Raw genomic sequence first — 226,544 nt, 5'->3', positions numbered from 1 at the left:
CGGCAAGACATTGTTGGTGACCTCACGCTGGGCCGGCAAGCTGACGATGATTGATACCGAGACCAAGAAGGTGGTTCGCCAGGTCAAGGTCGGCAAGTCGCCGCATGGCGTCTACACGCTGGACCACCAGCCTCGCCAATGAAAATTGGCCTGCGGCTAGTCGCTAGCCTGCTCGGAGCGTTCTCAGGGCTGGTGCAAGCCCAAACCTGCGCCAAGCCGGTGTTTCTGAGCTTTGACACCGGACATATGGGCGTGGCGCCCTTGATCGCCGAGACCCTCAAGCGTTTCGATGCCCGCGCGACCTTTTTCCTCGCCAATGAGCCGACCAAAACCGGTGGCTGGACCTTGGATGAAGAATGGGCGCCTTGGTGGCGCGAGCGTGCCGCCGAGGGCCATGATTTCGGTGCCCACACCTGGAACCACGACACCTGGCTGGCCGATCTGCCCGAGCCGGGTCAACGCGAGGCGACTCGTTTCAAGGTCAGTACCGCCGCCGGCATTCAGACGCCGGTCCGCCAAGAAATGACGGCCGAGCAGTATTGCGCCAGCCTCAAGCAGGTGAGCGCGCGTTTCAGCGAGATGACCGGCCAGGCGATGGGGCCGATTTTTCGCGCGCCGGGCGGCAAGACTTCGCCGGCGCTGTTGGCTGCCGCGCAAAAATGCGGTTATGTCCATGTGGGCTGGAGTGCGGCGGGTTTTCTCGGCGATGAGTTGAACAGCGATAGCTTTCCGAATGCACAGCTGCTTGAGCGTGCTTTGAAGAGCGTCAAACCGGGCGATATCTTGATGGCGCATCTGGGCATCTGGTCGCGCCAAGAACCCTGGGCGCCGGCGGTGCTGGAGCCGCTGCTGCAAGGTTTGCAAGATAGAGGCATGTGTTTTGCGCCGCTGCGTGAGCATCCGCGCTATCGCGGCCTGTTCAAGATGGCGACTGTGCTGAAAGAGGCGCAGCATGATTGAGTTCTTCAGCGATGCTTTCAGCTCGCTGCAGCAGCAATTGTTCGAGTGGCTGGTGCAACCCTTGGTGTTTGCGCTGGGTGGCGGCAATTTGCTGGAAGACGCTTTCAATGCGACCGGTTGGTTGCTGGTGGGCTTGCTGCAGATCGCGGTGATGCTGCTGCTGATCCGCTCACTTGAGCGCTGGCGGCCGGTCGAGGCGCTTGTGGACAAGGCGGCCGTGCGGGTCGATGTGATTTACACCTTGATTCACCGCCTGGGCCTGTTCAAGCTGCTGATGTTTTTCAGCCTGGACCCCATTTGGGACAGCCTGGCCGGTGCTGCCCGCGTGGCCGGCCTGCCGAGCTTTCAGCTCGATGCTATGTGGCCGGGTGTCAGCGATCTTCCTTGGGTGTCCTTCATCCTGTATTTGCTGGTGTTTGACTTCGTCAACTATTGGCTGCACCGGGCTCAACATGCCTGGAGCTGGTGGTGGGCGTTGCATGCCTTGCATCACAGCCAGCGCCAGATGACGATGTGGAGCGACAACCGCAACCACCTGTTGGATGACATCTTGCGCGACGCGGTGTTCGTCGTGCTGGCGCGCCTGATCGGTGTGGAGCCTGGGCAGTTTGTCGCCTTGGTGGCGATCTCGCAGCTGATGGAGAACTTGCAGCATGCGAATGTGCGGCTCTGGTTCGGCCCCGTGCTGGAGCGCATTTTTGTCAGTCCACGCTATCACCGGCTGCATCACTCGATCGGCATCGGCCATGAGTCGGCCGGGCGCGGCACGCTGGGCGGCCACAACTTTGCGGTCTTGTTCCCGCTCTGGGACATGCTTTTTCGCACCGCTAACTTCGAGCTGCGCTGGGATGCGACCGGCGTGCGTGATCAGTTGCCCGACGAGGGCGGGCGCGACTACGGGCGTGGGTTCTGGTCGCAGCAATGGCTGGGTCTGGGGCGGCTGTTCGGTCGGCGCTGACGATAATGGGCCGCACGCTAACGCTATCCAACGAGCCCCAAATGAGTCCAGACCAAATTTTGTTTGACCTGCTGTCCAAGGGCCAGCCCGAGGCGCCGGCGCTGTCGGCGCCGGGCCGCCCGCCCTTGAGTTTCGCGGCCTTGCGGGACTTGGTGGCAAACACGGTCAGCCAACTCAATGCCTTGGGCCTGGGCGCAAACGACCGTGTCGCCATCGTGCTCAATAACGGCCCCGAGATGGCCGCCTGCTTTGTCGCCTGCGCTTGCGGCGTGGCGAGTGCTCCGCTCAATCCGGGCTATCGCAGCGATGAGTTCGAGTTTTATTTGAACGATTTGCAGGCGCGCGCCTTGATCGTCGAAGCCGGCAGCAGCTCGCCCTCGATTGCCGTGGCCGAAAAGCTTGGCGTGCCTATCTTGCGCTTGGTGGTCGAGGCCGGCGCGCCGGCCGGCGCCTTCGGCTTGAGCAGCGATTTTGAAGCCAAGCCCTTGACCACATCGATTTGGTCGGCGCAGGCCGATGTCGCCATGGTCTTGCACACCTCCGGCACCACCTCGCGGCCCAAGATCGTGCCGCTGTCGCAAGCCAATCTGATTGCCTCGGCCCGCCATATCGGGCAGAGCCTGCAGTTTCAAGCGGATGACTGCGGGCTCAATGTGATGCCGCTGTTCCATATCCACGGCCTGATTGCCGGCGTGTTGGCGCCGCTGGCGGCCGGCTCGCAGGTGTTTTGCACGCCCGGCTTTAATGCCTTGAAGTTTTTTGCCTGGATGGAGGAGGCCAAGCCGACCTGGTACACCGCCGTGCCGACCATGCACCAGGCCATCGTCGCGCGGGCGCGTGGCCATGCCGACCTGATTGCGCGCCAGCCCTTGCGCTTTATGCGCTCGTCGTCGTCATCAATGCCGCCGCAGGTGATTGCAGAGCTGGAGTCGGCGTTTGGTGCGCCCTTGATCGAGGCTTACGGCATGACCGAGGCGGCGCATCAGATGGCCTCTAACCCCTTGCCGCCACGGATTCGCAAGCCGGGCACGGTAGGTCTGGCGGCAGGGCCCGAGATCGCCATCATGGGAGCGGCGGGTCAGTTGCTGGCGGCCGGTGAAATTGGCGAGATTGTCATTCGCGGCCCAAATGTGACGCAGGGTTATGAGAACAACCCGGCTGCCAATGCGGAAGGCTTTTGCAATGGCTGGTTTCGCACCGGCGACCAGGGGCAGCTGGACCTGGATGGTTACTTGAGCATCACCGGGCGGTTGAAGGAAATCATCAACCGCGGCGGCGAGAAGATCAGCCCGCGCGAGGTCGATGAGGTCATCATGGACCACCCGGCTGTGCAGCAGGTCGTCTGCTTCGGCATGCCACATGCAAAGTTGGGCGAGGATGTCGCCGCGGCGGTGGTCTTGCGCGAGGGTGCTAGCTTGGACGAGGCCGGCTTGCGCGCCTTCGTCGCCACCCGACTGGCCGACTTCAAGGTACCGCGGCGGATTCTGTTTTTGAGCGAGATCCCCAAGGGTGCTACCGGCAAGTTGCAGCGCATAGGTCTGGCCGAAAAATTGGGCTTGGGTTCATTATGAAATTCGCCATCGTCGGCGCCGGCGCGATCGGCGGCTTGCTCGGCACCCGGCTCTCACTGGCCGGCGAGGATGTGGTCTTTATTGCCCGCAATCAGAATCTGGCGGCCATTCAACAACGCGGCTTTCGGCTGCTGCTGGAAGACGGCAGCGAGGCTCATGCGAGCGGAGTCCGCGCGGTGCAAAACATGGCCGAGGCCGGGCCGCAAGATGTTGTGCTCTTGACGCTCAAGGCGCATCAGGTGCGCGAGGTTTTGCCGGAGCTGCGCGCGCTGTTTGGCCCGCATACCTTGCTGGTGAGCATGATCAACGGCTTGCCCTGGTGGTATTTTCAAAAGCTGGGTGGGGCCTTCGAGGCTAAGTGCCTAGACAGCGTCGACCCCGGCGGCCTGATCGCCGGCCAAATCGAGGCCGAGCGCATCATTGGCAGCGTGGTCTACCCGGCGGCCGAGCTGGTCGAGCCCGGCTTGGTGCGCCTGATCGAGGGCAATCGGTTTTCGCTCGGCGAACTCGATGGCAGCCGCAGTCCACGCATCGAGGCGCTGTCCCAAGCGCTGATGCGCGCCGGCTTCAAGGCGCCTGTTTCCAAAGACATCCGCAGCGAGCTCTGGGTCAAGCTCTGGGGCAATCTATGCTTCAACCCGATCTCGGCGCTGACGGGGGCAACGCTGGAGGACATTTGCAGCTTCGCGCCGACTGCTGAGTTGGCGGCGGCGATGATGGCCGAGGCGCAAACCCTGGCCGAGAAGCTGGGCGTGAACTTTAAAGTGTCGATAGCGCAACGCATCGCCGGCGCCGAGGCGGTCGGCGCGCACAAGACCTCGATGCTGCAGGATCTGGAGCGCGGCCGAGCGCTGGAGCTGGAGGCGCTGGTCGGCGCGGTCCTGGAGCTGGGGCGCATCACCGCCACGCCGACCCCGCATATCGCGGCGATCTACGCCGTCACCGCACTGCTGGCCCAGACCCGGGCCACGCCCAACAAGCCTCGCTAAGATTGCAGCCTGTGTAGCCAGGGTCGAGGGAAACAAGAGATGGTCAACTCCATGAGTCGGGTCGGCGACGCGTTTTGGCGCGCCGTGGCCTACTGCCTGCATCCGCGGGTGATTTTTTTGTCGCTCTTGCCCCTGGTCTTGATGGCCGGCCTGGCTTTTGCGCTGGGCTATTTTTTCTGGGAACAAGCTGTGGACGGGGTGCGGGCCACCCTGGGCAATTGGCGCTTGGTCGAGTCCTTGTTGGGCTGGCTGGACCATATGGGTGCCGGAGGCCTGCGTTCGGTGCTGGCGCCCTTGATGGTCTTGGCCCTGGCCCTGCCGGTCATCGTTGTCTTGAGCTTGCTGCTGGTGGCTTTGCTGATGACACCCAGCCTGGTGCGTCTGGTCGCGCAGCGGCGCTTCGCCCAGCTCGAGCGCAAGCAGGGCGGCTCTTGGTGGCGGTCTTTGGGATGGTCGCTCTGGCATGTGAGTCTGGCCCTGTTGGCGCTCTTGGTCAGCATGCCGTTTTGGTTGATTCCGCCCTTGGTGCTGATCGTGCCGCCCTTGATCTGGGGCTGGTTGGGCTACAAGGTGTTCAGCTTTGATGCGCTGGCCGAACATGCCTCGGTGGCCGAGCGGCGCCAGCTGATGCGCCAACACCGTCTGCCCTTGATGACGCTGGGTCTGGTGACCGGCTATCTGGGCGCCGCGCCGGCTGCGATCTGGGCCTTTGGCGTGATGGCGCTGGCCTTGGCGCCGTTTTTGATCATTGCTTCGATTTGGCTCTACACCTTGGTGTTCGCTTTTTCGACCTTGTGGTTTACTCATTACGCTCTGGCCGCCTTGCAGGAGATGCGTGAGCTGCGCGCCGGCAAGCGCGCTGCCGAGCCCGAGCTGCCGACGGTCGAAGAGCTGCTGCAGCCAGCACCCGCGCCCCTGATTCCTCCCCTGTGAGCAAAAGAGAAATGAAAATCGGCCTGATCATCATTGGTGATGAAATCCTCTCCGGCAAACGCCAAGACAAGCACCTGTCCAAGTTCATCGAGTTGCTGGCCGCGCGCGGCATGAGCCTGGACTGGGCGCAATACCTGGGCGATGACCGCGAGCATCTGGTGGCGCAGCTGAAGCTTGCCTTTGCCAGCGGCGACCTGGTCTTCAGCTGCGGCGGCATCGGCGCGACACCGGACGACCATACCCGCCAAGCTGCCGCAGCCGCACTGGGGCGAGACCTGACACTGCACCCGCAAGCGCGCGAGCTGATCTGGGAGCGCATCAGCGAAATGGCGGCGGAGCAGGGCGTGACTGCCGACCCGGATCATCCTGACACCTTGCGCCGACTTGAGATGGGCATGTTCCCGACCGGCGCCGAGATCGTCCCCAATCCCTTCAACAAGATCCCCGGCTTCTCGGTCGGTACGGTCTACTTTGCGCCCGGATTCCCGGTGATGGCGCACCCGATGATGGAATGGGTGCTGGACCAGCGCCATGCCGACCTGCACCGAAAGGTGGGGCGGCTGGAGTTGTCGATGATTGTGCAAAGCACGATGGAGTCGATACTGACGCCGCTGATGGTGGCGGTCGAGGCCGAGTTTGCCGGCATCAAGGTGTTCAGTCTGCCCAGCGTGGACCACCCGCAATGGGGGCGCCATATCGAGCTGGGTGTGAAGGGAGACGCCGCTCAACTCGACGCCGCCTACGCGGCCCTGAAAATGGGCGTGCTTCAAACTGGTGCAACCATAGGCACCGAATTGGTGCGCTAATGTGAGGCGCTTTGCACCGCATTGGTGAATAGATGGTAGATGCAAGGCCGGTTCACGCCATAATTCCTATGGCTTCTGGGCTGCACCTTGTTGGCACATAAAGTGCTTAATACAGGATGCGGCGCTTGAAACATGGGCGCGAGCCGATATCTGTTTAACATCGGCGTGAGCCAATGTCTTTTAGAGTCCCTAAACAATTTTCCCCGCTAGCTAGGAGTTTTTTGATGGCCAAGACCGTTGCCGACGTGATGAAGATGGTGCAAGAGAACGAGGTCAAGTTTGTTGACTTCCGTTTCACCGATACCCGTGGCAAGGAGCACCATGTGTCCGTGCCGGTGTCCCATTTTGATGAAGACAAGTTCATTTCCGGCCACGCGTTTGACGGCTCGTCGATCGGCGGCTGGAAGGGCATTGAAGCCTCGGACATGCTCTTGATGCCCGATCCGAACACCGCCAATATCGACCCCTTCTTCGAAGAGCCGACGCTGATCCTGAGCTGCGACGTGGTCGAGCCGGGTGATGGCAAGGCTTATGAGCGCGATCCACGTTCCTTGGCCAAGCGCGCCGAAGCCTATCTGAAGTCTTCCGGCCTGGGCGACGCAGCCTACTTCGGCCCCGAGCCAGAGTTCTTCATCTTCGACAGCATCCGCTGGAACATCGACATGTCCGGCTGTTTCGTCAAGATTGACTCCGAAGAAGCTTCGTGGAACACCGGCAAGGACTACGAGCACGGTAACAAGGGCTATCGCCCGGCCGTCAAGGGTGGTTATTTCCCAGTGCCGCCGGTTGATTCGGGCCAGGACATGCGCTCGGAAATGTGCTTGATTCTTGAGCAACTGGGCATCCCGGTTGAAGTGCATCACCACGAAGTGGCGAACGCAGGCCAGATGGAAATCGGTACCCGTTTCTCGACCCTGGTCGAGCGCGCCGACTGGTTGCAGTTGCAGAAGTACGTGATCGCCAATGTGGCCCATGCCTACGGCAAGACCGCGACCTTCATGCCAAAGCCTATCGTTGGCGACAACGGTTCCGGCATGCACGTGCACCAGTCGATCTGGAAAGACGGCAAGAACCTGTTCGCAGGCGACGGCTACGGCGGCCTGAGCGACTTCGCGCTCTACTACATCGGCGGCATCATCAAGCACGCCCGTGCCCTGAACGCGATCACCAACCCTGGCACCAACAGCTACAAGCGCCTGGTGCCTGGCTATGAGGCTCCCGTCAAGCTGGCTTACAGCGCGCGTAACCGCTCGGCTTCGATCCGTATTCCTTATGTGGCTAACCCCAAGGGTCGCCGCATCGAGGCACGTTTCCCCGATCCATTGGCCAACCCATACCTGTGCTTCGCCGCGCTGATGATGGCCGGTCTGGACGGCGTCGAGAACAAGATCCATCCGGGCGAAGCCGCCACCAAGGATCTGTACCACTTGCCGCCAGAAGAAGACGCATTGGTGCCAACCGTCTGCCACAGCCTGGACCAAGCGCTCGAGTGCCTGGACAAGGACCGTGCCTTCCTGACCAAGGGGGGCGTGTTCACCGATGCTTATATCGATGCCTATATCGAGCTGAAGATGCAAGAAGTGCAGCGCATGCGCATGACCACGCATCCGGTCGAGTTCGATATGTACTACACGCTGTAATGGCCACTTGCGGCGTGCGTGAAACACACGTTACGTCGCACGCTGCCTGTGCATGGCGAAAGGGACGGCTTCGGTCGTCCCTTTTCTTTTGCGATCGCGCCAGCTGCTATGCGCCACAATCCCGTCATGCTTATTCGACCCTTTTCATTGCTTGTAGGCCTGATCAGTGCGCTTTTGCTTGCAGGCGCCGCACAAGCGCAGTCCATCGTTTATCGCTGTCCCGGCCCGCCGGTGCTTTACACCGACGCATTGACGGCCAAAGAAGCGCAGGCCAAGGACTGCCGCTCGATCGAAGGCACGCCGATCACGGTCTTGCCGGCGACGCGGGCAAAGCCCAACCCGGCTGCAGCGCCCAATTCGGCCAGCAGCGAAGTGCGGGGCAGCAGTGAGGGCCGTATCGACCCCAACCAACAACGCACGCGCGATGGCGAGCGCCGTCGAGTCCTGGAGACCGAGTTGCGCGAGGCGCAGGAGCGGCTTGACGCTTTGCAGCGCGACTACGCCGGCGGCAATGCCGAGCGCCGCGGAGATGAGAAAAATTATCAAAAATACCTGGACCGCATGGCCGAACTCAAGGCCAGCATCGCCCGCCAAGAGGTCGATGTGCAAGCGCTCAAGCGCGAGATCAGCAAGCTGCCATAGCTTGTTCATTCATTGGGAGGGCCGGCCATGAACCCCTTGCGCCGAGACCCTTCCGGCTTTGAAGCCTTCGATATGTTGGCCACCATGGTGGCCGTTGTGCGCCCCGACGGGGAATGCCTGTTTGCCAATGCCGCGTTCGAGAACGTGATGCGCTTGTCGCGCCGGGCGGTGGAGCGCAGCAATCTGTACGACTGGTTTGCCGATGCGGGCCGACTCAGCGACACCGTCACCGGTGTGGCCCGCAACGCCTATTCCAGCAGCCGCTTTGACGCGCTGCTGCGGCGTAGCAACTTGCCGCAAGAACTGCCGCTGCCGGTGCATGTGATCGTCTCGCAGATGGATAACAGCGAAGATCAGGTGCTGATCGAGCTGATCGAGAACGCCCAGCAGACCCGCCAGGACCGCGAGGAGCGCACGCTCGATCAGGTGCAGGCGACCAAGGAGCTGACGCGCAACCTGGCGCATGAGATCAAGAATCCGCTCGGCGGCATCCGTGGCGCGGCGCAGTTATTGGCGCTGGAATTGCAACCCAACACGATCGGCCCCGAGTTGTCCGCTGAGTTGGCCGAGTACACCGAGGTCATCATCCACGAGGTCGACCGCCTGCAGTCGCTGGTCGACCGCCTCTTGGCCCCGCATCGCCATGCGCAGGTGGTGGGAGATGTGAATATCCATGAAATCTGCGAGCGGGTGCGTCAGCTCACCTTGGTCGAGTATCCGCGCGGGCTCTTGATCAAGCGCGACTACGACATCTCTTTGCCGGACTTTCGCGGTGACCGCGAACAGCTGATTCAAGCGGTATTGAACATCGTGCAAAACGCCGCGCAAGCGCTGCAGCAACGCATTGCGGATGCCGACGCGCAAGACCCGGCCTGCATCACGCTGCGTACGCGGGTCGCGCGTCAGGTGACGATTGGCAAGCAGCGCTGGCGCCTGGCATTGGAATTGCATGTGGAAGATAACGGCCCCGGCGTGCCGGCCGAAATTCGAGATCGCATTTTTTACCCCTTGGTGTCGGGGCGAGATGGCGGCTCGGGTCTTGGCCTGACGCTGGCGCAAACCATCGCTCAGCAGCATCAAGGCATGCTTGACTGTGAAAGCGAGCCGGGCCGGACCGATTTTCGTATGACCCTGCCGCTTCCTTGATGGGCGGGGTTTGAACGGCGCTGATTCGCTACAGGACCTTCTGCATGAAATCTATCTGGGTTGTTGATGACGACCATTCCATTCGTTTCGTGTTGGAAAAAGCGCTGACGCGCGAGGGCTTGCCGGTGCGCTGCTTCAGCAACGCGCGCGATTTGCTGGCAGCCTTGGATGAAGACAGCCCGCAGGTGCTGGTGTCTGATATCCGTATGCCGGGTGGCTCAGGTCTTGATCTGCTGGCCAAGGTGAAGGCGCGCTTGCCGCATCTGCCCGTCATCATCATGACCGCCTATTCGGACCTGGACAGCGCCGTGTCGGCCTTTCAAGGCGGCGCGTTTGAATACCTGCCCAAGCCCTTTGATCTGGCCGCTGCGGTCGAGTTGATTCGCCGTGCGCAGACCGAGAGCATGCGCGAGGCGGTTGGCGAAGCCGCCGCCGCCGAGGTGCCCGAGATGCTGGGTCAGGCGCCGGCGATGCAGGATGTGTTCCGCGCGATCGGGCGTCTCAGCCAAAGCCATGTGACGGTCTTGATCACCGGTGAGTCCGGCTCGGGCAAGGAGCTGGTGGCGCGTGCGCTGCACAAGCACAGCCCGCGCTCGGAAGGGCCGTTTGTCGCCATCAACACTGCGGCCATCCCCAAGGATTTGTTGGAGTCCGAGCTGTTCGGCCATGAGCGCGGCGCCTTCACCGGCGCGCAGGCCACGCGGCGGGGCCGCTTCGAGCAGGCCGATGGCGGCACCTTGTTTCTCGATGAAATCGGCGATATGCCGCTGGAGTTGCAAACGCGCCTCTTGCGGGTCTTGTCCGATGGGCAGTTCTACCGTGTCGGAGGCCACAGCCCCTTGCGCAGCAATGTGCGCGTGATTGCCGCTACTCACCAGAACCTGGAAGCACGCGTGCGCCAAGGCGCGTTCCGCGAGGATTTGTTTCACCGCCTGAACGTGATCCGCCTGCGCCTGCCGCCGCTGCGCGAGCGGCGCGAAGACATTGCCGTGCTGGCCAAGTTCTTTTTGCAGCGCAGCGCGGCCGAGTTGGGCGTCGAGCCCAAACGCCTGACTGACGCGGCGCTGGCCTTGTTGCTGGACTTTGAGTTCCCGGGCAATGTGCGGCAGCTGGAAAACATCTGCCATTGGCTCAGCGTGATGGCGCCTAGCCAGGTGGTGGAGCCCAAGGATTTGCCGCAAGAGTTGCTGCAGCCGGGCTTGGGCTTGAGCATCGAATCGCCGGATGCCGCTGCCACTGAGGCTGCGCCCTTACCCTTGCCATTGCCGGCGAAAGCCGCCCAAGCCTTGCCCGCTGCCGCGCCGGCCATGCCCAGCTTTGGCGCCGGCCCCGACGCCTGGGTGGCCGAAGTGTCGCGCGAGGCGCGTCGCTTGCTGGCGGCAGGCGAAACCGATGTGTGGGACAGCCTGACGCGTCGCTTCGAGGCCAGCTTGATCTTGGCTGCCTTGGACCTGACGCGCGGGCGGCGCATCGAGGCGGCTCAAAAGCTGGGCATAGGGCGCAACACCATCACCCGCAAGATTCAGGAGTTAGGGCTGGATATCTGAGTTTTTCGCTCTTGATGAATGCGATGCGAAGGGCATTTTTCGCCCCATGCAGTGCGACGATGCTGGACTAATTTGGAGGATGAAGGGGCAGACTAACGAGGGCGGCGACCGCTCTTTTTCTCAGCCGAATTAATGGTGCCTGCGATGACCCGAGGCCGCTAGACTATGTCCTCCTCGTCATCATCGAAAGTGAGTACAGCATGAACGAACGTCGTGGATTCTTGGCGGCAGCCGGAGCGATTGCCGCGTCCAGCCTTGCGGCCTGCGCAGGTCAAGGGGGCGCCTCGAGCGAGAGCCGCAACGCCGGGGGCGTGTGTGCCGCCTTTGATAAATCACGTCAAGAAGGCACCTCGCCGGATCAGGCGCTTCAAATGCTGCAGGACGGCAACGCCCGCTTCCTCAGCGGCAAGAGCGTCAACTGCGATCTGCTCGCTCAAGTCAGGGCCACCGCCAGCGGTCAAGCGCCATTTGCAGCGGTGGTGGGCTGTATCGACAGCCGGGTGCCGCCGGAGTTGGTGTTCGATCAACAAATCGGTGACATCTTTGCCGCCCGCATTGCCGGCAACTTCGTCAACACCGACATCATTGGCAGCCTTGAGTTTGCGACCAAGCTGGCCGGCGCCAAGCTGATTGTGGTGCTTGGCCACACAGAATGCGGCGCGATCAAAGGTGCGGTGGATGATGCCAAGCTGGGCAACCTTACAGCCACTCTGGCCAATATCCGGCCTTCGGTGATCAAGATCAAGCCAGTTGATGGTCCGCAGACCTCTAAGAACAAGCAGCTGGTGCAAGCGGTCGCAGATCAAAATGCCAAAGACGCGGCGGCCATGCTGAGCGCTCGCAGCGAGGTCTTGAGAGAGCTGGTCAGCGCAGGCCAGTTGAAAATCGTCGCCGCGATGCATGATGTAGGTACGGGCAGGATTAGCTGGCTGAGCTAGTCATCCCCCGCGATTCTTAGCTCTCGAGGCAAGGCTGTCGCGGCCAAGGTCTTTAGAGTGCGGATCGGGAGCTGCAGCATTGCTGATCTGCAACTGATCTGCCGCTGACCGAGGCCCGCCGAGGCAGTGCGTTACTGTCCCGGCACCTTGGCGCCTTTTCTTGGCGCCTCTTGGCTGCTGCCTCCTTATAAACCCGTAGCAAGCCTGGGCGTTTTTGTCACGCCAGCGACATCATTTCGGCCTCTTTGCTGCCTAAAATCGAACGATCGTTCTATTTTAGGCGGGACCTGTTTTTCGCAGGCTCTGCTCCTTTTCCAACAAGGGGTCAGCATGACAGCCACTTACGAAGTCCGCGGCCAGGTCGCCGTGATCACATTGAACAACCCACCTGTCAATGGCATGGGGCTGGTGACCCGCCAGGCGGTGGCGGCCGGCATCAATCGGGCCGAGGAAGATGCGGCCATCAAGGCCGTGGTCATCACCGGCGCCGGCGCGGCTTTTTCGGGTGGTGCCGATATCAAGGAGTTCGGCAGCCCCAAGGCGCTGGCCGAGCCGAACTTGCTCAGCCTGATCAGCCTGGTCGAGGCCTGCTCCAAGCCTGTGGTGGCCGCGATCCACAGCGTTTGCATGGGCGGTGGCTTGGAGCTGTCGCTGGGCTGCCATTACCGTATTGCGGCCGCCGGCACCAAGGTCGCGCTGCCCGAGGTCAAGCTGGGGCTCTTGCCCGGCGCCGGTGGCACGCAGCGCTTACCGCGCGCTTTGGGTGTCGAGCCGGCGCTGAATATGATCGTCAGCGGGGAGCCGGTGAATAGCGAGTTACTCGCCCAGGTGCCGGGGCAAAAGTTGTTCGATCGCATGGCCAAAGGCGACCTGATGGACGAAGCGTTGGCGCTGGCCGCCGAAGTGGCCGATGTTCGCCCCTTGCCGCGCGTGCGTGATCTGAAGGCGCGCTTCATTGACAAGGCCGCAGATCCGGATGCTTTCTTCCAGTTCGCCCGCAATATGGTCGGCGGCATGAGCAAGAACTTCCCGGCGCCGCTGCGCTGTCTGGAAGCGGTTGCGGCTTCGGTGTCTATGAAGTTTGACGATGGCATCAAGGCCGAGCGGGCCGGTTTTGCCGCGCTGATGGTCACGCCGGAATCGGGCGCCTTGCGCCATGCCTTCTTTGCCGAACGCGCCACCACCAAGATTGCCGATGTGCCCAGCGACACGCCAACCCGCACGATCGCCAAGATTGCCGTCATTGGCGCGGGCACCATGGGCGGTGGCATCAGCATGAACTTTTTGAATGCCGGTCTGCCTGTCGTGATGCTGGAGACCAAGCAAGAAGCCTTGGACCGCGGCGTCGCAACGATACGCAAGAACTACGAGGCGCAGCTCAAAAAAGGCAAGCTCAAGCAAGACAAGCTCGAGGCCCGCATGGCGCTGCTGAGCACAACGCTGAGCTATGCCGACATCGGCGACGCCGATCTGGTGATCGAAGCGGTGTTCGAAGAGATCGTCGTCAAGCAAGCGGTCTTCAAACAGCTCGATGAGGTGATGAAGCCTGGCGCGATTCTGGCCAGCAATACGTCGACCTTGGATCTGAACGCGATTGCCAATTTCACCAAACGTCCGCAAGACGTGGTTGGCATGCATTTCTTCAGCCCGGCCAATGTGATGAAGCTGCTCGAAGTGGTGCGCGGTGCAGCCACGGCCAAGGATGTGTTGGCGACTGTGATGGCGCTGGCCAAGAAGATCCGCAAGACGGCTGTCGTTTCTGGCGTATGCGATGGTTTCATCGGCAACCGCATGATCGAGCAGTACAGCCGCCAGGCTGGCTTCTTGCTCGACGAGGGCTGCTCGCCGGCGCAGGTTGACCGCGCGGCCGAGAAGTTCGGCTTCGCGATGGGGCCGTTCCGTATGGGTGACTTGGCCGGCAATGACATCGGCTGGGCGATCCGCAAGCGCCGCTACCAGGAGAAGCCGAATCTGCGTTACTCCAAGTCCGCTGACCTGCTGTGTGAGCTGGGCCGCTTTGGTCAAAAGACGCAGGCCGGCTGGTATGACTATCAAGCGGGCAAGCGCGACGCTATCCCCTCGCCGGTGGTGGCCGAGATGCTGGACAAGCACCGCGCTGCACTAAGCATCACGCCGCGCCAAATCGGCGATGACGAGATCGTGCATCGCTTGGTCTATTCGCTGGTCAATGAGGCGGCCCATTTGCTGGAGGAAGGCATCGCCCAGCGCGCTTCGGATGTGGACATGGTCTATCTGACTGGTTATGGCTTCCCGCTCTGGCGCGGCGGGCCTATGTGCTATGCCGACCAGGTGGGGCTGTTCAACGTGGTGCAGGCGATGAAGCGCTTCGCCAAGAATCCGCTTGATGACGCCGAGTTCTGGCAGCCGGCGCCGCTGCTGGCTCGCTTGGTCGCCGAAGGCAAGACTTTTTCCTAATTGAGAGTGAAAGCACATCATGACTAAAGCCGTCATCGTTTCCACTGCCCGCACCCCTTTGGCCAAGAGCTGGAAGGGCGCTTTCAATATGAGCCATGGCGCCACTTTAGGCGGCCACGCGGTCAAGGGCGCCGTTGAGCGCGCCGGCATTGACGCCGCAGACATTGAAGACGTGGTGATGGGCTGCGCCTTCCCCGAAGGTGCGACCGGCAACAATATTGCCCGCCAAGTCGCGCTGCGCGCCGGCCTGCCCATCACCGTCGGTGGCTTCACCATCAACCGCTTTTGCTCCAGCGGCCTGCAGTCGATTGCGCTTGCCGCGCAGCGCATCATCGCCGGCGAAGCCGAGGTGTTTGTGGCCGGCGGCGTGGAGAGCATCTCCTGCGTGCAAAACGAAGCCAATCGCCACATGATCAGCGACCCTTGGCTGGCCAAGAACAAGCCTGAAATTTATTGGAGCATGTTGCAAACGGCCGAGAACGTGGCGACCCGCTACAAGATTGCCCGCGAACGCATGGACCAATACGGCGCGCAGAGCCAGCAACGCGCTTGCGCAGCGCAAGCCGCCGGCCTCTTCACGCAGGAGATCGCCCCCATGAACGTGACGATGGGCGTGGTCGACAAGGTGTTAGGCCTGAGCACGCGTGAAGTTACCGTTAGCGTCGATGAAGGCCTGCGCGAAGGCACCACGTACGAGGGCATCAAGGATCTGCGCAGTGCCGTGCCCGGCGGCCTGGTGACTGCGGGCAATGCCAGCCAGTTTTCTGACGGCGCCGGTGCTTGCGTGCTGACCAGCGAGCGCTATGCCGAGGCGCACGGTCTCAAGCCGCTGGGCCGCTTCTTGGGCTTTGCGGTGGCGGGCTGCGAGCCCGACGAGATGGGCATTGGCCCGGTCTACGCGATCCCCAAGGTTTTGAAGCGACTGGGACTGACGGTCGCCGACATCGACCTCTGGGAGTTGAACGAAGCCTTTGCCGTGCAAGTGCTGTATTGCGCCGACACTTTGGGCATCCCTATGGACAGGCTCAATGTCAACGGCGGCGCGATCGCGGTGGGCCACCCTTATGGTGTGTCGGGCCAGCGCCTGACCGGCCATGCACTGATCGAAGGTCGCAGGCGCGGCGCCAAGAAGGTATGCGTAACGATGTGCATTGGCGGCGGCATGGGCGCGGCCGGCATATTTGAAGTGCTCTGAGCGGCTTCCTCGATTAGGGACAAGGCATGCGACAAACCCTGGACTTTCTGCTCAACGATTGGCTGGGGGTGCAAGACCTGACCCTGCGCGCGCGCTTTGCCGAGCATAGCGGCGAGACATTTGCCGCCGTGCTCGATACCTGCGAAAAAATCGCCCGCGAAAAGTTCGCACCGATTGCCCGGCTGACCGATACCGAAGAGCCGCGCTTCGATGGCGAGCGCGTGCACTTGCCAGCCGCCACCAAGGCCGCGACCGATGCCTATGTGGCTTCGGGCATGTTGGCGGCCGCGCAAGACTACGCGATCGGTGGCATGCAGCTGCCCTGCGTGATTGAGATGGCGGCGAATGCCTTTTTCAGCAAAGCCAATGTGGCCCTAGGCGCCTACGCGATGCTGACCGCCGGCAATGCCAATCTCTTGATGGCGCATGGCACGGCCAAACAGCGCGAGGTGTTTGCGGCGGCCGAGTTCGAAGGACGCTGGTTCGGCACCATGTGTTTGAGCGAGCCGCAGGCGGGCTCGTCCCTGTCGGACATCACCACTCGGGCCGAGCCGGAATTTGCCGACGATCCGCTGGGCTCACGCTTTAGGTTGTGGGGCAACAAGATGTGGATCTCGGCCGGCGAGCACGAGCTGAGCGAGAACATCATTCACCTGGTGTTGGCCAAGATTCCCGGCCCGGACGGCAAGCTCGTCGCCGGCGCGCGCGGGATTTCCTTGTTCATCGTGCCCAAGAAGATGGTGGGTGCCGACGGCCAGTTGACTGGCGAGCGCAACGATGTGCGGTTGGCTGGCTTGAACCACAAGCTCGGCTTTCGTGGCACCAGCAACTGCTTGCTGAACTTTGGCGAGGGTGGGGCAGGCGCCGTTGGCTATCTGGTCGGCCAGCCCGGCGAAGGCCTCAAGTGCATGTTCCACATGATGAACGAAGCGCGTATCGGCGTGGGCCTGGGCGCTGCGATGTTGGGTTACGCGGGTTATGAAGCCAGCTTGGCCTATGCCCGCCAACGCTCGCAGGGCAGGACGATCGGCCCTGCTGGCAAGGATGCCACCCAGCCGCAGCGCCCCATCATCGAACATGCCGACGTCAAGCGCATGTTGCTGGCGCAAAAGAGCTATGTCGAGGGCGGCCTGGCGCTGGCGCTGCTCTGCGCGCGCTTGGTCGACGAGCAGCACAGCGGCGCGGCCGAGGCGGCCAAGGAAGCCAAACTGGTGCTGGAGGTCTTGATCCCCATCGTCAAGAGCTGGCCCAGCGAATGGTGTCTGGAGGCCAACTCGCTGGCGATACAGGTCTTGGGCGGTTACGGCTACACGCGCGATTTTCCGGTCGAGCAATATTGGCGCGACAACCGGCTGAATATGATTCACGAGGGCACGCATGGCATCCATGGGCTTGACCTCTTAGGCCGCAAGGTCGTGATGAACGGCGGCGAAGCCTTGTTCGCGCTGGCTGCGCGCATCAACTTTACTGTGGAAACCGCTCTGCAACAGCCTGAGTTGGCGGAGCTTGGCAATGCCTTGGCTGCGGCGCTTGCAAGTGTCGGCCGCGCTACCAAGAATGCCTGGAGCAGCGGCGAGCCGGAAGAAGCGCTGGCCAACGCCACACCCTATCTGCAGGCATTTGGTCACTTGGTGCTGGCCTGGATTTGGCTGGATGTGGCCTTGAAAGCGGGGCAGGGAGCGCCAAGCGACTTCGCCCAGGGTAAGCAGGCGGCTTGCCGCTATTTCTTTGCCTATGAATTGCCCAAGATCGAAGCTTGGCTGGGCGTGGTCAGCCGCCGCGAGCCCTTGTGCAAAGATATGCCGGATGCTTGGTTTTAAGGGACAAACTGATGGCTGAAGAAGCGGGTGGCAGACGAGTCAGCGCCAAGGCCCTGCTCTGGATAGAGCGCCTGGTCTGGATTTTTATCTACGGCGGGCTCTTGGTCTTTGTCGTGGGCCTAGCACTGTGGCAGTTCGGCCCGCATAGCGTGGGCGGCAAGGGAGACGGCATGACGGACGCTGAAGTATTGGCTTACCTGCTGCTGGGCAAGGGCGCCTTGGCCGTGCTGGCCGGCGTGCTGATGATCTGGCTGCGCTCGCGCTGGAAGTAAGCTTGTGTCAACCACAAGCGGCTATCCTTGGCGCATTGCAAGCAGCTTTGGAGCTCTTTTCGCCCATGCCAAATTCAAAAATACAGTCAAAAACACAGTCAAAAGCACAAGCCACTTTGAAGTTCCCGGTTCACATCCCCTTTGTTGAGCAGTTAGGGCTGGACCTGCACAGCATGGGCCACGGTCAGGCGGAACTGCGCGTCGACCTGAAGGAAGGCCACCTGAACTCCTGGGAGGTCGCGCATGGCGGCGTCTTGATGACCATGCTGGATGTGGCGATGGCGCATGCCGCGCGCAGCATTCATATGAGCGCGGCCGGCATGGGGCCGGGCGTGGTCACCATCGAGATGAAGACCACTTTTATGCGGCCGGGCGAGGGTGAGTTGCGTGCCGTGGGCAAGTTGCTGCATGGCACGGCGACGATGGCTTTTTGCGAGGGCAGTATTTACGGCGAAGACGGCAAGCTCTGTGCGCATGCCACGGCCACCTTCAAATACCTGAAGGCGCTGCCGGCGCGCGGGCGCAGCGTCAAGAGCTTGCAGCGCGCAGGAGCTGACGAGCCCGTCTGACAATCTCAGCCGATAGCCTCAGCCGAAAGCCTCAACCGAACAGGGCTTTCAGCGCAGCTTGAACACCGCCACCACCTGCACCAACTGATCGGCTTGCTGGCGCAAGCTCTCGGCGGCGGCGGCGCTTTCTTCCACCAAGGCGGCGTTTTGCTGGGTCACCTTGTCCATCTGCGTGATCGCCTCACCGACCTGCGCGATGCCCGAGCTCTGCTCCGAACTGGCCGCGCTGATTTCGCCGACGATATCGGCCACCCGACGGATTGAGCCGACGATCTCGGTCATGGTCACGCCCGCCTTGTCGACCAAGGCCGTGCCAAGCTCTACCCGCTCCACGCTGGCGTTGATCAGGGTCTTGATTTCCTTGGCGGCCTCGGCGCTGCGCTGAGCCAGCGAGCGCACCTCGCTGGCTACCACCGCAAAGCCGCGCCCTTGCTCGCCGGCGCGGGCCGCTTCCACGGCCGCATTCAGCGCCAGGATATTGGTCTGAAAAGCAATGCCGTCGATCACGCTGATGATGTCGGAGATTTTCTTCGAGCTGTCGTTGATGCCCTTCATCGTCTCGACCACTTCGCCCACCACCGCGCCGCCTTGCTGGGCCACGGTGGAGGCGCTGAGTGCCAATTGATTGGCTTGTTTGGCGTTGTCGGCGTTGTTGCGCACGGTGGAGCTGAGCTCATCCATGGTGGCGGCGGTTTCTTCAAGTGCGCTGGCTTGCTCTTCGGTGCGCTGGCTCAGGTCGGCATTGCCTTGGGCTATCTGGCCACTGCCGGTGGCCACGCTTTCGGAGTTTTCCCGCACGCTGGAGACAATGCCTTGTAGGCGGCGGCGCATTTCGTCCAGGGCCTGCAGCAGTTGCGAGGTTTCGTCCTTGCCGTTAACGTTCAGGTCTTGCGTCATATCGCCTTCGCTCATCGCCCGCGCGCCGGCGGCGGCATGCGCCAGCGGCGCCGTCACATGGCGGCTGATGGCCAGACCTAGACCCACGCCTGCTGCCACGCCAAGCAAAATCAAGGTCACGGTGATGTTGCGGCTGTTTTCATACAGTGCGTCATTGCCGTCTGACACCGCCTTCGCCTCGACTTCTTTGAGCCGGGACAGGGCCGTCAAAGCCCGGTCGACTTGTATGCCATGCGGCGTGACGTCGGATTTGATGAACTTGATGCTTTCGTTGGAGCCGCTCAAGTCGGTGGCTTGGATGCGTTTGACCAAGTCCTGGGCGATCTGCTGATCCTTCTCGGACAAGGCGCGCAAGTCTGCCAGCGCAGCGCGGCCCTTGTCGCTGGTGCTGAGCTTGGCTGCTTGTTCGAGCAAGTCGGCATATTTTTTGCGTGCCTCGCTCATCAAGGCCAGGGCCTGATCGCGCTCTTGGGCATCTGTTGCCAGCAAGGTGTCCCGCACCGCCACCAGGGCCTGCAAGCGCTGCGCATTGGCCTCCTTGATCAAGGACAGCCCAACCAGCTCCCTCTCATAGAGCCGGGTGTCCGCATCGTTGATGCGTTTCATATTGAACAGGGCAAATGCCCCAAGTGCTGCGCCAATCAGGGCGACAGCACAAAAAGCCGCCACCAACTTGGTGGATATCTTGTAGTCGGACATTTGCATGAAAAATCTCCCGGTTGGTGGGTGATTGAATTTTGACGGCGGAATCGAATTGGCGCTCGGCTTTGCTCAGTGCCTGCCACTGAGCTTGAACACCGCCACCGCTTGCACCAACTGTGCCGCCTGTTGGCGCAAGCTTTCCGCCGCTGCCGCGCTTTCTTCCACCAAGGCCGCGTTTTGCTGAGTGACCTTGTCCATCTGGGTGATGGCTTCACCGACTTGCGCGATGCCGGCACTTTGCTCCGTGCTGGCGCTGCTGATCTCTCCGACGATATCGGTGACGCGGCGAATCGCAGTGACGATCTCGCTCATCGTCACGCCCGCCTTGTCGACCAAGGCCGTGCCAAGCTCGACCCGCTCGACGCTGGCGTTGATCAGCGTTTTGATCTCCTTGGCCGCTTCCGCGCTGCGCTGCGCGAGTGAGCGAACCTCACTTGCGACCACCGCAAAGCCGCGCCCCTGCTCGCCGGCGCGAGCCGCCTCGACGGCCGCGTTCAGAGCCAGGATATTGGTCTGAAAGGCGATGCCATCGATCACGCTGATGATGTCGGAGATCTTGCGTGAGCTTTCGTTGATGCCTTTCATTGTTTCCACCACCTCGCTCACCACCGCGCCACCTTGGCTGGCGACGGTCGACGCGCCCAGGGCCAGCTGATTGGCTTGCTTGGCGTTGTCGGCGTTGTTTCGCACGGTGGAGCTAAGCTCATCCATGGTGGCCGCTGTCTCTTCGAGTGCGCTAGCTTGCTCTTCGGTACGCTGGCTCAGGTCGGCATTGCCTTGCGCAATCTGGCCGCTGCCCGTGGCCACGCTTTCGGCGTTGTCGCGCACTTGGGCGACGATGTCTTGCAGCTTTTGCCGCATCGTCTCTTGAGCGCGCAGTAGGTCTGCGCTTTCGTCCTTGCCTGTCGCCTGCAAGGCCTCGCTCATGTCAAAGTTGCTCATGCGCTCGGCCGCCGCCAGCGAGCGTTGCAAGGCCGTCACCACATTGCGGCTGATCATCAGCCCCAAGGCCACACCGCCGGCGATGCCCAGCAGGATCAAGCCTATGGTCAGATTGCGGTTGCTCGCATAGGCGGCGTCGTTTTCTTCATCGATGCGTTTGGCGTTTGCTTCCTTGAGTTTCGCCAGCACGGTCAGCTGATCATCCACCTGGGTGCTCAAGGGCGTCAGCGTGCCGAACATGAATTCAACCGCCGCCGCATTGCCTGCCGGACTTTCGTCGGCCAGCTTGCCGTTCATTGCGCCGACAGCGATTTCGAATGCGTCCCACATGCCTTTGAGCTTGAGCATTGCCGCTTGACCTTTTTCGGTCCAGAACAAGGGGTCCGCTTGCTTGATATTGTCTTTGGCCAAGGCCATGTTCTTGCGCAGCGATTCACGTGACTTGCCGCGCCCGTCGGGGTTGGTGGCCAAGAGGGCGTTGCGCAGATCGCGCTCGACGTAAATCAGGTCGATATTGGCTTCCTTGATGAAGGAGACTGCCTTGAACTCTTTGTCGTACATCTCGCTGGCAGCTTTGTTCAGCTGTGCCATCTTGGTCAAGCCGAGTATGCCGATCAACGCCCCGATAGCCGCCACCAATAGAAACCCGGCGATCAGCTTGCTGCCGATCTTGTAATTCGACAGATTCATGGGTTTGCTCCTGAAGACCCGCTGTATGAAAAGGGTACAGAGCATTCGCTCAGGCCCCGGCTGCGCATGGGAGGCTATCGGCCTCAGTTTGTTGAACTTGAGCGGCCAGGGTCTCAAATTCATGCCGCAGGTACTGTTATGTCGCCCAAGGGACGGAAGCAACTTGTGCCTCATGATTCAATCAGGGATTGAAGAGCTAGCCCCCAATTGAGGAAAAACCCATGAACCCTATCAATGCGCAAATCCAGCTCGTGTCCCGCCCACAAGGCGAGCCTACGCTGGACAACTTCAAACTGGTGGAGGCCGCTGTGCCGGAGTTGGCCGAGGGTCAGGTCTTGATTCGCAATCACTTCTTGAGCCTGGATCCCTATATGCGCGGCCGCATGAATGACGGCAAGAGCTATGCCCAGCCCCAGCCCCTGAACGAGGTCATGATGGGCGGCACCGTCGGCGAGGTGGTGGCGAGCAAGAATGCGGCCTTTTCGGTCGGCGACAAGGTCGTCGGCATGGGCGGCTGGCAGCAGTACTTTGTCGTTGACGCCAATCAGCGCGGCGTGATTCAAAAAGTGGACACCACGCATATCCCGCTGTCGGCCTACCTCGGCGCGGTCGGCATGCCGGGTGTTACCGCCTGGTACGGGCTGGTCAAGATCATCAACCCCAAGGCCGGCGAGACGGTGGTGGTCAGTGCCGCCAGCGGCGCGGTCGGCTCTGTCGTGGGGCAGTTGGCCAAGGCACGCGGCGCGCGCGCCGTGGGCCTGGCCGGTGGCGCAGATAAATGCCGCTATGTAGTCGAGGAGTTGGGCTTTGACGCCTGCATCGACTACAAAGAGCATCGTGACCTGAAGTCTCTGTCCGCAGCCTTGAAGGCCGCTTGCCCGGACGGTGTGGACGGCTATTTCGAAAACGTCGGCGGCATGATTCTGGACGCAGTGATGCTGCGCGCCAATGCCTTCAGCCGCGTTGCCATGTGCGGCATGATTTCTGGCTACAACGGTGAACCGATTCCGATGAGCGCACCGCAGCTGATCCTGGTCAACCGGATGAAGTTCCAGGGCTTTATCGTCAGCGAGCACATGGATGTCTGGCCCGAAGCCTTGAAGGAGCTGGGCGGCATGGTCGCCACCGGCAAGCTGAAGTTCCGCGAATCGGTGGCCGAGGGCCTAGACAGCGCACCCGAAGCCTTTCTGGGCCTGCTCAAGGGCAAGAACTTCGGCAAGCAACTGGTCAAGCTGGTCTGATGGCGATGCGCTGGACTTGTCTGCCGCTGGCCGAGCTGAGCCCGCTGGCGCTCTACCAATCGCTGGCGCTGCGGTCGCGGGTGTTTGTGGTGGAGCAAGCCTGCGTTTATCTCGATCCCGACGGCGTTGACCTGCTGGCCTGGCATCTATTGGCGCACGACGAAAGCAGCGGCGAACTGTTGGCCAGCGCGCGCTTGTTGCCACCGCTGGCCAAAGGCCCCTCGCATCGCTTGCCCGAGATCGGCCGCGTGGTCAGCTCGCCCGCAGCGCGCGGACGAGGCTGCGGGCGCGCGCTGATGCAGCAAGCCGTGCTGGAATGCGCGCGCCTGTGGCCGGGGCACACCGTCGCCATCAGCGCGCAGAGCTATCTGCTGGACTTCTATGCCGGCCTGGGTTTTGTGCCGACCTCGGAACCCTATGACGAAGACGGCATTGTTCACATCGATATGGAAAGACCGCCCACACCATGACGGAGTTGATGCTTCACCACTACGCCGGCTCGCCCTTTTCCGAGAAGATACGGCTGATCCTGGGCTTCAAGGGCCTGGCCTGGCAGAGCGTCACGGTGCCGGTGATTTGCCCCAAGCCCGATGTGCTGGCGCTGACCGGGGGCTACCGGCGCACACCGTTTTTGCAGATCGGCGGCGACATTTTTTGCGACACGGCGCTGATCTGCGAGGTGATCGAGGCGCGCCAGCCGGCGCCCAGCTTGTTCCCGCCGCAGAGTGCGGGTGCCGAGCGCATCTTGGCGCAATGGGCCGACCGGTCCTTGTTCTGGGCGGCCGCGTCCTACACCTTGCAGCCGGCCGGCGCGGCCGCGATCTTTGCCGGTGCGCCGCCCGAGTTCAGGGCGGCTTTCGCGGCCGATCGCGCCTTGATGACCGCCGGCAGCGAGCGGCCCAGCGGCCTGGACGCCGCCGCGGAACTGCAGAGTTACCTGAGCTGGCTGGATGCGATGTTGCTCGATGGCCGGCCCTTTTTGCAAGGGTGCGCCGCCAGCGTGGCCGACTTTGCCGTGGCGCAAAGCATCTGGTTTGTGCGCCTGGCGCCGCCGGTGGCCGGCATCCTCGAACCGTTCGAGCGCTTGACGGCCTGGTTCGAGCGCGTCGCCGCCTTCGGCCATGGCCAGCGCGGCAAATCGGACAGCCAGACCGCCATCGAACTTGCCCGCAGCGTCGGCCCGCAGGAGCCGGTCAGCGTGCCGGCCGGGCTGGGCTTCGAGCTCGGCGAGAAGGTGCGGGTCAGCGCCAGCGACTACGCCCGCGACCCGGTCTGCGGTGAGTTGGTGGGCCTCAGTCAGGGCCGCATCAGCGTGCGCCGTGTGGATGAGCGCGCCGGCCTGCTGCATGTGCATTTCCCGCGCATCGGCTATGCCTTGCGCAAGATCTAGGGCCGGGTGCAAGCGATGAAACACTACGCAGGCAAGACCGCCGTCATCACCGGCGCAGCTTCGGGTTTTGGCCTGGAGGTAGCGCGTATCGCCGCCGCTCGCGGCATGAATCTGGTCTTGTGCGATGTGCAGGCCGACGCCTTGGAGCGGGCGGCGGCCGAGTTTGACGGGCATGCGGTGCTGGCGCAGCGCGTGGACGTCGCCAAGGCGGCCGAGATGGAAGCCTTGGCTGCCGCCGTGCAACTGCGCTTCGGCGCGCCCCATTTCGTCTTCAACAACGCCGGCGTGGGCTCGGGCGGCCTGATCTGGGAAAACACCTTGGCCGATTGGGAATGGGTGCTGGGCGTCAATGTGATGGGCGTCGTCCACGGCATGCGCCTGTTCACGCCGATGATGTTGGCTGCCGCCGCCGCTGACCCCGAATTTGAAGGGCACATCGTCAACACCGCCTCGATGGCTGGCGTCGTCAATGCGCCCAATATGGGCGTCTACAGCGTCTCCAAGCATGCGGTGGTGAGCTTGAGCGAGACCCTCTATCAAGACCTGGCCCTGGTCACTGAGCAAATTCACTGCTCGCTGCTGTGTCCCTTCTTTGTGCCCACCGGCATTGCTCAAAGCCACCGCAACCGTCCGGCCGAACTCAAGGGCAGCCGGCCCACGCAGAGTCAGCTGATCGGGCAGGCGATGAGCGACAAGGCGGTCAATTCGGGCAAGGTCACGGCGGCCGAAGTGGCTGCCATGGTTTTTGCGGCGATGGATGAGCGGCAGTTCTATGTGTTCAGCCACCCGCAGGCGCTGAGCAGCGTGCAAACGCGCATGGATGATGTGCTGCAGCGGCGTAACCCGACCGACCCGTTTCGGGATCGGCCCGAGCTGGGCCTCAAGCTCAAAGCGGCTCTCAAGGGCGATTAGTACACAGAGCCGCACTCACTGTGCGGCGTCTGCTTGCTGGCTCTGTTTCGTCTAACTTCAGTTTTGTACTGCGCTTGCCGATAGTCCGGGCAGCCTGTGTTACCGTTTAACTGCTCGGTATTTGCTTGAGTGTTCTGCAGGCGCAGCGCTTGGCCAAGTGCAGCAGCAGGGAGACTACAAAGATGAGTAGGCAGGTGATTCTTTGCGTGGACGATGACAGCGGCGTGCTGATGTCGCTGAGGTCCGTGCTGGCCAAGTCCTTGGTCGACGGCCAGGTGGTGGAGATTGCGCAGAGCGGCGAAGAGGCGCTCGAGATCCTGGGTGAGTTGGCGCAAAGCGAGGACAAGCTGGCCCTGATCATTGCCGACTACATCATGCCGGGCATGCGAGGCGATGAACTACTGGTGCGAGTGCATCAGCGGGTGCCGGATGCACTTACCATCATGCTGACCGGCCAAAGTGATCTGGGCGGCGTCAAGCGGGCGATCAATGAGGCCAAGTTGTTCCGCTTTCTTGAGAAGCCTTGGCATAACGACGACATCCGCTTGACCGTGCAGGCCGCATTGCGGGCCTTCCAAATGGACGCGGATCTGCGTCGCCATGTGCATGAGTTGCAGCGGCTTAACGAACAATTGGAGCTGACCGTGGCCCAGCGCACGGCCGAGTTGGTCGAAAAAAATCTCGAGCTGGAAACGCTGTCCGTCACCGACAGGCTGACCCGGCTTTACAACCGCTTGTTTCTGGACCGGGTGTTGGAGCGCGAATTTGCTACGGTCGAGCGCAGTGGTCGCGGCTTCGCCTTGATCCTGCTCGACATCGACAAGTTCAAGCTCGTCAATGACAGCTTCGGCCATCATGCCGGCGATGCGGTCTTGGTGGCCTTGGCGGAGATTTTGCGCGAGCGGGTGCGTGGCAGTGATGTGGCCGGGCGCTGGGGCGGCGAGGAGTTCTTGGTGATCTGCCCCGACACCGATTTGAGCGGTGCCGCCCAAGCGGCAGAGACACTGCGCCAACGCATCGAGGGCTTCGCCTTTCCCCATGTTGGGCAATGCACCGCCAGCTTCGGGGTCGCCGCCTATCTGCCCGGTGACACCAGCGTTTCCGTAGGGGAGCGGGCGGATCAAGCGCTGTATGCAGCCAAGGCGGGCGGGCGCAATCGGGTGATGCTGGGTGGTGCTGGATGAACAGCCCGCCGGTGCCAATTCACTTGAACAAGCTTGCCCGGCTGCCGCTTTGCCTCAAGCACAAGGACTGAGTGAGATGGCCAGCGCTGTGCCAATGCTGGAGTTCTATGCCGCCGATGAGGCCGTCGCGCAGATGGAGGCGACGCTGCAGGCGGCCAGCGGGGCCGAGCGCCTGCGGGCGCTGATCGAGCTGGCTTGGCATTTGCGCGAACGCGATTCGGCGCGCGCCTTGGAGCTGTGCGGCGACGCGGAGCAAGTGCTGGCGTCCGGCGTTTGGCCCGATGCTGTGTTGCGCAGTGGGCACGCGCGCCTGCTTTTGATTCGCGGCGAGATCAGCTATCAGCAAATCGAGATGGAGGACGCTGTTCGTGCGGCGCAGCAGGCCTTGGCCGAGTTCGAGGCCATCGGCGATGCGATCGGCCGAGCCGACGCGCATTCATTGCGTGCGCTGATTGCTCGAGGGCAGGGTGACGGGCCAAGACGCGATGCCGAGCATCTGGCGATGGCCGCAGCTGCGGCTGGGCTTGACCCCCTGCGTCTAGAGCTTGCCGAGCTTGTTTTGATCGTGGATTTGATTTTTCGAGACGTGGTGTGGGCCAAGCAACGTTGGGCACAACACTGCCAAGGAGGGGCACCCGATTACCCGCCGCTTGCCATCGCCGCGGCCAGGGAACTTGAGGGCCTTTTAGCTGGCTTCCTGAGTGACTACGGGCAGGCGATTGTGAAACTCATCGACGGCTATGCGCTGGCCTTGACTGGCGGGCAAACGCTTCGGGCCGTCCGTTGTGCCCTCAATTGCGGCGTTTGGTTCAGGGAGCTCAATGATTTCGAGGCGGGGCTGGAATGGAGCCAACGTGCACTGAGTTTGGCCCGTCGATGCGGTTTACGGGCGGCGATTGGGCAGGCCTTGGCGCACACCGGCGACGTTTTGCTGTGCATGAATCGCCACCAATCCGCGCGCGAAATGCTGCAGGAGGGCCTGCAAATGCTGGCAGGGCAGGCCGAGTCAAGAATCTATGCGATGGCATTGAAAAACCTGGCCATGGTTGACTTGGCTAGCGGACAGTTTGAGCTGGCCCTTGAGGCGCTGCGAAGGGTTGCTCAAAAGGCTATCGCATTGGATTCGCCCGACCTGCTCTGCCATGCGAGGGCCTTGCAGGCGCGCGCGCTGCTGGCTGCTGGTGCGCAGGCGCAGGAGGCCATCAGTGCCGCGACGCTGGCATTGGAGGGGGCACCCGTAGGCTCGACATATCGCATTGTCGCCTTGCAGGTGATGGCCGAAGTCGTGAGCTCACAACCGCAACAACTGCAGCAAGCGGTGACGGCGCACAGCCCAGCCTTGCACTTTTTACATCTGGCCCTGGACTCTGCCACGGCGTCCGAGGGTTACACGGTGCCCGCCGACTTGTTGGCTGGCTTGGCGAGCGAATACGCCAAGGCGGGCGACCATGCTCGGGCCTACGACTTCAGCCTGCAAGCCGCCGAGGCGCTTGAGAAGACCCACAACCAGAATGCCAGCAAGCGTGCTATCGCGATGCAGGTGCAGCACCAGACCGAGCGCGCGCAGGCCGAGGGCGAAAAGCAGCGCTTGCTGGCACTAGCACATGCCGAGCGGGCGGCGAGTTTGGAGCAGGCAAACAGCACCTTGGAGCAGCTCGGCGCGATTGGCCGCGACATCACTGGCAACCTCAACGCTACCGCCATCTTTGCTGCCTTGGATACCCATGTCCATGCGCTGCTGGACGCTTTCTCATTCCTGATCTACCGGCTGGGCGCGGACGGCGAAACCGTCACGATGCTGTTTGGCATCGAAGACTGCGTGCCGATACCGCCGTTCACCTACACGCTCACGCCGGACGGGCCCGGGCGGCGCTGCATCGCGGAGCGCCGCGAGGTGGTAGTCGAGACCCAGGCGGGGCAATCGGCCACCGTGCCTGGCACGGTCGAATGCCTGAGCATGATGTTCGCGCCTCTGATGGCGGGGGAGCGGGTGCTGGGCCTGATGAATATTGCCTCGCCGCGCCCGCAGGCCTATGGCGAGCGCGAAGTGGCGATCTTCCGAACGTTGTGCGCTTACGGGGCCATTGCGCTGGCCAATGCCGAGGCGCAGGCGCAGCTGATCCAGTCTGAGAAGTTGGCCTCGCTCGGGCAGCTGGTGGCCAATGTTGCGCATGAGATCAACACGCCGATCGGCGCCATCAAGTCCAGTGGCGCCACCATGGTCGAGTCGCTGTCCGACACCCTGGCCGCGCTGCCGCCGTTGTTGCAAATGCTGGATGCGAGCAGCCAAGCCTTGTTCGGCGACTTGATCGAACAAGCCAGCCGCACGAGCCCATTGCTGAGTTCGCGCGAGGAGCGGGCCGTGGTGAAGGGCTTGACGGCCGCCTTGGAACAGGCCGGCTTGGCGGATGCGCGTGCGCTGGCCGCCATGCTGGGGCAAATGGGCTTGACGACGGTCCCCGAGGCGCTGCTGCCGCTGCTGCGCCACCCGCTGCGTGAACGAATTCTGCAGGCGGTGCAGGGCGCCTCCACGGTGGTGCGCAGTGCGAGCAATATCAACACAGCGGTCGAGCGGGTCGCCAAGATTGTTTTCGCGCTGAAGAGTTTTTCGCGCGTTGACAACAGCGGCGAGTTGCGGCCGACCGACCTGGTCGAGAGCATTGAGACGGTGCTGACGATTTATCAACATCAGCTCCAGCAAGGATGCGGACTGATTCGCCGGTACGAGCCGGACCTGCCGCTCTTGCCCTGCCTGCCCGACGAGCTGAATCAGGTCTGGACCAATTTGATCCACAACGCGCTGCAGGCGATGCAGCATCGGGGTGTGCTCACGATTTCGATCGGGCGGGAAGACGAGGCCTTGGTGGTGTCGGTCGGCGATACCGGCTGCGGCATTCCTGAGGCCATCCGCAGTCGGATTTTCGAGCCCTTCTTCACCACCAAGCCGGCCGGCGAGGGCAGTGGCTTGGGCTTGGACATCGTCAAGAAGATTGTTGAAAAACACCGGGGTCGCATCGAGGTGCAGAGCGAGGCCGGGGTGGGTACGCGGTTCTCGGTGATTCTGCCGCTGGCCTGATCTGGCACACTGCCGCCTCAGTTTCCGTAGAAAGCGCCTCATGTCCCAGCCCAGCCCTTCGTCAAAATCAGCCATCGTCATCGGTGGCGGCCCGGCAGGCTTGATGGCGGCCGAGCGGCTGCGCGCAGCGGGCGTGGAGGTGGATGTCTATGACGCGATGGCCTCGGTCGGCCGCAAGTTTTTGCTGGCGGGCAAAGGCGGGCTCAATCTGACCCACTCAGAAGACCGGCCTTTGTTTGATTCGCGCTTTGCCGAGCGCAGCACTTCGGTGGCGGCTTGGTTGAACGAATTGGATGGGCCGGGCTTGCGTGCTTGGGCCGCAGAGTTGGGCGTCGAGACTTTTGTAGGCAGCTCCGGCCGCGTCTTCCCGACGTCGATGAAAGCCGCGCCCTTGCTGCGCGCTTGGTTGCATCGGCTGCGCGAAGCCGGCGTGCGTTTTCATATGCGCAAGCGCTGGCTAGGCTGGGCGGAAGACGGTGGCCTGCGCTTCGCTGGCGAAGGCGGCGAGACGCTGGTGACCAAACCCGATGTCGTGGTGCTGGCGCTGGGCGGCGCCTCTTGGCCGCAGCTGGGCTCCAACGGCGCGTGGGCACCCTTGCTGGCGCAACGCGGCGTTGAGATTGCTCCGCTGCGCGCGGCCAATTGCGGCTTTGAGCTTGGGGCTAGGCAAGACCCGAGCCTTGATCAAGCCGTGGCGCCTATAGGCTGGAGTGAGCTGTTCACCGCGCGTTTTGCCGGCCTGCCGGTCAAACCGGTGGCCTTGCATTTTGAGGGTCAGACCGGCCGGCAGTTTGCGCGCCAAGGTGAGTTCGTCATCACCGAGGACGGCATCGAGGGCTCCTTGGTCTATGCAGCCAGCGCCTTGCTGCGCGAAGAGATTGCCGAGTTCTGCCAGGCCTTGATTCATCTGGACTTGTTGCCCGATCGCAGCGTGGACTTCGTGGCCGCCGAGGTGGCGCGCCCACGCGGGCCGCGCTCGCTGTCCACGCATCTGAAAAGCCGGCTCGGCATCGAGGGATTGAAGGCCGGCCTCTTGCGCGAGGTTCTGAACAAAGAACAGTACGGCGACCCGGCCACCCTGGCTGCGACTTTGAAACGCTTGCCGCTGCGCTTGGTAGCGGCGCGGCCAGTGGCCGAGGCCATCAGCACCGCCGGCGGCGTGCGCCTGGAAGCGCTGACGGCGGGGCTGATGTTGAAGCAAATGCCCGGCGTGTTTTGTGCCGGCGAGATGCTGGACTGGGAGGCCCCGACCGGCGGCTATCTGCTCAGCGCCAGCATGGCCAGCGGGCGGGTGGCCGGTGAGGGTGCTGCGGGCTGGTTGGCGGGTCGCAGTGCTGCTTGAGCGTCAGAACAAATAGGTGCCGACTACGCCGCCGCCCAGGCTGTTCGATTTCCGGGTGATGGGGCTGTCTTTGGCGTCGCCTTGCAGCGCGCGCGCGGACAGCGCTGTGGTGATGGCCGTGCGCTGATCGATCGCATAGGTCAGCGAGAGGTTGGCGCGCACATCACGCAGTCCGGCGCCCGGTGAGTACACCGCGTGGCCACTGCGAGCCGACTGTGCGGCGCTCACGCCGAAATTCGTCTGCATATAGTCCGCATTGACCAGGGTGACGGCGGCGCCGACGCCGATACGCCACTGCGGGGCCAACATGGTCGAGTAAACCGCACCCAGGTCCAGCTGCATGTCTTTTCTGTCGTTGCCGGCGCCATAGCGCAGCGAGGAGGTCAGCACAAAGCTGCGGTCCAGGTTGTAGTTGAGGAAGCCGCCGAACTCGGGCCGGGCCTTGATGTCACCCATGCCGTTCAGATTCGCATCCAGGTCTTCGTCGCGGCCGAAGTCGGCGGTGATGCGTACGCCGTAGCTGATATTGGGCTGCTTGGAGAAATTCAGTCCCAAACCGTTGCCGGTGCCGGCGAAGAAGCCGTTGCTCCATTGGTAGTCGATGACGGGAACCGGCATCGTGCGAGTTTCGCGGGAGCCGAGGTATTTTTGACCGGTGAAGACGCCCAGGCCCACGGCCCCGCCATCGCGTTCTGGAATTGCGCCGTAGATGCGCGCAGCGTCAAAGGCTTGGGCGAAGGCGGCTTGGCCGGCCAGGGCCAGGGCAGTCGCCAGGGCGACCTTGAGCAAGGGGCGGACGTGAAGCTTCATGGGTTTTAGATCTCTGTTTGCTTGGGTAAATTCTGTGTGCGTGGGCGCAGCGGGCTGCGAGCCAGCGCTGAACTATGCCAGCAGCCCGTAACCTTGGCTAAAGGTCAGGGCATTCAGGCCCGAAACCTGTGTCAATTACAGTCTTGCCACTGCGCTACTGCGCCATTGTGCAGGGCAGCCTCGCCAAGGCCATGACCGTGCGGGAAGAAGCCTAGGCGCCCATTGCTCACTCACAAACATGCCCAAATTCGCCGCCAATCTGTCCATGCTCTACAACGACGTGGACTTTCTTGACCGCTTTGCTGCTGCCGCCGCCGATGGCTTCAAGGCCGTCGAGTACCTGTTCCCATATGCCTACGCCGCTGACGACTTGGCCGCGAGCCTGCAGACCAATGGCCTTCAACAAGTGCTCTTCAACGCGCCGCCGGGAAACTGGGACGCGGGTGAGCGCGGCATCGCCTGCCTGCCCGGCCGTGAGGCCGAGTTCCATGATGGCATAGGCCAGGCGCTGGCTTACGCCAAGGCACTGAGTTGCTCGCGTATCCATGTGATGGCCGGCCTGTTGCCGGCCGGAACAAGCCGCGCCGATGTGCAGGCGACCTATGTCGAGAATCTGCGTTATGCGGCCACCGAGGCGGCCAAGTTGAATGTCAACATCCTGATCGAGCCGATCAACGAGCGCGATATACCGGGTTACTTTCTTAATCGCCAGGACCAGGCCCATGCCTTGATCGCCGAGATAGGTGCCCCTCATGTGAAGGTGCAGATGGACCTGTACCACGCCCAGATCGTTGAGGGCGATCTGGCCATGAAGATCCGCCGCTACTTGCCGACCGGTCATGTTGGCCACATCCAGATTGCCGGCGTGCCTGAGCGGCATGAGCCCGATGTGGGCGAGATCAACTTCGCCTATCTGTTCAAGTTGCTGGACGCGCAAGGGTATGAGGGCTGGATCGGCTGCGAGTACCGGCCGGCACGCGGCGCGGCCTTGCATGCCACCTCCGATGGCCTGGGCTGGCTCAAGCCTTGGCTGTAAGGCTGGCTTTATCCGCTGCGTCCGGCTCCTGTGGCAAACTGCGCGGCTTCGTGTTTTTGAGTGGTTGCTGCCGTTTTGGACAAGATCCTGCTTCAAATTGCCGCTGAACTGAAAGTTCGGCCGGCCCAAGTCAATGCAGCCGTGGAGCTGCTCGATGGCGGCGCCACCGTGCCCTTTATCGCCCGCTACCGCAAGGAAGTAACCGACGGCCTGGATGACAGCCAACTGCGCGATCTGGAGGCTAGGTTGGCCTATCTGCGTGAGCTGGAGGATCGCCGCGCCGCCGTGCTCAAGAGCATTGAAGAGCAGGGCAAGCTGACGCCTGAGCTGCGCGCCAAGATCGAAGCCGCGCCGACCAAGCAAGAGCTCGAAGATCTTTACCTGCCTTACAAGCAAAAGCGCCGCACCAAGGGCATGATTGCCCGCGAAGCCGGCCTGGAGCCGCTGGCCGACAGGCTGTTTGCCGACCCGAATCTGGACCCGCAAGCTGAAGCCGACGCCTTCATCAATGCAGATGCGGGTTTTGCCGATGCCTTCGCGGTGCTGGACGGCGTGCGCGATCTGCTCAGCGAGCGCTGGGCCGAAGATGCGGTCTTGATCGGCAAGCTGCGCGAATGGTTGTGGGCCGAGGGCTTGTTCCGTTCCAAGCTGATGGAAGGCAAGGACGAGAACAACCCTGATATCTCCAAATTCCGCGACTACTTTGATTACGACGAGCCAATTCGCACCGTGCCCTCGCACCGGGCGCTGGCGGTCTTTCGGGGCCGCACGCTGGAGTTTCTGGATGCCAAGCTGGCGCTGGACGAAGAGGTCGTGGCCGGTAAACCCGGTCTGGCCGAAGGCCGTATCGCCCGCCACCTCGGCTGGACCATGGGCAGCCGCCCCGGTGATGCGCTCATCCGCAAGACCGTGGCCTGGACCTGGAAAGTGAAACTGTCGATGAGCCTGGAGCGCGACCTGTTTGCGCGCTTGCGGGAGTCGGCCGAGAACGTTGCGATCAAGGTCTTTGCCGAGAACCTGCGCGACCTGCTCTTGGCCGCTCCTGCGGGCAAACGGGTGGTGATGGGCCTGGACCCTGGCATCCGCACGGGCGTCAAGGTCGCAGTGGTCAGCGACACCGGCCGCGTGCTGGACACGGCGGTGGTCTACCCGCATGAGCCGCGCAAGGACTGGGACGGTTCCATCCATGCGCTGGGCCGTCTGTGCGCGACCCACGGCGTCAACTTGATCGCGATCGGCAACGGCACGGCCAGCCGCGAAACCGACAAGCTGGCCGGCGACTTGATCAAGCGCCTGCAGCAGCTGGCGCCGGACGTATCAATTGAAAAAATGGTTGTCAGCGAAGCCGGCGCGTCGATCTATTCGGCCTCCGAGTTCGCGTCCAAAGAGTTGCCGGACATGGACGTGACGCTGCGCGGTGCGGTCTCAATCGCTCGGCGATTGCAAGATCCGCTGGCCGAGTTGGTCAAGATCGATCCCAAGAGCATTGGAGTCGGCCAGTACCAGCATGACGTCAACCAAAGCGAGTTGGCCAAGATGCTGGACACGGTGGTGGAAGACTGCGTGAACTCGGTCGGAGTGGACCTGAATACCGCCTCGGCGCCGCTGCTGTCGCGCGTATCGGGTCTGTCGGCCAACGTCGCCTCGTCTATCGTGCGCTGGCGCGATGCCAATGGCGCGTTCAAGAACCGCAAACAATTGCTTGATGTGGCGGGCCTCGGGCCCAAGACCTTCGAGCAATCGGCCGGTTTCTTGCGCATCCGCGCGGGCGAGAACCCGCTCGACTTCTCCGGCGTGCATCCGGAAACCTATGGTCTGGTGGAGCGCATTCTGAAGACCGTCGGCCGGCCAGCCGCTGAAGTGATGGGTAAGAGCGACGTCATCCGAACCTTGAAGCCGGAGGCCTTTGCCGACGAGAAATTCGGTGCCATCACGGTCAAGGACATCCTGGCCGAGCTGGAAAAGCCCGGCCGCGACCCACGGCCCGATTTCAAGGTGGCGCGCTTCAATGAGGGCGTCGACGACATCAAGGATCTGGTTGAAGGCATGATTTTGGAAGGCACGGTCTCCAACGTCGCCCAGTTCGGTGCCTTCATAGACCTCGGCGTGCATCAGGACGGGCTGGTGCATGTCAGCCAGCTGTCGAATAAGTTCGTCACCGACGCCCGCGAGGTGGTCAAGACCGGCGACATCGTCAAGGTGCGCGTGCAAGAGGTGGACATCGCCCGCAAGCGCATCTCGCTGACGATGAAGCTGGATGCACCGGCGCAGCGTGGCGGCTCGAAGCCCGACAACAGCTACCGGCCGGCCGGGCGCAATGAGCGCAGCGGTGGCGGTGGTGGCGGTGGGCGTGCTCCTGCACCCGCTGCGGCTCCGTCGGGCGGCGCAATGGCGGCAGCCTTTGCCAACTTGGCGAAACTCAAGGGTGGCGCTTCGTAAATCGCCCCACGGATTCGGTGCTTGATCGCTTGCCCGCTGCAATCGTCGTCAAGGCGAGCTATGGTGCCGCACCTGTTGTGCTTTCTCCGGAGTTCCGTTTGACATCTTTTTCATTGCGTGCCGTGCCCGCTGCTTGCGCTGCGCTGATTTTGTTGGCCAGCCCGGCGCTGGTTTTGGCGCAAGACATTCCGGCCGGCATTGGCGACACCCCGGCGCGTCCGCAGCAAGGCAGCCGATTGGAGCGGGTGGAGCTCAGCTCGCGCCAGCAGTCCGACACCGACCTGCGCCGCAAATCGCAAGTGGCCAAGCAAATCTACGGCCGCGAGGAGATGGACAAGTATGGGGACACCAATGTGTCCGATGTGCTCAAGCGCCTGCCCGGCGTGTCGGTGCAAGACGGCGCGCCGCGCATGCGCGGCCTTGGGGCGGGCTACACGCTGATTCTGATCAACGGTGACCCGGCGCCGCCCGGCTTTGCCTTGGATCAGCTCAGCCCCTCGCAGGTCGAGCGCATCGAGGTCACCAAGGGCCCAACCGCCGACCAGAGCGCACAAGCGGTGGCCGGCGCGATCAACATCATCTTGAAAGACGCGCCGCGCGTGTCGCAACGCGATCTGCGGCTGGGGCTGGGCTATAGCATCGAGCGGCCGACGCCAAATGCCAATTTCACGCTGGGCGAAACGTTAGGCCCCTTGGCGCTTTCGCTGCCGATTTCGGCCTTTGAGTGGCGCAACCAAAGCAGCTTCACGACCGAGCGCCATGCGCAAGGCATAGACCTGCAGCCCTCGCACTCGATTCAGCGTGGAGAAACGCCGAACTGGGGTCATGGCTTCAATATCGCGCCGCGCGTCAATTGGAAGATCAGCGACGACGAGAGCGCGTCGCTGCAGACCTTTGCTCAAAAAGGTTTCTGGAACAACAAGACCGACTACGTCAACACGGTGCTCTCGGGCAAGCCCAGCCTCGATGACAACAGCGACAGTCATGGCACCTGGCAAAACCTGCGCGGCAATGTTCAGTGGGTCAATCGTTTCAACGACGCCCAGCGCTTGGAGCTCAAGGCCGGCGTGCAGGACTCCAAAGGCACCTTCAACAGTGAAACCTTCCGTAACGCTGCGGTGCAGCGGCAGACGGTTGGCGACAACCATGACCGCAGCCTGACTCAGGCCGGCAAGTTCGGGCAGTTGTTGGGCGATGATCACAGCATCACGGCGGGCTGGGATCTGGAATGGCGCAAGCGCGACGAGTTGCGCACGGTGAAAGAAAACGGCGTGACGCAGCTGCCGCAGTATGACGGTCAGCCTTTTTCGGCCGATATCCAACGCCAGGCGCTGTTTGTGCAGGATGAGTGGGAACTCTCCAAGCAATGGTCAACCTATATCGGTCTGCGCGCCGAGCGCATCACGACCGAGAGTCGCGGCAATGCGCAGGCGGTGCGCAACGTCAGCCAGGTGGTGACACCGCTGTGGCATCTGAATTACAAGTTAGACCCCAAGGGCCGCGATCTGATTCGCGCCAGCCTGACACGCAGCTACAAGGCGCCGGATCTGAATGCCTTGCTGGCCCGGCCGTCTTTGAGTGGTCAGTTCCCGGACACCAGCAAGCCCAATACCGAGTTGTCGCCCGACCGCGTCGGCAACCCCGAGCTCAAGCCCGAGTTGGCGACAGGCCTGGACATCGCCTTCGAGAAATACTTCACCGGCGGCGGCATGTTCAGCGTTGGCGTGTTCCATCGCAGCATCAATGATTTGATCCGCAGCACGACGACCTTGCAGTCCGTCGAGTGGGCGCCGGTGCCGCGCTGGGTGGCCCAGCCGACCAATTATTCCAAGGCACAAACGAGCGGCCTTGAGTTGGAGGTCAAGGGCCGCGCGGGTGAGTTGCTGCCCTCGGTGTTCGATCCCAAGCTAGCGTTGAATCTGCGCGGCTCGCTGAGTTTTTATCATTCGAATGTCGATGCTGTGCCGGGCCCGAACAATCGCCTGGATGGCCAGCAGCCTTGGTCCGGCAATCTCGGCTTTGACTACCGCTTGAGCAGCCTTCCGCTGACAACCGGTGCCAGTTTTTCCGTGACACCGGGCTACACCACACAGCAGACCGTGTCGACGTCGCTGGAGCAGACGCGCACGCGGGCGTTGGATGTGTTTGCGCAATGGGCGTTCAGCAAAACACTGTCGTTGCGCTTGTCGGCCAACAACCTGGCCCCGCTGGATACGCAGCAGACGATCAGCTTGGGCTCCGGTTATGGCAGCACGACCGATCGGGTGGCCCGCACCAATTTCGGCGCTGCGCTGGAGATCAAGCTCTGAATCATTGATGGCAATGCAGGCCTTACAAATTTTTGCCGGCCCGCGCGCCCGTGCGCGCTTGGCCGAGCGTGGCCTGCGTCCGGACGATGTGCGCGTGGTGCCGGCGGCTGCCGGTGGCCCCAAGGGTCTGATTCTGGGGCCGCTGGATCAGTTCATCTTCGGGGACTGGTTGGCGCGCAGCAGCCAAGAAGTGCATCTGCTCGGGGCCTCGATCGGCGCCTGGCGCATGGTGACCGCTTGTTTGGGGCGTAACGCGCAGCAGAATGCGGCTGAGTTCGAGCGCCTCACGCATGAATACGTGCATCAACATTACGACAGCCCGGCCGGCAAGATGCCGACGGCTGCCGAGGTGACGCGCGGCTTTGCGGCCAAGTTGGATGAGGTCTTCGGTGGACGCGAGGCGCTGGCGCTGAGTCACCCGCGCTACCGGCCGCATTTGTTCACCTCGCGCGGCCGCTACCTGCTGGCCCGCGAGGGAAAGCTGCGCACCCCGCTGGGTTATACCGGCGCCTTCATCGCCAATTTTCTCGGCCGCCGCTTGATGGGTGGCAGCCTGGAGCGGGTGGTGTTTTCGCCCCCCGGAGCCGAGCTACCGATGCCGCTGCACGATTACCGCAGCCGCCAAGTCGCTCTGACGCCGCAGAACTTTCAAGCTGCTTTGCTGGCCAGTTGCTCGATCCCGTTCTGGCTGCAGGCGGTACACGACATTCCCGGCGCACCGCGCGGCGCGTATTGGGATGGCGGCATTACCGATTACCACTTGCATCTGAACTACTCTGAAATGTTGGAGGGAGGTTTAGTTCTGTATCCGCATTTCCAGCGGCAGGTGATTCCGGGCTGGTTGGACAAGTCACTCAAGCGCCGCCATCGTTCCAGCGCTTTCCTGGACAACGTGGTCTTGCTGGCGCCGCATCCGGATTGGGTCAAGACCTTGCCGCGCGGCAAGCTGCCTGACCGGGCCGATTTTCAGCATCATGGTAACAATGTGCAGGCGCGTGCGGCCGACTGGCAGCGCGCCGTCGCCGAGAGCCAGCGTTTGCGTGACGAATTTGCCGCTGCCTGCGAGCGGCCCAGCGTCGCGGCGCTGCCGCTGTAAGGGCAATGACTTGATCCATGGCTACAATTGGGCCATCTGCAACGAACAAGGGCGAGAAAGGCATCATGGTTATGACACCGCGAACTACGACCACACCCCGACCTGGGTTTAGTCGGCCGCGCCTCGTCACGACTTAACTTTCTCTTCCAAGTGCTGCTCAGGCAGCCATCGATCAAAGCGCGGCACAGCCCGCGTTTTTTTTCGACCTCAAACATAGCCCCGCCGCCTTCTTCAGGAGTTTCTTCATGATCGCTATTCAATTGCCCGACGGCTCCAAGCGTGAGTTCCCGCAAGCCGTCACCGTGGCCGAAGTGGCCGCCTCGATCGGCGCCGGTCTGGCCAAGGCTGCGCTGGCCGGCCGTGTCGGCGCAGGTGCGGATGCCAAGTTGGTCGACACCAGCTATTTGATGGAAGCCGACACACAGTTGGCCATCATCACCGACAAGGACGCCGAAGGCCTCGAGGTCATTCGTCACTCGACCGCCCACTTGCTCGCCTATGCGGTCAAGGAGTTGTTCCCCGAGGCACAGGTCACCATCGGCCCGGTGATCGAGAACGGCTTCTTCTACGACTTCGCCTACACACGCCCGTTCACGCCCGAAGATCTGGCCGCGATCGAGTCGAAGATGAGCGAGTTGGCCAAGAAGGATGAGCGCATCACGCGCACGGTCTTGCCGCGCGACGAGGCGGTCAGCTATTTCAAGAACCTGGGCGAAGCCTACAAGGCCGAGATCATCGAGAGCATCCCGGCCGATCAGGATGTATCCCTGTATGCCGAAGGCAAGTTCACCGACCTGTGCCGCGGCCCGCACGTGCCGTCGACCGGCAAGCTCAAGCATTTCAAGCTGATGAAGGTGGCCGGCGCCTATTGGCGCGGCGACCACCGTAACGAGCAATTGCAGCGCATCTACGGCACGGCCTGGGCCAGCAAGGATGATCTGCAAAAGTATCTGATCCGCCTGGAAGAGGCCGAGAAGCGCGACCACCGCAAGCTTGGCCGCGAACTCGACCTGTTCCACATGGAAGAGAACGCGCCGGGCTTGGTGTTCTGGCATCCCAAGGGCTGGACGGTCTGGCAACAGCTTGAGCAATACATGCGTGCCGTCTATCGCGACAACGGCTATCTGGAGGTCAAGGGCCCGCAAATTCTCGACAAGCATCTGTGGGAGAAGACCGGCCACTGGGATAACTATCGGGACAATATGTTCACGACCGAGTCGGAAAAACGCGAGTACGCGCTCAAGCCGATGAATTGCCCCGGCCATGTGTTGATCTTCAACCAAGGCATCAAGAGCTACCGCGATCTGCCGCTGCGCTTCGGTGAGTTCGGCCAATGCCACCGCAATGAGCCTAGCGGCTCGCTGCACGGCATCATGCGCGTGCGCGGCTTCACCCAGGATGATGGTCACATCTTCTGTACCGAAGATCAGATCCTTGAGGAATGCATTGCCTACACGCAGTTGCTGCGCAAGGTCTATGCCGATTTCGGCTTCACCGACATCATCTACAAGGTGGCAACGCGGCCCGAAAAGCGCGTGGGCTCCGATGCGCTGTGGGACAAGGCCGAATTCGCGGTGATGGAGTCGCTGCGCCGCTCGGGTTGCGAGTTCATCGTCTCGCCCGGCGATGGTGCTTTCTATGGACCGAAGATCGAGTACACGCTGAAGGATGCGCTGGGTCGACAGTGGCAATGCGGCACCATGCAGGTGGACTTCAATACGGCCGAGCGCCTTGGCGGCGAATATGTGACCGATACCAGCGAGCGCGCGCACCCGGTGATGTTGCACCGCGCCATCGTCGGCAGCCTGGAGCGATTCATCGGAATTTTGATCGAACAGCATGCCGGCGCCTTGCCGGTTTGGCTGGCGCCAACGCAGGTGGTGATCGCCAATATCACCGACGCGCAGGCCGATTACGTCGCCGAAATCGTGAAATCTCTGCAGAAACAAGGGCTTAGGGTTCAGGCAGATTTGCGAAACGAGAAAATCACGTATAAAATCCGCGAGCATTCTTTGCAAAAGGTTCCATATATCCTGGTCGTAGGCGACAAGGAGAAGGCAAATGGAGCCGTTGCGGTGCGCGCCCGTGGCAACCAAGATCTGGGTGTGATGGCCTTGGAAGACTTCATTGTGAAGATTTCCGCCGACATCACCCAAAAGGCTTGAGATCGCTGCACAGGGCGCGCTTTTGTTTTGTTTGGGCTCCTCGCCTTGGGGCTCGCTGAAAGGTATGCACCATCGCTACATTTGCTGACCGTCGAGCCATTCCTGAGCGCAAGCATCGGCTGAATCGCGAAATCTTGGCTCCTGAAGTCCGTTTGAACGGCCAAGAAAACGAGCCGCTCGGAATTGTGAGCATCCACGAAGCGCTCCGCATGGCGGGCGAGTTGGATGTGGACGTTGTCGAAATCTCTGCCACGGCCGTCCCACCGGTCTGCCGTTTGATGGACTACGGCAAGTTCAAGTACATCGAGCAAAAGCGCGCTGCCGAGGCGAAGTCCAAGCAGAAGGTCATTGAAATCAAGGAAGTTAAATTCCGTCCGGGTACGGACGAGGGCGACTACCTGATCAAGATGCGCAATCTGCGCCGCTTTATTGCGGAAGACGGCGACAAAGGCAAGGTGACCTTGCGTTACCGTGGTCGCGAGATCACCCACCAAGACATCGGTATGCGTTTGCTGGAGCGAATCCGCGACGAGTTGTCCGATGTGGCCGTGGTTGAGAACATGCCCAAGCTGGAAGGCCGGCAAATGATCATGGTCCTGGCGCCGAAAAAGCGTTAAGACCTCGAAATTGACGCTACTGAAAACGTAGCGAGGAAGGCCAGCTGCTAGGCGCACGGCGCGCAGCGACCGAAACATACTTTGGGTATGTTGAGGGAGCGAGCACCGCGCAACAACGCAGATGGCCTCCGCAGTAGTTTTCAATTCAGCCCGCTGATTTGGTCGTTAGCGGGCTTATTAGCCTCCAGAGGCCCCCAAGTTCTGCATGAGTAATGCAGACGCCCCTGGAAGCGTTCACAAGAAGGAGCAATCATGCCCAAAATGAAGACCAAGAGCAGCGCGAAGAAACGTTTTCGCGTTCGTCCGGGTGGCACCGTTAAGCGCGGCCAGGCGTTCAAGCGCCACATCCTCACGAAGAAGTCCACGAAGAACAAGCGCCACTTGCGTGGCACTACCGGCGTGCACGAGACCAACATGGGCCATATGGCTCAAATGTTGCCCGGCGCTGGCCTCTGATCGACTTCTGAAGGAGAAATACTATGCCTCGCGTTAAACGTGGTGTTACCGCACGTGCCCGTCACAAGAAGGTCCTGGCTTTAGCCAAGGGCTACCGTGGTCGTCGTAAGAATGTCTTCCGCATTGCCAAACAGGCAGTGATGAAGGCAGGCCAATACGCCTACCGTGACCGTCGTGCCAAGAAGCGTGTGTTCCGCGCACTCTGGATTGCCCGTATCAATGCGGCTTCCCGTGAGTTGGGCCTGACATACAGCAAGTTTGTGGCTGGCCTGAAGAAGGCTCAGATCGACATCGACCGCAAGGTCCTGGCCGATCTGGCTGTGCGTGATCCTGCTGGTTTTGCCAGCATCTTCGCCAAGGTCAAGGCCGCTCTCGCTTAATGTCCATCTGCCGCCGCAAGGCGGTAGTTGGCAGCCCCGAACTGGCTCGCTGGTTTGGGGTCAGCACCCAAAGGCCGACACCCTGGTGATCGGCCTTTTTTTATTGCCTAGGATTTACGCAAGGCAGTTCCGGTGAGATGTTTTTTTGCTTCGCTTGGATCAATTTTGCGTAAGTCCTATTCCCCTCTAATTCTTGCCTCAAGACTTGCTTGATGAAAACGGCTCCGCGATGAACGACCTCGATCAATTGCTGCAAACGGCGCAAGGCGAATTCGCCGCTGCGACCACGCCCGCCGACTTGGAAAATGCCAAGGCTCGCTTCCTCGGTAAAACCGGTCGCGTGACCGAGTTGCTCAAGGGCATGGCTGCCCTGGCCGTAGAAGAGAAGAAGACCCGCGGCGCCGAAATCAACGTCTTGAAGTCCGGCATCGAAGCCGCCTTGACGGCACGCCGCCAAGCCCTGGCCGACGCCGAGTTGGCCTTGCAGTTGAAGGCCGAGGCCTTGGACGTGACATTGCCCGGCCGCCAGCGCGGCAGCGGCGGCCTGCACCCGATCACGCGTGCGATGGAACGCATCGAAGGCATCTTCGGTTCGATGGGTTTCGACGTGGCTGATGGCCCCGAGATCGAGAACGACTGGTTCAACTTCACCGCGCTGAACACGCCGGAAGACCATCCGGCGCGCTCCATGCACGACACCTTCTACGTCGAAGGGGGTCATGTCTTGCGCACCCACACCAGCCCTATGCAGATCCGCTACGCGGTCCAGCATGTCAAGCGCCATCGGGCCTTGATCGATGCTGGCCAGCCCATGCCCGAGATTCGCGTTATTGCGCCGGGCCGCACCTACCGCGTCGACAGCGATGCCACGCATTCGCCAATGTTTCATCAGGTCGAAGGCTTGTGGGTGGGCGAGAACATCAGCTTCAAGGACTTGAAGTCGGTCTATGTGAACTTCCTGCAGCAGTTCTTCGAGACCACGGAAATGGATATCCGTTTCCGCCCCAGCTATTTCCCTTTCACCGAGCCGAGCGCCGAAATCGACATGATGTTCGCTTCTGGTCCGCTGAAAGGCCGTTGGCTCGAGGTATCGGGCTCCGGCCAGGTGCATCCGCAGGTGATTCGCAATATGGGTCTGGACCCTGAGCGTTATATCGGTTTCGCTTTCGGCTCCGGCATCGACCGCCTGGCCATGCTGCGTTATGGCGTCGGTGATCTGCGCCAGTTCTTTGATGGCGATCTGCGCTTTCTGTCCCAGTTCAAGTGAACCACCCGTAGCTCGAGAGATATCCCATGCAATTCCCTGAATCCTGGCTGCGGGCCTTTTGTAACCCTGCGCTGAATACCCAAGAACTGGCCGAGCTGCTGACCATGTCGGGCCTGGAGGTTGAAGAACTTCGTCCGGTCGCGCCGCCTTTCCATGGCATTGTGGTGGCCGAAATTCTGACCGCCGAACAGCACCCTAACGCCGACAAACTGCGCATCTGCAGCGTCAATGCCGGTGGGTCCTTCAACAATGGGGAGCCGCTGCAAATCGTCTGCGGCGCGCCGAACGCACGCGTCGGCATCAAGGTGCCTTTGGCAACCGTCGGGGCTGAGCTGCCTCCTGGCGAAGATGGCAAGCCCTTCAAAATCAATGTCGGCAAGCTGCGCGGCGTCGAGAGTTTCGGCATGCTGTGCTCGGCGCGCGAGCTCAAGCTCAGCGAAGAGCATGGTGGCCTGCTGGAGTTGGCGGCCGACGCGCAAATCGGCCAAGATATCCGCGCTCACCTGAATCTGGACGACACGCTGTTCACGCTCAAGCTGACGCCTAACCTGGCCCATGCCCTGAGCGTCTACGGCATCGCGCGTGAAGTCTCCGCCTTGACCGGTGCACCGCTGCAGATGCCTGTTATTGCGCCGGTTGCGCCGCAGATCGATGACAAGCTGCCGGTCCGCATCGAGGCAGCCGATTTGTGCGGGCGCTTCTCCGGCCGCATCATTCGCGGCGTCAACACCAAAGTGCAGACGCCCGCCTGGATGGTCGATCGTCTGGCCCGCTGCGGCCAGCGTTCGGTCTCGCCCTTGGTCGACATCTCCAACTATGTGATGTTCGAGTTTGGCAGACCTTCCCATATCTTCGATCTGGACAAAATCCATGACGAGTTGGTGGTGCGCTGGGCCAAGGCGGGCGAGAGCCTCAAGCTCTTGAACGGCAACACCGTTGCGCTGGACGAGACGGTCGGCGTGGTGGCGGATTCGCAAGGCGTTGAGTCGCTCGCCGGCATCATGGGGGGCGACGCTACCGCAGTGTCGGACGACACGGTCAACATCTATGTCGAAGCGGCGTTCTGGTTGCCCAAGGCAGTGATGGGGCGTTCGCGCAAGTTCAACTTCTCTACCGATGCTGGCCATCGTTTCGAGCGCGGTGTCGACCCGGCCTTGACCGCTCAGCATGTCGAGCGCATCACGCAGTTGATTCTCGATGTTTGCGGCGGTGCGGACACGCGCTGCGGCCCGCTGGACGATCAGACGACACAGTTGCCCGCGCGCACGCCGGTCAGCTTGCGGGTGGCGCGAGCTTCCAAGATCATCGGCATGCCGGTGAAGCAGGAAGACTGTGCCCGCGTGTTCACTCGCCTGGGTCTGCCTTTCGAGCAAGCACCTGGCGTGCTGACCGTGACGCCGCCGAGTTGGCGCTTCGATATGCAGATCGAAGAAGACCTGATCGAAGAAGTCATTCGCGTCATTGGTTATCCCAACCTGCCCTCGACGCCGCCCTTGGCTCCGGTGGTGGGCAAGGTGGCCTCGGAAGCGCGCCGCTCGGTGCATGCCTTGCGCCACGCGGTGGCCGCACGCGACTATTTCGAGACCATCAATTTCAGCTTTGTCGAAGCCCGCTGGGAGCGCGAGTTAGCCGGCAATGAGCAGCCGATTCAGGTCTTGAACCCGATCGCCGCTCCGCTGGCGGTGATGCGTACCAGCTTGCTGGGCAGCCTCATCAATACCTTGCGCTACAACCTGGCGCGCCGGGCCACGCGCGTGCGCCTGTTCGAGATTGGCCGCGTGTTTTTGCGTGACGCGACGGTGATCGAGAGCGACGCCAGCATTGCCGGTGTGGCTCAGCCGATGCGCCTGTCGGGTCTGGCCTACGGCCCGGCCGAACAGCAGCAGTGGAGTCAGCGCGACCGCAATGTCGACTTCTTCGACGTCAAGGGTGATCTGGAGGCGCTGTTTGCGCCGCGCCAGTTGCGCTTTGTGCCGGCCGAACATGCGGCATTGCATCCGGGCCGCAGTGCGCGCATCGAACTGGACGGTCAGGACATCGGCGTGATCGGCGAGTTGCACCCCAAATGGCGCCAGTCTTATGACTTGCCGCAGGGTGGTGGCGCGCCGATTCTGTTCGAGCTGGATCTGGCGGCTACTTTGCAGCGTGAGTTGCCGGCTGCTCAAGCGATCCCGCGTCAACAAGCTGTGCTGCGCGATCTGGCCGTTATTGTGGATGACAAGGTCAGCCACGACGGCCTGATGGCAGCCATTGCCGGTGCCCATGACGGATTGATTCGTTCCGCTAGGTTGTTCGACGTCTTCAAGCCGACTCAGGCCAATGCCGACATGAAGGATGGTGAGCGCAGTCTGGCCGTGCGCCTGGAATTGCTGGACGACGAAACCACCTTGACCGAGGAGCGCATTGAGCAAACGGTGGCAGCAGTGATTGAGGCTTTGAGTCAGCGCCTGGGTGCGCGTTTGCGCGGCTGAGGGTAGGGCGATGAGCGCAGAAGATTCAGGCGGCCAGGGCGGTGGTGGGCCGGCGCCCTTGATGTTGCTGGCCAGCTTGGACACACCGACTTTGACCAAGGCGGAATTGGCCGATCTCTTGTTCGACAAATTGGGCTTGAATAAACGCGAGTCCAAGGACATGGTCGAGGCCTTCTTCGACATCATCCACAGCAGCCTGGTTGCCGGCGACGAGGTCAAGCTGAGTGGCTTTGGTAACTTCACGATTCGACGCAAGGCGCCCCGGCCGGGGCGCAATCCGCGCACCGGCGAAGCTATCCCAATCAATGCCCGCGATGTGGTGACTTTTCACGCCAGCAACAAACTCAAGGCATTGGTGCAAGGCGAGGTGTGCGCCGAGGACGACTTCGAGTAGAGTCTGACCTCCCGACCTGAAGCCCTTGATTTCAATGGAAAACTCGCTCCCAGCGATACCGGCAAAGCGCTACTTCACCATCGGTGAAGTCAGCGATCTATGTGGCGTTAAGCCCTATGTGCTGCGCTATTGGGAGCAGGAGTTTAGTCAGCTCAAACCGATGAAGCGGCGCGGCAATCGGCGCTATTACCAGCACCACGAAGTGCTGTTGATTCGGCGCATCAGGGGTTTGCTCTATGACCAAGGTTTCACCATCAGCGGGGCCCGTAATCAATTGATTGAAGGCAACTCGCCGTTGACCGAGGACGAAGTGCGCCCGAGCGTAGCCGCCGGATCGTTGTCGTTTCCCAATGCACTTGAGGCCGCGGGGGCGGGTGAGGACGAGATCGGTGATGAGCGGGCATTGCTGGGTCTGCCAGCCTGCTCGCCTGTGAAGTTATCTCTCGATCAAGTTCGAGGCGAGTTAATTTCAATTCGAGAGCTTCTTCTTTCTTCGGACGTAAAATTTGCCCTATAATGGAAGGCTTAGTCGGGGCGTAGCGCAGCCTGGTAGCGCACTTGTCTGGGGGACAAGGGGTCGCAGGTTCGAATCCTGCCGTTCCGACCAAAAAACAGTAATAAAATCAACGGGTTAGCAGCTTAGGCAGCTAACCCGTTTTTCGTTTGGCTTGCAGAACCAAAAATTTAGCCACACCTTTAGCCACACCGTTGGCCGGTCCCGTCTTTGTTGATTCGAGTAGGTCGCCAGCGGCCGTCCAGAAACGACAAAGCCCGGAACAATGTCCGGGCTCGGGTGTCGGGGCGAGAAGCCCTTACTGTGCTGGTGTGGCCTTCCGATTGCGTTTTGGCGGGGATTTAAGGTCAAGTACTCGACCTCTAAAGGCTAGGTAGCTGGAATCTTTGAGGACCTGCGAATACTGCGCAGCCATGATGGCCGCCTGCTGCCGGCCAGCAGGACTATTCGCCCGCTCAATTTCAGCCCGATTCGAAGCTTGCATCCGCCGATACATCCCCGAGGCGTCGAGACGGTCTTTGATGTGGATGCAAATAATCCGAAAATAGTCCTCCCCAAACTCGCGTGATATTTGGCAAGCATTGGAGCCAACAGAGGGGCGGCGATTGAGCTTGAAATCTAGGTCGCCTACCCGCCAACTTAGCGAATCTTGCCCAAGCGGCCAGACCACGTTTTGAGGGATCAGCCCTTCATCCTCAATCGCGGCTCTTGATCCGACATAGATCACCATTCCAATCGGGCTTGGAACTACGCCGATTTCACGGGCAAGTTGTTCTGACATTGTGGGCGCAGCTGCGCCGGTCTTCGATTGCTGGGAGTTAGCCACGTTGGCTCCTTTTGAACAGGTTTTAAACCTGCCACCCTTAGCGACCAAGCAAGAGGGTGGCAGACCGTGCGGGGGGGGTTGGTCGACCGGCAAAAGGAACCGGCACACACTTGCGTGTGTCCCTCGCGCACGGCCCACCGTTGAAGGGGCCATACCGCACAGCATCACGCGGTCGTGAAAAAGCCGCTATCCCCCGAAAGGTGGCGCGGCTGCTGCGCCTTTTGAAACCGGGCGACCAAGCCCGCATCGCTGTTGTGCAGCGACGGCCTCAGTATTGCACAGTTCGACCGGCTTAGGTTCCAGCCGGTTGGCGGCCTGCCTGCTTCGCCAGACACTCGGGGTTCGTTTGGCTTACTTGGGACAAAGGCCGGATCGGCGCCGGAGACCCTGCGCCCAACAGGTACGCCGATCAGGCCTTTGACTTCGGTTCGCACAACAAAGCGAATGCCTGGCGAAGCAGGCAGGCGGGCGGTGCTATCGAATGCGTTTACTGGCGCGCTCGTTTGCTAAGTTTTGAGCTTGCACGGCGTCATGGATTGCTGAAAATTGATCGGTGTCGACAATTTCGCCGCGAGTGCTGTAAATGATGTCGCCGGCAACCGTGCCGGTGACGCTTACAACTTCGCCGACTTTGGTGACTCGGCCGTCGAGAAAGAAAGGCCGAAGTGTTCGCACTTGAACCAAGCCTGGCGCGGCGGTGGTGTTCGGGCCGCCCAGCAGCGAAGAAAACACGTCTTTGATGGCTTGCATGCTGCGACCTCTTAGACGTACTTCTTGACGCCGGAGACTGTAACGCTCAATAGCTGAGGCCCGGTCACGATGGTGCCGACATAGCGGAGATAGCGCTGGTAGCCGTTCGGATTGATCGCCACGGTTTGCAGGCCTGCGCCGGTGGTTGCTTGGGAGAAGCTCACGCCGGTATCTGTCCAGCCGGTCGAGCCATCAAGGCTCATTTGAAGCTTGCCATCAAGTGAGCCCGTGCCAAGCCCTTTGCTTTGGGTGACCAAGACCGGGCCGTCATAGCCCAGGCCATCGAATGCGGCGCTGGTGGCTGCGGCGGTGTTCGCGCAAGAGGCGGGGACGATCAACGCGGTGGTGGTGGCGTTGCCTGCGAAGTTGAATTGACTCATGGTTTTTTCCTTGGTGGATCAATTGGAAATGAACGCGACCGCATAGGCCGTGGGGTCGGGAAAGGCGACATCGAGCGTCACGAGGGCGCGCATGCTGACGACATTGGTGCGGAAGCCGGTGTAGGCATCAATCTCAAGCTCAAGACCGCCGCCAAACAGGCCCAGGATGGCCGTGGTGAAGTCACCATAGGCGATGGCATCGGATTGCATCGCCGAAGTGCAGTGCGCGCGCCGGCCGGCCACTACATCGTCTTTCCAGATAGCATCCATCGCCGACCCGGCATGAAGGCTCATGAGTTCTGCTCGCATGACCGGTCCGGCTATCCAGGCGGCAGCCGTGTCGCTGCCCCCGCGCATAGCGACATAGGTCTGAGCCGGCTTACAGCCTTCGCTCCAGAGTGCGCCCGAAGCAACGGGGTAGCGCATCAAGCCCTCGGCTTGCATCAAGCCACGAGGCCGACCGCTTGTGGGTTGCGCAGTGATGTTCCCAAGCACTGCGTTGTCGATGGCCTGGCCGGCAGCGCGAAGCAGCCGGGTTCGAATGAACTCGTCGGCGAATGCGCCTTGGCGGGCGAAAAGGCCGGAGTAATCGATGATTTGGCCCCAGGTGTGGGGCGTCAAGGTCGACAGGCCCGTGCGCGGCGTGTGCTTGGCGATGCTCGGTGATTCGGCGCTCATCCAAGTGCCACTGCGGTCCTCATCGGTACGACCGGACGGGATCAATAAATTCTGATTCAAGCCTGAGCGAACGTCAAAACCGGCTTGAATCGCAATGCTGTAAGGCCTCAGAGCGTCAACGGCTGCGCCTACGCTGGTGCCGATGAGGTTGCTGCCAGAGATAGGTACGTTTGAGGTCAGGCGGCGCTCTTGAGGCAGCAGCGCGCCCCATGGGATGCAGGCAGTATTGGCGAACTGACCACCCGAGCCTTTGATGCTTTCGGCTTCAGTGATGATCTCGCGCTCCAGCCCGTCGAGGGGCGAATTGTCGAGGTGAGCCTTCAGCATACGGCTGAGTGAGAACGGCGGCAGGTGTTGAGCGTTGCCTGAGGTTTGGCCTAGGGCCAACTGCCTGGCGACGTCCTTTTGCATGCGGCGAACAGAGGCTTCGCTAAGGGGAAGGGAGGGGTATGACATTTCGAAATCCATTCGTTGCGGTGGATTCCATCTTCCGATTTCATGGTGGCTCAGTCCATGAGCTAGCGGGGCTTGGCGGGCTTTCACCGACCGGCATCGCCCGCCATCTTGAAAATCAGGCTGTACTGATTCGAACCCTCGTGCCCGCTGGCGGCGTTCAACTCAAAGCCACCTGCGGGTTTTTCGATGGACTTGGCCAGCCACTTGCCCAGGCGCATCGAGCGGTTGCCGTCATGCGTGCCAATGCAGAGCTCTATGGCGACGGCCAGCGGCGCGCAGGTCATCGGCTCTTGCGCAGCCGCGGCGATCAGCTCGCCCGCCGTAAATGGCGCCGCGCCCATGCGCTCGGCTATGGCCTCGAATATCTGCGCCCGCTTGAGGCGTTCGGTTTGTGCCTCGCGCGACTGCTTTGGCGCCAGCCGTTGCAGCGTGTCGAGCACTTGGGCAAGCAGCTCAGATTGGCGCTGCATTTCGTCGGTGATTTGCGTCGGGCTCATGGCGCGCTCAATCGTTGCGATGGATTGGGAACACCGCCAGCGTGTCGAGGCCTTTGGCCTGCATGCGCGCACGGTAAACCATAGACGGCACCGACTCGCCGGGGAAGCGGTGAAGTTCGTCCAGGCGACCGGGTACGGCGGCCAAGCCGACCACATCATGGTCGGCGCGCATTCTCATGTAAATGACTTGCGGCGCTTGGTGGTCGAATTTCTGAGGCATGGTGAAATCCTTGTTCATTCGGTGGCTTGGAAAAGCACCTGCCGCAATTCGGCTTGCAGGTGGTCGTGAATCGCGGCCGGGTCACTTTCGGCGGCCAGCACTGGGCAGAGTCGAGCCGGGATCTGCATCAAGGCATCGCGCAAGCTGGCGGCGCGGCGGCTGTAAGCGCTGCGCACGGCGTCCGTGCGGATCAGGTCGCCCCGCAGTTCGGCCAGTTTGAGGGCCGCCAAGTCGGCTTCGCTGGACTCTCGCCGTCTGCGCGCCTCAGCGAACGTTTCATTCGCGTCGGCATTTGCATCAGTAGGCGGCTTTGGTGGGGCGATTTTTTTGCGGCTGCCGTGCGCAGGGTTGATATTGTGGGCACGCCATGCCAGAGCGGCATCAAGGCTATCTGTCGGCATGCCGCGCTTGGCATGCCGGGAGACGATGGACTCATGCACGCCCAACGCTTGGGCGAGAGATCGGTGTGTGTTAGTGCTGGTAGTGCTTTGCATAACTTGCCTTGCATAGTTTGAAAATTGACTGACTAGCGGGATTTCGAGCTCGTTTCGCACCCGTACTGGGAAAGCCCCAGGAGTACCTTGAAGGGGGTGGCCGTGTCGGCTTTCTTTTCTTTTCCAAATACCTATGGTGATATTGGTGAAATTAGCGAGTAATGAGTGTTCATGCGGGTTTGCGCGTGATTCATGGCGTGAGCTAAGAGTGAAAGAAGGACTTGGGTCTAGACCGAATGGGTCTTTCCTCACTCAAAAATCACCGCCTAGCTCACTGCTCTAAGCTGCATGGTTGCTCATAACTCACTTAAATCACCTATCTCACTCACATGCATACGGGGTAGTAACGCTGGGCGACTCGGCCCCCAGTGTTCGAATCCTTTCGCATCTCAATCAGCGGCGGGGCCCAGTTCAGCAGGGTTTCGAGTGACGCCTTGACTTCGGGAATGCGCTTGCGATTCCACAGTTCTTGCATCTCGCTCAGCTTGATGCCTGGCGCGTCCATCACGCGCTGGTGCACGGCCTTTGTGAAGTCGTCCAGTTCGGTTTCATCCTCGCCGGTTGAGAACATGTAGGTGATTGACTGCCGCCAGTAGTCCACCCAGGCGAGCGCAGCCCACAAATCACCAACCTCGATTGCGCTGCGTTTCTCCATTAGGCAGAACACCATGGCCAGCATGCGTGCGTAGACCTCAGAGCGGGCCATCAAACTGCCGACCTTGCCGTCGCGATCCTGAGTTAGCGCTTCATACTCATCGCACCAATAGGCTTCAGCTTCGGGTGTCATCTGCACTTCGTGCGAGTTGTTGCCGTGCGGATTACCATCAGTGGCGTACTCGATGGCGTCGGCCAACTGTTCGGCCAGTGCATCTAACTTTGCTTCAGGTGTGGGCTTTGGCAGAGGAACCAACTTAGGCCGGTGAACGTGCAAGATCATGAACCGATTCAATAGGCCGTTAGCTGCATCGTTCTCGGTGGATTTCTCGCGAAGTTCATGGCCGGTGATGTGGCCGATGATGACAACGTGCGGCCGGGTTGCCGTGAGTTGCGAAGTCTTTGTAAGAGGTTCGACGTCTCGGCCATCCCACATATTGCGAATCGTGGCGCTCAGAATGTTGCCCTCCCGCTTGACTTGGGCGAGCACGTTGGCGAACTCCGATTCAATCACCATCAGGCGCTTGTCGTTCACTCCGGGGTCGCCGCCTTTGCCGGTCTTTTCGTCGGGTTCCCTGGCGTCGCGGATAGCGTAGGCCACGCCTTCGCCACTGCTCAAACCCCCGGCGTGGATACGCAGCCGGTCAAGGCTTTGGCTTCGGCGCCGCAGGATGGCATCAGCACGGCGAAACACTTCACGAGGCGTGTGCTCGGCGGTACCTTTGCGGGCCTTCCCCGATTTGCCTACGATCAAGGCGAAGGCTCTGGCGTGCGATATCGCATCGCCGATCCTCTGGTACGGGCCGCGACCAATGGCGCAGCAAAAGAGCGCCACCACATTGACGGCCACAGCCACGGGATGCGCCTCAGAGTTGGCGCAGGCGGCGTCCACGATGCCGCGCAGCAAATCAATGAAACCTTGCGGCGCCATAACTGGCGGCGCGAGTGGTGAAGGGCCATCCCCTTCTGCCTGCGATGCATGGCGCGGCGGTGGCGTGAACCCGTCGAAGTGCTCGGGCAGGGCGCTCATGAATGCACCTCGGCTTCAAGGTTTGCGATCCGTGAGCAACACTGACCAAGCCGGGCGCGATCCTGTTCGGTCAGGCTCACGCCTGCGGCCAGATTGGCGGCGGCGATGCGGATCAGCTCAGCCTCAAACCGAAGCAAGCCCAGCGCCTCGGCCGCAGACAGCATGCCTCGCCGGCGCGGGCCTGGCGTGTGGTGTGCAGTCAAACGCTCAGGGAACAGGTCTTGCAGCTCAAGGCCAACTGAGCGCGCGATGGACTGGGCGTCGCAACCCGCCTTGAAGCAGCGAACCAACACAGCGCCGTCCTGCCCTTCAGCGATGGACAGCGTGGTCTTGTTACTTGCGTTGCAGGCCAAGCAGGCGCCACGGTAGCGGCTGCCATACTGGCGCATGTTTCCGTGGCCGTGTAGGAATTTGTCCAAGGGGCTCATGTGTGGAGCCCTTCAGGAACGCATCGGGCACTTGCCAAATCAAGGCGATGCGAACCAACAGATACGCCGCTTCCTGCCGCTGGTGCAGCATGATTCGTTTTCATGGCGGCCTCCTGTCAGGATAGGGCGGCGGCGCGCTGCTTAGCGAGCCAAGCGTCTAAGTCGGCGCGCAGGATTCCTGAGGCGCGGCCACCCAACTTAATCAAGGGCAATTCCTTGCGCTCAATGAGGTTGTAAAGGTGCGATCGGCTTACCGATAGGTATGGGCCGGCACTGGCGATTCGCAAAACAGCCGCTGGTATTTCTTGCTGCGTAGGTGTGGGGTTATGCATTTGCTGCGTTCTTTGGTTTTTATTAAAAAAACCGCCGATCTCTTGGCAAGCGCCGACAGAAGCCCCTAAGGGACTCCACAAGCGACTGCGAAGATGTCATAAACTCAGCCTGTCTCTGTGGGAACTTAGACAGCCTGCTTCGGCGGGCTCGGGGCGGCGCAAGGGTCTGATACACCTTTGCGTCTCCCCAACTCTTTAGGCCATGTTGACCACTGTCCACCTTTTTTGAACAAAGTTCTTTGGGCATCCAGTGGAGTCATTATGGACACCCTAGGACGGAATAGTCAGGGGGAAAATGAGACAGCCCAAAAGTCAGGCTATGTGACCTTCAGCGTCAGCACATTCGCAGGCTTGGCGCTGAGAAGTTCCAACCGTTCACCGAGCAGGCGCCAAGCATCCTTCATCGGCGCCTCATATTTGGCACGCTGGTAGATCCGTTTGATTTTGGATTCTTCAGTGTGGTTCAGACATCGCTCGATGACGTCGGGCAGGGCGCCCAAGTCAGCCATCAAGGTGGCGCCAGTGCGTCTCAGATCGTGCGGGCGCCAATGCCCACCGGCTAGGGTCAAGGCGTCAATCTGTTTTGACCGGCCGGTCATTGGGGAGGCTACCCGCTGACGATCTGCGACTTGTTTGGTGACGGTTTTCGGGCACACAGGTCCGTCAGTTCGGGATGCAGGAAAGCACCAGGCGGTCGAGCCGGTGAGCTTGTGCAGGCGTTCAAACTGGCGCAGAGCAAAACCGTTCAGTTTCACCGCGTGAGCCTTGCCATTCTTGGTTGTCGGCAACACCCAGGTTTGCCGCTCAAAATCAACGTGCTCCCAGCGTGCTCCTAACACCTCACCTATGCGGGCAAGTGTGCTCAGCTGGATCAGCAGGGCGCATTGGGAAGTGTCTGCCAAGCCAGCAGCCGGCAACTTGGCAAAAAAGGAAATAAGCTCAGCTTCGCTCAGTACCCGGTCGCGTTCAACGTCGGGGCCGATCTTGGCCTTCTTGATGCGTGCGGTGGGGTCGGCCTCCACGAGGTCGCGGTCAAGTGCAAAGCCAAACATTTGGCGCAAGTCAGATAAGACACGCTTGGTCATCCGGACCACATCGCGGGTCATCATCGAGTCGATTACGAGTTGAACGTGCGCTTTGGTTATGTCGCCGGCAGCGACGTCGCCAATAAGCGGGAAAACGTCGCGTTCAAATGCGCGCTCCGCTTCGGCTCCCTTATCTGCCCGCTGGCGTAGCTCCAAGGCCTTCCATTGACCAAACAGGCCTCGGACTGTGAGCCTAGCGGCTTGCTCTGCAATGGCCGCCAGTCGGGCGCGTTGAGCGTGCATTGCTTCGGCCAAATCTGCCTCTGCTTTTGCTGCGGCCACTTGCGCAGCGTCAACTACCCCACGTCGCTCCAAGGCCTTGCGCTCAATGGGATCAATGCCCGCCTTCAGTTCAACCGCGAGCCGGTCGCGCTCATCGCGCAGTGCTTTGAGGGTTTGGCCGCCTTTGTCCTTCCAAGTGCCAAGGGGAATTTGACGCAGCTTGCCGCCCGCTTTGTATCGCCATTTCACGTAGAGGCTAACGGCGCCGTCTTTGCCCACTCGAACCGTGCCATACATCGATTCGCCCATGCTGATCCGCTTGCCGTCGTCGGCCAAGTTAAGCGCCTGCAATTCTTTGACGGTAATCACGGCCATGTCGACATCTCCAAAATTTAGCCACACCTTTAGCCACACCGTTGGGCTGGCTGTGAGTGTACTTTGAACGACGGCGGTGGATGAGTGACGAACGATGTATTCAGTTAAGTGGTTGATTTATATGTGAATTTTAGTCAACTGTGGACACCGTTGGATTGCGGTGGATTGACTTAAAATTGCCTGGGGGACAAGGGGTAGCAGGTTCGAATCCTGCCGTTCCGACCATGTGAATAAGTTTGGAATCAAAGGGTTAGCTCAGAAATGGGCTAACCCTTTCGGCTTTCTGGGTCTGAACGCTGCGTTTGTGACTATCTAGAAGCTGGCTTGGTGGGCGGGCAAAAGTGCGATGGTTTAGCTTGGCCATCGGGGAAGGGTTTACCATCGCAGCGCAAATGCCACCCATAAAACCTTCACCTCTGCGCCGCCTGCTCACCCAGCGCCCCGTCCGCCCTGAGCATGAGCGCGCCCGGGCCTTGATTGCTGCCATCGATGCTGGGGGCATCCCGCTGTATCCGGCCAAGGTGAACCAGATCGCACGCGACTTGGGCCTGGAAGTTTCGCGCGATGCGCCGGTGGAGGTCACGATTGCGCGTTTGCGTTCCCTGCTCCGGGCTTAGCCTGCACATAGGCCGGCGTTGCGCAGAAGCTTGCGTCTAGATGAAAAGAAGTGGATAGGAACGTTCAGGTCTCTTCAATCCATTTCTACATGTTCGCGTCGGAAGTTTGGATGGCTGGCCGGAAGCCAGCTCAGTGCCCCTAACTGAAGTTAACCTACAGGCAAAGGCAGTGTCGAAAGCTGGTGGAGCCCTTCATAATCAAGACTCGACCTCCCGCTTGCTCGAGACGCCTATCTTTCATCATGGACAAATTCTTGCTGCAGCAGCGGGTGCTGGAAAAACTCGCCGAAGACCTGCTGCAAGTCGAACAGGCTGCGCGGGCGGCTCATGAAACGGCGACTCACGAAGAAAACATCGCCGAAAACAAGTACGACACATTGGGTCTTGAAGCCGCTTACCTGGCCACCGGCCAAGCTCGCCGCGCCGAAGCCATCCGCCAGGCGATGGCCAATTGGCGCCAGTTTCGCCCGCGCCCCTACGACGCCAGCAAAGGTATCCAGCTCGGCGCGTTGGTCTGCCTGGTCGACGCCGAAGATAGCCCGCAACAGCTTTTTCTCGGCCCGGATGGGGGCAGCATGAAGTTGCTCAGCGGCGCTCAGTTTGTGCAGGTCATCAGCAGCGAAGCCCCGCTGGGCAAGGCCTTGCTGGGTAAATGTGAGGGTGATGAGGTCTCGATTCAGGTCGCTGCAGTCCGGCAGCAGTTCGAGGTGCTGCGGGTTCAGTAAGCCGCAAGCGGGCTCACTCCGATTAGATCGGAGATAGATCACGATGCCCCCGTAGGACGCTCTGCGCAACCCTCAAGGACATCGCTGCCCCGTGTCGCTTCAGCGGGAACGAATCGATCGCAGCAGGCGCTGCAACCGCGCTGGCGTCCAGCCCTCGTTGCCATAGGCGCCCAGCAGGCGGTCGAAGAGCCGGCCGGCGTCGTCGATCAGCGCCGGGTCCAGGCATTGCAGGTGGGGCTGCAAGACGTCCGAGACCCTTTGTTCATCGAGCTTGGTCTGGGGCGGCGGACTGCGCCGATCTATCCAGTCGGCCAGCAGCAACCACATCACGCCGGGGCTTTTGACCAATTGACTCAGGCGCCAAAAGGCCTGGCTGACCTCGGGGTGCACGCTCAGCGCCTGACAATGCGAAGCCAGTCCATAGACTTGGCCGCCATATTCCAGATGTTCGGCAACGGCTTGGCACAGCTGTGTCAAGCTGGCCGGCGGCGCTGCTGGCTTGAAGTCAAACGGGCTGGCTCCGTGAGGGCAGTCGCTGTCGTCATCGCCGCATTTTTTGTCTTTGAGGCTTTGCACCAAAGCGGTCGCAAGATCTGACGTCGTCATCATCATGTGTGTGTTCTCCCGGGTGATGCCAAAACAGAAGCAAAAAAGGATAGGAGGCGGATCGCGGCCTTCTTGGGAGCAATGATGCGGACCCAGAAGCTCAAATAACGAGCTAGCCCATCGTTTGCTCGATTGAGCAGCGTCGCTTGGTCACGTTTGCCGGCTACAGTCCGACTGGCTCAAGCCGTGAGCGTCTGCTTCCTCCAAAATCTCTGCAAAAACTCTGCCTAAGCCGCCATGTCAAAAACCGCTCGCGTCTACAAGATCGAAATGCTGATCCGCAATCGCGGTCATGTGAGTTTTCAGGAGATGAGGGACGAGTTGGAGGTGTCGGCCGCCACGCTCAAGCGCGACCTGGAGTACTTGCGTGACCAACTCGGCGCGCCGATCGAGTACAGCCGCATGGACGGCGGTTACGGCTTTGGCGCGGGCTACCGAGGGCAAGAAAAGCATGAGCTGCCGGGCTTGTGGTTCAGCGAGCGCGAGTTGTATTCGCTGCTGATGGCGCATCAGATGCTGAGTGAGCTGGGCTCCGAGGGCGTCATCAGCCGGCACCTGGCGCCTTTGCTGGATCGCATTCACGGCCTGCTGGCGCCGGGCGAGGCCGACGCCAAGGGGCTACTCAAGCGCATCAAGATCATCAGTCCGGCCAAACGCCCGGTGCCGACGCAGTTCTTCGAGATGGTCGGCGAGGCGCTGTTGAAGCGTCAACGCTTGCATCTGCGTTATCTGACGCGCGGCCGCGCCACGGTCAGCGAGCGGGATGTCTCACCTCAGCGCCTGGTCCACTACCGCAACACCTGGTATTTGGACGCCTGGTGCCACTCGCGCAATCAGGTCTTGCGCTTTGCGCTGGATGCGATCGAGACGGCCGCGACCTTGGATATCAAGGCCAAGGAGATTTCGCTCAAGCAGATACAGGCCGAGATGGACGGCGGTTTTGGCATCTTCGCAGGCGAGAAGCGGCAATGGGCCACGCTGGTGTTCCAGGAGAAGGCCGCGCAATGGGTCAGCCGCGAGGAGTGGCATGCAGAGCAGCAGGGGGTCTGGCTGAACGACGGCAGCTACGAGCTCAAGATCCCCTTTGTTCACGAGACCGAGATCGTGATGGACATCCTTCGCCATGGCAATCAGGTCAAGGTGCTAGCACCGCCAAGCCTAGTCTCCGAGGTGGCCAAGCAGTTGGCCGAGGCGGCGGCCTTGTACCAATGAGGCCAGGGCAGCGGCGCAGGCGAGAGCGCTGCAGCCTGCGCCTTTGAAGCTCGGCAGTGATTTAAATCTATATTTCAGATATTGCTTTCAACTCGAGGAGTCTGCATAATAAGTTGTATTCAAAATAGAGCTTAAAGGATTGCCCGCATGAACACCTCCGCCGCCAGCGCCCTGAGCAACTCGTTTGCTTCCCCCGCCGTCATCGATGTGCGTCTGATTCCACCGCAGCTGCGCCATGGTTTGATCTTTCAACAGTTCGACAGCCTGGCGCCGGGTGCCGGCTTCGAGCTGCACAGCGACCATGAACCTCTGCCATTGAAGCAGCAGTTTCAGGCCCAATGGCCGGGCCAGTTCGATTGGGAGACTCTGGAAGCCGGCCCGCAGCAGTGGCGCGTGCGCATAGCGCGTCGCCCGACGGCCAAGAGCTGCTGCGGCTGCTGCAGCGGCGCGAACTGATCGAACGTCAAAGCAACCGTCAAGGCTGGAGACCACCATGGGCCATGTTTTCGTGCAACTGCAAGAGCCGCTGCGGCGGCGCCGGCCGGGAGAGGGCTTGGCGCTCTGGGACCTGGGCTTTCGACCCTTCTATTTGCTGGCGGCGAGCCTTGCTTTGCTGTCGGTGCCCTTGTGGGCTTTGCAGTTCAGCGGCCTGCTGAGCAAGGGCGGCTTGCGCGGCGCCGCCTGGCATGCCCATGAGATGGTGTTCGGTTACGCGCTGGCCATCGTGATCGGTTTTCTGTTCACGGCCGGGCGCAACTGGTCGGGCCAGGCGACGCCCACGGGCCGGCCCCTGATGGCTTTGGCGGCGCTTTGGGTGCTCGCGCGCGTGCTGGTGTTGACGCCTTGGCTGGAGGCTTCGCTGCTGGTCAACGTGGCCGTGCCTTGGGCAGCAGCCTGGGGCTTGTGGCGAGCCTTGTCTGCGGGAGGCAACCGGCGCAATTACTTTTTTGTCGGGCTGCTGCTGGCGATGGGGGCGGCCTCGGCTGTTCTGCACCTGACGCATTTGGGCTGGCTGGGCTTGCCGGTTTCGCTGGCTCAAGGTTTGGGGCTGATGCTTGGCCTGGATGTGCTGTTGTTCATGATTGCCGTGATGGCCGGGCGCGTGCTGCCCATGTTCTCCAATAACGGCGTGCCCGGTATGAATGCGCGCCGTGACCCCCGCGTGGAGCGCGCCGCTCTGGGCAGCGTCTTGCTGCTGCTGGCTTTTGACGCGCTGGGCCTGAGCGGCCCGCTGCTGCTGTTGGCCCTGCTGCCGGCGCTGCTCGCGCATGTCTGGCGTTTTGCGCTGTGGCAGCCTTGGAAGACGCTGGGCAACCCCTTGGTTTGGGTTCTGCACGCGGCCTATGCCTGGCTGCTGCTGCATCTGGGCTTGCGTTCGGCGGCCGCGCTGGACTGGCTGCCCGCTAGCGCGGCCACCCATGCGCTAACCATTGGTCTGATCGGCTTGATGACGCTTGGCATGATCACGCGCACCGCGCTGGGGCACACGGGGCGGCCTTTGAAGGCCGGGCCGGTCGAGACGCTGGCCTATTTGGCCATGCTGGGCGCAGCGCTTGTGCGCGTGTTTGTGCCGCTGCTGATGCCGGCCGCCTTGTTGCCGGCGGTCTGGCTGTCGGCGGCGCTGTGGGCCTTGGCTTTTGTTCTGTATTTGTGGCGTTATGGGCCTATGCTGCTGCGCCCACGTGTCGACGGCCTGCCGGGCTAAGACGCCATTCCCGCCCCCCATTTTCAAATACAGCCGAAGGAGGCCTCGTGCGCCTGACCACCATGACCGACTATGCGCTGCGCATGTTGATTTATCTCGGCCAGCATCCCGAGCGGCTCTGCACAACGGCCGAGATCGCTCAGGCCTATGACATCTCCGAAGCCCATTTGACCAAGATCACTCACCAGCTCGGGCTGGGCGGCTGGATCACCACGGTGCGCGGCAAGGGCGGCGGCATGCGCCTGGCCCTGGCGCCGGCAGAGATCATGCTGGGCGAGTTGGTGCGGGCGATCGAGCCCGATTTCTATTTGGTGGAATGCCTGGGCCAAGGCAATGCCTGTGGCCTGACCGGGCGCTGCCGCCTCACCGGCATCTTCAACGACGCCTTGGCGGCCTTTTTGGAGCAGTTGGACCGCTACACCCTGGCCGATCTCCTCAGCGCCCCCAATGCCGGCACGGCCGGCCCAGCGCAAGCCGTGATGCTGGGCCTTCCTCAAACCATGATCAAGCCCCCGATCCCGCCCCTCGTCAGCCGGCGCATCAGAAAGCCCCGTGATCCGGCCTGAAGCTGCTCGAGTGGGCGCGACCCTTGCGCAGCGGCCCACGCGCTGCTGCTAGCGCAGCGCAGCCAGCCCGGCGGGCGCAAGAATACGCAGCTCGCGATGTTTCATGACGATCAGGCCCTGTTGCTGGAACAAGCGCAGGGTCCGCGACAGCGTCTCGGGGGTGACGCCCAGCTGAGCCGCTAGATCGCGCTTGAGCAGGCCCAGGTTCAGGCAGTCACCCTGGCCATTGAGCCTGAGCTCATTGAGTAGCCATTCGGCCAAACGGGTGGGAAAGTCCTGCGTGCTCATGGCCTGACGGGATGCCATCGCCTCGCAGGCGCTGCTGCCCAGGCTTGCCAGCAGCACCTTGAACAGCAAGGGATGGGCCGCGCACAGGGCCAGCACGGCCTGCGCCGGGAACTCATGCGCCAGCACCGGCGTCAGCGCCAGCGCGGTTTCGGGGAAGGGGGCTTGCGGCCAAGCGCTCGCCAGATCTATCCACTGGCCTGGCTGCAGCGCGCGCCCCTGGCGCCAGACCGCTTTGGGGTCATGCAGTCCCATGCTCAGCTTGCCGCGCACCAGCAACCACAAGCTGCCCGCCGCATTGCTGTCGCCGTCCTTCAGCAGCAGCCCGCCCGGGCGCACACGGTGGCTGCGGCCCATCAAGGCCAAAGCGAGCAGGGCGTCCTCGTCATCTTCCAGGCTCGGCCAAGCCTGCCTCAGTGCCTGAAGCACAGGCGCTGCGGCGGCTGGTCGGCGCGGCGCTGCAAGGTGGGCGCAGGCAGGATGCAGATTCAGCTGCCGGGGTGGCGACAGCAGGGCGTGAGCCGAGGCTTGAGCATGCTGCGTATGGATGCTGGGGGTCATGCTGAGTTGTCTCCTTGGGACCGAGCAAGGCCGGGCCGCTGCGGCATTGCGGGGCAAATTGCCCCGCTGTTTTGCGAGCGCCTAGTCGACCACCGAAGGCCCTGCCTCGGCCTTGAACTGGGACAAGATTCAAACCGGGTTTTGTAAAAATCGCAGCCCCTTCCTTTTGGCCCTCGTCCTCAAGAACTAGTGCGTAAGCGCGGGGCCGGGCCGGCCATCGTTCTGAAGAACTAGGCGCCGGTCAGACTTGATCTAACGCAAATTCCAAGCGCCACCGCTGCGCAGAATCGCGCTCCGACAGGCCCGCTCCGGGCCTCTCTTGGAGCCCCTTCATGTCATCCGCTACCTTCGACCTACCGCGCTATCTATCCGTGCTGCCTTTGTTTGCCGACATGCAGTCAGATGAATTGCGCCGCTTGGCCGGGAGCGGCTGTCGCATGCAGCGCGTGGGTCGGGGTGAGGCGATTTTTCGCGTCGGTGATTGCTGCGACGAGTTCCATGTGGTGGTGACCGGTCAGGTCAAGCTGTTTGCGCTGGCCAGCAGCGGCGCCGAGAAGGTGATCGAGTTGGTTGGCCCGGGCAATAGCTTCGGCGAAGCAGCGATGTTCTCGGGCAAGGCTCATACTGTCAACGCCCAAGCCTTGAGCGAAACCTTGCTGCTGTCCATCGCCAAGGAAGCAGTGATGGGCGAGATCCAACGCGACCCGCGTTTCTCGCTGCGCATGTTGGCCGGCGTGTCCAAGCGCCTGCACGGCATGATCAGCGACGTGGAGTCCTACTGCCTGCACAGCGGCATACAGCGTGTGATTGGCTATTTGCTGCGCGATCACTTGGTGGAGGACCAACTGGCCAACCAATCCATCACCATCTCCTTGCCCGTCAGCAAGGCCACCATTGCCTCGCGCCTGTCACTGACGCCCGAGTATTTCTCGCGCGTGCTGCATGAGCTGGAAGACGAAGGCTTGATCGAGATTGACCGCCGCGATATTCACATCCTCAGCACCCGGGGCTTGGCCAGCTACCCCTTACAGTAGCCGCTCGCACATCCTTTCCTCTTCCCCGATCTTCTTCTCCTGACCTCGCCATGCAAATCAGCAATTTTCAAGACCTGCTCAAGGCTGCCACCATGCAAAGCGCCGCCCAGCGCCTGCTGCTGGTGTTTGCCGGCGCCACGCTGCCTGCACAGGCCTCGGCCCAGCAGCGGGCCGAGTTCGAGGCCGGCCAAGGCGGCGAACTCGCGCCGCTGATGTGCGTGGACAAGCTGCCGCAAGAGTTGAGCAGCTTCGCCGCACTGGCGGATGAAGCCGATCAGCTGCTCGGCGCCAATGGCGAGCACGGTCAGGATGGTCAGCAGCTGCAGCGCTGGCAGATCGTTTTTGTGGCCAGCTTGTCGGGCAGCCCCGGTCAGGCGCCCAGCGCCGAGCAAGCCGACAAGGCCTTGGCGGCCATGGTGGAGGCGATCAAGCAAGGGCACCTCGACGGCTTCATTCCCTTCAATCGCCAGGGCACGCCGGTCAATCTGCAGGCGCGTTGACCGACCGGGGGAAGGGCGACGCGCAAGACACACGGGAAAGCCCTGGGTGCTGACTTTCGTTATTCTGCGGGACAGCCATTAGGCTTGCATATGCAGTGCCGGCTAGAAGCCACAGACCTTGACAGGTCTTGTTGTAGTCCCGCCGGTAGAGACCTATTTCAGCCCCCTTTCTCGTATGAATGCCTTGTTCAAACTCCGCCGCCTGACCCTGTTGCTGTTGCCTTTGGCCGGTCTGAGCCATGCGGCCGACCCCAGTGGCGCGGGAAGCCCCAGCAGCATTGTTGCGAGCAGCAGCCATGCCAGCGGCAGCCTGAGCAGCGGCCTCGATCTCGCCGGCTTTGACCCCAAGGTGCGTGTGCAAGACGATTTGTTCCGCGCGGTCAACGGCGGCTGGCTCAAGGCGACGGTGATCCCGCCGGCCAAGGGCTCGCATGGCAGTTTCGAGATTCTGCGCGAGCAGTCGGACGAGCAGGTGCGCGCCATCGTCGAGGCCTTGGCCGCGAGCCCCCAGGTCGCCGGCAGCGACGAGGCCAAGATCGGCGCTTTTTACGCCAGCTTCATGGACACCGCCGCCATCGACCGTGCCGGCCTGAAAGTATTGAAACCCCTGCTGGCCGAGATTGACGCGATCAGCGATCGCCAGCAATTGGCGCAGTGGCTGGGCCGCGCTCAAGGCATGGTCAACACGCCTGTACAGCTCAGCGTCGGCCCCGACGCCAAGGAGCCGCTGCTCAACCGTGTGCGCGCGAGCCAAGGGGGTTTGGGCCTGCCCGAGCGCGACTACCTGCTGAACCAGAGCGACAAGCGCATGGCCCGCGCCCGCGCGGACTATCAAATCTATCTGCAAAGCCTGGCGCGCCTGATCGGCCTGGACCAGCCCGCCGAAGCCGCCCGCCGCGTGCTGGCGCTGGAGAAGAAAATCGCCGAGCTGCACTGGGATGCGGTGGCCAACCGTGATGTGCAAAAAACCTTCAACCCGATGACACCGGCCGAGTTAGCGGTCAAGGCGCCGGGCCTGGATTGGCCGGCATTCTTTGCCGCCGCGCAGCTGAACAGTATCGACCGGCTCTCGGTCACCCAGCCCAGCGCCATCATCGGCATTGCTCAGTTGCTCGGCGAGGCGCCGCTGGCCGACTGGCAGCTCTATGCCAAATTACACAGCGTGGACGCCTATGCGGCGGTCTTGCCCAAGGCCTTTCGGGCCGCTTCGTTTGCCTTCCATGGCCGCGCGATGACCGGCAGCAAAACGCCGCTGCCGCGCTGGATGGAAGGCTCGGCCGAGGTCAATGAGGCGCTCGGCGAGGCGGTCGGCAAGCTCTATGTCGCCCAGCATTTCACCCCCGCCCATGCGGCGCGCATGAAGAGCCTGGTCGACAATCTGATGGCGGAGTTCGGTGAGTCCATCAAGGGCTTGAGCTGGATGAGCCCGCAGACGCAAGCGGCGGCGCAAGACAAGCTGTCCAAGTACACGATCAAGATCGGCCACCCGAGCCAGTGGCGCGACTACAGCGCCTTGCAAGTGACAGCCGGTGAGGCCTTGCTGAACCGCCAGAACGCCGCGAAGTTCGCCTGGGCGCGCGAGGCGGCCAAAGCCGGCCGGCCGGTGGACCGCAGTGAATGGGGCATGACGCCGCAGACCGTCAACGCCTATTACGACGAAACCGTCAACGAGATCGTTTTCCCGGCCGCCATCCTGCAGCCGCCATTCTTCGATCTGAATGCCGATGATGCCGTCAACTATGGCGGTATCGGGGCCGTCATCGGCCATGAAATTAGCCACGGCTTTGACGATCAGGGCGCGCAGTACGACGGCGACGGCATGTTGCGCAATTGGTGGACCGAGGCCGACGCCAAAGCCTTCGACGCATTGGGCACACGCCTGGCCTCGCAGTTCGATGCCTACCAGGCCTTGCCCGGCAAGAATGTCAACGGCCGCCTGACCCTGGGCGAGAACATCGCCGACCTGTCCGGTCTGCAAATCGCCTACAAGGCCTATCTGCGCTCGCTGGGCGGCAAGCCCGCGCCGGTGTTGGCGGGCTATACCGGCGAGCAGCGCTTCTTCCTGGGTTTCTCACAGATCTGGCGCGAAAAGGTGCGCGAGCAGCAAATGCTGCAGCAGCTCAGCGCCGACCCCCATTCACCCGGCGAGTTCCGCGCCAATGCGGGCGTCGTCAACCACGATGCCTTCCACCAGGCCTTCGCCACCAAGCCGGGCGACAAGCTGCACAAGCCCGCCGGCGAGCGCATCAAGATCTGGTGACGGCTGCCTGCTGGTGCGCGTGGGCATAGGCAAGCCCTGCGGCTAACTCCGACCGCAGACTGACCACGGTGCCAATCATGATCAAGGCCGGGGCCTTGACCGCGTGCAGCAGGGCCAGGCTGGGCAAGCTCTGCAAATTGCCGCTGACGCAGCGCTGCTCGGGCAGGCTGGCGTTTTCGATCAGCGCTGCCGGCATATCGGGCGCCATGCCATGGGCGATCAGTTGCTCGCAGATGATGGGCAGGGCGCCCAAGCCCATATAGATCACCACTGTCTGGCGCGGGCGAGCCAGCATCTCCCAGTCAAGGTCCACCGTGGGCGGGGCGCCGCTGGGCTGCGTGGCTTGCGCCGCACAGAGATGCCCGGTTGCGAAGACCAGCGAACGGGCGTGGTCGCGGTGCGTCAAGGGGATGCCGGCGCAAGCGCCCGCGCCTTGCGCCGCGCTGATGCCGGGAATGGTTTGGCAGGGCACGCCGGCGGCGGCCAGGGCCTGCGCTTCCTCGCCGCCGCGCCCGAAGATATAGGGGTCGCCGCCCTTGAGGCGCAGCACCGGGCGGCCACTTTGGGCCAGCCTCAGCATCAGATCGATGATGCCTTCCTGCGGCAAAGCATGTTGCCCGCTTTGCTTGCCGACATAGATCAACTCGGCACTGGGTGGCAAGAGCCGCAAGACCTCCTTGGAGACCAGATGGTCATACAGCACCAGTTGTGCTTGGGCAATCGCGCGCGCTGCTTTGACCGTCAGCAAGTCGGGATCGCCCGGTCCGGCGCCGACCAAGGTCACTAGAGCCGGCGCCGCCGTATTCACTGTCGGCTGATGCGCCGGAGCCCTGGGCACAGCCCGGCTCAAGGGCCCGAAATACAGGGGTTCGTCCAAGATGCTCATGCGCACCGCTCCTTCAAGCGTCGACTTTCGATGAGCGCTATTTGAAAAGCTGTGGCCCGCCGCGTCCTTGAACCAGTTCAAGGACTTTTGATCCTCCGAGCGAGAGGATGCTCCTGCTCGCCACAGGAACCGCAGCCCCTCGCGAGCCCATGCACTTGAGTGCCCATGGATGCAGTGCTGCTCGGACGTTGCCCTTCGCAGCGTCCTACCGACGGAGTGAGCAATGGAAAAAAAGACACCGCAACTGTCCCGGCTTGCCGTGATCATGTTGGCTGCCCTGGCCTGGGGCAATGCGGCCCAGGCCGAGGACAAGAAAAATGTGACACCCGCTGAAATGAACTACCAGGCCGGCACCTCGCCGCTCGGTGATGTGCCCATGTACCAAAGTGCCAACCCGAAGGCGCCGGCCATGACGCAGGCGGAATTCGAGCTGGGCCGCAAGACTTACTTCGAACGCTGCGCCGGCTGCCACGGTGTGCTGCGCAAGGGCGCGACCGGCAAGCCGCTGACGCCCGACATCACGCTCGGCAAAGGCACCGATTACCTGAAGATCTTCATCGCCTACGGCTCGGCCGCAGGCATGCCGAACTGGCTGACCTCGGGAGAGATGGATGAGAAGACCGTCGACGTGATGGCCCGCTACATCCAGCAGGATGCGCCCGTGCCGCCCGAATTCGGCATGGCGCAGATCAAGCAGACCTGGAAAGTCATCGTGCCGCCGGCCGAACGGCCGACCAAGAAGATGAACAACTTCAATATCGAGAACATCTTCTCGACCACCTTGCGTGACACCGGTGAGGTGGCGTTGATCGACGGCGACACCAAGAAGATCATCAACATCGTCAAGACCGGCTATGCGGTGCACATCTCGCGCACCTCGGCTTCCGGCCGCTTCCTGTTCGTGATCGGTCGTGACGGCAAGATCAATATGATCGACCTGTGGATGCCCATCCCCGATAACGTCGCAGAAGTACGGATTGGCCTGGAAGCCCGCTCGGTGGACACCAGCAAGTACAAGGGCGGGTCAGGCGACTACAGCGACAAGCTGGTGATCGCCGGCGCCTACTGGCCGCCGCAGTACGTGATCATGCGCGGCGACACGCTGGAGCCACTGAAGATCGTCAGCACCCGCGGCATGGTGGTCGGCACCCAGGAATACCACCCCGAGCCGCGCGTGGCCTCCATCGTCGCGTCGCACTTCAAGCCCGAGTTCGTCGTCAACGTGAAGGAAACCGGCAAGACGCTGATGGTGGATTACTCCAACCTCGACGCGCTCAAGGTCACCGAAATTGGCTCGGCGCCCTTCCTGCATGACGGCGGCTGGGACTCCAGCAAGCGCTACTTCATGGTGGCAGCCAATCAAAGCAACAAGATCTCGGTCATCGACGCCAAGGAAGGCAAGCTGACCGCGCTGATCGACGTGGGCAAGATCCCGCACCCTGGGCGCGGCGCCAATTTCATCCACCCCAAGTACGGCCCGGTCTGGTCGACCGGCCATTTGGGCGATGACTCGATCTCGCTGATCGGCACCGACCCCAAGGGCCACAAAGACTCCGCCTTCAAGAAGGTGGCCGAGTTGAAGGGCCAGGGTGGCGGCGCGCTGTTCATCAAGAGCCACCCGAAGAGCAATCACATCTATTCGGATTCGCCACTGAACCCGGATCCGAAGATCTCGCAATCGGTCGCCGTCTACGACATCAAGAACCTCGACAAGGGCTACACCGTGTTGCCGATTGCCGAATGGGCGGGCATCGGCGACGACGGCGCCAAACGCGTCGTTCAACCGGAGTTCAACAAGGCCGGTGATGAGGTGTGGTTCTCGGTCTGGTCGGCCAAGAACAAGCAGAGCGCGATGGTCATCGTCGATGACAAGACGCTCAAGCTGAAGGCCGTGATCAAGGACCCGCGCCTGATCACACCGACCGGGCACTTCAATGTGCACAACACCCAGCACGACGTCTATTGAGCCAGCCCAAGGCCGCCCGGCTTGCAGCCGGTGCGGCCCCTTCCATAAAGGAGTTAGTGATGAAACAGTTGTTGATAGCCCTGGCCGCGCTGCTGAGCTTCGGCGCTCAGGCCGCCGAACTCGATGATGCGATGAACAAGGCCGGCTGCATGGCCTGCCACGCCAAGGACAAAAAAATTGTCGGCCCGTCCTTCAAGGACATCGCCGCCAAGTACAAGGGCCAGGACGTGGTGGCCAAGCTGAGCGAGAAGGTCCGCAAGGGTGGCGCCGGCACCTTTGGGCCGGTGCCGATGGCGCCAGTTGGGCCGGACAAGATCAGCGACGCCGACTTGAAGTCGGCCGTGGAGTCCATCCTCAAGAGCTGATGTGATGCGGTGGCTTGTTTGCGGTCTGATGTTGGCGACGCTTGGCGCTCAAGCGGCCGAGAGTCCAACGCTCGGTCGCCAGTCCGCACTGGTGCGTATGGTCAGGCAGGACTGCGGCAGCTGCCACGGCATGAAGCTGACCGGCGGCCTGGGGCCCGCGCTGACGCGCGAGGCCTTGGCCGACATCCCCTTGCTGACGCTCAAAGCCACCATCTATCACGGCCGGCCCGGCACGCCCATGCCGCCCTGGCGCAGCATGATTTCCGAAAGTGAAGCAGAGTGGATCGCCTCAAAACTGCTGCAGGGTTTCCCCAGCGAAACACCAAGCAAGGACAAACCATGAAGCAAGCACTGGGCTGCATGCTGCTGGCGCTGGCCGCACTGGTGGGCTGCGCCTCATCTCCACAGCCAGCGCCGCCCGCTGCGATGATCGACACGCCAGCTTGCGCCGCACTGATAGGTAGCGGCGACCTCGGCGTAGTGGTCGAGCGGGCAAAAGGTTCGCTGCAAGTCATCAACACCACGAGCCGGCAAATCCTCGGCAGCATTGATGGCTTCGGCGATCTGTCACACGCCTCCGTCGTCTACGGCCGCGATGGTGCGACGGCCTATGTCTTCGGCCGCGACGGCGCGCTGAGCAAGGTCAACTTGCTGACGCGCAAAACCGACGCACGCGTGCAGCAAAGCGGCAACTCGATTGGCGGCGCGATCTCGCAAGACGGCAGCCTGGTGGCGGCGCAGAACTACCAGCCCGGCGGCATCAAGGTCTTCGATGCCAAGACCCTGGCCTTGGTGGCCGACATTCCGGCCGAATTTGCGCCGGGCAAGCTCTCACGCGTGGTCGGCCTGGCCGACCTGCCGGGCAAGCGCTTCATCTATTCGCTGTTTGATGCGGGCGAGATATGGATCGCCGACCTCAGCCTCCCGGGCGCCCCCAAGCTCACCAAATTCAAGGACGTCGGCCGCCAGCCCTATGACGCCTTGCTCACGCCCAATGGCCGCCACTACATTGCCGGCCTGTTCGGCGAAGACGGTTTGGGCGTGATTGACCTCTGGGCGACTGAGCCCAAAGTAACGCGAATCTTGGGTGGCTACGGGCGTGGCCAGGAGCCGCTGCCGGTCTTCAAGATGCCGCATCTGCGCGGCTGGGCGGTCGCCGGTCGGTTCGCCTACCTGCCCGCCATCGGCCGCCATGAGGTCTTGGTCGTCGACACCGAAAGCTGGTCCGAGGTAGCGCGCATCCCTGTCGCCGGTCAGCCGGTGTTTGTGATCGCCCGACCCGATGGGCGCCAGGTTTGGGTCAATTTCGCCGTGCCCGACTACAACCGCGTGCAGGTCATCGACACGCAAAGCCGGCAAATCGTCAAGACGCTGGAGCCGGGCAGGGCGGTGCTGCATATGGAGTTCACGCCTCGCGGCGAGGCGGTCTGGATTTCCTCGCGCGACGACAACCGCGTCTCGGTGATCGCCACCGACAGTTTCGAGACGCAGGCTGTTCTGAGCATCGACGCCCCCAGCGGCATCTTCTTCAGCAGCCGCGCCAATCGGATGGGATTCTAAAAATGACAGTCGCCGACCATCTCATTAACGACTGGCAGCAGCGCTTTCCGCTCTGCCCCGAGCCTTTCGCTGAGCTGGGCCAGCGCTGTGGCGTCGGGCAAGAGCGTGTGCTGGCCGAGTTCAAGCGCATGCAAGAGTCCGGCAGCTTGGGCCGCATCGGCGGCATCTGGGGCAGTGGCGCCGGCGGCGCGGCCTTGCTCTGCGCTTTTGCGGTGCCGCCGCAGCGCATGGAGGCTGTCGCGGCCTTGGTCAGCGCGCACGCAGGTGTCAACCATAACTACGAACGTGAGCATGCTTATAACCTCTGGTTCGTGATCACCGGCGCCGATCCGGAGCAGGTGGCGACGGGCGTGAGCAGCCTGGAGCAGGCTTGCGGCTTGCAGGCCCTGCGCCTGCCGATGCAGCGCGCTTATCGCATCAATCTGGGTTTCGATTTGCGGCGGCCCCATGCGGCCGGCTGTGCGGCCCGTGCCGGTGGGCAAGAGAAGCTGCACGACCACGACCGCACGGTGCAAAGCGAGGACCGCACCCTGGCGGCCTTGGTAGAAGACGGCCTGCCCTTGATCGCACGCCCCTATGCCGCCTGGGCTCAGGCGCTGGGCTGCAGCGAGGCCCATATCTTCGCCAAGCTGGAGCAATGGCTGAGCCAGGGCACGCTGCGTCGTTTTGGCGCGGTGGTGCGCCATCATGAGTTGGGCTTTTCCGCCAACGCGATGTGCGTGTTTGATGTGGCAGACGAGGACGTTGACGCCCACGCGGACATCCTCAGCCGGCAGCCCGGCGTGACGCTGTGCTACCGCCGCGCCCGCGCGCCGGGCTGGCCCTACAACCTTTATTGCATGTTGCACGGACGGGAGCGCAGCGAGGTTTTGAGCTGGTTGGAAGCTGCGCGCAAGGCGGCCGATCTGGAGCAAGTTCCGCAGACGGTCTTGTTCAGCCGGCGCCGCTTCAAGCAATGCGGCGCACGCTACTTTCGCAACTTTGCCGACCTGACGTCCGGCTCAAAAGTGCAGGAGACTCTTGATGCATGACTCCAATGGCGCGAGCCAGCAGTTGGCCCGACTAGACAAGCTGGACGCGGCCCTGATCAACCGTTTGCAAGAGGATTTGCCGCTGCTGCCGCGCCCCTTTGCCGCTATCGCCGCCGAGCTGGGCTACAGCGAAGACGTGGTCATTGAGCGCCTGCAACGCCTGCTCGCGCAGGGCACCTTGACCCGCTTTGGGCCGCTGTTCCAGATCGAGCGAGCCGGGGGACTGTTTGTGCTGGCTGCCATGCAGGTGCCGGAGCAGCGCTTCGAGGCGGTGGCCATGCTGGTCAATGCCTTGCCCGAGGTCGCTCACAACTACCGGCGCGAACATGCGCTGAATATGTGGTTCGTGATCGCCGTCGAAACGCCGGCGCAGGCTGACAGCGTGTGCGCCCGAATCGAGGCGCTGACCGACTGTACGGTGCTGGCATTCCCCAAGGAGCGCGAATTTTTCGTCGGCCTGAAGTTACCGGCCCAAGCCAACTTACCCTGCGGAGCCGCCCATGGCCTTGAGTCCTCTTGAGCGGCAATTGATCGCCGCCACCCAAGCCGGCCTGCCGCTGCTGAAAAACCCCTTCGAAGCACTGGGCGCGGTGCTGGGCATCAGCGAGGCCGAGGTGCTGACCGAGCTGGCGCAGATGCAAGCCAAGGGGCTGATCCGCCGCATCGGCGCCGTGCCCAACCATTACCGACTCGGCTATTTGGCCAACGGCATGACGGTCTGGGATGTCGACGATGCGCTGGTCGACGAGTTGGGCGAACGCATCGGCTCGCTCAGCTGCGTCAGCCATTGCTACCGTCGGCCGCGCCGACTGCCCGCCTGGCGCTACAACTTGTTTGCGATGGTGCATGGCCACGCGCGCGACGAGGTCGAGCAACATGCGGCCGAAATTCGCGCCCTGCTCGGCTCGGCCTGCCGTGCCGACGAGATTTTGTACAGCAGCGCGATTCTCAAAAAGACCGGCCTGCGTCTGAAGGACTGAGAGAGAACACCATGTTGAGAATCAGCCAATACTTGCGTGAAGTGGCCGCCGCAGAACGTAGCGGCGAATACCCTCGGGCCACACGGCGAATTCAACCGGATGGTCAAGCCGGAGCCGGGGCAAGTGGCCCGGTCGTGATCTGGAACCTGACGCGCCGCTGCAACCTCACCTGCAAGCACTGCTATGCCTTGTCGGCCGACCACGACTATCCAGGTGAGCTGAGCTTTGCCGAGGTCTGCAGCGCGATGGACAACCTCAAGACCTACGGTGTGCCGGTCTTGATTCTTTCCGGCGGCGAGCCGCTGTTGCGCCCCGATCTGTTCGAGATCGCCGCGCGCGCCCAGGCCCAAGGCTTCTACACCGCACTCTCCACCAATGGCACCTTGATCGACGCGCCCATGGCCGAGCGCATTGCCGCACAGAAGTTTGATTATGTGGGCATCAGCATCGACGGCACCCGCGAAACGCATGACAAGTTCAGGCGCCTGGACGGTGCCTATGACGCGTCCTTGAATGCGATTCGCCTGCTGCACGCCCAGGGCGTCAAGACCGGCCTGCGCTACACCTTCACCGATTTGAATGACCAGGACTTCCCGGCGCTGCTGCAGTTGATGAAAGATGAGCAGGTCGACAAGTTCTATTTTTCCCACCTCAATTACGCCGGCCGCGGCAATATCCACCGCGGCCGCGACGCGCGCTTTGACGCCACCCGCGCCGGCTTGGATCTGCTGTTCGAGACCGCGTGGGCAGACGCTGTTGCCGGTAGCGAACGGGATTATGTGACCGGCAATAACGACGCGGATGCCGCCTATCTGCTGCGCTGGGTAGAGCAGCGTTGGCCGCGATGGGCGCCCGCCTTGCGCGAACGCCTGGTCGCCTGGGGCGGCAATGCCTCGGGCGTCGGGGTGGCCAATATCGACAACTTGGGCGAGGTCCATCCGGACACGATGTGGTGGCATTACCCGCTTGGCAATTTGCGCCAGCGCCCCTTCTCGGCGATCTGGAGCGACCGCAGTGACCCCTTGATGGATGGGCTCAAAACCAAACCGCGCCCGGTCAAGGGGCGCTGCGCCGAATGCGCACATTTCGCGCTGTGTGGCGGCAACACCCGGGTACGCGCCCAGCAGGTCACCGGCGACCTGTGGGCCGAAGATCCGGGCTGCTACTTGGACGACGCCGAAATCGGCCTCTCTGCCGATGCCTCGGCCCGCCTGAGTCGGGTCGAAAGCAGCGCTTTCAGCTACACAGGCAAAAACGAGGCGAAGAAGGCCGCTGTCGTCGCCCCCATCATTCCGATTCACGACCTATGAAGCTCAAAGACCTGCAAGATCTCGTCCCGCCGCTGCTGTTGGCTGCCGGTCTGTTTTGGATGGGCCTGGGTCAAGCCCGGGCCGAAGCGGCGGCGCCCGGTGCTCCGCCCGCTACTCCGCCCGTCGCGCCGCTCGCTACCCCGCCCACTGTCAAAGCGGATGCGCAGGCGTTGTTTGGCCAGCACTGCGCGAGCTGTCACGGCGCGCAGCGCCTCGGCGCCATGGGGCCTGCGCTGTTGCCGGAAAGCCTGGCCCGGCTGCGCAAGCAAGAGGCTTTGAAGGTGATTCAAAACGGCCGCCCGGCGACCCAGATGCCGGCCTTTGGCGCGCAGCTCTTGCCGGCTGAGATCGAAGCCCTGGCTGCGCTGATCTACCAGCCGCTCAAGCCCACACCGCAATGGGGCGCGGCCGATATCTTGGCCTCGCGCAGCTTTGACGCCACCAGCAAGACCTGGCCCTCGGTACCGCAATGGAAGGCGGACCCGATGAATCTCTTCGTCGTCGTCGAGGGTGGTGACCACCATATCAGCCTGCTTGATGGTGACAGCTTTGAAGTCATCCACCGCTTCCCCTCGCGCTTCGCTCTACACGGCGGCCCCAAGTTCACACCCGATGGGCGTTTTGTCTTCTTTGGCTCGCGTGACGGCTGGATCACCAAATACGACCTCTGGAATTTGAAGATCGTGGCCGAGGTGCGCGCCGGCCTGAATATGCGCAATATCGCCGTCAGCGGCGACGGTAAGCTGGTGATGGCCGCCAACTACCTGCCGCACACGCTGGCGCTGTTTGATGCCGACTTGAATCCGCTGAAGCAGTTCGCCGCCACCACGCTGGACGGCGTCCAAAGCTCACGCGTCTCGGCCGTCTATGACGCCGGCCCGCGCCGCAGCTTTGTGGTTGCGCTCAAAGACATCGCCGAAATCTGGGAGATCTCCTATGACCCCAAGGCCGCGGCGATTTACGACGGTTTGGTGCATGACTACCGCTCCAGCGAAGCCATTGCCAAGGACGGCTTTCTGAATATCCGGCGCACGCTATTGGCGCAGCCTCTGGATGACTTCTTCTTCGACCAGAGCTATGCGCATGTGCTGGGCGCCGGTCGGCCGTCCGAGGACGGCCAAGGCAAGGCTGAACTCGGCCAGGTGGTCAACCTGGATGTGCGCCGCAGCATTGCCACGCTGCCGATTCCCGGTATGCCGCATCTCGGTTCGGGCATCACCTTTGATTGGCAGGGCCGGCGCGTCTTGGCCAGCCCTAACTTGATGGATGGGCTGGTCACGGTGATCGATCTGCAGAGCTGGAAGAAGCTCAAAGACATTGCCACACCCGGCCCAGGCTTCTTCATGCGCAGCCATGCCAATAGCCGCTACGCCTGGGTGGACTCGATGATGAGCAGCACCAGCGCGAAAGACACCTTGACCATCATCGACAAACAAACCCTGGAGACCGTGGCCCAAGTCAAGGAGCCGGGCAAGACCTTGGCCCATATCGAATTCACCAAGGACGGTCGTTACGCTTTGGCAAGCGTCTGGGAAATGGACGGCGCGATCATCGTGCTAGACGGCAGCAGCTTCAAAGAGATCAAGCGTCTGCCTATGAGCAAGCCGGTCGGCAAATACAACGTCTGGAACAAGATCAACCGCGATGAAGGTACCTCCCACTGAGCAGCCGCCGAGCGACGGCATCTATTTTTTGGGCGTGCCCGCCGCACTTCAGCTTTGTTGCGCGCCGGTGTAGGCGGCCAGCAAGGCCGTGTCGAGGATGTGGATGTCACGCTTGTCCACCTCAATCAGGCCCGCCACCTCTAACTCATGCAACACGCGTGAAAAGTATTCGGGTGTCAGGCTCAGGCGCGAAGCGATGGTGGCCTTGCTGACCTGCAGTGACACCGTGACAACCTCGCCGTCGACCTGATCTTCGGCCAGCCGGTCGCGCAACAGGTAGCCGATCACACGCTGCACCCCGCTGTGCAGCGCGTAGGCCTGGACATCGTGGACCAAACCGTGCAAGCGGCGTGAAATGCCGGCCAACATGCGCAGGGCAAAGCGGCTGTCATGTTCGATCTCGGTCAGCACCGCCCGCTTGGCGACCGACAAAAGCAAGGTGTCGGTCAGCGCCTGGGCATTGATGATGTAGGGCTGCCCGGTGAACATCAGCGCCTCGGCAAAGCTTTGACCCGGGCCGACCAGCTCGATCACTTTCTCCTGGCCGCTGGGAGAAATGGCGAAGAGTTTGACCTGACCGGTGACGGTGACATGGAACTCTTCGCAGGGCTGGCCGACGCGAAACACCGGGTCGCCGCGCGTCAATCGCCGCAAGCTGCATCCTTGCGCCAGCCTTGTCAGCTCGGGCGCGCTGAGGTCGGTGAACAGGGGCAGAACGCTGAGGTAACGAGCTAGGTCAAAGGCGCGCATATCCATAGCGTTGCTCCGTTTTATGTTGGTTTTTTGGGTCAGGGGCTGCCGGGCGTCGCATCGCCGCCCGGCAGGGGCTTAAAGGCATCGTGTCAAGCGGCTGTAGATCCCGGCCAGGCGCAGCGGCAGTTCGGTCGGTCGGGCCACGCGGGCCCAGCCTTGGTGGCCGAATAGATGGGGCAGATAGTCCTGGGCCTGCTCGTCGATGCTCAGGCAAAAGGGCTGCAGGCCGGCCCGGCGGGCCTCGCGCACCGCCTCGCGGGTGTCCTCGATGCCCCAGCGGCCCTCGTAGACATCCAGGTCATTGGGCTTGCCGTCCGTCAAGAGCAGCAGCAGGCGCTGGCGTTCGGGGCGCTGTTGCAGCCGGCGGGTGGCGAGGCGAATTGCCGCACCCATACGGGTGTAGTAGCCGGGTTTGATAGCGCCGACGCGGCTTTGCACCGCGCGCCCCCAAGCCTCGTCGAAACCCTTGAGCTGATGGATGCGTACCTGGCTGCGCCGCACCGAGCTGAAGCCCAGCATGGCGAAGGGGTCGCCACAGCCCTGCAAGGCCTCGCCGAAGACATAGAGCGCGTCACGGATCACGTCGATCACCCGCTGTTCGTTGTTGGCGTAGGCGTCGGTGGACAGGGACAGATCGGCCAGCAACAAGGTCGCCAGGCTGCGTTCGCCACGCTGGTGGCGGGCCCAGACCTGCGGGTCAGGGCTGCTGCCCGCGCGCAAGCCGGCCAGATGGCGCACCCAGGCGTCCAGATCCAGCGATTCGCCTTCGCTGCAGCCGTGTTGCCACTGTGGGGCGGCGCGCAGGGTTTCGAGACGGCGGCGCAGGCGGCGCGCGGTCTGACGCAGGGCAGTGGGAGGCAGGAAGGGCGCGCCGCCCGGCCGTGCCACCAAGGTCTGCACCCGGCAATGATCGGGCAGTAGACATTGGCGCTTCCAGTCCCACTCGGGCAGCGACTCGCCCGCGCCCAGTGGCAGATCGTCGGCACTGGCGCTGGGCAGGTCGAGGTCGAATTTGATGCGTGCGGCGCTGGCCGAGCCTTGGCGCGCCAGCGTCAGCTCCTCCATATCGTCGGCGGCGGCGCGTGCCTCTTCCGGGTCCGTCTCATCGTCGCTGGCGCGGTCCAGCGGCACATGCTCGCTCCAGCTGCGCAGCGATTCGGCCTTGGAAGCCAGCAAGAGCGGTGCCCTCTGTGAGGCCGGCTTGGCGGCGCGGGTTCGGCGGCGCTTTTTTTCTTGTTCTTGCTGCTCGGGCTGAATGCTGTTAGCGCCGTTCGCGGCGTTCGCGCCGCTGCCCGCCTTCGCCTCGCGGGCTTGGCCGGCCGCCAAAGCCGAGCCTGCGGGCAGGGCTTGCAGCCAGAGCCAGACCGGGGCCAGCAGGGTGGCGTCGGCGTCAAAGTTGTCAAAGTAGCCACGGGCGAAGGCCTGTTCCGGCTCGGCCATCAACAGGGTTTGCAGGCGCGCTTCGGCCGCCTGCGCCTCGGGCGAGCGCAGCGCTCTTGCCTCGACGCGACGCTGCGCCAGATGCGCGTCCCGCAGAAGCAGCCAGCGCGGCCGCAGGCCCGGGCAGCGTTGCAGGGCCAGGCGGCAGGCGGCGAGGTTGTCGCTCGCCCAGGCGGCCGGTGCTTCGCTGGTCTCGAAGCAGGCAGCCAAGGCCGCCAGCCAGAGGTAGAGGTCACGGTTCAATTCGACTTGGGCGAACAGGGCGATACGTGGCGGCAAGGCCAGAGTCTCGGCGTCCAGGCGTGGCAGGGCGGCGCGTGTGCCGCTGCCGGCCAGGCGTTGCAGCCAGCTGCGCGGGCCACCGATGCGCATGTCAGCGGCCGGCACGATGCGCACGCCATGGCCGCCGCCGGCGGCGCGGTAGAGCAGGCCCACGGCCTGCTGCATGGCCGGCAATTCGACGGCCGCCGCCGCGCAGCTGCGATCGGCCGCCCCGTTGATGAAACGGTGCCAGCGTTCGCCTATCCACTCTTCCATAGCGCTTGACCCTGACGGTTTATTGTGGTGATTTATTGTGTTGTTGCGCTTGTTTTTGCTGTTTGAGCGTCTCGCGCAAGGCTTCCAGCCCAACCGTCCACTCCAGTTGCGGCTCTGGCAGCTGGGCCTGGCCCTGCTGGGATTCGGCGCATTGGTCGACGCAGCGGCCGCATTGCACGCAAGAAAACATCAAGCGCTTGATCTGGCGTGGCCGCAGCCGCATCGGGCAGACGCTGTCGCATGCGCTGCCTGCGGGCGCATGCTCGGTGCTGCAGGTCCGGCAGTCGCTGGCGCGCTCGCGCTTGAAGGCCACAACCAAGGCACGCGGATTGGCCATCCAGGCCAGGCTCTGGAACAGACCCACAGCGCAGCCGAAGCGGCAAAACAGATGGCGGGCAAACAGAAGCTCCAGCGTGAAGGCGCTGCCTGCAATCAGGATGAAGCGGCTTTGATTGACGGTGAGCGTGCCCTGGAGCAGGCCGCCCCAGATCGCCTGTGGCGGCAGCAGATAGGTCAGCAAGGTGATGGCCCAGAGGAAACCAAAGCTGGCGCAACTGAATGCGTAGATCGGCCACCAGCGCCGCTGCGTCTGTTCGCCCGGCCGCAGGCTGGGCTGGGCGTCCCACAGGCTGAACTTGCCGCAGGCCTTGTGCAGCAGCGCATTCAAGCCCTCAACCAGCGAGAAATGCGGGCATAGCCAGCCGCAGTAGAGCCGGCCCCAGCGCCAGGCGACGCCCAGGAACAGCGCCACCAGGGCCAGACCCGGCAGGATGCCGCGCAGAATCAGGCTGATGGCCGCTTCATTGGCACTGACTTGGCCGCGCTGCAAGGCGTCTATGCCAAGGCTCCAAGGCTGGCCCAGCACCCAGAGCTGGGTTTCGTTCAGATCGAAGCGCAGCAGGTTCAAGGCCGGAGCCAGCAGGAAGAGGGCGAAGAAGCAGCCCTGCGTCACGCGCCGCCGCCGCTGCAGTTGCCGGCTGTGGTGGTGCGCTTGCGGGGTGTCAGCCATCGCCGATCACCGCGCGCAGCACCTCATGCAGAGCGGCGCTGGTGTCGGCCTCATCGGTCAGCGCGTCGATGATGGCGGCCCGGCAAGCCGGCAGCAGGGCCAGCCCGGCCCTGTGCAGGCGGGCAGCCATCACCAGCAAACGGGTGCTGACGGTTTCCTCCAGGTCTTGGGCGGTCAGACGGCGCAGGGCCTGGGCCAGGCTCACCAACTGAGCCGCGACCGCCTCCGTGCAGCCGCTCTCGGCGGCGACGATGGCGCGCTCGATGGCGGGTGCCGGGTAGTCCAGCCCCAGGGCGACAAAGCGCTGGCGGGTGCTGGGCTTGAGCCCCTTGAGCAGGTTCTGATAGCCGGGGTTGTAGCTGATCACCAGCATGAAGCCGGGCGCCGCCTGCAGCAACTCGCCGGTGCGCTCGACGGCCAACATGCGGCGGTCATCGGCCAAGGGATGCAGGACCACGGTCGTGTCCTTGCGCGCCTCGACCACTTCGTCCAGATAGCAGATCGCCCCCTCTCTAACGGCCCGGGTCAGCGGGCCATCGAACCAGCGGGTGTCGCCTCCCTGTATCAAGTGGCGGCCGACCAGGTCGGCGGCGCTGAGGTCGTCATGGCAGCTGACCGTGATCAGCGGCCGCCCCAGGCGCGCTGCCATATGCTCGACCAAGCGCGTCTTGCCGCAGCCGGTCGGGCCCTTGATCAGCAGCGGCAGCCGGCTGGTATGGGCATGCTCGAACAGCCGGCATTCCTCGCCCTGAGCTTCGTAATAAGGCAGTTCTTGCAACTGCCTGGCGCTGTGCATTTCCATGACAAGCACGCTGACTTGGCTCAAGCCGCGCGCGGCAAGGCGCCGGCCGGCACTTCATCTTCGGCCCGGCCGGGGCCGACGAAGAAGCTGCTCAAGTAGGTCAACAGGCCCAGCAAGAACATCACGCCGCCGACCATGCGCAGCCAGTAGAAGAAGCGCAGCTGATCCTGCGTGGCCATGAAGCCCATCGCGCCCTCGGTCGGCATGCGCTGCAGCCAGACCTGCAGGATGCCGGCGCCGGTCAGCGCCAACACCATCACGCCCATGCCTATGGTCATGATCCAGAAGCTCCACATCTCCACGCTTTGGGCGCGGCGCGGGTTGGCTTCGCGGCCGCGCAGAATCGGCATTGCATAACTGATCATCGCAATGACCACCAGCACATAGGCGCCGTAGAAGGCCAGGTGGCCGTGGGCGGCGGTGATCTGGCTGCCATGGGTGTAGTAGTTGACCGGGCTCAGCGTGTGCAAAAAGCCCCAGATGCCGGCGCCCAGGAAGCCCATCACCGCGCAACCAACAGCCCACAGCAAGGCGGCCTGGTTGGGATGCTCGCGCTTGCGCCGCTGCACCATATTGAAGGCAAACAAGGTCATCATGAAAAACGGAATCGGCTCAAAGGCGCTGAACACGCTGCCCACCCACAGCCAATAGCCCGGCATGCCGATGAAGAAGAAATGGTGGCCGGTGCCCAGGATGCCGGTGACCAAGGCCATGGTGACGATCAGGTACAGCCATTTGTCGATGACCTCGCGGTCCACGCCGGTGGTCTTGATCAGCACAAAGGCCAGCAGCGCGCCCAGGATCAGCTCCCAAGTGCCTTCGACCCAGAGGTGAACAACGAACCACCAGTACATCTTGTCGCGCACCAGATTGCTGGGGTTGACGAAGCTGAACAAGAACATGACGGCCAAGCCCCACAGACCCATCAAAAGCACCAGGGTGATGGCGGTCTTGCGGCCCTTCAGCACCGTCATGCTGATGTTGAAGAGGAAGGCCAGGGCGACAACAACGATGCCCAGCTTGGTCGGCAGCGGCTGCTCCAGGAACTCGCGCCCCATGGTGGCGAGCAGATTGTTGCCGGTCATCTCGGCCAGCGTGGCGTAGGGCACCAGCAAATAGCCGAGTATGGTCAGCGCGCCGGCAGCCAGAAAGACCCAGAACAGGATCTTGGCCAGCAGCGGGCTGTAGAGCTCGGTCTCGGCCTCCTCGGGCACGAGGAAATAGGCGCTGCCCATAAAGCCCATCAAGAGCCACACAATCAAAAGATTGGTGTGCACCATGCGGGCGATATTGAAGGGAATGGCCGGGAACATCAGGTCCCCGATCAGGTATTGCAGGCCCAGGGTGATGCCGAATACGATCTGGCCGACAAACAGCGCCAGGGCGCCGATGAAGTAGAGCTTGGAGACGGCCTGGGACTGGTATTTGAGGGTGGTGGGTTTCATGTTTTCTCCTCAGCCCTCAATGTTTGGAGGCCACTTTTCGTTGTCGATGCCATTGGTCCAGCGCAGAAACTCGACCAGATCGTCGAGCTGCTGATCGTTCAGCTGGAAGTTGGGCATTTGGCGGCGACCCGGCGCACCGGTCGGCTGGGACTTGATCCAAGCCTTGATGAAATCCGGCCCACGGCGCTTGTAGACATTGCCCAACTCGGGTGCGAAATAGGCGCCTTCGCCGAGCAGGGTGTGGCAGCCGATGCAGTTGCGGGTCTCCCAGATATGCTTGCCGCGCACCACGGCCGGCGTCAGTTCGCCGGCATTGGAGCGTTTGGGGATTTTTTGCTCGGAGTCAAAGATCAGCGCGGCAAACAAGAGCACGAAGAAGAGGGTTCCTCCGTAAAAAATGTTCCGCGCCATCTGGCTGGTGAAGCCTCGGCTCATGATGGTCCTCAAGGTCTGTTGCAGATGCCGCAAGACTAGGGATTTGTCACGGGCACTTCCTTGAACCGGAATAAGGAAAACCGCTTGCGCTGCTCAAGCGCCTGCTTTTTCTCGATGTTTTTGGTGCGAGCGGGTGTCCAGCTCGCGCAGCAGTGCCGGGCTGATCTCCTTGAAGCGCAGCAGTCGGCCGCCGCGCTCGCCCGCAAAGCGCTGCGCCGACGCTGCATCGGCAAAGGCCGGCAAGTTGCCGGCGCGCATGGGCCCGAGCGCGCTGGAGCCCTGCACGTAGACGGCGGCCTCGGCCGCGATCCAGGCGCCGCTAGCCGCATCACTGACGTAGAGCGCGCCGATCTCGGCGGCCTTGCGGCCACGGCTGAAGCGACCCACATCCTGCAAATAGATGAATAGCGAGAGCGGCGAGTCGAAGAACTGCGCGTCGCCGTTGTCGGCAAAAATCACTTGCGCCGCCCAAGCCGGCGAGCGCGCCGGATGCATGCCGCAGACCGGGCAGCGCGCCTCGGCGGGCACCGGGCGCGGCGCCAGCAGGCTCAGGCCAGATTTGGCGTCGAACGGTGTCGGCGGCGCAATCAGGCAGACATCGGCCGGCGGCTCGGCCATGCTTGAAGCGCTGCGGGGTAGCAACTGCAAGGCGGCGGCCAGGGTCAGGGCCAAGGCGAGGACACCCGTCCCGCTCAGTCGGGCCAGCCGGCCCATGGCCGGTGTTGGCGGTGTGCGGCCAAGCATGGCGGCTACATCCGGCTGTCGTGCAGCGCGCCGCCGCTGAGGTCCACCATCTCGGGCTTGATCTCGGCGTAGCGCAAGACGCGGCCGCCCCATTGCTTGACGAAGGCCTGCGCATCGGCCTCTTGCGCGAAGCTGGCAATGGTCGGCCCCATCGAACCATGCCGTTTGCTGCCCAAGACATAGATGCCGGCCTTGGCGTCTATCCAATGGCCGCGCGGCTGTTCCCAATCGGCCTTGCCCATGTCCTGCACAAAAACAGCGGCGATGGCGCGCACCTGCTCGGGCCGCAAGAGGGTGTTGAACAACTCGACCGTGTCGCAGAAGAACATAGCCTCGGCCACGCCGACAAAGTGAATCTGCGCCTTCGGGCCGGGGTAGTCGGCCAAGAGCATGCCGTCAAGATCGCAGGTGGTGCGCGGGTCGATCTCGAGTGCCACCAGCGGCTTGGCCTCGTCCTGGCGGCCGCAGCCGGCGAGTGTGACGGCTGAAATTGCTGCGAGCAGCAAGAGTGAGCGACGATTGAATGTAGTCTTCATGTTTTGAATCTCCAGCGAGCCAGGGCGAGCGGCACAACAATCCAGGCCCCCATCACCAGCGCCATCAGCCAGGGCTTGGCCAAGGCAGGCGGCACGATGCTGGCCAGGCCATAGAGCCGGCGCATATCGTCGAGCGAAAAAATATTGAGGATGCGGAACACATCGGCCGGGTTGAGCAGCAGCAGATAGGCGAGCGAGTCACCGCCGAAATCACCGCTGCTGGCGACCAAGGCGCCGAGCAATAGCAGGTCAAACACCAGCACAAAGAAGAACCACAAGGCGATGGCCATGCCGGAGGCGCGGGTGCGTTCGCGGCTCAAGACCGACAGCAAGACCGCCAGGCTCAAAAAGGCCAGGCCCAAGAGCGTGCTGCTGAACATAAAGCCCAGGTAGTGGAACAGGCCGGCCCAGCCGAACTGCTGGTACAGGAGCCCGGCGACCAGCGTAAAGCCGCCCAGCGTCGACAAGGTCAGCGCAGCGGCCAGGCCCAGGTATTTGCCCAAGAGCAGCTCCAGCTTGGTGATCGGCAGGGCCAGCAGCAGGTCGAGCGAGCCGCGTTCGCGCTCGCCGACGATGGCGTCAAAGCCGAGCAGCAGCGCGATCAGCGGGATCAGATAAATCACCAGGCTGACTAGGCTGGCGATGATGAATTCGATCGAGCGCGGGCCGACTTGGCCACTGCTGGCGCCGCCGAAATAGGTGATGACCAAGGAGAAGGCGGTGAACACCAGTGCCACCGCCAAGACCCAGCGATTGCGCATGCGATCGCGGAATTCTTTCGCCGCCAGGGTCAGGATTTGACTGAGTTCCATACTATTCCCGGGCCTTGCCGAGTTCAAAGAAGAGATCCTCGAGCGAAGGCTCGGTGATCGTCAGGTCCAGCAGCCTGGCACCCAGGCCGGTGGCCACGCCCAGCACCGCCAGCTTGGCCTCGCGGGGGCAGCTGACGCTCAGGCCAAGCGGCGAACTGCTGCATGTGACGCCGCTCAGTTGGCTCAAGGCCTGGCGGGCGAACACCGCATCTACCTCACTCAGACGCAGCTCAATCTGCAGCGGCGCCTGCTGCTGCTCGCGCAGACCTTGCACGGTGCCCAGCGCCTGGATGCGGCCGGCCACCATGATGGCCAGACGGTCAACGCGCTCCTGCAACTCGGCCAGGATGTGCGAGGTGATCAGGATCGTCACGCCGCTGTCGCGCAGCTCGCGCAAGATCAGATAGAAATCGCGGATCGCCTGCGGGTCCAGGCCATTGGTCGGTTCGTCCAGAAACAAGACCTGCGGTTTGCCCAGCAAGGCCTGCGCGAAGCCGAGCCGCTGCCGCATGCCCTTGGAATATTCGCGCAAGGGCCGGCTGCCGGCATGGGCCAGGCCGACGCGTTCCAGCGTCGGTGCGCATTGTTTGAGGTCGGCACCCTTCAGCTTGGCGAAGAACTTGAGCGTCTCCAAGCCGCTGAGGTTGTCGTACAGCACCACGTTCTCGGGCAGATAGCCCAAAGATCGGCGCGTCGCACGAAAACCCTTGCCGGCGACCGAGCCGCCGTTGATCAGAATCTCTCCGCTGCTGGCCGGCGTTAGCCCCAGCATCATCTTGAACAAGGTGCTCTTGCCGGCGCCGTTATGGCCGATCAGGCCGAAGATCTCGCCGCGCTCGACGCGCAGGTCGACGCGGTCCACGGCCTGGATGGCGCCGTAGGTTTTGCTGGCGGACCGCAGCTCTATTGCGGCCCCGTCTCTTTCATCGTTGGAAATGTTTGTCACGCCATTCATACCATTGCTTGTTGGTGGGCTGCATGCGCGGGGCCGGATCGACCACCGTGGGCACACGCAAGACCGGAAATTGTTGACCGACCAGGCGCAGCGCCTGTATCGCGGGGCTGGCCATCAGCAGCTTGACGCTCGGATGGCGCCAGCTCAGCCGGTCGACCATGTCGTTAGCCTCGTAGGGTATATCGCCGACGCCGTCGCCATTGCGGTCCCAGCCGAGGTAGTTGCTCCAATGATTGCCCGTATCCTTGCCCCAAGTTTCATCGCGCGCCCCGACATAGCGGATCTGCTCGCGGTTGCCGATGAAGTCATTGCCCTCGACGATATTGCGGGTCGAGCCGGCCGACAGATGCACGCCGACATGGTTGTCCACCACCAGATTGCCCTTGAGCGTCGCGTACTCGACGTCGTAGATGAAGAAGCCGCGGTTATTGCCGGCGATCACATTGTTCTCGACCACCGAGTCCTGCAAGGTGCGCAGCATGATGCCGTGGTCGCTATTGCCCCAGGTGCGGTTGCCGCGCACGATCTGGTTGCGCACTTCCATCAGCGCCAGGCCGCCACGGTTGTAATAGCTGTCGTTGTCCTCCCACAGGTTGTAGTAGGAGTTCATATAGTGGCTGCCGTAACGGCTGTGGTGCAGCTTGTTGCCCTTGAAGATGGCGTGATGGCTAACGTCCACATAGAGCGCATCGCGGACGAAGCCGATGTTGTTGCCGGTGATGCGGGCGCCGTCGGTGTTGTAGAGCTGGATGCCGTTGCCGCGCTGCGAGCTGTTGAGTTCGCGTTTTCCCGTGATGATGTTGTGCTCGATGCGCACATCATTGGCTTTTTCTATCCACAGGCCGAACAGGTTGTAGGTCAGATCGTTGTGGCGCACCACGGCGCGGTGTGCGCCGGGGCGCAGATAGATGCCGGCGTTCTGATCCTTCAGGCTGGCGCCCGAGTCACGCACGATCAGACCCTCGATCGTCACGTCTGCCGCGGTGACACGGATCGTGTCGCCTTGGTTGACGCCGCTCAGGGTCGGGCGATTGATGCCGCGCAGCGTCAGCGCCTTGTCTATTTTGAAATTACCGGCATAGAGGCCGCGCTCGATTTCGACGATATCTCCTGGCTGCGCCCTGTCTATCGCTTGTTGCAGCGCTTCACCCGGCGCGACGCGAACGGTCGCGGCCTGCGCGCCGAGCGCCGCACCGAGCAAGAGAAGGGCCAGGAATCTCACAGCAGCAGCCCCAGCGTCTTCAGCCCCAGGAACAGCACGGCGCCGATCAAGAGGTTCTTGAAACCGACATAACTGAGCATGTCCATCACATTGGCATAACGGTAATTCGCCTGCCACCAAGGGCCGTCCTTGACATAGCGCTTGGCCGACAGTCGGATCAAGACCTCATAGACGCTCCAGCCAAACCACCAGCTCAAAATGGCGCTTTGCGACAGCCGGCCGGTGCCTGCCAGCACCCAGGCCAAGGTGGCAGCGATAGCCAGCGAGAAGCCGGCGAATTGCAGCGCCTTCTGGGTTTTCCAGTTGTCGCGACTCCAGGGCCAGAGGTGGTCAACCAGCTCTTGCCAGAGCCAGCTCAGGCCCTTGGCGCCGGACTTGTGGTTTGGGGCGACAGGATCGGTCGGCATACGGGGATCGGGACCATTAGCGACCTTGGGATTCATCGCCACCGGCTCGATCGGAATGAAGTAGCCATCACGCCCTATCGGTGTGATCAAGAGCCCATCGCGCTCGCGCCGCTTGCGCTCCTTCGCCAAAGGCGGGCAGCCCTTGGTGTCGGTGTAGAGAATCATGCAATCGAGGCAATGCAGGCATTCGCGGTGGTCGATGCGGCCGGCCGCATCGATCGCCAGCGAGCCGCAGCCGACCGCGCAGGCCTTGCAACTATTGCAGTCCTGCTTGCGCTTCAGGCCGAACCAGCGGAAGGTGCTGGGCATGGCCAAGGCTGCGCCTAGCGGGCAGATGTATTTGCAATAAGGCCGTTCGACGAAGAGTGACACGCCGAGGATCAGGCACACAAACAGACCATAGGGCCAGGCCCGGTGCGTGATGCCGACCAGGAAAGTGGTCTTGAATGGCTCGACCTCGGCCAGCATTTCGGCCAGACCCATCGAGAACATCGACACCGCCAAGAGTCCGAAGAAGATCGCGTACTTGAGCCACTTGAGGCGGTGATGCCAGGCCGTCGGCAGATGGCCTTGGAAGCGTTTCAGGCCGATCTTCTCGCCGACCTTGTAGATCGCTTCCGAGAGCGAACCGAACGGGCACATCCAGCCGCAGAACAGGCCGCGGCCGAACAGGAAGACGGTCAGGATGATGAAGATCCAGAACACAAAGATGAAGGGGTCGGTCAGGAACAAGGACCAGGTCCACTGGAACAGCAGCGAATGGAACCAGGTCAGCACCTGCGTGATCGAGGGCTGCGCCATCGCGCCGAAGCCGACAAAGCCGATGCTCAGCGCCCAGGCGCTGTACTTGAACGCATTGACCGGCCACTTGTTCTTGTGCGTGGACATCCGCGTCAGCTTTTCGCGCAAGGCGTAGACGATGGTGACCATCAACAGCAAGGCGACGAACAGGGCGATCTCGACCGCGCGCGTCTTCCACACCTGCACCCAGGGCGCAGCGGCTTCCTGCAGGTCCGGGCGGCCGCCTTGCAAGAGGCTGTCGTCGAGCCAGATCTTGGCATCGAAACTGGTGAAGCTGCGCGTGCCGGTGGCACGGTCGACACGGTTGCCGAGGAAGGCCAGCTTCCAGGGATAGGCGGCCGAGAATGATTTGCTGCGGATGATGAAGATCGCCGACTCATTGAAGCTCGGCGCACCGGCGGCTTCGAGGCCGTAGAGGTTCAGATAGTCCAAATCGCGGAAGGTGAAGCTGTCCGCACCTTGCTTGACCTGCACCCGGTCATAAAGGCCGCCGCGCACAAAGCCCGAGCCCTTGAAGGACTCGATGCCGCCGCTGCGCACGACGAAGAAGGCATGCTCGCCCGGCTTCAATTGCGCATGCAGCTTTTGCCAGCTGTGGGCGCCGAGCAGGCTGCTGCCAACATCGGGGTGATTCAGGTCACCGAACCAGAGTTCGATGAAGGGCTCGGTGCTGCGCTCCAGCCCGACCTGCTCCGGCTTGACGCGCAGCGTTTGCACGGCGCCGAGTTTGATCAATTCGGCCCAGCTAAAGACCTGAGCTTTGACCGCGTATTTGGCGGGTTCGCGCACGGTTGGCGCCAAGATGCCGACCTGGCGTGCCACCGCCTGGCCCGAGGCCAGCATGACCTGGTTCTGTGCGATCACGGTGACGGTAGCGCCCGAAATCGCGTCCAGGCCCAGCACGCCTTCATCGGGGCGTGACTGGCCGACTTCGATCTTGTCGGCGACCGACTTGCCGAGGTATTGCGCGTTGAATTTCAGCAGCGCCGATTCGGGGATGCCGAGCAGCAGAATCGGCTCGGAATGCTTGAGCACCTGGGTGCCGACGAAATGACCCGTTCGGTCCATGCCAATCAGCGTGACCACCGGCTTGCCCGAATAGGCGGGCGTGTCGGTGATGTCGGTGGACAGCATCACATAGCCGAGCAAAGCTCTCTTGCCGTCGGGCTGCGGCTCGCCGTAAGCCTCGACATAGGGCGGCGAGCCGAGCCGCTCGGAGAAGCTCTTCGCGCCGGGGAAGACGGCGGCGCAAGGCAGGATGGCGCACATGTCCTTGGCCGTGTGCAGATCCGCCGGCAACTGGGCCTCGTAAGCGCCCGCCTGTGCGCTGCTCGCGCAAAGACTGGCCAGCAAAAAAAGAAATGCGGCCAGGTAGAAATCTACCTTGGCCGCCAAGTTCCGACATTGCAATTTCATCTACTCTTTCTGACGTGCAGGGGAGGCAGCGGCGGGGCTCGAGTCCGTGCGCTGCCTGTGTCTCAGCGGCTTAGGCCTCGACGATCATCCGCGTACGCATTTCCAAATGCAAAGCGTGGCAGAAGTGAGTGCAATAGCACCAGTACACACCGGGCTTGTCGGCCACAAAGGTGACCGAGGCGGTCTCTTGCGGATTGACGATGAAGTTGATGTTGTGCTTGGGGATCGCGAAACCATGGGTCAGGTCTTCGATCTTGTCCAAGTTGGTCAGCGTCAACGTCACGATGTCGCCCTTTTTGAGCTTGAACTCGCGCAGGCTGAAGGCCGGGGCCTGGCTGGTCATGCGGACCTCGACCTTGTTGCCCTTGCGGAACACGCCCGAATCCTTTGGACCCTTGACCGCGTTGGGGAAGTCGTCGAGGTTGTAGACCTGTTTCGGGCTCAGCAGTTCGCGCTTGAAGATGATGAAGTCATGCGGCTCGCCGCGCACCGGGTGGTCGGCCAGCAAGACCATCTTGTCGCCCGAGATGTCGATGAACTGCTCGTTCTCCGGGTGCAGCGGGCCGACCGGCAGGAATCTATCCTTGGAGAACTTGCAACCCACGGCCAGGTATTTGCCGTCCGCAGCGCGTGTTTCCGACTGCGAAGCGTTCAAGTGGCCCGGCTGGTACTGCACGTCGATGCGGTCGACCACATACTTGGCGCTCTTGTCACCGGCGTGGAATTTGATCGCGGCCTCGACATTCCACTTGACCACCTGGCTGTCCAGGAACAGCGTGGTGTAGGCATTGCCACGGCCGTCAAAGGCGGTGTGCAAGGGGCCCAGACCCAGCTCGACTTCGGCCGCGATGGCCTTGTCGGCCGATTCCAGCTTACCGTCGAAGTAATCAAGCACCTTGGCGAGTTCGATCACGGTGCCGGTGGGCGAGAGCTTGCCGGCGCAGATGAAGTACTTGGCGTCCGGGCTGGCGTTGACGCCGTGCGGGTTCTTGGGCACCGAGACATAGGCGGTCAGCGCGGTCTTCGCGTCCTTGTTGGCGTCGCGGGTACCGTCAACCACGGGTACCTTGGAATCGCCATAGGTCTTGAACTTGCCGGCTTTGACGGCTTCTTCGATGCGGGCGATGTTGAAGAACAGGCAGGCGTCGCGCTCGGCCGACATCATGTCCTCAAAATGCACACCCATCTCGGTGTTGTACTGGTTGGTCGCTGCCAGTTTGCCGTCATAGGAAGTGGCGGTCAGGTCGCAGTTGCCGTCGATCAGCACCTGCCAGCGCACGTCCATGCTCTCGGCATCGACGCAGGTGAACAAGGAGTGATAGGTCTTGCCGTCGTCGCTGCCGACGGTATTGGGCAGCGGGATCGAGAACTCGGCGCCGCAGAACACGCGCGTCGTGTAGTTGATCTTCGGATCGACCGGGTCGGCCTTGTCCGGGAAGATGCCGTGGAAGCCCTGCACATTGGGCAACTCGGTGATCTTGTCGCAGACAAAGTAGTCCAGGCGAATGCGCGCGATACGGCTGTTGATCTTGTCGTTGATCCAGGCGTAGCGGCCGTCGTAGTTGCCGTCCTTGTAAGAGGCGTGCACATGGTGGGTGTCGGCGACGCTGAACTTCAGGTTGCCGTCGGCGCGGGTGCCCATGACCTTTTTGGACTCATTGGTGTGGCCCCAGCCAACCAGCGCATCCGGCACGAAGCAAGGAATGCGGGTGATTTCGCGGCCGGACGGCAGGCCCAGCACGCGCATATCGCCGGTGTGGCCACCGCTCCAGAGGCCGTAATAGGTGTCGAGTTCGCCCGGCTTCAGATGCGAGGCGTTGCTGGCGCCGCCGGTGTGGGCGGCGGGTGCAGGCGCAGCGCCAGAGGCGGCCGGCGCCACGGCAGTGCCCGACTTGTCGGTGCAAGCCAGCGCGCCCAAGCTCATGCCGGCCAGTGCAGCGCTGTTGATAAAACGGCGGCGGCCCAGGCCGGTGCCATTTTCAGGGTTCTTCTTGTCGTTCATGGTTTTCCTCATCGGGTTTGGTTGAAAGTTTTGGGAGGCTTCGACAGCAGGTCTTTGCTGCCATCAGGCGTCGCTGCGAAGGTGGCATTGGCAGCTCCGTCAGCCGCAGCCGCGTCATTTGTCCGGCGTTTGAGTCGAGCCCGTCGAGTGGCTCCAGATGCGGCAGCGGCGCTGCCAGCACGAGCCCGCAGCTCATAGGTAGTCATGACAGCACGCAACTACGCAGGCAGCGGCGGAAATGGGAGTGGGGCATGGCGGGGGTGGCGGCAGAAATGATTCAGGTGCCGAATGGTTGACCGGTGTGAATTTGCTGTCCTTGAACTGCTTCAAGAAAAGCAAATAAGCGGTTCAGGGCCTTACAAATACCTGTGAAGCCCTGGTGTTTTGGCGTTAGCTTTTTAGAATCAACGCCAATCACCATTTCCAGGAGTTCTCTATGCGTTATCTACTTGGCACCGCTTTGGCCGCTGCGGCTCTGAGCTTGCTCGCAGCCTGCGGCAAGCAAGAGCAGGCCCCCGCGCCTGCGAGCTCAGCCCCAGCTACTGTGGCAACTGCTGCGCCTACGCCGGCTGCTGCGCCGGAGAACGCCTTGGGCAAGAGTGTTTTTGGCAAGACCTGCGCGCTGTGTCATGCCGCCGGCGTGGCCGGCGCGCCCAAGCCCGGCGATAAGGCTGACTGGGGTCCCCGCATTGCACAGGGCAATGAGCTGCTCTACAAGCACGCCATCGAAGGCTTCACCGGCGCCAAAGGCATGATGCCGGCGCGCGGCGGTGGTGCGGCCCTCACCGATGACGAGGTCAAGGCCGCCGTGGACCATATGGTGGCGCTGTCCAAGTAAAGGCAGCGATGAAAGACAGGAAGCCGACTTGTGAGTTGCCTTCGCGCCGCAGGGCTGTCAAGGCCTTGCCGGCGCTGCTGGTCTTGGGTGCGGCCCTGCAGCCCGCCCAGGCCGGGTTGCAGCAGCGGCGCGAATCGCGCTTGATGCTGGGCACTCGGGTCGACCTGGTGGCGCAGGGGCGCAGCCAGCTGTGGCTGGCCGAGGCCATGGACAGTGCATTCGCCGAGATGGCTCGTTTGAGCGCCAGCATGAGCCGCTATGAGCCGGGTAGTGCTGTCAGTGCTATCAATAAGTTAGCGGGAACGGGTGAGGCTTTGCCCATCTCTGCCGAGCTGATGGCTGTGCTGCAAACCGGCGCCGACCTTCATGCGCGCACCGACGGCATGTTTGACATGACGGTAGGGTCGCTCAAGAGTTGGCACTTTGAAGCCGGCAGTGTGGCGAGTGTGCCCTCTGCAGCGGTCTTGGCGCGTGAGCAGCGTTTTGTCGGCAGTGCAGGTCTGATTCTCGACACGCGCGCCCGCAGTGCGCGGCTGGCGCGAGCGGGGATGGCGCTGGATTTGGGCGGTGTAGCCAAACTTCCCATCCTCGCGGCCGGCATGCAAGTGCTGCGCGACCAGGGCGTGAAAAACGCGCTGATCAACGGCGGGGGTGATGTGCTCTATCTGGGTGCCAATCAAGGCCGGCCCTGGCGTGTCGGTGTGCGTGACCCAAGGCGGCCGCAGCGGGTCCTGGGTGTCTTGCCCTTGGCGGGCCAAGGTGTGCTGGCGGCCAGCGGTGACTATGAGCGTTACTTTTTTGAAAATGGGCAAAGACATCATCATGTGCTTGACCCCAAAACCGGGCGCCCCAGCCTGGGCGCTGCGGGCGTCAGCCTTTGGGCGCGCGATGTCGAGTCGCTCAACGGGCTGGGCGCTGCGTTCATGATCGGCGGGCGAGAGTTTGCACGTGACTGGGTGTCTCGCACGCCGGGGCTTCAGGTCTTGCTCGTCGGGCAGGACCAGGCGATCTGGTCAACTCCGGGCATCAAGGACGCCTTGCAGTCCTGATCGAATCCGCCTGATTTTCTGAAAACGGCGGACTGAGCCAACTCAGGCGTGGTCCAGGTCCGGCCGTCGCCAGGGGTCCACATGGGTCATCAGATTGAGTACCCGATGGCGCAGCAGCACGCGCTGGCGGGCCAGCACCGCGATCTCATGGCCGGCCTCGACAGAGATCGTGGCGTCCACCTCGATATGGGCATCGACCACGATCATGTCGCCCATCTTGCGGGTGCGCACGTCATGCACGTTTTGCACGCCAGGCGTCTGCAGCAGGGTCTGGCGTATCGCCTCGACCTCTTGCTCGTCTGCCGACCGGTCCATCAAATCATGCAGGGCATCCCAGGCAAAGCCCCAGCCCATTTTGCCGACCATGAAACCCACGATCAGCGCGGCGATCGGGTCAAGAATGGGGTAACCCGCCAAATTGCCGACGATGCCCAGGCCCACCACCAGGGACGATGCTGCATCGGAGCGCGCATGCCAGGCGTTGGCCACCAACATGCTGGATTTGACCCGTTTGGCCACGGCCAACATATAGCGAAACAGCGTCTCCTTGGCCACCAGGGCAGCACCGGCGACCCAGAGCGCAATGCCATGCACCGTGGGGACGGTTTCGGGTGATTGCAGCTTGAGTACGGCGGACCACAGCATGCCTATGCCCACCGCCAGCAGCAGCCCGCCCAGCACCAGGGACGCGGCCGTCTCAAAGCGCTGATGGCCATAGGGGTGATCCTCGTCGGCATCTTTTTTGGCGTGATGGCTGGCCAAAAGCACGACAAAGTCCGCCACCAAGTCGGACAGGGAATGGATGCCGTCTGCGACCAGGCCCTGCGATTTGGACAGCACCCCGACCACGACCTGGACGATGGTCAATACCGTGTTGACGCCGACGCTGACCCAGGTGCTGGTGGACGCTGCGCGAGCGCGCTCTTCCGGGCTGTGTGAGGGATCCTCGGCTTCGTCGACAAAGTCGTTTTGATTCATGGCTTCTAAAGGAGAGGGAGGCGCACGGAGCGGGAGGGCTGAAAGGGCGGTGCGCCCGCGCTGGAAATGTAGCGCGCGGCAGCCTTCAATGGGCCGCTAGTGGCGCGGTTATCAATCAAGAGTGCGGATGCTGCAACCGGGCCAGCATCAACGGAACCAACAGCTCAAACCAGGCCTTGCTTGCTCGCAAGCACTGCGGCTTCGGCGCGGCTGGAGACATTGAGCTTTTTGTAGATGGACTTGATGTGGTCGTTGACGGTGAACCACTTGATACCCATCAGGTTGGCGATTTCCTTGATGGTGAAGCCCTTGCTGAGGTAGGTTAGCACTTCGCTCTCGCGAGGCGTGAGGCGCTCCCACTCGGGAGGCGGGTCCAGCACCACGCTGCGCCCGGCACTGAATGCTGCGCTGGAAGACAAGCCCGAGGACAGTGAGCCAAAGCCTGAGTTCAAGGTCATCGGCCCAGAGTCGCCTGTAGAGTTGGGCCGGAAATGCGATAGCAAGCGTCGCGCGATCGCAGGTGAAAGCGGCGGTTGGCCGCGCACAATGCGCTGCAATTCCTCCACCAGCACCTCGAACCTATCTTCTTTGAGCAAATAGCCATCGGCCCCGCATTGCAGGGCCGGGAAGAGGTGATCGTCGTCCGAGTACAGCGTGGTGACGATTTTCAATGCGGGCGAGCCGGCCATCTCGGCCAAAAATTCCATGCCGTTGCCGTCGGGCAGTTCCAGGTCGACCAGAATCAGCTTGAAGCCGGCTTCGGGCGAGAGTTCGGCCAGCTTGGCCGTATGGCGGCGCGCACCTTCGAGATCGCCGGCTTCGGTGATCTCCATGGCATCACTGAAGCTCTCACGCACCACTCTGCATAAAAAGCTTCGAGCAACCGGGTTGTCTTCAATGATCAGTACTTTGACGGCCATAACTTGGAATATCCAGATATGGATCATCCTATCTCACATCTGCTCTTTTCTCCTCCTTGACGGGCCCAAACATGGCCTGTGTTTGTATCTTCTTGCGCACCGACCGACTGCTGAGTTAGGGATTGCCCTTGAGGTTTTTCCCAATTGACCGCCATGATGGATGGCGGTCGAGCCTGGGCATGCTGCGGCATACCCAGGCTTGGTTTCAGATCAAACTTCCCTTGCTATGCGATCAGCGGAAGGAATAGCTCAGGCTGGCGTAGAAATTGCGGCCACGCGGGTCGGTGTAGGTCGGGTCATAGGTAGCCAGGAAGTAGTAGCCTTGGTTGGAGAAGGGCGGCTGCTTGTCGAGCAGATTCTGCACACCAACACGCAGCTTCGCGGCCTTGTTGATGGCCCAGGATCCCGACATGTCCCACAGCGAGTAGGCTTGCACATCGCGCGCCGGCAGCAACTGGCTGGTGTTGGGGTTGAAGGCGGTGTTGTGGTCGGTATAGCCTGAGTAATAGGTGTTGCCCAGGGTCAGACCGAAGGCGCCGATGTCCCAATCCACCGACACGCGGTGACGCCATTTCTGGATCACTTGGTCGCTCAAGAAGCGTCCGGCATTGCTCTCGAAGGGCTCGCCGGCGCCGAACTGGCGCTCGTACTTCAGCACATAAGTGCCGTTGGCATTGGCACGGAAGCGGCCCGCCTCACCGGCGTTGAAACGGTAGCTGACGTCCAAATCAATGCCTGAGGTACGCAGCTCGCCCTGGTTTTCCTTCTTCAACAAAATGGTGTCGATGAACTCGCCGAACTCGTCGCGCTTGACATAGCCTTTTTCGTACTTTGGCAAATTGCCCAAAATCACTTGCTCGGACAGATCGCTGATCACATCGGTCTTGTTGATCATCCAGTAGTCGATGCTGGCACTCAAATCACGCACCGGCTCCAGCACCAGGCCCAGCGAGAACTGTTTGGACTTCTCCGGCTTGAGCTTGTCATTGCTGCGCCGCTCAACCCGCCATTGGTCGGTGCAATCAGCCACCGAGAAGCCTTGCGAGACGCAGCCTGGGTCGGTCAGGAAGGCGGAGCTGGAGCCAAACGAGGTCGGGCGGGTCAGCTCATTGATGCTGGGCGCGCGAAAACCGGTGCCGGCCGAGCCTCGCAGCATCAGCTGCTTGGATGGCTGCCAGCGCGCGCCGAGCTTGGGGTTGAAGGTGTTGCCCACGCCGCTGTAGTCATCAAAGCGAGCCGCGAGTTGCACCTCCAGCTCCTTGGTGAAGGGGGCGTTCAATTCGCCATAGACGGCGGCCACATTGCGGCTGTTCTTGCTGGCCGGCGGCGAGTCGCCGCGTGAGCTGCGGTCACCCTGGATATTGTTCGTGAGCAACAGGGCCGAAGGATTGAACTCGGTCTCCTCGCGGCGGAACTCTGCGCCGAAAGCCGCGCCCAAGGCGCCGCCGCCCAGCTGCATCAGCTCGCCGCTGAATTTGGCGTCCACCGTGGTCGTGGTGCCCTTTGAGCTGCGCGCGGTGTCTTGCACCTTGATGCCGGCGAGCAGGTCTTGGCCCGCTTGGGGTGACTTGCCGAAGGGGTTGATCTGGCCGGCGCGCACGCCCGCGACGAACTTGTCGTACAGGAAATAGCCATCCTTGAGTGCGTCGTCGGTCTTGTTGACGGCGCGATTCAGGGCGACGTCGTAATCCCAAGTTCCCAGTGAACCGCTAACGCCCGCGACGATGCGCTCGGCATCGCTGGTGACCTCATTGCTGCGGTTGCCGCCCTCGCTGACGCGCTGGCGCACGTCGACATTGCCTCCGAAGGGCAGCGGCTTGGGCAAGAAGGGGTTGATCGCAGCCGTGGGCACGCCCGTGATCTCGATCGGATTCGGGCTGGCCACGTACAGCGTCTTGGTCTTGCTTTTGAGGACCTCGGCAAACAGCTGCGTTTCGTTATTGAGCTGGAACACACCGCGGCCCAAGAAGGCGGCCTTGTCCGACTCGGGGTAGAGCTCGGTGTCCTGCATATAGTCAAAGCTGCAGGCCTCGGACAGATTGTCTTTGGCATAGACGGTGGCCGGTGGGTTGCAGGCCGGCGCGTACAAATTGATGGTGCGCTGTGTGAAGGGCTTGCCGTTGAAGGTGAAGCCGGCGGCGTTGAGCGCATCGAGCTGCACCTTGCGCGGGGCGGACTTGCTGGCCAGGCGGATATTGCCGGGGAAGGTGCGGCTGGACATATAGAACGGCAGCGTCGTCGCCAGCGGCCGGTCCTGCAGGAATTCCCGTTCGGTTGAGCGCAAGCTGCCAAGCTTTTGCACATCGATCACGCCGAACACATTGAACTTGTCCTTGGCCAGATCGCCAAAGCCGCCGCCCACCGAAGCGGCCGTCTTTTCAGCGCCGCCTTCTTGGGTGCGCGAGGCGTAGACATTGATGTCGGCGCCGCGGTAGTCCTTGCGGGTGATGAAGTTGATGACGCCGCCGATCGCATCGGTGCCGTAAATGGCGGAGGCGCCGTCTTTCAGAATTTCGACCCGCTCGATGGCGCCGGCCGGGATGTTGTTCAGGTCCACGCCCGAGTTGTCGCCGGGCGAAGCGAAGTTGGCCATGCGCCGACCGTTCAACAGGATCAAGGTGCTGGACACGCCGATGCCGCGCAGATTGGCGCCGTTGAAGCCGCGCTGGCCGCCGGTGCTGTCGGTGATGCTGGCGCCGTCGGTCAGACCGGCGGTGTTGCCGCTGATCGAGCGCATGATTTCGGCCGCTGTGGTGGCGCCGGTCTTGTCGATGTCGGCGCGCTTCAAGGTCTGCACTGGCAAGGCGGTTTCGCCCTCGATGCGCTTGATGCTGGTGCCGGTGACGTCAACACGTTCGAGCTTGGCTTCCTGTGCTTGGGCCTGCAGGCTGACGCCGCTGGCGATCAGCAGCGTGGCCGCTTGGGCCAAGCGCTTGAGCTTGAAGGGATGCGGCATGCGGGAGTGGGTCATGATGAATGTGGCCTCGTTTGACTGAAGGGAAAGAAACAGGGGACGCAAGAGAATCTGAGACCGCAGCGCTGTGGGGGAAAAGGGACTGCGCTTGTGGCCTTGGATGCACTCTAGGAGCGCGCCACATGACTTGCCTATGGGGTTTTGGTGGCTCGGTCGCTTGTGCGCAAGTCCATGTCGCTTGGCCGCAAACCCCCGATGAACAGGCGCAACAGCGCTTGCAGCGATGCGACATGCTCTTGCGCTTTGCGGCCAAACACGGTGTTTCTGGGGCCATACCCGCTGGCGATTGCGGCCCTGCGCTGACAGACTGGCGCCATGCAATTCAAACAACTCTTTATCCAAGCGGGTGCAGCTTGTCTGCTGGCGGCGATGCAGTTTTCATCGGCACAAGCGAACCCGGTCGCAAGCCCAGTCAATTTGCCCGGTACGGCCATCATCATTGGCGGTGCGCTCAAATACGACAACGACGCGGTCTGGAAGCGCATCGTTGATGCCGCTGGTGGCCCCGGCGCGCGCTTTGCGGTGTTCGCCACCGCTGCAGCCAATCCTGAGCGCAGCGCCGCGCAGATCGTCAATGCCTTGAATGCCCAGGGCGCTCGGGCCGAGGCCATCCCCGTAGCACCGCGCCTGCAGGGCGCTGAGCTACAAGCCAATTTGAATGATCCGGCCCTGTTGGCCAAGGTGGCGGCTGCGCAAGGCGTGTTCTTTTCCGGCGGCGCGCAGGAGCTGATCGTCGATACCTTGCAGCCGGGTGGCGAGCCCACCGAGATGCTCAAGGCCATCTGGTCGGTATTCAAGCGCGGCGGCGTGGTGGCGGGTACCAGTGCGGGGGCGGCCATCATGAGCACGACGATGTTTCGCGACGCACAAGACGCGCTGCAGGTGATGAAGGGCGACTTGCGGCGTGGCAAGGAGATCGACCGGGGCTTGGGCTTCGTGGGGCCTAACTTGTTTATCGATCAGCATTTTCTCAAGCGCGGCCGCATCGGCCGCATGCTGCCGCTGATGCAGGCCGAGGGCTACAAGCTAGGCCTGGGCGTGGAAGAAAACAGCGCCGCCTTGCTGCGCGGCGATGAGCTGGAGGTGCTGGGTGCCAAAGGCGTGCTCCTGGTCGACCTCAGCCAGGCCAGCAGCACGCCGAAGCCGGCCGGCTTCAATATCCGCAATGCCCAGCTGAGCTTTCTGGACCGCGGCGATAGGCATAACTTCACCAGCGGGCTGACAACGCCCTCGGCTGCGAAGCTCGCTGGCCACGCCATTGATCCTGCAGCCGCCGGCTTCAAGCCCTTCTTCAGCAATCAGCCCTTCTTTTTGGACATCTTGGGTGACACCACCATCCTTAATGCGATGAGCCATTTGCTTGACAGCCCGCATGCGGAACTGCTCGGCGTGGCCTTCAACGGCAGCAGCAAGAGCATGGACGCTCAAGCCGACCTCGGCTTTGAGTTCCGCCTGCACAAGGGCGAGGGCAGCCGAGGTTGGTTCAGCGGCGCGATGGGCGGTGAGGACTACACGGTGCTGCGCCTGCGCCTGGATGTGCTGCCGGTGCTGATCAAACGGCCCTTCTATACGCCTATCGGCCAGACGCAGAGCGGCGCGCGCTGATTTTCTACACCCGAGCAAATCCACACCCCAGCTCGGCCTTGGCGCCGGGCTGTGCTCAAGCTTTGACTGGACATTTGATGCGAACCCATCTGCACCCCCTGACGCTTGCGAGTGCCGGCACCGCTCGGCACTTACGCAGCCTGCATTTCGGCCGCTGCGAAACCGGCCGCAAGGTCTACATCCAGGCCTCCTTGCATGCCGATGAAGTGCCGCCCATGCTGGTGGCCCAGGCCTTGCGCGAGCATCTGCTGGCGCTCGAATCGGCCGGCTTGATTGGCGGCGAAATTGTGCTGGTCCCGATGGCCAATCCGATAGGTTTATCGCAAGAGATGCAAGGCGTTTTGTGCGGCCGTTTTGATATGGCGACCGGCATCAATTTCAATCGGCAATACCGCCATCTCACGGCCGAGTTGATCCCGCTCTTGGCGCCCACGCTAGGCCCCGATCCGCTTGAAAATCAACGCTTGATCCGCTCTGCAGCCTTGGCATTGCTGGGCGGGCAGCTGGCGCAAACGCAGACCGAGCGACTCAAGCAACTGCTGCAAACGCTGGCCATGGATGCCGACATCGTGCTTGATTTGCACTGCGACACTCAGGCCGTCATGCATGTCTACACCGGCACGCCGCTGGCCGCAGCCGCAGCGCCTTTGGCGCGCCTGTTGGGCGCACAGGCTTTGCTGCTCTCGCGCGACTCGGGCGATGACCCGTTTGACGAGACCGTGGCGCGAATTTGGTGGGAGCTGGCCGAGCATTTCGGCCCTGCTCGGCCGGTGCCACTGGCCTGCTTTGCGGCCACGGTGGAGTTGCGCGGCGAGTTGCAAGTCGAGCCCGAATTGGCCGAACAAGATGCGCGTGCTTTGCTGGAGTTCTTGCGCCAGGCCGGCCATATCGAGGGTGCCGGCGACAGCGATGCGCAGGCTCAGCCCGCGCTGTGCGAGGCCACCCCGCTCGAAGGAGTGGAGCCCATCACCGCGCCGCACAACGGCATCTTGGTGTTTTGCAAGCAGCCCGGTGACATGGTCAGCGCCGGCGAGGCGGTGGCCGAAGTCATCGACCCCTTGACCGATCAACGCAGCCAGCTGCGCGCCAGCGTGTCGGGGCGCCTGTTCGCCAGGGTGTCCAGGACCTATGCCACGGCCGGCATGCGGGTCTGCAAAGTGGCCGGCACGCAGGCCTTTCGCAGCGGCAAGCTGCTGTCGCTCTGAATTTTCTGTGCATTGAAACTCATGTCTAAACTCAAATTTCCCAATACCTTTGTCCTGCTCTTCAGCCTCTTGGCCTTGATTGCGCTGGCGACTTGGGTGGTGCCCGGCGGCAAGTACGACACGCAAGTGATCGACGGCAAGACCGTCATCTTGGCCGACTCTTTCCACACCGTGGCCAGCAATCCGCAAGGCCCTGTTGCGCTGATGATGGCGCCCATCAAAGGCTTTGTCGAAGCGGCGTTGATCATCGGCTTTGTGCTGATCGTCGGCGGTGCGTTCTCGGTGCTGCAGCGCACCGAGGCCATCGACTCGATGATCAAGTCGGTCGCCAAAGCGCACACCCATTCCGCCTGGGTGCGGGTGGCGATCATTCCGGTCTTCGTGACGATGTTTTCGCTTGGCGGCGCCACTTTTGGAATGGCCGAAGAGGCGATTCCGTTTGTCTTGATCTTCATCCCCTTGGCGCTGGCGCTCAAATACGACAGCATCGTCGGTGTGGCGATTCCTTTTGTCGGCTCGCAGATCGGGTTTGCCACCGCCTTTTTGAACCCCTTCAATGTCGGCGTCGCGCAAAGCATTGCCGGTGTGCCGATGTTCTCGGGCCTGGGCTACCGGCTGATTTGCTGGGCGATCGCCACCACGCTGACGATTGCATTCCTGATGTGGTACGCGGCGGGCATCAAGCGCACACCTGAGCTGAGTCCTTGCTTCGAGCTGGACGAGGACAAGCGCAAGCATCTGAAGACCACTGACTTCGAGAACTTCGCCGGCATGACGGCGCGCCACAAATTGGTGCTGAGCCTGTTTGTAGCCACTTTGACCGTGATGATTTTTGGCGTGGTCAAGTTCGGCTGGTACATCGAAGAAATCGCAGCCTTGTTTCTGGTCATGGCCATCATGGTGGGCTTGGTCGGCCGCTTGAATGCCGATGAGTTTGTGGCCAGCTTCATGGCCGGTGCCAAGGACTTGGTCAGCACCGCCTTGGTGATCGCGCTGGCCAAGGCGACCGTGGTGCTGATGCGCGACGGCCACATCATCGACACCATGCTGCATGCCTTGGTGCCGCTGGTCGAGTCGAGCAGCCCGATCTTCTCGGCTCAAAAGATGTTCTTGATCCAGTCGGTGATCAATTTCTTCATTCACTCCGGCACCGGCCAGGCCGCGCTGACCATGCCCATCATGGCGCCGCTGGCCGATCTGGTCGGCGTGAGCCGGCAGACCGCCATCCTGGCTTTCCAGTTTGGTGAGCTGACCACGCCGGTGATCCCGACCTCGGGCATCACGGTCGGTGTGCTGGCCTTGGCCGGCATCCCGTGGACGAAGTGGGCGCGCTGGATGATCCCGCTGCAACTGATGTATCTGCTGATGGCCTTGGTCTTGCTGGCGATACCGTCAATGATCAATTGGCAATGAGCGTCTGAATTACAGTGCAGCGGTGAACAGCCCCACGCCGATGACTACAGACCCGCTGCCCGGCGCGCCCGAGCCGCGCCGCTGTCTGCTGCTGCTCATGCCGGGCGGCTCGCTATTGGCCTTGGCCGGCGTGTTGGAGGCGCTGCAGGCGGTCAATCACTTGCAGGGCGATGCGCGTTATGTGGCCGAACTGGGATCTCCGGGCGGCGGCGTCGTCAGCTGCGGCGATTTGCCTTTGCAGACGCAGGGCTTGGCGCAGGCAGCCCACCCCTACGCCATCTTTGTGCTCAGCGGCGAAGGGGCAGAGGCCAGCCCCGCCTTGCTGCAATGGCTGCGTGAGCAAGCGGCTGTTGGTGTGGCGCTGGCCGGCGTGGACGGCGGCAGCGCGGTCTTGGCCGAGGCCGGCCTGCTGGGTGCCGAGCGCGCCACCGTCAACACCCATCTGGCCGAGGCGCTGCAAGACGAGTTCCCGGATGTGGTGTGGAGCGGCAACGTCTGGGAGATCAATGCCGACGCCTCGCGTCTGAGTTGCGCAGGGGGAAGCGCCAGCCTTGATTTGATGATCGCCTGGCTGGGGCGCAGCCATGGCGAACGCTTGGCGCAAGATCTGACCCTCAAGCTGGGCCTGGAGCGCGCGCGCGGGCGTGACGAGCGTCAGCGCCGCCCGGTGGCCGAGCAGCGCGGCGGCAGCCCCAAGCTGGCCGAGGCACTCAGTCTGATGGAGGCCAACCTGGCCGAGCCGCTGCCGACCGAGGACGTGGCGCGCCTGGTCGGTGTGTCGCGCCGCCAGCTGGAGCGGCTGTTCAAACAGCATCTGGACGCTTTGCCTTCGCGTTACTACCTGGAACTGCGGCTGAACCGGGCGCGCCGTTTGCTGCAACAAAGCGGCCAGTCGATTTTGCAGATTGGTCTGTCCTGCGGCTTCTCGTCCGGCCCGCATTTTTCCAATGCCTACAAGGCACACTTCGACAAGACACCGCGCGATGAGCGCAGCCAGCGCGCCATCGCCTGGCGCCGGCCCGCTGGAGACCCCTCATGAACCCCCGTGATTTGCTGCTGCGCCCGGTGGCGCTGGCTGACCTGCCCGCACTTGAGCGCATTGCCGCCGCCAGCGAGCATGGCATCAGCTCGCTGCCTAACGATCAAACCAAGCTGCGTGCCCGCATCGAGCGCTCAGCTGAGGCCTTTGCCAGCCTCGACGACGCAAGCGGCGAGGAAACCTACCTCTTCGTGTTGGAAGATCGCTCTCGCGGCGAGGTGGTTGGCAGCAGCGGCATTGCGGCCAGCGCCGGCTTCCATGATCGCTTTTACAGCTATCGCAATGAGTTCGTGGTGCACGCCAGCCCCGCTTTGGGCGTCAGCAACCGCCTGCACACCTTGCACCTCTGCCATGACTTGAGCGGCTACACGCTGCTGACTTCCTTCTATATCGACCCGGCCTATGCTCATGGGCCGGCGCCGCAACTGCTGTCGCGCGCCCGGCTGCTGTTCATCTTGCAGTTTGCCGAGCGCTTCAATGAACGCATCGCCGCCGAGAACCCCGGCCTGGCCGACCAAGCCGGCCAAAGCCCGTTTTGGGACGCTGTGGGGCGGCGCTTTTTTGACATGGACTATCCGCAGGCCGAAGCCGTCACGGGCGGTCGAAACAAGGCCTTTATCGCTGATTTGATGCCGCATTCGCCGATCTATGTGCCTTTGCTGCCCGAGGCCGCGCAATGGGCGATTGGTCAGTTGCATCCGGTCGGTGAGCTGCCGTTTTCCATCCTGCAAGAAGAGGGTTTTGATGCCGACACCTATATCGACATCTTTGACGGCGGGCCGACGGTGGAGGCCAATCTGGCCCTGCTGCGCAGCGTGCGTCATGCCCGCGCGCTGGAAGTGCAGGCCGAAGCGGCCGGTTTCGGCCTGCCCGCCTGGCATCTGGCGGTGAATGCAGAGCGGGCTGGTTTTCGCGCGGTTTTGGCCGAGCTGCCTACGACGGCGCAGGCCCTGGCACCGGATCATGAGGCGGTGCTTCGCCTGGGCGTGCTGCCCGGCGAGCTCCTGTGGGTGTCGGCGCTGTGGCCTGATGCGAGCGAAAGGAGTCGGCCATGAGTCAAGTCGGGGCAGCACAAGGCTGGCAAGTGCGTGGCTGGCAAGTGGACGATGCCCAACTGCTGGGTGCATGGCGCAACCAGACCGGGGTGGCGCTGAGTCTGACCGAGGCCGAAGGGCAATGGCTGATCCTGGCGGACGCCGCCTCGTCGGTGCCGCTGGCCTGCCTTCGCTTGGTCGGGCATCTGGGTCTGGCACTGCCGCGCTTCAGTTATCACGTCGGTCGCGTCGTGCATGCGGCTGCCGAGTTAGGGCTGTTCCGTACTCAGACCACCTTGCTGCTGGGCAATGACCACAGCGGCGAGAGTGAACTGGCCGATCTGGCTTGCTCGCCCGATTTGCCGCCCCAGATGCAGGTCGCGGCCTTGACGCAGCTGATTGAAGCCGCCCTGCAGCGCATTCGGGCGCAGCCGGCTGGGTTTTCTGAGCGCCTGATGGTCGAGCTGGCCGGGCCGCTGGACGAGGCGGGCAGGGCACCGTTCTGGCAGGGCCTTGGTGCGCATTTTTACGCCGCCGACCCGCAGGCAGCTCAGGCCAAGTTTGGGGACGCTTGGCGCAGCCATCTGGCGGCTTTGCTGCCTCGCCAGACCTTGTATCTCTCATTCTTGAGCGCGGACGCGCAGGCGGCGATGGGACAGCTCGGCGCGCCGGCCCAGGCTGCGGCCGAGGCCTTGAAGGCCTGTGGGTTTGGATACGCCCAACATGTGCGCATTGATGATGGCGGCCCGGTGTGGGAGCGGCGGCTTGGCGAGATCAATCGGCTCTAGGGGCCGGGGCGCTGCGTATCGACCTCAGCGGGGCGCGGCGGCGCGTCAACGATCTTTGTCTGCGCCAGCCTGGCTGGGATGGAACACGCCGGTGATGACCTTGCTCAGCCCCACAGCGATCAGTAACAGGGGCCAGCTGTTGTAGAAATTCAGCCCCCAAACATGTTCAAGCGAGGCATACAACCAAGCCGAGACAAAGACCAGCAAACCACCTCGGCAGAGTTGCTCGGTGTTGCGCGCGCCCAGCATTTGCCCGAGGCCAAGCAGCCCGATGATGGCGGGCCAAAAGGTCTGCAGCTTGCGCAGATCCAACCAACCCCGGTTGTCGGCGAAAAACAGGCCGCCCAGCACGATCAGAATCAGGCCAGCCCAAACCGATTGAATTTGGCCCTTGCCGGGCTTCTGGCGGGGGTCGTTTTGCACCTCGTTTGCTCCTTCAGTGGGCATTTTTTTGCGGGCCGAGTGTTTCGACAAGTTTGTCGCTCGCGGCGCTGCACGTCACCCGATTGCGTCCGGTGGCCTTGGCGCGGTAAAGCGCCCGGTCGGCATCATTGACCAAACCTTGCGCCAAAGACGGCGAGTCGCCGCTGAGGTGGCTGAGACCCAGCATGGCCAAGCCAATCGAGACGCTGATGGGCACGACTTCACCGCCGGGCAGGGTCAGTGGCTCTGCCGAAATACTCAAGCGTATGCGTTCGGCGATGTCGCGCGCATGTTGGGCGGGCGCTTGCGGCAGCAAGACCACAAACTCTTCGCCGCCAAAGCGGGCCACGGTGTCGCCGGCGCGCAGCTGCGCTTGGATGATGTGGGCGATCTTTTGCAGTACCGCGTCGCCGGCCGCATGGCCAAAGCTGTCGTTGACGGTTTTGAAATGATCAAGGTCTAGAAACAAACAGGCGAGGTCATGCTGGTAGCGGCGCGCCTGGCTGACCTCGATCTGGCTGCGGTGCTCGAAGTAGCGGCGGTTGTGCACGCCGGTCAACATATCGCTGAGCCCGGCCCGTTTCAGGCGTTCATGGTTGAGAGCGTTGTCCAGACAGACCGATACGATCGCGGCCAAGCGCTGCAGCAATTGCGTGCCGGCCGCGCGTTCGTAGCGGCTGGGGTCGGTGCTGCCGAAATGCAGGCTGCCGATCAGCTCGCCATGCCGGCTCAAGGGCAGCAGCGCCACCGAGGCCAGGGCGGGTGAGGGCGTGCCGAACAAGGGCCGGTGCAGACCTTCATTGAAGGGCCCAAGGCTTGGGTGGGTCAGGTCCTGGAACAAGGACTCGATCGGCTTCAGGCTGTGCAGCAGGGTCAGGCCGTCGAGCTGCGCCCGCTCGGCCTGGTCATCGCGCGGGCGCTCGGCGTCCAGCAAGCCACTGGTTTCTTGATCCCGGTCGAGCAGGGCCAAGGTCACGCAGTCGATGCCAAAGCTCTGGCGGTACTCGTTCAAGAGCAGGCGCAGCAGGTCGGCCATCGAGCGCGCACCAATCAGCCGGTGCTCTAACTGTTCAAACCGCCGCATCTTGTCTTCATTGCTGCGCGCCTCACGCAACAAAGATTCCAACTGCTGGCGCAGGGCTTGATTTTCGGCTTGGAGTTCGCTGCTGCTGTCCATTGCGGGTTGGGGTCCTGTCTAGGTGACGCCTATTCTGAGCGCATTTCACGCCTGCGCAGGACCTGACTGTAGCGGGTCGGCATAACTTTAACTTTGACCTTAGCTTTGCTGCGCTTGTGCCAGCTGATCTTGCAGACTGCGCACCTGATCTTTGAGCGCCTTGTTTTCGGCCGTCAATTCCAGCACCGTGCTTTGCAGCAGTTGCAGCTGTGCCTCGCGGTTGCGCTGATCAGAGTCGCCTTCTTGGTCAGCACTTTCTGCGCCGCCCTCGGCAGGCGCCTGCGCTTTGGAAGCGCGACTCCCGGTTTTGCTCTCGCGCACGCGTTTGGCGGCCTGCTGCAACTCCTTTTTGCCTCCGGCCACGGCCGCGACCTGCTCGTCATGCCCCAGGCTCGAGACGGCTGCAGCGGCGTTGATCGAGATCGTGCCGGCCTTGACCGCCTGCACCAACTCGGGCGCGGCGCTCTTTTGAATCTTTTCGATCTGCACCACGGTATTGCTGCTGATGCGGGCGGCCTTGGCCACACCTTCGCGGCTGGTCAGCGGCTGATCGGCGCTGGCTGCGGCTTGTGCGTCGGCGCTGATTTCGGCAGCAAATTCGCTGCCAATGCCCGCACCAGCCTCGGCCAGCGCGGTGACGGCAGCCTGTGCACGCTCCGCTGTGATCTCTTTCTTGCGCAGCGCCAACACGCCGCGCTGAAAGTCAGACAGGCTGCGCCGGCCCAGGTGCTGGTCGATCATCCACAGGTGCACGTCCTCCATGGACTTGAAGCGGGTGTTCTGCACGGTATTGAAGGGCAGGCCATGCTGCTGACAAATGCCGTAACGGTTGTGGCCGTCCACCAAGATGTCGCCCCACAGCACCAGGGCGTCTCGGCAACCTTCGCTCAGAATGCTGCGCTCCAGCGCCTGGTGTTCTTCGGGCGTCAAAGGGTCGATATAGATGCGCAGTTCTTCGAGGACGGTGATGTTCATGGGGCGGTTTGAATCGTGATCAGGGCGGGCGCGCATTCTAGAGGCTGGGGCGGATTCGGGTGGTCTTACCCTGTGCGGCGCCCTCGAGCAATTTGGGAGCTGGCTCTAGGAATATCGTGCGTTTTGGCCAGATTTGGGTATCGCTCTCTAGGGCTTTGCCGGGAAACTGCGGTCATCGCCAGGGCAAGCTGAACCAGAAGATTCAAGCAAAGCTAGATGGCGAGCCCATTGAACCCTTTGAGAAAGCGCACAGCATGAACAACAAGCAAACCCTGAGCACCACCGCCCTGGCCGCCATCGACAACTACGCTCGCGCCGCCAGCCTGACCGTCAAGGCCTACCGTGCCGGCAGCAGCCGCTTGCTCGACGGTGTCAATCATGGCTTGCAGACTCAGGTCTACAGCCGCAGCGTCAAGCTGGCACCCAATTTGACCGGTGCGCTGAAGCAGTTGCGCAACAGCCTGAGCGAGATCATCGAAGGCAGCGTTGGCAAGTTGAGCAGCGGTGGCGAGCGCGCGATCAAGGCCGGCAGCGCCAAAGCCCGTGTCGGCGTGTCGCGCATGGCCGGCTTCAGCGCCAAGGTCAAGAACCCTTTGTTGGCACGCAGCCTCAACACCGCGGCCAGCCTGAGCATGCCGGGCGCGCGCGCGGCACTGGCGGTGTCGGCCGGCTTGGTCGAGGGCGCAGGTCGCTTGTCGCGCTTGGCCGGCGGATCGGTCACAGTCAAGAAGACCACTCGTAAAACAGCGGTTCGCGTCAAGCGCAGTTTGGCCAGCCAGGTCGAGGTTCAAGTTGCTGCAGCGCCGAAAAAGGTTGCGGCGGTCAAACAAGAGGCCGACAAAGCCGTGACGGTGGCCAAGCGCCGCGTGCGCAAGGTTGCGGCCGCTGTGACAGCGTAAATTTGCCAGCAAAGCAGCCGGAGCAAGCAGCCGGCTGCACAAAAAGCTGCAGGTGCAAACACAGCAGACCTTGATTGTTCAATGCAATCAAGGTCTTTTTTGTGCCTGCCCGCTTTGTATCCAAAGGTAAGGCCTGTGCACGCCAGCCCCTGTGCGGACGTTGTCGATTCAGCGTTTTGCTACTTGGAGTGCGATATGAAGCGACTGGCCTGGATGTTTTTGAGCGGTTTGGGCTTGTTGACCCTAGCTCCGGCGCAAGCCGGCGACCTCGGCGTATCCGTCAGCATTGGCCAGCCGGGCTTTTATGGCCATATCGACATTGGCAGTGCGCAGCAGCCGCGATTGATCTATCGCCAGCCGGTCGTCGTTGAGCGCGTTTACCAGCGCTCGGAGCCGGTCTATATGCGCGTGCCGCCGGGGCATGAGAGAAATTGGCGCAAGCATTGCCGCCAATACGGCGCTTGCGGCCAGAACGTCTATTTTGTTCGCGACGACTGGTACCGCCAGAACTATGAACGGCAAGACCAGTGGCGCGAGCATGGGCATGAGCATGGCAGGGGTCGCGATGACGACAGGGACCGTGGACATTACCGGGGAGAGGGCCGTGGTTACGGCAGGCACTGAGCTGGGCTCACTTTGCTAGACAGCACAGTGAATGCGCCGCAGCAGAAGGGACTCCATGAGTGCCTTCTGCAAGTGCATGCGATTCTGGTCTTGGCCCCGCCACACGGCGCTTAACTTTGCGCTGCAAAGTTAGCCAAGCCCGAACAGAATGCGCCCCGTGGCCGGGGCGCGGCTTGGCTTGTCAGCCAATCCGCCCGAGCAAAAGGTACTCCATGAGTGCCTTTTGCACGTGCATTCTGTTCTCTGCCTCGTCCCAGACTACGGATTGGGGGCCGTCGATGACGTCGGCGGTCACTTCTTCGCCCCGGTGCGCTGGCAGGCAATGCATGAACAAGGCGTCCGGCTTGGCGACGCCCATCATCTCGGCGTCGACACACCAGTCGGCAAAGGCGGTGCGGCGCTTTTCGTTCTCGGCTTCATAACCCATGCTGGTCCACACATCGGTGGTGACCAAGTCGGCGTCGCGACAAGCGTCCAAGGGGTTCTTGAACACCTTGTAGCAGTCGCTGTTCTGGATGCCGGCAACCGCCGCGTCGACCTCATAACCACTCGGCGTGCTGACATGCACGGTGAAGCCCAGGATTTCGGCCGCCTGCAACCAGGTGTTGGCCATATTGTTGCCGTCTCCGACCCAGGCCACCACACGACCTTTGAGGCAATCGACATCGACGATGCCGCGCTGGTTCATGCCGCGTGCTTCGATGAAGGTGAACAGGTCGGCCAGGATCTGGCAGGGGTGGTATTCGTTGGTCAAGCCGTTGATGACGGGCACGCGCGAGTGCGCCGCAAAGCGCTCGATCTTGGTGTGCTCGAAGGTGCGAATCATCACCAGGTCGACCATGCGGCTGATCACGCGCGCGCTGTCTTCGATCGGCTCGGCCCGGCCCAACTGGCTGTCGCCCGTGGTCAGGTGCACGACCGAGCCGCCCATCTGGTACATGCCGGCTTCGAAGCTGACCCGCGTGCGCGTGCTGGCTTTCTCGAAGATCATCGCAAGCGAGCGGTCGGCCAGCGGCTGGTAGCGCTCGTAATTCTTGAAGCGCCGCTTGATGATGGCGGCGCGCTCGAACAGATGCGCATATTCCTCGGCGCGGAAGTCCTTGAACTGCAGGTAATGGCGAATCAAAGCGGTGCCTGGTTTCATGGCTGCGTGGCTTTCGTCGCCACAAAGGCTATGATCAAGGGGCACAGGATGGCGGCAATTTGCGCGGCTTCTTCGCTGCTCAAAATCAAGGCCGGCACCAAACGCACGACCCGGTCTGCCGTGACGCTGATCATCAAACCGGCTTCGGCCGCCTGCAAGAGCAGGGCGCCGCAAGGGCGGTCCAGCTCGATGCCCAGCATCAAGCCCTGACCTCGTACCTCGACGACGCCGTCTACGCCGTCCAAGCCGGCTTGCAGCGCCGCCTTCAACTCGGCGCCGACGCGGGCCGCGTTGGCCAGCAAATCATCCTCAATCATGATGTTGAGGGTCTCCACGCCGGCCCGCATGGCCAAGGGGTTACCTCCAAAGGTCGTGCCATGGTTGCCGGGCTGCATGACCTTGGCGGCGCGCGGGCCGCAGACCACGGCACCGACCGGCACGCCCGAACCCAGGCCCTTGGCCAGAGGCATCACATCCGGCTGGATGCCGGCCCATTGATGTGCAAACCATTTGCCGGTGCGGCCGATGCCGCATTGCACTTCGTCCAGCATCAGCAGAATGTCGTGTTCATCGCAGACGCGGCGCAGCTCTTGCAGGAACGGGATGCTGGCCGGGTTGACGCCGCCTTCGCCTTGGATGGTCTCCAGGAAGACCGCCGTGATGTTCGGGTGTTCGGCCAAGGCCTTGCGTACCGCCGCGATGTCATTCAGCGGCACGCGCACAAAACCGCCCACCAAGGGGCCGAAGCCGGCGTGGATTTTCGGGTTGGCGGTGGCTGACAAGGTGGCGATCGAGCGGCCATGGAAGGCGCCCTCAAACACCATCACTTCGGGCATGTCGTTGCCGCGGTCATGGCCGAACTTGCGGGCGATCTTCAGCGCCGCTTCATTGGCTTCCAGTCCGCTATTGCAGAAGAAGGCCGTGCTCAAGCCCGACAACTCGCAGAGCTTGGCGGCGAGCTTTTCTTGCAGCGGCACATGGTAGTAGTTGCTGGTGTGGATCAGCCGGGCAATCTGTTCTTGCAGGGCCGGTACCAAGCGCGGGTGGGCGTGGCCGAGGGTGTTGACGGCGATGCCGCCGAGGCCGTCGAGATAGCGCTTGCCCTTGGTGTCCCAGACCCAGCAGCCCTGGCCATGCGACAAAGCAATCGGCAGTCGGCCATAGGTTTGCATCACGTGTGGCTCAGACGGTGCATCGGGGCGGACTTGGGGCGCGTTCATCGGCTCTCCATAGAAATCAAAAAGGGGGTGGTGGGGTCGGGTCTTGCCTGTTGGCAGGGCCCGGCTGCGTCTTGATTCTAAGGGGCGACCCGCACTGACCCTCTCGATGGAGGGACTGGCGTGCGATTGTCCTGACTTTGACGCCTTGCTTGCCAGAGCTGGCGGCCATCCAAGGCACAATAGCGTCTGTCGTAAACCCTTGACCCCGCCTTTTTGGGCGATAAACGGGCCTGGAATTCAAACCGCCAATTCATGAGTCAAGCCCCCAAACCGCGCGAAGTTTTTATTCAAGGTGTCACCTTGGCGGGGCATACCTTCAGGCCCAGCGATTGGGCTGAACGATTGGCCGGGGCCATGTCTTGCTTTCGGCCTGGTGGCGCGCGCGGCGGCATAGGGGCCTATATCGGCTATTCACCGCTCTGCGTGCCTCGCGTCATCAATGGCATCAAGTGCGTGATCGTCAACGAAGAGCTGAAAAAGCTCGAGCCCATGGCCTGGGACTTTGTGATGAACTTTGCCCGCGACAACGAGTTGCAGGTCGCCGAAGCATGTTTGCTGCCCGAGCCCAGTGTTAAAGCCAAACCCGACCCCAAGCCGGCCGGCTGAGTCGTTCGGGCGCTTCAGCGCGTACGCGCGCGCAACAGGGCCACAAATTCCACTAGACCCAAAAGCAAGGTGCGGCCGAGCGCAGCCTTGGCTCGCATATGCGTGCGCAGAGCTTTGATTGGTTGGCGCTGTTGCATAGGCTTGCCTTGGTTTGAGTGACGAAGCGCAAGGCTAGACGGGTTTGATGACAAGACTGTGTCTGCGCTCTTGTGGCTGTGGTTTTACAAATCGACAGAGCGGCTATGCTCGCGCCGGATGCACTTTCATGCGACGCCTGTCTACGCCCCATGCCCGCGCAAAAAACAATCGCCTTGCCAGAACTGCTGGCCTTGGAAGCCCTGATCGACGCCGGTCGGCCTTATCTTGAGCGTCATCAACTTGGGATAGTGAATGCGGGCGAGGGTGGGGGTTTGCCTTTATTGGCGGTCACGCTGGGCAACCCCGACCCCGCTGTCCCGGCGGTAGGTTTTTTTGGCGGGGTTCATGGGCTAGAGCGCATTGGAGCCGAGGTCGTGATGGCGTTTTTGGCAAGCTTGGTATCAAGACTGCGCTGGGACAGCAGTTTGCACCGCAGCCTCGAGTCGGTTCGCATTGTGTTCATGCCCTTGGTCAATCCAGGCGGCTTGCAGCGGGCCACGCGAGCGAACCCCAAAGGCGTTGATTTGATGCGTAACGCGCCGGTGCAGGCTGCCGGACCCGTGCCGTGGCTGGTAGGGGGTCAGCGCATCAGTGCCAAGCTGCCATGGTTCAGGGGTGAATTGGGCGCAGCCATGGAAATTGAAAGCCAGGCGCTGTGTGATTTTGTGGAGCGAGAAATGCTCACGCATAGCCAGTCAATTGCGGTGGATTGCCATTCAGGTTTTGGCTTGGCAGACCGTATCTGGTTTCCTTTTGCGCACACCGCCAAGCCGATTCCCCATCTTCCTGAAATGCATGCCTTGTGTGAAATTCTGGATCAAACACATGTGCAGCACCGCTATGTATTTGAACCGCAGAGCCGGCAATACCTGACTCATGGCGATATCTGGGACCATCTTTATATGCAAGCTTGCGGGCGGCCAAACTGCATGCTGCTGCCCTTGACGCTGGAGATGGGCTCTTGGTTGTGGGTGAAGAAAAATCCACGCCAGTTGTTTACGCGCAGCGGCATGTTCAATCCATTGGTCGAACATCGCCAGCAGCGAGTCTTGCGTCGGCATCTGGCTTGGCTGGATTTTGTGTTGCGTGCAGCCGCCGGCATGCAGCGTTGGCTGCCGCTGCCGGAGCGGCGCGCCTGGCATGAGGAGATGGCTTTGAATCGTTGGTACCGGGGTCAGGCTGCGCAGGGTTTTCATGGAGCCCATGCGTGAGTGAGGTCGGGTCGATGAATGGGCCGGTCTGGGTTCTGTTGCGAGGGTTGGCGCGCGAGGTGGGGCATTGGGGTGGATTTCCGGCCGCTTTTGATCAAGAACTCCAGCTTCAACAGCCTGGTGCGCGTTTGCTGATGCTGGATCTGCCGGGAAACGGCGCTTTGCACCGTGAAGCCAGTCCGACGAAGGTGGCTGCCATGGTTGAAAGCTGCCGAAAGCAACTGCGGCAGCAGGGCGTCACCGGGCCGGTGCATGTGCTGGCCATGTCTTTGGGCGCGATGGTGGCCTGTGATTGGGCAGCGCGCTATCCACAAGAGCTTAAGGCGAGCGTTTTGATCAACACGAGCTTGCAGCCCTTCAGTCCTTTTTACCATCGGCTGCGGCCACGCAACTATTTGGCATTCTTGCTTTTGAGCCTGCCCGGCATCGGCCCTCGTCGGCGCGAGGCCAAGGTGTTGGCCATGACGTCCAATTTACAAAGCAAGCCCGATCAGGTTTTGGCTCAATGGCTTGATTTGCAGTGCCGGCATCCGGTAGGTCTGCGCAATAGTCTGCGCCAGCTCTGGGCTGCGAGCCGCTACCGGGCCAGCACTATGAGGCCGGCCGTGCCCATGCTCTTGCTTTGCAGCACTGCGGATGGCTTGGTCGATTGGCGTTGCTCGCAGGCCATCAGTCAGGCCTGGGGTGCGCCGCTGCGCACGCACGCTCAGGCCGGCCATGATTTGCCCCTGGATGACCCGCAATGGGTGGCGCAAGCGGTCGGTGATTGGTTGGGCGCGAGGCAATCGCCTTGATCGGCCTGAGGTGGGTTCACCACGAAAAATGCCCGCCAAGACTTTCGTCCGAGCGAGCATTTGAGTTCGTTCCAACCTATCTGCAAACAAGCAAATAGGGCAGCGCTTCACAAAATAGAGAAGCAAAATAGAAAAGGCCCGCTTTTCAGCGGGCCTTCAATCTTTGCACCAGAACCGGTTTTTAGGCGGCCAAGGCCTTGATTTTTGCCGACAGACGGCTCTTGTGACGAGCTGCCTTGTTCTTGTGAAAGATGCCCTTGTCAGCGACGGAGTCGATGACAGTTTCAGCGATCTTGAACAGCTCTGCTGACTTGACCTTGTCGCCGGTCAAGACAGCTTTTTGTACGTTCTTGATGACCGTACGGAATTTGGAACGCAGCGCCGTGTTGGCGGCGTTGAGCTTAGTGTCCTGGCGAACGCGCTTGAGGCCCGACGCCAAACGGACTGTTTTCTTCTTAGCTTTGGAAGAGGTTGCCATGCTGTGATTCTACCCAGTTGGTGCAAAGACCGCGAGTGTAGCACTGAAATGACAGTTTGACAAAGCTTTGATGGCAATTGCTGCTGAAAACAGCGCGTTCTGCGGATGATAATGCGCCGCTTACACCGCTTGTGGCCGATCCGGCCCTGGGCTCAAACGGTTTCCACCCTATCAATGAATCTGCTGCGCGCTGCTTCCTTTATTTCAATTCTGACTCTGGTGTCGCGGATTACCGGTCTTGTGCGTGAGCAAATGGTGGCGGCGCTGTTTGGCGCCAGCAGCTTGACCGACGCGTTTCAAGTCGCTTTCCGTATCCCCAATCTCTTGCGTCGCTTGTTTGCCGAAGGGGCGTTTTCGCAAGCCTTTGTGCCGGTGTTGGCGGGCACCCGGGCACGCGAAGGGGATGAGGCCACTCATGCGCTGATCAATGCGGTAGCCACCGTTTTGTTGTGGGCCTTGTTGCTGACTTGCGTGCTTGGCGTGATTGGTGCGCCGATCTTGGTCTGGGCCTTGGGTTCGGGTCTGCCCGCGTCAGCCCATGATGTGGCCGTGGTGATGACGCGCTGGATGTTCCCCTATATCGGTTGCATGTCCCTGGTGGCGCTGTCGGCCGGCATCCTGAACACCTGGAAGCGGTTCTTGGTGCCGGCAGCGACGCCGGTCTTGCTGAATTTATCTGTCATCGCGGCTGGGTTTTTGCTGGTGCCTCGGCTGCAGGCTTGGGGTTGGCAGCCGATTTATGGCTTGGCCATTGGCGTGATGTTGGGCGGCATCTTGCAACTCTTGATTCAGGTGCCGGCCTTGCTGCGCATCGGCGCTTTGCCGCGCATGGGCTTGAGCCTTGGGGCCTTGCGTCAGTCCTGGCGACACGCCGGCGTGCAGCGTGTCTTGGGGCAGATGGCGCCCGCGCTGGTGGGCGTGGGTGTGGCGCAGCTGTCGTTGGTGATCAATCTTCAAATCGCCTTGCTGGTAGGTGCGGGCGCAGCGTCTTGGCTGACCTATGCCGACCGCCTGATGGAATTTCCAACCGCTTTGCTCGGCGTGGCCCTGAGTGCAATTTTGACCCCGCAACTGTCGGCCGCGCTGGGTAAGGGCGAGCCGCAGGCCTATTCCGCGCTGTTGGATTGGGGCTTGCGCCTGGTGTTCTTGTTGGCGCTGCCTTGCTCGGTGGCGCTGCTGGTGTTTGCCCAGCCCATGGTGGCTGTGCTCTATCACCGCGGGGCTTTCCAAGCCAGTGATGTGCTGCACACCACCAGCGCCGTGATGGGCTACGGCGTCGGCCTGATTGGCTTGGTTGCGATCAAGGTGCTGGCGCCGGGTTTTTATGCCCAGCAAGATACCCGCACGCCGGTGCGCATCGCCGTGACGGTTTTGATACTGACGCAACTCTTGAATCTCGTGTTTGTGCCTTGGCTGGGTGTTGCCGGCTTGGCCATGTCGATCGGCCTGGGTGCCTTGATCAATGCCACCTGGCTGCTGGTGGGTTTGCGCCGCAAGGGGAGTTATCGGCCTGCGCCGGGTTGGCTGAGTTTTGCCCTGCGGGTGGGGCTGGCCAGTGCGGCGATGGGCGGCTTGCAGTTCTACTTGGCGCGCAGCTTGGATTGGATTGCGCTGGGGGCAACGGAATTCACCCGCGCCCTATGGATGGCGGGTAGCTTGGCCGCTTCGGCGCTGCTGTTCTTTGCTGTGCTGCTGATGCTCGGCGTCAATCTGCGGCAGTTTGTGCGCCGCGTCTGATGATCATTAAACTCGGGCCATGAGCGAATTTTTGCGTTTGAAGGTGCCCACACCGCTGGAGTATTTTGCAAGCTTGGTGGCCGAGGATGGCGGCTTGAACTTGCTGGAAGCGGCCGCGTCGATTGCTCAGGATGAGTTCCCTGCGCTGGATGTGGAGGCGGTGGTGTCCGAGGTCGAGGCGCTGGCGCAGCGCTTGCGTCAGCGCATGCCTGGCGACGCGAGTGCCCGACACAAATTGCAGGCGTTGACCCGATACTTCCATCAAGAACTGGGTTTCGCCGGCAACGTCAACAACTATTACGAAAGCGGCAATAGCTTCGTCCACCATGTGATGGCGACCAGGCGCGGCATCCCCATCACGCTGGCGGTGATCTTTCTGGAACTGGCGGCGCATGTGGGCCTGCGCGCGCAAGGCTTGGCGTTTCCCGGGCATTTCCTGATCAAGGTCAGCATGGGTAACGGCGAGGTCGTGCTGGACCCGTTTACCGGGCAGTCCTTGTCGCGCGAGCGTCTGGACGAGTATTTGCAGATATTTCGTAAAGGGGCGAGCTTGCATGGGGCGGTGGAGTTGCCGGTGGAGTTGTTCATGCAGGCCGCGCCGCCGCGCGATATCTTGGCTCGCATGCTGCGCAACTTGAAGGAAATCTACCGCGCTTCGCAGGACTGGCCCAGGCTGCTGGCGGTGCAGGAACGGTTGGTGATCCTGTTGCCGAGCGACGCGGCCGAGCGACGAGATCGTGGTCTGGTCCTGGAAGCCATGGGTCAGTGGCGGGCGGCCACCGAAGACCTGGCCTTCTATGTCGAGCGCTCGCCTCAGGCCGCCGATGAGCCGGACTTGCGCCAACGCATCGCGCAAATGCGCAAACACGGCACCCCGCCCTTGCATTGAAGCGCTCTTTGCCTCGGCAACTAGAATGCCGGCGGCCCTTGAAGGCCCGGGGTTTTCCTTTGGCGGACTTGTGAATGTCTTGGACTGTTGGATTTTGAAGCAAATACCGCTCGCGATTGGCCCAGCGCCTACCTTCACCTTTGAGAACTTCCTGCCCGGCGCCAATAGCGCCGCTTTGGCACATTTGCAGGCCTTGCGGTCCGCAGGCCCTGGCGCGCCGCCGGTCTTTTTATGGGGCGGCGGCGGGAGCGGTAAAACCCATGTCTTGCGTGCTTTGGCCGAGGACTGGCAGGCCGCCGGCGCCCAAGTCGCTTGGTACGACGCCGACACGCACCTGCCTTGGGACTTGCCCAGTCAGCCGAGCTTGCTGCTGCTGGATGATTGCGATCGCTTTGACGCCGGTCAGCAGCATGCCGCCTTCGCGCTTTTTGTCGAGGCAGCCACTCACGGCTTGGCGGTCGTGGCCAGCGGGCACGCGCCGCCGGTTGACCTCGAACTGCGAGAAGATTTGCGCACACGGCTTGGTTGGGGCCCAACCTTTGCCCTGCAGCCTTTGTCCGAGGCCGAAACAAGGGCGGCTTTGCGCATCGAGGCCGATAGGCGGGGCATCTTGTTAGCCGACGAGGTAATTGACTATTTGCTCAATCGCTTCGCCCGCGACTTGAAAAATTTGATGCGCTTATTGGACCGCTTGGATCAATTTGCGCTCGCAGCGAAACGTGCGGTGACAGTGCCGCTATTGCGCCAGATGCTGGCAGACGAAGGACTTGTGGGATGAATTTGACGCTTTTCGACCTTGACGGCACGCTGATCCCAAGCGATTCGGACCATGCTTTTGGCGCTTTTATGGTGGACATCGGCTGGGCAAATGGTGAGCAATGGCGAGAGCGCAATGACGAGTTCTACGCCCAGTACCAGGACGGGCGCCTGGATCTGGCCGAGTACATCGAATTCGCCACCTCGGTCTGGCGCAGCCGGCCGTTGCAAGAAGCGCAGGCGGCCCGTGAGCGCTTTATGGTCGAGGTGATGGCGCCGATGTTGCAACCCCAGGCGCGGGCCTTGGTGCGCCGGCATGCCGATGCTGGTGATTTGATCGCAATCGTGACGGCCACAAATGAGTTTGTGACGGCCCCGATTGCCGCAGCTTTCGGTGTCGAGCATCTGATCGCGGTGCAGTTGCAGCGCGGTGCAGATGGCGCCTACACCGGGGCCATTGAAGGCGTTCCGTCCTATCAGGCTGGCAAGATCGAGCGTGTGCAGTCTTGGTTGCTGAGCTTGGGGCGACAATGGCAGGATTTCGAGCGAATCACCTTCTACAGTGACTCGGTCAATGATTTGCCTCTTTTGGATTTGGTCAGCCACCCGGTGGCCACCAATCCGACCCCGGCGCTGGCGGATATTGCAACTGCCCGCGCTTGGCCCATTCTGAATCTGTTCGCATGATAAAAAAATTCATAGACAAGCTTTTAGGCAAGCCCTCGCTGGCCAAAGTGGCCAAGGCCGCCAAGGCCGTGGCGCCGGCCAAAGCGGCCAAGCATGGCCAAAGTCCTTTGGGCAAGCGGGTCGAGGTGTCGGTGGCCGAGCATGGCATCGACCCCAGCTTGCTGGACGAGCGCGCCGTGCGGGTCGTGCAGACCTTGACCGAGGCGGGCTTTGAGGCCTATATCGTTGGCGGCGCGGTGCGCGACCTGCTTTTGGGCATGCGGCCCAAAGATTTCGATGTGGCCACCGACGCCACGCCCGAAGAGGTCAAGAGCCTGTTTCGGCGCGCTTTCATCATCGGCCGGCGCTTTCGCATCGTCCATGTGGTTTACGGTCGCGGCCGTGAGCATGAGGTGATCGAGGTTTCTACCTTCCGGGCGCTGCTGGTCAATGAAGGTGCCGAGCAAGTTGTCGGTAACGAGAAGACGTCCAAAGCAGAGCTGGCCGGCAAGTCCCATGTAGTAGATGCAGCCGGACGGGTTCTGCGCGACAACGTCTGGGGCCCGCAAATCGAAGACGCGGCGCGGCGCGATTTCACCGTCAACGCGCTCTACTACGATCCGCAGCGCCAGTTGGTGGTGGACTACCACGGCGGCTTGGCCGACGCGAAGAAACGTGTGCTGCGCATGATCGGCGACCCCGAGACGCGTTACCGTGAAGATCCGGTGCGTATCGTGCGCGCCGTGCGCTTTGCGGCCAAGCTCGGCTTCGAGTTGGAAGCCAAGACGCGCGCGCCGGTCAGGGCGATGGCGGAGTTGTTGGCCAATGTGCCGGCCTCGCGATTGTTTGACGAGATGATCAAGCTCTTGCAGACCGGCCATTCGCTGGCCAGCCTGGAGGAGTTGCGCAAGCAGGGCTTGGCGCGCGGCGTCTTCCCGGTGCTGGACGCGATGCTGGACGAGAACGGTGAAATGGCGGACGCCGATGGCGTGCGCGGCAAGTTCTTGCGCATGGCTTTTGAGGACACCGATTTACGCGTCGCCGAAGGGCGCGGCGTGTCGGCTAACTTCATGCTTGCATGCATGTTGTGGTTTGAGGTGCGAGGCCGCTGGGCGGCCAACCGTGAGGCCGGCGAGCCGGTGATTCCAGCGCTGCAGCAGGCCATCGACACGGTTTTCGATGCCCGCATCGGCGATATTTCCGGCCGCGGCAAGTTGGCGACCGAGATGCGTGAAATCTGGATGATGCAGCCGCGTTTCGAGCGGCGCACCGGCAGCGGCGTCTACACCTTGATCGACCAGCCGCGCTACCGCGCTGGTTTTGACTTCCTGCGCCTGCGCGCCGATGCCGGCGAGATCGACGCGGCGCTGGCCGACTGGTGGGAAGACTTTGCCCTGGGCACCGACGACGAACGCGAAGCCTTGTTGGAGGAAGCCCGTGAGGCCGACAAACAGCAGCGCCGCGGACCCAGCAAGGTGCATCAATTGCCGCGCAAGGCGGGCAGTGGCGAGTCCGTCGCTCCAGCGGCTCCGGCTTCAGAGGCAGAAGGGGATGCTGCCCCAGCCAAGAAGCGCCGCCGCCGCCGCAAGCCCGGCAGCAGGCCTGCGGACAGCGCAGCCTAGGCTCGCATTTGATGTCGCTGCAGCCTAGGCTGGCCTATATCGGCCTAGGGGCCAACCTGGGCGATCTGGCTCGCACCTTGAGCCAGGCCCTGGCGGCCCTGGGTGGTGCCGCGCAAGTCCGACTGCTGGCGGTTTCAAGCGCCTACCGCAGCGCGCCGATTGACGCCGGTGGCCCCGACTATTTGAATGCGGTGGCCTGCGTTGAAACGACCTTGGCCCCCGAGGCTTTGCTCGACTGCTTGCTGGCGATCGAGCAGGCGCATGGCCGGCTGCGCCCCTTCGTCAACGCGCCGCGCACCTTGGATCTTGATCTGCTGCTTTATGGCGATTTGCAGATGGCCAGCCAGCGCTTGACGCTACCGCACCCGCGTTTGCATCAGCGCGCCTTTGTCCTGCTGCCCTTGCTTGAACTGAATGCGGATGTGCAGGCGCCGGGCTTGGGGCGCTTGGTGGACTTTGTGCCCGCAGTCGCCGATCAGGTGCTGGAGCGCTTGGCGGCACCGCTGCTCCAGCCCTAATCGCCCTTGCGGTTCGTGACTACGGCGCTTTTTGCTACAAATTGATATGCATGGCCTTCGGGACGAAGGCTGCGCCCTTACACTCTCGGCCTTGCGCAAAATGACATCTTGATGTCAATTTTGTGACTTTCTCGCCTTTTTGCGGGGCTGCGAGAGATTTGGCGCAATTTAATGCAATCAGGTGGCCCCAGCGCCTCAGGAGATTTCATGTTTTTTGGCAAGTTGCTGCCCCGCGAGGGAAATTTTTTCGAGCTTTTCAACGAGCATGGTCATCAGATCGCGGAAGGGGCGCGCTCCTTCATGCTGATGCTGCAGAACTACGACGATGTGGACTTGCGCGAGAAGTACGCCGCTGAAGTGGACAAGGCCGAACACCAGGCCGACCGCATCACCGCCGAGGTCAACCGAGCCCTGCATCTGACCTTCATCACGCCGATCGACCGCGAGCAGATTCACGGCCTGATCAATGCCATGGACGATGTGCTGGATCTGCTGCAGGACTCCACCGAGACCTTGTCTTTGTATGACGTGCGCCGCATTCCCGAGGATGTTTTGCGCCTGGGCGACCTGAGCCTGCGCTGCTGCGAGCGGGTTCAGCATGCGGTGTCCTTGCTGCCCAAGCTGAGTGAGCCCAAGACGGCGGAAGCGGCGATCAAGGCTTGCGAGGAAATCGACAAGCTGGAGTCGGATGCCGATCGGGTGATGCGCTCGGCGATGTCGGCGCTGTTCCGCGAGGAAGAGGATGTGCGCGAGTTGATCAAGCTGAAGGCGATCTACGAGCAGTTGGAGTCGATATCCGACCGCTGCGAGGATGTGGCGAATTTGATCGAGGGCATCGTCCTCGAGAACTCCTGAGCCGGGCGCGCAATGCAGTCGGTAGAGCTCGCGTTTTGGGTCGTCGCCATGCTGGTGATTCTGGCCCTGCTGTTCGACTTCATGAACGGTTTTCATGATGCAGCCAATTCGATCGCCACGGTCGTATCGACCGGGGTCCTGAAGCCGCAGCAGGCCGTCTTGTTTGCGGCTTTTTTCAATGTCTTGGCGATTGCGATTTTTCAGCTCAAGGTGGCCAGCACCATTGGCCGGGGCATCGTGGACCCTGGTGTCGTTGACCATCATGTGATCTTCGGCGCCTTGATTGGCGCCATTGCCTGGAACGTCATCACTTGGTGGTACGGCATTCCTTCGAGTTCATCGCATGCCTTGATCGGCGGCATTGTCGGCGCGGTCATCGCCAAAGCAGGGCCGGGGGCATTGATCGCAGCAGGATTGATGAAGACTATTTTGTTCATCTTCGTATCGCCGCTGCTGGGGTTTTTGCTGGGTTCGATCATGATGGTGATCGTGGCTTGGCTATTCAGGCGCAGCTCCCCGCTGCGCGCGGACGGTTGGTTTCGGCGCTTGCAGCTGGTGTCTGCGGGCCTGTACAGCCTGGGGCATGGCGGCAATGACGCGCAGAAGACGATTGGCCTGATTTGGCTGCTTTTGGTGGCTTCTGGCTATATGTCGGCGCAGGACGAGCGTCCTCCGACCTGGGTGATTTCGAGCTGCTACATCGCCATCGGCCTGGGCACGATGTTTGGAGGCTGGCGCATTGTGCGCACCATGGGCCAAAAAATCACCAAGCTCAAGCCGGTCGGGGGCTTTTGTGCCGAAACGGGTGGCGCCATCACCTTGTTCTTGGCGACCACGCTGGGCATTCCGGTCTCCACCACGCATACCATCACAGGTGCCATCGTCGGTGTCGGGTCGGTGCAGCGTGCGTCAGGCGTGCGTTGGGGCGTGGCCGGCTCCATCATCTGGGCCTGGATATTCACAATTCCCGCTTCAGCCTTGGTGGCCGGACTTTTTTACTGGCTCAGTTTTACCTTGTTCTGAGCCGAGTGCTCGGCAATGAGAAAGGCCTGCGCTTTCCCAAGCTCAGGCCTTTTTTCACTTTCACTTTTACTTTTTGACTATTGGCCGCTCGGCTTTGGCGGCTCGGCCTCGACCTGGCTTTCAAAGTAACGCTGGGCACTGAAGGCAATGGTGGCCATCAAGCAGGTGCCGCCTATCAGCAAGCTGGCGATCACCGCCAGTACGGCGCCCCAGCCGTTTGGGCGCGGCGCTAGGCCCGGGTTGTGTTGCGCATCCCATTTTTCATCCGGCTTGAGACCGTAGACGATGGCGCACAGCGTTGCATTCACCAGCATCAAGCCCAGCAGCGGTATCAGCAGCCAGCTGAGCCGGTCATCCTGACCTAGCAGTTCCATGCGTTGAACGCCGTAGAGGCCCGCCAGCGTGGGAATGGGGTGCAGCCATGCCAGGCGGTCCCGCCAACCGTAGAGATACAGCCTGTGGAGGCCAAAACAGCCCAGCAGCAGGGCGGTCCAGGCGGCAATGGTCTTTGATTTGTAGTGCTGCGACGGAGTGGCGCCGTTTATGTTGCTCATGCCGGACTTCCTTGCGGGTCGGCTTCAGGGCTGTTTTGGTCGCCTTTACCCAGTTCGCGCTGCATCATCACCACATCGAGCCAGCGACCAAACTTCCAGCCGGCACTTTTCAGCACGCCGGTGTGCTGAAAACCCAGTGAGCGATGGATGCCAATCGAGCCCTGGTTGTCGGCGTCGCCAATCACGGCCAGCATCTGCCGTGCACCTTGCTGTTCGCAGCGAGCGATCAGCTCGGCCAGCAGCAGCTTGCCCAGGCCCATGCCGTGCACATCGGGGTGCAAATAAATCGAGTCCTCCACGCAAAAGCGATAGGCCAGGCGAGGGCGGAAGTAATTGGCGTAGGCATAGCCCAAGACCCGGCCATCTGCCTCGGCCACCAGCCAGGGGAGCTTGCGGCCCAGCACTTCGGCGCGCCTGCGACCCATCTCTTCGAGCGAAGGGGTTTCGGTTTCAAAGGTGCCGGTGCCTTGTTGAACGGCAAGCGCATAGATCGCTTGTATGGCGCCGATGTCGGCGTCCGCGCTGGGTCTGATCGTCAAGGAATCGATGAATTTGAGCTTTTCTGAGTTCATATGTGTCCGGGTTGATTGCGTGAGTTTATAATGCTGGGTTTTGGCGCTGGTTGAATCTTCAAAGGCCTTGGGTCTTAGAAGGTTTGGCGTATCTACAGGGCCAACCACGGCGGCGGTGCAGGACGGGATTTGCTTTTTGCGATTCAGGCTTGACCCACGTCACTCCGATCTACTCGCCCTGAGTGTCTCCTGGTGCGATGGATGCAATAGATTCATAGGAAACATCATGGTTGTAATTCGATTGGCTCGCGGCGGCTCCAAGAAGCGCCCCTTCTATAACATCGTTGTGGCGAACAGCCAGCAGCGCCGCGACGGCCGCTTCATCGAGCGCGTTGGTTTCTACAACCCCGTGGCTTCCGGTGCAGCCGAGCCTTTGCGCGTCGCTTTGGACCGCGTTAACTACTGGATCGGCGTTGGCGCCCAGTTGTCGCCTACCGTTGAGCGTCTGGTCACCCAGTCCAAGAAGGCTGCAGTCTAAGCTGCCCGCCCAATGACAAGAGCACCTGCCAAACTCCAGACTTCTGCCCTTGGCTCCACGGAGCAAGCTTGGCCAGAAGATGCGATTGAAGTCGGGTGCATTCTTGATGCCTGGGGCGTCAAGGGCTGGATCAGGGTGCAAGCCTATTCCAGCGATGCCCAGGCGCTGTTCTCCTCGCGGCGTTGGTTTTTACGAGCTAACGAAGCAATTGAGGGGAAGGGCCCAACCGTGGTGCGCAGCAAGCCGCTGCCACGGCTGTTAAAAATTCTTTCGATTCGCGAGCATGGCGAGGGCATCGTGGCCAGTGTCCAGGACATCGCGGATCGCAATGCGGCTGAAGCGCTGCGCGGCGCGCGCATCTTCATCTCGCGCTCGGCCTTTCCGAGCACCAATCCGGATGAGTATTACTGGGTCGACTTGATCGGCCTGAATGTGACCAACCGGCAGGGCGAGGCGCTGGGTGAGGTTATTGGCTTGATCGACGCCGGCCCGCACAGTGTGCTGCGCATCATGCCGCCGGGTTTGACGGCGCCCATCAAGCCCGACCAAGAGCGTCTCGTTCCATTCGTTGCGGCTTTCGTTGACGATGTTGATCTTGAGCAGCGCCAGATCACCGTCGACTGGGGCTTGGACTTCTGAGTCCGGGCCAGCGCAGCATGCGCTTTGACGTCATCACCTTATTTCCCGAACTGTTTGGGCCGCATCTGAGTCACGGGGTAACCCGGCGTGCTTTTGAGAGCGCTCAGGTTGATGTGCGCCTGTGGCAGTTGCGCGACTTTGCTGAAGATAACTACCGCCGTGTCGATGACCGGCCTTTCGGCGGCGGCCCCGGCATGGTGATGCTGGCCGAACCGCTGGAGCGCGCGCTGAACGCGGTCAAGCTGGAGCGTCAATTGGCCGCGCTAGATGGTGGCGGCCCGGTCATTATTCATTTCAGTCCTACCGGCCAAGCCATCACTCAGAGCTTGGTGCGCGACTTGGCCAAAGGGCCGGGTGGGGTGCTGCTTTGTGGTCGCTACGAGGGTATGGATCAGCGCTTTCTGGACCGTCATGTTACGCTGGAACTGAGCTTGGGTGACTTTGTATTGTCGGGCGGCGAGTTGCCCGCCTTGGCGCTGTTGGATGCGATTGCACGCCTGCAAGATGGCGTTTTGAACGATGCCCAATCGCATCAGCAGGATAGCTTTTCGGACGGGCTGCTGGACTGCCCGCATTACAGTCGCCCGGAGGTCCTGACTGGCTTGGGGGCTAGCGATACGGGTCTGCCGGTGCCGGCGGTGCTGATGTCGGGTCACCATGCCAATATCGCCAAATGGCGCCGGGAAAGATCTCTTGAAATCACCCAAAAGCGCAGGCCGGAGTTGATCGACCTGGCCCGCGAGGCTGGTGCGCTGAGCAAGAGCGATGAGCGATTCTTGCGTGAGCTGGCGAAAACTGACTCGAAGAGCTGAAACTTTCGCAGGGCTCCGGCTTTTCTGCTATAATAGGCGGCTGTTCGATCCTCTGGTGGGTCGATTTTGGCTTGAGTGCTTGTGGTCGGACCGTGCTGACTTTGCGCAGTACACCCAGCAAGTGCAGGCTGGAATCAGGAAATTGGCGGCCATGTTGGCCGTTTAGCTTGTTGATGCCACCATGATCATTAGGAGAACTCTGTGGACTTGATCCAAACCCTTGAGCACGAAGAAGTTGCTCGCCTGAACAAGGTATTCCCTGACTATTGCCCCGGCGATACAGTGATTGTCAGCGTGAACGTCGTTGAAGGTACACGCAAGCGTGTGCAGGCTTTCGAAGGCGTTGTGATTGCCAAGCGCAATCGCGGCCTGAACTCCAGCTTCATCGTTCGCAAAATCTCGAACGGCGAAGGCGTCGAGCGTACGTTCCAGCTGTACAGCCCATTGATCGCTTCGATCGTGGTCAAGCGTCGCGGTGCTGTGCGTCGTGCCAAGCTGTACTATTTGCGCGATCGTTCGGGCAAGTCGGCTCGAATCAAGGAAAAATTGGGCTGATCGAATTTCGACTCCGGTCGAAATTCGGGAACACGGCTGTAGTGAGTTTTGCTGCAGCCGCCCAACGACAAAGCCGCCTCAGGGCGGCTTTGTCGTTGCTGGGTAGTGGATTTGGTTTTTCTGTGCACTGTGCCAAAGGTTTTTTGCACTTTCCCCTATGCTCTGAGCCATGGTCCGACCCCCTATCTTGAATCCCCAAGCCGTGCCCTGCAGCTCGGTTGATGAACATTTGCCGGCCGTCGCATTGGCTCAAATGATGCCCGAGGCTTTGCGCGAGCGCTTTGCCAATCCGCCCATGTGGCAAGCCGAATTGCTTGGGGATGGCGGGCTGTTCCCGGGGCGCAAGCCGGCCGATGCCGCCGTGCTGCTGCCTTTGGTGGCCTATGACGATGGCCTGCGTTTGTTGCTGACACGACGCACCGACCATCTGCGCGACCATGCCGGCCAAGTCAGCCTTCCCGGCGGGCGGGTCGAGTCACAAGACGCGTCACTGGAAGCGACCGCTCTGCGCGAGACCGAGGAAGAGATTGGTCTGTCCCGAACATTCGTGGAGGTGCTGGGGCGATTGCCTATCTACACCACCGTCACGGCTTATCGAGTCACGCCGGTGGTCGCGTTGGTCAAGCCAGGGTTTGAGCTGAAGCTGCAGGAAGGTGAGGTCGCCGAGGCCTTCGAAGTGCCTCTGCAGTTTTTGATGACGCCGGCTCATCATCGGCACCATGTGTTTGAGTTCGCCGGCGACCGACGGCAGTTCTTGTCGATGCCATGGCGCAACAAAGAGTCAGCTGCTGACGCTCAGGAATACTTTATTTGGGGTGCAACTGCGGCGATGCTGCGCAACTTCTACCGTTTCCTCAGCGCGTGAGCCCGCTCGCCCGCTATCATTCCCGCCCATGAACTTCTTTGCGGTCCTGCTTGCTTTGCTGTGTGAACAGCTGAAACCTTTGCGCCATGGCAATGGCATTCATCAAGGCGTGATTGGATGGGTGCGTTGGACCGGGCGAAATTTTGACGCAGGGCGTGAGCACCATGCCACCGTGGTCTGGTGCATCACCGTGCTCGGGCCTGCACTGTTGACGGTGCTGATCTATTTGACCGTTAGCCACTTCAGCTTGTTGTTGGCCCTGGGCCTGGACATGTTGGTGTTGTATCTGACCCTGGGTTTCAGGCAGTTCAGTCATTACTTCACCGACATCCGTGACGCACTTGAGCGCGGTGATGACTTGGAAGCGCGCCGCTTGTTGTCGGAGTGGCGCCATCTGGATGCCAGTGAGCTACCGCGGACCGAGCTGGTGCGCCATGCGATTGAGCATTCCTTGTTGGCCGCGCATCGCCATGTGTTTGGCGTGTTTTTCTGGTTCGTCGTGCTATCGACCTTAGGCCTCGGGCCGGCGGGCGCGGTGCTGTACCGCATGGCCGAATTTGTCAGCCGCTACTGGGCCTTCAAGAGCCGCACCTTGGACGCGCCGACCAATCTGCGCTTGATGCAGTTGTCCAGGCGGCTGTTTGGCCTGATCGACTACCTGCCTGCCCGCTTCACGGCGGTGGGTTTCACCATCGTGGGCAATTTCGAAGAAGCGGTGAACGGCTGGCGGCGCGATGCCGGCCTGTGGCTGCATCCCAACGAAGGCATTATTTTGGCCTCCGCTGCCGGGGCCCTGGGCCTTCAATTGGGCGGCGTGGCCGCACCGGGTGTCACGCCGGATCGCAGCAAGACCTTTGATGCTGGTGTGGACTCGGATTCGACCCTGGCCGATGGCTCAACACCGGGGCAACTGCCACAACTGGGCCATTTGCAAAGCGTGGTCGGTTTGATTTGGCGTTCGGTCGTGCTGTGGATGCTGTTGCTGGCCTTGCTGACCTTGGCCAATTTGGTCGGTTGAATGGTTTGACCATCGCTCTGTACACGGGTTTTGCCGCGCTGCCATCGAGCCAGCGTGTAGTTTTTTATAGCAAAAAGTGGCGGCCCGTGCGCTGCGCGATTAAAGTCCGTGGTGTGGAAGTCGAAATAATGCACATGATCTGCTTCGAGCCGACTTGCTTGCACTCAAGCGAGGTGCCGACGCAGCCCAGCAAAGTCTCTCTTGCGGAGGTTTGCCATGATTAATGCTGTAGCTGGTGCCGTTGAAAAAATTCCGGCTCCAAGTCGCCCTAGCGGTGAAGAGTCACTGAAGCGCCGTGAAACGCCTCAAGCCATGACGGCGGCAACGGTCGAGCAGGATTCGGCCGTGGTAGAAATCTCGAGTGAAGGCGCTCGATGGGCACAAGCCAAGACGCAAATGCCGGCCGAGCGCTCCGAGCCTGCGCTGGCGTCCCAAGCTGCCGCAAACAATGAGGGAGCCGAGAATGCCACTGCCAGCGCATCAGCGCAGCCGGCAGCAAGCGCCACGCAAAAATCCGCTAGCCCCGCCAAGCAAGGGGCGACGAGCGAAACAGACCAGTTCGATGAAGCAGATGCGAATCAGGACGGCACGGTGAACGTGCTTGAACGCCGAGCTTATGACTTCATGCACCCAACCCTGGCACGTTACCCAGGGTCAGCGGATGAGCAAACGCCACGCACGGTGGCGGCGGAACTGAAGGCTTATGAGGCAGTGGCGCGCAGTGGGCGCAATCTCTGACCTGCAAACAGACGCAAAGCTGGCACAACGCCGGCACAAAAAAGGCCCGTTGACACGGGCCTTTTGATTTCTTGCTCAGGGTTTTACCAAGGCCCGTATCAGGCCGAGGCCGTAGCTTGGATACCCGCAATCGCCCATTCCTGGCTTTCGTCAACCGGGCGGACCAGGTGCCAGACCTCATCGAAGTTTTCGGCCGCTGCTTCGCTTTGCTCACGGATCAGGCCCCAGAACCGCACGCTGACGATTTGTTGGCCATGCTCTTGCACACGCTCAATCACGCGGGCATCAAGCTGCAACACATCGGTACGCTGAATGGCGCCTTTGCGGTCTAACAGCTCTTGTTGCACCACGCCATACATTTCCGGCGTGGTGAAGCGGCGCAAGTCGGCTTGGTCGCCGGCATCATTGGCTGCTTGCAAGCGTATGAACACGCGTTTGGCGAGTTGCTCGAAGCCGGCATTATCAAATCCGTCACTTGCGAGCGCAGTTGTGGGTACAGTCGCAGCGGCGGTCGCAACCGGCGCTGCGGTGAACGCGGCTGGCGGGCTCACCGGCGCAGCAACTGGCTGCTGTGGCTGAGTCTGAAATGGTGCACCGGCACCCGCGTACTGCATACCTTGTGCTGCGGGCTCCTTAGCGGCGCGCATACGGCGCATCACAAAGCCGACCACAAACATCAAGGCCACGCCGATCAGCAACATGGTCATCACATTGGCCAAGGCCCCGCCCATGCCGAAATGGCTGGCCAAAGCGGCAATGCCGAGGCCTGCGGCCAAACCTGCGATCGGACCCATCCAGTTGCGCTTGGGTGCGGCAGCAGCGGCTGCACCTGGGGCGGCGGCGGCTGCCGGCGTAGCGGCTTGCTGGGGCGCGGGGCTGGCCTGCTGTGCCGGTGGTCCCTTGGCCGCATCGGCAGGGGGGGCAGTGCGCTTCATGCCGGAGGAGCCGCCTCCGCCCAGGCGCTTGGCTTCGGCGTCAAACGTCGTCAAGCCCAAGGCCAAAACAGCCACCATTGCAGAAATCAAAAATCGTTTCACAAAATTCCTCCAAGCCTCAATTGGCCGTCGCGTTAAGGTGGGGTTGCTGCGGCGGCTTTCAAGGGCCTCAGCGCAGATCAAGTTCACGCACATCGGCAAGTACCGTGGCACCAAAGTCCCCGCGCGCAAGATAACTTAAAACCTTTTCCGCTGCGGCTGTAGGGCTTAGCAATTGCCCGCTGGTCTTGAAGTTAGCAAACACGGCTTGATCCGGGAATTTGCTTGGATCGCCGCTGCGCAATTGGGCTTGCATTTCCGTGTCGATGATGCCGGGCGCCAAGGAGACGATTGCCGCGCCGTCCGGTTTGGCTGCTTCATCGAGGGCCATGGCGCGCGAGAGATTGTCCATGCCTGCCTTGGCGGCGCAGTAGGCCGCACTGCCCGCCATGGCGCGGCGGCCCAGGCCGGACGAAATGTTCAAAATCCGCCGTTGCCGGCCCAGGGCAGTCGTGCCGCGCAAGAAGGCGCTGCTCAGGAGCAGGCAGGCTTCCAGCCCGACGCGAATTGCCGCCGACAGGTCTTGCAGCGACGCACATTCGACCGGGCCGGGTGTGGGCACGAGGCCGGCGTTATTGATCAAAGTGGCGCGGCTGAAGCGCCCGCTGGCTTGCGCCTCCAGCCAGCTTTGCAGTGCCTGCGCGGCGGCCAGCGGCTGGCTCAGGTCATATTGCCACTGCATCAGGTTTGGCATCAGTTGAGCGCTCTGCGCCGCCTCATTCAGCGCGGCACTTTGCCCGCGCGAGATCCCGATCACGACATGGTCGGGATGCAGCAATTGGCGGGCGATCGCCTCGCCCATGCCGCGTGAAGCGCCGCTGACGATGTAAAGCTCTTGCTGTTTCATAGAGTTTCTTTCGGAGGAGTCGAGGCGCTGGCCGGCGCCATTCGGCCAAAGACCAGCAGCAGATTATTGGCAGGCATTTTGATCGCATCCCGCAGGCTGAGCTGGCAGGCCTTGGCCTGAGCCGCGACTTCGTCCAGATGGCGCAGGCCCCAGGCCGGGTTGCGCTCGCGCAGGTCTGCGTCGAAAGCCAGATTGCTGGGGGCGGTGTCCACGTCGCTCTGTAAGAACGGGCCGTAGACGAGCAAAAGCCCCGTCGCCGCGAGGTGGCGCGCCGCACCTTGCATCAAGGCCGCACAGGTCTGCCAGGGCGATATATGCAGCATATTGGCGCAGTACAAGGCGTCCAGCGTCTGATGGCTGGGCGGCAGGGCCCAATCGGCTTGCAAGACATCGACTCTCACGGGTGCAGCGCCATGCGGGCGCCAAGCTGCAATGGAGGCCAGACCTTCGGGCGTCGGGTCTGAGCCCAGCCAGTTCCAGCCCGGCATTTGGGCGGAAAAATGTGCAATATGTTGGCCGCTGCCGCTGGCTACTTCCAGTGCTATGCCTTGGACGGGAAGCAAGGGCAGCAGCGCGGCGAGGATGGCGTGTTTGTTGCGCTCGGCGGCGGGCGAGTGCAGGGCGGCAGGGTGCAAGTTGGCAGTGGGCAAGGTCATGGTGTCAAAACTCCGGTGGGGACTCGAAACTCAGATCCCAGTCTGGCAGCTTGAGTGTGCGGGCGTGCAAATACATGCGCGGGGCGGCTTGGCCGCGGTACAGCGTGTCGCCGATGATGGGGTGGCCCAATGCCAGCATGTGCACGCGTAGCTGATGCGTGCGGCCGGTCACCGGCTCCAGCTCCACGCGCGTCTGTTGCGCGCAGCGCGACAGCACGCGGTAGCGCGTCAGCGAGGCTTTGCCGATTTGGTGGTCAATCTTTTGACGCGGGCGGTTCGGCCAATCGGTGATCAATGGCAGGTCTACTTCACCCGCGTCGGGGAGGGGCAAGTTGCCCGCCAGCAGCGCCTCATAGCGTTTGTGCACGCGCCGGCCTTCGAACGCCATGCTCAAGGCGCGCTGCATGGCCGCGCCGCGTGCGAGCAGCAGCAGGCCCGACGTGGCCATGTCCAGGCGGTGGACGATCAAGGCCTCGGGGTACAGGCGCTGCACACGGTGTATCGCGCAATCCTGCTTGTCTTCGCCGCGGCCCGGCACCGACAGCAAACCGCTCGGCTTGTTGATCAGCAACAGCGCGTCGTTGACAAACAAGAAATCGACGCGAAGCCCTTCGTCATCGAGGCCGACCCCAAGAACTTGTGTGCCGCTCAAAATTGGTCTATCCAGCCCGATTGCAAGGCGGACTGAGGGTTGGATCCGGCCGCCCGTACGTGGCTGAGCGCGGCTTCGCGGTCCAAACCTGCTTGCTTCAAGACGCAAGCAGCGACCGTGCCGGTGCGACCCAGGCCGGCGGCACAGTGCAAGAAAACCTGCTCCCCCAGTTGCAAGCTATGCGTCACTTGTTCAACCCCTAGGCGAAAGGCGGCAGGGTCGGCGCCCAGCCCGAAGTCGCGCATCGGCAGATGCTGCCAGCGAAACGGCAGCCGCCCCTCGGCAATAGCCTTGTGATAGGCGGGAGACAGGCCGGCAATCTCTTCCAGCGGGTTCAGGCAGACCACCAGATTGAGGCTGCGCAGGCGGGCTTCGTCGAGAAACGCGCCCCAGGACTCCAGGCGGCCAGGCATAGAGCTCAGCCAGAGGCGGCCGCTCAGATTCGGGGGCAAGGTGAGGGATCTAAATGGCATGGCGCTATTTTCGATCAGCTTTGATGACGCCGCTGCCATCGCCGCAAACCCATCGCCAACGCGAAGGCAAGCAGCAAGACCAGCAGCGTGATCAAACCCAGCCAAAGCCAGTCCTCGCGGCCCGCTTGCTGCACGGCGAGCAAGAGGCGCTCCATGAAGAAGGCCATCACCAAGGTGCTGGGCGTCATGCCTATGGCCGTGCCCAGCAGCATGTCACGCAGCCGGATATGGGTGGCGCCGGCCACCATATTGACGACCGCAAACGGCGCCAGGGGCAGCAAGCGCAGCGTGATCACGGCCCAAACGCCACGGCCGCCCAACTGCTCGCTGACTTGGCGTACCTTGGGGCCGGCCAGCCCTTGCAATGCTTGATGGCCCAGGCTGCGCCCGATGGCATGGCTGGCAGCCGAGGACAAGAGGGCGGCACCCACACTGCAGACAAAGCCCTGCCAAGGCCCCAAGGCGGCGATCAACAACAGGCTCAGCACCGACAGCGGCACCGCCAGCGTGAGGCCCAGGGCGGCTCCCAGCATGGCCAAGCCAGGGCCGAGTTCGGCGCCGCTGCTTCGCAACTCGGTCAGCCCAGCGGCGAGATCCAGCTTGCCGCCGCTCCAGATCCAGGCCAGGGCGAGCAGGCTCGCCAGTAGAAGCGCCAACAGCACAAGGCGTAGCTTGAGATGCTTGATCGCGGGTCCTGGCTTGACTGCGCTTAGGTCTTTTGTCTGCTTCATGCAGCCTCATTCTCGCCCTGTGCTTGAAGCAAGAACTGCCGCATCGTCTCGGCCAGCTCGTTCACATGCTGAGCCTCAAACATCGAGCCATGCAAGCCGCTGACCAGCCGCGTTTGTATGTCTTGGGGCATCAGGCGGTGCCAGCCCTGAAACAAGAATCGGTTCCAACTGGCCAAGCCGGTTGATTTGACCAGCAGCACCGGGCCGGTAAACGCATGGCAGCGATGACCCCGCAAAGCGAGCACCTGGCTGATCAGGCCAGGGTCGCTGAACATCGCGCTGAGTCGCCGCCCGTTCATGCTCAGATCCTGCATATGCAGCTTGCTCACCAGCCAGCCGAGTGCGCGCCAAGAAGTGGCTCCGCCAAACACCGCGTCCGGATGAATGGTGTCGAGCAGCATCAAGCCCAGCGGTTTGCGGCCACGTTTTTGCAGCTCAAGCGCAGTGGCCAGCGCGGTCACGCCGCCGACCGAAAACCCGGCCAGCCAAACGGCCTGATCGCCAGTCTGTGTCTGGGCTTCGATGCAGTCAGCGTACAGCGAGGCGAATTCCTCCATCGTGGCGGGTGCCGGGGACAGCGGCGCCTGCAACATGAAGAGCTGTGTGTCACCTTGCAGGGATTGGGCCAGGTTCTTCAGCCGCAGCACATCGCCATGGCCCGAAGCCGCCAGAAATAGGGCCGGCGCTGGGGCCGATGTGTCAGCCGAGGAATCGCTGAGCGCATGCAGAACACCGGGCCTGACGATGGGCAGGCTCAAGACCCGCGCCAGGCTCGCAATGCTTGGATGCTCGCTGATCAACTGCAGCGGCAAGGGCCGGCCCAGTTGGTCTTCCATGGCGCCCAAGATGCTCAGCGCGGCCAAAGAGTCTCCCCCCAGCTCAAAGAAGTCATCATCCATGCCGATGCTGCGTATGCTGGCCATGCTGCCATCCCGCGGGCTCAGCGCCTGTTGCCACAGGGCCAGCAGTCTGTGCTCCATCGCTGTTGCGGGCGGGCGCAGGCTTTTACTTTGGCATTGCTCGCCTAGCGGCAGCGGCAGGGCGGCGCAGTCGAGCTTGCCGGTGCCGGTCAAGGGCATTGCATCCAGCCAGGTGAAGCCGCTTGGCCGCATATAGTCGGGCACTTTCATCCGCAAGCCGGCCTGCAGTTTGAGCGTATCGCAGCGCCGTCCGACCAGCCATGCATGCAGCTGCGCTTGACCGCCCAGCTCGATTTTTTGCACGACGGCCTGCTCTATGCCGGGCAGCGCACAGCAAGCGGCCTCGACATCGCCGGGTTCGATCCGGTAGCCCCGCAGCTTGATCTGGCGGTCGATGCGGCCGCTGAAGTGAAGGCGTCCGAGGACATCCAGCCAGCCGCGATCGCCGCTGCGGTAGATGCGCTGTCCGGCCGCAAAAGGGTCGGCCATGAAGGCCTGCTGATCGAGATCGGGCCGGCCCACGTAGCCGCGTGCAAGCGCGCCGCCGCCGATATAGATCTCGCCAATGGCGCCGAAGGGCAGCAGCTCTTGCCCTGGCCCCAGCACATAGATGCGGCTATCGTCGATCGGGCGACCCAGTGGCAAGTCAGCGCCGTATTCGGGCGCCTGTGCTTCGGCCGTATCAAGGGTGCAGTCCCAAGAGGTGGCGAAGATGGTAGCTTCCGTTGGACCGTAGACATTGAACAGTTGTGCGCCGGTTTCACGCACAAAACGCGCGGCCAACTCGGGCGCCAAGACCTCGCCGCCGCAACAGGCCACACGCAGCTTCAGCCCCGGCTTGCCATGCCAGCCGGCCAAGAGCCCGGGCAGGCTGGAGGGCACCAGGGCGCTGAAGGTCGTGCCATGCCTGAGCATGAAGTCCGCCAAACGCTGCGGGTGCAGCTTGCCGGGCGGCGGCAGCGCAATGCTGGCCCCTTGGGTCAGCGGCAGCAAGAGCTCGATCAGCGCCGGGTCAAAGACCAGTTGTGTGCCTTGGGCCGAGCGGTCGTTGGCGTCGATCGCCCAGGCGCGGGACAGCCAAGCCAGCCGCCGTGACAAGGCGCCGTGCTCGACCATCACGCCCTTGGGCCGCCCGCTGGAGCCCGAGGTAAACAAGACATAGGCCAAGTCATCGGGGCTGGCTGTCGCCCATAACCCTTGCGCTTGCGAGGGCGCCACCGCTGAGTCTGAAGCCACACGCACAGGCAGGCAGCGGCTGTGCAGCGCCGCCAAATTGGGGGTGGCCGAAGCGTCCAACAGCAAGGCGACGGCGCCGCTGTCCGCCAAGATCTCGGCTAAGCGAGCCGTGGGCGCTTGCGGGTCCAGCGGCAAGAACGCGGCGCAGGCGCGAGAGATGGCCAACAATGCGGTCACCATCTCAGGCCCGCGTTCAATGGCCAGGGCCACCACCTTGTTACGTGCAGCGCCCAAGTCGCGCAAGCGTCGGGCCAGCATTTCGACCCGCTGAGCAAGCTCACCGTAGCTGAGGCTGCCGCCATCCCACACCAGCGCACAGCGCTGCGGCCACAGCGCGGCTTGATGCTCGAAAAGATCGATATAGGCTTGCGGCGCGTCCAACTGAGCGAGATCTTTGTGCAGCCCTTCCAGCAAGGCCCAGCGCTCTTCGGAGGGGACAATGTCTAAGGCCTCAAGGGAGCGGTTTGGGTGCAGGGCCAAGGCCTCTGCCAGGGCCTGCGTCAAGTGCCAAAGCCTGCGCGCCAAAAGCTGCGGCTCAGCCGGCCCGAAGCAGTCTTGGCTGGCTTCAACAATCATCTCGGGGTCGGCCTGGGCATCAAACTCGCACACCGTCAGCGCCAGCGGATAGCGTGCCACGCCGGCAAAGAGTTGGCGCGAGTCCACCAGCTGTGCCGCGCCGAAAGACAAGGCGTAGTCTTGCCGCTCAAAAGACAGCACAAGGTCGAGCAGACTGTCGCGACCCGCACGCATCAGCTGTAAGGAATGACTCAGCTCACTCAAGGGGTAACGCGGATGGCGCAGCGCGCCCTGTATTTGCTGGCTGACATGGCGCAGCAAGTCCGCCGCGCTCGCACCGGCTTCAATCTGCACGCGAACCGCCAGAACGCCGACAAACATACCCGGCGTGGCGCGGTAGCGCCGGCCCGAGCGGTTCAGGCTGGGCACGCCGATCAGCAATGACGAGCGGCCCAGCAGGCGGGCGTAGTACAGCGCGACAGCGGCCAAAAAGCAGGCAAAGACGCTGCTCCCCGAGGCTTCTGCGTTGGCCGCCAAGCGGTCGTAGGCGGGCCTGGGCAAAGGCAGTTTGAAAACATCGGCTTCGGGCAGGGCTTGGCGCCTTAGCTGGCCTTGGCCTTGGCTTTGGCGCGATGCAATCAAGGCGCCGTCCAGCAGGCTTTTTTGCTTCCCTGCGAGGTGTTCGCCGAGCTGTTGCTGCCAGTAGCTGGCGTCTCGCTCAAATTGCACCGAACTTCGGTAGGCCACAGACTCGGCAATAAAGTCTTGGTAGCTGGGTGCTGGCAATGCCGTGGGGGCTGAGTCTGAACCCAGCTCCGCGTAGATTTCGCTCCAGGCTCGCATCACTTGGGTGGTGCCCCAGCCGTCCATGACCAGGTGGTGAAACTGAATCGTCAGCCCATGCAGCAGATCGTTGGCCCGCAGCAGGGTGAAGCGCCAAGGAGGCTGGCCGTCTAACTCGAAATGCTGGCGCATGCTTTGCTGCCACCAGGCGCGCATGCTTTCACGTGGGTCGTCGCTGGCATCAAGCCTGATCAAGTCGAGCTGCGGCTCGAAGTGGCTGAGCAGGCATTGTGTGCCGTCAGCGTGAGGGGCCAGGCGCAGCGCGGCATGGCGCGCCACCAGCAGCAGCAAGGCCTGCTGCAGGCGTGCCACATCCAGTGGCCCGACAAGGAAGCCGGCGCCGCCAATGTGCAGATGTGTGCTGCCCGGCCAAGCGCGCTGATCGAGCCAAACCTCACGTTGGCTGAGGGACAAATCGAGTTTCAAGCCCGGGGCTGGTCTGACTGCTTGGGAAGATCCCATTGGCCAATTTTCTCCATCGCATAGCGGTAACCAACTTCGGCAATATCGGCACCTCGCCCGTAGGCCATGAGGGCATATTCACCGACCGGCGGTTCCAAATAATGGTCAGCCTGTGCGATGGTGCGAACTCTCTGGTTCATGCTGCCCACATGGCTGGCGCTGTAAAGAATCTCGGCAATCCCAGGGGAGACCGGCGCGCGGGTAGAAAATTTTGACTTGAGGGTGCTCCAGGCGCTCAGGCGCTTGAGCGCGTGATCGGCAAGCAGATTGGCACGCACATCCACATCAATCGCGATGATCAAACCGTTGCCACGCCGCCTTTCTAACTTGGTACCTAGGCGCATGCGCATCGCCTGAACGGGCACGTTGTCCAGAATGGCACCATCCACCAGCAAGGCGCCTCGCATCAATACCGGCGGCAGCAGGCCGGCCGGGGAGTTGCTCGCCAGCACGGCCTTCCACAGCGGGCCGGCGTCCAGCACCTGCGTATTGCCCAGGCTCAGATTGCAGGCTGCCGCGAAATAAGGACGCCAGAGTTGCTCAATCTGAGCGCTGCCAAACATGCGCTTGAGGTCGCGCTCGACCCGGCGCCCAGCCGCCAGCGATACCAAGGGCAGGGTCGGCCTTTCGCCGCCGGCCGCGAAGCGCTGCGTGTGTCGCAGGATATCGGCCAAATCATGGCCTAGCGCGTATTGCGCACCGATCAAGGCGCCCATGCTGTTGCCGCCGATCAGATCAACCGCAAGCCCGCATTCCTGCAAGGCACGTAAGACCCCCAGATGCGCGAAACCGCGCGCACCGCCGCCGCCCAACACGATGCCGACGGCGCTACCGGTCAGAAAGCGCGCCAAGCGGGCCGAGTCTCCCAGCCTGCCCCGGCGCAGCGGGTAAATGCGTTCGACATCACGCCCCAACAACCAGGGCGCTGGCGGCACAGCTTGCACTTGCGCGGGGCTGTGCAGCAACACCAAGTGACGGCGTTTGAGCAAATAGCCGGGTTCCAGACAGAGCGTCAACTCGATATCGGCAAGCCTGGGGTCGGCCTCGGCATCGGCCACAAACACGACTTGATCGGCTTGTCTGAAGGCGTAGCGGGTCCAAGCGCAGTCTTCGCCCGAGCTCTCGTACAGGATGAACTCATGCTCTTCCTCGATGCGCGGCAGGGCTTCTCGTGGCACGGCTTGGCCATTCAGCAATAGCTTGCTGCCATCGGCAGCAGCTTGAAGGTGCGCCACCCGGCCATGCTTTGCAAATGCCAGGGTCAGGTCTTGCCCCAGGCTTGTTTGCTGCCCGTGTTGTTGCTGGTGTTGAAGCGGCAGCAGCACAAAAGTCTGGGCCAGATGTCGATCGGCCGGGTCGGGTGCATTGCGCATGCGGTCATAGACCGCCTTGAGGAAAACCTGCGACAGCTCGAGCGGGAAGCATTGCAGCAGCCGCTCATATGCTTGGCGGCTCAGCAGGGCCAAGCGCGAATCGCGCACGGCCGTGACATCTTGGGCGCGCGCCTGGCCCAGGATCATTCCCAATTCGCCAATGCTTTGGCCGGGCTGAATCTGGTTATAGAGCAGCAGTTGGCCGTCGGTGCCCTGGCGTGAAACCCGCAGCCCGCCGCTGATCACGAAGATGATGCAGTCGGATGCGGCGCCCTCGTGAATCACGGTTTCGCCACCGTGCACGCTCTTGAGCGTCATCGCGTCGGCCAAGGCCTCAATGATCTCGGTCTGGAGCGCACCAAATACCGAGCTTGAACGCAAAACGTCGATGACGCGGGCACGGCTGCTTGGGGAAGGCTCCATCGAAGCAGTCTAGCCTGTGGCGGTGCCCCGAGTGGACACAAATCAGCCCCCGATTGCAGGCACGAGGTCAGTGCAGAAAGAACAACACCCGCTGCTCGGTAAGAAACAGCGGGTGCGGGAGGCAGCCAGGTCCAAAGGCTGCTTGCAGACAGTGCCGGCCTGAGTGCCGGCGCAGACCTTAGTTGGGTATCAGCGCCGAACCCAGCGCCTGCACGGCTTCGTCCAACTTGGCTGAAGCCAAGGCTTTGCACTGTTCCACCGATGCATTGGCTTGCGAGCCAAATGTGGTGGCGCTCTTGGCCGGCTTGAACAGCAGATCCTTGCCCTTGACCGGCAGCATCAGCGTGCGGGCGGTGATCACGCAAGTCTTGTTCGCATCAATGCCACCTTCGACTTGGCTCAGAAAGCCCCATTTTTTGGCGGGAAAGAGCTTGACGAACTTGGCCGTGGGGGCCTTCAACCAGATCGCTTCGGCGCTGGCTTGATCCATCCAGGGCGCGGTCGAGTGGTCGATGATGATGTATTTGACGGGTGCTGCAAAGGCCAGCGAGGCGCAGGGCAACAAGAGGGCGGCCATCAGCTTGGAGATTTTCATGGGTTTCTTTCGATGTGTCGGTGTGCAAATGGACGCGACCGAGCATGGCGGCCGACTGCGCGGATTGTAGGGAGAGTTTTCGAGAAAAATCTGTGTTTGGTGCTTGCTGACTATCGGCGTAAACCCGAGTGTCGGCCGCAGGCCGCGCGGCCCATGCCGCTTTGCGTGAAATGTTGAAGCTGCTGGCTATTATCCGGTTCATGGTGACCTCAACTCCGCGCAAATCCTCCGCCGCTTCCAGCGTAAGAACGGCTGCTCCTACCAAGACGGCCAAGACAGGCAAGGCGGCCGTTACGGCCAAGGCGTCCAAGCCCCTGAAGCGGGGTACGGCGGCAAGTGAGGAGGCGGCCCCACAAGCCCTTGAAGAGCCGTCGACCCAGCCTTCGCTGCGCTTTATGCACAGCCAGGCCATGCGCAAGCAGACGCTGAAGGTGCTGTCTGCGATGGAGCAGGCGGATGCGCCCGGCGAGCACCGGGCAGCCTTGGCCGATATGGTCGTGGTGTTGATGACTGCCGGCATGGATTTCTATTTCCTCGCCCCACTAAAACAAGCCAAGGCCGGCTTTGTGATTCAGCAGTCGGCCAATCTCGGCATGGTCGGCGTGCAGCAGCTGATGGGCGGGGTGATCCGCAACATCATCGGGCGCATGGATGGGCCGGCCTTGTTGAGCGTGTGTGGCTCCATTCGCTCAATGATGCATTGAGCTGCCTAGCTCAGCAGCCATGTGCTGAGCCTGAAGGTGACGAAGGACGCCAAGTAGGCCAGGCCGAACAGGTAAGCGGCCATCACCAGCGGCATGCGCAGCCCGCCGGTTTCTCGACGCACCGCCGCCAAAGTAGCCAGGCATTGGGGCGCGAAGACGAACCAAGCCAATAAGGACAAAGCGGTCGGCAGGCTCCAACTCTGCGCGATCAGCGGTGTCAAGGCTTGGGCCGCGTCCTCGGCTCCGGCCGACAAGGCATAGACGGTGCCCAAGGCGCTGATGGCGATCTCGCGCGCTGCCAGGCCGGGCACCAAGGCCAGGCTGATTTGCCAGTTGAAGCCAATCGGCTCGAACACATGGGCCAGGCCGCGCCCGAGCATGCCGGCCACGCTGTACTCGATGGCCGCGCCGGTGGCACCGTCCGGTTTGCCGGGGAAACTCGACAGCGCCCACAGCAGCAAGGTCAGGCACAAGATGATGCCGCCGACGCGCTTGATGAAAATAGCGGCCCGCTGCCACAGGCCAATCATCACATTGCGCGGATTGGGCCAGTGGTAATTCGGGAGTTCCATCATCAGTGGCCTCACTTGGCTGCCGCTAGTGAAGCGTTTGAGTACCCAGGCGACGGCCAGGGCGCCCAAGATGCCGGCCAGATAGAGCCCCAGCAAGACCAAACCTTGCAGCTCGAAGCCACCCCATACCAGGCGCTGCGGAATGAAGGCCCCAATCAACAAGGCATAGACCGGCAAGCGGGCCGAGCAGGTCATCAGCGGGGCAATCATGATGGTGACCAAACGGTCACGCGGGTTGGCGATGCTGCGCGTGGCCATGATGCCGGGAATCGCGCATGCAAAGCTAGACAGCAAGGGGATGAAGCTGCGCCCGGACAGGCCCACGCTGCCCATCAAACGGTCGAGTAAGAAGGCGGCGCGCGGCAAGTAGCCCGACTCTTCCAGCACCAGGATGAAGAAGAAAAGAATCAGAATCTGCGGCAAAAACACCAGCACGCCGCCCACACCGGCGATCAAGCCGTCGACGATCAAGCTGCGCAACCAGCCGTCTGGCAGCTGGCCCGAGGCCTGTTGCCCCAGCCAAGCCATGCCTGCCTCGATTTGATCTTTGGGCCATTCGGCCCAGCTGAACACCGCTTGGAACAAAAGGAATAACACCAGCATCAAGATCAGCGGGCCGGCAACGGGGTGCAGCAAGACCCGGTCTATCCGGTCGCTGGGCAAGTGCGGCAAGACTTGGTCGAGGTCCAGCGCCTGCAAGATCTGCCGCACGGCGGCGTGGTCGCTGGCTTGATGCCCTGCCGGCGCGCTGGCCGCGTTCAGCTCGGGCAAGGCTTCAGCAGCCGGCGACCAGACCTCGCGCTGATCGAGCAGCAACTTCAGCTCGTCCACGCCAAGGCCTTGTGTGGCCACGGTGCGAATCACCGGCACACCGATGGCCGCGGCCAACTTGTCGGCGTCGATATGGATGCCGCGGCGGTCGGCCAAGTCAGTCATATTGAGCGCCACCACGCAGGGCAGGCCCAGGCGCTTGACCGCCAGCACTAGGCGCAAGGTGCGGCGCAGATTGGTTGCGTCGAGCACGCAAATCACCAGATCGGGTCGCTTCTCGCCGCGCGCACGGCCGGCCAAGACATCACAGGTGACGCGCTCGTCCGGCGAGCGCGGATGCAAGCTGTAGGTGCCGGGCAGGTCCAGCAGGCGCAGGCTCTTGCCCGCCGCGCTGCTCAGGCGTCCTTCCTTGCGCTCGACCGTCACGCCGGCATAGTTGGCGACTTTTTGCTGGCTGCCGGTCAGGCGGTTGAAGAGGGCGGTCTTGCCGCAGTTCGGGTTGCCTACCAGCGCCAACAAGGGGCCGCTCGGGTGCAGATGGATGACGGCTTCACGCACCGAGGCTTCCTTCATTCAAGACGGTGATGCAGGCCGCTTCGGCTCGCCGCAGCGCAAACGTCGACTGGCCGATGCGCACCACCAAGGGGTCTGCGCCGGGTTGGCCGCGCGCCATCACCCGCACCGCTTCACCGGGCAAAAATCCCAGCTCTTCCAGCCATTCGGCCCATTCGGGGGCATAGCTGGGTGAGCTCACGCCAACGACGCTGAGCGCCGCGCCAATCGCTGCCTCGGCCAGGCTGTCTGGGGCTTCGTGGGTCATGGATTTTGAAGTGGGTTTAATGCAATCAAGAATTATTCGCATTGTACCCATGCCGGGCGGCGCTCAGGAACTTGGCTGACTCAATGTTTGATCAAGCGCAAGCTTGAGTTGCTCAAGTCCGGCGGCAAATTGTTCCCCTTGGCGCAAATCGGCGAAGCGCTCAAGTTCATCGCTTAAGTCGTAGCTGCGCCCCTGGGGTTCGATGAAGGCCAGGCAGCCTTTGATGCCGTGCACGGTGGTGGCCGCCGCAGGCCAGTCGGCTTGGGTGATCGCGGCTTCGATTTCCTGCAGGCGCAAGGGCCATTGCTCCTTGAAGGCGCTCAACATCTGCCCCTTCAGTTCGCGCACGCGCTGCGCTCGAATCTCTTGCTTGCTGACCGGGGTGGCGAGGCTGCTCGGCGCCAAAGGGCTTGCTGGGATGTGTGGGCCTTGCTCAGACTGATCATTGGGCTGATCGCGTGGCAGCTCAGGCGGCGCATTGCGCGGCTTGAGTGGGCGACCTTGGATGCGCCGCGCTTCAATAACGTCGGCGAGTACCTGATGCAGCGCTCGCTCGTCGATGGGCTTGCTCAGAAAACCGGCCATGCCGCTGCTCAGGAAGCGCGCTCGGTCTTGCTCCGAAGCATTGGCCGTCAAGGCAATGATGGGGATCTGCGGCTCAGGGAACACCAGCTCGCGCCAACGCCCGGCGCGGATATGGCCGGTCGCTTCCAGCCCATCCATCACCGGCATGCGACCATCCATCAAGATCAGGTCAAAGGCCTCCTGGGTCAGCGCCTGCAAGGCCTGCTCGCCGTTGTTCACCAAGGTCAGGGTGTGGCCCATATCGTTGAGCAGGGCCTTGATGATCAACTGATTGGTCTGCGCGTCCTCGGCCACCAGCACATGCAGGGCATGGGCATGGGGGACTAAATCCTGCTCGGCTACTTGCTGCGGCTCTTGCCCAAGTGCAAATGGCACTTCAAAGTAGAAGGTGCTGCCCGCGCCTAGGCTGCTTTGCAGGCCGATGCGCCCGCCCATCAACTCCACCAACTGCTTGCAAATCGACAGGCCCAGGCCTGTGCCGCCAAAATTGCGCGTGGTTGACATATCGGCCTGTTCGAATTTCTGGAATAGCCGTCCCTGAGCCTCCTCGCTGATGCCCAAGCCTGAATCTTGGACGGCGAAGTAAATCGATACTTGCGCGGGCCCAGGCCCGGTCGCGTCGCAGCGCTCGGGGCTGCTCAAGCTGGCGGCCACGGTGACACCGCCGCGTTCGGTGAATTTGATGGCGTTGCCGACCAGATTCAACAGCACTTGGCGCAGCCTTGTCGGGTCGCCCTGCAGGTAATCCGGTATTTGCGGGTCCAGGTGCAGCTCCAGCCGAATGCTTTTTTTTACAGCTCGCTCGTTCAGCAGTTGCATGGCGTCGTCCAGCAAGGGCCGCAAGGCAAAGTCCACCGTTTCCAGCTTGAGCTTGCCCGCCTCGATCTTGGAAACATCGAGCAAATCATTGACGATCTGCAGCAAGGCCTGCGCATTCTTGCTGGCCAAATCAACGCGCTCACGCGCGAGCGGCTCCATCTGCCCGCGCAAGCCAAGTTTGAGCATGCCCAAAATACCGGCCAGCGGCGTTCTCAACTCATGGCTCATCATCGCCAGGAAAGCACTCTTCAGAGTCGAGGCCTGTTCGGCCGCATCTTTCAGGGCCAGCAAGCGGCTGTTGCTGTCCTCCAGCTGGCTGTCGCGTTTGACGATCTGGTCGAGCATGCGGTTGAACACCGTGCTGAGCGCGCCGACCTCGTCATTGGCCACCACCTGGGCGCGAACGGTGAACTTTTCGCGTTGTGACACCTCTTCCATGACCTGCTTTAGGCCGGTGATGGGGGTCAGTGCACGGCGCAAGAAGCGGCGTGCCAAAAGCAGGGCTGCGGCACCGGAGAGGCCCAGCGTCAGCACCAGGGCCAGGGCGAAATGAAGAATGGATTGCCACATCCGCGCCAAATCCACCTTGGCAACCAGCGTACCCACGCGAGCATCCGACAGCATCACCGGTGCGGCCAAGATCAGCGAGTTCTCGAACAGGCGGGATTCGCGCTGCAGTTGCAACTCGGCATTGCTCAAACCCATGTTTGCGCTGGCCAGGTGGCTGGCAATGATGCTGCCGTTGACGCGCAAGATGTAGACCGACTGCAGACCGGGATAGATGCTGGCGGCGCGCAAGATTTCACCGGCCGCCTTCTCGTCATCAAAAACCAGCGGAGACGCCGCTTGCACCGCCAGGGTATTGAGCCAGGCTTGGCTGCCGTCGATCACGGCGGCGCGCTGCATCACGGCCTCCTGCGCGGAGGTCAGCAGCAGCGCGATGGCCAAGGCTGCCGCGAGAGCGGCTGCAAGAATGCGCTCAAGCCGCGTGACCAAGGAGCGCTGCTTGGCCTGATTCAGGGCTGTGCTGGTCTGAGGACTTGTCACCGTTGCTTCAGGGTCGGGTTGGATAGGCGGGCAGGGGTGGGGCGTCAATTCGTGCTTCTGGCCAATTGCAAGACTTTGGACGACAAAACGATGCCGACCTTTTTGGCCCGCTGGATATTGACATCAAACACCAGTCGTTTGCCGTCCAGCGACAACAATATTGCCGCACCGGCTGCCACCGGCGTATCGGCCACCGTCAACACCGGCGCGTCCGCCAAGTGTTTCAGGATGGCTTGCATATTGGGTGCCTCTTGCTCGGTGACGAAGAGCAGCTGACATTTTTTGATGCCGGCCAAGCCGTTCATGCGGCTGACCGACAAGCGCCGGCCGTTGACATTCTTGCCTTCGAGACTGCTCAAGGCCTCGCCGAAACTGTCCTGACCCAGCACGCAAAGCGTCAGACCTTCCTGTGGCGTTTGGGGGTCCAAATTGGGCCATTCGGCAAAGATCATGAAGTTGTAAAGATAGCTGGCCTTCATGGCGTACTCGGGTACGGCTTGCGCCCTCGCAGTCGGGCACAAGGTCGAGCTCAGACCGGCCCCCAGCAGCAAGGCCGGCAGCAGCAATCTCAGCTTCGACAGCAAAAGGCGCTTCATCCTTATTTCCAGAAGTCCCAGCTGACTTGCAGCCAATAAGTCCGCCCGTCCATCTGCATGGTGTCAAGCGCCATGCCTTCGCGCGTGTTCCGGACCACCGAGGCCGGCACCTCAAATTGGCGATTCAATGCGTTCTTGATGCTGAGGGAGGCGCCGACACCGTTCCACCGCTGCGCGGAGGTCAGCGTCAGATTGAAGAAGCTGGTGCCGCCCACTGGGCGGCCCGGCCGCACCATGACGTTGTCTGAGTTGCGCAACTCCTTGGTGATGCGAGAGCCCAGGTACTGGGCTTCCAAACCTATGCGCAAGATGTTGTCGAGCGCCGGCCAGCTGAGATTGACCTTGCCCAAGCTGCGCGGCGAATTGACCAGTCGCAACCCCTCGGAGTCCGTGGCGTCTTGCCAAGCGGCACTGGCGCGCAGCTGCACATCGCCGGCCCAGCTTTGGTCGATCTGCACTTCCAAACCCTTGGTTTTGCTCTGGCCATCGAACACATCGGCGCCGCTGGCTGACGCCACATAGTGCTGATCAGACAAGACATAGTGGTAGACCGATCCGGTCAAGCGCAGCTTGGGGCTCACGTCGTGTAGCAGCACCAACTCTGACGCGCTGACATGCTCGGGTTTGAATAAGTCCGATTGCTTGGAAGAGCTGACGTCGTAGGGGTTGGGCAGGCGAAAAGCCTGGCTGTGGGACGCCTTGATGGTGGTCTCGGTGTCGGCCTGCAGGGTCAGCGCCAGCCTCGGGCTGATGGCGGCCTTGTGGGCATAGCGAATGCAAGGTTCGACCGAGCAGTCGATGGCATTGGGTTTGTCATAGCGCAGGCCGACATTGGCGCTGAGCTTGTCGCTGACAGTGAACTCGTCGGTGGCATACAGGCTGTAAGTCCTGTTGGTATAGGGGTAGCGGTAATAAACGAATTGTTTTTGAAATTTGGCGTCCAGCGCCACCGGAGAAAATACTTGTTTGAAATCATCCCGGTACTCGGCTCCAAAAACCAAGGTATGCCCGGTAAAGCGGGTCAGTGCAAACTTTTGATCGAGTCCCCACCACCGGCCTTCATGCTGGTTTTGCCTGAATTGCTCCTTGGGGTCTATGGCGCCATATTCGCGAATCGATTTATCTTCGTACAGGCCGTAGTACAGGCGCGAAACCGATTTGAAATCCTGGCTGATATTGAAGTCATATTTCGCGCTGGCGTGGCTGGTCTCGTCGACCAAATGGTAGATTCGGTTGAAAGCGTCCTCGCGTCTTGGTAGGGGGGAGGCCTTGGTTCGGGTCACGCTGGCGGCCTGCAGGCTCAAACCATTGAATTCCACTTTCGCGAACAGGCGCCGAGCCTCTTCAAAATCCTGACCGACGGCCCAACCATTGTTTTGCTTGGGAGTGTCAAAGTAAGGGAAGTAGAAGTCTTGCCCGTCGCTCTTGAGCCAAGACGCCGAGAACAACAGGTCCAGGCCGTTGTCCAACTTCTTGCCGAAGCTCAGCCGCTCTTTGCGGCCGCCATGGCTGAAAACGTCAGCGGCCAGCTGGGCTGAATTGAAATCGCTGCCTTTTTTGGTGATGACATTGATAATCCCCAGCAAGGCATTGTTGCCGTAAGTGACCGAGCCGGTGCCGGGTACATATTCAACCCGGTCTATTAATTCGAGGTCAATCAAGCCCGAGTTGTCAATATAGGCTTGGTTGTAGAGATTGTCTTGGGTGGCGCTGCCATCAATCAATACCATGATGCGGCCGACATAATCACCCGGTGCACCAAAACCTCGGCCGCCCAGATATTCATAACGCCGATCAAACGTGGTGTAGAGCCCGCGCATGCTGTTGATGACGTCGGCCAAGGTGCGATATCCAAAAGTTCGGATATCGGCAGCGGTCACGATCGAAACCGCCGAAGGTGAATCGCTGACTTGCTTGGCTAGTTTGGACGCGGTGATCACGTCTGTTTGAGTGAGTTTCTCAAACGGCAACGAGGTCAAGTCCAATGGCTTGTCCTGCGCCCAGGACTGGGCGCTGCAGGCGAGGGCCAAGCAGAGAATCGTAATAGGTCGCATGCGTTGAAAAGTCGTCAGGGGGACCTGAATGGCGAAGGGGGCTACGCGCCGAGTTCGAACTGTACTTGAGCGAAGCTGCGTCAAGACCTATGCAAACCCCTTGGGGCTGTCCGAACTGCTGGCCTCGACTTCAACAAGACAAGGCCGCCGCTTGGCTGAAAGATTGCCAAAACTTTGCCAAGTTCGGCCAATGCTGGTCTGTGTTGGTCGCTGTTGGTAGGTGGGCGGCACAGGCGCGGGGCAAGGGTGCAGGTCAAAAGTGCATAAGCTAAAAACCGCTGTTTTTCCGCACAAAATCGAGTGCGCAAACGTTTAGCGTTTTCCTTTAGACGGGAAGACCTGCAAATTTCCTACAATGCACGGTCCTTGTTCGGGTCCGCCTGAGCATGCCTGTTCTGCCGATTTTCGCGCAGATGATTTTTAGCCAAAGCTCCAAGCCATGATTGCTTCCCCGAAGTTTGCACCTCCTGCTCGCACAGCCCTGGCGCTGGCTTTGTCATTGTTGGCGCTGGCCGCGCAGGCCCAGACCAAGCCGGCGGTGATTTTTGACATGGGCGGCAAGTTCGACAAATCGTTCAATGAGTCGGCTTACCGGGGCGTCGAGCGCTGGAAGGCAGAGACCGGCAAGCCCTATCTCGAGTTCGAGATCAGCAACGACACGCAGCGCGTGCAGGCCATCCGCCGCATGGCCGAGCGTGGCGCCAGCCCCATCATCAGTGTTGGTTTCGCCCAAGCCTCGGCGCTGGAGCAGGTCGCCAAAGAGTTCCCCAAGACCCAATTCGCCATCATCGATGCCGAGGTCAAGCTGCCCAATGTGCAGTCGCTGCTGTTCAAGGAGCATGAGGGCAGCTATCTGGTCGGTGCGATGGCCGTGTTGGCCAGCAAGACCGGCAAGGTTGGTTTTGTCGGCGGCATGGACATTCCCTTGATTCGCAAATTCCAGTGCGGCTACGAGCAGGGTGCCAAGGCTACCAACCCCAAGGCCGAGGTGTTCTCCAATATGACAGGAACGACCTCGAGCGCCTGGAACGACCCGACGCGCGGCGGTGAGTTGGCCAAGGCACAGTTTGCCAAGGGCTCGGATGTGGTATTTGCCGCCGCCGGCGGCACCGGCTCTGGCGTCTATCAGGCTGCCAAGGATGCCGGCCGCTTGGCCATCGGCGTGGACAGCAACCAAAACCATTTGCAGCCCGGCACCATGCTGACCTCAATGGTTAAGAACGTCGATGTGGCGGTCTATAACGTGCTCAAGGGCTGGAAGCCCGGCACCACGACGCTGGGCCTGAAGGACGGCGGCGTTGAATATGCGCTGGACCAACACAATGCCAAGCTGGTCACGCCGGCCTTGAAGGCCAAGGTCGATGCGATCAAGGCCGACATCGTGGCGGGCAAGATTCGCGTCGCTGACTATATGGCTGACGGCGCCTGCAAGTACTGATGAAACGTTCAGCAAGCCAGGGCGCTGTGGCACCTGCCGTGCGCCTGTCTGCGATCTCCAAGCGCTTTGGCGCGGTGCAGGCCAACCGCGAGGTCAGCCTGACCGTGGCTGCCGGCACGGTGCATGGCCTGGTGGGCGAGAACGGTGCGGGCAAGAGCACCTTGATGGCCATTCTCTATGGCTATTACCAGGCCGACTCGGGCTCGATTGAAGTGGCGGGGCAGCCGGTCCATATCGGCAACTCGCAACAGGCCATCGCCCTGGGCATCGGCATGGTGCATCAGCACTTCATGTTGGTCGATACCTTGAGCTGCCTGGACAATGTGATGCTGGGTGCGGAGCCCGGCTTCTTCTTGGCCAGCGGCGCGCGCAAGGTGCGGGCCAAGCTGCAAGCCTTGATGACCGAGACCGGCCTGCATGTGAGGTTGGACGCCTTGGTCGGCGATCTGCCTGTCGGCGAGTTGCAGCGCCTGGAAATTTTGAAGGCGCTTTACCGGGGCGCCCGCGTGTTGATTCTGGATGAGCCGACGGCCGTGCTGACGCCGCAGGAAACCCAGCAACTGTTCGAGACGCTGCGGCGCTTGCGAGCGAGCGGCGTGACAATTTTGCTGATCACACACAAGCTCAAGGAAGTGATGGCGCTGTGCGACACGGTCACCGTGATGCGCGCCGGCCAAATCGTGCAGACCACGCCAATCGCCGACACCAGTGCCGAGGACTTGGCCCAGGCCATGGTCGGGCGCAAGGTCAATTTGGGCCGCAAGGAATCCGAGGGCGTCGTCGCTCAAAAGGCGCTGCGCCTGCAAGCCCGCGACTTGAGCCTGCGCGCCGCCAATGGTGTGCCGACTCTGGCCGGCGTGAGCCTGAGCTTGTATGCCGGCGAGATCGTCGGCGTGGCCGGTGTGTCGGGCAATGGCCAGAGCGAGTTGCTGGAGGTGCTGTCTGGCATGTTGGCGCCCGAGGCGGGCCACTTGCAGCTCGACAACAGTCCCTTTGATGCGGCCGCCGGCAATTGGCTGACGCCGAGCAGGGCGCGTGAATTGAAGCTGGCCCATGTGCCCGAAGATCGCCATGCCTGCGCAATGGTGATGAACTTCCCGGCCTGGGAAACCGCCGTGCTCGGATATCAGAATCTGCCAAGCTATCGCAGCGGCCCGGCCGGGCTGGGCATGAACCAAGGCTTGATGCGCGAGCAGACCGCCCTAATGCAAGAACGCTTTGATGTGCGGCCGCGCGACGTCAACCTGGGCTCGTCCAAGTTCTCCGGCGGCAATCAGCAAAAACTGGTGATGGCGCGTGAGATTGGGCAAGCGCCGACGGTCTTGCTGGTCGGCCAGCCGACGCGCGGCGTTGACATCGGCGCAATCGAGTTCATCCACGGCCAGTTGCGCGCCCTGCGCGACGCCGGTTGCGCGGTGCTCTTGGTCAGCAGCGAGTTGGATGAGATTTTGGCCTTGGCGGACCGTGTGATTGTGATGAATGGTGGCCGAGTGACTGGGGAGTTAGACATTGCCGACTGTGACGAGAAGAGCTTGGGCCTGCTGATGGCAGCGCAAGCCGATTTGAATGAAAAGGCTTCGGCATGAGCGCGCACCAAACCGCCGCGCTGCCGCGTTGGATCGACGTCGGCCTCTTGCCGTTATGGAATTTGGGTGTAGCGATGGCCGTCGCCGGTCTGGTCGTGTTAGCTATTGGTCAGAGCCCTTTGCAAGCGCTCACCGTGCTCTTGCAGGGTGCGCTGGGTAATGCGCGCGGCATCGGTTACACGCTCTACTACACGACGAGCTTTGTGTTCACCGGCCTGGCGGTCGCGGTGGCCTTTCACGGTGGGCTCTTCAATATCGGCGGCGAGGGGCAGGCGACGCTGGGTGGTATCGGCTTGGGCCTGCTGGCGCTGGCCTTGGGGCCGCTGTTGCCGGCCGCCTTGTTGTTGCCTCTGCTGGTCTTGGCCGCGGCCTTGTTCGGCATGGTCTGGGCCCTGGTGCCTGCGGCGCTGCAGGCTTGGCGCGGCAGCCATGTGGTCATCACCACCATCATGTTCAACTTCCTGGCAGCCAGCCTGAATGTGTATTTGCTGGTCAACTGGCTGCGGCCCAAGGGCAGCATGTCGGTGGAGAGCGATGTCTTTGCTGAGTCGGCCCGCATGCCTGCCCTGCATGAGATCGCCGCAAAATTCGGCCTTGAGCTGCCTTCGTCGCCGCTTAACTTGAGTCTGTTGCTGGCGCTGCTGGCCTGCTTCTTTGTGCACTGGTTTTTGTGGAAGAGTGCGGCCGGCTACGCTTTGCGTGCCGTCGGCAGCGCGCCGCGCGCCGCGCATTGCGCCGGCATCAAGCCGCGCTGGCAGATCATGATTGCGATGGGTTTGTCGGGCGCTTTGGCGGGCTTGGTGGCCGTCAATGAAATCTCCGGCGTGCAGGGCAAGCTGACGCTGGACTTTGTCGCCGGCGCCGGCTTTACGGGCATTGCGGTCGCCCTGATGGGGCGCAACCATCCGGTCGGCATCGTGCTGGCTTCGCTACTGTTTGGCGTGCTCTATCAGGGGGGTGTTGAGGTCTCGTTCGAGTTGCCCGGCTTCAGCCGCGAAATGGTGGTCACGGCGCAAGGTTTGATCGTCTTGTTTGCCGGTGCGATGGCGACCGTCAGTGCGCCAATGTTCGGCCGCATTTATGCCGCCCTCAAGCCAAAGGAGCCAGCTCATGGATGAGATATTGATCGGCTCAGTGTTGGCGTCTACCTTGCGCGTTAGCACGCCGCTCTTGTTGTGCGCGCTTGCTGGCCTGGTTGCTGAGCGTTCCGGCGTGGTGGACATCGGCCTGGAAGGCAAGATGCTGTTCGCCGCTTTTGCTGCAGCGGCCGCCGCCAGTGTCAGCCATTCGACCGGCTTGGGAATGCTGGCAGCGATCGCGGTGGCCTGTTTGATGTCCTTGATCCACGGTTTTGCCTGTGTCACGCATCGCGGCGACCAGGTGGTGTCGGGCGTGGCGCTGAATATGGTGGCGGCAGGTCTGACGGTCGTATTGGGCATTGCCTGGTTCCAACAGGGCGGGCAGACCCCGCCGGTAGCGGCGGATGTGCGCCTGACCGGCCTGATCCCGGCCTGGAGCGAGCTGGATGGCGCGGTGGCGGATTTGGGCCCCTGGCTGGGCGCGGTGATCGGCCATGGCCTCTTGAGCCACAACATCCTGGTTTATCTGGCCTTTGCCCTGGTGGCCGGCGTCTGGTTCTTTCTGGAGCGCACCAAGCCGGGCCTACGCCTGCGCGCGGTGGGAGAGAACCCGGCCATGGTGGACGCTGCCGGTGTGTCCGTGCCGCGTCTGCGTTATGCCGCCTTGATGATCAACGGCCTGCTGTGCGGCCTGGCCGGCAGTTACTTGGTGCTGGCGCAGAACGCGGCCTTCTCGCCCAATATGACGGCAGGGCGCGGCTATATCGCGCTGGCGGCGATGATCTTCGGCAAGTGGCGTCCGCTGCCGACGATGTTCGCTTGCCTGTTGTTCGGTTTTCTGGACGCGGTCGCGATTCGCATGCAGGGCGCCCGTCTTCCCGATGGATTGCCGGCCGGCTTGGGCGGTGCCGAGATTCCGGTGCAACTTATCCAGGCCTTGCCTTATCTGCTGACCGTTGTTTTGTTGGCCGGCTTTATCGGCCAGGCCCTGGCGCCCAAGGCACTGGGTCGGCCGTACGTGAAAGAACGTTGAAGTGAAGGAGCGTTGAAGAAATGAAGCTCACGCAAGAAGTACAAGCGCAGCTGCTGCAAGCCTCTTTGGGCGCTCGAGAACATTCTCATTCGCCGTATTCTGGCTATGCGGTAGGTGCTGCGCTGCTGGACGAGCAGGGCCGCATCCATGTCGGCACCAATATCGAGAACGCGGCTTATCCGCAAGGTTGGTGCGCCGAGGCCTCGGCCCTGACCGCGATGGTGATGGCTGGCGGCAAGCGTGCCACCGCCGTGCTGGTGACCGGCCCCGGCCCGGACGTGATCACGCCTTGCGGCGGCTGCCGGCAAAAGCTGCGTGAATTCGCCGGTCAAGATTTACTCATCATTGCCGGCGACACATCCGGCATCAAACAGCAATGGACGCTGGGCGAATTGCTGCCCTTCAGTTTCGGCCCCGAACATCTCACCGTCAGTGGAGTTAAAAAATAATGATTGATAACAAGACCCTCAATATCGCGATCGACGCCACGGTAGCCAAGCTGAACGATTCTTTCGGCGCAGCCCCCGCCGTGGCCGTGGTGCTGGGCTCGGGCTGGGCCGGCGCGGTCAGTTTGGTGCAGGACGCCAAGCACCTGTCTTATGCCGAGCTGGCCGCTTTCCCGCAGCCCAAGGTTGAAGGTCATGTCAACGAGATCGTTGTCGGCAGCATAGGCGCGCAGCGCGTCGTGATGTTGCGCGGCCGCGCTCACACCTATGAGAGCGGCGAATGCACCGGCATGGCCGGCGCCTTGCGCAGCTTGAAGCGCTGGGGCGTGCAAGTGCTCTTGCAGACCAATGCCTCGGGCTCTTTGCGCACGAATATGGGCCCCGGCAGCCTGATGCTGATCAGCGACCATATCAATGCGCCGCAGCGCTCGCCGCTGGTGGGCGAGCAGGGCAGCGAGCGCTTTGTCGACATGAGCCATGCCTATGACGCTGAATTGCGCGCGCACGCCAAGAAGGTCGCACAAGCGCAAAACCTGATGCTGGGCGAGGGCGTGTATTGCTGGGCGTTGGGTCCGCAGTTCGAAACCCCGGCCGAGATCCGCATGTTCGCCGCCTGGGGCGCGGACGCCGTCGGCATGAGCACCGTGCCCGAGACCATTCTGGCCCGCCACGCCGGCCTGCGCGTGATGGGCCTGGCCTTGATGACCAATATGGCCGCCGGCCTGTCGGCCGAGGCGCTGACCCATGCCTTGACGCTGCAGCAAGCCAGCCTGTCGGGCGAACGCGCCGCCAGCTTCCTGGGCGCTGTGGTGGCCGGCTTGGCCGACTTGCCTTCCTTGCAGCCGGTGGCTTGATGATGGATGAGAGTTTGATGAAAAAAGCGGCCCAGCAGGCCTTGCAATGCCTGGATCTGACCAGCTTGAATGACGGCGACACCCCGGCCGATATCGCAGCACTTTGTACCCGCGCCCAGACACCGTTTGGCCCGGTCGCGGCCGTCTGTGTCTGGCCGCGTTTTGTGGCCCAGGCGCGTGCCTTGTTGCCGGCCCATATCAAAGTCGCGGCGGTGGCCAACTTCCCCGCCGGTGATTTGAATCTGGCGCGCACCTTGGCCGATGTGCAAGAGATTGCCACCGCCGGCGGCGACGAGGTCGATGTGGTCTTGCCTTACCGCGCTTTGATGCAGGGGCAGGCGGTCGAATGTGCCGAATTCCTGGCCGAAGTGCGCCACGCAACGCGGCCGCTGACGCTGAAAGTCATCATCGAAAGCGGCGAGCTGCTGACGAATGATTTGATCGCACAAGGCGCGCGCCTCGCCTTGATGGCCGGGGCCGATTTCGTCAAGACCAGCACCGGCAAGACCAAAGTGTCGGCGACGCCCAAAGCGGCCGGCGTGATTCTTAAAGAAATCAAGCTCAGCGGCCTGGGCTCGGCCGGCTTCAAGGCCTCGGGCGGCATCCGTACGGTGGCCGATGCGCAGGTCTATTTGCAGCTGGTCGAGACTTATCTGGGGGCGGGAGCAATCGTCCCGCAGCGTCTGCGTTTCGGTGCCAGCGCCTTGTTAGGCGACATCGAGGCGGTTTTGGCGGGTGCTGCGGTGGCATCAACGACCGCCGCTTACTAGCGCGAGCCTATGCTGGCTCAAGAAATCATCCGCGCCAAGCGCGACGGGGCGGCCTTGTCCGAGGCGCAGATTCAGAACTTTGTGCGCGGCTTGGTCGATGGCAGCTGGAGCGAGGGTCAGATCGGCGCCTTAGGCATGGCGGTTTTTTTGCGCGGCATGGGCAAAGCAGAATGCGTGGCGCTGACCACCGCGATGATGCGCTCCGGCCGCGTGATGAACTGGCCCGATATGCCGGGGCCAGTCCTGGACAAGCATTCCAGCGGCGGCGTCGGCGACAAGGTGTCTTTGATGTTGGCGCCGCTGGTGGCTGCCTGCGGCGGCTATGTGCCGATGATCTCGGGCCGAGGCCTGGGCCACACCGGCGGCACGCGCGACAAGTTCGATGCCATCCCTGGCTACAGCTGCACACCGTCGGCCGACTTGTTCGACCGGGTAGTGCGTGAGGTCGGCTGCGCGGTGATTGGCCAGACGGCCGATCTGGCGCCGGCCGATGGGCGCTTCTATGCCACCCGCGATGTCACGGCCACGGTCGAAAGCGTGCCGCTGATCACCGCCAGCATCCTGTCCAAAAAGCTTGCAGCCGGCTTGCAGGGTTTGGCGATGGATGTGAAATGCGGCAACGGTGCTTTTGCCGACACGCCCGAGATGGCCCAAGCCTTGGCGCAAAGCATCGTCGAAGTGGCGAACGGCGCCGGCCTGCCGACGCGGGCCTTGATCACCGATATGAACCAGGTGCTGGGCAGCGAGGTCGGCAATGCGCTGGAGATGGCCGAGGCCATCCGTTACTTGAAAGGCGAGGGCCTGCGTGATGCACGCTTGCATGAGGTGACGCTGGCCTTGGGCGCCGAAATGCTGCTCTTGGGCGGCCTGGCGCGCGACACAAGCGAGGCGACGCTGAAACTGCAACAAGCGCTGGATAGCGGCGCTGCCGCCGAGCGTTTTGCCCGCATGGTGGCCGGTCTTGGTGGTCCGGCCGATCTGCTGGAGAGGCCGACTGCTTATCTCGCTAGCGCGCCGGTGATCGTCCCGGCGCCGGCCCTGCGCAGCGGCCGTTTGACGGCGATGCAGACCCGCGATATCGGTATTGCCATCGTCGAGCTGGGCGGCGGCCGGCGCAAGGCGAGTGATGTGATCGACTTCCGCGTGGGCTTGAGCGCCATGCGGCAATTGGGCGATGAAGTTCGCGCTGGCGAGCCATTGGCTTTTGTGCATGCGGCAGATTTGCCTGCCGCCGAACGTGCGGTGGCGCAGCTGCAGGCGGCCTGCCATTTGAGCGAAGACGCCGGCGGCTGGCAGCCGGCCTCGCCCATCTTGGCGCGGGTCGGCTAGACTTCCGACCCCGCTTCGCGTCTTTATCAACTTCAACGGCATGTCTGACACCACACCCGCTCCCGCCCCCGAGAACACGCCAGAGAATGCGCCAATGAACGCGCCAGAAAAGCCGCTAGACCCGGCCCAGCATCGCCCGATCAAGAGCTTTGTCGTGCGCGCCGGCCGCATGGGCTCGGGCCAAGTGAAGGCCTTGGCCGAGTTGGGTCCGAAGTTCGTGCTGCCCTTCAAGGCCGAGCGATTGAATCCGGCCGAGGTGTTTGGTCGCGAGGCGCCGCTGGTGTTCGAAATCGGCTTTGGCATGGGCGACGCCACCGCCAAGATCGCACAAACACTCGCTGACACCGACTTCATTGGCTGCGAAGTCCACGCGCCCGGCGTCGGCGCGCTGCTCAAACATATCGACGAGCGGGGCTTGAGCAATATCCGCATCGTTCAGCATGACGCGGTCGATGTGCTGGAGCAGATGATTGCGCCCGATTCGCTGGCCGGCGTTCACATCTTCTTCCCCGACCCTTGGCACAAGGTGCGCCACAACAAGCGCCGCCTGATCCAGTCGCCTTTTGTCGCTCAGTTGGTCAAGCACATCCGCCCGGGTGGCTACCTGCATTGCGCGACAGATTGGGAGCCCTATGCCCAGCAAATGCTGGAAGTGCTTGGCGCCGAGCCGCTGCTCGAGAACACGGCTGAAGGTTTTGCCCAGACGCCTTCTTATCGCCCGCTGACCAAGTTCGAGAACCGCGGCATCAAGCTCGGCCATGGTGTCTGGGACGTGGTGTTCCGCCGCAAAGCTTGAGTACAAAGGCCTGCCATGTCTGACTCCCATGCCCTTGCTGGCAAGCACATCTTGCTCGGCCTGTCCGGCGGCATCGCCTGCTACAAGTCCGCTGAGTTGACGCGTTTGCTCATCAAGGCCGGTGCGACCGTGCAGGTCGTGATGAGCGAAGCGGCCGAACATTTCATCACTGCCGTGACGATGCAAGCGCTGTCCAACCGGCCGGTGGCAAGCAGCCAGTGGGACGCCCGCGAGCCCAACAATATGGCGCATATCAATCTCAGTCGCGAGGCCGATTTGATGCTGGTTGCGCCGGCCAGTGCGGACTTCATCGCCAAGCTGGCGCAGGGTCGCGCCGATGATTTGCTTAGTTTGACGGCGCTGGCTCGCCCCATAGAACGTTGCCCGCTGGCGGTGGCGCCGGCTATGAACCGCGAGATGTGGGCGCACCCGGCCACGCAGCGCAATGTGGCGCAGATTCAGGCCGACGGCGCCAGCCTGTTCGGCCCCGGCAGCGGCGAGCAGGCCTGCGGTGAGGTCGGCGACGGCCGCATGTTGGAAGCGGCCGAGTTGCTGGACGAGGTGATTGCCTTCTTTCAGCCCAAGCTACTGGCGGGTCGTCGTGTGCTGATCAGCGCCGGCCCGACCTTTGAGCCGATCGACCCGGTCCGTGGCATAACGAATCACTCCAGCGGCAAGATGGGTTTCGCCGTGGCCCGCGCCGCGCGTGACGCCGGTGCCGAGGTGACTTTGGTGGCCGGCCCGGTGCATCTGGCCACGCCGCGCGGTGTCAGCCGTATCGACGTGCAGACGGCGCAGCAGATGTTTGACGCAGTGCTGCCCTTGGCGACGCATCATGAGATCTTTGTCGCCACTGCTGCGGTGGCCGATTGGCGGCCGGCGGCCGTGCAATTGCACAAGATCAAAAAGGATGGCAGTGGCAGCCCGCCGAGCTTGAGCATGACGGAGAACCCGGACATTTTGGCCTCAGTCGCCAAATTGGCCGACAGTCCGTTTTGTGTTGGCTTCGCCGCCGAGAGCGAGGACCTGCTCAAGCATGGTCGCGCCAAGCTGCTGCGCAAGGGCGTGCCGCTGATCGTTGGCAATATCGGTCCGGCCACCTTTGGCCTCGACCACAACGCGCTGCTGCTGATTGATGCCAGCGGTGAGCGCGAAATCCCCCATAACGACAAGCTCAGCCTGGCGCGCGAATTGGTGCGTGAGATCTCCGAGCGTTTTGAAAAGAAGACCAAAAGCAAATGACCACGGTTGACCTGAAAGTGCTTGATGCCCGCATGGCCGAGCAATTGCCCGCCTACGCCACCCCTGGCAGCGCCGGCCTCGACCTGCGCGCCTGTATGGACGCCGCCATCACCCTGGAGCCCGGCCAAACCACGCTGATCCCGACCGGACTGGCCATTCACATTGGCGACCCTGGTCTGGCCGCGATCATCCTGCCGCGCTCGGGCCTGGGCCATAAGCATGGCATCGTGCTGGGCAATCTGGTCGGGCTGATCGACTCTGACTACCAGGGTCAGCTGATGGTCAGCTGCTGGAATCGCGGTCAGACCGCTTTTGTGATTGAGCCGATGGAGCGCATTGCGCAGCTGGTCTTGGTGCCGGTGGTGCAGGCGGCATTTCGCATCGTCGATGATTTTTCCGATGCCTCGCAGCGCGGTGAGGCGGGCTTCGGTTCAACTGGCAAGGCTTGAGCCGGCGCTGAATCGCTAAAAGGCTAAAAAGGCCGGCTTGGCTCTCAGCGACCGGGCGTGTAGATTTGATCGAAGTAGCCGCCGTCGGCGAAATGCGTCTTCTGGGCCGCGCGCCAGCCGCCGAAGACTTCGTCCACCGTGATCAGCTTGGTCTGGCTGAACTGCTTGGCATATTTGGCCGCCACCTTGGGGTCACGCGGCCGGTAGTAATGCTTGGCGGCAATCTCCTGACCTTCCGTTGTGTAGAGGTATTCCAAATAGGCCTGAGCCTGCTTGCGCGTGCCGCGTTTGTCGACCACCTTGTCGACCACGGCCACCGGCGGCTCGGCCAGTATGGAAAGGCTGGGTGTCACGATTTCGAACTTGTCCGGGCCCAACTCCTTGACGGCCAGATAGGCTTCGTTTTCCCATGAGATCAGCACGTCGCCGATGCCGCGCTCGGTGAAGGTGGTCAGCGAGCCGCGCGCGCCCGAGTCCAAGACCTTGGTGTTCGCGTAGATGCGTTTAACAAAGGCTTTGGCACTGTCGGCATTGGCGCCGGGTTGTTGCAAGGCATAGCCCCAGGCGGCCAGATAGTTCCAGCGCGCGCCGCCCGAAGTCTTGGGGTTGGGCGTGATGACATCGATACCCGAGCGGGCCAGATCCGGCCAGTTCGTGATCTTCTTCGGATTGCCCTTGCGCACCAGGAACACGATGGTCGAGGTGTAGGGCGATGCGTTGTGAGGCAATCGTTTTTGCCAGTCTGCGGGCAGCAGCTTGGCGTTGTCGTGCAGCGCGTCGATGTCATAGGCCAGGGCCAGCGTCACCACATCGGCCTCCAGGCCATCGATCACCGAGCGCGCTTGCTTGCCGGAGCCGCCGTGCGACTGCTTGACCGTTAAGGTCTCGCCGGTCTTGGCCTTCCAATGCTTGGCAAAAGCGCTGTTGAAGTCTTGATACAGCTCGCGCGTCGGGTCATAGGAGACATTGAGCAAAGAGACTTGGGCCTGAGCCTGGGTCAGGCCGGCAGCGCTCAGCAGCAGGGCTGCGGTCGCGAGGGAGAAGTGGCGTCGGATGGCGTTCATGGATACAGAGGGTTCGGTGATGGGCTGAGGGGAGCTTTGAGAGCAAGCTTATGCATAAGGTTCAGCGCCACTGTAGGCAAGCAGGCAGGGCGCGTGAACCAAGAAGTTCTTCTATGCATATGAGAAAAACGCAGGGCGAGCGCAAAGATGCGCTGCAAAACGCATGTCACGCCTGTCTTGTCAGTTGCTGCTCGCGGCTTGTAGGGGCGCCGAGCGGCACCATCAGCCCATCTACCTTGTTTACTTGGGCGCGGGTGTAACCGTGATCCAGCGCCATTCCAGCCAGTTGTCCGGCCTGTGCACGACCGTGACATTGCTGCGCGCCGCCCAGGGGATGTATTGGCGGTGCAGCGGGATGTAGTGCACCTGCTCGGCCATGCGCTTGAGCGCTTGTTTGATCAGTTGCTGACGCTTGATTTCATCGGGCTCGCGGCTGGAGGCGGCAACGACGGCGTCAAGCTCATCGTCCTTGAAGTTGCCGCGGTTGTATTCGCCGATGCCTTTCTCGCCACGGTTGCGGAAGTGGCTGGTGAAGATGCTTTCCGGGTCGGTGATGGCGCCGCCCCAGCCGAACAGATAGGCCGAGGTGTCGAGTTTTTCGATCTTGTTGAAGAACAGCGCTTTGGGTTGGGCATTGACCTTGACCTTGAGCCCCAGCTTGGCCCATTGCGAGGCCAGCGTCATGCAGATGCGCTCATCATTGACGTAGCGATTGTTCGGGCAATCGAGCGTGAACTCGAAGCCGCTGGCGTAGCCTGCCTCGTTCAAGAGTTTTTTGGCGGCCGCCAGATCGAAAGGCAGGCGCGCTTCCAGTGTCGGATCATTGAAGCTGCCCAAGGGCGAGGGCACCATGGCGCCAGTCGGCGCAGCCTGACCGTCCATCAAGCGGGTCTTGATGGCCTCGATGTCGATGGCCTGGTAGAGCGCGCGCCGCACGCGTACGTCCTTGAAGGGGTTTTTGCCCTTGGGGCTGCCGGACAGCAACTCGTCACGGCCTTGATCGAGGCCAATGAAGATGATGCGGTTCTCGGGCCCGCTGATGATTTTCAGGCCGCTGCTTTGCGCCAGTCGGGCCAAGTCGCGTGGCGCGGGGTCGAGCACAAAGTCCACCTCGCCCGAGATCAGCGCCGCTGTGCGTGTGGCTTCGCTCTTGATCGGGGTGTAGATCACCTCTTGCACATTGCCTTCGATCTGGCCCCAGTAATTCGGATTGCGCTTGAAGACGGTCTTGCTGTCGGGTGCGCGGCTGACCAAAATGAAAGGGCCGGTGCCATTGCTGTGGAAGGCGGCATAACTTTCTTCCTTGCTGGCAAAGTCTTGCGTCTTGGTCGCCTTATTGGCCTCGGCCCAACCCCGGCTCATGATGTAGAGGGTGCTGAGATGCTGCAGAAAAATCGGGTTGACCTGGGGCAGGTTGAACTCGACCGTCAAGTCGTCGACTCGGCGCGGCTCGCCCACGGCATTGGCATACATGGCGATCTGCGAGCTGGGCTGGCGCGCGCGCTGGATGGAGAACACCACATCGTCGGCTGTGAAAGCTCGCCCGTCATGAAACTTCACGCCTGGTCGCAGCTTGAGCAGCCATTTCTGCGGCCCGGTCTGTTTCCATTCGGTCGCCAGTTGCGGCACCAGCTTGAGCTGCTTGTCGCGGGTGACCAGGAATTCGTAGATCTGCCCGTTGACGGTGTTTGTTAGGGTTTCATTCTGTGCGTAGGGATCCAGCGTAAGCGGGTCGCCGGCGCAGGCCCAGCGCAGCGTTTGGGCCGAGGAAAAACCGCTGGACAAAGCTAGGCCGGCAGCTAAGGCAGCGCTGATGACTAAATTGGATTTGCGCATTTGATTCATGGGGGTAGTCTGGCAGAAGCGGGCCATGGCTGCTTGCGCAATGGCTTACAAGCCAGCGTGCCAGCTTGCCCTTAAGTTTGGCAGCTATCTTGTGCGCGCTTGCACGAAAGGGCCGAACTCTTCCGCCGGCATCGGTTTGGCAAACAAGTAACCCTGTACTTCATTGCAGCCTTGCTCACGCAGAAAGTCCAGCTGGCCCTGTGTCTCCACGCCCTCGGCGATGGTTTGCAGGCCGAGGCTTTTGGCCATGCTGATGATGGCGCTCACAATCGCCCGGTCTTCGGGGTCATCGCTGAGGTCGCGCACAAACTGCTGGTCGATCTTGAGCTTGTAAACGCGGAACTTTTTCAGATAGCTGAGCGAAGAGTAGCCGGTGCCGAAGTCGTCGATCGACATGCGAATGCCACGGTCATGCAGGTCATTCATCACCGCGATGGCACCGAGCGGATCGTTCATCGCGACCCCCTCGGTCAGTTCCAGCTCAAGCAGCGCGGGCGCTAGCTGGCATTCGTCCAGAATGCGGCTGACCAGGGACGGCAGGTCGGCGCGGCGGAACTGCACCGAGGACAGATTGACGGCCATGATGATGGGCGCCAAGCCCTGCATCATCCAGTCCTTGAGCTGCAGGCAGGCGGTGCGCAGCACCCACTCGCCGATTTGCAGAATCAGGCCGCTGGCCTCGGCAATCGGAATGAATTCTGCCGGGCTGATGGTGCCCAGGTCGGGGTGATGCCAGCGCAGCAAGGCTTCGGTCCCTATCACTCGGCCGCTCGTCATGCAGATTTGTGGCTGATAGTGCAGCTTCAGCTGATCGCGCTCCAGCGCGCGGCGCAAGGCGTTTTCCAGCAGCAGGATGCGGGCCGACTCGGCCTGCATCTCAGCGGTGAAAAACCGGTAGGTGTTGCGCCCGTCCTGCTTGGCGCGGTACATGGCCACATCGGCGCAGCGGCACAGCGCATCAAAATCAAGGCCGTCGAGTGGATACAGCGCCACGCCGATCGAAGGTGTGACCGTGATCTCATGCTGTTCGATTTGAAAGACCTGGCAGGCCAGATCCATCACTTTGGCAGCCACATGGGCGGCGCCAGCCGCGTCGGCGCCGGGCAGCACCAGGATGAATTCGTCGCCGCCCAGGCGCGAGACCGTGTCTTGCTCGCGCACCGCCGATTTGAGCCTGCGCGCCAACTCCTTGAGTAACTCGTCACCAAAACGGTGTCCGAGCGAATCATTGACGTTCTTGAAATGATCCAGATCGAGGAAGAGCAGGGCCAGCGTGCTGCTGTGGCGCTTGGCGATGTCGATAGCCTGGTTGCTGCGCTCATTCAGCAAGGCCCGGTTGGGCAGGCCGGTCAGCGTGTCGAAATGCGCGAGTTGTTGAATGCGCGCCTCGGCGGCCTGCTGCTCCAGTACTTTCTGCTCCAGCGCCTTGACCGAGGCATTGAGCTCCTGGGTACGCTGGGCCACCATTTGTTCGAGCTGTTGTTTGGCCTGCACCAGTGCGGCCTCGGCGTCCTTGCGGGCGCTGATGTCCATGGTGATCCAGATCGAGCCCAGGGCCAGATTGCTTGGATCCACGGCCTTGGAGCGTACCTCGCAGAAGATTGGCGAGCCGTCCTTCTTGCGCAGCATCATCTCGCCTTGGAAGGCATGACCTGCAGCGAAGGGCGCATAACACTGCTGGCCAGCGGCTTCCCAGTCGGCGTCGCTCAGATACCACTGGCGCGAGGAGCCGCCGTCGAGCTCTCCCGGCGCGTAGCCCAATAGCTCCTCGAAGCTTCGGTTGCACTGTGTCACCTGACGATCGCGCAGGAACACGATGCCGACCATCGCATGGTCCAAAATCAAACGCTGGCCGGTCGTGATCGACAGCAACTCAGCCTCGGCGGCTTTTTGCTCGCTGATGTCGTCGACGATCCAGATCGATCCCTCCTTGGCGTCAGCGGGGTTGACCAGGCGCCCGGTCAGGCTGCACCAAAATTGCTCGCCGCCCAGGCGCTTCATCAGACGTTCGGTTTTGAAGCGTTGACCGGTGGCCAGCACCGGATAGGCCTGCGCACCCAACAGCTTGAACGCGGCCTCGTCGGGGTAAAGCTCGACGCTGCTGAAGCCCAGCATGTCTTGCGCCCGAGCGTGGCCGAAGATCTCGGCATAGCGCTGATTGCACCTGTTGACGCGCCTTTGTTTGACAAAAACAATGCCCACGCCGGCGGTCTCGAGAATGACATCGCGCTCGCGCAAAGCCTGCTCAAGCTGCTGATAGACGCTGGAGACCGAGAACGATTGGGGCTCAGTCATGCTGCTGCTGTCAAACGCTGGTCAATGCAATTGGGCGTCAGGTGGCGCGCCCGACTCAGGATTCCCAACTTGGAAAATGGCTTCACCGAGGCTGCCGGCTTCGATCTCTTCTTCGCTGGCTTCGCGCACGTCCAGCACCTTCAAATGCATGCGCAGGCCCACGCCGGCCAGCGGGTGGTTGCCGTCCAGCACCACATGCTCGGGATAGACGTCGGTGACGGTGTAGATGCCGGGCGCCATGCCTTCGGTGACGGCACCTTCGGGCAGACCTTCGATCTGCATGCCGGCTTCGACACCGTCAGGGAAGAGGCTGCGCGCCTCAAAGCAAACTAGGCTGGAGTCATAGTCGCCAAATGCGTGTTCGGGTTCCAGCGCAATGCTGGCTTCGAAACCGGCTTCTTGGCCGGCCAACTCCTCTTCAACCTTGGCGAACAAGTCATCACCTCCATAGAAGAACTCCAGCGGATCTTCCAACTCGTCGATCAACTGACCTTGGGCGTCTTCGAGTCTCCAGCGCAGGGAGACGATGCAGGGGGCGGAAATTTTCATGGCGATATTGTTTCACAGGGCCGCGCTGTGCATCGCCGGGGCCGTGCAAGGCTTGCGCTGGCCATCGCCCGCGCCGTCCACTCCTCAGGGCGACAGCTCCCGCAAAAACTCGCGGCAATGGGCGGCCACCAAGTCGGGCGCCTCCACCATGGGCACATGGCCGAGGTCGGCAAAGATGTGTTTGCGGCTGCCCGGGATGGCCGAGGCCAGCAGGTCGGCGTCGGCGACATGCAGCACCCGGTCTAGCCCGCCCCACAGAATCAGCGTCGGGGCGCGGATGCTGGCGAGGCCGGCGCGCTGATCCTGATCGCGTTCCAGGTCCGCCAGGAGTCGGCGTTCGATGTTGCGGCGCTGGCGTTTGTGCTTCAGCAATATTTGCATCACGAAGCTGGGCAGCCATGGCTTCTTGGCCATGCCCCAGTCCAGCATGGCGCGGTAGTCGGCCAGACTGTCGACCTCGATCATCGGATGTTTGTGGCCCTGCTCGACATGGGCGCGCAGCTCGCTGCGGCGGCTTTCGGCGCCTGCCGCGTCGATCAGGATCAGCGATTGGACCCACTGCGGCCTTTGCTGTGCCAAGCGCAGTGCCAGCGCGCCGCCCATCGAATTGCCCACCAGATGCAAGCGGCTGACGCCCAAGCTGCCCAGCCATTCGATCAAACGCTCGGCCTGCGCTGCAATGCCCAGATCCATGTCTGGCGCTGCAGTACTCTCGCCATGGCCCGGTAGATCGGGCAGCAACAAGCGCCGCTGCGGGCCCAATGCCCGGGCAAAGCGCAGCCAAGTGCTGTGGTCCGCGCAAGCGCCATGCAGCAAGAGCAGCACGTCGTGCGGCTTGGGTGCACCCGCCCCCGCAACTGCCTCAGCCGCAGCGCCTCTGTCCAGATAGGCCATGGGGCCAAAAGACAGCTGGCGACGCTGCATGGTCAGCCCGGCGCGCCTGCGCTCGCTGGCCATCGCCTGCCGAAACAACCAGGCCTTCATGGCGCATGCTCCGCGGGCCTCTGCGTGGCCTCCGAGGTCAAGGCCTGCGCAAACATCTGGCCATTGAATTCGGCCAGGCGATCCAGAAAGGCCTCGTCCATAGGCCGCTCCATCTGCGCCTCGAAGTTCTCCTTCAAGAGCATGGGCATCATGGCGAGGCTGGTGAAGGCCAGGCGCAGCAGGTCCGGGTCAAGCCCGGCTTGCACCAGCCCGCTTTGCTGCATTTCATCCAGCCGGCGGGCGCCGCGTTTTTGGCCGCGCTCCAGCAGTTGCTGCACGAAACGTCGGCCCGGCCCCTCGCTGAGCGCTACCACCTTGAACATCAGCTTGGGCAACTCCGGCGTGGCCGACATCGTGCGGTAGTAGGTGCGCAGATAGTCGATATAGCCTTGGCGGGTCGTCAAGGTATCGCTGTCGAGTGCGTCGAGTATGGGCGTCAGCGCAGCCCGGATCATCTCCTCGTACAGACCCTCCTTGTTGCCGAAGTAGTAGCGGATCATCGCGGTGTTGACCTGCGCCGCCTCGGCTATCCGGCGGGTGCTGACCTGGTGGTAGTCATCGGACAAGAAGAACTGCTTGGCCGCCAGCAGCAGGCGTTCAGGCACGCTGAGCGCGGAGCTCGTGCTGTCGGACTGTTTTTCGGAGTCGTTCATTGGAAAACGCCTGGCGCGGTGGATACAGCAGAAGGTTGTTTGGAACTTGTCAGCAAGCAATGTTCGATTTGGCTGCACAAGGCGCTGGCATCCGCGCGGCGGTCGAAGTGCGACGCCACTTGCGCGCAGCGCGCCTGCACGGAGGCGGAGCCGGATAACGTAGAAAGGGCAGCAAGTGCGCCTGCCAGTTTGGCCGCCGTCAGGCGTTTGGCCGGGATGACCCGACCGACGCCCAGTGCAGCCACACGGGCGGCGTTGTCGAATTGGTCCCAGGCGAAGGGCGTCAGCAATTGCGGCGTGCCGCAGCGCAGCGCCTCGGCCGTGGTGCCAATGCCGCCATGGTGGATCAACGCACGCGCCCGCGGCAGCAGCGTGGCCAGCGGCACATAGGCTTGCCAGCGCACCGAGTCGGGCAGATGCGCCGGTATCTGCGCCCGCTCTTTGCTCAAGAAGATGGCGCGTGCGCCCAGCTTTTGGGTGGCCGCCAGCGCGCAGGCAAAGAACTTTTCGGCATGCAGGTTGCCGGTGCCGGGCGTGAACACCAATGGGCGCTCTCCGGCCGCCAGCCAGGCCGACAGTTCCTCATCAAGCTCCTTTGCTGGGCCGGCCTCGAACAACTGAAAATCGCCTTCGATCAGCGCTTGTGGCCAATCCGGCTGCCGCGGCGCAAACCAGGACGGGAACAGCGTCAGTGACAAATCGGGCGCCGCGGCGATATGCCCGAGAAAAGATCGAACCGGCGTCAGCCCCAGCGGCCGACGCAGCCCATTGACCTGCGCCAGCGCCACCGGGTCAATCCAACCTTTCTCGATATGGCGCCAAAGTGCGCGGCGCCACGCCATCGGCACCCAAGTCGGCACCGAGGTCGGGCCTATGGTCAGTGGATCAAAGCAAGTCTTCAAATTGGACGGTGCCAGATAAGCCGCCACGACCGAATCGACCAGACCTAGCTCGCGGGCCATGGCCGCGCCCGGCACCAAGAAGGGATGGCTGATCACGACCTTGGGTGTTTGCGGCGGCAGTGACCGAAGCAAGTCCAACAGTTGCGCCAGTCCCTCGCGGTAGCCGCTGGACAAGAGCGCGCCGAAGGATTTCTTGGCATCCCAGATGTCGGGGTTGTTCAGCAAGCGCAGGTATTCCTCGTCCGAGCCCAAACCCATGCAGGGGATGCCGGCCTGGCGCAGCAGGGGCGCATGGAAGCTGTGCGTGATGAAAGTGACCTGTCGGCCAAGCGCTTGCAAGCCTTTGGCCAGACTCATCATCGGATGAATGTCGCCGGTCGTGCCGACCGTGATGACCAGGTAGTGGGGCGCCTCTGAGGCGGGAGAAATTTTCATGGCCAAGAGCTTAGTGCTTGGTGCGCGGCATGCCCAGCGAAGTTGCCACTCAAAATAGCCGTTTTGGATAAACAAGGCGGCCTGCTCGGGCTGCCGGGGCCAAGGCCGGTTGCGGTGAGTTTCGGCCTCAGCGGTTTCAGCGGCCGCCTTGAACGATGGCGCTGAAACGCAAGATCGCCGCGCAGCCCCGGCCCGGCCCATCCCGGCGCGGCTCAAGGCTCAAGCTGCCTTGATGGGCCTCGGCAATCTGCCTGGAGAGCACCAGGCCGATGCCCGCGCCCTCGGGCTTGGTGGTGTAGAAGGGCACGAACAGATTGGCCGGATTGGCGATGCCCGGGCCGCAGTCCAATACGCTCAACTGCAGAGGCTGGACTTGGCAGCGCAGCTCCAGCGGCGCGCCGCCGGCCTCGACGCCGTTCTTCAGCAGATTGATCAAGAGTTGCTCGATCTGCACCGGGTCACCGAAGAAGGGCAGTTTGAATTCGCTTGGCATCGGCGCAAGACAGTCGCCCGCGATCGTCAAGCTTAGCCCCGCCTCGGGCAGCATGGTCGGCAAGCGCCGCAGCAAGGCGGCCAGATCGAACAGCTGCTTTTGCGGCTCGGGCAGGCGTGCGAGCCTGGCGTAACGGCGTACGAACTCCGCCAGATGTTGCGCGCGCTCGTGAATGATGCCCAGGCCTTCATCCAGATCGGCTTGCTTGGATTCGCTGTCATCCGCTGCCGCGCTGACTCGGCGCAAGGTGGCGCTCAGGCTTGAGATCGGCACCAGCGAGTTATTGACCTCATGACTCAAGACCCGCAGCAGGCGTCGCCAGGCTTGTAGCTCCTCGCTGCGCAGCACCTGTTTGAGGTCGGTGACGAAGAGCAAGGTCTGCTCGCGGCCATCGACCGAATAGGGCAGGCGCCGCAGCCGCCACAGGCCGGCCGCGCCGGCAAACACATGCTCGCTCAAGACGGCGGTGTTGGCCGTCAGCAGCGCGGCCAGGCCCAGCTCGGCGGCGCTGCGGCCCAGCACCGCGTCCTTGTCGCGCAGCAACAGCGCCAATGCGGCCGGGTTGGCCAGGCGCAGACTAGCCTGCTCATCAAACGCAAAGATCGCCACGTCGATGCCTTGCAAGACGGCGTCCACCAGACAGTGCGCTTCTTCCGCGCGCAGGCGCTGGCGATGCAGCGTGTCGACCAAGGCATTGATCTGCTCACCTAACTGCTCATTCGCACTGGCACTGCGCAGGCGTTGGCTGTAGTCACCCGAGGCGATGCCCTCGACCACATTGCCTAGGGTCTGGAGCTGAAACTCGGCCCGCCTCGCCAGGCCCCAAGCGGCCCCCAGCCATGCGCCGCTGCACAGCAGCCAGAGCAGGATCTTGGGGTAGATCAGCCACGCTTGCTGCCAGATAAAGAAGCTCGCCAGGCCCCAGGCCGGCGCGCCGCCGGCCAAGGCCCAGAGCCCCAGCCGCTTGGCAAAGCCCGGGTATGACTTCACAAGCGGTACTTTTCGAGCCGGCGATAGAAGGCCGAGCGGCTCAGGCCTAGCGCCTGAGCGGCCTGCGGTGCGTTGCCGCCAGCGCGCTTGAGCGCCGTGCGTATCAAGATCACCTCGGCCTCCTCCAGCGTCAACTCGCCCGCATCGAAGGCCGCCGTGGCGACCGGCGCTGTTGCCCCATTCAAACCCAGATCGGCGGGCTCCACCAACTGTTGCTGAACCAACAAGCTAACGCGTTCCATGCAGTGCGCCAGTTCGCGCACATTGCCCGGCCAGTGATGCTGCAACAGCGCCTCGCTGGCGGCGGGGCTGAGCGTCTTAGCCGGGCGCTGATAACGCCGCGCATGGCTGGCCAGGTAATGCTCGGCCAGGCTCACAATGTCGGCGCCGCGCTCGCGCAGCGGCGGCAGATGCAACTGCACGCTATTGAGCCGGTAAAGCAGGTCGCGCCTGAAACTGCCAAGCTCAACCATCTGCGCCAGATCCGCGTTGCTGGCCGCGATCAGGCGCACATCGGCCCGGCGCAGCTTGGCCGAACCGAGCCGCTCGAACTGCCCGCCCTCTAGCACCTGCAAGAGCTTGGCCTGCTGATTCAAAGGGATGTTGCCGACCTCATCTAGAAATAGCGTGCCGCTATCGGCCAACTCGAAGCGGCCAATGCGGGTCTGGCGGGCATCGGTGAACGCACCTTTCTCATGGCCGAACATCTCGCTCTCGAACAAGGTGTCGGGGATGGCGCCCATATTGACGCTGATGAAAGGCGCTTGGGCGCGCACCGAGGCGCGGTGGATGGCCTGTGCGAGCTGGCTTTTGCCGGTGCCGTTTTCGCCGGTGATCAGCAGATTGACGCCGGCATCCTTGAGCCTTTCCACCTGCGCCATCAAGGACTGCATTGCCGGCGAAGCCGCTATCCAGGGCCGCTCGCTCTGGCCCTCGGCGCTCAGCAATTGATTTCTGGCCGCTAGCCGCTGATTGGCTTGGCGCGTTTGGCGCAGCGCCAGCAAATTGCGCAGCATGCTGGCCAGGCGGTTGTTGTCCCAGGGCTTCTCGATGAAGTCACTGGCCCCGCCCCGCATCGCCTCGACCGCCAGCGCGACCGTGCCCCAGGCGGTCATCGCGATGATGGGCAGCTGCGGGTCGACGGCATTGGCTTGGGCGATCAGGCTCAGGCCTTCTGCGCCTGAGGTGGTGTCGCGGCTGTAGTTCATATCGGCCAGCATGACGCCGAACTCGCGCCGCGCCAGCGCCGCCAAGGCCTCGGCCGGCGAGGCCACCAGCTCGCAGTCCAGCCCCTCGCTATTGAGGAAAATCCTCAAGGTGCTGCGCACGGCGGCATCGTCATCGGCCACCAGGATGGGCAGGGCAGGGAGCTGAGCGGTCATTGGGAAGGGCGGATCGTCGGGCGGGCTTGCGGCTCATTCTCGCCCAGGCCCGTGTCCAGTACGGTGGCGCCCAAGTTCATTCGCAATGCAATGCCATATTCGGCGGCATCGCGATCGCTCGCCGAGCCGGCAACCAGGTCGCCAGCATCACCACTGCAGCGATGACGAGCCCGACGCCCAACACGCCGAGCAGCAATGCCGGCCCGACCTCATCCATCTGCGTGATGGCCAGCCAGCCCAAGAGCAGGCCCAGCGGCATGCCCAGCGCCAAGGCCCAAAGCCCTTGGCGCAGCAGCAAGCGCAAAACCTGCGCATCGCTGGCGCCGACCGCGCGGCGCACGCCGATCTCCTGCGTGCGCTGAGCCACCGCCCGACTGGTCACGCCGTAGATGCCGCTAACGCCTAAGGCCAGCGTCATCAAGCCCAGGATCAAGCACAGTGCCGCCATCACCTCGGAGCCGCCGTAGGCAATCTTTTGCCGCTCCTCGGCGCTGTAGACATGCTCCAGCGCTAGCGCGGGGTCGGCGCGGGCGATTGCCTTGGCCAGCAGATCCCGGTTGGTGGCTGTGTCGGCCCAGCCAACCATGGCAATGCCCAGCTGATCGGGGACCGACTGGCTGATAGGCAGATAAATGTTGTGACTGCGCATACCGTTGTCGCCGCCCATGCCCTGCACCAGATGGCCGTTGACGCCGACCACGGTGTACCAGTCGCGCACCTTCGCCCCGGTCTTGTCGACCTTGGGGTTCAAGGCAAAACGTTTACCCAACACGGCTTGCGGGTCCAGGCCCGGCCAATACTGTGCCGCGAAGTTGCGGTTGACGATGGCCACATGCAAGCTGTCCGCGCGGTCATGGCTGCCGAACTCGCGCCCGGCCAGCAAGGGCACCTCGAGTGTCTTGAAGAAGCCGCCGTTGACGCTATAGACGCCGGCTTCGGGGTAACGCTCATCCTCTACGGTCATGCCCTCGGGCAAAACCTCTTCGGTCGAGGACATGCCGCCGCCGGGCAGGCTCAGACTCAAGGCGACGCCGGCGCTGGATGCTGCCGCACTGTCGCGCAGACTTGTTTCGACCCGAGCCCAGAGTTGGGCGCGGGCGGCTTCGTCTTTGGTGTAGGCGGCCTGGCGCGGCCGCAGCATGGCCGTCAAGACGCCCTCGGTGCGCGCGCCGGTGCCGGCGTTCAGGCGTTGATGGACCGAATAGGTCTGCGCGGCCGACACCAGCAGCAACAAGCTCGACAACATGATTTGCAAGAACACCAGCACGCGGCTGAAACGCCCGGCCGCCCGGCCGCCAGCGCCGCGGCCATCGCGCAGCACCGCCGCGGCATCGACCGCCGAGGCACGCCAGGCCGGCAGCAAGCCGGTGGCCAGCGCGGTGACAAAGGTCAGGCCCAGGCCAAAGGCCGCCGCCGCGCCGCTCATCTGGATGCGAATCCAGAAGGGCATGCGGCCGTCTGAGGTCTCGAAGACCGCTTGCTGTGTCGCCTCCAAGGCCCAGGCGCTGAAGAACAGGCCGATCAGCGCGGCGGCCAGGCTCAGGATCAAGGCTTCAGCGAGCATTTGCTGAATCAGGCGGCCACGCGGCGCGCCCAGCGCGGCCCGCACCGCCAACTCTTGCCGCCGCTCGTTGGCACGTGCGAGCAGCAAGTTAGCGGTGTTGATGCAGACCAGGCTCAGCAGCAACACCGCCGCGCCGGCCAGACCGAGATAGATGGCGTCGGTGTCCGGCATGCTCCACTTGGCATAGGGCAGCGCCACGGCGCCGACCTTGGCATTGCTCTTGGGGAAGCTGACGGCCAAGCGCTGCGCCGTCAGGTCCAGCTCCTGCTGAGCTTGGGAGCGACTCGCCCCGGCCTTGAGTCGCCCCAGCACAAACACATGCTTGGCCGTGCCCATTTCCATGCCCTGCGCGCGGACCATGCCGGCGCCGGGCATGTTGAAGGGCAACCAGAGCTGTTGCGTGATGGGAAAGCGCAGCGCGGCCGGCAGCACGCCGACGATTTCGGTGCTGACGCCGTTGATGCTGATGTGGCTGCCGATGACTTGCTTGCTGCTGCCCAAAAAGTTGCGCCAGATATCCGCGCCGATGACGACCACCGGCGGCGCGCCGGGCAACTCGTCGCTGGCTTGCAATAGGCGCCCTACCTCGGGCTTGGCTGCGTCGCCCAACCAGGGCCAGATGGCGGCCGGCACATAAGCCGCCTGGAAATTCTGCGGGTATTGCTGCGTGCCGCCGAGCGTGACGGTGGCCGTATCCAGCGCCTGCAGCCCTTCCAGGCTGGGTGTTGCTCGGGCGTATTCAAGAAAATCCAGGTAGTGAACGCTCTTGCCTTGCGTGCGCTCATCATGGCGGGTGGCTTCGACGGCGAGCAGCCGTTCGGGCTCGGGGAAGGGGATGTTGCCGGCGGTGAAGCTGAAGTAGATGGCCGCGCTATAGATTGCAAAACCCAGGCCGCAGCTCAGCGTCAACAGGCTCAGCAGCGCGAAGCCGGGGGCGCGGCGCAGCGAGTTCAGGGTTTGGCTCAGGTCATCCCACATCACAGCTGCTCCGCGGTTTGACGCGCGACCAGAGCTGGCGCAGGCGTCGGTGCAAGCGTTGGCATCAAGGTGGGCATGTCGGCCACCACCCGGCCGTCAAACAGCGAGATCGTGCGCTGCGCGGCCGCCGCGTAGCGCGGGTCATGCGTGACCATGCACAGCGTGGCGCCGCCGGCATGTACATCGCTGAGCAACTGCATCACCAGATCGGCGTTGCGTGAATCGAGGTTGCCGGTCGGCTCGTCCGCCAGGATCAGACTGGGCTTGCCGACCAGCGCGCGCGCGATGGCCACGCGCTGCTGCTGGCCGCCGGACAGCTGGGCCGGGTAATGGCGTGCACGGTGGCCCATATCGACCTGCGCCAGCACCTCGGCCACGCGGGCGCGGCGCTCGGCGCGGCTCATTTCGCTGCGGTAGGTCAGCGGCAATGCGACGTTATCTTCCACGCTCAGGTCGCTGATCAGGTTGAAGGCCTGAAAAACAAAGCCGATCTGGCGGTTGCGCAGCAAGGCGCGGGCGCGGTTGTCCAGCGCTTCTACGGACTGCCCGGCTAAGGCATAGTTGCCGGCGCTGGGGCTGTCGAGCAGGCCCAGGATGGCCAGCAGGCTGGACTTTCCGCAGCCGGACGGGCCGCTGACGGCCAGGAACTCGCCGCTGTGGATTTGCAGATCGACGTCGTCCAGCGCGCGGGTCTCCAACTCATCGGTGAGAAAGCTTTTTTGGATGCCTTGCAGCTTGATCAGAGGGGCGGTGGAATTCATAGGGGTGTCTCCTGGGTTAACTATTTGAACTTGAGTTCAGCGGATGCTGACGCGGGCGGCCTGGCTCCAGGCGCTGGTGTCGGAGACGACGATGCGGTCCCCAGACTGCAGGCCCGAAAGCACGGCGATCCGGCCGACCGAGGCCGCACCGAACTGCACCGGCACACGTTCGGCAACGCCGCCCGTGCCGACGCGGAACACGCTGGCGGTCGACTGCGCTTGACTGAAGACCGGCCGCTGCACTTGCAAGGTGTCGGCGAGGCGTGTGATGGCGATCACGCCGTCCACGCTCAGATCGGGCCGAGCACCGCGCGGCAGCGGGCCTTGCAGACTGATGTCGACCTGGACTGAGCCCTTGCTGACTCTGGGTGCAACGCGCGAGACGATGCCGGCGATTTGGCCGTCGCTGCCGCCGGTGCGCAGATCCAGTCGCACGGTTTGGCCGATGGCGATGTCGCGGGCCATCGCCTCTTGCACCTGCAATTCGGCGTAAAGAGCGTCGGCCCTGGCCATCTTGGCCAGATTGGCGCCGGCCGGCACGCTTTGCCCCGGCTGTAAGGCCAGCTCCTGCAGGATGCCGCTCATCGGCGCGCGCACCGTCAAAGCGGCCACTTGATCTTGGTCGCGCTGCAGGCTCTTGCTCAATTTGGCGAGCGTCGCCTGCTTGGCACTCAGCTGCGCTTGCTGGTTGGCTTGGGCCTGCTGCAAGAGTTGGCGCTCCAGGCTCAGGCCTTGCGTGCTTTGCTTGAGGTTGAATTCGCTGCGCTGATAGGCCAGCTTGGACACCATGCCGTCTTTCAATAGCTCCTGATCGGCAGCCCACTGCAGTTGAGCGCTTTGCAGCGCCAGTTCGGCCCGCTGAACGGCGGCGCTGGCACTCATTTGCTGGCTCTCCAGGCTTAAACGCAGCGCACGCGCCTCGGCCTGTGCCTGCTCCAAGGTCCAGCGGCTTTCCTCGGCGCGCTGTTGCAACTGCGGATTGCTCAAGACCAGCAAGACCTGACCCTGTGCCAGTTCGTCACCGGCCTGCACGGCGATGCGCTCGACTCTGCCTTCGCTCTGCGCGGCGATCCAGCGGACCTCGCTGGGCAACAAGATGCCGCTGGCACGCAGGTCCAAGTCGAGCGCGCCGCGCTCGACGGTGGCCAGGCTGACGGTCTTGGCGCTTACGCTCATCGAGGCCGGGCGTGCGTTCAGGCCCAGGCTCAGGGCGCCGCCCAATAGCGCCAGGCCGGCGGCGGCGAGGCCGCTCCATTTGATGATGGGGCGACGTAAAAAGGCGAATCGGTGAGGCGCGTGGCGAATATCCATGGCTTATCTATTGCAGGACTCGTGCCAGGCGTCGCTAGCTGGCTAAGTGCTTGATTTACAAACCCCTGGGCCACCGGCGTGGACTTGAGTTGGCGCAAGCGGTCTCGAAATTGGGACGGGCCTGCTGTCGTTTTTCCCGTTACTGGGACGCCAGGGGGGGCGCGTTCGCCCGCGCCAGCAAGCACAATGTCGCCCATGAACATTGAATCTCCATTGCCGCTGCTTGCCGGCCTTTCGCCCGAACAATTCATGCGCCTGCATTGGCAAAAAAAGCCTTTGCTGGTCCGCCAAGCCTTGCCCGGCATCAAACCGCCGGCGACCCGTACCGAGTTGGCGCGCATGGCTGCCAGCGAGGATGTCGAGTCCCGCTTGGCTAGCTCGTTCGAGGGCCGCTGGGCGCTTTATCCGGGTCCGGTGGCCAAGTTGCCGCCGTTCTCCAAACCGGGTTGGACCTTGTTGATTCAAGGCCTGGAGCAGCATCTGCCGGCCGCGGCTGACTTGCTGAATCAATTCCGCTTTGTGCCCGAGGCGCGGCTCGATGATTTGATGATTTCTTACGCCACCGACGGCGGCGGCGTCGGCCCGCATTTTGATTCTTACGATGTGTTTTTGATTCAGGTGCAGGGCCAGCGCCGCTGGCGTATTGGCCGTCAGCCGGGCGCGGAGCTGCGGGATGACGTGCCGCTGAAGATCATCAAGAACTTCGTGTACGAGGAAGAGTTTGTGCTCGACGCCGGCGACATGCTGTACCTGCCGCCGGGCTGGGCGCATGACGGTGTGGCGGTGGGTGAGTGCATGACCTGCTCGGTCGGATTTCGCACGCCTTGGCGGGCCGAGTTGGCCAAGGATCTGCTCAGCCGTTTGATGGACGATGAGGATCAGGGTTACGCCAACAAAATGTATGCCGACCCCAAGCAGGCGGCGACTGCCACGCCGGGCCTGGTGCCCGAGCAGCTGATCGAATTTGCCCGTGACGCCGCCGAGCGGGCGTTGCGCGAACCGCGCGCCTTGGAGCGCGCCTTGGGTGAGGCCCTGACCGAGCCCAAACCGCGTGTTTGGTTCGAGGCGGGCGCCGAGTTTGCGCCGGATCAGGGCGTTAGCCTGGATAGGCGCAGCCGCATGATGTACGACAAGTTTCATGTGTTCATCAACGGTGAATCCTTCCGCGCCGCCGGGCGCGATGCGACGCTGATGCGTGCGTTTGCTGATAGCAAGCTGCTGACACGCAAGCAGGTCGCTCAGTTGTCCGAAGGCGCACGCGACTTACTGGCTCAGTGGGTCGAAGATGGTTGGGTCCAGCAAGAGGTGGGGCAGGGCTGATGGATGCGCTGGCGCCGGGCAAGTTCGAGGGCAGGGCGGCTTATGTGGCCAATTTGCGGCAAGCCTTGCTACAGGCTTGTGCGGCTGGCGCACGGGACCTGTACTGCTTCGATGAAAACCTGGTCGATTGGCCCTGGTCGGATGCCGATGTTCTCGCGGCCTTGACGACTTGGGCCAAGCCGCGCCGGCGCTTGCATCTGCTGGCCGCGGAATACGAGGATTTGCGCCAACGTCATCCGCGCTTTGTGCGCTGGCGCGGCAACTGGGGGCATTGCGTGCAGGCCCTGGCTTACACGCCCGAGGCTTTTGCCGCGGCCGGATCCTGTGGTGGGGTGCAATCGTTTTTCACTTGCGTTGGTACTGAGCAGGCTCTGAGCCTCAGCCTGTTCGACAAGAGGCTTTGGCGATCGTCAATTTCCACCGAAGCCGAAGATTCATTGCAAAAAAGCCAATGGTTTGATGCATTAGCGCAACGATCGAGCGAATCGTTTGCTGTTACGACACTGGGCCTCTAAGAGGCTTCAAACGAGCAAGCTATAATTTGCGGCTAGGCGGTGGAAGCGCTCGAGGTTTCCTCGTCTTGTCATGCCGAAGTTTTACAACAACAGCCACCGCGAGGTTTGGTCAACGTTGTTGGACTTCAAAAAATTACCGGTAATTGCAATTTCGTTTAACGATTTTTGAGGATAAGTATGAACAAGTCGATCCTGTTGGCTGCTGTGCTGGCTGCTGTTGCTCTGACCGCTTGCGGCAAAAAAGAAGAAGCTCCTGCTGTTGTGGCTCCTGCTGTTGCTGAAGCCGCTTCGGCTGTCGCAGTGGCTGCTGACGCAACTGCCTCGGCAGCTGTGACTGCTGTTGACGCTGGCGCTTCGGCTGCCGCGGCCGGCGTTGCTGACGCTGCTTCCGCAGTGGGCGGCATGGCTGCTGACGCCGTCAACAAGGCTGCTGATGCAGCTAAGGACGCTGTCAAGAAGTAATCGCTTCTCGATGTGATCGGTTCCGATCACCGCAAAAACCGCCCGGTGCAAATCAGGCGGTTTTTTTACGTCTGATGTTTCTCGGCTTGGTTTCAGCTCAGTTCGGTCCAGGCGCAGCCTAGGTCCTGGCTGGCGACAGGGATCACGTCGGGCGAGCAGCCCAGCACTGCGGCCAGGCTTGCGGCGGCCAGCGCCGGCCTGTTGTTGCTTTCGCTCAGATGGGCGGCGACCACATGCTGCAGCCCCGTGTGCAGGCAGCTCCGTAGCAGTTCGGCGGCACTTTCATTGGACAGGTGGCCGTGGCTGCCCAGGATGCGGCGCTTGAGGCTGGCGGGGTAGCCCGATGCGCGCAGCAGTTCCTCATCGTGATTGCACTCCAGCAACAGCGCTTGGCAGCCTTGCAAGGCTTGCGTCACGGAAGCGCAGGCGTGACCGAGATCGGTGATCAGGCCTAGCGAGCGGGCGCCGTCGCTGCAGCGCAGATGCAGCGGCTCTTGCGCGTCGTGCGGCACGGCAAAGGGCTTGATCTGAATGTCGCCCAAGTCGGCGCATTCGCCGTCCTTGATCAGATGCAGCAGAGCCGGGTCGAAGTCGGCCGCCGACATATTGTTCGGCCGGTCACTCAAGGCTCGCCAAGTGCCACGGCTGGTCCAAAGCGGGATGCGAAAGCGCTGCGCCAAGTTCAAGGCGCAGCCGATATGGTCACCATGTTCATGGGTGATGAAGATGGCGTCCAAGTCGGCCGGGCTGCTGCCGGCGCGTTCCAGGCGGCGCGTCAATTCGCGCAGGCTGAAGCCGCAGTCGACCAAGAGCTGCGTGCTGGTGATGCCTTGACTGGCCTCGATCAGGCTGGCGTTGCCGCCGCTGCCGCTGCCTAGGCTGCAAAAACGCATTGAAAAACCTTCTGGGCGAGAACAATAAAAAACGCCGCAGACCTTGCGGCAGCGGCGTTAGCTTGATCGGGGCAGGCCCGGTTCAGCGCAAATCGTCCATCAGCAAGTTGAGGATACGCTTGGCATTCTCGTTGGTCTGCTGTTGGCCCTTGTCGTCCAGCACCATCACCGTGCTGCGCTCGCCTTCAGACTTGACCGAAACACGGTAACGCGTCGCCACCGGGGCAGCATCCGAGCTGAACAATTTCTGGAAGAAATTAGGCTCTTCCTTACCAGCCTGGGTCGGGTCGGCATAGCGCAAGAAGAACAGGCCTTGCTTGCGGTCACGGTCTTCAATCGTGAAGCCGTGGCGGTCCAGCGACTGGCCAACTCGGCGCCATGCACGCTCGAAGCCTTCGTTGACCTGCAAGGCGTCCGGAACTTCGGCCAAAGAGCGCGTGGTGGCTGCAAGAGCCACGCCCGTCGGGGCCGCTGCTGCAGCAGAACCTGCTGGCAATGCTTGCACCTTGGCGGCGGTAAGCGCGGCCTTGGCCTGCTCGTCGCTGGCACCCAGCTTGAGCATCAGGCGCGACAGCATTTCGGCTTCCAACTGCGGATCGCTCGGGCGCGGCTGCCAGGCGGTATTGTCTTTTTGCGCGCCGGTGTAGATCTCTTGCATGCCGCGGTGGCTGATGAAGACCTCGGTGCCTACGCCGTTGGCGCCGCGCTCCAAGCGGGTGCGGAACATGTCTTTCTCGCCGGTCGAGTAAAAGCTGTCCAGCACCTTGCCAAGGGTCGAGCGGATGATGTCTTGCGGCAACTTGGCACGGTTTTCGTTCCAGTTGGTTTCCATCACGCCAACATCGGCCGAGTCCTTCAGGACCTCGAAGCCGCGCTCTTGCCAGAAGTCACGCACCAGTGGCCACATTTGCTCGGGCGTCAAGCTGCTGACCAGCCAGCGCTGCGAGCCACTGCGCTCGATGCGCATATCGGCCACCGCGTTCAAAGCCACCGTGTTGGCGGGTTGGCCGGCGGCCATGGCCGCTTTTTGCTCCTTGCCCTTTTGCTGGAAGCTCGCCGCACTGACGCTTTCGCCTTGCGGCTGGTTGCGGTTGTCGCGTGCCAATTGCTTCAAATCGGGTGGAATATCCAGCCCGGTGGTTTGGCGCGCGCCGCTGCGGTAGTCCACCTTCTCGGACGAGAAAGTGTTGTCAAGAGTGCTGCAAGCAGCCAATGATCCCAGCAAAGATGCGACGGCCAAGCGGCATGCCAGGCGCACCGGAGTGGCCGTGGAGGAAACAAATGAGGAACGAGTCACGCTAGACATCTCCGAGGGAATCAGGGCGGCTGGGACCGTATGAGCACGGCCCAAATTTCAAAAAGCGAATGGGGGGATTAGAGCAGACTGCAGCAGCGGCGGCGATCAGAGCAAACCAGCCTCATGCATCGCCCGCTCAACCTTGGCCTGGCCGTCTGCCGTCAAGGTGGTGATGGGCAGGCGCAGCGCATTCTTGCAGCGGCCCAGTTTGGCCACTGCCCATTTGGTCGGGGCAGGGCTGGGCTCGCAGAACAGCTGTTTGTGCAGGTCCAGCAGTTGGAAGTGAATCCGGCGCGCCTCTGCCACTTGGCCGGCCAAGGCCGCGCGGCACAACTCGCTCATCAAACGCGGAGCCACATTGGCCGTGACACTGACGTTGCCGTGGCCGCCCAAGAGCATCAGGGCGATCGCGGTGCCGTCGTCACCCGAGTAAATCGAAAAGCCTTTGGGCGCCAGCTTGATCAGCTGAGCCGCACGTTCAATATTGCCGCTGGCTTCCTTGACGCCGAAGACGCCGGGCAAGGTCGCGCAGCGCAGCGTGGTTTCGGGCTGCATATCAGCGACGGTGCGGCCGGGCACGTTGTACAGCATCATGGGCAGGTCGACCGCCTCGGCGATCGCCTTGTAATGCTGATAGATACCTTCTTGCGAGGGTTTGTTGTAGTAGGGCACGACCGACAAGCTGCAGTCGGCGCCGACCTTTTTGGCGAAGCGGCTCAGATTGATGGCCTCGGCGGTGGAATTGGCGCCGGTGCCGGCCATGACGGGGACACGGCCGGCTGCATGCTCAACCGCAACCCGGATCACTTCGCAGTGCTCTTCCACGTCCACCGTGGGCGATTCGCCGGTTGTGCCGACCACGCAGACGCAGCTGGTGCCCTCGGCGATATGCCAGTCGATCAAATTGCGTAATGCAGCGTAATCAACGCTGCCGTCTTCTTGCATCGGTGTCACGAGTGCGACGATGCTGCCAACTAATCCGTTCATTGCAATTCCTAGTTATCCGGCAATTCTACTCAGCGGCGGCAAGGGCTCAGTTTTGATCCAAGGCGTAGCGCTGAAACACCCCGTCATGGAGGTCGCGCACGGCAGCAACGCGCTGCACAAAGCGTGGGTTGACGGCCATCACCTCGAATCCATCTTCAAAGGCCACCACGCTGAGGCCTTTGCAGGCCTCCAGCAACTCGCCCGGCTGCAGCAAGAACTCGGGCCGCGCGGGCCGGCCAATGCTGTGCTGGCCCTGTGCGAAGGTTTCATAAATCAGCCAACCGCCCGGCGCGACCGCGGCGGTAATCAAGGGGATCAAGGGGCGCCAGAGGTAATTGGTGACCAGCACCAGATCGAACTGCCGGCCCGCCAGCGGCCAAGGGCCGGACTCGATGTCGGCATTGATGATTTCGGCTTTGCTCTCTAATCCGGCGGTGGCCGCCGCATCGATATCGACGCCGGTGACCTTCATCCCCGTCGCGGCCAAGTGCTGGACATGGCGGCCGCTGCCGCAGGCCAGATCAAGGGCCGTACCGCCGGCGCGCATCGCTTGCGGCCAGCGTAGCAGCCATTTTGAGGGGGGAGAAGAAGTGCAGGTCATCAAAAACAAGCCCAGATTTGTTCGGAAAGCCGGATCATCAAGTCCGTTTGAAAATAGCTGAGAAACACCGCCCCAAGCAAGGCCAGGGCGGCCAAGCGGAGTAGCCATAGCGAGCTGCGCTTCATGCCGGCAGCGGTCTATGGATCGGTTCTTCGCGCACCGGCAGATTGACCAAGGCGGCCATTAGCCCCAAGCCCACCGCCAGCCACCAAACCACATCGTAGCTGCCGGTTTGGTCATACAAGCGCCCGCCCAGCCAGACGCCCAAGAAGCTGCCGATCTGGTGGCTCAAAAAGACAAAGCCGCTCAGCATTGACATATGCTGGATGCCAAACATCTGTGCCAGTACCGCATTGGTGGGTGGGATGGTCGACAGCCACAGCAGGCCCATCACGGCCGAGAACAGATACACCGAGCTTGGCGTTAGCGGCGCAGTCAAGAAGGCCACGATGGCGACCGAGCGCAGCGCATAGATGCAAGACAGGATGTAGCGCTTGGGGAAGCGCTGGCCAAGCGAGCCGGCCGCGTAGGTGCCGAACACATTGAACAGGCCGATCAAGGCCAAGGCATAGGTCGCAACTTGCGGGCTCAGGCCCTGGTCCTTCAGGTAACTGGGCATGTGCACGCCGATGAAAACGACCTGGAAGCCGCAGACGAAATAGCCGGCCATCAGCAACTGGAAGCTGCGGTAGCCAAAGGCCTCGCGCAAGGCCTGCACAATGCTTTGCGAATGAGTATGCGGGCTGGGTGCGGCTGTTTTGGGCTCACGCAAGCCAAAAGCGAGCGGGATGATGATCAAGGACATGCAGGCGAGGATGAAGAGCGCGTCTTGCCAGCCGTTGGAGCTGATCAGCCAATTCGACACCGGCACCATCAAGAACTGCCCAAAAGAGCCTGCGGCCGCCGCCACGCCCATCGCCCAACTGCGCTTGGCTGGGTCGACATTGCGCCCGATCACGCCGTAAATCACCGCGTAGGTGGTGCCCGATTGGGCAATGCCGATCAGCAGCCCGGCGCTGCCGGTGAAGGCCAGGCCGGAGGTCGACAAGGCCATCAAGACCAGACCGACGGCGTACAACAAGCCGCCCACCATGAGCACGCGGAACGGCCCGAAACGATCGGCCAACATGCCGGTGAAGGGCCCCGCCAGACCCCAGGCAATGTTTTGAATTGCCAGCGCGAAGGCAAAGGTCTCGCGCGTCCAGCCCCGGTCCATGGTGATGGGCTGCAAAAACAGACCGAATCCGTGGCGTATGCCCATGGACAAGGTGACGATCAAAGCGCCGCACAGCAGCACTTGCTTCATCGACAAGCGGGGGGATTGGGGTGTTGTCATCTGCCGCAATATAGCCAGAACCGCCAGGGTTTGTCTGTCACGGAGATTGCAGGTTCAGCATCCGGCCCTGCTTGACACGCAGCTGAATGCGCCCAATCGCGGCCAAATCTTGAAGTGGATTGGCCGCAAGCAACAAAAAGCTCGCCTCGCAGCCGGCATCGAAGCAGCCCAGGCGTCGCTTAGGGTAGAGCGCCTGCGGCGTGGTGATGCTGGCCATGCGCAAGAGCGTGGCGCGGTCGAGCACGCCCAGGCTTTCAAGATGTTGAAGCTCGGTCAGTGCTGAGCCGTTGAAAAGGTCGGAGCCCAGCAGCAGCTTGGTTCCGGCGGCCTTGAGCGTTTGCAGGTTTTCGATTTGCAGGCGGCGCACGGCCGCTTGCGTCTCCGGCGGGGCTCGGAACAGCGTTGCCGCCGCCGTGCCGGTGATCACGGCCACATGTTTCTTGGCCGCGTCGCCGGCCATGTCGGCGCTGAGCCGGTAGGCCTCGGGGCCAAGACCTTCATGGAAAAAATAGCCCGGTATGTGGTCAATCCAGTCCACACCGGCTTGCACCGCCAGCGCAAAGTCAGCGGCCGTCTCGACGTGGGCGATCACCCGCAAGCCGTCTTGGTGGGCGCGTTTGACGATGGCCGGCAAGACTTCGGGCTTGAGGCCCAAACGGCCTTGCTGCTTGGCGTCACCGCGCAGTTCGGGGCTCTCGCTGCGGCTCAGCATCAGCTTGACCAAATCGGTCTTGCGCGCGGCCACAAGCGGCCATTTCTGCGCCACTTGTTCGGGCGTATCCGTGATCAGCAGCAACTTGTCTGCCACATCTTCGAGTTTCAGCTTGGTGCCACCCGCTTCCTCCCCGAGCAGTTGCGCGAGCGGTTGCCCGTCGGATGAGGTAATACAGGCGCTGACGAACAAAATGTCCGGTGCGGCCGGCTGATTCGCCAGCCCGCGGGCCAAGGCCACGCCCTTGGGCTCGCCGCAATGCATGGCCGCGTAAAAAATACCGTCCCGCAAATAGCTGTTCGCATAGCGCGCGTAGCCCCAGCCGTTTTGCAGATTGTGGTTGTGCGCCTCGGCCAGGGGCGGGATCAAGTACTGGCCGCTTAAGTCCAGGCTGCGCTGCGGCTTCTTGATTCTCTGAGTGCTGAAAACGCCATCTTTGACATAGAGCGTGCCGCGCTTGACGAAGCCCTTGCCATCAAACCATTGGGCATTTTTAAGTTCCATGCTGAGCGGTGGGCCGGCCTTGAATGCCGTGCTTTCGGGCTCGGCTGCCGCGAGGCCGCTCAAACTCAGGGCGAGACAGGTCAGCAGGTAAGAAGTGAGGGATCTCAGGTGCATAGGGGCGACATGCTAGCCGGGAACTTGGCAGCGTTTGCGCACTTGGCCGCGGGCCGCCGCCTAGAATCTGCCCCATGGCGACCAGCAAAGCATCAACTTCTTCCAGCAACTCCCCGGCCTTGGGCTCCTATGGCGAGGGCTCGATCCGCGTACTTAAGGGCCTTGAGCCCGTCAAACAGCGGCCGGGCATGTACACGCGCACCGACAACCCGCTGCACACGATCCAGGAGGTCATCGACAACGCGGCCGACGAAGCGCTGGCCGGCTTCGGCAAGCGCATCGACCTGATCCAACACAGCGATGGCTCGGTTTCGATTGCCGACGACGGCCGCGGCATTCCCTTCGGCCTGCACCCCGAAGAGGGTGTGCCGGTGGTCGAGATCGTCTTCACCCGCCTGCATGCCGGCGGCAAGTTCGACAAGGGCTCGGGCGGCGCCTACAGCTTCTCGGGCGGCCTGCACGGCGTTGGCGTCAGCGTCACCAATGCCTTGGCCAAGCGCCTGGAGGTGACGGTCTGGCGAGGCGGCGAGGTGGCGACCTTGGCCTTCGAGAACGGCGATGTGGTTGAACCTGTGGTGGCTCGCAAGGCCGAGCGCGGTGAGCGCAAGCAGGGTACGACGGTGCGGGTCTGGCCCGATGCCAAATATTTCGAGAGCGCCGAGCTGCCCAAGAACGAGCTGATCCACCTCTTGCGCAGCAAGGCGGTCTTGATGCCGGGCGTGATCGTCACGCTGACGAACGAAAAGACCGGAGATGTGCAAACCTGGTCCTATCAAGGCGGGCTGCGCGACTATCTGATGCAGACGCTCAATGCCGAACCGTTGATCCCGCTGTACGAAGGCGAGCAATACGCGGGCCGGGCCGAGACCGAGAACTTCGCCGAGGGCGAGGGCGCCGCTTGGTGCGTGGCCTTCACCGAAGAAGGCGCGGCGATGCGCGAGAGCTATGTCAATCTGATCCCAACCGTGGCCGGCGGCACGCATGAATCCGGCCTCAAGGACGGCCTGTTCGGCGCGGTCAAGGGCTTTATCGAGATGCACAGCCTCTTGCCCAAGGGCGTCAAGCTGATGCCGGACGATGTATTCTCGCGCGCCTCTTTCGTGCTGTCGGCCAAGGTCTTGGACCCGCAGTTCCAGGGTCAGACCAAGGAGCGCCTGAACAGCCGTGACGCGCTGCGCCTGGTCTCCACCTATGTGAAGCCGGGCCTGGAGCTGTGGCTGAACCAGCATGTGGAGTTCGGCAAAAAGCTCGCCGAGTTGGTGATCAAGCAGGCACAAACTCGCCAGCGCGCTTCGCAAAAGGTCGAGAAGCGCAAGGGCTCGGGTGTGGCCGTCTTGCCGGGCAAGCTGACCGATTGCGAAAGCCGCGACCTGCTGCACAACGAGATCTTTCTGGTCGAGGGCGATTCGGCCGGCGGCAGCGCCAAGATGGGCCGCAACAAGGAGACGCAGGCCATTTTGCCGCTGCGCGGCAAGGTCTTGAACACCTGGGAGGTCGAGCGCGACCGGCTGTTTGCGAACAATGAAATCCACGATATCTCGGTCGCGCTGGGTGTCGACCCTCATGGCAAGAACGACTCGCCGGATCTTTCCGGCCTGCGCTACGGCAAGGTCTGCATCCTGTCGGACGCGGACGTGGACGGCTCGCACATCCAGGTGCTGCTTCTGACACTCTTTTTCCGCCATTTCCCCAAGCTGGTCGAGACCGGCCATATCTATGTCGCCCGCCCGCCGCTCTACCGGGTTGATGCCTTGGCGCGCGGCAAGAAGCCGGCTGCCAAGATTTACGCGCTGGACGAGGGCGAGTTGACGGCGACGCTGGACAAGCTGCGCAAGGAAGGCGCGCGCGAAGGCTCGTGGAGCATCAGCCGCTTTAAAGGCCTTGGTGAGATGAGCGCCACACAACTGTGGGACACGACGTTGAACCCCGAGACCCGGCGGCTGAGCGTGATCGCGCTGGGTCAGCTGAACCTCACGGAAACCGAAACCTCGATCAACAAGCTGATGGGCAAGGGCGAGGCTTCGTCCCGGCGCGAGTTGATGGAGATCCACGGCGACTCGGTCGAAGTGGACATCTGAGATGGATACGCCGCGGGTCAGCCTGCGCCCGACCATGTTGTCGGACCTGGATTTTGTGGTCTCGGTCGAGCAGGACGCAGCGAACCGTCCCTTCATCACGCCTTGGGAGCGCACCCAACACGAGGGCGCGGTGCGTTTCCCCGATTTCCGCCACTTCATCATCGAGGTCGGGCCGGAATCCAAACGGTCCGGCTTCGTGATTTTTCAGGGTTGCCGCAATCCGCACGGCTCGGTTGAGTTGAAGCGCATCGTCTTGGCGCCCAAGGGCCAGGGCTTGGGGCGCGCCTGCGCGCGCCTGCTCAAGAAGCTGGCCTTCACGCAGTTGCACGCACATCGATTTTGGCTGGATGTGAAGGCACTCAACACCCGGGCTTTGAAGCTCTATGCGAGCGAAGGCTTTGTCGAGGAAGGCCGGTTGCGCGAGAGCGTGCGGGTCAATATCGAAGGTGCAGATGGCTACGACAGCCTGATCGTGATGTCCATGCTGGACCGCGAGTACCAGGCCCGCGTGGCGCTCGGTGAGGAGCAGGGCGGATGAGGGTTTGGCTCGCCCTATTGCTGGCGGCGCTCGCTTGGCCTGCTCAAGCTGAGCTATGGGCTTATGTTGACGGTGCCGGCACCGCCCACCTGGCCGATCGGCAGCTCAGTGGCGCCTACAACTTGGTGCTGGGCACGCCGGACTCAAGCAAGGGCCGCGTACCGGGCAAGCAAGACGGGAGCCGGCATCTGCTGACTTGGCTGGAGATCGCGCCCGAGGTCAAAGCGGTACAGCCCTATTTGCGTGAGGCGGCAGCCAAGTCCGGCGTGGACATGGCCTTGCTGAAGGCGGTCATTGCGGTGGAGTCGGGCTACAAGGCGGCCGCGGTGTCGCCGCGTGGCGCGATCGGCCTGATGCAGATCACGCCCGACGCGGCGGCTCGTTATGCCACGCTGCTGGAGCGCATGCACCCGGCCGAGCAACGCTTGCTGGACCCTCGAACCAATGTCCTGACCGGCGCCCGCATGCTGGCCGACCTGATCAAACGCTTTGGCCGCATCGATGCGGCGCTGGCGGCCTGGAACGCCGGCGAGGGCGCCGTGCGCCGCGCCGGTGGTGTCGTGCCGCCAATTGACGAAACCCAAGCCCATGTTCATTTGGTGCTGGAGCTGTACTGGACCTTGCTGCAAAACAGCATGCACGCCTCAGCTCAACACCTGACGATTCACTCTGACAAACCATGACCCAAACTTCGATTTTCGACGCACCCCCGCCGCAGGATGACCCCGACGCGCTGACCCTCGGCCATTACGCCGAGCGCGCCTATCTGGAATACGCGCTGAGCGTCGTCAAGGGCCGCGCCTTGCCCGATGTTTGCGACGGCCAAAAGCCGGTGCAGCGCCGCATTCTGTATTCGATGGAGCGCATGGGTCTGGCCTTTACCGGCACGGCCGGTGCCAAACCGGTCAAGGGCGCGCGCGTGGTCGGCGATGTGCTGGGCCGCTTTCACCCGCATGGTGACCAGTCGGTCTATGACGCGCTGGTGCGCATGGCGCAAGACTTTTCGCAGCGCTATCCGCTGATCGACGGCCAGGGCAACTTCGGTAGCCGCGACGGCGACGGTGCTGCGGCGATGCGATACACGGAGGCAAGGTTGGCGCCGATTGCCCGCCTGCTGCTGGATGAAATCGACGAAGGCACGGTCGACTTCCAGGCCAATTACGATGGCTCGACCCAGGAGCCGCGCCAGTTGCCCGCTCGCCTGCCTTTTGTGCTCTTGAACGGCGCCAGCGGCATTGCCGTGGGCATGGCCACCGAGGTGCCCAGCCACAATCTGCGCGAGGTGGCGGCCGCCGCGGTGGCACTTCTGCGTGACGACAAGCTCAGCGACGAGGCTTTGTTCACCATCCTGCCCGGCCCTGACTATCCGGGCGGCGGCCAGCTGATCAGCTCGGCCGACGATATCCGCTCGGCCTACCAGACCGGGCGCGGCAGCATGAAGCTGCGCGCGCGCTGGAAGATCGAGGATCTGGCACGCGGCCAATGGCAATTGGTCGTGACCGAGTTGCCGCATGGCTGCAGCAGCCAGCGCGTGTTGGAGGAGGTCGAGGAGTTGTCCAACCCCAAGATCAAGGCCGGCAAAAAGGCCTTGAGCGCCGAGCAGTTGCAGCTCAAGGCCAGCCTGCTGGCGGTGCTGGACTGCGTGCGTGACGAGTCGAGCAAAGATGCTGCCGTGCGCCTGGTGTTCGAGCCCAAGAGCCGCACGGTTGAGCAGCAGGACTTGATCTCGACCTTGCTGGCGCACACCAGCCTGGAGACCTCGGCCTCGATCAATCTGACCATGATTGGCGCCGATGGCCGGCCGACCTTGAAGAGCGTGCGCCAGATCCTCAGCGAATGGCTGGGCTACCGCCAGCAGACCGTGCAGCGTCGTACGCAGCACCGCTTGACCAAGGTGTTAGATCGCATCCATGTGCTGGAAGGGCGCCAGCTGGTGCTCTTGAACATCGACGAGGTGATCCGCATCATCCGCAATGCCGATGAGCCCAAGCCAGCGCTGATCGCTCGCTTTAATTTGAGCGACCGTCAGGCCGAGGACATTCTTGAAATCCGCTTGCGCCAGTTGGCGCGGCTGGAGGCGATCAAGATCGAGCAAGAGCTCAAAGGCTTGCGCGAAGAGCAAAGCAAGCTGGAGGACATCCTGGGCAATCCAGGTAGCCTGAAGCGTACTGTCATCCGCGAGATCGAGGCCGATGCCAAACAGTTTGGCGACGAGCGCCGCACGCTGATCCAAGAAGAAAAGAAGGCTTCGGCCGAGGTCCGCATCGTGGATGAGGCGGTCACCGTGGTGGTCAGTGGCAAGGGCTGGGTGCGGGCGCTCAAGGGTCACGATATCGAACCGGCCGCTTTGGCTTTCAAGTCGGGCGACCAGCTCTACGGCACCTTCCAATGCCGCAGTGTGGACGCGCTGATCGTCTTTGGCAGCAATGGGCGGGTCTATTCGGTGCCGATTTCCTTGCTGCCCGGCGGGCGTGGCGACGGTCAGCCCATCACCTCCTTGATCGAGTTGGAAAGCGGCAGCCAGATCGCGCATTACTTTGCTGCCAATGCCGAAACCCGCCTGGTGCTGGCCGGCACAGGCGGCTTCGGCTTGATCGCCAAGGTGGGCGATCTGGTCGGCCGCCAAAAGGCCGGCAAGACCTTCCTGAGCCTGGAAGGTGAAGAGAAGATCTTGCCGCCGGCGCCGGTGCCCGCCGGCGAGGTTGTTGGCGTTCAAATGGCTTGCCTGACGCTGAACGGCCGGCTGCTGACCTACGCGCTTGATGAGTTGAAACACCAGCCCAAGGGCGGGCGTGGCCTGACACTGATCGACCTGGAAGCTAAAGACGCCTTGATCAGCGTCGCCGCCTTCACGCAGGCGCTGCAGGTCGTGGGTACGGGTCGTGGCGCCAAGCCTAAGGAAGAAATTCTGAAGGGTGTGGGCCTGGCGAGTTATGCAGGCAAGCGCGCGCGCAAAGGCAAGCAGGTCGAGGCCTTCCAGAAAGTTTTGCGAGTGCTGACACCTTGATGATGAGAAAGATTCAGCGGCGTTTGATTTTGCTGGCGGGCTTGCCTTTGCCCTTGACGGGTTTGGCTGCGCCTCAAGCTGAAGACTCTTTGCAAGCGCGCTGCGCCGCGCTGCAAACGCAGATCGGCGGGCAGATCGGCGTGTTCGCCTTGCATACCGGTAGCCGCGCGCAATTTGGCTTTCAGGCCGAGCAGCGTTTTGCGATGTGCTCGACCTTCAAGCTGCTTTTGGCTGCGGCCGTCTTGGCCAAGGTGGACAGCGGCCGCCTGGACTTGAATCAACGCGTGCGCTTTGGCCCGCGCGATTTGGTGCCTCATGCGCCGGTAACGGGTGAGTTGCTGCAAGCCGGCTCGGTATCGGCCTCGCTCAGCGTGGGCGAGTTGTGTGCGGCCATGCTGGAGCTCAGCGACAACCCGGCCGCCAACTTGCTCCTGCCTTTGGTTGGCGGCCCGGCTGGCCTGACCCGTTTCTTGCGCGAACTGGGCGACACGGTCACACGGTTGGACCGGATCGAGCCCGCACTCAATAGCAATCTGCCGGATGACGCGCGTGATACCAGTACGGCGGCGAGCTATGTCGGCCTGATGGAACATCTGCTCTGCAGCGATTATTTCTCGGGCGAGTTGCGCCAGCAATTGCTGGTCTGGATGAATGCGTCTGAGACCGGTTTGCAGCGGCTGCGGGCCGGCGCTCCACAGGACTGGCCCGCCGGCGACAAAACCGGCAGCGGGGCCAATGGCGCTGTCAATGATGTGGCGATTTTCTTTCCGCCCAAGCAGGCACCCATCCTGATGGCGGTTTTTATGACCGGCTCTACCCAGTCCTTGGCGGCTTTGAATGCCGTGCATGCGGAATTGGCGACCCTGGTACTGAGCCACTTGCAGGCCGGGGACGCCGGCATGTCGAGGTAGATTCAGCCAAGAGGGGCGGGTTCTCGAGAGGCTTGCCGCCGGGCGGCTTGCCTACAATGCGCAGCATGAGAATATTGATAGCCAATGATGACGGATACCTGGCACCGGGCTTGATGGCCTTGGTCAAAGCCTGCGAGGGCTTGGGTCAAATTGATGTGATTGCCCCGGAACAAAACGCCAGTGGCACCTCCAACTCGCTGACCCTGGGCCGGCCGCTGTCGGTTTACACAGCCAGCAACGGTTTTCGCTATGTCAACGGCACACCGTCCGACTGCGTCCACGTGGCGCTGACCGGGCTGCTGGATTACAAACCCGATCTGGTGCTATCGGGCATCAATAACGGCGCCAATATGGGTGACGACACCCTGTATTCGGGCACCGTGGCCGCGGCGACCGAGGGCTTTTTGTTCGGCATTCCCTCGATCGCTTTCTCGCAGGTGGACAAAGGCTGGGGTCAGCTGGACGCCGCTGCCGCCATGGCGCGCAGCTTGGTCGAGCAGGTCATCGCGTCCGGCTTGAACGAGGCCTTTTTGCTCAACGTCAATATCCCCAATCATGCCGATGCGCCCCATTTGCCTCGGTGCATTACGCGCCTGGGGCGCCGGCATGCCAGCGAAGCGGTGATTCGTCAGCAAAGCCCGCGTGGCGACACGATTTACTGGATTGGCCCGGCCGGAGACGCGCGCGAAGCGGGCGAGGGCACCGACTTCTATGCGACCGCCAACAATAGGGTGTCCGTCACGCCCTTGCAGGTTGACTTGACGCACCATGCGGCTTTGCCGGTATGGAGCAATCGCCTGGGCTTGCCTCTATGAGCGACTTACCGGCGCGTTCTTCGCGCTTTCCTGTGCCGCTGGCCGGCATTGGCGCGAAGAAGTCGAGTCAGCCAAGTGGCACGCCTTCCGCCGCAGCGAGCCGCGAGGTCTTGATGCCCCAGCGCCATCTGCGCGAGGCGGCGCAGGATGCGGCGCGCCGCTCTGCACCCAGCGGTCTGGGACTGGACTCGGCCATGGTGCGCCAACGCATGGTCAGCCGCTTGCAGCAAGACGGGCTGCGTGACGAGCGGGTGCTGCAGGCGCTGGCGGGGGTCTATCGGCACGAGTTTGTCGACAGCGCATTGGCGATTCAGGCCTACGAAGACACCAGCCTGCCGATTGGTCATGGCCAGACGATCTCCAAGCCGTCGGTGGTGGGTCGCATGATCGCGATGCTGTTTGGCGGCGCTGCTGCGGCGCAGCAGGCAAGCCTCGGGCGCGTCCTGGAGATCGGCACGGGCTGCGGCTATCAGGCCGCCGTGCTGGCGCTGTTGGCCAAGCAGGTCGTTTCGATCGAGCGCCTCAAGCCTTTGCATGACAAGGCCCGCCTGAACTTGGCCGCCGCGGCACGCGGCAATATCCGGCTCGTGTATGGCGATGGACGACTGGGCTTTGCGGGCGCGGCGCCCTTCGACAGCATCATCGCTGCGGCAGGGGGTGAAGACTTGCCGCAGGCTTGGTTGGATCAGCTGGCGCCAGGCGGACGTTTGGTCGCACCGATGGTGGCACCGGGAGGCCGTGGACAGGTTCTGGTGGTGGTTGACCACCTGCTCGAAGCGGGCGTTAGCCGTTTTGTTCGTAGCGAGTTTGAGGCGGTGCTGTTCGTGCCTCTAAAATCAGGTGTGATGTAAGCGCCCGATAGATTTTGCGGGCGCGATTTTTTGCACATCAGGCCTGCCTTGCGGGCTTGATCCCAGCCCGTCAAAGTCTTTATAGCGCCGCATGCAAAAGAACACCTTCCGTTTTAAGAATATCTTGCTGTCCGCCGGGCTCGCGGGCCTGGCCGTTTTGGCGGGATGCAGCTCAACACCCAATAAGGCGCCGGTCGAAGCACGCGATATCAAGGGTGGCGCGGCCAAGCCGTCCAATCCTGTGCCCGTGCCGAGCACGCCAACACCCGAAGTCAAGCCCTTGCCCGGTGCCGAGAACGCCGGCAAGCCGGGTTACTACACCGTCAAACCGGGCGACAACTTGATCCGTATCGCCATCGATAACGGTCAAAGCACGCGGGATTTGATCAAGTGGAATGCCCTTGAGAACCCGAATCGGATTGAGGTGGGCCAGGTCTTGCGCGTGTTGGCGCCTGGCGTCGATGCCGCAGCGGTGACGACCAAGTCGGTGCCAGCGGCCAAGGTCGAAAGCCGGCCTCTCGATGCCAAGGCCACAAGCACCGCCGGGGCTGCATCAGCGGCATCGGCGACCACTGCGTCAGCGTCAGCGTCCGCCTCGGCGGCGGCCGCTGTGCGCGACAACGATGATGATCCGGTCTGGGGCTGGCCAGCCGCTGGAGCGGTCAATGTCGGCTTTGACGAGCAGCGCAACAAGGGTTTGGCCTTCTACGGCAAGGCCGGCGATGCTGTGCTCGCAGCGGCCGACGGTCGCGTGGTTTATGCAGGTTCGGGCTTGCGTGGTTACGGCAATCTGGTCATCATCAAGCACAACTCGACCTATTTGACGGCCTACGCGCACAACCAGACCTTGTTGGTGAAAGAGGATCAAGCGGTGCGCAAGGGCCAGAAAATTGCCGAGATGGGCTCCAGTGATGCTGATCAAGTCAAGCTGCACTTCGAGGTGCGCAAGCAAGGCAAGCCCATCGACCCCGCGAAGTTGCTCCCAGGTCGCTAAAGCCTTATCGGCGCAGCGAAATTGATGCCATGAAACATCCTGCGCCAAATCATTCCTCTCACGCACATAGCAATGGGCATCTCGCCTCAGGCGATGAGCTTGACCCCAAGCTGGCTGATGAGGATGTGGCGGAGGCGATCGGTGTGGCGGCTGCCGGCGGTGTTCCGGTCGGCCTACTGGAGAGTGCAGAGCTCGAGCTTGGCAACGCGCTGCAGGCTTATTTGAGAGATATTCGCCGTACACCCTTGTTGACGCCGCAAGAGGAGTACGACACGGCGGTGCAGGCCAGGGCGGGCAGCTTTGAGGCCCGGCAGTCAATGATCGAGCACAACCTGCGCTTGGTCGTTAGCGTGGCTAAAAATTATCTCGGCCGTGGTCTGCCGATGAGTGATCTGATCGAGGAGGGCAATCTCGGTCTGATGCATGCGATCGGCAAGTTTGAGCCCGAACGAGGGTTTCGCTTTTCAACCTACGCCAGCTGGTGGATTCGCCAAAGCGTCGAAAGCGCCTTGATGCATCAGGCCCGCTTGGTGCGCCTGCCGGTGCACATTGTGCGCGAGCTCAACCATGTGCTCAAGGCGCGGCGTGCGCTGGAGGCCGCGCATGCACGCAATGGCAAGGACGGCAGTAGTACGCGGGTCAAGGTCGAAGAAATCGCCGCCGCAGTGGGCCGACCGATTGCGGAAGTGGCGGAGTTGCTGTCCTTCGCGGAGTTGCCCAGCTCGCTAGACTCGCCGGCCGAGCGCGGTGTCGATGGCGGCGACACGGTGATGGATCTGGTGGCTGACGAGCATGCGGTGGATCCGCTCGGATTGCGGCTTAGTCATGAGGTAGATGCCTTGCTGGAGAACGGCATGGCCGCATTGAATGAACGCGAACGCGAGGTTTTGGCCGGCCGCTATGGGCTGGCCGACCGGGAGCCCGAGACCCTGGATGTGTTGGCGCTGCGTCTGCACCTGACTCGTGAGCGAATTCGGCAAATCCAGATCGAAGCCTTGGCCAAGCTCAAGCGCGGCATGTTGAGGCATGGCATAGACCGAGATTCTGTTTTTTAGCGCTTGAAGTTTGCGACAGGGCGAAACGGCCGGTTCGGGCTGGGATAATCCCGCCCATGACTCAACAATCAGAATGGCTCAAGGTCGAATCGATGGACCTGGACGCCCAAGGCGTTGCCCGCAACGAAGAAGGCAAAGTGGTGTTCATCGAAGGCGCTTTGCCCGGTGAAGAGGTGCAAGTCACCGTTGGCCGCAAAAAAAGCAGCTGGGAGCAGGGCACGCTGGTGGCAATGCGGCGTGAAAGCTCGCAGCGCGTGACGCCCGGTTGCCCGCATGCGGGTCTGCACGCGGGTTCATGCGGCGGCTGCAAGATGCAGCATTTGCACGCCGGCGCGCAAGTGGCCGTCAAGCAGCGCGTGATGGAGGACAGCCTCTGGCACCTCGGCAAGGTCAAGCCCGAGATGGTCTTGCGCCCGATCGAAGGGCCGACCTGGGGCTATCGCTACCGGGCTCGCTTTTCGGTCCGCTATGTGATCAAAAAGAGCATGGTCTTGATCGGTTTTCACGAGCGCAAGAGCCGCTATGTGGCCGATATGCAGGTCTGCAAAGTGGTGCCGCAGCGGGTCAGCGATCTCTTGATGCCGCTGCGCGAAATGATCGCCAGCATGGCCCAGCGCGACAACTTGCCTCAGATCGAGTTGGCCATGGGGGACGAGGTGATCGCCCTGGTCTTGCGCCATTTGAATCCCTTGCCGGACTCGGACAAGACCATATTGCGTGAGTTCGCGGCCCAGCACGCCGGCGTGCAATGGTGGTTGCAGCCCAAGGGGCCGGACACGGTGGCCTTGCTGGACGCTGGCGGCCCCGCTTTGTCCTACAGCCTGCCCGAGTTTGGCGTCGTGATGCCCTTCAAGCCGACCGACTTCACCCAGGTCAATCCGCATATCAACACCGTGCTGGTCGGGCGGGCGCTGCGCCTGCTGGATGTGCAGCGCGATGAGCGTGTGATTGACTGGTTCTGCGGCTTGGGTAATTTCACCTTGCCTTTGGCCACCAAGGCACGCGAAGTCTTGGGCATTGAGGGCAGCGAGACGCTGGTGCAGCGCTCACGTGAGAATGCGGTGCTGAATGGCCTATCGGCCAACACGGCCTTTGTTGCTCGCAACTTGTTCGAGATGACGCCTGCATTGCTGGTCGCCGATGGTTCGGCCGACAAGTGGTTGGTGGACCCACCGCGCGATGGCGCCCATGCACTGTCGCAGGCCTTGGCCGAAATCCATCTTGATCCGAGCTTGGCACCGGGCTGGCAGGCGCCCAAGCGCATCGTTTATGTCAGCTGCAACCCGGCGACGCTGGCGCGTGATGCCGGTATTTTGGTCAATCAGGCGGGCTACCGTTGCACGGCGGCCAGCGCGGTCAATATGTTCCCACACACGTCCCATGTTGAAAGCATCGCGGTCTTCGAGCGCGATGCTTCAGAGTAAGCTCATATCGCGTTAGCGATGTGATGCTGGAACTAAAGCATCGCAGTCTTTGAGCGCGATTGAGGGCCAGCAGTGTTCAGGCATAAAAAAACGGGGTCCTCGGACCCCGTTTTCTATTCTTTCTCGATCAATCAGTCTCTTTCGCCGCCGAAGATACCCAGCAGCGACAGCAGGCTCTGGAACACGTTATAGATGTCCAGATAGATCGCCAAGGTGGCCGAGATGTAGTTGGTCTCGCCGCCATCCAGCACGCGCTTGATGTCGTACAGCATGAAGGCCGAGAAGACAGCCATCGACAGCGCCAGCATCGTCAGCATCAGCGCCGAAGACTGGATGAAGATATTGGCCAAGCCGACCACCAGCAAGATGATGGCGCCGACGTACAAGAACTTGCCCATATTGGACAGATCACGCTTGATGACGGTGGCGAGCGTTGCCATCGCGAAGAAGATCGCACCGGTGCCGCCGAAGGCCATCATGATCAGGCTGCTGCCGTTGCGGAAGCCCAGAATCTGCGCCAGCATGCGCGACAGCATCAAACCCATGAAGAAGGTGAAGGCCAGCAACACGTAGACGCCGGTGCTGGAGTTCTTGGTCTTTTCGACCGCATACATCAGACCGAAGGCGCCGACCATGAACACCATCATGCTCATGCCCATGCCCATCGTGGCCATGATGCCGGTGGTCACGCCAACCCAGGCGCCCAGCACGGTCGGTACCATCGACAAGGCCAAGAGCCAATAGGTGTTGCGCAAGACGCGTTGGCGATCGACGGCCAAGCCGCTGTTGAGGGCGCCGCCGTATTGGTTTTGCAGGGTTTCGTTCATAAATCCTCCAGACTGAAAATTGGTGCGGATGCTTGAATCCGTGAGCACATCTCAAGCAGGACTGTAGCTTGAGTTCGCAATCTGCGCCTCGGGGTTGGCATCTAGCTCCTTGCGAGCAGACACCGGCCAGCCTCGCCTATTACAGTGCGGGCTTTAGCGAGGAGTTCAACAGCATGAAGCAAAAACCATTTATCGGACTGGAAGAGGTCAAACGCATTGCCGCTGCAGCCGAGGCCGAGGCCTTGGCAAATCAATGGGCAGTCTCCATCGCCATCGTTGACGATGGTGGTCATCTTTTGTGGCTGCAGCGCTTGGATGGTGCGGCAGCCATTTCCGCTCAAATCGCACCCGCCAAAGCGAATACGGCGGCCTTGGGGCGGCGCGAATCGAAAGTCTATGAGGACATCATCAATCAAGGTCGGGTTTCTTTCTTGAGTGCGCCGGGGCTGAGTGGTTTGCTCGAGGGTGGTGTGCCCATCATGGTGGACGGCTTTTGCGTCGGTGCGGTGGGTGTCAGCGGCGTGAAGTCGAGTGAAGATGCTCAGATCGCCCGGGCAGGTATTGCGGCTCTGGCCTGAATTGCGAGGGGTGGGGGAAGCGGCGGGAAAAAGTTACATCAGCATGTCAATCGAGTCTGCTAGGCATTGGTGAATACCCTGCTCGGGTATACTCAGCAGGTTTACCCGCAATAGTTTTACGCAACCACACGTACGCCCCGCGAAACTCCACCAGTTTCCTAATCCCGGATTCCGGCTCTTTGACTGTCCAGGTCTCAAAAAAGAGTAGAGCAGGGCGCGCGCTACTACCGGAGTCCCCCCGTGCTGCCCGAATTGCTCTCATCCCCCAAAGCGATCCTCGCCCTGGCAGACGGTACGGTCTTCAAAGGCTCCTCGATCGGTGCAGCCGGTCAGACGGTCGGCGAAGTGGTGTTCAACACCGCGATGACCGGCTATCAAGAGATCCTCACCGACCCGAGCTATTGCCGCCAGATCGTGACACTCACGTATCCGCACATCGGCAATTACGGCGTCAACGATGAGGACGTCGAGGCGCAGAAGATCCATGCCGCTGGCCTGATCATCAAGGAACCACCGATCCTTGACTCCAACTTCCGCAAGACCCGTAGCCTGGTGCAGTACCTGCAAGACGAAGGCACCGTGGCGATCGCCGATATCGATACCCGCCGCCTGACCCGCGTCTTGCGCACCACCGGCGCGCAAAGCGGCTGCATCATTGGCTTGGCCGCCGGCCAGGCCATCACCGACGAGTTGATTGCCAAGGCGATTGCGCTGGCCAAAGGGGCGCCCAGCATTGCCGGCTTGGATCTCGCCAAGGTCGTCAGCACCGAGGCCACGCACAGCTGGACCGAGACCGAATGGGTCTTGGGCAAGGGCTATGGTGAGCAAACGCAGCCGCGCTTCCACGTGGTTGCGTATGACTTCGGCGTGAAGAGCAATATCCTGCGCATGCTGGCCTCGCGCGGCTGCAAGATCACCGTGGTGCCGGCGCAAACGCCCGCGTCTGCCGTGTTTGATCTGGAGCCGGACGGCGTGTTCTTGTCCAACGGCCCCGGCGATCCGCAGCCCTGCGATTACGCGATCAAGGCCGCGGCGCAACTGATCGAGGCCGGCATTCCGACCTTCGGCATCTGCTTGGGCCATCAGATCATGGCGCTGGCCTCGGGCGCCAAGACCTTCAAGATGAAGTTTGGCCACCACGGTGCCAACCATCCGGTCAAGGACCTGGACAGCGGCCGGGTCAGCATCACCAGCCAGAACCATGGTTTCGCGGTCGATGCCGAAAGCCTGCCGGCCAATTTGCGCGCCACCCACATCAGCCTGTTCGACGGCACGCTGCAAGGCCTGGCCCGCACCGACAAGCCGGCGTTCTGCTTCCAGGGTCACCCCGAGGCCAGCCCAGGCCCCCACGATATCGCCTACCTGTTTGACCGTTTCATTGGCCTGATGGCCAAGTCCTGAAAACAGCACAGAACAGAACTAGGCGGACGGAGTAAAGACATGCCAAAACGTACAGACATCAAAAGTATTCTGATCATCGGGGCCGGCCCCATCATCATTGGCCAAGCCTGCGAATTCGACTATTCGGGCGCCCAGGCTTGCAAGGCGCTGCGCGAGGAGGGCTACAAGGTCATCCTGGTGAACAGCAACCCGGCCACCATCATGACCGACCCGGACACGGCCGACGTCACCTATATCGAGCCGATCACCTGGCAGGTGGTCGAGAAAATCATCGCCAAGGAGCGCCCGGATGCGGTGCTGCCGACCATGGGTGGCCAGACCGCCTTGAATTGCGCGCTCGACTTGCACAAGCATGGCGTGCTGGAAAAGTACAAGGTCGAGATGATTGGCGCCAACGAGAAGGCGATCGAGAAGGCCGAAGACCGCCTGAAGTTCAAGGACGCGATGACCAAGATCGGCCTGGACTCGGCCCGTTCCGGCATTGCGCACAGCATGGAAGAAGCGCTGCAGGTGCAAAAACGCATCGCGGCCGAGGTCGGCAGCAACGGCTTCCCGATGGTGATTCGCCCCAGCTTTACGCTTGGCGGCAGCGGCGGCGGGATTGCCTACAACCCGGAAGAATTCGAGGAAATCTGCAAGCGCGGCCTCGATCTGTCGCCGACCAGCGAGTTGCTGATCGAAGAATCATTGATCGGCTGGAAAGAGTACGAGATGGAGGTCGTGCGTGACAGCAAGGACAACTGCATCATCGTCTGCTCGATCGAAAACCTGGACCCGATGGGCGTGCATACCGGCGACTCGATCACCGTGGCGCCGGCCCAGACCCTGACCGACAAAGAGTACCAACTGCTGCGCAATGCTTCGATCGCGATCCTGCGCGAAATCGGCGTCGACACCGGCGGCTCGAATGTGCAGTTCTCGATCAACCCCGAGAATGGCCGCATGACGGTGATCGAGATGAATCCGCGTGTCTCGCGCTCATCCGCCTTGGCCTCCAAGGCGACCGGCTTCCCGATTGCCAAGATCGCCGCCAAGCTGGCCGTGGGCTACACCCTGGATGAGCTGCGCAACGACATCACCGGCGGCGTGACCCCGGCTTCCTTCGAGCCCAGCATCGACTACGTGGTCACCAAGATCCCGCGTTTCGCGTTCGAGAAGTTCCCGATGGCCGATTCGCGTTTGACGACGCAGATGAAGTCGGTCGGCGAGGTGATGGCGATGGGCCGCACCTTCCAGGAGAGCTTCCAGAAGGCCTTGCGCGGCCTGGAGACCGGCATTGATGGTCTGACCGAGCGCAGCAGCGACCGCGAAGAAATCATCCAGGAAATCGGTGAGCCCGGCCCCGAGCGCGTGCTCTATGTGGCGGATGCTTTTCGCATCGGCATGAGCATGCAAGAAGTGTTCGAAGAAACCGCTATCGATCCTTGGTTCTTGGCGCAGATCGAGCAGTTGGTGAAGATCGAGATGTCGCTGGCTGGCCGTTCCTTGGCCTCGCTGAGTGCCGACGAGTTGCGTCTGCTGAAGAAAAAGGGCTTCTCGGACAAGCGTCTGGGCAAGCTTTTGGCCACCAACCAGCATGAGGTGCGGCGCGCCCGCCATGCGCTGGGTGTGCGCCCGGTCTACAAGCGGGTCGATACCTGCGCGGCCGAGTTCAGCACAGAGACCGCCTATCTGTACTCGACCTATGAGGAAGAGTGCGAGGCCGAGCCGACCAATAAGAAGAAGATCATGGTCTTGGGCGGCGGGCCCAACCGTATCGGCCAGGGCATCGAGTTCGACTATTGCTGCGTGCACGCTGCGATGGCGCTGCGCGAAGACGGTTACGAGACCATCATGGTCAACTGCAACCCCGAGACCGTGTCCACCGACTACGACACTTCGGATCGCCTGTACTTCGAGCCGGTGACGCTGGAAGACGTGCTGGAAATCGTGGCGAAAGAAAAGCCGGTCGGCGTAATCGTCCAGTACGGCGGCCAGACACCATTGAAGCTGGCCCTTGATCTGGAAGCCAATGGCGTGCCCATCATCGGCACCACGCCCGAGAGCATCGATATCGCCGAGGACCGTGAGCGTTTCCAAAAGCTTTTGCATGAGTTGGGCCTGAAGCAGCCGCCGAACCGCACCGCGCGCACCGAAGATCAGGCCGTGGCCTTGGCCAACGAGATCGGCTATCCGCTGGTCGTGCGTCCGAGCTATGTGCTGGGCGGCCGGGCGATGGAAATCGTCCATGGCGATAAGGACCTGGAGCGCTATATGCGCGAAGCGGTGCGGGTGTCGGAGAAGTCACCCGTCTTGCTCGACCGTTTCTTGGAAGATGCGCTCGAGGTAGACGTCGACTGCATCAGTGACGGCGTCGATGTGATGATTGGCGGCATCATGGAGCATGTGGAAGCGGCCGGCATTCACTCCGGCGACTCGGCCTGCTCCCTGCCTCCCTACACCTTGTCCAAAGTCTTGCAGGACGAGTTGCGCAGGCAGACCGCAGCCATGGCGCGCGGCCTGAATGTGGTGGGCCTGATGAATGTGCAGTTCGCCATTCAGGGCGACGTGACCGGCGGCCTCGACGGTGCGACGGTCTATGTGCTGGAAGTCAACCCGCGCGCCTCGCGTACGGTGCCTTTTGTGTCCAAGGCGACCGGCCAGCAATTGGCGAAGATTGCCGCGCGCTGCATGGCCGGGCAAAAGTTGACGGACCAGAAGGACCGCAATGGCCGTGTGCCCGCCGAGGTCATCCCGCCTTACTTCAGCGTCAAGGAAGCTGTTTTCCCTTTCAATAAGTTCCCCGGTGTCGACCCGGTTTTGAGCCCTGAGATGCGCTCGACCGGCGAGGTCATGGGTGCCGCGCGCACCTTCGGCGAAGCGATGCTGAAGAGCCAGTTGGGTGCCGGCTCGCGCCTGCCGCGTCAGGGCAATGTCTTGATCACGGTGAAAAACGGCGACAAGGCACGCGCCTTGGTCGTGGCGCGTGATTTGCATGCGCTGGGCTTCGGTGTCGTGGCCACCAAGGGTACGGCAGCAGCGATTGCCGAGACCGGCGTGCCTGTCCGCGTTGTCAACAAGATCAAGGACGGCCGCCCGCACATCGTCGACATGGTCAAAGGCGGCGAGATTCAACTGGTCTTCACGACGGTTGATGAGACCCGCACCGCGATTGCCGACAGCCGTTACATCCGCCAGGCCGCTTTGGCCGCTCGTGTTACCTACTACACGACCATGGCAGGCTGCGAGGCGGCGGTTGAGGGTATGAAGCACCAGGACGGTTTGTTGGTGCAATCCCTGCAAGAGTTACATGCCGAACTGAACTAAACTCCAGGGCAACGAAATCCGCCGCAGCGCCTCGGGAGTTCCCGAGCCGCAGCGGCGGTTTCATTTTGTATTTCAAGCTTAGCGAAAAATCATGGCCACTATTCCACTCACCACATACGGTGCTGAAAAGCTCAAAGAAGAACTTCATCGCCTCAAGGGTGTTGAGCGGCATGCCGTGATCGCGGCCATCTCCGAGGCGCGCGCCCAGGGTGATTTGTCCGAAAACGCCGAATACGAAGCGGCCAAGGACAAGCAAGGCTTTATCGAAGGGCGCATTCTCGATATCGAAGGCAAGTTGGCGGCGGCTTTGATCATCAATCCCGCCGAGGTCGATGCCGGTGGACGGATTGTGTTTGGCACCACGGTGGATCTGGAAGAAGAGTCCACGGGCGCAGCCGTAACTTACCAAATCGTCGGTGACGACGAGGCTGATTTGAAACTGGGTAAGGTCTCTATCAGCTCGCCGATTGCGCGCGCCTTGATCGGCAAAGAAGAGGGTGATGTAGCCAATGTGCAGGCGCCGGGTGGCGTCAAGAGCTACGAAGTGGTCAAGGTCCGTTACGTCTAAGCAACAGGTGCTGCGCCGATCTCGTGCTGTATTGGCCGCCATTTGGGGCGGCTTTTTGCTTTGTATCGCATTTGCTGCCGCTCCCGCGGCCTTTGCGGTGTTGGAGCGGGCTCAAGCAGGCGAGTTGGTCGGTCGGCTTTTCGCGCTGGAAGCGCAGGTCGCGCTGGCCACTGCCTTGCTGCTGATTCTGATGGAGCGTCGCTTGGCGCGGGACACAGGTTCCAATAACCTGTCAGCAGAATTCTTTTTGCCGGCCGGGGCACTTTTTTGCACCGTGGCGGGCTATTACGCGCTGCATCCGATGATGGAGGCGGCCAAAGCCGGGCAGGGTTCATGGAGCTTCATGACCCTGCACGCTTTTTCTTTCGCTTTTTTTGGTTTGAAGACCTTGGCTGTGCTGGCTTTGGCTTGGCGCACCAGCAACAATTCCAAGGTCTGATTCGCGTCAGTTTTTACTGATCTTGGGCGTTCTTTTTGACGCTGGTCAGGCGCTTTTTAGCGCGCTTGATCTCGCCGCCTTGAGCAACCCGTTCGTTACCCAGAACGCGCAATTTCTTGACCTGTGGTCGGTGGTTGCCGCTCTTGGAGAATTTCACAATCTTGACCACGCGAGGACCGGCTTTGCCGTCACCGCCTTCGGCTTCTTCCTTGTCCGGCAGTGGCCGCCACAGCACCAGCAATTTGCCGATGTGCTGAATCGGGGCGGCATTGAGTTCCCCGCAAAGGGACGCAAAAATGCTTTCGCGGTTGGCGCGGTCGTCCGAGAAGATGCGCACCTTGATCAGCCCGTGGGCATTCAAGGCAGCGTCAGTCTCTTTGACGACAGCAGGGGTGAGTCCATCCGCGCCTATCATGACAACTGGGTCAAGATGATGGGCTTCGGAGCGTTTTTCCTTGCGCTGGGCAGGAGTCAATTGAATCGCAGGCATACGCGTATTATCCGTGCAACATGAAGATCAAGACTAAAAGCAAGAAACTTAATAAGACATGGTTGCATGAGCACATCAATGACCCCTACGTCAAGATGGCTCATCGCGATGGTTTTCGGGCTCGCGCAGCCTATAAGCTGAAAGAAATCGACGAAACCTTGAAACTGGTGCGTCCAGGCCAGGTGGTGGTCGATTTGGGCGCGGCGCCCGGCGCCTGGAGTCAATATTTGCGGCGCTGTTTTGCGCCCAAGGAGGCCGGCATCGGCGGCGCCGCTGTCGGCAAGCTCAACGGCACCATCATCGCGCTCGATTTGACCGAATGCGAGCCGATCGAGGGCGTGCAATTCATTCAAGGCGACTTTCAAGAGCAAGCCGTGCTGGATCAACTTGAAGCTGCATTGGCGGGGCGCGCGGTGGACTTGGTTGTGTCGGATATGGCACCCAATCTGTCTGGCATTGAAAGCTCGGACGCCGCGCGGGTGGCCGGCTTGGTGGAGTTGGCGATCGATTTTGCCCAGCAGCACCTGAAGCCCGAGGGTGCTTTGGTGGCCAAGGTCTTTCATGGCAGCGGCTACACCCAGTTGGTCGAGCAGTTCAAGGCGACCTTTAAAAAGGTCAAACCGATCAAGCCAAAGGCTTCCAAGGACCGGTCGACCGAGACCTTTTTGATCGGCATTGGGCTGAAACAGCCGAAGCGGTAATTCCGCGCTTTCGAGCGGGTTTGTCAAAAGCAGATTTAGCTCTTGACTGCCATAGAATCAACCCCATATGGCCTGCAGAGACCGCACACAGTGTGGTCAGGTTTGAGTGAATTAAGGAGTCTCGGTGAACAATCAGTGGTTCTCGAAGGTAGCTGTCTGGATAGTGATTGCCCTGGTGCTGTTCACGGTCTTCAAACAATTTGATCGTGGTGCGGCAGCCGGTGGGCAAATTGGCTATTCTGAATTTCTGGACGAAATTCAGGCGCACCGTATCAAGCAAGTGACCTTGCAAGAAGGTGGGGCCGGGACCGACATCCTTGCTGAAACCACTGATGGCAAGAAGCTGCGCGTCGCAGCCACCTATCTTGACCGCGGTCTGATTGGTGACCTGCGCAATAACGGCGTGAAGTTTGACGTCAAGCCGCGTGAGGAGCCTTCCTTCCTGATCAGCATGCTGATCAGCTGGGGCCCGATGCTGTTGCTGATCGGCGTGTGGGTCTATTTCATGCGCCAGATGCAGGGCGGCGGCAAGGGCGGCGCCTTCAGCTTCGGCAAGTCAAAGGCCAAGCTGCTCGACGAAGCCCAAAACACGACGACCTTCGCCGATGTGGCGGGTTGCGATGAAGCCAAGGAAGAAGTCAAAGAGCTTGTCGACTTCCTGAAGGATCCGTCCAAGTTCCAAAAACTGGGCGGCCGTATTCCCCGCGGCGTGCTGCTGGTTGGCCCTCCGGGAACCGGCAAGACCTTGTTAGCCAAGGCAATTGCTGGTGAGGCCAAGGTGCCATTCTTCGCCATCTCTGGTTCTGACTTCGTCGAAATGTTTGTCGGCGTCGGCGCGGCACGTGTGCGCGATATGTTCGAGCAGGCCAAGAAGAGCTCACCTTGCATCATCTTCATCGATGAAATCGACGCTGTTGGCCGCCACCGCGGCGCCGGCGTGGGTGGTGGTAATGACGAGCGCGAACAGACCCTGAATCAAATGCTGGTCGAGATGGACGGCTTTGAGACCAATATGGGTGTGATCGTGATGGCGGCGACCAATCGCCCGGACATTCTCGACCCTGCCTTGCTGCGTCCAGGTCGCTTTGACCGCCAGGTTTATGTGACCTTGCCGGATGTGCGAGGCCGTGAGCAGATTCTCAATGTGCACATGCGCAAGGTGCCGGTCGGTCAAGACATCCGCGCCGACATCCTGGCACGCGGCACGCCCGGCTTCTCGGGTGCCGATTTGGCCAATCTGGTGAACGAGGCCGCCTTGTTTGCCGCTCGCCGCAATGGTCGCGTGGTCGAGATGGTCGACTTCGAAAAGGCCAAAGACAAGATCATGATGGGCCCAGAGCGCAAGTCCATGATCATGCCGGAGGAAGAGCGCCGCAACACCGCCTATCACGAGGCTGGTCACGCTTTGGTTGCCAGATTGATGCCTAAGACTGACCCGGTGCACAAGGTCACGGTGATCCCGCGTGGCCGCGCCTTGGGTGTGACCATGCAGTTGCCCGAAGGTGATCGTTACAGCTTGGACAAGGAGCGCATGCTCTCGACCATCTCGGTACTCTTTGGCGGTCGAATTGCCGAAGAGGTGTTCATGAACCAGATGACCACCGGCGCTTCCAACGATTTCGAGCGTGCCACCGCGATTGCACGCGATATGGTGACCCGTTACGGCATGACCGATGAACTCGGTCCCATGGTTTATTCGGACAATGAGGGCGAGGTCTTCTTGGGTCGCTCGGTCACCAAGACCACCAATATGTCCGAAGAGACCATGCGCAAGGTGGATCTGGTGATCCGCCGAATCATCGACGAGCAATACGGTATTGCGCGTCGCTTGATTGAAGAGAATCAGGACAAGATGCATGCGATGGCCAAGGCCTTGCTGGAGTTCGAGACCATAGACGCCGATCAGATCGAAGACATCATGACCGGCAAGGCAGCCCGCCTGCCCAAGGATTGGACGCCTCCGAGCGGTGGCAAGTCCGATACTCCACCGCCACCGGTGAGCACCGATACCCCGGCTGCTGCGCTTTGATTTACTTGGGCTGAGATTTCAGTCTGGGCCAATACAAATTTCGGGGCCCGTCTTCACAGACGGGCCCCGATTTTCTAGGCAGAGCTGCTTTGGGTTCTCAATCTTCTATGCATTGGCACACCACGCGTTTCCAAATTGACCTGAGCCGCCCCCGGGTGATGGGCATCGTCAATGTGACGCCCGATTCATTCTCCGATGGCGGCCAGCACGCAGCACCAATGCACGCTATTGAGTGTTGCGAGCGCATGGTGCTGGACGGCGCTGACCTGCTCGATATTGGCGGCGAGTCCAGTCGGCCGGGGGCAAGCAGCTTGTCTGCAGGCGAAGAATGGGCTCGCATCGCGCCGGTGGTCTCGGCCGCGTTAAGCTTAGGCGTGGCGGTCTCCGTGGATACCTGCAAGGCTGAAGTTATGTCGCGCGCCTTGGACTTGGGTGTGGACGTCATCAACGATGTTCATGCGCTGCAAGACACGCAGGCTGTCAATGTCGTCCAAGCGCATGGGCTTTGCGGCGTTTGCTTGATGCATATGCGCGGCACACCCGCCACCATGCAGACCCTGACCGATTACGACGATCTGCTGAGCGATGTTGCGGGGTTTTTAGCCTGCCGCGCGGCAGCGCTGCGCTCGGCACAGATCGCGCGAGAGCGCATTGTTTTGGACCCCGGTTACGGTTTCGCCAAGACCACCGCACAAAATTTTGAGCTGCTGGCGCGCCAGGCGGAACTGCTGGATCTGGCTTATCCGCTGTTGGTCGGGTGGTCACGCAAGCGCGCGCTGGGCGACGTCACCGGGCGGCCGGTTGGTCAGCGTTTGGCGGCCAGTTTGGCGGCGGGTCTGGCTGCAATTGCGCAGGGCGCAAAGATCTTGCGTGTGCACGATGTCGCATCAACCGTCGATGCGATCAAGGTTTGGCAGGCTGCGTCGGCTCAGACCTCGGCTAGTCATTTTGCTGAACGACAATAGATCAATATTTCGTTTTTAAAGGGATGCTCACAATGAGCCGTAAGTATTTTGGTACCGATGGTATTCGTGGCACGGTCGGGCAAGGCGCGATCACACCTGATTTCATGCTGCGCCTGGGCCATGCCGTGGGGCAGGTCTTGCGTAAGAACGGAGGGCGCCCCAGCGTCTTGATTGGTAAAGACACGCGCATCTCCGGCTACATGATCGAGTCGGCTTTGGAGGCGGGTTTTGCCTCGGCCGGTGTCGATGTGCTGTTGACGGGCCCTTTGCCCACACCCGGCGTGGCCTATATGACCCGCGCTCTGCGCCAGGATCTGGGCGTGGTGATCAGCGCTTCACACAACCCTTTTGCCGACAACGGCATCAAGTTTTTCTCGGCTAAGGGCGAGAAGTTGTCAGACGCCTGGGAGCAAGCGGTCGAGTTGGCGCTGGAGGATCCGCCGACCTGGATCGACTCTGCCAATTTAGGTCGTGCCCGCCGCATTGCCGAAGCCCGTGGCCGCTATATCGAGTTTTGCAAGAACAGCTTCGGCCAGGATCTCAGCCTCAAGGGTTTGAAGATCGTCATTGACGCGGCCAACGGTGCGGCCTACCACGTGGCACCCGATGTGTTCCATGAGTTGGGCGCCGAAGTGATTTCGATCGGTTGCAGCCCCAACGGCTTCAATATCAATGACGGCTGTGGCGCGACTTCGCCGGCGGCCCTGGTCGCTGCCGTCAAAGAACATGGCGCGCATTACGGTGTTGCACTCGACGGCGACGCCGATCGCTTGCAACTGGTGGACGGCGAAGGGCGTTTGTACAACGGCGATGAGCTGCTGTATTTAATGGTCGCGGACCGCCTGGCCCAAGGCGGGCAGGTGCCAGGTGCGGTCGGCACCTTGATGACGAATATGGCGGTCGAACTGGCCATCAAGGCCCTGGATGTGGACTTTGTGCGCGCCAAGGTGGGCGATCGTTATGTGTTGGAAGAACTCAGCGCACGAGGCTGGCAACTGGGCGGGGAGGGTTCTGGCCATCTGCTGGCTTTGGACAAGCACACCACCGGCGATGGCATCGTCAGCGCGCTGCTGATTCTTCAGGCGGTGATGCGCACCGGCAAGAGCATGTCTCAGCTCTTGGCACCGGTCACCTTGTTCCCGCAAGTCTTGATCAATGTGCGTCTGCAAGCGGGCCAGGACTGGAAGAGCAACGCCCAGCTGGCGCGTGTGCAGGCCGAAGTGACGGCCGAGTTGGCAGACCGTGGTCGGGTTCTGATCCGGGCCTCGGGTACCGAGCCTTTGTTGCGCCTGATGGTCGAGGCGAGCGACGGTGCGACGGCGCAGCGCTGTGCCGAACGCTTGGCCGAGGCGGTCAAGAGCTAAAGAGCCAAGAGGCTCAATGCCTGGTCGGCAGTGCTTCTTGTTCCAGCGCTGCCGATTTGCTGCCATGTCAGCGACATTCAGTGGCCGGTCTGCAGCCCAATCCATTCATAGATCGCAAAGCGAACCCGCAAGATGCCGTCGTCCGACGGCATCCAGTCCCGCAACTCCGATTTGCCGTCGCGCTGCAAGCCGACCGGGGCGGCTAGGATTTCGATGTCGCCCTGAGCTGCGGCGCTGAAAGCTCTCAAGGAGCGAGGCATATGCTGCTCATGGGTCACCAAGACGATCTTCTTGATGCCATCGGCGCGGAGCATTTGCAGACTGAGTGCGGCGTTTTCGCGCGTGTCGCGCGAGCCGCCCTCTGCCCATCTCAAGCTGTTGCCAAATTCTTCCTGCGCGATTCGCTGCGCAATTGTGGCCTCGCTGTCTTTCTGGCGTCTGGCCGCCCAGCCTATGCCGCCGGAAAAACCCAGCGGTGCCTTGATCTGCTTGGCCAACCACACGCCGTAGCGCAGTCTTTGCAGGCTGATGGTGTTCAGGCTTGGCCCATCGTACTCAGGCGCATATTGACGGGCGCCACCGCCCAGCACCAACACCGCCACGTCTTTTTGAGTCTGGCTGCGCTGCGCCAGCTCGGCATGTCCTGCGTACTCAAGGCCGCTGGGGTGTGCAGCAAGTGCTGTGAAAGCACTTAGCTAAACCCTTCGCTGCTACTGAGCCAAATGCCCAGCACGCCCAAACCGATAACCAGCCGGCCCCATATCGCTGGCCTTTTTGATGAGCCTCGCAGCATCCATGCGCCGAGCGCAATCAGCACCAGAAAGGGCACTGGGGGCAGCGCCAAGGTCAGGGCGAAGGGCTTGATTTGGTGCAGCAGGGCTGCAGAATTCAAAATGGGTCTGGGCGTCGGGGGCAGGGTGGTCTCTGGAAACCTCTGAGCAACTGTTAACTAACGAGTCATCGAAGCAGAGCCGGGGCTCGAATATATTCAATAATTGTGCCGTGCTGGAGACAGATGGCCCCAATGACGCCGAATATGACGCCCCCTATGACGCCCGACCAAAGATCAAATGCCACGCCGAGGGCCAAGCCCATGCAGTCCTGGAAGCCCTGGCAGCGCCTGCTGGTCGGCTTGTTTGGGGCACTGTCGGGCCTGCTCTTGCTGCTTTTTTTCGCCAGTTGGCTTGTATTGCCTAACTGGCTGAAGACGAGCGGCGCCGAGCTGGCGAGCAAGACGCTGGGCCGTGAAGTTAGCGTCCGGGCGGCGAGCTTTCATCCTTGGGCCCTTGCCCTGACGTTGGACGGTGTGAGCGTCGCGGGCAAGGCGCAGCAAAAAGAGGCCTTGCTGGAGCTGGAGCAGCTCACCATCAATTTGTCCAGCAGCTCGCTGTGGTTGCGCAGCCCGGTGATTGAATCTCTGACCGTGGTGCGCCCGGTCCTGCGTCTGACGCGCTTGTCTGCCGGCCACTACGACATCGATGATTTGATCGAACGCTTCGCCAAGCCCGCAGTTCCGGCCGCGCCCGATGCCAAACCCTTTGCACTCGCGCTCTACAACATCGAACTCAGGGATGGTGCGGTGTCGCTGGATGACAAGCCCATGGCGCGCCGCCACGAAATCGATCATCTGCTGCTGCAACTGCCTTTTGTTTCGACGCTGGCCGCCGACGTGAAAGTTCATGTTCAGCCGCAGATTGCCGGCCGTCTGAACGGCGTAGCCTTTGGCGCAAAAGGCAGTGCCTTGCCCTTTGCCGAGCAGCGTGTGGCCACACTTGACTTCAAGTTAGACGGCCTGGATCTCGCGCCATATGCCTCTTATGTGCCGGCAGCTGCGCCGCTGCGCTTGAAACAGGGCAAGCTGGCTACAAATCTGCAGCTGAAGTTTCAGCAAAACGCAGGGGCGCTGCCGGCGCTGGCGCTCGCGGGCCAAATCAATTTGTCTCAGTTTGCCTTGCAAACACCGACTTCAGCACCGAGTTTGTCTTGGAGCGAACTGGAACTGCACTTGCTCGATGTTCAGCCGCTGCAGCGGATCATCGGCTTGGGTGCCGTCAAATGGGTTGCACCCAGCTTGTCTGTGTCCAAAGATGCACGGGGCCAATTGCATTTGGCTGGTATGGGGCTTGGAGGCGGGTCAGCACAGGGGCCAAAGACGGGGCAAGAAACGGGGCAAGAGGCGGCGCAAGAGAAGGACCAAGAAAAGCATCCCAAGGTCGACAAGGCCGCGCCCTGGCTGCTGTCCCTGAATCAGTTCGAACTCAGCGCCGGCGGGCTGGATTGGCAAGACGCCTCCACCAAACCAGCCGTTGGCATACTGGTGCGGGATATTGATTTCAAGCTGGGAGCATTGGCCTGGCCACTGAAGGCGGCAACGCCCATCAATCTTGCTTTTCGTGTCCGTCCAGCCGATGGCCCCGCGACGCTTGCGGCGGCCAACCTTGATGGTGCGGGTAGCTTAAGCGCCGAAAGCCTCGGCTTTGATTGGCAGTGGCAGGGTTTTGATCTTCAATGGCTAACACCCTATCTGCAGGCCCAGTTGCCGGGGCAGGGATCGCTGCGGGTGGCGGGTTCGATGGCCGGCAAGGGTGGACTGCTGGTGCAGCAGCCGCTGATGCCAAAAGCCGAGCAAAGAGCGAAGGCGACGCTGGCTGATCTGCAGCTGAGCAGCTTTTCAATTGGCGGCAAGTCGACCCGCGACCCCTTGCTGCGTCTGGGAGCGGTGGATCTCGATCAACTCATGGTGGATACAGAGGCCCGCAAGATCACTGCCGGTGAGCTCAAGTTCAGCCGGCCCGCTTTGGCGCTGGCGCGCAGGCAAGACGGCAGATGGAACTACCAAGACTTCTTGCCCCCCGCTAAAACGCCGCGGGCGGATTCGCCTAGAGCCAAGGAGCCCGCCTTGGCCTGGTCGCTTTTGCTCAAGGGCTTGAAGCTGGATCAGGGTTCGCTGCAGTTGCAGGACGCCGGCACCCGGACGGCAAGCAGCGCTGTGCGTGGAGCGCCGAGCGCGGTAAAGCTCGAGCAGATCAAGCTGGACATGCGTAATTTCGCTTGGCCGGCTCAGACCAAAGCGATGCCGGTCAATCTGAGTTTGAAGTTGGCGCCGACCAAGCGCGGCAGCGCTCCCTCGGGGCAGCTGCAATGGCAGGGCGAGGCAAGCTTGGCTCCGCTGATGGCGGCCGGCAGCCTGCGCCTTGAACGCCTGCCTTTGCAGTTGCTGGACCCCTATCTGGATCCGGCCTTGGGTCTGCACCTGCAAAAAGGCGAGCTGGGCCTGCGTGCTCAGTTCAAGGCTCGGCAGACAGTCGCCGGCCTCGATGGGCAGGCGACGGGCAAGCTCTTGATCGCCGACTTGCTCTTGCACCAGGCGCGCGAAGTCGACGGCCAAGACATTGTGGGCGAAGAACTGCTGAGCTGGCAGGCCATGAATCTGGACGGCATCAAGCTGTTGCTCAAGGCCGGCAGTCCGCCTCAGCTGTCGGTGGCCGACGTGTCGCTGAACGACTTTTTTGCCCGTGTCATCATCAATGAGCAGGGCAAGGTCAATTTGCGCGATGTCGGCCAGGTCGAGCGCAAGCCGGCGGGTCCGGCCATTGCCGAGGCTGCAGCGAGTGCGCCCGACTTAGCAGCCAGCGCTGCGCCGCGCATGCCGATTTCTATCGGTCAGATTCGCGTGAGCAAAGGCAGGCTGGACTTCAATGATCGTTTTGTGCGGCCTAACTACAGCGCTCAGCTGAGTGAGCTGCACGGCAGCCTGGGCGCGTTCAGCTCTGAGCGGGCCGAGTTGGCGCCGCTGAGCTTGCGCGGCCGTGTGGCTGGTACTGGCCTGCTGGACGTGGTGGGGGATGTCAATCCGCTGGGCAAGCCCTTGCTCTTGGATATCAAGGCGACGGCCTCCGATATTGAGTTAGCGCCGCTGTCACCCTACGCCGCCAAATACGTGGGTTATGCGATCGAGCGTGGCAAGTTCTCGACCAAGGTGCAGTACAAGATCGATGCTGGCGGCGCCTTGCAGGCCAATAACCAAATCATCTTGAATCAGCTGACTTTTGGCGAGCGCGTCGAAAGCCCGGATGCGACCAAGTTGCCGGTGCTGTTTGCGGTCGCTTTGTTGAAGGACAAGAACGGCGTCATCGACGTCGAAGTGCCCATCAAAGGCTCGATCAACGAGCCTGAGTTCAGCGTCGGTGGGGTGATCTGGAAGGTCATCGGCAATCTGCTGGGCAAGGCCTTGTCGGCGCCGTTTTCGCTGTTCAGTGGCAGTGGTGACGCCGATCTCAGTCGGCTCGAATTTGCCCCCGGCAGCGCGCAGCCGCTGGCGCCGGCTCATCTCGACAGCGTTGCCAAAATGATGGAAGAGCGCCCCGGTCTGTCTTTGACGATCAAGGCTTGGGCCGACCCCGTCGCCGAGCGCGCCGCGCTGCAAGAGCGTCAGCTGGATGCGGCGCTGCTGGCCGAGTTCAAGCGCGAGCAGCAACGGGATCTGCAGCGCCAAAGCAGCAGCCCGGCGCAGCCGTCCCCCGCCGAGGCCAGGCTGAGCGACGCTGACCGAAGCCGCTTGTTGAAACCGGTCTACCAAGCTGCCAAGCTGCCCAACAAGCCCAAGAACATGATCGGCTTCGCCAAGGACATTGCGCCGGAAGAAATGCGGGCGCTGCTGCTGTCCAACTATGCGGTCAGCGAAACCAGCGTGAGGGCGCTGGCCTTGGAGCGCGGTGTGCTTGTGCGGGATGCTTTGATTGCCAAAGGCCTGGCCAATAGCCGGATCTTCCTGGGTGCGCCAAGCTTGCATGAGCCCGAGGCCGGGGCGCAAGAGGCCTGGAAGCCCTTTGCGGATTTACAGCTCAGTGCGCACTGAAGGCCTGAGGCGCCGTGCTCGGCTATGCTTTGGAGGCTCCGATGAAATCAGCAACTAGATCCTGCCAACAGAAAGCCACAGCCAGACCATGAGCGATTTGCCTAAGAACTTGTCCCGTATCACCCTCGGCGGCGGCTGCTTTTGGTGCACCGAGGCGGTTTTCGAGCGCGTCAAGGGCGTGCACAGGATCGAGTCCGGCTATTGCAACGGCCATGTGCAGCAACCCAGCTATGAGCAAATTTGCAGCGGCAACACCGGCCATGCCGAAGTGGTGCGGCTCGATTTTGATTCGTCCGAGGTCAGTTTGACCGAGTTGCTGGAGGTGTTCTTTGCCATTCATGACCCCACCACGCTCAACCGCCAAGGCGCCGATATTGGCAGCCAATACCGCTCCGGCATCTACACCCACGGCAGTGAGCAAGAAGCGATAGCCCGCGAGGTACTGGCCGAAGCGCAGGTGGCGCACCAGGGGCGCGTGGTAACCGAGTTGCTGCCTGAGCGCAATTACTGGCCGGCCGAGGCCTACCATCAGCGCTATTACGCCCGTAACCCCGAGCAGGGTTACTGCGCTTTCGTGGTGGCTGCAAAGGTCGACAAATTCCTCTCCACCTTTGCGCGTTTGACGCGCAATGCTTGATTTGTCGGTCTGCGTGGGACTGTGTGAATTGGACTGCGTGATTTGGACTTCGTGAAGGCTGCCGTCGCTTGGGCCGGTCTGCGCTACGCATATGCGCAGGGCCCGCTGCTGCAATTTGATGATTTCGTGCTGCCGGTCGGCCAACATCTGTTGCTTCGCGGTGGCTCGGGCACGGGCAAGTCAACCTTGCTGGCCTTGCTGGCGGGTTTGTTGACGCCTTCGGCCGGCAGCTTGCATCTGGGAGGGGCTGGTTTGCACAAGCTCTCGCCACGACAGTTGGATGCCTGGCGCGGCGCGAATCTGGGTTTTGTGCCGCAGCGCCTGCACCTGAGCGCCGCGCTCAGCGTGAATGAAAATTTGAGCCTGCCCTATGTCAGCGCGGGCCTCAAGCCGGAGCCGGCCCGTGCGGCCGAGCTGTTGGATCGTTTGGGGCTCAGCGGCTTGGGTGAGCGCCGGCCGCATCGGCTCAGCGTCGGGCAGGCGCAGCGTGTGGCCTTGGCACGCGCCTTGATGCGGCGGCCGCCCTTTTTGTTGGTCGATGAGCCAACGGCGAGCCTCGACGATGACAGCGCCGCTCAAGTCATCGACTTGCTGCTGGAGGCCGCCCTTGAGCAGTCGGCCACCTTGGTCCTGGCGACGCATGACGGGCGCATCGCCGAGCGCGTCTTGGCCGCCGGGAGCCAAAATTGGCGTGAGCTGCGCTTGCCAACCCTGGCACTGAGTGCTCAAAGCGCATGAGCTTGTTGCGACTGGCTTGGCGCTATCTCTGGGCTCAGCCTTTGACGGCCGGGCTGAACCTGCTCTTGCTGAGCCTTGGCTTAGGGGCGATTTGCTTTGTGCTGCTGGTCAGCGAGCAGATCGAGCAGGGCGTGCAGCGTGATCTGGCGGGCATCGACCTGATCGTGGGCGCCAAGGGCAGCCCGATGCAAATCATGTTGGCGGGCGCTTTTCATCTGGATGTGCCAACCGGCAATATTCCCTTGGCCACGCTGGAGACGCTGCGCGCGCAGCCCCTGGTTGCGCAGGCGCTGCCGATGTCTTTGGGCGACAGCTTGCAAGGCTTTCGCATCGTCGGCAGCACGCCCGACTATCTGCAGCACTATCGGGCAAGGTTCGCCATTGGCCAAGTCTGGAGCGGCCCCATGGAGGCGGTGCTCGGGGCCGAGGTTGCCGCCCGCACGGGGCTCACGCTGGGGCAGACTTTTTCCGCCAGCCATGGTTTGAGCCAGCAAGGCGCTGCGCATGGGGAGGAGCAGGTGTATCGGGTGGTCGGCTTGCTGAGCGCCAGCGGCAGTGTGCTGGACCGCTTGATCATCACCGACTTGGCTTCGGTCTGGCAGCAGCATGAAGCGCATCACGCCGCAGGTCATGAGGCCGCCGATGAGGAACGCGAAATCACCATGGTCCTGCTGCGCTACCGCAGCCCCTTGGCCGCTGTGTCCCTGCCGCGCTGGGTCAATGCACAGCCGGGTCTGCAGGCCGCAGCGCCGGCGCTTGAAACCGCGCGTTTGTTGCGCATGGTGGGTGCAGGGACCGACGTTTTACGCGGTTTTGGCCTGGTCTTGTTGCTGGCCGCCGCCGCTTCGGTGTTTGTGGCCCTGCTGCACGCGGTGCGAGCGCGGCAGAGCGATCTGGCCATGCTGCGCATGTTGGGCGCGCCACCCTGGCGGGTCGCCCTGCTGGTTAGCCTGGAGGCGCTGAGCTTGGCCGGCATGGCCACGCTGCTTGGTCTTGCACTCGGACATGGCCTGACGGCCGTTTTGGGCGCGCTCTTGGCCGGCCAGCAGTCGCTGCAGATCAGCGGTGCGTGGGTTTCGCCCTGGGAGGCGCTGATACCGCTGCTGGCTATTGGCTTGGCGCTGCTGGCGGCCGCCTGGCCTGCCCGCGCGGCCTTCAAGCTGGATGTCACCGAGTTGCTGCAGGCGCCGCGTTGATCTGGTTTGGGCGCCTCGCCGCGCCTAGCTTGGTGATGAGAGTCAAGCGCAAGAGCAAGGGCACAATCGCCCCTATGGAATCGATCGAATGAAAAAGCTAATTGAAATTGCCGCTTTGGCTGTGTTGACCGCTGGTGCCTTGAGTGCCGGGGTCCAGGCTCAACCCGCCCCAACGGTCGGCACGGGTGCGGGTTTTCACGACCCGCGCAGCCCCATCAAACCGCTGCAAGAGCGCGAAGGTGTGTTGGCCTGGGCGCTGCTGTCTTCGGTCTCAACCAAGGTTGAAAAGAACAAGCTCATCCCGGTCTTCCCCGCCCAGGTGCGGGCGCTGGACAAACAAAAAGTCCGCGTGCAGGGTTTCATGATGCCGCTCGAGCCGGGTGACAAGCAGCAGCATTTTTTACTCTCCGCCGTGCCTACTTCCTGCGCTTTTTGTGTGCCCGCTGGCCCGGAAGGGCTGATCGAGGTGCGCAGCAAGCAGCCGGTGCGCTACAGCCTGGAGGCCATCACCCTCGAGGGTCAGTTGTCGGTACTCAGCGATGACCCCTACGGCATGTTCTATCGCCTCACAGACGGCCAAGCCTTGAAGCCCTGAGGCCAAATTTCGCCGATTCTTCGAGCTGACTTGATTGGCGTTGATAATCGGCGCTCGCATGAATCAGCCCGCCCGTCTCCGCGCTCTCCGCCCACATCAAAAGATCAGGTCTAAGTTTTGGCTGATCGTTGGGCTGGCGCTTGCGCTGCTGAGTTTTCAAACGCTCGGGCATTTGCATCGCCATGCCCATAGCCACGGCGTGGCCAAGGGCACCGGCATATTCGCCGTCAAGGCGACACCGGTGGACGGCTGGGGCCATCAAAGCGGCGATCTGAGCTGTCAGTTGTTCGATCAACTCAGCCAGGATCACGCACCCGGTGTGCAGTACGCAGTCGATGCCTCGGTGCAGGCGCATTTCTTGCCGGCTGCCACGCCTTGGATTGATGGCTCGTCCGCCAGCTTTTGGAAGCGCGGTGCGCGCGGCCCGCCTCTCCAGGCTTGAACTGATTGATGTCTCGGGCGGTCTGCCCGATTGAGTTCATGCCTGCGCAGCCCGCATTCCTACCAGCCGGGCGCGCATCTGGAGAGATTGATGCATTCCCATATTTTTACGCAGCGGGCCCTGGCCCTGGGCGCTAGCCTGCTTTGCCTGTCACTGTCGGCCTGGGCGCAAGAAGCAGTCCCGCAAGCCGCTTCAATGAAGGAGCAAGGCCAAAGCGAGAAGCTGAGCAAGGTCGTGTTGACGGGCAACCCCTTGCGCCAGCAGGAACTGGCCCAGCCCAGCAATGTGTTGGACGGGGACGCGCTGATCCTGCGCCGTGGCTCGACGCTGGGTGAAACCTTGGAGGGCTTGCCGGGCCTGTCCTCCAGTTACTTCGGTCCCAATAGCAACCGCCCGACGATTCGCGGCCTGGACGGTGACCGGGTCCGCATGCTGAGCAATTCGGGCGCCTCGGTGGATGCGTCCAGCCTGAGTTTCGATCATGCCGTCCCTTTGGATCCCCTGGTGATCGAGCGCATCGAGGTCTTGCGCGGCGCTGCCGCGCTGCTCTACGGTGGCAATGCGATTGGCGGGGTGGTCAATACCATCGACAACCGGATTCCCCGGCAAGCGCCGCTTGGCGATGGCGGCTTGAGCGGTGCTACCGAGCTGCGTCTCGGTGGCGCTGCGGCCGAGCGCAATGGCGCCATGGTCCTGGAGGGCGGTGACAAGCGCTTTGTCTGGCATGCCGACGCGTCGGCCCGGCGCGCGCAAGACCTGCGCGTGCCCAGTTTCACGGCCGAGGGCGTGACTGCCCAGGTGGTGCGCAACTCGGCCTCCGACAGTCACGGCGCCGCTCTGGGCGGCTCGCTGCTGTTTGCCAATGGTTTTGCCGGGCTGTCGGTCGATGACTCGCGCAACAACTACGGTGTCACGGTCGAACCCGATGTAACGGTGGAGATGCAGCGCCAGCGCCTTTCGGCCGCTGGCGAGTGGCGCTTTGACTCCAAGGAGACGCCGCCGAAAGAGGCAGCGCTCGTCCAACGCTTGAGCTGGAGCATGGGCAGCACGCGTTATGAGCACCGCGAGGTGGAGGGCACGGGCGCGGTTGGCACCATTTTCAAGAGTCGCGGCAAAGACCTGCGTGTCGAGCTAGAGCATGCCAAGCTGGGCCCGCTGCACGGCGTCATCGGCCTGCAATTGGAGGATTCGGACTTCTCCGCGCTGGGGGCCGAGGCCCTGGTGCCGAGCACCAGCACCCGCAATGGCGCCGTCTTTGTGCTGGAGCAATTCAGCAGCGGCCCGCTGGCCTTGTCCGCCGGTGCAAGGCTGGAGTCGGTGCGGGTGGACTCGCGGGGTGATGAGGCGGCAAATGGCGGCGAGGAGCGCTTTGGCGCGCCCAGCCGGCGCAGTTTTAGCCCGCACAGCCTGTCCTTGGGCGGCAGCTATAAATTGCTCGGCAAAGCCGGAACGGCGAACACGGCGAACACGGCCACAAGCCACGGCCTGAGCCTGACGGCCAATCTGAACAGCACTGAACGCGCGCCGATGTTCTATGAGCTGCACGCGAACGGCGTGCATGTGGCCAGTGGCGCGTTTGAGCGCGGCGATGCCCAACTGCGTACCGAAAGCGCGCTCGGCCTGGATTTGGGTCTGGTCTGGCAGGGTAGCCAAGAAATGCTGCGGCTGAACGTCTTTCGGACCCGTTTCTCGCGATACATCGCCTTGGATGCGACCGGCGTGCAAATTGAGGCCGACGGACAGTCGCTGCCCGAGTACGCCTTCAAGTCGGTGCCTGCGCTGATGCAGGGCTTTGAGTTGGAGGGCCGTATGGACCTGCCCCAGCTGCGCTCCGGTGCCAAGCTGAGCCTAACGGCGCAACTCGACGCGGTACGGGGCGAGAACCGCGAAAGCGGCGAGGCTTTGCCGCGCTTGGCGCCGCTGCGGGCCAGCCTAGGGCTGGATGCCCAACAAGACCAGTGGTCGGGCCGGTTCGAGCTGAGGGCGGCTGCGCGACAAGACCGGGTGCCGGCGCTGGACCGCCCGACGGCAGGCTATGCCATCGTCAAGCTGAGTCTGGCGCGGCAATTCCGCTTCGCCGGGACAGACGGGCTGTGGTACCTGAAGCTCGACAATCTGGGCAACAAGCTGGCCTATAGCGCCAGCTCGGTGGCCACCATCCGCGACCTCAGCCCCTTGCCGGGGCGCTCGGCGCATACGGGCGTTCAGTTGCGCTTCTGATCCCGCCTCAAGGTGCGAGTCTTTGCTTGATCCACTGGCCGTCTTGGAGCTGGTAGCTGAGTCGGTCATGCAGACGGGACTTGCGGCCCTGCCAGAACTCCCAGGCCTGGGGCTGCAGCCGGTAGCCGCCCCAATGCGGCGGGCGCTGTGGGTGCAGGCCATGCTGCAGAGCTGCTTTGGCCGCGTTGGCCACCAGCACGCCGCGTGAGCTGATCACCTGGCTTTGCGGCGAGGCCCAGGCGCCCAGGCGTGAATCCAAGGGACGAGACTGGTAGTAAGCGTCGGACTCGGCCGGGTCTATGCGCGAGACCTGACCCTCGATCCGGACCACCCGCTCCAATTCCACCCAATGGAATTGCAGTGCGGCGTGCGGATTGAGCGCCAGCTCTTGCCCCTTGCGGCTCTCGTAATTGGTGAACCAGACGATGCCTTGTTCATCAAAGCCCTTGATCAGCACAATGCGGGTTGAGGGCCGGCCGTCCGGGCCGACGGTGGCCACCGTCATCGCGTTAGGTTCGGGTACTTTGCTGGCCAGCGCATGGTCCAGCCACTGTTTGAATTGGATCAGCGGCTCTTGGGCGGCCAGATCTTCGTCGAGCTCACCTTGCTCGTAACTCTTTCGCAGGTCGGATAGCTTGTTCATACCCCGAGTATCCAATGAAGCCGGCAACACCCGGTAGTCAAAGCAGGTAGAACACCTTAGGTATTGCTCCCACTGGTTCTTGGCATGCTCATACGGCATGCTATGCGCACAAGCGGTAAAGCTCGGCGCAATGATCGGGCGGCGCTGAGGGTGTCCAAAGGAAAACTGAGAATGGCGAAAAGACGACCGGCGGTGATAGTGCTGGCGGCAGGGCGGGGCATGCGCTTTCTGGGGCAAGGTCACAAGCTGGAGCAGCACTTGGGCGGCGCTCTTGATCCGGCCATCGACGCTGCGGCGGATACCGTGTTGGCTCAGACGCTAGCTCATGTGATTGCGACCGGCATGCGGTTGGTGGTCGTGACGACCCAAAAGTTGACACCTTTGATTCAGCCTTTGATTGCGGCACGCGACGTCGTGGCGATACCGGAATTCGATGGCCATGGCCGGCCTACGCCCATAGGCATGGGCTACTCGATTGCGGCCGGCGTTGAAGCGACCGGTGACGCTGATGGCTGGTTGATCGTGCCGGCCGATATGCCTTTGCTGCGTCCGGCCACCATGTTGGCCGTGGCTGCGGCCTTGGAGCACTACCCGGTGGCCTATGCGCAGCATCACGGCCGCCAAGGGCATCCGGTCGGCTTCAGTGCCGAGCTTTATTCGGAATTGATCGATTTGCAGGGCGATGAGGGTGCCCGCCGCATCGTGGCGCGCTATCCCTCGCAAGCGGTTGAGGTGGACGACCCCGGTGTGCTGATCGATGTCGATACGGTCGAGGATCTGGCCCGCTTGAAGGCTCAATATGGCTTGACCGGCCTGGCCGAGCCTATCGGGCGCCAGGGCCTAGCCAACGAGGGGCTGGCAAAGACCGTGCAGGGCGGCTAGCCGGCATTGGCGTTCCAGCTCCGCGTCCCGCAAGCCGTGCTGACGCAGCCCCTCGACGGTACGCAGCAGGTAGTCCAGGGTCGAGCCATAGCGCCCCTGCGCATGTTTGAAGATGTGCAACAAGTCGGCATCGCTCAGTGCGCCTACATGGCCCGGACTTTGGCGCGACAGCGTGAAGCTTAAGGCTCGCTGCGGCCCTATGGGGGTTTGGCAGTTCAGCCAACGCGGGGCATAGGAGCCGATCACCATCTCGCGAGCCCACAACTCGTTCAATAAGCTCTCGCTCTGTGCGGGCTCCGCCCGGTAAAGCAGGCCTCGGCAACTGCCGCCCGACAGCAGCGCCAAGACCAGGCCCGGCTGAGCGGCATTCCCCCGGTTGACCAGCGAGCGCAAGCTCAGGGCGCGGTGGTAACCATGGACTTGCGCGGGCAGGGTGGCGGCAGGTGTAAAACCCGGCTTCCAGATCAAAGAGCCGTAGGCAAAGATCAGCAAGCCTTGGCGGCGATCCCACTGGGTCTGGGCCATGGCCAGCAGCTCTTGGCTGCGCTGCGGCAGCGGGTGTGCGGGGCTGCTTGAAGAAGGTGCGCTCAGGATGGCCATGCCGCCATACTGCCATAAGCTTTTGCCCTGCCGGCAGGGGCCGCTTCTGCCTCAGCCAGCAACCTGGGGCTTACACGCTTGCGCGTGCGCCTGGGCTGGAGACAATGCAAAGCCAATTGATGTCATTTCACGCCACCTTTGTCTTCGACCTGCGAGCGCGCTCTTGATCCTGCTTCCGAAATTTTTGCGCCGCGCCATGCTGGGTCTCTTGTCTGGCTTGTTGGTCGGCTTGCCGGCGCAAGCGTCCAGCGCCGCAACGCTTGATTCCAGCACGCTGCGCAAAATCCGCGATACCGGCGTGATCGTGCTCGGCTACCGGGTCGACTCGGCGCCGTTTTCCTATTTGGACGAGAAGTTGCGGCCGATTGGCTACTCGCTCGAGCTGTGCGGCCACATCACCGAAGCGATCAAGAAACATCTGCACAAGCCCGAGTTGGAGCTCAAATTGGTGGCGGTCACATCGGCCACCAGGATGCCGCTGGTGGCCAACGGTTCGGTGGACTTGGAGTGCGGCGTCACGACCAACACCCTGGAGCGTCAAAAGACGCAGGCCTTCTCGACGACGACCTTTGTGGCCGAGACCCGGCTGCTGTCCAAGCGCAGCGCCGGCGTACGCGGCTTGGGTGACCTGCGCGGCAAACCGGTGGCCTCGACCATCGCCACCACCAGCATCCAGCTGCTGCATCAGGCCAATTTGAACGAGCAGCTGGGTCTGAAAATTCTGATCGGGCAAGACGATCGCGACGCTTTTCGCTTGCTGCAGAGCGGCCGCGCGATGGCTTACGCCATGGACGATGTGTTGCTGCGCATGTTGCTGCTCAGCGTTGCCAATGCCGGCGACTATGAAATTTCCGCCGAAGCTTTTTCGGTCGAACCCTATGCAATTGGCCTGCCGCGAGCAGACGCTGGCTTCAAGGCCCTGGTGGACGAGACTCTGGCCGGCTTGTATCGGCGTGGAGAGATCCAGGCCATTTACCGGCGCTGGTTTCAGTCTGTTTTGCCCTCGCGTGGCCTGAACTTGCAGTTGCCGATGAGCGAAGCCTTCAAGCGGGTGATCGCCAACCCCACCGATTCAGCCGACCCGCAGCATTACCGCTAAGACGTGCCTTAGCCTAACCCGTCAGCGGAAGCGCTCAAGCTCGATGCCATGCCGGTGCAGCTTGTCGTACAGCGTCTTTTTGGCGCAGCCCAACAACTCCATGGCCGCTGGCACGCGCCCTTGGCAGCGCCGCAGCGCTTGCTCGATCAAGGTCTTTTCAACCTGGTCCATCTGCTGCGCCAGGCTCGCGCCATTGCTGGCACCACCGCTCGCCGATGAAGCCTCAGCTTGAGCGCCTTCACTGCTGGCAATGTCCAGCACAAAGCGATCGGCGGCATTGCGCACTTCGCGCACATTGCCGGGCCAGTCATGCGCCAGCAGCTCGCGCAGGCGCTGCGGACTCAGCTCCGGCGCCTCGCGTCCATAGCGGCTGCTGGCTTGGGCGACGAAATGCTCGAACAAGAGTGCGATGTCTTCGCGCCGCTCGCGCAGCGGCGGCAGCTGCAAGGTCGCCACATTGAGCCGGTAGTAGAGGTCGCCGCGAAATTTATGCTGCTCGCTCAAGGCGCGCAAATCGGCCTTGGTTGCGGCAATAACGCGTACATTGACCGGTAGCTCATCGTTGGAGCCCAGGCGCTCGACGCGGCGCTCCTGCAAGACCCGCAGCATCTTGATTTGCAGCACCAGCGGCATGGTTTCGATTTCGTCCAGCAGCAGCGTGCCGCCATTGGCGTGCTCGATTTTGCCGATGCGCCGCTTGGCCGAACTGGTGAAAGCGCCCGGCTCATGGCCAAACAACTCGCTCTCGAACAAGGCCTCGGGCAGGCCGCCGCAGTTGATGGCGACGAAATTGCGGTCGCGCCGCCCGCTTTGGTCGTGTAAGCAGCGCGCTACCAGCTCTTTGCCGGTGCCGGTTTCGCCCAGAATCATCACGTCAGCCGAGGTGTCCGCCAGGTTCAGTACTTGGCGGCGCACGTTTTGCATCGCGGCCGAGTTGCCCAACAGCACCGCTTCCATGCCGCTGCGCCGCTGCAGCTGGCCACGCAGTTCGTCCACCGCCACGCGCAGCACGCGCTTGTCCAGCGCACGGGTCAAGGCATCAACAAAGCGCTCCGGCGCAAAAGGCTTTTCGATGAAGTCATAGGCGCCGGTGCGCATCGCCCGCACCGCCATCGCTACATCGCCATGCGCCGTCACCAGCACAACCGGGATGCTGGCATCGGTCGCCATCACATGATCAAGCAGGGCCAGGCCGTCCATGCCGGGCAAGCGCACGTCGGTGGCCACCACCAGTTGCGCGCCGGGTTGGATATGGGGCAGTGCCTCTTCGGCCGAGCCGCAGGCCAGCACGTCCAGGCCGGCCAGCTCCAGCGTTTGTGTCAGGCTGGCGCGTACAGGCGGGTCGTCCTCGACAAACAAAACCTTGAATCCCTCAAACATGCGGCCCATCCTCTTTGCTGACTTCCAGATCGAATTCGAACATCATGCCGCCACCGAGTTCGGCTTCAATGGCGATGGCCCGCAGGCTGCCGCCAAATTCATGGATGATTTTGGAGGAAATCACCAAGCCCAGGCCCAGGCCTTGTCCGGCCGGCTTGGTGGTGAAAAACGGCTCGAACAAGCGCGCGGCCAAGTCAGGCGCGATGCCCGGGCCGGTGTCGGTGATTTGCACCAAGGCGCGCTTACCCGCGCTGCCTGTCATGAGCTTGGCGCTGATGCTGAGTCGCTTGACGGCGGCGTCGTTCATCGCGTCCATCGCATTACCGAGCAGATTGACCAAGACCTGCTCCAGCCGATTGGCCTCGCAGCGCAGCAGCAAAGCCTCGCTCACCTCCACGCGAACATCGATGCCTTCGGCCTTGATGCGGTGCTCCAGCAGCAAGCGCGCGCCGCCGATGGCCTGCAACAAGGATGCCGGCGCATGCGCGGCTTCGGCCTTGCGCGCAAAGCTCTTGAGCTGCCGGGTGATGCCCGTCATGCGCTCCACCATCGCGTCTATGCTTTGCAGGTTCTCGGCCACGCTGGCGTTGCGCCCCTTTTCGAGCAGCAGCAGGCCGTTGCGCGACAAGGCGCGCATGGCGGTCAGCGGTTGGTTTATTTCATGCGCAATGCCGGCCGACATCTGCCCCAGCACCGCCAGCTTGGCGGACTGCATCAGCTCGTCTTCGGCCTGCAGGCGTTGGGCAATCTGGCGCTTGAGTTCGCGGTTGGTCTGGCTCAGCTCCTGGGTGCGTGCGTCGACCTGACGCTCCAGCTGAGCATGCGCCAGTTGCAGCGCGCTGCTGGCGGCAAAGAGCTGCGCATGGGCGCGTCGCCGCGCGGCCAGATAGATGCCCAACATGCCGATCGAAGCGCCAATCGCGCCGCCGCCCCAGGCCGCATAGCGTGCCTGACGCCAAACCTCGGCGGGGTCGGACAGCGTCACCAAGCGGAGCGCCAGCGGCAGCACGGCCCGTTCTTGGGCCAGCAGCTGTTGCTCGCGGCTTGGACCCGTGCCGCCCGTCGCTTCGTGATTGTTCAAGCTTGGCACCTGGATCAGAGCCGCCTCCTGCTGCAAATCCTCATGTACAAACAGACCCAGCGGGCCCGACAGCGGTCCCGTATAGCGCGGCGAGGCTTGCAAGGCGGCCAGCTGCTCGGTGCTGCGCGGGTTCAGCCAATGGTTTCTCCATTGCGGCACCGAAGACATGATGACGACCTCCCTGTCGTCCACGACCAGGATCTTTTCACCCTGCGAGCGCAGACCCTGGTCTACCCAGGTCGCCTCCAGCGGTGCCAAGTTTTGCATCACCACCACTTGGCCCACATGCTTGCCGCCGTGCTTGAGCGTATGCATCAAGAAATAGTTGCTGCTGCCATTGGTTTCATCGGCGGCGAAAAAATGTCCGCTGGCTTGCTCGGTCGCTGCGGCCAGATACGCAGCGAAGCGTTGCGCAGCCCGGGCCGAAGCGCTGCCTGCGCCGCCGCCGTCGCTGGCGGCCAAGACCTGACCCTCGGTGTCCAGCACCATGCTCAGGCCCAAACCGGCCCGCACATTGATGCCAGCGAGCTTGCGGTTAGCGCGCTGGCGCAGCTCGGCATCCTGCGGCGCATTCAGCAAGGCCTGCAGGTCGGCGTCGATCGCGATCAGGCTGGGCAAGTAAGCGTGGCGAGCCAACTCGGCCTCCAGGCTGGCGGCATATAGCTCCAAACGTTCTGCACCCACGGCCGCCAACTGAGCCATACCGGCGCGCTCGCTCCAGCGCTGGCCAAGCAGCAGCCCAAGACCCACCATGGCAATCAAGGCCAGGGTCAGAAAGCTCATCAGGCCCTGGCCATGCAGACCTAGTCTCAAACGAGGCAGGACGCGGTGCTGCCGGTTGAAGTCGGCATCGGTGGAAGGAGAAGCTAGGCGCGGTTTCATGCAGCAAGAGGTGAGGGCCGCTCAGTGTGCCTAATGCGCGCGTATCTGTCCCGGCTCATCGTGCAAAGAATTTTCTGCACTTGCCGGCAGCGAGCCAGATTGGGTGGCGGCTTGTGTCGAAGTCCGCACCGGCTTGTGCGCTGCAGTGTCGAATTCCGCCCTGGTCGGCCGTCGCCCCGATGCCGGGGCTTGTGGGCGCCATAGAGGGCTCTCAGTGAATACCCGCGCACCCTGACTTTTGGCATGTGGCTTGCGAGCTAGCAGCCCAGTTCGACGATAGATTCGCACATAAAGGAAGACAGCAATGGAAACTTTTTTGCAACAGATCATCAATGGTCTGGTGCTGGGCAGCATGTATGCCTTGGTGGCCCTGGGTTACACCATGGTCTACGGCATCATCAACTTGATCAACTTCGCGCATGGCGAGATTTTGATGGTCGGTGCGCTGGTCAGCTGGACTGTGGTGGGCGCGCTCGCTGATAGCGGCATGCCGGGCTGGCTGATGATGTTGATTGCGCTGGCCTGTGCCGTCGTCGTCTGCACCTCGTTGAACTTCCTGGTCGAGAAGATTGCCTACCGGCCGTTGCGCAATGCGCCGCGCTTGGCGCCCTTGATCACCGCGATGGGCATGTCGCTGCTCTTGCAAACGCTGGCGATGATCATCTGGAAGCCGAACCCCAAACCGTTCCCGCTGCTCTTGCCGACCACGCCGATCGACCTCGGTGGCCCGGTCATCACCATCACGCAGTGTGTGATCCTGGGCAGCACGGTGATGATCCTGGCTACGCTGATGTGGCTGGTCAATCACACCAAGCTGGGTCGGGCGATGCGGGCTACCGCCGAGAACCCACGGGTGGCCGGCCTGATGGGCGTCAAGCCCGACTTCATCATCTCCACCACCTTTGTGATCGGCGCGGCACTCGCTGCCGTGGCCGGTCTGATGTGGGCCGCTAACTACGGCACCGTGCAGCACACGATGGGCTTTATGCCGGGGCTCAAAGCCTTCACGGCGGCCGTCTTGGGCGGCATCGGCAACCTGGCCGGTGCGATGGTGGGCGGCGTGCTGCTGGGCCTGATCGAGGCGATCGGCGCGGGCTATCTGGGTGACCTGACCGGCGGCGTGCTGGGCAGCCATTACGCCGACATCTTCGCCTTCGTGGCGCTGATCCTGGTGCTGACCCTGCGGCCTTCGGGCTTGCTGGGTGAGCGTGTGGCGGACCGAGCCTAAGTGCGCTTGAAGGAGATTCAACATGCAATCAAAACAAAGCAATAAAGTCTTCGTCTTCCTGCTGGCCGCTGTCGGTCTGCTCGTGGTGCCGCTGTTCGCGCAGCAGTTCGGCAATGGCCCGGTGCGCATTATCGACCTGGCGCTGCTTTATGTGCTCTTGGCCTTAGGCCTGAACATCGTGGTCGGCTACGCGGGTCTGCTGGATCTGGGTTATGTGGCCTTCTACGCCGTGGGTTCCTACATGTTCGCGCTGCTGGCCAGCCCGCATTTGAGCGAGAACTTCGACGCCTTCCGGGCCGCCTTCCCCGACGGCCTGCATTCGCCCTTGTGGCTAATCATTCCGCTCGGCGCCGGCCTGGCCGGCTTCTTCGGCATCTTGCTCGGCGCCCCAACGCTGAAACTGCGCGGCGACTATCTGGCCATCGTGACGCTGGGTTTTGGTGAAATCGTGCGGGTCTTCTTGAACAACCTGGAGTACCCGGCCAATATCACCAATGGCCCACGCGGCATTGGGCAGATCGATTCGATCCACTTCTTCGGACTCGACTTGGGCAAGGGCACCGAGCTGTTCGGCTACAAACTGCCCTCGGTGACGCTGTACTACTACTTGTTCCTGGTCCTGGTGGTGTTCAGCGTGATCATCTGCTACCGGCTCGAGAACAGCCGCATCGGCCGCGCCTGGATGGCGATCCGCGAGGACGAGATCGCGGCCAAGGCGATGGGCATCAACACCCGCAATCTGAAGCTCTTGGCCTTCGGCATGGGCGCCACCTTCGGCGGCGTGGCCGGCACGATGTTTGCGTCCTTCCAGGGCTTTGTGAGCCCTGAGTCCTTCAGCTTGCAAGAGTCGGTGATGATTGTGGCGAT

At 62.1% G+C, this 226,544-nt stretch carries 208 protein-coding genes and 1 tRNA gene (1 of these 209 running past the window's edge); 128 read left to right on the top strand and 81 right to left on the bottom strand.

Going from position 1 to position 226,544, the window contains the following annotated elements; all coding sequences use genetic code 11:
- From LNV08_RS08000 to LNV08_RS07920, 17 genes are all read left to right on the top strand, one after another.
- Window positions 1-142 carry the 3' end of a YncE family protein gene (locus tag LNV08_RS08000; protein WP_263533169.1) on the top strand. 872 nt of this gene lie to the left of the window's left edge, so the window shows 142 of its 1,014 coding nt (coding positions 873-1,014); the start codon falls outside the window, past its left edge; the stop codon is at window positions 140-142.
- On the top strand, window positions 139-960 hold the full coding sequence (locus LNV08_RS07995; RefSeq protein ID WP_263533168.1) for a polysaccharide deacetylase family protein: 822 nt from the start codon (window positions 139-141) through the stop codon (window positions 958-960). The genes LNV08_RS08000 and LNV08_RS07995 overlap by 4 nt, the downstream gene beginning before the upstream one ends.
- Window positions 953-1,918 carry a sterol desaturase family protein gene (locus LNV08_RS07990; RefSeq protein ID WP_263533167.1) on the top strand — a complete coding sequence of 322 codons (966 nt, stop codon included), beginning with the start codon at window positions 953-955 and terminating at the stop codon, window positions 1,916-1,918. Before LNV08_RS07995 ends, LNV08_RS07990 begins: the two co-directional genes overlap by 8 nt.
- A gap of 41 nt (window positions 1,919-1,959) precedes the next feature.
- Window positions 1,960-3,489 carry an acyl--CoA ligase gene (locus LNV08_RS07985; RefSeq protein WP_263533166.1) on the top strand — a complete coding sequence of 510 codons (1,530 nt, stop codon included), beginning with the start codon at window positions 1,960-1,962 and terminating at the stop codon, window positions 3,487-3,489.
- Window positions 3,486-4,478: a 2-dehydropantoate 2-reductase gene (locus LNV08_RS07980; RefSeq protein ID WP_263533165.1), complete on the top strand. Its 993-nt coding sequence runs from the start codon at window positions 3,486-3,488 to the stop codon at window positions 4,476-4,478. The genes LNV08_RS07985 and LNV08_RS07980 overlap by 4 nt, the downstream gene beginning before the upstream one ends.
- Before the next feature lie 39 nt (window positions 4,479-4,517).
- Window positions 4,518-5,411 carry an EI24 domain-containing protein gene (locus LNV08_RS07975; protein WP_263533164.1) on the top strand — a complete coding sequence of 298 codons (894 nt, stop codon included), beginning with the start codon at window positions 4,518-4,520 and terminating at the stop codon, window positions 5,409-5,411.
- Between the two features lie 11 nt (window positions 5,412-5,422).
- On the top strand, window positions 5,423-6,217 hold the full coding sequence (locus LNV08_RS07970; RefSeq protein ID WP_263533546.1) for a competence/damage-inducible protein A: 795 nt from the start codon (window positions 5,423-5,425) through the stop codon (window positions 6,215-6,217).
- 224 nt (window positions 6,218-6,441) lie between these two features.
- Complete coding sequence (gene glnA, locus LNV08_RS07965; protein WP_263533163.1) at window positions 6,442-7,857, top strand: type I glutamate--ammonia ligase; 1,416 nt, start codon at window positions 6,442-6,444, stop codon at window positions 7,855-7,857.
- 126 nt (window positions 7,858-7,983) lie between these two features.
- Window positions 7,984-8,499 carry a hypothetical protein gene (locus LNV08_RS07960; protein ID WP_263533162.1) on the top strand — a complete coding sequence of 172 codons (516 nt, stop codon included), beginning with the start codon at window positions 7,984-7,986 and terminating at the stop codon, window positions 8,497-8,499.
- A gap of 27 nt (window positions 8,500-8,526) precedes the next feature.
- Window positions 8,527-9,645, top strand: coding sequence for a nitrogen regulation protein NR(II) (gene glnL / locus LNV08_RS07955; RefSeq protein ID WP_263533161.1), 1,119 nt, complete (start codon window positions 8,527-8,529; stop codon window positions 9,643-9,645).
- 44 nt (window positions 9,646-9,689) lie between these two features.
- The gene (gene ntrC / locus LNV08_RS07950) at window positions 9,690-11,192 is read left to right on the top strand and encodes a nitrogen regulation protein NR(I) (RefSeq protein ID WP_263533160.1); all 1,503 of its coding nucleotides are present in this window, start codon (window positions 9,690-9,692) and stop codon (window positions 11,190-11,192) included.
- Window positions 11,193-11,392: 200 nt separating this feature from the next.
- Window positions 11,393-12,130: a carbonic anhydrase family protein gene (locus tag LNV08_RS07945; RefSeq protein WP_263533159.1), complete on the top strand. Its 738-nt coding sequence runs from the start codon at window positions 11,393-11,395 to the stop codon at window positions 12,128-12,130.
- Between the two features lie 330 nt (window positions 12,131-12,460).
- The gene (locus LNV08_RS07940; protein ID WP_263533158.1) at window positions 12,461-14,566 is read left to right on the top strand and encodes a 3-hydroxyacyl-CoA dehydrogenase NAD-binding domain-containing protein; all 2,106 of its coding nucleotides are present in this window, start codon (window positions 12,461-12,463) and stop codon (window positions 14,564-14,566) included.
- A 19-nt stretch (window positions 14,567-14,585) separates the two neighbouring features.
- Window positions 14,586-15,761 carry an acetyl-CoA C-acyltransferase gene (locus tag LNV08_RS07935; RefSeq protein ID WP_263533157.1) on the top strand — a complete coding sequence of 392 codons (1,176 nt, stop codon included), beginning with the start codon at window positions 14,586-14,588 and terminating at the stop codon, window positions 15,759-15,761.
- A 26-nt stretch (window positions 15,762-15,787) separates the two neighbouring features.
- On the top strand, window positions 15,788-17,581 hold the full coding sequence (locus LNV08_RS07930) for an acyl-CoA dehydrogenase (protein WP_263533156.1): 1,794 nt from the start codon (window positions 15,788-15,790) through the stop codon (window positions 17,579-17,581).
- Window positions 17,582-17,592: 11 nt separating this feature from the next.
- Window positions 17,593-17,853: a hypothetical protein gene (locus LNV08_RS07925; RefSeq protein ID WP_263533155.1), complete on the top strand. Its 261-nt coding sequence runs from the start codon at window positions 17,593-17,595 to the stop codon at window positions 17,851-17,853.
- A 116-nt stretch (window positions 17,854-17,969) separates the two neighbouring features.
- Window positions 17,970-18,422, top strand: coding sequence for a PaaI family thioesterase (locus tag LNV08_RS07920; protein ID WP_414858699.1), 453 nt, complete (start codon window positions 17,970-17,972; stop codon window positions 18,420-18,422).
- 48 nt (window positions 18,423-18,470) lie between these two features.
- On the opposite strand, the gene LNV08_RS07915 is transcribed toward LNV08_RS07920, so the two are convergent.
- Together LNV08_RS07915 and LNV08_RS07910 are read right to left on the bottom strand one after the other, a co-directional pair.
- Complete coding sequence (locus LNV08_RS07915; protein WP_318014106.1) at window positions 18,471-20,024, bottom strand: methyl-accepting chemotaxis protein; 1,554 nt, start codon at window positions 20,022-20,024, stop codon at window positions 18,471-18,473.
- Between the two features lie 66 nt (window positions 20,025-20,090).
- Complete coding sequence (locus LNV08_RS07910; protein WP_318014105.1) at window positions 20,091-21,653, bottom strand: methyl-accepting chemotaxis protein; 1,563 nt, start codon at window positions 21,651-21,653, stop codon at window positions 20,091-20,093.
- A gap of 221 nt (window positions 21,654-21,874) precedes the next feature.
- Between LNV08_RS07910 and LNV08_RS07905 the strand changes: the two genes are divergently transcribed.
- The 7 genes from LNV08_RS07905 (at window position 21,875) to LNV08_RS07875 (ending at window position 30,798) form a co-directional block, all read left to right on the top strand.
- Entirely contained in the window at window positions 21,875-22,894 is a 1,020-nt protein-coding gene (locus LNV08_RS07905; protein WP_263533153.1) for an NADP-dependent oxidoreductase, read from the top strand.
- Window positions 22,894-23,364: a GNAT family N-acetyltransferase gene (locus tag LNV08_RS07900; RefSeq protein WP_263533152.1), complete on the top strand. Its 471-nt coding sequence runs from the start codon at window positions 22,894-22,896 to the stop codon at window positions 23,362-23,364. The genes LNV08_RS07905 and LNV08_RS07900 overlap by 1 nt, the downstream gene beginning before the upstream one ends.
- The gene (locus LNV08_RS07895) at window positions 23,361-24,284 is read left to right on the top strand and encodes a glutathione S-transferase family protein (protein WP_263533151.1); all 924 of its coding nucleotides are present in this window, start codon (window positions 23,361-23,363) and stop codon (window positions 24,282-24,284) included. The genes LNV08_RS07900 and LNV08_RS07895 overlap by 4 nt, the downstream gene beginning before the upstream one ends.
- 15 nt (window positions 24,285-24,299) lie before the next feature.
- Window positions 24,300-25,196 carry an SDR family oxidoreductase gene (locus LNV08_RS07890; RefSeq protein ID WP_263533150.1) on the top strand — a complete coding sequence of 299 codons (897 nt, stop codon included), beginning with the start codon at window positions 24,300-24,302 and terminating at the stop codon, window positions 25,194-25,196.
- A gap of 182 nt (window positions 25,197-25,378) precedes the next feature.
- The gene (locus tag LNV08_RS07885) at window positions 25,379-26,380 is read left to right on the top strand and encodes a sensor domain-containing diguanylate cyclase (RefSeq protein WP_263533149.1); all 1,002 of its coding nucleotides are present in this window, start codon (window positions 25,379-25,381) and stop codon (window positions 26,378-26,380) included.
- 76 nt (window positions 26,381-26,456) lie between these two features.
- Window positions 26,457-29,456 carry an ATP-binding protein gene (locus LNV08_RS07880; protein ID WP_263533148.1) on the top strand — a complete coding sequence of 1,000 codons (3,000 nt, stop codon included), beginning with the start codon at window positions 26,457-26,459 and terminating at the stop codon, window positions 29,454-29,456.
- Between the two features lie 40 nt (window positions 29,457-29,496).
- On the top strand, window positions 29,497-30,798 hold the full coding sequence (locus LNV08_RS07875) for a TIGR03862 family flavoprotein (RefSeq protein WP_263533147.1): 1,302 nt from the start codon (window positions 29,497-29,499) through the stop codon (window positions 30,796-30,798).
- 3 nt (window positions 30,799-30,801) lie between these two features.
- On the opposite strand, the gene LNV08_RS07870 is transcribed toward LNV08_RS07875, so the two are convergent.
- A complete protein-coding gene (locus LNV08_RS07870; protein WP_263533146.1) occupies window positions 30,802-31,608 on the bottom strand; it encodes a MipA/OmpV family protein in 807 nt (268 codons plus the stop codon).
- Window positions 31,609-31,846: 238 nt separating this feature from the next.
- Between LNV08_RS07870 and otnI the strand changes: the two genes are divergently transcribed.
- The 13 genes from otnI to LNV08_RS07805 all read left to right on the top strand — a co-directional run bounded on the left by otnI (window position 31,847) and on the right by LNV08_RS07805 (window position 46,845).
- On the top strand, window positions 31,847-32,644 hold the full coding sequence (otnI, locus tag LNV08_RS07865) for a 2-oxo-tetronate isomerase (protein WP_263533145.1): 798 nt from the start codon (window positions 31,847-31,849) through the stop codon (window positions 32,642-32,644).
- Window positions 32,645-32,719: 75 nt separating this feature from the next.
- Complete coding sequence (locus LNV08_RS07860; protein ID WP_263533144.1) at window positions 32,720-35,083, top strand: Tex family protein; 2,364 nt, start codon at window positions 32,720-32,722, stop codon at window positions 35,081-35,083.
- Window positions 35,084-35,181: 98 nt separating this feature from the next.
- Window positions 35,182-37,392, top strand: a complete 2,211-nt coding sequence (locus LNV08_RS07855) for a TonB-dependent receptor plug domain-containing protein (RefSeq protein WP_263533143.1) — start codon at window positions 35,182-35,184, stop codon at window positions 37,390-37,392.
- 13 nt (window positions 37,393-37,405) lie between these two features.
- Window positions 37,406-38,488 carry a phospholipase gene (locus LNV08_RS07850; protein WP_263533142.1) on the top strand — a complete coding sequence of 361 codons (1,083 nt, stop codon included), beginning with the start codon at window positions 37,406-37,408 and terminating at the stop codon, window positions 38,486-38,488.
- 245 nt (window positions 38,489-38,733) lie between these two features.
- Complete coding sequence (gene thrS, locus LNV08_RS07845) at window positions 38,734-40,653, top strand: threonine--tRNA ligase (protein WP_263533141.1); 1,920 nt, start codon at window positions 38,734-38,736, stop codon at window positions 40,651-40,653.
- A 71-nt stretch (window positions 40,654-40,724) separates the two neighbouring features.
- A complete protein-coding gene (gene infC / locus LNV08_RS07840; protein WP_263533544.1) occupies window positions 40,725-41,270 on the top strand; it encodes a translation initiation factor IF-3 in 546 nt (181 codons plus the stop codon).
- Between the two features lie 252 nt (window positions 41,271-41,522).
- The gene (rpmI, locus tag LNV08_RS07835; RefSeq protein WP_263533140.1) at window positions 41,523-41,726 is read left to right on the top strand and encodes a 50S ribosomal protein L35; all 204 of its coding nucleotides are present in this window, start codon (window positions 41,523-41,525) and stop codon (window positions 41,724-41,726) included.
- A 23-nt stretch (window positions 41,727-41,749) separates the two neighbouring features.
- Window positions 41,750-42,106: a 50S ribosomal protein L20 gene (rplT, locus tag LNV08_RS07830; protein ID WP_263533139.1), complete on the top strand. Its 357-nt coding sequence runs from the start codon at window positions 41,750-41,752 to the stop codon at window positions 42,104-42,106.
- Between the two features lie 229 nt (window positions 42,107-42,335).
- Complete coding sequence (pheS, locus tag LNV08_RS07825; protein ID WP_263533138.1) at window positions 42,336-43,373, top strand: phenylalanine--tRNA ligase subunit alpha; 1,038 nt, start codon at window positions 42,336-42,338, stop codon at window positions 43,371-43,373.
- A 26-nt stretch (window positions 43,374-43,399) separates the two neighbouring features.
- The gene (gene pheT, locus LNV08_RS07820; RefSeq protein ID WP_263533137.1) at window positions 43,400-45,844 is read left to right on the top strand and encodes a phenylalanine--tRNA ligase subunit beta; all 2,445 of its coding nucleotides are present in this window, start codon (window positions 43,400-43,402) and stop codon (window positions 45,842-45,844) included.
- Window positions 45,845-45,905: 61 nt separating this feature from the next.
- Complete coding sequence (locus LNV08_RS07815) at window positions 45,906-46,238, top strand: integration host factor subunit alpha (protein WP_263533543.1); 333 nt, start codon at window positions 45,906-45,908, stop codon at window positions 46,236-46,238.
- Window positions 46,239-46,272: 34 nt separating this feature from the next.
- Window positions 46,273-46,755 (top strand): MerR family transcriptional regulator, encoded by a 483-nt coding sequence (locus LNV08_RS07810; RefSeq protein WP_263533136.1) that lies wholly within the window; start codon window positions 46,273-46,275, stop codon window positions 46,753-46,755.
- Window positions 46,756-46,768: 13 nt separating this feature from the next.
- Window positions 46,769-46,845: transfer RNA gene (locus LNV08_RS07805), tRNA-Pro, on the top strand.
- Between the two features lie 205 nt (window positions 46,846-47,050).
- Here LNV08_RS07805 and LNV08_RS07800 read toward each other — a convergent pair.
- From LNV08_RS07800 to LNV08_RS07755, 11 genes are all read right to left on the bottom strand, one after another.
- Window positions 47,051-47,578 (bottom strand): hypothetical protein, encoded by a 528-nt coding sequence (locus LNV08_RS07800; protein WP_263533135.1) that lies wholly within the window; start codon window positions 47,576-47,578, stop codon window positions 47,051-47,053.
- 474 nt (window positions 47,579-48,052) lie between these two features.
- A complete protein-coding gene (locus LNV08_RS07795) occupies window positions 48,053-48,328 on the bottom strand; it encodes a hypothetical protein (protein ID WP_263533134.1) in 276 nt (91 codons plus the stop codon).
- Window positions 48,329-48,339: 11 nt separating this feature from the next.
- Entirely contained in the window at window positions 48,340-48,708 is a 369-nt protein-coding gene (locus LNV08_RS07790; protein ID WP_263533133.1) for a hypothetical protein, read from the bottom strand.
- Between the two features lie 18 nt (window positions 48,709-48,726).
- Window positions 48,727-49,929, bottom strand: coding sequence for a phage major capsid protein (locus LNV08_RS07785; RefSeq protein WP_263533132.1), 1,203 nt, complete (start codon window positions 49,927-49,929; stop codon window positions 48,727-48,729).
- Window positions 49,926-50,339 carry a hypothetical protein gene (locus LNV08_RS07780; RefSeq protein WP_263533131.1) on the bottom strand — a complete coding sequence of 138 codons (414 nt, stop codon included), beginning with the start codon at window positions 50,337-50,339 and terminating at the stop codon, window positions 49,926-49,928. Before LNV08_RS07780 ends, LNV08_RS07785 begins: the two co-directional genes overlap by 4 nt.
- 7 nt (window positions 50,340-50,346) lie before the next feature.
- Window positions 50,347-50,559 (bottom strand): hypothetical protein, encoded by a 213-nt coding sequence (locus LNV08_RS07775; RefSeq protein ID WP_263533130.1) that lies wholly within the window; start codon window positions 50,557-50,559, stop codon window positions 50,347-50,349.
- 14 nt (window positions 50,560-50,573) lie between these two features.
- Window positions 50,574-51,053 carry a hypothetical protein gene (locus LNV08_RS07770; protein WP_263533129.1) on the bottom strand — a complete coding sequence of 160 codons (480 nt, stop codon included), beginning with the start codon at window positions 51,051-51,053 and terminating at the stop codon, window positions 50,574-50,576.
- Window positions 51,054-51,378: 325 nt separating this feature from the next.
- A complete protein-coding gene (locus tag LNV08_RS07765; protein ID WP_263533128.1) occupies window positions 51,379-52,737 on the bottom strand; it encodes a YfjI family protein in 1,359 nt (452 codons plus the stop codon).
- Complete coding sequence (locus tag LNV08_RS07760) at window positions 52,734-53,165, bottom strand: hypothetical protein (protein WP_263533127.1); 432 nt, start codon at window positions 53,163-53,165, stop codon at window positions 52,734-52,736. Before LNV08_RS07760 ends, LNV08_RS07765 begins: the two co-directional genes overlap by 4 nt.
- A gap of 116 nt (window positions 53,166-53,281) precedes the next feature.
- Complete coding sequence (locus tag LNV08_RS23140; RefSeq protein ID WP_414858711.1) at window positions 53,282-53,497, bottom strand: helix-turn-helix transcriptional regulator; 216 nt, start codon at window positions 53,495-53,497, stop codon at window positions 53,282-53,284.
- 317 nt (window positions 53,498-53,814) lie between these two features.
- Window positions 53,815-55,179, bottom strand: a complete 1,365-nt coding sequence (locus tag LNV08_RS07755) for a tyrosine-type recombinase/integrase (protein ID WP_263533126.1) — start codon at window positions 55,177-55,179, stop codon at window positions 53,815-53,817.
- 392 nt (window positions 55,180-55,571) lie between these two features.
- Here LNV08_RS07755 and LNV08_RS07750 point away from each other — a divergent pair, with 392 nt between their 5' ends.
- Window positions 55,572-55,796, top strand: coding sequence for a hypothetical protein (locus LNV08_RS07750; RefSeq protein WP_263533125.1), 225 nt, complete (start codon window positions 55,572-55,574; stop codon window positions 55,794-55,796).
- A gap of 242 nt (window positions 55,797-56,038) precedes the next feature.
- Window positions 56,039-56,521, top strand: a complete 483-nt coding sequence (locus LNV08_RS07745; RefSeq protein WP_263533124.1) for a GreA/GreB family elongation factor — start codon at window positions 56,039-56,041, stop codon at window positions 56,519-56,521.
- A gap of 99 nt (window positions 56,522-56,620) precedes the next feature.
- Here LNV08_RS07745 and LNV08_RS07740 read toward each other — a convergent pair whose 3' ends face one another.
- Window positions 56,621-57,133 (bottom strand): hypothetical protein, encoded by a 513-nt coding sequence (locus tag LNV08_RS07740; protein WP_263533123.1) that lies wholly within the window; start codon window positions 57,131-57,133, stop codon window positions 56,621-56,623.
- Between the two features lie 231 nt (window positions 57,134-57,364).
- Between LNV08_RS07740 and LNV08_RS07735 the strand changes: the two genes are divergently transcribed.
- From LNV08_RS07735 to LNV08_RS07720, 4 genes are all read left to right on the top strand, one after another.
- The gene (locus tag LNV08_RS07735; protein WP_263533122.1) at window positions 57,365-58,339 is read left to right on the top strand and encodes a helix-turn-helix transcriptional regulator; all 975 of its coding nucleotides are present in this window, start codon (window positions 57,365-57,367) and stop codon (window positions 58,337-58,339) included.
- A 147-nt stretch (window positions 58,340-58,486) separates the two neighbouring features.
- Complete coding sequence (locus LNV08_RS07730) at window positions 58,487-58,795, top strand: DUF2249 domain-containing protein (RefSeq protein ID WP_263533121.1); 309 nt, start codon at window positions 58,487-58,489, stop codon at window positions 58,793-58,795.
- A 37-nt stretch (window positions 58,796-58,832) separates the two neighbouring features.
- Window positions 58,833-60,044: an NnrS family protein gene (locus LNV08_RS07725; protein WP_263533120.1), complete on the top strand. Its 1,212-nt coding sequence runs from the start codon at window positions 58,833-58,835 to the stop codon at window positions 60,042-60,044.
- Between the two features lie 47 nt (window positions 60,045-60,091).
- Window positions 60,092-60,610, top strand: a complete 519-nt coding sequence (locus LNV08_RS07720) for an RrF2 family transcriptional regulator (protein ID WP_263533119.1) — start codon at window positions 60,092-60,094, stop codon at window positions 60,608-60,610.
- 48 nt (window positions 60,611-60,658) lie between these two features.
- On the opposite strand, the gene LNV08_RS07715 is transcribed toward LNV08_RS07720, so the two are convergent.
- On the bottom strand, window positions 60,659-61,456 hold the full coding sequence (locus LNV08_RS07715; protein ID WP_263533118.1) for a Crp/Fnr family transcriptional regulator: 798 nt from the start codon (window positions 61,454-61,456) through the stop codon (window positions 60,659-60,661).
- Between the two features lie 332 nt (window positions 61,457-61,788).
- Here LNV08_RS07715 and LNV08_RS07710 point away from each other — a divergent pair, with 332 nt between their 5' ends.
- From LNV08_RS07710 to LNV08_RS07700, 3 genes are all read left to right on the top strand, one after another.
- A complete protein-coding gene (locus LNV08_RS07710; RefSeq protein ID WP_263533117.1) occupies window positions 61,789-62,490 on the top strand; it encodes a Crp/Fnr family transcriptional regulator in 702 nt (233 codons plus the stop codon).
- 50 nt (window positions 62,491-62,540) lie between these two features.
- Entirely contained in the window at window positions 62,541-62,990 is a 450-nt protein-coding gene (locus LNV08_RS07705) for a ribonucleotide reductase subunit alpha (RefSeq protein WP_263533116.1), read from the top strand.
- A 184-nt stretch (window positions 62,991-63,174) separates the two neighbouring features.
- On the top strand, window positions 63,175-65,250 hold the full coding sequence (locus LNV08_RS07700) for a M13 family metallopeptidase (protein WP_263533115.1): 2,076 nt from the start codon (window positions 63,175-63,177) through the stop codon (window positions 65,248-65,250).
- Here LNV08_RS07700 and cobA read toward each other — a convergent pair.
- Window positions 65,237-66,136: a uroporphyrinogen-III C-methyltransferase gene (cobA, locus tag LNV08_RS07695; RefSeq protein ID WP_263533114.1), complete on the bottom strand. Its 900-nt coding sequence runs from the start codon at window positions 66,134-66,136 to the stop codon at window positions 65,237-65,239. The genes LNV08_RS07700 and cobA overlap by 14 nt on opposite strands.
- Window positions 66,137-66,401: 265 nt before the next feature.
- Between cobA and LNV08_RS07690 the strand changes: the two genes are divergently transcribed.
- From LNV08_RS07690 to LNV08_RS07650, 9 genes are read left to right on the top strand one after another with little or no spacing between them, the layout of a single operon-like run.
- Window positions 66,402-68,102, top strand: coding sequence for a cytochrome D1 domain-containing protein (locus LNV08_RS07690; protein WP_318014113.1), 1,701 nt, complete (start codon window positions 66,402-66,404; stop codon window positions 68,100-68,102).
- Window positions 68,103-68,161: 59 nt separating this feature from the next.
- Window positions 68,162-68,467: a c-type cytochrome gene (locus LNV08_RS07685; RefSeq protein ID WP_263533113.1), complete on the top strand. Its 306-nt coding sequence runs from the start codon at window positions 68,162-68,164 to the stop codon at window positions 68,465-68,467.
- Window positions 68,468-68,471: 4 nt separating this feature from the next.
- Window positions 68,472-68,810 carry a c-type cytochrome gene (locus tag LNV08_RS07680; RefSeq protein ID WP_409993932.1) on the top strand — a complete coding sequence of 113 codons (339 nt, stop codon included), beginning with the start codon at window positions 68,472-68,474 and terminating at the stop codon, window positions 68,808-68,810.
- The gene (locus LNV08_RS07675; protein WP_263533112.1) at window positions 68,807-70,027 is read left to right on the top strand and encodes a cytochrome D1 domain-containing protein; all 1,221 of its coding nucleotides are present in this window, start codon (window positions 68,807-68,809) and stop codon (window positions 70,025-70,027) included. Before LNV08_RS07680 ends, LNV08_RS07675 begins: the two co-directional genes overlap by 4 nt.
- Before the next feature lie 2 nt (window positions 70,028-70,029).
- On the top strand, window positions 70,030-71,058 hold the full coding sequence (locus LNV08_RS07670) for an Lrp/AsnC family transcriptional regulator (protein WP_263533111.1): 1,029 nt from the start codon (window positions 70,030-70,032) through the stop codon (window positions 71,056-71,058).
- The gene (locus LNV08_RS07665; protein ID WP_263533110.1) at window positions 71,051-71,578 is read left to right on the top strand and encodes an Lrp/AsnC family transcriptional regulator; all 528 of its coding nucleotides are present in this window, start codon (window positions 71,051-71,053) and stop codon (window positions 71,576-71,578) included. Before LNV08_RS07670 ends, LNV08_RS07665 begins: the two co-directional genes overlap by 8 nt.
- Window positions 71,559-72,038: an Lrp/AsnC family transcriptional regulator gene (locus LNV08_RS07660; protein WP_263533109.1), complete on the top strand. Its 480-nt coding sequence runs from the start codon at window positions 71,559-71,561 to the stop codon at window positions 72,036-72,038. The genes LNV08_RS07665 and LNV08_RS07660 overlap by 20 nt, the downstream gene beginning before the upstream one ends.
- An 11-nt stretch (window positions 72,039-72,049) precedes the next feature.
- Window positions 72,050-73,348: a heme d1 biosynthesis radical SAM protein NirJ gene (gene nirJ / locus LNV08_RS07655; RefSeq protein WP_263533108.1), complete on the top strand. Its 1,299-nt coding sequence runs from the start codon at window positions 72,050-72,052 to the stop codon at window positions 73,346-73,348.
- A complete protein-coding gene (locus LNV08_RS07650) occupies window positions 73,345-75,012 on the top strand; it encodes a cytochrome D1 domain-containing protein (protein WP_263533107.1) in 1,668 nt (555 codons plus the stop codon). Before nirJ ends, LNV08_RS07650 begins: the two co-directional genes overlap by 4 nt.
- Before the next feature lie 48 nt (window positions 75,013-75,060).
- Here LNV08_RS07650 and LNV08_RS07645 read toward each other — a convergent pair whose 3' ends face one another.
- The 13 genes from LNV08_RS07645 to nosZ all read right to left on the bottom strand — a co-directional run bounded on the left by LNV08_RS07645 (window position 75,061) and on the right by nosZ (window position 90,328).
- Window positions 75,061-75,768, bottom strand: coding sequence for a Crp/Fnr family transcriptional regulator (locus LNV08_RS07645; protein WP_263533106.1), 708 nt, complete (start codon window positions 75,766-75,768; stop codon window positions 75,061-75,063).
- A 72-nt stretch (window positions 75,769-75,840) separates the two neighbouring features.
- Window positions 75,841-77,742, bottom strand: coding sequence for a nitric oxide reductase activation protein NorD (locus LNV08_RS07640; protein WP_263533105.1), 1,902 nt, complete (start codon window positions 77,740-77,742; stop codon window positions 75,841-75,843).
- Window positions 77,743-77,761: 19 nt separating this feature from the next.
- Window positions 77,762-78,751, bottom strand: coding sequence for a 4Fe-4S binding protein (locus LNV08_RS07635; protein ID WP_263533104.1), 990 nt, complete (start codon window positions 78,749-78,751; stop codon window positions 77,762-77,764).
- Window positions 78,744-79,553, bottom strand: a complete 810-nt coding sequence (locus LNV08_RS07630) for a CbbQ/NirQ/NorQ/GpvN family protein (RefSeq protein ID WP_263533103.1) — start codon at window positions 79,551-79,553, stop codon at window positions 78,744-78,746. The genes LNV08_RS07635 and LNV08_RS07630 overlap by 8 nt, the downstream gene beginning before the upstream one ends.
- Before the next feature lie 20 nt (window positions 79,554-79,573).
- Window positions 79,574-80,998 (bottom strand): cbb3-type cytochrome c oxidase subunit I, encoded by a 1,425-nt coding sequence (locus LNV08_RS07625; protein ID WP_263533102.1) that lies wholly within the window; start codon window positions 80,996-80,998, stop codon window positions 79,574-79,576.
- A gap of 9 nt (window positions 80,999-81,007) precedes the next feature.
- Entirely contained in the window at window positions 81,008-81,433 is a 426-nt protein-coding gene (locus LNV08_RS07620; protein WP_263533101.1) for a c-type cytochrome, read from the bottom strand.
- A gap of 93 nt (window positions 81,434-81,526) precedes the next feature.
- Window positions 81,527-82,177, bottom strand: coding sequence for a nitrous oxide reductase accessory protein NosL (locus LNV08_RS07615; protein WP_318014104.1), 651 nt, complete (start codon window positions 82,175-82,177; stop codon window positions 81,527-81,529).
- A 5-nt stretch (window positions 82,178-82,182) separates the two neighbouring features.
- Window positions 82,183-82,713, bottom strand: a complete 531-nt coding sequence (locus LNV08_RS07610; protein WP_263533100.1) for a nitrous oxide reductase accessory protein NosL — start codon at window positions 82,711-82,713, stop codon at window positions 82,183-82,185.
- Window positions 82,710-83,525 (bottom strand): ABC transporter permease, encoded by an 816-nt coding sequence (locus LNV08_RS07605; RefSeq protein ID WP_263533099.1) that lies wholly within the window; start codon window positions 83,523-83,525, stop codon window positions 82,710-82,712. The genes LNV08_RS07610 and LNV08_RS07605 overlap by 4 nt, the downstream gene beginning before the upstream one ends.
- Before the next feature lies 1 nt (window position 83,526).
- The gene (locus tag LNV08_RS07600) at window positions 83,527-84,480 is read right to left on the bottom strand and encodes an ABC transporter ATP-binding protein (protein ID WP_414858698.1); all 954 of its coding nucleotides are present in this window, start codon (window positions 84,478-84,480) and stop codon (window positions 83,527-83,529) included.
- The gene (locus LNV08_RS07595) at window positions 84,449-85,702 is read right to left on the bottom strand and encodes a nitrous oxide reductase family maturation protein NosD (RefSeq protein WP_263533097.1); all 1,254 of its coding nucleotides are present in this window, start codon (window positions 85,700-85,702) and stop codon (window positions 84,449-84,451) included. The genes LNV08_RS07600 and LNV08_RS07595 overlap by 32 nt, the downstream gene beginning before the upstream one ends.
- Window positions 85,699-88,326: a 4Fe-4S binding protein gene (locus tag LNV08_RS07590; protein ID WP_263533096.1), complete on the bottom strand. Its 2,628-nt coding sequence runs from the start codon at window positions 88,324-88,326 to the stop codon at window positions 85,699-85,701. The genes LNV08_RS07595 and LNV08_RS07590 overlap by 4 nt, the downstream gene beginning before the upstream one ends.
- Before the next feature lie 70 nt (window positions 88,327-88,396).
- Window positions 88,397-90,328, bottom strand: a complete 1,932-nt coding sequence (gene nosZ / locus LNV08_RS07585; protein ID WP_263533095.1) for a TAT-dependent nitrous-oxide reductase — start codon at window positions 90,326-90,328, stop codon at window positions 88,397-88,399.
- A gap of 436 nt (window positions 90,329-90,764) precedes the next feature.
- Here nosZ and LNV08_RS07580 point away from each other — a divergent pair, with 436 nt between their 5' ends.
- Together LNV08_RS07580 and LNV08_RS07575 are read left to right on the top strand one after the other, a co-directional pair.
- Entirely contained in the window at window positions 90,765-91,166 is a 402-nt protein-coding gene (locus LNV08_RS07580; RefSeq protein WP_263533094.1) for a c-type cytochrome, read from the top strand.
- A gap of 8 nt (window positions 91,167-91,174) precedes the next feature.
- Window positions 91,175-92,215, top strand: a complete 1,041-nt coding sequence (locus LNV08_RS07575; protein ID WP_263533093.1) for an FAD:protein FMN transferase — start codon at window positions 91,175-91,177, stop codon at window positions 92,213-92,215.
- Between the two features lie 42 nt (window positions 92,216-92,257).
- Here LNV08_RS07575 and LNV08_RS07570 read toward each other — a convergent pair whose 3' ends face one another.
- The 3 genes from LNV08_RS07570 to LNV08_RS07560 form a co-directional block, all read right to left on the bottom strand.
- Window positions 92,258-93,193, bottom strand: coding sequence for a cation diffusion facilitator family transporter (locus LNV08_RS07570; RefSeq protein ID WP_263533092.1), 936 nt, complete (start codon window positions 93,191-93,193; stop codon window positions 92,258-92,260).
- Between the two features lie 164 nt (window positions 93,194-93,357).
- Entirely contained in the window at window positions 93,358-94,113 is a 756-nt protein-coding gene (locus LNV08_RS07565; protein ID WP_263533091.1) for a LuxR C-terminal-related transcriptional regulator, read from the bottom strand.
- A gap of 232 nt (window positions 94,114-94,345) precedes the next feature.
- Window positions 94,346-97,084: a TonB-dependent receptor gene (locus LNV08_RS07560; protein ID WP_263533090.1), complete on the bottom strand. Its 2,739-nt coding sequence runs from the start codon at window positions 97,082-97,084 to the stop codon at window positions 94,346-94,348.
- Window positions 97,085-97,402: 318 nt separating this feature from the next.
- Here LNV08_RS07560 and LNV08_RS07555 point away from each other — a divergent pair, with 318 nt between their 5' ends.
- From LNV08_RS07555 to LNV08_RS07530, 6 genes are all read left to right on the top strand, one after another.
- Window positions 97,403-98,692, top strand: coding sequence for a cyanophycinase (locus LNV08_RS07555; protein ID WP_263533089.1), 1,290 nt, complete (start codon window positions 97,403-97,405; stop codon window positions 98,690-98,692).
- 77 nt (window positions 98,693-98,769) lie between these two features.
- On the top strand, window positions 98,770-99,897 hold the full coding sequence (locus LNV08_RS07550) for a succinylglutamate desuccinylase/aspartoacylase family protein (RefSeq protein ID WP_263533088.1): 1,128 nt from the start codon (window positions 98,770-98,772) through the stop codon (window positions 99,895-99,897).
- Between the two features lie 21 nt (window positions 99,898-99,918).
- The gene (locus tag LNV08_RS07545) at window positions 99,919-101,310 is read left to right on the top strand and encodes a YfcC family protein (RefSeq protein ID WP_263533087.1); all 1,392 of its coding nucleotides are present in this window, start codon (window positions 99,919-99,921) and stop codon (window positions 101,308-101,310) included.
- A 40-nt stretch (window positions 101,311-101,350) separates the two neighbouring features.
- Complete coding sequence (locus LNV08_RS07540; protein WP_263533086.1) at window positions 101,351-102,349, top strand: GlxA family transcriptional regulator; 999 nt, start codon at window positions 101,351-101,353, stop codon at window positions 102,347-102,349.
- Window positions 102,346-103,404 (top strand): arginine N-succinyltransferase, encoded by a 1,059-nt coding sequence (locus tag LNV08_RS07535; protein WP_263533085.1) that lies wholly within the window; start codon window positions 102,346-102,348, stop codon window positions 103,402-103,404. The genes LNV08_RS07540 and LNV08_RS07535 overlap by 4 nt, the downstream gene beginning before the upstream one ends.
- Window positions 103,401-104,171, top strand: a complete 771-nt coding sequence (locus LNV08_RS07530; protein ID WP_263533084.1) for an arginine N-succinyltransferase — start codon at window positions 103,401-103,403, stop codon at window positions 104,169-104,171. The genes LNV08_RS07535 and LNV08_RS07530 overlap by 4 nt, the downstream gene beginning before the upstream one ends.
- Before the next feature lie 45 nt (window positions 104,172-104,216).
- On the opposite strand, the gene LNV08_RS07525 is transcribed toward LNV08_RS07530, so the two are convergent.
- The 3 genes from LNV08_RS07525 to LNV08_RS07515 form a co-directional block, all read right to left on the bottom strand.
- Window positions 104,217-104,594, bottom strand: coding sequence for a LiaI-LiaF-like domain-containing protein (locus tag LNV08_RS07525; RefSeq protein WP_263533083.1), 378 nt, complete (start codon window positions 104,592-104,594; stop codon window positions 104,217-104,219).
- A gap of 13 nt (window positions 104,595-104,607) precedes the next feature.
- Window positions 104,608-105,771: a sensor domain-containing diguanylate cyclase gene (locus tag LNV08_RS07520; protein WP_263533082.1), complete on the bottom strand. Its 1,164-nt coding sequence runs from the start codon at window positions 105,769-105,771 to the stop codon at window positions 104,608-104,610.
- Window positions 105,772-105,870: 99 nt separating this feature from the next.
- Complete coding sequence (locus LNV08_RS07515; protein ID WP_263533081.1) at window positions 105,871-106,746, bottom strand: plasmid replication/partition related protein; 876 nt, start codon at window positions 106,744-106,746, stop codon at window positions 105,871-105,873.
- A gap of 254 nt (window positions 106,747-107,000) precedes the next feature.
- On the opposite strand from LNV08_RS07515, the gene LNV08_RS07510 reads away from it, so the two are divergent.
- The gene (locus LNV08_RS07510; protein ID WP_263533080.1) at window positions 107,001-107,645 is read left to right on the top strand and encodes a hypothetical protein; all 645 of its coding nucleotides are present in this window, start codon (window positions 107,001-107,003) and stop codon (window positions 107,643-107,645) included.
- Between the two features lie 195 nt (window positions 107,646-107,840).
- On the top strand, window positions 107,841-108,269 hold the full coding sequence (locus LNV08_RS07505) for a hypothetical protein (RefSeq protein WP_263533079.1): 429 nt from the start codon (window positions 107,841-107,843) through the stop codon (window positions 108,267-108,269).
- A 181-nt stretch (window positions 108,270-108,450) separates the two neighbouring features.
- On the opposite strand, the gene argF is transcribed toward LNV08_RS07505, so the two are convergent.
- Complete coding sequence (argF, locus tag LNV08_RS07500; protein WP_263533078.1) at window positions 108,451-109,413, bottom strand: ornithine carbamoyltransferase; 963 nt, start codon at window positions 109,411-109,413, stop codon at window positions 108,451-108,453.
- Window positions 109,410-110,633, bottom strand: coding sequence for an aspartate aminotransferase family protein (locus LNV08_RS07495; RefSeq protein ID WP_263533077.1), 1,224 nt, complete (start codon window positions 110,631-110,633; stop codon window positions 109,410-109,412). The genes argF and LNV08_RS07495 overlap by 4 nt, the downstream gene beginning before the upstream one ends.
- A 252-nt stretch (window positions 110,634-110,885) precedes the next feature.
- Between LNV08_RS07495 and LNV08_RS07490 the strand changes: the two genes are divergently transcribed.
- The 3 genes from LNV08_RS07490 (at window position 110,886) to LNV08_RS07480 (ending at window position 113,382) form a co-directional block, all read left to right on the top strand.
- Window positions 110,886-111,239 (top strand): DUF3579 domain-containing protein, encoded by a 354-nt coding sequence (locus LNV08_RS07490; RefSeq protein ID WP_263533076.1) that lies wholly within the window; start codon window positions 110,886-110,888, stop codon window positions 111,237-111,239.
- A 287-nt stretch (window positions 111,240-111,526) separates the two neighbouring features.
- Window positions 111,527-112,588 carry a M14 family zinc carboxypeptidase gene (locus LNV08_RS07485; RefSeq protein WP_263533075.1) on the top strand — a complete coding sequence of 354 codons (1,062 nt, stop codon included), beginning with the start codon at window positions 111,527-111,529 and terminating at the stop codon, window positions 112,586-112,588.
- A complete protein-coding gene (locus tag LNV08_RS07480; protein WP_263533074.1) occupies window positions 112,585-113,382 on the top strand; it encodes an alpha/beta fold hydrolase in 798 nt (265 codons plus the stop codon). Before LNV08_RS07485 ends, LNV08_RS07480 begins: the two co-directional genes overlap by 4 nt.
- A gap of 181 nt (window positions 113,383-113,563) precedes the next feature.
- On the opposite strand, the gene rpsT is transcribed toward LNV08_RS07480, so the two are convergent.
- Entirely contained in the window at window positions 113,564-113,860 is a 297-nt protein-coding gene (gene rpsT, locus LNV08_RS07475; RefSeq protein ID WP_263533073.1) for a 30S ribosomal protein S20, read from the bottom strand.
- A 174-nt stretch (window positions 113,861-114,034) separates the two neighbouring features.
- On the opposite strand from rpsT, the gene murJ reads away from it, so the two are divergent.
- The 8 genes from murJ to LNV08_RS07435 all read left to right on the top strand — a co-directional run bounded on the left by murJ (window position 114,035) and on the right by LNV08_RS07435 (window position 121,926).
- Window positions 114,035-115,597, top strand: a complete 1,563-nt coding sequence (murJ, locus tag LNV08_RS07470) for a murein biosynthesis integral membrane protein MurJ (RefSeq protein WP_263533072.1) — start codon at window positions 114,035-114,037, stop codon at window positions 115,595-115,597.
- Between the two features lie 19 nt (window positions 115,598-115,616).
- Window positions 115,617-116,486 (top strand): SirB1 family protein, encoded by an 870-nt coding sequence (locus LNV08_RS07465; RefSeq protein ID WP_263533071.1) that lies wholly within the window; start codon window positions 115,617-115,619, stop codon window positions 116,484-116,486.
- A gap of 94 nt (window positions 116,487-116,580) precedes the next feature.
- On the top strand, window positions 116,581-117,264 hold the full coding sequence (gene hda, locus LNV08_RS07460) for a DnaA regulatory inactivator Hda (protein WP_263533070.1): 684 nt from the start codon (window positions 116,581-116,583) through the stop codon (window positions 117,262-117,264).
- Entirely contained in the window at window positions 117,261-117,929 is a 669-nt protein-coding gene (locus LNV08_RS07455) for an HAD family hydrolase (RefSeq protein ID WP_263533069.1), read from the top strand. Before hda ends, LNV08_RS07455 begins: the two co-directional genes overlap by 4 nt.
- Window positions 117,926-119,530, top strand: coding sequence for a polynucleotide adenylyltransferase PcnB (gene pcnB / locus LNV08_RS07450; RefSeq protein ID WP_263533068.1), 1,605 nt, complete (start codon window positions 117,926-117,928; stop codon window positions 119,528-119,530). Before LNV08_RS07455 ends, pcnB begins: the two co-directional genes overlap by 4 nt.
- Before the next feature lie 11 nt (window positions 119,531-119,541).
- Window positions 119,542-120,048: a 2-amino-4-hydroxy-6-hydroxymethyldihydropteridine diphosphokinase gene (folK, locus tag LNV08_RS07445; protein ID WP_263533067.1), complete on the top strand. Its 507-nt coding sequence runs from the start codon at window positions 119,542-119,544 to the stop codon at window positions 120,046-120,048.
- Between the two features lie 207 nt (window positions 120,049-120,255).
- On the top strand, window positions 120,256-120,903 hold the full coding sequence (locus LNV08_RS07440) for a DUF47 domain-containing protein (RefSeq protein WP_263533066.1): 648 nt from the start codon (window positions 120,256-120,258) through the stop codon (window positions 120,901-120,903).
- A 12-nt stretch (window positions 120,904-120,915) separates the two neighbouring features.
- Window positions 120,916-121,926: an inorganic phosphate transporter gene (locus tag LNV08_RS07435; RefSeq protein WP_263533065.1), complete on the top strand. Its 1,011-nt coding sequence runs from the start codon at window positions 120,916-120,918 to the stop codon at window positions 121,924-121,926.
- A 77-nt stretch (window positions 121,927-122,003) separates the two neighbouring features.
- Here the strand turns inward: LNV08_RS07435 and LNV08_RS07430 are convergent, their stop codons facing one another.
- Together LNV08_RS07430 and LNV08_RS07425 are read right to left on the bottom strand one after the other, a co-directional pair.
- Window positions 122,004-122,480 (bottom strand): TM2 domain-containing protein, encoded by a 477-nt coding sequence (locus LNV08_RS07430; protein ID WP_263533064.1) that lies wholly within the window; start codon window positions 122,478-122,480, stop codon window positions 122,004-122,006.
- The gene (locus LNV08_RS07425; RefSeq protein WP_263533063.1) at window positions 122,477-123,052 is read right to left on the bottom strand and encodes a GNAT family N-acetyltransferase; all 576 of its coding nucleotides are present in this window, start codon (window positions 123,050-123,052) and stop codon (window positions 122,477-122,479) included. The genes LNV08_RS07430 and LNV08_RS07425 overlap by 4 nt, the downstream gene beginning before the upstream one ends.
- A gap of 226 nt (window positions 123,053-123,278) precedes the next feature.
- Between LNV08_RS07425 and rpsP the strand changes: the two genes are divergently transcribed.
- The 7 genes from rpsP (at window position 123,279) to LNV08_RS07390 (ending at window position 128,157) form a co-directional block, all read left to right on the top strand.
- Window positions 123,279-123,530 carry a 30S ribosomal protein S16 gene (gene rpsP, locus LNV08_RS07420; RefSeq protein ID WP_263533062.1) on the top strand — a complete coding sequence of 84 codons (252 nt, stop codon included), beginning with the start codon at window positions 123,279-123,281 and terminating at the stop codon, window positions 123,528-123,530.
- A gap of 12 nt (window positions 123,531-123,542) precedes the next feature.
- Window positions 123,543-124,169: a ribosome maturation factor RimM gene (rimM, locus tag LNV08_RS07415; protein WP_263533061.1), complete on the top strand. Its 627-nt coding sequence runs from the start codon at window positions 123,543-123,545 to the stop codon at window positions 124,167-124,169.
- Between the two features lie 17 nt (window positions 124,170-124,186).
- Window positions 124,187-124,981 carry a tRNA (guanosine(37)-N1)-methyltransferase TrmD gene (gene trmD / locus LNV08_RS07410; protein ID WP_263533060.1) on the top strand — a complete coding sequence of 265 codons (795 nt, stop codon included), beginning with the start codon at window positions 124,187-124,189 and terminating at the stop codon, window positions 124,979-124,981.
- 201 nt (window positions 124,982-125,182) lie between these two features.
- On the top strand, window positions 125,183-125,536 hold the full coding sequence (gene rplS / locus LNV08_RS07405; protein ID WP_263533059.1) for a 50S ribosomal protein L19: 354 nt from the start codon (window positions 125,183-125,185) through the stop codon (window positions 125,534-125,536).
- A gap of 169 nt (window positions 125,537-125,705) precedes the next feature.
- Complete coding sequence (locus LNV08_RS07400) at window positions 125,706-126,401, top strand: CoA pyrophosphatase (RefSeq protein ID WP_263533058.1); 696 nt, start codon at window positions 125,706-125,708, stop codon at window positions 126,399-126,401.
- Window positions 126,402-126,429: 28 nt separating this feature from the next.
- Window positions 126,430-127,419 (top strand): CobD/CbiB family protein, encoded by a 990-nt coding sequence (locus LNV08_RS07395; protein WP_263533057.1) that lies wholly within the window; start codon window positions 126,430-126,432, stop codon window positions 127,417-127,419.
- Window positions 127,420-127,620: 201 nt separating this feature from the next.
- On the top strand, window positions 127,621-128,157 hold the full coding sequence (locus LNV08_RS07390) for a hypothetical protein (protein ID WP_263533056.1): 537 nt from the start codon (window positions 127,621-127,623) through the stop codon (window positions 128,155-128,157).
- 98 nt (window positions 128,158-128,255) lie between these two features.
- On the opposite strand, the gene LNV08_RS07385 is transcribed toward LNV08_RS07390, so the two are convergent.
- From LNV08_RS07385 to LNV08_RS07345, 9 genes are all read right to left on the bottom strand, one after another.
- Complete coding sequence (locus LNV08_RS07385) at window positions 128,256-129,194, bottom strand: Tim44 domain-containing protein (protein WP_263533055.1); 939 nt, start codon at window positions 129,192-129,194, stop codon at window positions 128,256-128,258.
- Window positions 129,195-129,261: 67 nt separating this feature from the next.
- The gene (locus LNV08_RS07380) at window positions 129,262-130,038 is read right to left on the bottom strand and encodes an SDR family NAD(P)-dependent oxidoreductase (protein WP_263533054.1); all 777 of its coding nucleotides are present in this window, start codon (window positions 130,036-130,038) and stop codon (window positions 129,262-129,264) included.
- Window positions 130,035-130,694 carry a class I SAM-dependent methyltransferase gene (locus tag LNV08_RS07375; protein WP_263533053.1) on the bottom strand — a complete coding sequence of 220 codons (660 nt, stop codon included), beginning with the start codon at window positions 130,692-130,694 and terminating at the stop codon, window positions 130,035-130,037. The genes LNV08_RS07380 and LNV08_RS07375 overlap by 4 nt, the downstream gene beginning before the upstream one ends.
- A gap of 4 nt (window positions 130,695-130,698) precedes the next feature.
- A complete protein-coding gene (locus LNV08_RS07370) occupies window positions 130,699-131,346 on the bottom strand; it encodes an RluA family pseudouridine synthase (protein WP_263533052.1) in 648 nt (215 codons plus the stop codon).
- Complete coding sequence (locus tag LNV08_RS07365; protein ID WP_263533051.1) at window positions 131,343-131,819, bottom strand: tyrosine-protein phosphatase; 477 nt, start codon at window positions 131,817-131,819, stop codon at window positions 131,343-131,345. The genes LNV08_RS07370 and LNV08_RS07365 overlap by 4 nt, the downstream gene beginning before the upstream one ends.
- Before the next feature lie 14 nt (window positions 131,820-131,833).
- On the bottom strand, window positions 131,834-132,550 hold the full coding sequence (locus LNV08_RS07360) for a TVP38/TMEM64 family protein (protein ID WP_263533050.1): 717 nt from the start codon (window positions 132,548-132,550) through the stop codon (window positions 131,834-131,836).
- Complete coding sequence (locus LNV08_RS07355) at window positions 132,547-136,479, bottom strand: non-ribosomal peptide synthetase (protein WP_263533049.1); 3,933 nt, start codon at window positions 136,477-136,479, stop codon at window positions 132,547-132,549. The genes LNV08_RS07360 and LNV08_RS07355 overlap by 4 nt, the downstream gene beginning before the upstream one ends.
- Before the next feature lie 8 nt (window positions 136,480-136,487).
- Window positions 136,488-138,323: a cyclic nucleotide-binding and patatin-like phospholipase domain-containing protein gene (locus LNV08_RS07350; RefSeq protein WP_263533048.1), complete on the bottom strand. Its 1,836-nt coding sequence runs from the start codon at window positions 138,321-138,323 to the stop codon at window positions 136,488-136,490.
- 178 nt (window positions 138,324-138,501) lie between these two features.
- On the bottom strand, window positions 138,502-138,918 hold the full coding sequence (locus tag LNV08_RS07345) for a hypothetical protein (RefSeq protein WP_263533047.1): 417 nt from the start codon (window positions 138,916-138,918) through the stop codon (window positions 138,502-138,504).
- 200 nt (window positions 138,919-139,118) lie between these two features.
- Here LNV08_RS07345 and LNV08_RS07340 point away from each other — a divergent pair, with 200 nt between their 5' ends.
- Window positions 139,119-139,622 carry a hypothetical protein gene (locus LNV08_RS07340; RefSeq protein ID WP_263533046.1) on the top strand — a complete coding sequence of 168 codons (504 nt, stop codon included), beginning with the start codon at window positions 139,119-139,121 and terminating at the stop codon, window positions 139,620-139,622.
- 5 nt (window positions 139,623-139,627) lie between these two features.
- Here LNV08_RS07340 and feoB read toward each other — a convergent pair whose 3' ends face one another.
- The 5 genes from feoB to LNV08_RS07315 all read right to left on the bottom strand — a co-directional run bounded on the left by feoB (window position 139,628) and on the right by LNV08_RS07315 (window position 146,817).
- Window positions 139,628-141,538, bottom strand: coding sequence for a ferrous iron transporter B (gene feoB, locus LNV08_RS07335; protein WP_263533045.1), 1,911 nt, complete (start codon window positions 141,536-141,538; stop codon window positions 139,628-139,630).
- Window positions 141,516-141,785 (bottom strand): FeoA family protein, encoded by a 270-nt coding sequence (locus LNV08_RS07330; RefSeq protein WP_263533044.1) that lies wholly within the window; start codon window positions 141,783-141,785, stop codon window positions 141,516-141,518. The genes feoB and LNV08_RS07330 overlap by 23 nt, the downstream gene beginning before the upstream one ends.
- Before the next feature lie 63 nt (window positions 141,786-141,848).
- Complete coding sequence (locus LNV08_RS07325; protein WP_263533043.1) at window positions 141,849-144,236, bottom strand: ATP-binding protein; 2,388 nt, start codon at window positions 144,234-144,236, stop codon at window positions 141,849-141,851.
- Between the two features lie 44 nt (window positions 144,237-144,280).
- Window positions 144,281-144,832 carry a YfiR family protein gene (locus LNV08_RS07320; protein WP_263533042.1) on the bottom strand — a complete coding sequence of 184 codons (552 nt, stop codon included), beginning with the start codon at window positions 144,830-144,832 and terminating at the stop codon, window positions 144,281-144,283.
- Between the two features lie 2 nt (window positions 144,833-144,834).
- Window positions 144,835-146,817 carry a TonB-dependent receptor plug domain-containing protein gene (locus LNV08_RS07315; RefSeq protein ID WP_263533041.1) on the bottom strand — a complete coding sequence of 661 codons (1,983 nt, stop codon included), beginning with the start codon at window positions 146,815-146,817 and terminating at the stop codon, window positions 144,835-144,837.
- 508 nt (window positions 146,818-147,325) lie between these two features.
- Here LNV08_RS07315 and LNV08_RS07310 point away from each other — a divergent pair.
- The 11 genes from LNV08_RS07310 (at window position 147,326) to dut (ending at window position 157,908) form a co-directional block, all read left to right on the top strand.
- Window positions 147,326-148,324, top strand: coding sequence for a BMP family lipoprotein (locus tag LNV08_RS07310; RefSeq protein WP_263533040.1), 999 nt, complete (start codon window positions 147,326-147,328; stop codon window positions 148,322-148,324).
- Complete coding sequence (locus LNV08_RS07305; RefSeq protein ID WP_263533039.1) at window positions 148,324-149,910, top strand: ABC transporter ATP-binding protein; 1,587 nt, start codon at window positions 148,324-148,326, stop codon at window positions 149,908-149,910. Before LNV08_RS07310 ends, LNV08_RS07305 begins: the two co-directional genes overlap by 1 nt.
- Entirely contained in the window at window positions 149,907-151,028 is a 1,122-nt protein-coding gene (locus tag LNV08_RS07300) for an ABC transporter permease (protein ID WP_263533038.1), read from the top strand. Before LNV08_RS07305 ends, LNV08_RS07300 begins: the two co-directional genes overlap by 4 nt.
- Window positions 151,021-152,022, top strand: a complete 1,002-nt coding sequence (locus LNV08_RS07295) for an ABC transporter permease (protein ID WP_263533037.1) — start codon at window positions 151,021-151,023, stop codon at window positions 152,020-152,022. The genes LNV08_RS07300 and LNV08_RS07295 overlap by 8 nt, the downstream gene beginning before the upstream one ends.
- 20 nt (window positions 152,023-152,042) lie before the next feature.
- On the top strand, window positions 152,043-152,471 hold the full coding sequence (gene cdd, locus LNV08_RS07290; RefSeq protein WP_263533036.1) for a cytidine deaminase: 429 nt from the start codon (window positions 152,043-152,045) through the stop codon (window positions 152,469-152,471).
- Window positions 152,471-153,322 (top strand): purine-nucleoside phosphorylase, encoded by an 852-nt coding sequence (locus tag LNV08_RS07285; protein WP_263533035.1) that lies wholly within the window; start codon window positions 152,471-152,473, stop codon window positions 153,320-153,322. Before cdd ends, LNV08_RS07285 begins: the two co-directional genes overlap by 1 nt.
- Before the next feature lie 17 nt (window positions 153,323-153,339).
- Entirely contained in the window at window positions 153,340-154,092 is a 753-nt protein-coding gene (deoC, locus tag LNV08_RS07280; RefSeq protein ID WP_263533034.1) for a deoxyribose-phosphate aldolase, read from the top strand.
- Window positions 154,093-154,101: 9 nt separating this feature from the next.
- Window positions 154,102-155,421: a thymidine phosphorylase gene (gene deoA / locus LNV08_RS07275; protein ID WP_263533033.1), complete on the top strand. Its 1,320-nt coding sequence runs from the start codon at window positions 154,102-154,104 to the stop codon at window positions 155,419-155,421.
- A 94-nt stretch (window positions 155,422-155,515) separates the two neighbouring features.
- Window positions 155,516-156,217, top strand: coding sequence for a tRNA (guanosine(46)-N7)-methyltransferase TrmB (gene trmB, locus LNV08_RS07270; protein WP_263533032.1), 702 nt, complete (start codon window positions 155,516-155,518; stop codon window positions 156,215-156,217).
- Between the two features lie 15 nt (window positions 156,218-156,232).
- Window positions 156,233-157,459: a bifunctional phosphopantothenoylcysteine decarboxylase/phosphopantothenate--cysteine ligase CoaBC gene (gene coaBC / locus LNV08_RS07265; RefSeq protein ID WP_263533031.1), complete on the top strand. Its 1,227-nt coding sequence runs from the start codon at window positions 156,233-156,235 to the stop codon at window positions 157,457-157,459.
- Window positions 157,456-157,908 carry a dUTP diphosphatase gene (gene dut / locus LNV08_RS07260; RefSeq protein WP_263533030.1) on the top strand — a complete coding sequence of 151 codons (453 nt, stop codon included), beginning with the start codon at window positions 157,456-157,458 and terminating at the stop codon, window positions 157,906-157,908. Before coaBC ends, dut begins: the two co-directional genes overlap by 4 nt.
- A gap of 44 nt (window positions 157,909-157,952) precedes the next feature.
- Here dut and LNV08_RS07255 read toward each other — a convergent pair whose 3' ends face one another.
- From LNV08_RS07255 to LNV08_RS07200, 12 genes are all read right to left on the bottom strand, one after another.
- Window positions 157,953-158,972 carry a sulfate ABC transporter substrate-binding protein gene (locus tag LNV08_RS07255; protein WP_263533029.1) on the bottom strand — a complete coding sequence of 340 codons (1,020 nt, stop codon included), beginning with the start codon at window positions 158,970-158,972 and terminating at the stop codon, window positions 157,953-157,955.
- Window positions 158,973-159,212: 240 nt separating this feature from the next.
- Window positions 159,213-160,817 carry an ABC transporter substrate-binding protein gene (locus LNV08_RS07250; RefSeq protein ID WP_263533028.1) on the bottom strand — a complete coding sequence of 535 codons (1,605 nt, stop codon included), beginning with the start codon at window positions 160,815-160,817 and terminating at the stop codon, window positions 159,213-159,215.
- A gap of 84 nt (window positions 160,818-160,901) precedes the next feature.
- Complete coding sequence (locus LNV08_RS07245) at window positions 160,902-163,112, bottom strand: EAL domain-containing protein (protein ID WP_263533027.1); 2,211 nt, start codon at window positions 163,110-163,112, stop codon at window positions 160,902-160,904.
- Between the two features lie 21 nt (window positions 163,113-163,133).
- Entirely contained in the window at window positions 163,134-163,661 is a 528-nt protein-coding gene (locus LNV08_RS07240) for an FKBP-type peptidyl-prolyl cis-trans isomerase (protein WP_263533026.1), read from the bottom strand.
- 84 nt (window positions 163,662-163,745) lie between these two features.
- The gene (locus LNV08_RS07235; RefSeq protein WP_263533025.1) at window positions 163,746-164,645 is read right to left on the bottom strand and encodes an alpha/beta fold hydrolase; all 900 of its coding nucleotides are present in this window, start codon (window positions 164,643-164,645) and stop codon (window positions 163,746-163,748) included.
- Window positions 164,642-165,298, bottom strand: a complete 657-nt coding sequence (locus tag LNV08_RS07230; protein ID WP_263533024.1) for a TetR/AcrR family transcriptional regulator — start codon at window positions 165,296-165,298, stop codon at window positions 164,642-164,644. The genes LNV08_RS07235 and LNV08_RS07230 overlap by 4 nt, the downstream gene beginning before the upstream one ends.
- The gene (locus LNV08_RS07225; protein WP_263533023.1) at window positions 165,295-166,635 is read right to left on the bottom strand and encodes a glycosyltransferase; all 1,341 of its coding nucleotides are present in this window, start codon (window positions 166,633-166,635) and stop codon (window positions 165,295-165,297) included. The genes LNV08_RS07230 and LNV08_RS07225 overlap by 4 nt, the downstream gene beginning before the upstream one ends.
- A gap of 136 nt (window positions 166,636-166,771) precedes the next feature.
- Window positions 166,772-168,118 carry a sensor histidine kinase gene (locus LNV08_RS07220; RefSeq protein ID WP_263533022.1) on the bottom strand — a complete coding sequence of 449 codons (1,347 nt, stop codon included), beginning with the start codon at window positions 168,116-168,118 and terminating at the stop codon, window positions 166,772-166,774.
- A complete protein-coding gene (locus LNV08_RS07215; protein WP_263533021.1) occupies window positions 168,115-169,500 on the bottom strand; it encodes a sigma-54-dependent transcriptional regulator in 1,386 nt (461 codons plus the stop codon). The genes LNV08_RS07220 and LNV08_RS07215 overlap by 4 nt, the downstream gene beginning before the upstream one ends.
- Before the next feature lie 76 nt (window positions 169,501-169,576).
- Window positions 169,577-172,042, bottom strand: a complete 2,466-nt coding sequence (locus tag LNV08_RS07210; RefSeq protein ID WP_263533020.1) for an FtsX-like permease family protein — start codon at window positions 172,040-172,042, stop codon at window positions 169,577-169,579.
- Window positions 172,042-172,803 carry an ABC transporter ATP-binding protein gene (locus tag LNV08_RS07205; RefSeq protein WP_263533019.1) on the bottom strand — a complete coding sequence of 254 codons (762 nt, stop codon included), beginning with the start codon at window positions 172,801-172,803 and terminating at the stop codon, window positions 172,042-172,044. Before LNV08_RS07205 ends, LNV08_RS07210 begins: the two co-directional genes overlap by 1 nt.
- A 36-nt stretch (window positions 172,804-172,839) precedes the next feature.
- A complete protein-coding gene (locus tag LNV08_RS07200) occupies window positions 172,840-174,114 on the bottom strand; it encodes an efflux RND transporter periplasmic adaptor subunit (RefSeq protein ID WP_263533018.1) in 1,275 nt (424 codons plus the stop codon).
- A gap of 195 nt (window positions 174,115-174,309) precedes the next feature.
- On the opposite strand from LNV08_RS07200, the gene LNV08_RS07195 reads away from it, so the two are divergent.
- The 3 genes from LNV08_RS07195 (at window position 174,310) to LNV08_RS07185 (ending at window position 176,411) form a co-directional block, all read left to right on the top strand.
- The gene (locus LNV08_RS07195) at window positions 174,310-175,434 is read left to right on the top strand and encodes a JmjC domain-containing protein (protein WP_263533017.1); all 1,125 of its coding nucleotides are present in this window, start codon (window positions 174,310-174,312) and stop codon (window positions 175,432-175,434) included.
- Window positions 175,434-175,949, top strand: a complete 516-nt coding sequence (locus tag LNV08_RS07190; protein WP_263533016.1) for a hypothetical protein — start codon at window positions 175,434-175,436, stop codon at window positions 175,947-175,949. Before LNV08_RS07195 ends, LNV08_RS07190 begins: the two co-directional genes overlap by 1 nt.
- 177 nt (window positions 175,950-176,126) lie before the next feature.
- Window positions 176,127-176,411, top strand: coding sequence for a hypothetical protein (locus LNV08_RS07185; RefSeq protein WP_263533015.1), 285 nt, complete (start codon window positions 176,127-176,129; stop codon window positions 176,409-176,411).
- A 92-nt stretch (window positions 176,412-176,503) separates the two neighbouring features.
- Here the strand turns inward: LNV08_RS07185 and LNV08_RS07180 are convergent, their stop codons facing one another.
- The 6 genes from LNV08_RS07180 to LNV08_RS07155 all read right to left on the bottom strand — a co-directional run bounded on the left by LNV08_RS07180 (window position 176,504) and on the right by LNV08_RS07155 (window position 182,855).
- On the bottom strand, window positions 176,504-177,304 hold the full coding sequence (locus tag LNV08_RS07180) for an MBL fold metallo-hydrolase (protein WP_263533014.1): 801 nt from the start codon (window positions 177,302-177,304) through the stop codon (window positions 176,504-176,506).
- Window positions 177,305-177,386: 82 nt separating this feature from the next.
- The gene (bamC, locus tag LNV08_RS07175) at window positions 177,387-178,610 is read right to left on the bottom strand and encodes an outer membrane protein assembly factor BamC (RefSeq protein ID WP_263533013.1); all 1,224 of its coding nucleotides are present in this window, start codon (window positions 178,608-178,610) and stop codon (window positions 177,387-177,389) included.
- 96 nt (window positions 178,611-178,706) lie between these two features.
- Window positions 178,707-179,588 carry a 4-hydroxy-tetrahydrodipicolinate synthase gene (gene dapA / locus LNV08_RS07170; protein ID WP_263533012.1) on the bottom strand — a complete coding sequence of 294 codons (882 nt, stop codon included), beginning with the start codon at window positions 179,586-179,588 and terminating at the stop codon, window positions 178,707-178,709.
- A 46-nt stretch (window positions 179,589-179,634) separates the two neighbouring features.
- Entirely contained in the window at window positions 179,635-180,189 is a 555-nt protein-coding gene (locus LNV08_RS07165; RefSeq protein ID WP_263533011.1) for a class I SAM-dependent methyltransferase, read from the bottom strand.
- A 121-nt stretch (window positions 180,190-180,310) separates the two neighbouring features.
- Window positions 180,311-181,525: an MFS transporter gene (locus LNV08_RS07160; protein WP_263533010.1), complete on the bottom strand. Its 1,215-nt coding sequence runs from the start codon at window positions 181,523-181,525 to the stop codon at window positions 180,311-180,313.
- 37 nt (window positions 181,526-181,562) lie between these two features.
- Entirely contained in the window at window positions 181,563-182,855 is a 1,293-nt protein-coding gene (locus LNV08_RS07155) for an amidohydrolase family protein (protein WP_263533009.1), read from the bottom strand.
- A 74-nt stretch (window positions 182,856-182,929) separates the two neighbouring features.
- Here LNV08_RS07155 and LNV08_RS07150 point away from each other — a divergent pair, with 74 nt between their 5' ends.
- The 10 genes from LNV08_RS07150 (at window position 182,930) to rlmD (ending at window position 194,528) form a co-directional block, all read left to right on the top strand.
- Window positions 182,930-184,933, top strand: a complete 2,004-nt coding sequence (locus tag LNV08_RS07150) for a DNA topoisomerase IV subunit B (protein WP_263533008.1) — start codon at window positions 182,930-182,932, stop codon at window positions 184,931-184,933.
- Between the two features lies 1 nt (window position 184,934).
- On the top strand, window positions 184,935-185,471 hold the full coding sequence (locus LNV08_RS07145; RefSeq protein WP_263533007.1) for a GNAT family N-acetyltransferase: 537 nt from the start codon (window positions 184,935-184,937) through the stop codon (window positions 185,469-185,471).
- The gene (locus LNV08_RS07140) at window positions 185,468-186,154 is read left to right on the top strand and encodes a lytic transglycosylase domain-containing protein (RefSeq protein ID WP_263533006.1); all 687 of its coding nucleotides are present in this window, start codon (window positions 185,468-185,470) and stop codon (window positions 186,152-186,154) included. The genes LNV08_RS07145 and LNV08_RS07140 overlap by 4 nt, the downstream gene beginning before the upstream one ends.
- The gene (parC, locus tag LNV08_RS07135; protein ID WP_263533005.1) at window positions 186,151-188,478 is read left to right on the top strand and encodes a DNA topoisomerase IV subunit A; all 2,328 of its coding nucleotides are present in this window, start codon (window positions 186,151-186,153) and stop codon (window positions 188,476-188,478) included. The genes LNV08_RS07140 and parC overlap by 4 nt, the downstream gene beginning before the upstream one ends.
- On the top strand, window positions 188,478-189,389 hold the full coding sequence (bla, locus tag LNV08_RS07130) for a class A beta-lactamase (RefSeq protein WP_263533004.1): 912 nt from the start codon (window positions 188,478-188,480) through the stop codon (window positions 189,387-189,389). Before parC ends, bla begins: the two co-directional genes overlap by 1 nt.
- A gap of 65 nt (window positions 189,390-189,454) precedes the next feature.
- Entirely contained in the window at window positions 189,455-190,204 is a 750-nt protein-coding gene (gene surE, locus LNV08_RS07125) for a 5'/3'-nucleotidase SurE (RefSeq protein WP_263533003.1), read from the top strand.
- Complete coding sequence (locus LNV08_RS07120; protein ID WP_414858695.1) at window positions 190,201-191,055, top strand: protein-L-isoaspartate(D-aspartate) O-methyltransferase; 855 nt, start codon at window positions 190,201-190,203, stop codon at window positions 191,053-191,055. Before surE ends, LNV08_RS07120 begins: the two co-directional genes overlap by 4 nt.
- 91 nt (window positions 191,056-191,146) lie before the next feature.
- Window positions 191,147-192,049, top strand: a complete 903-nt coding sequence (locus LNV08_RS07115) for a peptidoglycan DD-metalloendopeptidase family protein (RefSeq protein ID WP_263533002.1) — start codon at window positions 191,147-191,149, stop codon at window positions 192,047-192,049.
- Window positions 192,050-192,078: 29 nt separating this feature from the next.
- Window positions 192,079-193,104: a sigma-70 family RNA polymerase sigma factor gene (locus tag LNV08_RS07110; protein ID WP_263533001.1), complete on the top strand. Its 1,026-nt coding sequence runs from the start codon at window positions 192,079-192,081 to the stop codon at window positions 193,102-193,104.
- A gap of 56 nt (window positions 193,105-193,160) precedes the next feature.
- Window positions 193,161-194,528 (top strand): 23S rRNA (uracil(1939)-C(5))-methyltransferase RlmD, encoded by a 1,368-nt coding sequence (gene rlmD / locus LNV08_RS07105; protein WP_263533000.1) that lies wholly within the window; start codon window positions 193,161-193,163, stop codon window positions 194,526-194,528.
- Between the two features lie 131 nt (window positions 194,529-194,659).
- On the opposite strand, the gene LNV08_RS07100 is transcribed toward rlmD, so the two are convergent.
- Window positions 194,660-195,355 carry a Bax inhibitor-1/YccA family protein gene (locus tag LNV08_RS07100; protein WP_263532999.1) on the bottom strand — a complete coding sequence of 232 codons (696 nt, stop codon included), beginning with the start codon at window positions 195,353-195,355 and terminating at the stop codon, window positions 194,660-194,662.
- A gap of 173 nt (window positions 195,356-195,528) precedes the next feature.
- Between LNV08_RS07100 and LNV08_RS07095 the strand changes: the two genes are divergently transcribed.
- The 5 genes from LNV08_RS07095 (at window position 195,529) to LNV08_RS07075 (ending at window position 201,647) form a co-directional block, all read left to right on the top strand.
- On the top strand, window positions 195,529-195,933 hold the full coding sequence (locus tag LNV08_RS07095) for a GlcG/HbpS family heme-binding protein (protein ID WP_263532998.1): 405 nt from the start codon (window positions 195,529-195,531) through the stop codon (window positions 195,931-195,933).
- A 240-nt stretch (window positions 195,934-196,173) separates the two neighbouring features.
- A complete protein-coding gene (gene carA, locus LNV08_RS07090) occupies window positions 196,174-197,334 on the top strand; it encodes a glutamine-hydrolyzing carbamoyl-phosphate synthase small subunit (protein ID WP_263532997.1) in 1,161 nt (386 codons plus the stop codon).
- A gap of 39 nt (window positions 197,335-197,373) precedes the next feature.
- On the top strand, window positions 197,374-200,640 hold the full coding sequence (gene carB, locus LNV08_RS07085; RefSeq protein WP_263532996.1) for a carbamoyl-phosphate synthase large subunit: 3,267 nt from the start codon (window positions 197,374-197,376) through the stop codon (window positions 200,638-200,640).
- A gap of 91 nt (window positions 200,641-200,731) precedes the next feature.
- Window positions 200,732-201,208 (top strand): transcription elongation factor GreA, encoded by a 477-nt coding sequence (gene greA, locus LNV08_RS07080; RefSeq protein ID WP_263532995.1) that lies wholly within the window; start codon window positions 200,732-200,734, stop codon window positions 201,206-201,208.
- 31 nt (window positions 201,209-201,239) lie between these two features.
- Window positions 201,240-201,647 carry a DUF4149 domain-containing protein gene (locus tag LNV08_RS07075; protein ID WP_263532994.1) on the top strand — a complete coding sequence of 136 codons (408 nt, stop codon included), beginning with the start codon at window positions 201,240-201,242 and terminating at the stop codon, window positions 201,645-201,647.
- A gap of 13 nt (window positions 201,648-201,660) precedes the next feature.
- Here LNV08_RS07075 and LNV08_RS07070 read toward each other — a convergent pair whose 3' ends face one another.
- Complete coding sequence (locus LNV08_RS07070; RefSeq protein ID WP_263532993.1) at window positions 201,661-202,137, bottom strand: YhbY family RNA-binding protein; 477 nt, start codon at window positions 202,135-202,137, stop codon at window positions 201,661-201,663.
- A gap of 20 nt (window positions 202,138-202,157) precedes the next feature.
- On the opposite strand from LNV08_RS07070, the gene LNV08_RS07065 reads away from it, so the two are divergent.
- The 4 genes from LNV08_RS07065 to glmM all read left to right on the top strand — a co-directional run bounded on the left by LNV08_RS07065 (window position 202,158) and on the right by glmM (window position 207,196).
- Window positions 202,158-202,838 (top strand): RlmE family RNA methyltransferase, encoded by a 681-nt coding sequence (locus LNV08_RS07065; RefSeq protein WP_263532992.1) that lies wholly within the window; start codon window positions 202,158-202,160, stop codon window positions 202,836-202,838.
- Window positions 202,839-202,962: 124 nt separating this feature from the next.
- Complete coding sequence (ftsH, locus tag LNV08_RS07060; RefSeq protein ID WP_263532991.1) at window positions 202,963-204,867, top strand: ATP-dependent zinc metalloprotease FtsH; 1,905 nt, start codon at window positions 202,963-202,965, stop codon at window positions 204,865-204,867.
- A 107-nt stretch (window positions 204,868-204,974) separates the two neighbouring features.
- A complete protein-coding gene (gene folP, locus LNV08_RS07055; RefSeq protein ID WP_263532990.1) occupies window positions 204,975-205,832 on the top strand; it encodes a dihydropteroate synthase in 858 nt (285 codons plus the stop codon).
- Window positions 205,833-205,864: 32 nt separating this feature from the next.
- Window positions 205,865-207,196: a phosphoglucosamine mutase gene (gene glmM, locus LNV08_RS07050; protein ID WP_263532989.1), complete on the top strand. Its 1,332-nt coding sequence runs from the start codon at window positions 205,865-205,867 to the stop codon at window positions 207,194-207,196.
- Window positions 207,197-207,273: 77 nt separating this feature from the next.
- Here the strand turns inward: glmM and LNV08_RS07045 are convergent, their stop codons facing one another.
- Window positions 207,274-207,798 (bottom strand): YdcF family protein, encoded by a 525-nt coding sequence (locus LNV08_RS07045; RefSeq protein ID WP_263532988.1) that lies wholly within the window; start codon window positions 207,796-207,798, stop codon window positions 207,274-207,276.
- A gap of 491 nt (window positions 207,799-208,289) precedes the next feature.
- Between LNV08_RS07045 and LNV08_RS07040 the strand changes: the two genes are divergently transcribed.
- The 5 genes from LNV08_RS07040 (at window position 208,290) to LNV08_RS07020 (ending at window position 215,220) form a co-directional block, all read left to right on the top strand.
- The gene (locus LNV08_RS07040; RefSeq protein WP_263532987.1) at window positions 208,290-212,054 is read left to right on the top strand and encodes a DUF748 domain-containing protein; all 3,765 of its coding nucleotides are present in this window, start codon (window positions 208,290-208,292) and stop codon (window positions 212,052-212,054) included.
- Between the two features lie 88 nt (window positions 212,055-212,142).
- Entirely contained in the window at window positions 212,143-212,691 is a 549-nt protein-coding gene (gene msrA / locus LNV08_RS07035) for a peptide-methionine (S)-S-oxide reductase MsrA (protein ID WP_263532986.1), read from the top strand.
- Between the two features lie 51 nt (window positions 212,692-212,742).
- Complete coding sequence (locus LNV08_RS07030; RefSeq protein WP_263533538.1) at window positions 212,743-213,429, top strand: ABC transporter ATP-binding protein; 687 nt, start codon at window positions 212,743-212,745, stop codon at window positions 213,427-213,429.
- A complete protein-coding gene (locus LNV08_RS07025) occupies window positions 213,426-214,625 on the top strand; it encodes an FtsX-like permease family protein (protein ID WP_263532985.1) in 1,200 nt (399 codons plus the stop codon). Before LNV08_RS07030 ends, LNV08_RS07025 begins: the two co-directional genes overlap by 4 nt.
- 88 nt (window positions 214,626-214,713) lie before the next feature.
- A complete protein-coding gene (locus tag LNV08_RS07020; protein WP_263532984.1) occupies window positions 214,714-215,220 on the top strand; it encodes a DUF3299 domain-containing protein in 507 nt (168 codons plus the stop codon).
- Here LNV08_RS07020 and LNV08_RS07015 read toward each other — a convergent pair.
- The gene (locus LNV08_RS07015) at window positions 215,192-215,392 is read right to left on the bottom strand and encodes a hypothetical protein (RefSeq protein WP_263532983.1); all 201 of its coding nucleotides are present in this window, start codon (window positions 215,390-215,392) and stop codon (window positions 215,192-215,194) included. The two genes, LNV08_RS07020 and LNV08_RS07015, sit on opposite strands and share 29 nt — an antisense overlap.
- Here LNV08_RS07015 and LNV08_RS07010 point away from each other — a divergent pair, their 5' ends adjacent.
- Together LNV08_RS07010 and LNV08_RS07005 are read left to right on the top strand one after the other, a co-directional pair.
- Entirely contained in the window at window positions 215,393-215,662 is a 270-nt protein-coding gene (locus LNV08_RS07010) for a hypothetical protein (RefSeq protein WP_263532982.1), read from the top strand.
- 90 nt (window positions 215,663-215,752) lie between these two features.
- Window positions 215,753-217,882: a TonB-dependent receptor gene (locus LNV08_RS07005; RefSeq protein ID WP_263532981.1), complete on the top strand. Its 2,130-nt coding sequence runs from the start codon at window positions 215,753-215,755 to the stop codon at window positions 217,880-217,882.
- Window positions 217,883-217,889: 7 nt separating this feature from the next.
- On the opposite strand, the gene pdxH is transcribed toward LNV08_RS07005, so the two are convergent.
- Window positions 217,890-218,525 carry a pyridoxamine 5'-phosphate oxidase gene (gene pdxH / locus LNV08_RS07000; RefSeq protein WP_263532980.1) on the bottom strand — a complete coding sequence of 212 codons (636 nt, stop codon included), beginning with the start codon at window positions 218,523-218,525 and terminating at the stop codon, window positions 217,890-217,892.
- 171 nt (window positions 218,526-218,696) lie between these two features.
- On the opposite strand from pdxH, the gene LNV08_RS06995 reads away from it, so the two are divergent.
- Window positions 218,697-219,407, top strand: coding sequence for an NTP transferase domain-containing protein (locus LNV08_RS06995; RefSeq protein WP_263532979.1), 711 nt, complete (start codon window positions 218,697-218,699; stop codon window positions 219,405-219,407).
- Here the strand turns inward: LNV08_RS06995 and LNV08_RS06990 are convergent.
- Entirely contained in the window at window positions 219,366-220,007 is a 642-nt protein-coding gene (locus tag LNV08_RS06990) for a gamma-glutamylcyclotransferase (protein ID WP_263532978.1), read from the bottom strand. The two genes, LNV08_RS06995 and LNV08_RS06990, sit on opposite strands and share 42 nt — an antisense overlap.
- A 163-nt stretch (window positions 220,008-220,170) precedes the next feature.
- Between LNV08_RS06990 and LNV08_RS06985 the strand changes: the two genes are divergently transcribed.
- Window positions 220,171-221,106, top strand: coding sequence for an amino acid ABC transporter substrate-binding protein (locus LNV08_RS06985; protein WP_263532977.1), 936 nt, complete (start codon window positions 220,171-220,173; stop codon window positions 221,104-221,106).
- A 21-nt stretch (window positions 221,107-221,127) separates the two neighbouring features.
- Here LNV08_RS06985 and LNV08_RS06980 read toward each other — a convergent pair whose 3' ends face one another.
- Both LNV08_RS06980 and LNV08_RS23135 read right to left on the bottom strand, forming a co-directional pair.
- A complete protein-coding gene (locus LNV08_RS06980) occupies window positions 221,128-222,486 on the bottom strand; it encodes a sigma-54-dependent transcriptional regulator (RefSeq protein WP_263532976.1) in 1,359 nt (452 codons plus the stop codon).
- Entirely contained in the window at window positions 222,479-223,168 is a 690-nt protein-coding gene (locus LNV08_RS23135) for a sensor histidine kinase (protein ID WP_414858710.1), read from the bottom strand. The genes LNV08_RS06980 and LNV08_RS23135 overlap by 8 nt, the downstream gene beginning before the upstream one ends.
- A 1,585-nt stretch (window positions 223,169-224,753) precedes the next feature.
- Between LNV08_RS23135 and LNV08_RS06970 the strand changes: the two genes are divergently transcribed.
- Together LNV08_RS06970 and LNV08_RS06965 are read left to right on the top strand one after the other, a co-directional pair.
- Complete coding sequence (locus tag LNV08_RS06970) at window positions 224,754-225,677, top strand: branched-chain amino acid ABC transporter permease (protein WP_263532974.1); 924 nt, start codon at window positions 224,754-224,756, stop codon at window positions 225,675-225,677.
- Window positions 225,678-225,699: 22 nt separating this feature from the next.
- On the top strand, window positions 225,700-226,544 hold an 845-nt coding region (locus LNV08_RS06965), incomplete at its 3' end, for an ABC transporter permease subunit (protein WP_263532973.1).

The organism is Paucibacter sp. TC2R-5, assembly GCF_025717605.1.
Lineage (GTDB): Bacteria > Pseudomonadota > Gammaproteobacteria > Burkholderiales > Burkholderiaceae_C > Paucibacter_A > Paucibacter_A albus.
Note: the sequence above shows the minus strand (reverse complement) of the source record. Positions and strands in the feature narration are given on the sequence as shown.

Coding starts and splice junctions, on each gene's coding strand:
- LNV08_RS07995 (WP_263533168.1), top strand. CDS start 139: ATGAAAATTGGCCTGCGGCTAGTCGCTAGCCTGCTCGGAGCGTTCTCA.
- LNV08_RS07990 (WP_263533167.1), top strand. CDS start 953: ATGATTGAGTTCTTCAGCGATGCTTTCAGCTCGCTGCAGCAGCAATTG.
- LNV08_RS07985 (WP_263533166.1), top strand. CDS start 1,960: ATGAGTCCAGACCAAATTTTGTTTGACCTGCTGTCCAAGGGCCAGCCC.
- LNV08_RS07980 (WP_263533165.1), top strand. CDS start 3,486: ATGAAATTCGCCATCGTCGGCGCCGGCGCGATCGGCGGCTTGCTCGGC.
- LNV08_RS07975 (WP_263533164.1), top strand. CDS start 4,518: ATGGTCAACTCCATGAGTCGGGTCGGCGACGCGTTTTGGCGCGCCGTG.
- LNV08_RS07970 (WP_263533546.1), top strand. CDS start 5,423: ATGAAAATCGGCCTGATCATCATTGGTGATGAAATCCTCTCCGGCAAA.
- glnA (WP_263533163.1), top strand. CDS start 6,442: ATGGCCAAGACCGTTGCCGACGTGATGAAGATGGTGCAAGAGAACGAG.
- LNV08_RS07960 (WP_263533162.1), top strand. CDS start 7,984: ATGCTTATTCGACCCTTTTCATTGCTTGTAGGCCTGATCAGTGCGCTT.
- glnL (WP_263533161.1), top strand. CDS start 8,527: ATGAACCCCTTGCGCCGAGACCCTTCCGGCTTTGAAGCCTTCGATATG.
- ntrC (WP_263533160.1), top strand. CDS start 9,690: ATGAAATCTATCTGGGTTGTTGATGACGACCATTCCATTCGTTTCGTG.
- LNV08_RS07945 (WP_263533159.1), top strand. CDS start 11,393: ATGAACGAACGTCGTGGATTCTTGGCGGCAGCCGGAGCGATTGCCGCG.
- LNV08_RS07940 (WP_263533158.1), top strand. CDS start 12,461: ATGACAGCCACTTACGAAGTCCGCGGCCAGGTCGCCGTGATCACATTG.
- LNV08_RS07935 (WP_263533157.1), top strand. CDS start 14,586: ATGACTAAAGCCGTCATCGTTTCCACTGCCCGCACCCCTTTGGCCAAG.
- LNV08_RS07930 (WP_263533156.1), top strand. CDS start 15,788: ATGCGACAAACCCTGGACTTTCTGCTCAACGATTGGCTGGGGGTGCAA.
- LNV08_RS07925 (WP_263533155.1), top strand. CDS start 17,593: ATGGCTGAAGAAGCGGGTGGCAGACGAGTCAGCGCCAAGGCCCTGCTC.
- LNV08_RS07915 (WP_318014106.1), bottom strand. CDS start 20,024: ATGCAAATGTCCGACTACAAGATATCCACCAAGTTGGTGGCGGCTTTT.
- LNV08_RS07910 (WP_318014105.1), bottom strand. CDS start 21,653: ATGAATCTGTCGAATTACAAGATCGGCAGCAAGCTGATCGCCGGGTTT.
- LNV08_RS07905 (WP_263533153.1), top strand. CDS start 21,875: ATGAACCCTATCAATGCGCAAATCCAGCTCGTGTCCCGCCCACAAGGC.
- LNV08_RS07900 (WP_263533152.1), top strand. CDS start 22,894: ATGGCGATGCGCTGGACTTGTCTGCCGCTGGCCGAGCTGAGCCCGCTG.
- LNV08_RS07895 (WP_263533151.1), top strand. CDS start 23,361: ATGACGGAGTTGATGCTTCACCACTACGCCGGCTCGCCCTTTTCCGAG.
- LNV08_RS07890 (WP_263533150.1), top strand. CDS start 24,300: ATGAAACACTACGCAGGCAAGACCGCCGTCATCACCGGCGCAGCTTCG.
- LNV08_RS07885 (WP_263533149.1), top strand. CDS start 25,379: ATGAGTAGGCAGGTGATTCTTTGCGTGGACGATGACAGCGGCGTGCTG.
- LNV08_RS07880 (WP_263533148.1), top strand. CDS start 26,457: ATGGCCAGCGCTGTGCCAATGCTGGAGTTCTATGCCGCCGATGAGGCC.
- LNV08_RS07875 (WP_263533147.1), top strand. CDS start 29,497: ATGTCCCAGCCCAGCCCTTCGTCAAAATCAGCCATCGTCATCGGTGGC.
- LNV08_RS07870 (WP_263533146.1), bottom strand. CDS start 31,608: ATGAAGCTTCACGTCCGCCCCTTGCTCAAGGTCGCCCTGGCGACTGCC.
- otnI (WP_263533145.1), top strand. CDS start 31,847: ATGCCCAAATTCGCCGCCAATCTGTCCATGCTCTACAACGACGTGGAC.
- LNV08_RS07850 (WP_263533142.1), top strand. CDS start 37,406: ATGCAGGCCTTACAAATTTTTGCCGGCCCGCGCGCCCGTGCGCGCTTG.
- thrS (WP_263533141.1), top strand. CDS start 38,734: ATGATCGCTATTCAATTGCCCGACGGCTCCAAGCGTGAGTTCCCGCAA.
- rpmI (WP_263533140.1), top strand. CDS start 41,523: ATGCCCAAAATGAAGACCAAGAGCAGCGCGAAGAAACGTTTTCGCGTT.
- rplT (WP_263533139.1), top strand. CDS start 41,750: ATGCCTCGCGTTAAACGTGGTGTTACCGCACGTGCCCGTCACAAGAAG.
- pheS (WP_263533138.1), top strand. CDS start 42,336: ATGAACGACCTCGATCAATTGCTGCAAACGGCGCAAGGCGAATTCGCC.
- pheT (WP_263533137.1), top strand. CDS start 43,400: ATGCAATTCCCTGAATCCTGGCTGCGGGCCTTTTGTAACCCTGCGCTG.
- LNV08_RS07815 (WP_263533543.1), top strand. CDS start 45,906: ATGTTGCTGGCCAGCTTGGACACACCGACTTTGACCAAGGCGGAATTG.
- LNV08_RS07810 (WP_263533136.1), top strand. CDS start 46,273: ATGGAAAACTCGCTCCCAGCGATACCGGCAAAGCGCTACTTCACCATC.
- LNV08_RS07795 (WP_263533134.1), bottom strand. CDS start 48,328: ATGCAAGCCATCAAAGACGTGTTTTCTTCGCTGCTGGGCGGCCCGAAC.
- LNV08_RS07790 (WP_263533133.1), bottom strand. CDS start 48,708: ATGAGTCAATTCAACTTCGCAGGCAACGCCACCACCACCGCGTTGATC.
- LNV08_RS07780 (WP_263533131.1), bottom strand. CDS start 50,339: ATGAGCCCGACGCAAATCACCGACGAAATGCAGCGCCAATCTGAGCTG.
- LNV08_RS07775 (WP_263533130.1), bottom strand. CDS start 50,559: ATGCCTCAGAAATTCGACCACCAAGCGCCGCAAGTCATTTACATGAGA.
- LNV08_RS07770 (WP_263533129.1), bottom strand. CDS start 51,053: ATGCAAAGCACTACCAGCACTAACACACACCGATCTCTCGCCCAAGCG.
- LNV08_RS07765 (WP_263533128.1), bottom strand. CDS start 52,737: ATGAGCGCCCTGCCCGAGCACTTCGACGGGTTCACGCCACCGCCGCGC.
- LNV08_RS07760 (WP_263533127.1), bottom strand. CDS start 53,165: ATGAGCCCCTTGGACAAATTCCTACACGGCCACGGAAACATGCGCCAG.
- LNV08_RS23140 (WP_414858711.1), bottom strand. CDS start 53,497: ATGCATAACCCCACACCTACGCAGCAAGAAATACCAGCGGCTGTTTTG.
- LNV08_RS07755 (WP_263533126.1), bottom strand. CDS start 55,179: ATGGCCGTGATTACCGTCAAAGAATTGCAGGCGCTTAACTTGGCCGAC.
- LNV08_RS07750 (WP_263533125.1), top strand. CDS start 55,572: ATGCCACCCATAAAACCTTCACCTCTGCGCCGCCTGCTCACCCAGCGC.
- LNV08_RS07745 (WP_263533124.1), top strand. CDS start 56,039: ATGGACAAATTCTTGCTGCAGCAGCGGGTGCTGGAAAAACTCGCCGAA.
- LNV08_RS07740 (WP_263533123.1), bottom strand. CDS start 57,133: ATGATGATGACGACGTCAGATCTTGCGACCGCTTTGGTGCAAAGCCTC.
- LNV08_RS07735 (WP_263533122.1), top strand. CDS start 57,365: ATGTCAAAAACCGCTCGCGTCTACAAGATCGAAATGCTGATCCGCAAT.
- LNV08_RS07730 (WP_263533121.1), top strand. CDS start 58,487: ATGAACACCTCCGCCGCCAGCGCCCTGAGCAACTCGTTTGCTTCCCCC.
- LNV08_RS07725 (WP_263533120.1), top strand. CDS start 58,833: ATGGGCCATGTTTTCGTGCAACTGCAAGAGCCGCTGCGGCGGCGCCGG.
- LNV08_RS07715 (WP_263533118.1), bottom strand. CDS start 61,456: ATGACCCCCAGCATCCATACGCAGCATGCTCAAGCCTCGGCTCACGCC.
- LNV08_RS07710 (WP_263533117.1), top strand. CDS start 61,789: ATGTCATCCGCTACCTTCGACCTACCGCGCTATCTATCCGTGCTGCCT.
- LNV08_RS07705 (WP_263533116.1), top strand. CDS start 62,541: ATGCAAATCAGCAATTTTCAAGACCTGCTCAAGGCTGCCACCATGCAA.
- cobA (WP_263533114.1), bottom strand. CDS start 66,136: ATGAGCATCTTGGACGAACCCCTGTATTTCGGGCCCTTGAGCCGGGCT.
- LNV08_RS07690 (WP_318014113.1), top strand. CDS start 66,402: ATGTTGGCTGCCCTGGCCTGGGGCAATGCGGCCCAGGCCGAGGACAAG.
- LNV08_RS07685 (WP_263533113.1), top strand. CDS start 68,162: ATGAAACAGTTGTTGATAGCCCTGGCCGCGCTGCTGAGCTTCGGCGCT.
- LNV08_RS07680 (WP_409993932.1), top strand. CDS start 68,472: ATGCGGTGGCTTGTTTGCGGTCTGATGTTGGCGACGCTTGGCGCTCAA.
- LNV08_RS07675 (WP_263533112.1), top strand. CDS start 68,807: ATGAAGCAAGCACTGGGCTGCATGCTGCTGGCGCTGGCCGCACTGGTG.
- LNV08_RS07670 (WP_263533111.1), top strand. CDS start 70,030: ATGACAGTCGCCGACCATCTCATTAACGACTGGCAGCAGCGCTTTCCG.
- LNV08_RS07665 (WP_263533110.1), top strand. CDS start 71,051: ATGCATGACTCCAATGGCGCGAGCCAGCAGTTGGCCCGACTAGACAAG.
- LNV08_RS07660 (WP_263533109.1), top strand. CDS start 71,559: ATGGCCTTGAGTCCTCTTGAGCGGCAATTGATCGCCGCCACCCAAGCC.
- nirJ (WP_263533108.1), top strand. CDS start 72,050: ATGTTGAGAATCAGCCAATACTTGCGTGAAGTGGCCGCCGCAGAACGT.
- LNV08_RS07650 (WP_263533107.1), top strand. CDS start 73,345: ATGAAGCTCAAAGACCTGCAAGATCTCGTCCCGCCGCTGCTGTTGGCT.
- LNV08_RS07645 (WP_263533106.1), bottom strand. CDS start 75,768: ATGGATATGCGCGCCTTTGACCTAGCTCGTTACCTCAGCGTTCTGCCC.
- LNV08_RS07640 (WP_263533105.1), bottom strand. CDS start 77,742: ATGGAAGAGTGGATAGGCGAACGCTGGCACCGTTTCATCAACGGGGCG.
- LNV08_RS07635 (WP_263533104.1), bottom strand. CDS start 78,751: ATGGCTGACACCCCGCAAGCGCACCACCACAGCCGGCAACTGCAGCGG.
- LNV08_RS07630 (WP_263533103.1), bottom strand. CDS start 79,553: ATGGAAATGCACAGCGCCAGGCAGTTGCAAGAACTGCCTTATTACGAA.
- LNV08_RS07625 (WP_263533102.1), bottom strand. CDS start 80,998: ATGAAACCCACCACCCTCAAATACCAGTCCCAGGCCGTCTCCAAGCTC.
- LNV08_RS07620 (WP_263533101.1), bottom strand. CDS start 81,433: ATGAGCCGAGGCTTCACCAGCCAGATGGCGCGGAACATTTTTTACGGA.
- LNV08_RS07615 (WP_318014104.1), bottom strand. CDS start 82,177: ATGCTTGGCCGCACACCGCCAACACCGGCCATGGGCCGGCTGGCCCGA.
- LNV08_RS07610 (WP_263533100.1), bottom strand. CDS start 82,713: ATGAAGACTACATTCAATCGTCGCTCACTCTTGCTGCTCGCAGCAATT.
- LNV08_RS07605 (WP_263533099.1), bottom strand. CDS start 83,525: ATGGAACTCAGTCAAATCCTGACCCTGGCGGCGAAAGAATTCCGCGAT.
- LNV08_RS07600 (WP_414858698.1), bottom strand. CDS start 84,480: ATGAATGGCGTGACAAACATTTCCAACGATGAAAGAGACGGGGCCGCA.
- LNV08_RS07590 (WP_263533096.1), bottom strand. CDS start 88,326: ATGAAATTGCAATGTCGGAACTTGGCGGCCAAGGTAGATTTCTACCTG.
- nosZ (WP_263533095.1), bottom strand. CDS start 90,328: ATGAACGACAAGAAGAACCCTGAAAATGGCACCGGCCTGGGCCGCCGC.
- LNV08_RS07580 (WP_263533094.1), top strand. CDS start 90,765: ATGCGTTATCTACTTGGCACCGCTTTGGCCGCTGCGGCTCTGAGCTTG.
- LNV08_RS07575 (WP_263533093.1), top strand. CDS start 91,175: ATGAAAGACAGGAAGCCGACTTGTGAGTTGCCTTCGCGCCGCAGGGCT.
- LNV08_RS07570 (WP_263533092.1), bottom strand. CDS start 93,193: ATGAATCAAAACGACTTTGTCGACGAAGCCGAGGATCCCTCACACAGC.
- LNV08_RS07565 (WP_263533091.1), bottom strand. CDS start 94,113: ATGGCCGTCAAAGTACTGATCATTGAAGACAACCCGGTTGCTCGAAGC.
- LNV08_RS07560 (WP_263533090.1), bottom strand. CDS start 97,084: ATGACCCACTCCCGCATGCCGCATCCCTTCAAGCTCAAGCGCTTGGCC.
- LNV08_RS07555 (WP_263533089.1), top strand. CDS start 97,403: ATGCAATTCAAACAACTCTTTATCCAAGCGGGTGCAGCTTGTCTGCTG.
- LNV08_RS07550 (WP_263533088.1), top strand. CDS start 98,770: ATGCGAACCCATCTGCACCCCCTGACGCTTGCGAGTGCCGGCACCGCT.
- LNV08_RS07545 (WP_263533087.1), top strand. CDS start 99,919: ATGTCTAAACTCAAATTTCCCAATACCTTTGTCCTGCTCTTCAGCCTC.
- LNV08_RS07540 (WP_263533086.1), top strand. CDS start 101,351: ATGACTACAGACCCGCTGCCCGGCGCGCCCGAGCCGCGCCGCTGTCTG.
- LNV08_RS07535 (WP_263533085.1), top strand. CDS start 102,346: ATGAACCCCCGTGATTTGCTGCTGCGCCCGGTGGCGCTGGCTGACCTG.
- LNV08_RS07530 (WP_263533084.1), top strand. CDS start 103,401: ATGAGTCAAGTCGGGGCAGCACAAGGCTGGCAAGTGCGTGGCTGGCAA.
- LNV08_RS07520 (WP_263533082.1), bottom strand. CDS start 105,771: ATGGACAGCAGCAGCGAACTCCAAGCCGAAAATCAAGCCCTGCGCCAG.
- LNV08_RS07515 (WP_263533081.1), bottom strand. CDS start 106,746: ATGAACATCACCGTCCTCGAAGAACTGCGCATCTATATCGACCCTTTG.
- LNV08_RS07510 (WP_263533080.1), top strand. CDS start 107,001: ATGAACAACAAGCAAACCCTGAGCACCACCGCCCTGGCCGCCATCGAC.
- LNV08_RS07505 (WP_263533079.1), top strand. CDS start 107,841: ATGAAGCGACTGGCCTGGATGTTTTTGAGCGGTTTGGGCTTGTTGACC.
- argF (WP_263533078.1), bottom strand. CDS start 109,413: ATGAAACCAGGCACCGCTTTGATTCGCCATTACCTGCAGTTCAAGGAC.
- LNV08_RS07495 (WP_263533077.1), bottom strand. CDS start 110,633: ATGAACGCGCCCCAAGTCCGCCCCGATGCACCGTCTGAGCCACACGTG.
- LNV08_RS07490 (WP_263533076.1), top strand. CDS start 110,886: ATGAGTCAAGCCCCCAAACCGCGCGAAGTTTTTATTCAAGGTGTCACC.
- LNV08_RS07485 (WP_263533075.1), top strand. CDS start 111,527: ATGCCCGCGCAAAAAACAATCGCCTTGCCAGAACTGCTGGCCTTGGAA.
- rpsT (WP_263533073.1), bottom strand. CDS start 113,860: ATGGCAACCTCTTCCAAAGCTAAGAAGAAAACAGTCCGTTTGGCGTCG.
- murJ (WP_263533072.1), top strand. CDS start 114,035: ATGAATCTGCTGCGCGCTGCTTCCTTTATTTCAATTCTGACTCTGGTG.
- LNV08_RS07465 (WP_263533071.1), top strand. CDS start 115,617: ATGAGCGAATTTTTGCGTTTGAAGGTGCCCACACCGCTGGAGTATTTT.
- LNV08_RS07455 (WP_263533069.1), top strand. CDS start 117,261: ATGAATTTGACGCTTTTCGACCTTGACGGCACGCTGATCCCAAGCGAT.
- pcnB (WP_263533068.1), top strand. CDS start 117,926: ATGATAAAAAAATTCATAGACAAGCTTTTAGGCAAGCCCTCGCTGGCC.
- folK (WP_263533067.1), top strand. CDS start 119,542: ATGTCGCTGCAGCCTAGGCTGGCCTATATCGGCCTAGGGGCCAACCTG.
- LNV08_RS07440 (WP_263533066.1), top strand. CDS start 120,256: ATGTTTTTTGGCAAGTTGCTGCCCCGCGAGGGAAATTTTTTCGAGCTT.
- LNV08_RS07435 (WP_263533065.1), top strand. CDS start 120,916: ATGCAGTCGGTAGAGCTCGCGTTTTGGGTCGTCGCCATGCTGGTGATT.
- LNV08_RS07430 (WP_263533064.1), bottom strand. CDS start 122,480: ATGAGCAACATAAACGGCGCCACTCCGTCGCAGCACTACAAATCAAAG.
- LNV08_RS07425 (WP_263533063.1), bottom strand. CDS start 123,052: ATGAACTCAGAAAAGCTCAAATTCATCGATTCCTTGACGATCAGACCC.
- rpsP (WP_263533062.1), top strand. CDS start 123,279: ATGGTTGTAATTCGATTGGCTCGCGGCGGCTCCAAGAAGCGCCCCTTC.
- rimM (WP_263533061.1), top strand. CDS start 123,543: ATGACAAGAGCACCTGCCAAACTCCAGACTTCTGCCCTTGGCTCCACG.
- trmD (WP_263533060.1), top strand. CDS start 124,187: ATGCGCTTTGACGTCATCACCTTATTTCCCGAACTGTTTGGGCCGCAT.
- LNV08_RS07400 (WP_263533058.1), top strand. CDS start 125,706: ATGGTCCGACCCCCTATCTTGAATCCCCAAGCCGTGCCCTGCAGCTCG.
- LNV08_RS07395 (WP_263533057.1), top strand. CDS start 126,430: ATGAACTTCTTTGCGGTCCTGCTTGCTTTGCTGTGTGAACAGCTGAAA.
- LNV08_RS07380 (WP_263533054.1), bottom strand. CDS start 130,038: ATGAAACAGCAAGAGCTTTACATCGTCAGCGGCGCTTCACGCGGCATG.
- LNV08_RS07375 (WP_263533053.1), bottom strand. CDS start 130,694: ATGACCTTGCCCACTGCCAACTTGCACCCTGCCGCCCTGCACTCGCCC.
- LNV08_RS07365 (WP_263533051.1), bottom strand. CDS start 131,819: ATGCCATTTAGATCCCTCACCTTGCCCCCGAATCTGAGCGGCCGCCTC.
- LNV08_RS07360 (WP_263533050.1), bottom strand. CDS start 132,550: ATGAAGCAGACAAAAGACCTAAGCGCAGTCAAGCCAGGACCCGCGATC.
- LNV08_RS07350 (WP_263533048.1), bottom strand. CDS start 138,323: ATGGAGCCTTCCCCAAGCAGCCGTGCCCGCGTCATCGACGTTTTGCGT.
- LNV08_RS07345 (WP_263533047.1), bottom strand. CDS start 138,918: ATGAAAATCTCCAAGCTGATGGCCGCCCTCTTGTTGCCCTGCGCCTCG.
- LNV08_RS07340 (WP_263533046.1), top strand. CDS start 139,119: ATGGTGACCTCAACTCCGCGCAAATCCTCCGCCGCTTCCAGCGTAAGA.
- feoB (WP_263533045.1), bottom strand. CDS start 141,538: ATGAAGGAAGCCTCGGTGCGTGAAGCCGTCATCCATCTGCACCCGAGC.
- LNV08_RS07330 (WP_263533044.1), bottom strand. CDS start 141,785: ATGACCCACGAAGCCCCAGACAGCCTGGCCGAGGCAGCGATTGGCGCG.
- LNV08_RS07320 (WP_263533042.1), bottom strand. CDS start 144,832: ATGAAGCGCCTTTTGCTGTCGAAGCTGAGATTGCTGCTGCCGGCCTTG.
- LNV08_RS07310 (WP_263533040.1), top strand. CDS start 147,326: ATGATTGCTTCCCCGAAGTTTGCACCTCCTGCTCGCACAGCCCTGGCG.
- LNV08_RS07305 (WP_263533039.1), top strand. CDS start 148,324: ATGAAACGTTCAGCAAGCCAGGGCGCTGTGGCACCTGCCGTGCGCCTG.
- LNV08_RS07300 (WP_263533038.1), top strand. CDS start 149,907: ATGAGCGCGCACCAAACCGCCGCGCTGCCGCGTTGGATCGACGTCGGC.
- LNV08_RS07295 (WP_263533037.1), top strand. CDS start 151,021: ATGGATGAGATATTGATCGGCTCAGTGTTGGCGTCTACCTTGCGCGTT.
- cdd (WP_263533036.1), top strand. CDS start 152,043: ATGAAGCTCACGCAAGAAGTACAAGCGCAGCTGCTGCAAGCCTCTTTG.
- LNV08_RS07285 (WP_263533035.1), top strand. CDS start 152,471: ATGATTGATAACAAGACCCTCAATATCGCGATCGACGCCACGGTAGCC.
- deoC (WP_263533034.1), top strand. CDS start 153,340: ATGAAAAAAGCGGCCCAGCAGGCCTTGCAATGCCTGGATCTGACCAGC.
- deoA (WP_263533033.1), top strand. CDS start 154,102: ATGCTGGCTCAAGAAATCATCCGCGCCAAGCGCGACGGGGCGGCCTTG.
- trmB (WP_263533032.1), top strand. CDS start 155,516: ATGAACGCGCCAGAAAAGCCGCTAGACCCGGCCCAGCATCGCCCGATC.
- coaBC (WP_263533031.1), top strand. CDS start 156,233: ATGTCTGACTCCCATGCCCTTGCTGGCAAGCACATCTTGCTCGGCCTG.
- dut (WP_263533030.1), top strand. CDS start 157,456: ATGACCACGGTTGACCTGAAAGTGCTTGATGCCCGCATGGCCGAGCAA.
- LNV08_RS07255 (WP_263533029.1), bottom strand. CDS start 158,972: ATGAACGCCATCCGACGCCACTTCTCCCTCGCGACCGCAGCCCTGCTG.
- LNV08_RS07250 (WP_263533028.1), bottom strand. CDS start 160,817: ATGAATCAAATGCGCAAATCCAATTTAGTCATCAGCGCTGCCTTAGCT.
- LNV08_RS07245 (WP_263533027.1), bottom strand. CDS start 163,112: ATGACTGAGCCCCAATCGTTCTCGGTCTCCAGCGTCTATCAGCAGCTT.
- LNV08_RS07240 (WP_263533026.1), bottom strand. CDS start 163,661: ATGAAAATTTCCGCCCCCTGCATCGTCTCCCTGCGCTGGAGACTCGAA.
- LNV08_RS07235 (WP_263533025.1), bottom strand. CDS start 164,645: ATGAAGGCCTGGTTGTTTCGGCAGGCGATGGCCAGCGAGCGCAGGCGC.
- LNV08_RS07230 (WP_263533024.1), bottom strand. CDS start 165,298: ATGAACGACTCCGAAAAACAGTCCGACAGCACGAGCTCCGCGCTCAGC.
- LNV08_RS07225 (WP_263533023.1), bottom strand. CDS start 166,635: ATGAAAATTTCTCCCGCCTCAGAGGCGCCCCACTACCTGGTCATCACG.
- LNV08_RS07215 (WP_263533021.1), bottom strand. CDS start 169,500: ATGACCGCTCAGCTCCCTGCCCTGCCCATCCTGGTGGCCGATGACGAT.
- LNV08_RS07210 (WP_263533020.1), bottom strand. CDS start 172,042: ATGTGGGATGACCTGAGCCAAACCCTGAACTCGCTGCGCCGCGCCCCC.
- LNV08_RS07205 (WP_263533019.1), bottom strand. CDS start 172,803: ATGAATTCCACCGCCCCTCTGATCAAGCTGCAAGGCATCCAAAAAAGC.
- LNV08_RS07200 (WP_263533018.1), bottom strand. CDS start 174,114: ATGGATATTCGCCACGCGCCTCACCGATTCGCCTTTTTACGTCGCCCC.
- LNV08_RS07195 (WP_263533017.1), top strand. CDS start 174,310: ATGAACATTGAATCTCCATTGCCGCTGCTTGCCGGCCTTTCGCCCGAA.
- LNV08_RS07190 (WP_263533016.1), top strand. CDS start 175,434: ATGGATGCGCTGGCGCCGGGCAAGTTCGAGGGCAGGGCGGCTTATGTG.
- LNV08_RS07185 (WP_263533015.1), top strand. CDS start 176,127: ATGAACAAGTCGATCCTGTTGGCTGCTGTGCTGGCTGCTGTTGCTCTG.
- LNV08_RS07180 (WP_263533014.1), bottom strand. CDS start 177,304: ATGCGTTTTTGCAGCCTAGGCAGCGGCAGCGGCGGCAACGCCAGCCTG.
- bamC (WP_263533013.1), bottom strand. CDS start 178,610: ATGTCTAGCGTGACTCGTTCCTCATTTGTTTCCTCCACGGCCACTCCG.
- dapA (WP_263533012.1), bottom strand. CDS start 179,588: ATGAACGGATTAGTTGGCAGCATCGTCGCACTCGTGACACCGATGCAA.
- LNV08_RS07165 (WP_263533011.1), bottom strand. CDS start 180,189: ATGACCTGCACTTCTTCTCCCCCCTCAAAATGGCTGCTACGCTGGCCG.
- LNV08_RS07160 (WP_263533010.1), bottom strand. CDS start 181,525: ATGACAACACCCCAATCCCCCCGCTTGTCGATGAAGCAAGTGCTGCTG.
- LNV08_RS07155 (WP_263533009.1), bottom strand. CDS start 182,855: ATGCACCTGAGATCCCTCACTTCTTACCTGCTGACCTGTCTCGCCCTG.
- LNV08_RS07150 (WP_263533008.1), top strand. CDS start 182,930: ATGGCGACCAGCAAAGCATCAACTTCTTCCAGCAACTCCCCGGCCTTG.
- LNV08_RS07145 (WP_263533007.1), top strand. CDS start 184,935: ATGGATACGCCGCGGGTCAGCCTGCGCCCGACCATGTTGTCGGACCTG.
- LNV08_RS07140 (WP_263533006.1), top strand. CDS start 185,468: ATGAGGGTTTGGCTCGCCCTATTGCTGGCGGCGCTCGCTTGGCCTGCT.
- parC (WP_263533005.1), top strand. CDS start 186,151: ATGACCCAAACTTCGATTTTCGACGCACCCCCGCCGCAGGATGACCCC.
- bla (WP_263533004.1), top strand. CDS start 188,478: ATGATGAGAAAGATTCAGCGGCGTTTGATTTTGCTGGCGGGCTTGCCT.
- surE (WP_263533003.1), top strand. CDS start 189,455: ATGAGAATATTGATAGCCAATGATGACGGATACCTGGCACCGGGCTTG.
- LNV08_RS07120 (WP_414858695.1), top strand. CDS start 190,201: ATGAGCGACTTACCGGCGCGTTCTTCGCGCTTTCCTGTGCCGCTGGCC.
- LNV08_RS07115 (WP_263533002.1), top strand. CDS start 191,147: ATGCAAAAGAACACCTTCCGTTTTAAGAATATCTTGCTGTCCGCCGGG.
- LNV08_RS07110 (WP_263533001.1), top strand. CDS start 192,079: ATGAAACATCCTGCGCCAAATCATTCCTCTCACGCACATAGCAATGGG.
- rlmD (WP_263533000.1), top strand. CDS start 193,161: ATGACTCAACAATCAGAATGGCTCAAGGTCGAATCGATGGACCTGGAC.
- LNV08_RS07100 (WP_263532999.1), bottom strand. CDS start 195,355: ATGAACGAAACCCTGCAAAACCAATACGGCGGCGCCCTCAACAGCGGC.
- LNV08_RS07095 (WP_263532998.1), top strand. CDS start 195,529: ATGAAGCAAAAACCATTTATCGGACTGGAAGAGGTCAAACGCATTGCC.
- carB (WP_263532996.1), top strand. CDS start 197,374: ATGCCAAAACGTACAGACATCAAAAGTATTCTGATCATCGGGGCCGGC.
- greA (WP_263532995.1), top strand. CDS start 200,732: ATGGCCACTATTCCACTCACCACATACGGTGCTGAAAAGCTCAAAGAA.
- LNV08_RS07070 (WP_263532993.1), bottom strand. CDS start 202,137: ATGCCTGCGATTCAATTGACTCCTGCCCAGCGCAAGGAAAAACGCTCC.
- LNV08_RS07065 (WP_263532992.1), top strand. CDS start 202,158: ATGAAGATCAAGACTAAAAGCAAGAAACTTAATAAGACATGGTTGCAT.
- folP (WP_263532990.1), top strand. CDS start 204,975: ATGCATTGGCACACCACGCGTTTCCAAATTGACCTGAGCCGCCCCCGG.
- glmM (WP_263532989.1), top strand. CDS start 205,865: ATGAGCCGTAAGTATTTTGGTACCGATGGTATTCGTGGCACGGTCGGG.
- LNV08_RS07040 (WP_263532987.1), top strand. CDS start 208,290: ATGCAGTCCTGGAAGCCCTGGCAGCGCCTGCTGGTCGGCTTGTTTGGG.
- msrA (WP_263532986.1), top strand. CDS start 212,143: ATGAGCGATTTGCCTAAGAACTTGTCCCGTATCACCCTCGGCGGCGGC.
- LNV08_RS07025 (WP_263532985.1), top strand. CDS start 213,426: ATGAGCTTGTTGCGACTGGCTTGGCGCTATCTCTGGGCTCAGCCTTTG.
- LNV08_RS07020 (WP_263532984.1), top strand. CDS start 214,714: ATGAAAAAGCTAATTGAAATTGCCGCTTTGGCTGTGTTGACCGCTGGT.
- LNV08_RS07015 (WP_263532983.1), bottom strand. CDS start 215,392: ATGCCCGAGCGTTTGAAAACTCAGCAGCGCAAGCGCCAGCCCAACGAT.
- LNV08_RS07005 (WP_263532981.1), top strand. CDS start 215,753: ATGCATTCCCATATTTTTACGCAGCGGGCCCTGGCCCTGGGCGCTAGC.
- pdxH (WP_263532980.1), bottom strand. CDS start 218,525: ATGAACAAGCTATCCGACCTGCGAAAGAGTTACGAGCAAGGTGAGCTC.
- LNV08_RS06995 (WP_263532979.1), top strand. CDS start 218,697: ATGGCGAAAAGACGACCGGCGGTGATAGTGCTGGCGGCAGGGCGGGGC.
- LNV08_RS06990 (WP_263532978.1), bottom strand. CDS start 220,007: ATGGCCATCCTGAGCGCACCTTCTTCAAGCAGCCCCGCACACCCGCTG.
- LNV08_RS06980 (WP_263532976.1), bottom strand. CDS start 222,486: ATGTTTGAGGGATTCAAGGTTTTGTTTGTCGAGGACGACCCGCCTGTA.
- LNV08_RS23135 (WP_414858710.1), bottom strand. CDS start 223,168: ATGTCGGCCGGCATTGCGCATGAAATAAACCAACCGCTGACCGCCATG.
- LNV08_RS06970 (WP_263532974.1), top strand. CDS start 224,754: ATGGAAACTTTTTTGCAACAGATCATCAATGGTCTGGTGCTGGGCAGC.